Consider the following 225,043-nt stretch of genomic DNA (forward strand, 5'->3'; position numbering starts at 1 on the left):
ACGCGCCGATCTTCCAGGTGGCGGACATCGGCCTCGTCGGTGACCTGTTCAAGATCGTGCCCGAGCTGACCGAGAAACTGTGATCCAGCCAAGCTTGATCACGATGGCCCCGCGATGCACCAGCGTCGCGGGGCTTTTCATTTGTCGAGGCGTTGATCGCGCATGATCGCCCGCAACCTCCGCATCACGGGCCGCGTGCAGGGCGTCTTCTACCGCGACTGGTTCGTCGAGCAGGCGCGGGGAATCGGCGTTACCGGCTGGGTACGCAACCGGGCGGACGGGAGCGTCGAGGCGATGGTCTGCGGCTCGTCCGAGAAGATCGCGGCGATCGTGGAGAAGGCGCATCAGGGTTCGCCGCCCTCGCGGGTCGAGGACGTCGTGGTGAGCGAGGCGGCAGAGGAAATCTTCGAGCGCTTCGAGAAAAGGCCGACCGTCTAGGCGCGGTCGCGCAGCACGATATAGGCCGTTACCATCGCCGAGACGTCGAACAGCGCATGCAGCAGCATCGGCAGCAGCAGCGATCCGCTCGCCAGATAGAGCGCGCCGAGCCCCGCGCCGATGATCCCCGTCATCACCACGCCGGCCTTGCCCTGATAGACGTGGCCGAGCCCGAAGATCACGGCGTTGGCCGCCAGTACACCGCTCCACGACAGCCAGTGGCCGAGATAGGCCACCAGATAGCCGCGATAGGCGATCTCCTCGCACATGCCCGCCGCGAGCGAGACGAGCAGTCCCCAGGCGAGCTGCTCCCCGGTCTGCGGCAGGAAGGGCGCGAGCTTCCTCATCTGCCTCGCGAAGCGGGCACCGATCGCAGGCACGAAGGCGAGCACCGGCCGGGCCACCAGCCCGATGCTCCCACCGATCGCCAGTGACGTCGCGAAATCCGATCCGTCGGGCCAGACCGGCGGCGTGGTGATGAGTGCGGCCAACGGCCGTCCCTCGATCCACCAGATCCATGCGGCGAGGCCAGCCAGCCCGATCAGCCACAGGATCGTGCGGCGATATTGCCGCACCAGCGCGACGCCGCCGATCCGTTCGCGCCGGGCGAGGAAGCGGCGATAGGCGATCCAGCCGGCGACCGGCATGAACAGCAGCAGCACGCCCACGACATAAAGGTGATCGAGCCAACCCGGCGTCATCGCGCGGCGATCCGCAGCACCGCATAGCCCGCCAGCGCCGAGAGCAGCGATCCCGCCAGCACGCCGATCTTCACCTCCTCGATCAGCAGCGGATCGGCGAAGGCGAGGCCGCCGATGAACAGGCTCATGGTGAAGCCGATGCCGGCGAGCAGCGCCACGCCGTAGAGCTGCGCCCAGCCGGCGCCCTCGGGCTTCTCCGCCCAGCCCAGCGCCACCGCCCCGCGCATCGCGCCGAACACGCCGATCTGTTTGCCCAGGAAAAGGCCGAGCGCCACCGCCAGCGCCAACGGCGCCCAAAAGGATGCATCGCCCAGCGCGACTCCGGCATTGGCGAAGGCGAAGACGGGAAGGATCGCGTAGCTCACCCAGGGCGACAGGCCATGCTCCAGCCTGGTGAGCGGACAGTCGTCATCATCGTCCCGGTCGCCCAGCGGCACGAACATCGCGGCGACCACACCCGCGACCGTCGCGTGCACGCCCGACTTCAGCACCGCCGCCCAGAGCAGCAGCGCCAGCAAGGCATAAGGCCACAGCGCGCGGACACCCCGGCGGTTGAGCAGCCAGAGCAGTACCAGCAGCACCGCAGTAGCAGCGAGTGCGTGCCCGTTCAGCCCGCTCGTATAGGCGAGTGCGATGATCGCGACCGCGCCGATATCGTCGACGATCGCCACCGTCGTCAGGAACAGCTTGAGCGATGCCGGCACGCGGGGCCCGAGCAGCGCCAGCACGCCGATCGCGAAGGCGATGTCGGTCGCGGCCGGGATCGCCCAGCCGCGCAGATAGGCAGGATCGCCCCGGGTCACCCCGACATAGACCAGGGCGGGCAGGATCATGCCCGCTGCCGCCGCGATCACGGGCAGGCGCCGAGCGGCGGGGGTCGAGAGGTCCCCTGCCACCACCTCCCGCTTCACCTCCAGCCCGACGAACAGGAAGAAGACCGCCATCAGCCCGTCGTTGATCCAGTGCTGCAGGCCGAGCGGGCCGATCCTGGCGTGCAGCGCATGCTGATAGGCATCGCCGAGCGGCGAGTTGGCAACGATCAGCGCGAGCGCCGCTGCCGCCATCAGCACCAGCCCCGGCGCGGCCTCTCCGGAAAGATGGTCGCGCACGGCGAGGAAGGATCTGGTTACGGCACGGCGCATGATTTCCTTGTGGCGGCTTCGCCCTGCCCGTTTCAAGGAAAAGCGGTCAGAGGCGCGCGATCGTCGCCATGGCGGCGTGGGGCGCACGCACCTTGGCGCCGCTGATGTAGAACAGGAAGACCTCCCGCGACGTCGTCGGCAACACCTCTTCGGGCGCGACGAGCGGAAAGGCACTACCGGTCTCGCCATTCGCCCATTCCTTCGCGACCTCCGCCCAGCGATCTATCTCGCCGACGGCGTAGCCGGTCGCTTCCTCTTCGCGCGTCATCATGAGCCGGGCGTAGGAGACCGGGCCACTCGCATCGCCGATCTGCGGATATTCGTCCGAATGGGTATGGACGATCGAGACGTTGCGCGCCCGGCACAGCGCCACGAAGGCGGGATCGCGGAAACTCTCGTGCCGCACGTCGACGACATGCCGGAACGGCAGCCCGTCGCGCGTGGCCGGCAACAGCTTCAGGAAGGCGCCGAAGTCGTCCCCATCGAACTTCTTGGTGGTGGCGAACTGCCAGACGATCGGTCCCAGCTTGTCGCCGAGTTCGGTAATCCCCTGGCCGAGGAAGCGCTCGACTGATTCGCCCGCCTCCGCGAGCACGCGGCGGTTGGTCGCGAAGCGCGAGGCCTTCAGCGAGAATTTGAAGCCCTCCGGCGCGGCTTTGGCCCAGCCCGCAAAGGTCTGCGGCTTCTGCGAGCTGTAATAGGTGCTGTTGATCTCGATCGCGGTCAGCTTCGAGGCAGCATATTCCAGTTCGCGGCTCTTGGGATGCTTTTCCGGGTAGAAACTCCCCCGCCATGGCTCGAACACCCACCCGCCGATGCCGATCCGGATTTGGCCAATGCGCGTCATCGCTTGTTCTCGATTCGCGCCTTTTCGGGCCGTGGGCCATGGGGAAGGTGGTCGATCTGGCTCGCGATGTGATGGGAAACCCGGAACGCGCCATAACCGATCGCCAACCACAGCCCCGCTGCGACGACGAGGGACACCAGCAGACCCAGCACGGCCATGCGCCCGACGGTCGGTCTGAGCATGCGTCATCTCCCGTTGCGTGGCCTAAACCTATGGAGGCCACATTCGCAAGAGCAGCACAATATTGTTGCATTGCAAAAACGAGCGAATCGCACTAATCTTGCCGAAGTCCGGGGAGAATCGATATGATCACTGTGCTCGGCCTTTTGATGGCAATGTGGGGGCTGCCGATCGCGGCCGGTGCGATGCTTGCGGCACCCTGCCTCGTTTCCGGTGGATATCGCGCTTATATGCGGCGGCAGCTTGTCGGCGACCCCAAGGCCGCCTGACCTTTGATCACTGCTTTCTGCGGGTTCCGGATCGGCAAATCTCAGCGGGCGCGCCAGGTGACCAGCGAACTCGCGGCGTAGTTCCACACCGCGCCGACCAGCACGCCGGCGAATCCTGCCAGCCACCAGCCATAGCGATAGTCCGCGAACAGGAAGTTCGCGATGCCGACATTGGCGACGGCGCCGAACGAGCAGACCGCGACGAAGCTGGCCAGCCCCTTGGCGAGCGCGGCTGCGCCTTTCAGGCGGCGATCACGATAGGTCAGCACGTTGTTGACGAAGAAATTGAACACCATCGCCACGCCCGCGGCGATCGCCTGCGCCCATGCGAAGGAAGGGCGGGCGGTCTCCATGATCATGGCGAGCACGCTCATGTGCACCAGCACGCCGAGCGCGCCGATCGCCATGAACGACACGAAGCGAGCCGGCACGACATGGCCGATCGTCTTGTCGATCAGCAGCAGCAGATATTCCCACACGATCAGCGCATCGAGCTTGCTCTCGCCGGCCTGCCGGGTGCGGAAGCGGTAGGGCAGCTCCTGCGTGCGCAGCGGCGTCTTCGACGATGCGCAGATGTCCAGCAGGATTTTGTAACCCTGGCCTGACAGGTCGCGCACCGCGCCGTCGAACGCCTCGCGGGTGATCGCGAAGAATCCGCTCATGGGGTCGGACAGGTCGGAATGGGTGATGAGCCCGGCAAGTTTGGTCGCCAGCGCGCTGACCCGGGCGCGCTGTTTGTCCCACTCGCCGATGCTGCCCCCTTCGTGATAGCGCGAGCCAACCACCAGATCGGTGCCGCCCTTGCGCAGTTTCGCGATCATCGCGGGTAGAACGCGCTCGTCATGCTGCATGTCGGCGTCGATTACGGCAAGATAGGGCGTGGTGGTGCTCAGCATGCCCTCCGTCACGGCGGTGGCGAGGCCGCGGCGGCCGATGCGATGGATCACGCGCACCCGCATGTCGTGCCGGGCGATCTCGGCCAGCCGGTCGCGCGTGCCGTCGGTCGAATCGTCGTCGACGAAGACCATCTCGAAATCGAGGCCCATCGGCACGACGCACAGGGCATCGTAGAGCGGGCCGACGTTGTCGCGCTCGTTGAAAGTCGGGATGATGATCGACAGCGAAGGCGTCGTCATTCCGCCTGTCCGCTGCTCCGCTTCCGGCCGAGTGTAGGCGATTGCCGTTCCGTCCATGCCGAATCCAATTTTCCAGCCAAGCTATGCGGTTAGTCGTCTTACGGACGGAGTTGAAGCCCCGCAGCCTTGCCGCTCGATCAGAACCGCCGGTTACGCGGCGGAAGGTGAACCCTTCATCGACGGATGGAATAGGCATCGGACATATTCCCGACACAATAATGCTATTGAGAGCTATTTGCATTCTCGTTATGGGCGCCCCGTACCAAGACGGGATCAAGGGGAAACGGGAATGCTTCGTTTTTATGCGCGCGCCGGCCTGCTGGCGAGCGTCGCCACGGTGACGATGGTGCCGGTCGCGGCGCGAGCCGCCGATGCCGCCGCGGCGAGCGATGATGGCAGCGAGATCGTGGTCAGCGGCGTGATGCCGGCCACCGTCGCCTCGGCCGCGACCAAGAGCGCCACGCCGATCGCCGAGACGCCGCAGTCCATCAGCGTGATCGATTCGTCCGAGATCAAGAAGCTTGGCCTGCAGAACCTCAACGAGGCGCTGCGCTATGTCGCCGGCGTGACGCCCGAGACGCGCGGTTCCTCGGCCGAGGTGTACGACCAGTTCAAGCTGCGCGGCTTCGATGCGCCGGTCTATCTCGACGGACTCAAGCAATTCTCCAGCGCCAGCGGTTATGCCTCGACCCAGGTCGATCTCGCGCGGCTCGACCGGATCGAGGTGCTGAAGGGGCCATCCGGCGCGCTCTACGGCCAGTCGGGACCCGGCGGCATCGTCGACCAGGAAAGCAAGCTGCCGATCGACAGTGCTTTCTACGGCGCCGTCTCCGGCACCTACGGCAATTACGATCTCTATCGCGTCGATGCCGATGTCGGCGGCAGGATCGGCGACGGTGCGCTTTGGCGCCTCTACGGCAGCGTCAACGGCGCGCACGATCAGCAGACCTACGGCAAGCGGCGCCGCCAGACTATTTCGGGCGCCGTCACCGTAGGCGCGGGCAGCAGTACCAGCTTCACCGTGCTCACGGCCTATTCGCACGATCCGCGCAACGGCGATTACGGCGTCTTTCCGGCGGTCGGCACCTTCTTCGCCAATCCGGCGGGCAGGATCCCGACCAGCTTCTACGGCGGCGAGCCGGGCGACTATTTCAGCCGCGAGCAATTCGGCCTCACCTACATCTTCAAGCACGATTTCGGCAGCGGCTGGTCGTTCCGTTCGGCGGGCCGCTATCAATATGTGAAGAGCGACCTGGGGATCGTCTATACCGGCGGCACCCCGGTCGACGCGAGCGATCCGGCGCCGACCCTCTATTCGCGCTACTCCTATGCGACCCACGAACAGCTCGACGACTGGACTTACGACAACCAGCTCAAGGGCAGCGTCGACACCGGCCCGCTCCACCACGATCTGCTGCTCGGCGTCGACCGGCAGGTGGCGCATTCGGCCGAACTCTATGCCTTCGGCGGCGGCACGCCGATCGATGTCTTCGACCCCGTCTACGGGACGATGGCGACCCCGTCCGACCCCTATCACGTGATCAACTACAGCGGCGTCGGCTTCACCACGCCATTCTTCGTCGAGACTCGCGAGCGCCAGCAGGGCATCTACGTGCAGGATCAGATTTCGGTCGGCGGCTTGCGCCTCCCGCTGAGCGCTCGGCAGGACTGGGCGCGCACCGAATCGAGCGGGATTGCCCAGAAGGACAAGAAATTCACGTATCGCGTCGGTGCGCTCTACAAAACCTCGATCGGCGTCGCGCCTTATGTCAGCTACTCGACCTCGTTCGAACCACAGGCGGGAACCGTCAGCACCGACGGCGGCAAGACCTTCGAGAATGCATCGCCCACGCTCGGCAAGCAGATCGAGGCGGGCGTCAAGTATCAGGTGCCGGGCACGCAGATCCTGCTGACCGGCGCCTGGTTCGACATCCACCAGACCAACGTGCTGACCGCAGTACCCCTCGCCAACTATTCGCTCCAGTCCGGCGAGGTGCGCTCGCGCGGCTTCGAGATCGAGGGCAGCGCGCCGCTGCCCCACGGCTTCAACGCCAAGGTCGCGTTCAGCCGGCAGAGCGTGAAGACGACGAAGGACGCCAATCCGGCCAATATCGGGGCCGGCCTGCTCTCGGTCGGTCGGGGCGGGGTGACCGCCAATCTCGACTGGTCGCCGAACAACGGCCCGGCCGAGGGGCTGACCGTCGGCGGTGCCGTGCGCCACGTCGATAGCGTCTATGCGGGCGTCTATACCGACGGGATTGCCTACCGCACGCCTGCCGTCACGCTGTTCGACGCGCTGCTGCGCTACGATCTCGGCAAGGCGATGCCGAGGCTGGAGGGGGTGACGCTGGGCGTCAACGCGACCAACCTGCTCGACAAGAAGTACTTCAGCAGCTGCATGGCGCCCTACAGCTGGTGCTGGTACGGCGACCGGCGCACCGTGCAGGGCACGATCGGGTTCAAGTGGTGAGCGGCCAGGAGAACCCAATCCGATCGCGCTGAGCGAAGTCGAAGTGCGGGCAGCAGGCGCGGTGCTTGCTGCCCGTCTTCGACAGGCTCAGGATGAACGGATCGTCCTGAGTGGCGTTACTCCGCCGCGATCTCCGGCCTGGCATCGTTCGCCGCTGTCGCCGTCGGCGTGCCGAGCATCGCCATGCCCTTCTCGCTCAGCAGCATGCCTATCAGCGCCTGCATCGCGCCGCCGCTCTGGCCGGCTTCGCCGCCGCCGGTGCTGATCTGCACCCTCGGCACGATGTCGACGCCGGATTTCTCCAGCGCATCGGCCAGCCGCTCGATCACCTGGCGGGTCAGCTGGTACTGCGCGCCGCCGGACGCCGCCGCCTGCTTCTCGATCGTCTCGGCGGTGGCGAGGCCGGTGCGGGTGATCCGTTCGGCCTCCGCGCCCGCGAGCGCCACGACCTTCGCCGCCTCGCCCTCGCCGAGCAGGCGGGTGCGATCGGCCTCCGCCTTGGCGAGCGTGCGGGTCTGCTCGGCATCCTGCGTCGCGCGCTTCAGCGCCGCCTTGCCCTGGTTCTCCTGCACCGTGATCGAGAGTTCGGATTCGGTGATCGAGGTCTGCTGGTGCGCGCGCGCTTCCGCCTCGCGCAGCGCCTTCTCGCTTTCGGCGGCGATGCGCTGCTTCTCATAGGTGGCGACGCGCTCCTCCGCGACCTGCCGCTCACGCAGCTGCTGGAGCACCTTCTCGATCTGGTCGTTGCCGGCGGCCGCGCGCGGCGTGCCGATCAGCACCTCCTGCAGCTCGAGATTGTAGTTGCTGAACTTCGCCCGCATCTCCTGCCCGGCATGTTCCTGGATGTCCGAGCGTTCCTGCAGCAGCTCGATCAGCGTCTTCCTCTGCGCGATATTCTTGAAATAGGCCGAGACCATCGGATCGAGCGTCTGCTCGACCAGCTTCTTGATGTCGCCGAAGCGCTGGATGACGAGCGGCGCCTTGCGATAGTCGATATGCACCACGACGCTGAGCGGCAGGGTCGGCTCGAACGCATCCTTGGTGATCAGCGACACTTCGGAGAGGTTCTCGTCGAGCTTGTGCTGGCCGGTCGTGTCCTGATCCCACTTCAGGATGAAGTTGGTGGTCGGCACGATCACGATCTTGCCGGCATAGGTGTTGAACGCATATTTGCCCGGCAGCAGCGGCTCGCTCCACACGCCGCGCGTGCCCCGATCGACGAGCTCGCCGTGGCGATAGTCGTCGCCCGACGTGTCGGTGCCGCTGGCGCCGGTATAGCTGATCACCACGCCGACATGGCCGACCTCGATCACCGTCTTGGCGACCATCTCGACGGTCGCGAACAGGCGGTTGATGAAGTAGCTGCCCTCGACGAGCACCTGCAGCTGACGGCCGCGACGGCCGCCCGCCGCGATGAACTTCTCGGGATCCTGGAAGCTGTTGTGGAAAGTGGCGCCGCTCGCCTGATCGGTGCCGACCTCGGGCGCGATGATCTGGTCGGCGGTGAGCGCCGGGCCGTCATGCACCGTCACGATGCCGATCTGATCGGTCGAATCCTTGATCACGACCGCGCCGAAACCCTGCCTCTGCTCGATGACGCTCTGCATCTCGGCGAACAGCGCCTCGTCGGCGCGCTCCAGCATCAGGCCATAGATATGCTCGCGCGTGATGATCACGAACTGGGCGAGGTTGATGGCATAGGTGCCTTCGCGCAGGATCGTGCGCTGCGGGCCCTTCTGGCCGCCATTGGCGAGGAAGGCGCGCACGTCGAGGAAATCGGCGGTCGCCGCGTTGCTGGCGAGCGTCTGGGTCGGGCCCAAGGGCGCACCGTCGCGGGCGAAGATGTAGCCGATTTGACCTTGCGGAATTGTCACCAGCGGTTGCGAGTGTACGCGGTACTGGAACGGCACGAAGAAATGGTAGCCGCCGCGCAGCACGGCGGGCTGGTAGCCAGCCTCGCGGCTGAGCGCGATCAGGCCGCCGTTGATCGAGCCGTTGCGGCTCCACAGCTTCTCGACGATGGCGACGCGATTGTTGCCGACGTAGCGGACCATGCGTGAGAGGGTGAAAAGAAAGACGACGACGAGGGCCACGACAGCCGCAGCGCCGAGCACATACATGTTTGTCATCTGGGGAAGGTGTCCTTCGGACCTCTAGACGAGCGCTCTATTTGCGCTCGCAGCATATTTACGCCTGTTCAATCTCCGCTGCTAGAGAAATCGGAAGGCCCGTGGCGCAGCTCGACATAGCGGGCGACGGCTTGTGCATCCGCCAATTTCCGATCGCCCTGCGCGCGGTTCAAGTCGCGAAGCGCATCTTGAAGATGGTCGAGCGCGCGAGTCGCGGTGGCGGCGATCTCCTCGCGCTGGCCGGGCGCAGCGGTGGACAAGGCGGCGGCGGAGGTGCGCACGACATCGTCCAGATCGGCGGCTAGGGCGCGATAGCAGGGATCGCCATGATCCCAATGCGCCGCCTTCAACGCTGAAAGGATTGTATCGGCCTGCGCGCCGAACAGGCCCCGGCCTTGCGCCGCCGATCGCGAGAGTTGCTGTCCGGACAGGCGCGCACCGGCCAGCGGGTGCCGCCTCCGCCGCGCACGCAGCAGGGGATCGATCGCCGCGGCGGCCAGCGAGGCTGCGAGGCCGGCCAGCGCATAGATCGCCAGGAACGCCCCGCTGAACGGCAGCGCGTGGCGGAGCATCGCCTCTGCATCCCTGGGCATCACCAGCAGCGTATCGACGACCAGCGCGACCAGATAGGCCGGCACCACGACATGCAAGAACGCGCCGGCGACCAGCTTCCAGGGCAGGATCGGCCGGTCGTCCCCCGGCGGAATCGCATCATCATGCGGCACGGCCTCATCATACTCTCAGGCTTCAAAGACTGTCAGCGATTTCATTTCGCTCGCGAAAGCCGCTCCGCTATGCTCTCCGCGGGCAGGAGGGGCGCTTTCGTGCAGCAGGAGCTTGATCGGCATCTCGCCGCGATCCTGGCGCTCGATATCGCCGGCTACAGCCGCCTGATGAACGCCGACGAGCAGGGCACCCACCGGCGGATGCTCGCGCGGCGCAAGACCGTCATCGATCCGCAGGTGGAGGCGCATCGCGGCCGGGTGGTGAAGGGCACCGGTGACGGCGTGCTGGCCGAGTTCACCAGCGCCCGCAACGCGATCGGCGCGGCCATCGCCATCCAGTCCGCGCTGGCCGAGGCCAATGGCGAGGAGCCGGACGTCCCGCCGATGACGGCGCGGATCGGTATCACGATCGGCGACATCATCATCGGCGAGGATGGTGATATCTTCGGCGATGGCGTCAACATCGCCGCGCGGCTGGAAGGCAAGGCGCCGGCCGGCGGCATCTGCGTCTCGGGCCGCGCGCTCGACGACCTCCGGCAGGTCGGCGTCCCGTTCGGCGATTTCGGCGAGATCGCGCTCAAGAATATCGGGCCGCCGGTGCGGGTCTATTGCATCCACCCGGACGCGGCGGCGCGCGGGCGTCCGCCGAAAGATCCGACGAAGATGCTGGGCAACGCGATCGGCCGGCGCGCGCTCGTCTTCGGCGGCGCGGGCGTAACGGTTGCCGCCGGCGCCGGACTGCTTGCATGGCACCCGTGGGCGGCGACTGCCTCCAAGGGCAGCATCGCCGTGCTGCCTTTCGCCAATCTCAGCGGCGATACCAATCAGGCTTATTTCTCCGACGGACTCTCTGAGGAGTTGCGTGCCGCACTTGCCCGCAACGTCGCGCTCAAAGTGGCAGCGCCGACATCGTCGAACATGTTCAAGAGCGACGACGGCGACGCGCGCTCCATCGCCGGCAAGCTGGGCGTCGCCTATCTGCTCGAAGGCAGCGTGCGGCGCGAGGACAAGGCGGTGCGCATCGTCGCCGAACTGGTCGACGCCTCGACCGGCTTCACCAGCTGGTCGCAGACCTTCGATCGCACGATCGACGACATCTTCGCCGTCCAGAGCAGCATCGCCGAGACGGTCGCGGATGCGCTGGCGGTGCACGTCACTCGCACATCCAGCCCCGGCGGCACGCAAGACGTCGCGGCTTACGACGCCTATCTGCGCGGCAAGGCGCTGTTCGATGCCGATATCGACGAGGCATCGGACCGATCGGCGCTCGACCAGTTCGATCTCGCCACCCAACAGGATTCGAACTTCGCGGCCGCCTTCGCCGCGCGCTCGCGCGTGCTCTCGGCGATCGCCAGCGAATATGCCGCGCCCGCCGGCACCGCGCAGCTCTACAAGGATGCGATCGCCGCCGCGGAGCGCGCCGTAAGCCTCGCGCCCGATCTTGCCGAAGCGCAGATGGCGCTCGGCCTCGCCATCTACACCGGGCGGCTCGACGTGAAGGCGGCGCGGCCCGCTTACGACAAGGCGGCGCAGATCGGTGCCGGCGACGCCGATATCCAGCTGCTCTACGCGGTCTATTGCTCGCGATCCGATCGCTCCGCCGACGCTATCGCCGCGATCCAGCGCGCGACCGATCTTGATCGTCTCAATCCGCGCGTGTTCCGCGCTGCCGGGCTGGTCCGCTATACCGCGCGGGACTATGCCGCCGCGATCCCGCTGGCGAAGCAGGCGCTGGCGCTCAATCCGACGCTGCGGGTGGCCCACGCCAATATCGGCAACGCGCTGCTGATGCAGGGCAAGCTCGCCGAGGCGAAGGCCGCCTATCAGGCCGAACCGCTCGACCTTTCGCGCCTGCCCGGCCTCGCCATCGTCGCGCGCAAGCTCGGGGATACGGCGGGCGCCAAGGCGGCGATGGACCAGCTGGTGCGCGATCTCGGCGACAGCGCGCTCTACCAGCAGGCGCAGGTGCTGGCGCAGTGGGGCGACAGGGACGGGGCGATCGCGATGCTCGGCCGGGCGAAGCAGGCGGGCGATTCGGGCCTGCTCATCGCGCCCACCGATCCGCTGCTCGATCCGGTCCGAAACGATCCCCGATTTTCGCCATTGCTCGGCGGCCTGCACCTGACCTAGGCTTCACTACCACGGAGGGGGACATCATGCGCAAGATACTCGCCTTGACGACCGGCGTCGTCGCGATCACCACGCTTTCGGCTTTCTCATGCCATCACGACGCGCCGGCCGCGAACGGCAGCGCCGCTGCGGACGAATCGCTGGCCAACAATCTCGCCGCCGGCGAGCCGGACGGCAACGCGGCCGGTGTCGAGGAAAATGGCACGGCAACCGCCGACAATGTCGCATCCACCGAAGTGCCGCGTGTCGCCCACCCCGTCGGCGGCAATCCGGACAACCGCAAGCAGACGGCGACCATGGCACCCGATCGCGGCAACCCCGACAATCGCGGCAATCCGGACAACCGCTGATCGGGCGCTGTTCAGCGCAGCGCCGTCACCGTCGGCGGCGCTGCCATCGCGCGCCTGATCCAGTCGACATATTCTGACACGCGCGTATAGACGCCGGGCGATCCTGCCTGGGCGCAGCCCTTGCCCCAGCTGACGATGCCGATCTGGACGACGTCCCAGTGGCCGAAGGGGTTGTCGCGCTGCTCTTCGTCGGTCATCGCCACGAGCGGCCCGCCGCTGTCTCCGGTGCAGGTATCGTGCCCCGGCTTGGCCGCGCAGATGACGTCGGGTGTGATCGATTTGGCGTAATCCGGAGCCTTCGCGCATGTCGCGTTGGCGACGAGATCGAGCTGCACGCCGTTGAGCACCGTCGAGTAGCTCATGTCGTCACGCGGGATGGTGTTGCCCCAGCCGAGCGCTTCGTAATGCTGTTGCTGCGTCGCCGTTCGGCCCTTGCCGAGCGCGAGGATGCGGCCACGGGCGCCATAGGGCGTGTCGTAGGTGGCGGGCATCTTGCGATAAGCCCGCGTAAACAGCTTCGGCACTCCCGTGACCATGCCTTCGAGATCGACCGGATAGGCGCCGTCGGGCGACGGGTTCCCGATCGCGACGTGGCGATCGATGTGCAGGAGGGCGATGTCGTTCAGATGCAGCGCATCGTCATAGTCGGCATGGCTGACATAGCGATCGATCAGGTAGCTGGCGCCCTCATTGGTCGAGAGATCGGTCGATCCCAGCCGGACGCGATAATGATTGGCGAGGCGTATGGGGTTGATGCAGTGGGCGGCAGTCAGCACCCACTCTTCTGCGATCAGCGTGCCGCCGCAGCGATGCGCCATCTCCCATTGCGGCAGGCCGTGACGCTCCGCATCGCTGTAGATGTAGGGCGAGTAGATCTCCGCCTGGTAGGTCGCGGCGCCGCGCGGCACCGCATGGCCGCCGATCGTGCCCAGCGGCTTGGGTTCGATGACCGTCACCACCCGTCCGTCGGGCATGATGACCTTGTGGGGAACGGGGCGCCACGGTGACGGTGTCTGGATGTCCGGGATCGGCAGCGGCGCGTCGTCCGCGGGCGGAGCGGCGGCGGCAGGTCCAGCCACGCACAGGGTGCAGCCGATCAGGATCGCGCGAAGGTCGAGCCGCCAGCCCATCGTGTCCGCCCCTTTGAGTTGTCCCATATCGGCGGATTTCCGCAGGCCCGTCAACGACATCCGCCGCAGGGAACGATTCGCCGCGCCATCACTTGAATCGCGCGCATTTCGGGAGGCTCTGAACGATGGCGGCACGCGCCTACTGGCAGGGGCAGATCAGGCTGGCCCTCGTCTCGATCCCGGTCGAGATCTATTCGGCCACCAAGAGCGGCGCGACCGTCTCCTTCCGCCAGATCCACGAGCCTTCGGGCAAGCGCATCCACTACGAGAAGGTGGTGGACGGCATCGGCCCGGTCGATGCCGACGAGATCATGAAGGGCTTCGAGTTCGAGAAGGGCGAGTATGTCCTGCTCGACGAGGCCGAGATCGAGGGCGTCAAGCTGGAGAGCAAGAAGACGCTGGAACTGACCCAGTTCGTCGATGTCGGCGAGATCGATGCGATCTATTACGAGAAGCCCTATTACGTGGTGCCCGCCGACGATCTCGCCGAGGAAGCGTTCGTCGTACTGCGCGAGGCGTTGCGGCGAGCCAAGAAGATCGGCCTCGGCCAGCTGGCGCTGAGGGGCCGGGAATATGTCGTCAGCCTCAAGCCGTGCGGGCGCGGCATGGTGCTGGAGACGCTCCGCTACGCCGAGGAGGTCAACAAGGCGGCCAGCTATTTCCGCGACATTGGCGATGTGAAACCGGACGAGGATCTGCTCGATCTCGCCACCTCGCTGATCGAGAAGAAATCCGGAAAGTTCGACGCCGCCGAGTTCCACGACCGCTATGTCGATGCGTTGAAGGATCTGATCGATCGCAAGCGCAAGTCCAAGACCGGCAAGGTCAGCCTCGACACGGACGACGACAAGCCGGCGCGGGGCGGCTCCAACGTCATCGACCTGATGGCGGCGCTCAAGAAGTCGCTCGACAAGCCCGCCAACGATACGAGCGCGGGGAGGACGACGGCGAGCAAGACGCCCGCGAAGAAAGCTCCGACGAAGAAACCTGCCGCCCGCAAGCCGCCCGCGCGCAAGAGCGCCTGACATGGCGATGCGGCGCAAGCCCGATCCGCTCGTCACCTATCGCCAGAAGCGCGACTTCAAGAAGACGCGCGAGCCCAGAGCCGGCAGGCGCTCGAAGACCGGCCACCTCTTCATCGTCCAGAAGCACGACGCGACCCGACTCCACTGGGACTTCCGGCTGGAGATGGATGGCGTGCTGAAAAGCTGGGCGGTGACGCGCGGCCCCAGCCTCGATCCGGACGACAAGCGCCTCGCGGTGCGCACCGAGGATCATCCCATGGCCTATGCCGGGTTCGAGGGGACGATCCCCGCTGGCGAATATGGCGGCGGCACGGTGATGCTGTGGGACAAGGGAGAATGGGAGCCGGTCGGCGGCAAGGATCCGGCGAAGACGATCGAGGAGGGGCATGTCCATGTCATCCTCCACGGCGAGCGCATGAAGGGCGAATGGCTGCTCGTCCGCATGAAGCCTCGTCCAGGCGAGAAGCGCGAGAACTGGCTGCTCCGCAAGGTCGAGGACAAGGAGGCCGGCGGATCGGGCGATCTGGTCGACACCGCGCTCACCAGCGTCGCAAGCGGACGTTCGATGGCCGAGATCGCGCAGGGCGACGATCCGGTATGGCATTCGGACGCGAAGAAGGCGAAGGCCGATCCGAAAGCGGCGAACGCACCGGGAAAGATGCCTCCCGAAGCGGCCGTCAGGAAGAAGCCTGAAGGCAGGCCTCCGGCCTTCCACGCCGTGCAACTCGCCACTCTCGTCGATCATGTGCCGACCGGTGCGGGCTGGCTGCACGAGGTGAAGTATGACGGCTATCGCGCGCTCCTCGCCGTCTCGGGCGACAACGTGAAGGCCTATACGCGCCATGGTCTCGACTGGTCCGACCGTTTCGCGCCGATCGTCGAGGCCGTGGCGGGCCTCGGCCTCGGCTCGGCGCTGATCGATGGCGAGGTGGTCGCGCTGGACAAGGAGGGGCGGCCGAGCTTCTCCGCCCTGCAGGCTGCCCTCAAGGAAGAAGGCGAGCTCCACTATTTCGCGTTCGATCTGCTGGCGGAAGGCGGCAGGGACCTGACCAGGCTCGGCAATGCCGAGCGCAAGGAGAGGTTGGAGGCGCTGCTGAAAGGTGCGAAGCCGCCGATCCATTATGCCGACCACATCGCGTCGGGCGGCGAAAAGCTGTTCGATCGCCTCTGCCGGGATGGCTATGAAGGCATCGTCTCCAAGCGCGCCGATGCGCCCTATCGCGGCGCCCGCACGCGCAACTGGCTCAAGGTGAAGTGCACCCGCCGGCAGGAATTCGTGATCCTCGGCTATATCGAGAGCGACAAGAAGGGCCGCGACCTGCGCAGTCTCGCGCTCGGGCTGAACGAGGGCGGCGCGCTGCATTATACCGGGCGTGTAGGCACCGGCTTTGATGCCGACACGCGGGAGATGCTGCTCACGATGCTCAAGCCACTGACCCGCAAGACGCCGCCCACCGAGGTGCCAAAGGTGGCGGCACGGGGCGTGACGTGGGTGAAGCCGAAGCTGGTCGCGGAAGTCGCATTCGCGGAGTTCACCGCCGATAATGTGGTGCGCCATGCTAGCTTCCTGGGTCTGCGCGAGGACAAGGAGGCCGAGGAAATAGTGCCGGAAACCCCCGCTACGGATGACGGCAAGCCCTTCGGCGTCGTCATCTCGCACCCGGATCGCGTGATCGACCCCGATGGCGGCATCACCAAGGGCCAACTCGCGGACTATTACGCCGCGATGGCCGATCCGATCCTGCGCTGGGCGGGCGGTCGCCCGATCAGTCTCGTCCGCTGCCCGCAGGGGCGCGGAAAGAAATGCTTCTTCCAGAAGCATGATGCCGGCAGCTTCGGCGATCATGTCGGCCATGTCGCGATCCGCGAGAAGGATGGCAGTTCCGAGGATTATCTGGTCATCGAGGACGGCGCCGGCCTGCTCGCCTGCGTGCAGATGGGGACGATCGAGTTCCACGGCTGGGGCGCGCCAGTCTCCGATGTCGAGAAGCCGGACCGGCTGGTCTTCGATCTCGATCCCGACGAGGGGCTGGATTTCGGGGATGTCGTGTCAGCCGCGGAGCATATCCGCGATCTGCTCGGCGAGATGGGCCTCGCCACTTTCCCGATGCTGACCGGCGGCAAGGGCGTCCACGTCATCGCGCCGCTGACCCCGGACGCCGAATGGCCTGCGGTCAAGGATTTCGCGCACCGCTTCGCCGCCGCGCTTGCCGAGGATCAGCCGGAGCGTTTTACTGCAGCGCTCGCCAAGAAGCGGCGCACCGGACGTATCTTCATCGACTATCTGCGCAACCAGCGCGGGGCGACGGCGGTGATGCCATATACGGCACGCGCGCGGGGAGGCGCGCCGGTGGCGGTGCCGGTCACATGGGCCGAGCTGCGCAAGATCGACCGCGCCTCGCGCTGGCATGTCGGCGATGCGAAGGAACTGGCGAAACGGGCCGGATCGAAGGCGCTTGCCGGGTGGGGGCAGGCCGACCAGGCGCTGCCCGATCTCTGACCCGACGACGAAAAACGCCGCCCGGACCAGCCGGACGGCGCCCCGAAATCCTGGATCGGGCGGCGAGCGTTCAGCCCACCGCGCGGATCACTTGATCTTGGCTTCCTTGAACTCGACGTGCTTGCGCACGACGGGATCGTACTTGCTGAAGCTCAGCTTCTCCGTCTTGGTGCGCGGGTTCTTCTTGGTGACGTAGAAGAAGCCGGTGTCGGCGGTCGAAACGAGCTTGATCTTGACGGTCGTCGGCTTGGCCATGGTGCCCTCGTACTAAATCCTGAGCGCGCTTCGCCGCCGCCGGATGGGCCGGTCCCGCCGAATCGCCTGAAATGCAAAAAGCGGCGCTGCCGCCGCTCGTCCGGCGCGCTCCTGCGGCAGAGCAGCCCGGATGTCAAGGCCGGGCACATCTTAACCGCCCTGCAATGCTCCTCTGATACCCCTATCCCATTGAAATGGAGAGACGCCGTGAGCAGGCAGTCGAACGAAGGGATGAAGCTGGTGCGTGCCGATCTCGGCGCCCGGCTGGATGCGCTGGAAGCGAGCCTCGCCAAGCGGGGGCCGATCGGCATGGCCGGGCAGGCCGCCGGAATCGCCGCTCTGGCGGCGGATTACGGGCTGATGCCGGTGCAGCGGCTGGCCGAGGGGCTGATCGTTGCGCTCGATCAGGGCGGTCGCGGTGCCGCGATCGAGCCGTGGATGGAGCGCCTGCGCGACGCGATCGATTCGGATGCGATCGACGAGCAGGCCGGCACAAGCTGGCTCGCTTCCGTCTGGGTCCGCCTCGCGGGATGACATCGTCCCCGGCGGGGCAGCGCTGAATGGACGCGCTCGTCCCCGCCTTTCTGATCGCGCTGCTCGCCGAGCTCGGCGATCGCACGCAGCTGCAGGCGATGGCGCTGGGCGAGCGTTTCCGCCCGCCCGGCGCGGTGATCGCCGGCATCGCGCTGGCTGCGATCATGAATATGGCGATCGCCGGCGCGATCGGCATGGAGATCGCCGCCTATATCCCGCATCGCCCGGTCCAGCTTCTCACCGGTGTCGCCCTGATCCTCGCGGGCAGCGGAGCTGTGTTCCGGGTCAAGGCGCCGCCGACGGTCGAGACGTGGAAGCTCGGCGCTCTCCTGTCCTCGGCGGGCGCCTTCTTCATCCTCGCGCTTGGCGACAAGACGCAGTTCGCGATCGGCGCGCTGGCGGCGGGCAGCGGCTATCCCTGGCTTGCGGCGGCGGGCGGTGCGGCGGGCGTGATCGTCGGCAATGCGCCAGCGGTGGTCCTTGGTGATCGCTGGCCCCGGATCGTACCGTTGCGCTGGCTGCGCGTCGGCGCGGGCGCGCTGCTCGGGCTCGCCGGCATCGTGCTGGTGATCGTCGCGCTCCAGATCGGCTGAGCGCGGTCGATCACAGCGATCGCATAAATTCCCACCCTTGCAGCGAACAGTTCGGCTATTGGCTCGTTATGGACGCGAACCGATCGTAAGGAGATTTCTGATGGCCGAAACGCCCCCCGCCAAGCTCGACACCCCGACCGACATCCAGAGCAACAAGGCCGCGACCGTCGCCGATGCGCTGAACGCGATCCTGGCGGACAGCTTCGCGCTGTACCTCAAGACCAAGAATTTCCACTGGCACGTCTCCGGCCCGCACTTCCGCGACTATCACCTGATGATGGACGATCAGGCGGCGCAGATCCTCGGCACCACCGATGCGATCGCCGAGCGGGTGCGCAAGACCGGCAACACCACGCTGCGCTCGATCGGCGACATCAGCCGCCACCAACGTATCAAGGACAATGATAAGGACTTCGTGTCGGCGTCCGACATGCTGGCGGAGCTGCGCGAGGACAATCTGGCGCTGGTCGAATCGCTGCGCGAGGCGAAGGACATCGTCGACGAGGCGAAGGACAACGCCACCTCCGGCATCCTTGACGAATGGACCGATCAGGCCGAGGAGCGCGCGTGGTTCCTGTTCGAAGCCAGCCGCAAGGGTTGATTGCATAAGTCAAGAGGGTGGTTGGAACCGTCGCGTGCCCTTTGCGTTCAAGTCCCCGAGATTTCATGCAGGGATTTGTATCATGCTCAAGGCAGCTCTTCTGTTTCTGGTGATCGGATTGGTGCTCGGTCTTCTTGGCTTCGGCGGTATCGGCGGCGCGTTCGTCGGCATAGCCAAGATCCTGTTCTTCGTCGCCATTGCCGTCTTCTTGGTACTGCTGGTTCTGGGCCTCATGGCAGGACGCGCGGTTGCCGACAGGTTGTAAGCGTTTCGTAGGCTGTAGCGTTTGCTGGAACGAATTGGCCGGTCGCTCCGCAGGGAGCGGCCGGCCAAGCCACGTCTGGAGCATCGCGAAACCTCTCATCCGTTCGCCCTGAGCTTGTCGAAGGGCTGCCTTCCTTTCAGCGCCGGAAGAAAAAGGGCAGGGCTTCGGCAAGCTCAGCCCTAACGGTAGAGGTGATGGCACCTGCTGACCGGACAATCGTTACGGACCGATGCGCGCCTTCGCCAAGCTCCTCGACGGCCTCGTCTACACGCGATCGCGCAACGCCAAGCTCAAGCTGATCAGCGATTACCTGCGCGCCACGCCCGATCCCGACCGCGGCTGGGCGATGGCGGCGCTGACCGGCGCGATCGACATCAAGGCGGTGAAGGCGTCTGTGATCGGCGAGATGGTGCGCCAGCGCGTCGATCCCGAACTGTTCGCGATGAGCCGCGATTTCGTCGGCGATCTGGCCGAGACGGTCGCGCTGATCTGGCCCAAGCCGGAGGGCGAGCCGGCCGAGCTGGACGACGGATCGCTCTCCATATCGGCCGCACTCGCGCGACTGGAGGCGGTGCCGCGCCCAAAGGCGGGCGATGAGCTGGCGGCGATGCTCGATCATCTCGATTCGTCGGGCCGCTATGCGCTGATCAAGCTGGCGACGGGGGCGCTGCGCGTCGGCGTCTCGGCGCGGCTCGCCAAGACGGCGCTGGCGCAGGCCTTCGGGCTCGATGTCGACGAGGTGGAGGAGCTCTGGCACGGGTTGGAGCCGCCCTACGCGCCGCTCTTCGATTGGGCGGAGGGGCGGGGCGCACGGCCGGCGCCCGAGGATCTGCCGGTCTTCCGTCCCTTCATGCTGGCGCATCCGCTGGAGGATACAGTCGTCGATCTCGCCGACTATGCGGCCGAGTGGAAATGGGACGGTATCCGCGTTCAGCTCGTCCATGTCGGCAGCGAGACGCGGCTCTTCTCGCGCGCCGGCGACGACATCACCGGCAGCTTCCCCGATGTCGCGGCGGCTTTCGCTGTGCCGGGCGTGCTGGACGGCGAACTGCTGGTGCGCGGCGAAGGGCAGGGCGGTGCCGAGCATGGCGGCGAGACGGCGAGCTTCAACGCGCTCCAGCAGCGGCTCGGGCGCAAGGCGGTGAGCGCCAAGATGCAGGCCGATTATCCGGCCTTCGTGCGGCTCTACGACATGCTGTTCGACGGGCCAGAGGACATCCGCGAACTGTCATGGTCCGATCGGCGGAAGCGGCTCGAAGCGTTCGTCGCGAACCTGCCGCACGATCGCTTCGACATCTCCGCGCTGATCGAGGCGCCCGATTTCGAGGCGCTGGGGAGCATTCGCGCCGGCTCGCGCGACGCGGCGATCGAGGGCGTGATGCTCAAGCGTCGCGATTCGCCCTATGTCGCGGGGCGACGCACCGGCCTCTGGTACAAATGGAAGCGCGATCCGCTCGTGGCAGACTGCGTGATGATGTATGCGCAGCGCGGCCACGGAAAGCGATCGAGCTTCTACTCGGACTATACGTTCGGCTGCTGGACCGCTCCGCCCGAGGACGGCGGCGAGCTGCTGCCGGTCGGCAAGGCCTATTCGGGCTTCACCGACGAGGAATTGAAGGGGCTCGATCGCTTCGTGCGCAACCACACCGTCCAGCGCTTCGGCCCGGTGCGCGAGGTGGAGAAGGCGCTGGTGCTGGAGGTCGCCTTCGATTCGATCCACGAATCGAAGCGCCACAAGTCCGGCCTCGCCATGCGCTTTCCCCGCATCAGTCGTATCCGCACCGACAAGCCGGCGCATGAGGCCGATCTGATCGACACGCTCCGCCGCATGATCGCCTGAATTTCGGCGGTGGATAACTTGCCCCGAATCGCATTCGCTGCTAGGGCGCGCGCTTTCCGGACGTAGGGCAGCCCTGCGGACGCTAATTTCGACGTGTCGCGGTGGTTCTGCGGGGCATGAGGCTCCGGTCCCCACCCGGCCGGCAGGAGACAGACGGGTTTATGCAGATCATCGTTCGCGACAACAATGTCGACCAGGCGCTCCGGGCCCTCAAGAAGAAGCTGCAGCGCGAGGGCGTCTATCGCGAGATGAAGCTGCGTCGCCACTACGAGAAGCCGAGCGAGAAGCGCGCCCGCGAGCGTGCCGCCGCGATCCGCCGCGCCCGCAAGCTGGAGCGCAAGCGCGCCGAGCGTGACGGCGTCCGGTAAGCAGCGGACCGGGCGGCGACTCCTGCCGCCCTCAAAACGCTAGACGTGATCGAACGGGCGGTGCACAAGCCGCCCGTTTTCGTATGTCCATCCGACGCGAGGTCCCATGTCCGAAGTCACCGCCGTTCCCCTGCGTCCCGTCGCCAAGGGCACGCTGACCAAGGTCTGGCTGGGCGTCGGCGTCGCGGTCGTCGTGGGCGTGGGCGTGGCGCTGGCAGGTACCTACAAGCAAGTGGCGATGGGCCAGCCGCCGAGCGTGTTCCTTGCCAAGAACGCCAAGAAGCACGGCGTCGTCACCACCGCCTCGGGCCTCGAATACGAGGTGCTGGCGCCGGGCGTCGGCAATGCGCCCGGCCCGCAGGACATCGTGCTGATCGATTACGACGGCAAGCTGCTAGACGGCACGACCTTCGATTCGACCGCGCAGCACGGCCAGCCGGCGGTGATGCCGGTAGCGGGATCGATCCCCGGTTTCTCCGAAGGCCTGCAGCTGATGCACAAGGGCGCGCGCTATCGCTTCTGGATCCCGCCGCAGCTCGGCTATGGCGAGCAGGGCGCCGGCGACGGCGTGATCCCGCCGAACAGCGTCCTCCAGTTCGACGTAACGCTCCGCGAGATCGCGCCGCAGCAGCCCGGCTACGGCCAGGCGGGCATGGGCGGCGCCGAAGGTGTTCCGGGCGGGGCGGGCGGCCAGCCCTGATCTAGTTCGATTGCGGGTAGGGGGCGGCTTTCGCCTCTTCCTTCGGATCCAGCCCGCTCTTCCGCTCCAGCGCCACCTTCGCCATCGCCACGATCGGATCGGCGAACATCAGCCCCAGCAGCCCGAACAGCGCGCCCAGCAGCAGCTGCATGCCCAGCACTAAAGCCGGCGCGAGATCGACCGAGCGGCGCGCCACCATCGGCACCACCACGTATCCGTCGAAGATCTGCACCAGCACATAGACGCCGATCGCCAGGAAACCGGTCGTGCTGCCCGCCGAGAAGCCGACCAGCACGGTCAGCACGCCCGAGACGATCGCGCCGATATTGGGCAGGAAGGCGAGGATGCCGGTGATCAGCCCCAGCAGCAGCGCGAAGGGCACGCCGACGATCGACAGCGCGATCCAGATGAAGAAGCCCTCCGCCGCCATGCCGATCAGGCGGCCCGCCATCAGCCGGCGCAGCGTGCGCGCCATGTCGGCGCTGGTCTCGAAGAAGCCCTCGCGCTTGTCGAGCGGCAGCAGCCAGGCGAGGCCGCGTTCGTAGATACGGGGCTCGGCGGCGAAGAACAGGCCCAGCACCACGATCATCGCGACGCTGGAGATGCCGCCCAGCGCTACGCCGACGGCGTTGGTGAGCTGGCCGAGCGAGCCCATCAGCTGGCGCCCGAGCGCGCTGATATCCGGCCCGCCCTTCGGCACAACGCCATACTGGCTGGCCCATCCTTCGATCCGCTGGAACTGGTCCATCACGAGGCCCTTCAGCGCCTGGAACTGGCTGACCAGCGTAAGTCCCGCATAGGAAAAGACACCCAGCAGGAAGGCCAAGGCCAGCACCGCCACCAGCGCCACCCGCCAGCCGCGCGGGATCGGCAGGATGCGGCCGAGCAGGCGCGCGCCGCCGTCCAGCATCGAGGCGAAGACGAGGCCGCCCACGATCAGCAGCAGCGGCTGCGCCAGCACGTAGGTCAGCACCACCGCGAGCACGACCGAGACCCAGATGATCGCCTTCGCCAGCTCCATCCGCAGGCGGGGGTCGCGCATCTCCATCGGCGCCGGCCCGTCCATCGGGCGCGGCATCTCGTCGGTGGTGTCGTCGCTCACGGCTTGGGCGGCGCGACGCGCGCCGGGTGGAGGTTGATGCCGGTGCGGTGCGCGCGCAGCGCAGTGAACCAGCTGATCGGGTTCCAGATCTCGCCGGTGCCGTCATAGCTGTGGGTGATGAATTCGGCGCGGCCGCCGAGATTCTCCCACGGAACCGGCCCGCCCAGGCCCAGCTCCTCCACCGGGTAGCGGCTGTCCGCCGATTCGTCGCGATTGTCGCCCATCACGAAGACGGTGTCGGCCGGCACGGTGATCGGACCGTATTCGTCACCGGGGCTGGCATCGACGCCGAGATCGATCGTGTCGTAGGTGCGGCCCGAGGGCAAAGTCTCGCGGAAGACAGGCAGCTCGCAATAGAGTTTGCCGTCCGGCCCGGTGGTGCGGTGCGCCGCCTCGAACCCACGATCGCACGGCACGTTGGCATCGACCGGGATCATCGCGGGCTTCTCGGCCACGCGCGGGATCGGCTTGCCGTTCAGCCAGACCACGCCGCCGCGCACCTCGATCGTATCGCCGGGCAGGCCGATCACGCGCTTGATGTAGTCGCTGCTCTCGCCGGTGGGGGTGAGGATCACGACGTCGCCGCGCTCGGGCATGTGGCCGAACAGGCGGCCATGAACGAACGGGATGACGTGCCAGAAAGAGGAGGCGTAGCTCCAGCCATAGGGATATTTGCTGACGACGAGCCGATCGCCCTTGATCAGCGTCGGCATCATCGATTCGGATGGGATGTAAAAGGGTTTGGCGACGAACGTCCAGAAGCCCAGCACCGCCAGCACCAGCCAGGCGAGGCCGCGCACCTCGGTCTTCCAGTCGACCTTGTCCTTGGGCTTGGGTTCGGCCGCCGGGGTCGTGGTGGCGGTGTCGGTCTCGCTCAACTCTATAATCCTCAGTCTGCGTCCGCCGGGATCGGCAGCGCCTCGATGATGACGAAGGCCTGCGCCCAGGGGAGGTCGTCGGTCATCGTCAAATGTACGGTGGCGGCGTGGCCCGGCGGGGTCAACGCGTCAAGCCTCGCCTTGGCCCCGCCGGCAAGCGCGAGCGTGGGCGCGCCGCTCGGCAGGTTGACCACGCCGATATCCTTCATGAACACGCCGCGCTTGAAACCGGTGCCGACCGCCTTGGAGAAAGCCTCCTTGGCGGCGAAGCGCTTGGCGTAGGTGGCGGCGCGGGTGAGCGTCCGCCGCTCGGACTTGGCGCGCTCGATATCGGTGAAGACGCGATTGACGAAGCGCTCGCCGAAGCGGTCCAGCGAGGCCTGGATGCGATCGATATTGCAGAGGTCTGAGCCGATGCCGATGATCATCTGGCTTCGTCCATCAGGTCGCGCATGCGGCGCACGCTGGTTTCCAGCCCGGTGAAGATCGCTTCGCCGATCAGGAAGTGGCCGATGTTGAGTTCCGCGATCTGCGGGATGGCGGCGACCGGCACGACATTGTCGTAGGTGAGGCCGTGGCCGGCATGCGGCTCGATGCCGTTCTTGGCGGCGAGAGCGGCGGCATCGGCAATACGCTTGAGCTCCGCCGCCTGCTTCTCGCCCTCGGCATGCGCATAAGCGCCGGTGTGGAACTCGACCACGGGCGCGCCGAGCGACACCGCCGCCTCGATCTGGCGCGGATCGGGCTCGATGAAGAGCGAGACGCGGATGCCCGCCTCGCCCAGCCTCGTCACCAGCGGCTTCAGGTGATTGTGCTGGCGCGCGGCGTCGAGACCGCCCTCGGTGGTCACCTCCTCGCGGCGTTCCGGGACGATGCAGGCGGCGTGGGGACGGTGCTTCAGCGCGATCGCGAGCATCTCCTCGGTCGCCGCCATTTCGAGGTTCAGCGGCAGCGAGATGGCACCGATCAGGTGGGCGATGTCCTCGTCCATGATGTGGCGGCGATCCTCGCGCAGGTGCGCGGTGATCCCGTCGGCGCCGGCCGCCTGCGCCACCTGCGCGGCGCGGATCGGATCCGGGTGCAGGCCGCCCCGCGCGTTGCGGATCGTCGCGACGTGATCGATGTTGACGCCTAACCTCAGCTTGCCACTCATCACGCGCATCCCACGGCCGAAAGCGCCCTATAGGCGAAGCCCTTATTCTGCCAAACCTCGCCGAAGTCGAAATCGCCGCGCCGGGTGAACATCACGAGAGCCTTGCCCATCGTCGGCAATATGAAGTTACGAATCTGAACGCCGCCGATCTCGCCGCGCCGCTCGACGACGGAGACGGGGGCGGGGCAGCCGGCGAGCATCGTCTCATACTGCCACTGGCCGAGCGCGGCCTGGCCCCATTTCGGCTCGCCCTTCCACATTTCGGCGGTGGCAGCGTCGCCGAGCAGCTTGTGCGCGAGCAGGGCGCGATCGAAGGCGTAGAGCGCCAGCGGCGGGCCGTAAACCGATCCCGCCGCGCCGTAGGTACCGAGATTGCCGATGTCCTCGGGCACACCCGGCTTGGCGAGCCCGTGCACGTGCGGGGCGGGCGGCGCATCGGGGGAGAAGAGGCCGATCCTCAGTCCCAACGGCGCCGCGATCCGCTCCTGCAACAGCTGCGCATAAGGCTTGCCCGTCGTCCGCTCGAGCAGCGCACCGAGCACGATGAAATCGCAATTGTCGTAGTGGAAGGCGAGGCCCGGCTTGGCGCGCGGATGCTCGGCGCAATAATGCGTCGCCTCATATTGCATCGTCCCGTGGCCCGGCGGCGGACGGTAGAAGAGCGGCATCCCGTTCTTTGCGTTCGGCCCGTCCTCGTTGGGATCGGCGAGGCCGCTCGTGTGCCGGAGCAGGTCGCGGATCGTGATCAGGTCCGAGAAGACCTGTGGCCATTCGGGCCACCATTCGGTGATCGGCCGGTCGAGCGAGAGGCGCCCAGCCTCTACCTCCTGCATCACGATCGTCGCAGCGAGCTGCTTGGAGACCGATGCCCAGCGCCACGTCGCGGCGGCATCGCCGTGGATGTAGGCGGGCTTTTCCGAGTCGCCGGCGATCACCACGCCGTCGAATTTCGCCGAAGCGACAATCCGATCGAGCGGCGGTGGCGAGGCGGCGGTCAGCGCGAGCGCGAATACGCCCGCGAGCCACTTCAAGCGGCCTTGGCCCGGCTGCCGGGCTTGATCGCCGGGATCGCTGCCAGCTCTTCCGGAAGCTCGTCCGGCGCATAGGTCGGCACGTCGAGCGTCAGCAGCGCGGTCAGCGGCACGCCGACATCCGCCGTACCGTTCGAGCGATCGACCAGGCAGCCCGCCGCGATCACGCGGCCGCCGGCCTCCTCGATCGCCTTGATCGCCTCACGAGAGGAGAGGCCCGTCGTCACGACGTCCTCCATCATCAGCACCTTCTGGCCCGGCTCGAGGCTGAAACCACGGCGCAGTTCGAACGTGCCGGTCGGCCGCTCGACGAACATCGCGTCGACACCCAGCGCGCGCGCCATCTCGTAGCCGACGATCACGCCGCCCATCGCCGGCGACACCACCGCCGAGACGCCGGCATGCACCGCCGGCGTGAAGCGCGAGGCGAGCTCGGCGCACAGTCGCGCGGCGCGCTTGGGGTCCATCAGCACGCGCGCGCATTGCAGGTAGGTGGGGCTGCGCAGGCCCGAGGACAGGATGAAATGCCCGTCCAGCAGTGCTTCGGCCGCGCGGAATTCCGCCAGCACCTCTTCGTCCGTCATGATTGCCTCTGAAATTCCGTGTCCCGAGTCCCCCGGGATCGCGCGCTCATAGGCGCGTGGCTGCCCGGCTTCAATCAAGCTTTGCTGCTGCGATGCGGCGATCCGCGCTTGAGGCTTCGCTTTCGCTTGCTATAAGGCCGCCAAATGGCCATCGATGGGCAAGAGCCCGCGCACGGCCATGGTGGGAAGAGGGGTGACATGAAGAGTTTGAAGTCCCTGGGTTTGGCAGCCGCGCTGATCGGCATGACGCTGGGCGGCGCATCGTTCGCACAGGCTCCCGCTCCCGCGCCCGCGACCACTTCCCCTACCGCGACCGCGACGACTCCGGATTCGGGCCAGGCGCCTGCGACCGCGACGACGACGGCCCCCGCCGCCGCTCCGGCTGCTGTCGAGCCGGCTGCGACCGCCGCTCCCGCAGCTTCGAAGATCCCCGAATTCAACAAGCCGACCCCCGGCATCGGCCAGCCGACCGAGGCGATCTCGCTGCAGCCGCAGGTGACGGACATCGGCCTGTTCGCGCAGAAGTTCGACTCTTGGCTGCTCGTCATCATCACGATCATCAGCCTCTTCGTCCTAGGGCTGCTCTTCTGGGTGGCGGTGCGCTACAACCGCCGCGCTAATCCCACGCCATCGCGCACCAGCCACAACACCACGATCGAGATCATCTGGACGGTCGCGCCGGTGCTGATCCTGCTCTGCATCGCGGTGCCCTCGATCAAGCTGCTGGCACGCCAATATTCGACGCCCAAGCCGGACCTCACCGTGAAGGTGATCGGCCATCAATGGTATTGGTCCTACCAGTATCCGGACAACGGCGATTTCGAGGTCGTCTCCAACATCCTGACCGACGCGCAGGACAAGGCGAAGGGCGAGCCCCGCCAGCTCGGCGTCGACGCCCGCATGGTCGTGCCGGTCGATTCGGTGATCAAGATCATCACCACCTCGGACGACGTGATCCACTCCTTCGCGGTGCCGGCCTTCTGGACGAAGATGGACGCCGTCCCCGGCCGCCTCAACGAGACGTGGTTCAAGGTGAACCGCACCGGCCTCTATTACGGCCAGTGTTCGGAGCTGTGCGGCGCCCGCCACGGTTACATGCCGATCGCGGTCGACGTCGTGACCAAGGAGCAGTTCGCGCAGTGGGTCGCGGCCAACGGCGGCACGATGCCGGGCGCGGCCAAGCCCGCCTCCAGCGACGCGACGGCCAATTCGCCGATCACCAACCCGAGCGCGACCACCGCCAACCCCGAGCCGGGCGCGGGCGCTTCCACCACCGCCACCGAGAACTCGACCGCCGCCGCGACGCCCGCGTCGCAGAGCGCCACGAACTGAGGCCCGCAAGATGACCGACACCACGGCCAACGCCCATTTCTTCGAGCATGATCATGGCCACGGCCACGAACATCACGACGCGGATCACAAGCCGGGCTTCTTCGCGCGCTGGTTCATGTCCACCAACCACAAGGACATCGGCACGCTCTACCTGATCTTCGCGATCACCGCCGGCATCATCGGCGGCGCGATCTCGGGCATGATGCGCCTCGAGCTCGAGCATCCCGGTATCCAGTATCTGACCGGCTGGGCGCACTTCCTCGGCCAGCCCGCCGGCAACGACGCGGCGCTCCACCTGTGGAACGTGCTGATCACAGCGCACGGCCTGATCATGGTGTTCTTCATGGTCATGCCCGCGATGATCGGCGGCTTCGGCAACTGGTTCGTGCCGATCATGATCGGCGCGCCGGACATGGCCTTCCCGCGCATGAACAATGTCAGCTTCTGGCTGATCATCCCGGCCTTCCTGCTGCTGCTGGGAAGCACCTTCGTGCCCGGCGGCACCGGCAACGGTGCGGGCACCGGCTGGACGGTCTATGCGCCGCTCTCGACCTCGGGATCGGCCGGGCCGGCGGTGGACATGGCGATCCTCGCGCTCCACCTTGCGGGTGCCTCGTCGATCCTCGGCGCGGTCAACTTCATCACCACCATCTTCAACATGCGCGCGCCGGGCATGACGCTGCACAAGATGCCGTTGTTCGTGTGGTCGGTGCTGGTCACCGCTTTCCTGCTGCTGCTCGCGCTGCCGGTGCTCGCCGCCGCGATCACCATGCTGCTGACTGACCGCAATTTCGGCACGACCTTCTTCGATGCGTCCGGCGGCGGCGACCCGATCCTGTACCAGCACCTCTTCTGGTTCTTCGGCCACCCCGAGGTGTACATCATGATCCTGCCGGGCTTCGGCATGGTCAGCCACATCATCGCGACGTTCAGCCGCAAGCCGGTCTTCGGCTATCTCGGCATGGCCTATGCGATGGTCGCGATCGGCGTGGTCGGCTTCGTGGTGTGGGCGCACCACATGTACACGACCGGCCTCGACGTGAACACGAAGATGTACTTCACCGCCGCCACCATGGTGATCGCGGTGCCGACCGGCATCAAGATCTTTTCCTGGATCGCGACGATGTGGGGCGGATCGATCAAGTTCGAGGTGCCGATGGTCTGGGCGATCGGCTTCATCTTCATGTTCACCGTAGGCGGCGTGACCGGCGTCGTGCTTTCCAACGGCGGCATCGACAACTATTACCAGGATACCTACTACGTGGTGGCGCACTTCCACTACGTGCTGTCGCTGGGCGCGGTGTTCTCGCTGTTCGCGGGCTTCTATTACTGGTTCCCGAAGATGTCGGGCCGGATGTATTCCAGCCTGCTCGGCCACGTGCATTTCTGGGGCTTCTTCCTCGGCGTGAACGTGCTGTTCTTCCCGATGCACTTCCTCGGCCGCCAGGGCATGCCGCGCCGCTATCCGGATTATCCGGACGCCTTCGGCTACTGGAACCACATCGCCACGATCGGCTACATGATCATGGCCGCCTCGATGGTGGTCTTCTTCGTCAACGTCCTCTATGCACTGTTCGCGGGCAAGAAGGCGCCGGCCAATCCGTGGGGCGAGGGCGCGACGACGCTGGAGTGGACCCTGCCCTCCCCGCCGCCCTACCACCAGTTCGAGACGCTGCCGGTGATCGACGGCAACGACCACCACTGATCCGCGACCGGTTTTCTGATACTGCCGCGCCCGGGACGAAGACTCGTTCCGGGCGTTGGTTTTGAGATGATGAAGGACAGAATGGCGAGCGCGCCGATAGCCTCCAACCTGCCGGCCGAGTGGCGCGACTTCTGGGCGCTGACCAAGCCGCGCGTGATGACGCTGGTGGTGTTCACCGGCTTGTGCGGCCTGCTGATCGCGCCGGGGCATATCCATCCGGTGCTGGGCTTCACCGCGATCCTGTGCATCGCGCTCGGCGCCGGCGCGGCCGCCGCGCTCAACCAGTGGTACGAGGCCGATCTCGATTCGAAGATGAAGCGGACGGCCAACCGCCCGCTTCCCGCCGGGCGCATGGACCGCCAGTCCGCGCTTCACTTCGGCGTGGGCCTCTCGGCGCTCTCGGTGATCCTGATGGGCTTCGCGGTGAACCTGCTCGCCGCTGCGATCCTCACCGTCTCGATCCTCTTCTATGTGCTGATCTACACCGTCTGGCTCAAGCGCCGGACGCCGCAGAACATCGTCATCGGCGGCGCGGCGGGTGCCTTCCCCGCGCTGATCGGCTGGGCGGCGGTGACGGGCCGTATCGACGTGCTGCCGGTGCTGCTGTTCCTGATGGTCTTCCTGTGGACGCCGCCGCACTTCTGGGCGCTCTCGCTGTTCGTCAACTCGGATTATGCTGCCGCCGGCGTGCCGATGATGAGCGTGGTCGCCGGCACCAAGGCGACCCGCCTGCAGGCCTTCCTCTACAGCTGGCCGATGGCGGCGGTGGCGATCGCGCCGTGGCCGCTGGGCCTCACCGGGCCGATCTACGGCGTCTCGGCGATCGTGCTCAACGTCACGTTTCTCGCCCTCGCCGCCCGTGTCGGCTTCAGCCGTGAGAGCGATCCCGCCTTGATGAAGGCCGAGCGCCGCCTGTTCGGCTATTCGATCCTCTATCTCTTCGCGACCTTCGGCGTGCTGGTCGTGGACAAGCTCTGGTTCGCCTGATGGCCCTTGATCCGAACACCGAAACCGAAATCCGCCGCCGCCAGAAGAGCCGCGCGATCGTCACCGCCCTGCTGCTCGGCGCCTTCGTCGTGCTGGTCTATGCGATCAGCATCGCCAAGATGGTGAAGTGAGCGCCGCGTCCCGCAACCTGCGCACCGGCATCATTGCCGGGCTGGTCGCCTGCTTCATGGTGGGAATGGGCTTCGCGGCCGTGCCGCTTTACCGGATGTTCTGCCAGCAGACCGGCTTCGGCGGCACCGCGCGAATCGAGGAAGGCGCGAAGGCGCCTGGAGACACCGGCAAGATCGTCACCGTCCGCTTTGACGCCAACGTCTCGGACAAGCTGAACTGGACCTTCGAGCCCGAGCAGAAGACCCAGCGCGTCGCCATCGGCGCCCGCCAGCTCGCTTTCTTCGATGCGACCAACCTTTCCGACAAGCCGGTGACGGGATCGGCCGCCTTCAACATCTCGCCGGACCAGAGCGCGCAATATTTCGTCAAGGTGCAATGCTTCTGCTTCACCAAGCAGACGCTCCAGCCCGGCGAGACGCAGCGTATGCCGGTGGTGTTCTACGTCGATCCCGCTTTCCTCAAGGATCCGACCGACGCCGACGTGAGCGAAATCACGCTCAGCTACACATTCTATCCTGTGGACCAAGCGCCAACCCAAGGCTAAGGTCCGCGCCGAACGAGGCCTCCAGAGCCGCCAAGACAGGGACGAGAAAGACGATGGCCGGTGCCAAGAACCACGACTATCACATCCTGCCACCGAGCCCGTGGCCGCTGCTGACGGCCTTTTCGGCGCTGGCGCTCGCCTCCGGCCTGATCATGTTCATGCACAGCGTTCCCTACGGGAAGCTGCTGCTGCCGGTGGGCTTTCTGCTCACCGTCTCGATGATGGGCTTCTGGTGGGGCGACGTGATCAAGGAAGCGCATGCCGGCGACCATACGCCGGTGGTGCAGCTTCACCTGCGCTACGGCATGATCCTGTTCATCGCGTCGGAAGTGATGTTCTTCGTCGGCTGGTTCTGGGCCTTCTTCGATGCCTCGCTCTTCCCCAAGGCGGTCGAGGCCGTCGGCGGCGTGTGGCCGCCCAAGGGTATCGAGCCGCTCAATCCCTTCAAGTTCCCGCTGCTCAACACGCTGATCCTGCTCTGCTCGGGCACGACCGTCACCTGGGCGCACCACGCGCTGATCCACGGCGATCGCAAGGGGCTGAAGCAGGGCCTGTGGTGCACCATCCTGCTCGGCATGCTGTTCACCAGCATCCAGGCCTGGGAGTACATCCACGCGCCGTTCGCCTTCAAGGGCAACATCTTCGGCGCGACCTTCTTCATGGCGACCGGCTTCCACGGTTTCCACGTGATCGTCGGCACCATCTTCCTCGCGGTCTGCCAGTTCCGCGCCTACAAGGGCGAGTTCACGCCGCGCCAGCATTTCGGCTTCGAGGCGGCGGCCTGGTACTGGCACTTCGTCGATGTGGTGTGGCTGTTCCTGTTCCTCTCCATCTACATCTGGGGCGGCTGGGGCGCGACCTACGCCGGCTGACGGGACCAACGCAGCGACGCGAACCAAGGGGCGGGGGCGCGAGCTTCCGCCCTTCGTGTTTCTGGGCTGTCCGGTTATAGCGAAGACATGATCGAAACCCCGCCGACCGCCGAGCCTACGATCGTTGCGGCGGGCCTGCAGGGTCTCTGTCCGCGCTGCGGCGCCAAGACCCTGTTCGACGGCATGATCAGGTTCGCCCCGCGCTGCCGCGTCTGCGGGCTGGACTATGACAGCTTCAACGTCGGCGACGGGCCGGCGGCGTTCCTGACACTCATCATCGGCACCATCGTCTGCATCGCCGCGATCAGCCTGGAGCTTGCGGCGAGCCCGCCCTGGTGGCTCCACGTGATCATCTGGCCGCCGGTGACGGTCGCGCTGGTGATCGCCTCGCTGCGCGTTGCCAAGGGCATGCTGATCGCGTCCGAATATCGCAACCGTGCCGAGGAAGGCCATCTCCGTCCCGAGCCGCCGCAGCCATGAAGATCCGCATCCCCGTCCTGCCGACGCTGCTGGTCGCGCTCGCCGCCGCGGCGATGATCGGGCTCGGCATCTGGCAGCTCCAGCGGCTCAAGTGGAAGGAGGGCCTGCTCGCCCAATATGCTGCGGCCGCGCACAAGCCGCCGGTCGCCTTCCCGCAAGATCTCACCAACCAGTCGCTGCTGTTCCGCAAGTCCGAGGCCTTCTGTCTCCAGCCCGTCGGCTGGCGTGCGAGCGCGGGGCGCAATACCGCCGGCCAATCCGGCTGGCGCCACATCGCCGACTGCCGCACCGGTGCGGAGGGGCCGGGCTTCGCCGCCGACATGGGCTGGTCCGAACAGCCCGGCGCGCCAGCGAACTGGAAGGGCGGCGATATCTCCGGCGTGATCGGACCGGATCGTGGCGGGCAGATCCTGCTGGTCTCGACCGCTGCGGCACCCGGCCTGTGGCCGAGCCAGCCGCCCAGCCTCGACGACATCCCCAACAACCACCTCGCCTACGCGGTGCAGTGGTTCATCTTCGCGGGGCTCGCGGTGCTGATCTACGCTATCGCGCTGTGGCGCAGGGGCAGGCCCGCTTAGCCTCCTGGAAGCGCCCGACCGGTTGCGGCAAATATTTTCGCCGCAAACCGCATCGACGCTAAATATCGACAAAGATTGGACGTTAACCGTGTCGAGGCCGGCGCGGGGCGGTGGCCTGTCATCATTTCAGGGGAACCACATGACCGTCATTGCTTCCAACTCGGCCGCGCTGCGGGCCCAGAACGGTTCGCGTCTCGCGAACAATTCGCTGCAGACCGCGATGGCCCGCCTGTCTTCGGGCAAGCGCATCAACTCGGCGTCGGACGACGCCGCCGGTCTCGCCATCTCGAACTCGATGGGCTCGCAGATCATGGGCATGAACCAGGCGGTTTCCAACGCGAACGATGGCATCAGCCTGGCGCAGACCGCCGACGGTGCCCTCGACGAGGTCACCAACAACCTGCAGCGCATCCGCGAGCTCGCCGTCCAGTCCGCCTCGGGCACCTACAGCGACGACGACCGCGCCAACATGCAGCAGGAGGTCTCGCAGCTCACCACGCAGATCGGCAAGACGCTGAGCCAGACCAAGTTCAACGGCGTGGCGCTGTTCGACACGGCCGACTACGACCACAGCAAGGCGGCCGGCGTCGCTGGCAACGGCACCAAGACGACGATCCAGACCGGTGCGAACAACGGCGAGACCGTCGACATCTCGATCGGCAACCTGCAGACCGGCAACCTCACCTCGACGGTGACGACCCAGGCCACGGCCGGTGCCTACGCGGTCGTCAAGGGCGACAATTTCGACGGCATGTCGCACACCGTCACCGCACAGGACGTCACCGACAACAACAAGATCGGTGGCATCACGGTCGCTGCCGGCGATGTCGGCAAGAGCTACACGATCCAGGATGGCGACTCGATCAAGGTCGCGGCCGGCGCCGTCACCAAGGGCGTGTCGGTGGCGTCGGTGGCCGATGCGAACGCGACGCTGAACACGGTCGACGGCATGCTCTCGAAGGTCAGCACGGTCCGCGCCACGCTGGGCGCTTCGGAGAGCCAGCTGAACTCGGTGGTCAACAACCTGACCAACAACGTCACCAACCTGACCGACGCCAAGTCGCGCATCGCCGATGCCGATTTCTCGGCCGAGACCACCAACCTTGCCAAGGCGCAGATCCTCAACCAGGCCGCCACCGCGATGCTCGCCCAGGCGAACCAGTCGCAGCAGGGCGTCCTCAAGCTCCTCTCCTAACGGTCTCCACCCCCAGGTTGAGGCTATGGCCTCCGGCGCGTCCCGCTCGCGCCGGGGGCCATCTGCGTTCCGCTTGCTCCCGGCCTCCCTGCCGTCTAAGTCGCGCGCTCCTATGCGCTATATCTCGACCCGCGGGCAGGCCGCCCCGCTCGGCTTCCAGGCCGCCACGCTTGCCGGGCTCGCGTCCGATGGCGGGCTTTACGTGCCAGAGGCGTGGCCGACGCTTTCTGCGGCGGAGATCGAGGCGCTGGCCGGCCTCTCCTATGCCGAGACGGCGGTGCGCATTCTCGCCCCCTTCGTCGGCGATGCGCTGAGCGAGGCTGATCTGCGCGCGCTGTGCGAGGCCGCCTATGGCCGCTTCAGCCACGCGGCGGTGACGCCGCTCGCGCAACTCGATCACCGCCATTTCCTGCTCGAGCTTTTCCATGGGCCGACGCTCGCCTTCAAGGATGTCGCGCTGCAGATGCTCGGGCTGCTGTTCGAGCGGTTCCTGTCGGGCGGCGACCAGCACCTCACCATCGTCGGCGCGACCTCGGGCGACACCGGGTCGGCGGCGATCGAGGCGGTGGCGAACCGCGCGCATATCGACATCTTCATGCTGCACCCGAAGGGCCGGGTCTCCGACGTGCAGCGCCGGCAGATGACGACGGTGCTGGCGGACAACGTCCACAATATCGCGATCGAGGGCGATTTCGACGAGGCGCAGGCGCTGGTGAAGCGCATGTTCGGCGACAAGGATTTCGCCGGACGCTTCCAACTGTCGGCGGTGAACTCGATCAACTGGGCGCGGCTGGCGGCGCAGATCGTCTATTATTTCTATGCCGGCGTCCGGCTGGGTGCGCCGCACCGTGTGATCGCCTTCTCGGTGCCGACCGGCAATTTCGGCGACGTGTTCGCGGGGTATGTTGCCAAGAAGATGGGCCTGCCGGTGGCGCGGCTGATCGTCGCGACCAATGTCAACGACATCCTCCACCGCGCGCTCTCGGCGGGCGACTATTCGACTGGCACGGTGATGCCGACCGCGACGCCATCGATGGACATCCAGGTCAGCTCCAATTTCGAGCGGCTGCTGTTCGATCTCCACGGCCGCGACGCCGGCGCGCTGGCGGCGGCGATGAAGGGGTTCGAGAGCGACAAGGTGATGGCTTTGTCGCAGGCTCAGCGCGACCTTGCCTCGGCTGACTTCGCGAGCGCTCGTGTCGATCACGAGGGCATGGTGGACGCGATGCGCTGGGCGCATGCCTCGGGTCAGGTGATCGACCCGCACACCGCCATCGGCCTTTCGGCAGCGCGTGCGGCGAACATGCCGGCCGACGTGCCGGTGGTGACGCTCGCCACCGCGCACCCGGCCAAGTTCGGCGATGCGGTCGAGGCCGCGATCGGCACGCGCGCCGCGCTTCCCGATAGGATCGCCGGCCTGATGGAGAAGGAGGAGCGTTACGCAACCCTCCCCGCCACGTTCGAGGCGATCACCGGCTATATCGCCGAGCGCGCGAGGCCCCGCGCGTGAACCCGCGCCTGCACCGCCTGCCCAACGGGCTCACCGTCGCGATCGATCCGATGCCGGGCGTCGAGACGCTGGCGGTGGGCCTGTACGCCGATGTCGGCAGCCGATCGGAGGCCGCGCACCTCACCGGCCTCGCCCACATGGTCGAGCATATGGTGTTCAAGGGCGCGGGCGAGCGCGATGCGCGCCAGATCGCCGAAGCCGCCGAGGATGTCGGCGGCCAGCTCAACGCCTGGACCTCGCGCGACACCACCGTCTTCCACGCGCGGCTGCTGCCGAACGACCTCGCGCTCGGCGTCGACCTGATCGCCGATCTGGTCCGTGCGCCGCACTTCTCCGCCGAGGAGCTGGAGCGCGAGAAGCAGGTGGTGCTCGCCGAGCTCGGCGAATCGCGCGACACGCCCGACGACATCATCTTCGATCACCTCGCCGCCGCCGCCTATCCGGGCCAGACCTATGGCCGCCCGGTGCTGGGCGATGCGCAAACCATCGCCGCGATCGACGTGGCGGCGCTGACGCGCTGGCTGGAGGAGCAATATCGTCCGGCCGGTCTTGTCCTCGCCGCCGCCGGCAAGGTGGACGAGGACGCGCTGCTCAAGCTCGCCGAGGCGCGCTTCGGCGATCTCGCCGCCGGCGCGCCGCCCGCCTTCGAGCCGGCGCGCTTCGCCTCCGGCGTCGTGACGGATGCGCGCCGCTTCGATCAGGTCCATGTCGCCTTCGCGCATCCCGGCGTCGACCAGCGGCATCCCGACGCCTATGCGCTCAGCCTGTTCGCGAGCGCGGCGGGCGGCGGCATGTCCTCGCGGCTGTTCCAGGAGGTGCGCGAGCAGCGCGGCCTCGCCTACTCCGTCTATGCGTGGAGCAGTGCGGCGGCGGATACCGGCCAGCTCGGTGTCTATTGCGCCTCGGCCAAGGCGGACGCGCCGCGCGCCTTCGCGCTCGCCCGCGAGGTGTTGGCCCGCACGGCCGAGGATCTCTCCGAAGCCGAACTGGCGCGCGCCCAGGCGCAGGCCAAGGCAGGGCTGCTGATGGGCCTCGAATCGGTGCAGGGGCGCTGCGACCATCTCGCCCGGCAGATCCAGGTGCATGGCCGCATCGTGCCGGTCGCCGAGACCGTCGCGCTGATCGACGCTGTGGACGTCGCCCACGCCCGTCGCGCCGCGAACGACGCGATCGGCGGGGGGATCGCGACCGCGAGCGTCGGCGGCAAGCTCGCGCGGGTGGCGTGAAACTCGACACGCTCATTACCGAACCGTGGGCCGATTACGGACTCGTCGATTCGGGCCACGGCCGCAAGCTGGAGCGCTACGGCCGCTTCAGCTTCGTGCGGCCCGAGCCGCAGGCAATGTGGGCGCCCGCCGCACCGACATGGAAGCATGACGGCGAATTCCTCGGCGCCTCCGATGAAGAAGGCGGCGGGCGCTGGCACCTGAACGGCAACGTGCCGCGCGACTGGCCGCTCGGCTGGCAGGACGTGAAGTTCCACGCCGCCAACACGCCCTTTCGTCACCTGCAATTCTTCCCGGACATGGCGCCGCAATGGGCGTGGATGCGAGACCGCATCGCTGCGGATGACGAGGTGATGAACCTGTTCGGCTATACCGGCGTCGGCTCTCTCGCGCTCGCGGCGAAGGGCGCGAAGGTCACCCACGTCGATGCCTCCAGGAAGTCGGTCGAGCAGGGCAAGGCCAATGCGGCCTTCTCCGGCATGGCGGACAAGCCGATCCGCTGGATGATCGACGACGCCACGAAGTTCACCGCGCGAGAAGTGCGGCGCGGGCGGCGCTATGCCGGGATCATGCTCGATCCGCCCAAGTTCGGTCGCGGCCCGACCGGCGAGACGTGGCGACTGGAGGAGGGCCTGCCCGGCCTGATCGAGGATTGTGTCAGGCTGCTGGACAGGAGGTCGAAGTTTCTCGTCCTTACCGTCTATGCGGTGCGGATGTCCGCGCTCGCCATTGCCGAGTTGCTGCGGCAGGCCACTGCCGATCTGGGCGGCACCGTCGAAGCCGGCGAGATGGCGGTGCGCGAGGAGGCGCGCGGCCTGCTGCTTCCCACCGCCATCTTCGCGCGCTGGTCCGGCGGTCAGTAAACCAGAATCTGCCCCTGCATCCCGGACGCGACATCGAGCGCGACCGACGAGGTAAGATCGAACGGCCCGCGTACGCGCGGCGTCACGACGAACGATCGCGTCGATTCCGAGCGGACGGTGACGATGCCTTCGCGGATCGCCTGCGATCCCGCGCCGGAATCGCGAATGTCGGCGTGGCCGAAAAAGCCTTTGGCCGAGAAATTGTGCCCGCTCATGTCGCGGTTCACCAACACGATACGGGTCGGCACGTCCTTGCGCAGCCGGATCACCTGCGGATGGAATTTGCGGTCCTGCATCACCACGGTACGCGTCGGAATCGGCTGGGCGGCGGGCGCCGCCTCGACCGCGGCAGGTGCGAACAGCGGGGTGGACAGCAGGATGGCAAGGGCAACAAGCTTCATGGCGAACTCCGTCAGTCTCGATGGCTTCGTAACGCCGCACCCGCCGCGAAGGGTGCGCCAAAAGTCAGCAGCAGCGCGGTCGAGGCGAGCAGCTTCAGTGCTTGCGCGCCATCCGGATCGAGCGCGCCGGCGCCGAAGATCAGCAGCGGTATGGCGAGCGGCAGCAGCACGAGCCCGGCAAGCGCGCCGCCTCCTCGCAGGCCGGCAGTGAGCGCGGCGACCGTCAAGCCCAGCGCCGCGAGCGCGGGCGTGCCGATCGCAAGCCCCGCTTCCAGCTTCCCGAGCGTCGACTCGTCCAGACCGAGCAGCGCCGCGCCGGGCAGCGCCGCCAACATCAATGTCGGGCCGAAGCTCAGCCAATGCGCCGCGATCTTGGCGGCGGCAAGAGCCTCGTCGGCGATGCCCCGCGCCGCGAACTGATCGAACACGCCTGCCTCGATATCCGGCGCGACCAGCCGCTCGATCGGCAGAAGTGCCGCGAGCAGGGCGGCAAGCCACAGCATCCCGCCGCCCGCCTTTGTCAGTACGCGCGCGTCCGGCCCGACCGCAAACGGGAAGAGCGTCGCCGCGATCAGGAAGAACATCACGGGAAGCCCGGCGGCGCGCAGCCCGCGCAGCGTGTCGCGCCTGATCAGCGACGCGATCATGCGATCGCGCCGTCGAGCATCAGCGTCGCAGCATCGTCGATCGGCAGGGGCAAGTGCGTGGCCGTGAAGACCGAGCCGCCTGTTCTACGATGCGCCCGGATCGCATCGCCCAGCCGCTCGATGCCCTCCGCGTCGAGGCCGTTGGCCGGCTCGTCGAGTAGCCAGAGCGGCGCACCGCTCGCGATCGTGCGGGCGATCGCGGCGCGGCGGCGCTGGCCGGTCGAGAGGTAGCGCACCGGCACGCGGACGAGATGCGCAATGCCCATCTGCGCCATCGCCGCGTCCGGCCGGGTACCATCGAGCTTCGCCCAGAAGTCGAGCGCCTGGCCCAGCGTGCGATCCCCGTCGAGCGCCGAGGCTTCGCCCAGCCAAGCGACGCGACCGGGTCGTTCTATCGTTCCGGCGGAAGGACGCAGCAGCCCGGCGGCGATGCGCAGCAGGCTCGACTTGCCGACGCCGTTGGCGCCAGTGACGACCAGCGCGTCTCCGGCGGCCAGCTCCAGCGACAGCCGCTCGAACAGCAGACGGTCGCCGCGCAGACAGGCGATGTCGCGCAACGCAAGCATCATGCCGGCAGAGGGCGCCAATGGGTTTGACGGACGTTCATGCGAACGCGACACTAGAAGAGCTTAGCGGAGGTGCAATGGAAGACAGCGGCCCGGAGGTACGGTTCGAGCAGGTGACCAAGCGGTTCGGCGGGCTGGCGGTCGATCACGTGGATTGCACGATCGCGGCGGGCAGCTTCGTCGCGCTGGTCGGCGGATCGGGGGCGGGCAAGTCGACCTTGCTACGGATGGTCAACCGGCTGGTCGAGCCGGACGAGGGTCGCATCACGATCGGCGGGCGCGATGTCGGCGAAGGCGCGGCGCCGCTGCTCCGGCGGCGGATCGGCTATGTCTTCCAGTCGATCGGACTGATGCCGCACATGAGCGTCGCTGAAAATATCGCGCTGCCGCCGCGCATCGCTGGCGCGTCCGCGCCGGATGTGGCGGAGCTGCTGGCGATGGTGGAGCTCCCCGCCGATTATGCCGGGCGCCGGCCTGATGCCTTGTCCGGCGGCGAGCGGCAGCGGGTCGGTGTCGCGCGCGCGCTGGCGACGGGGGCAAAACTAATGCTGCTCGACGAGCCGTTCGGCGCCCTCGATCCGGTGACGCGCGATGCGATCGGGCGGCGCTATCGCAATCTGCACGACCGGCTCGGCCTCACCAGTATCATGGTGACGCACGATATGGCCGAAGCGTTGCTTCTGGCGGATCGCGTGCTGGTGATGGCCAAGGGCCGGATCGTTGCGGACGCGACGCCGACGGAGATGCTCTCCGGCAGGGCCGGGCCTGAGGCGGACGCGCTGGTCGCGGTGCCGGCACGGCAGGCCGAGGCGATCGAGGCGTTGAGGGGATGAGATCGATAAAAGAACTTCGCTCGGGCCGAACGGGGAAAGGTACGGCGTGACCGAGATCGCCTCCCTCGCCGCGCATCACATCCTGCTGTCGGCGGCGGCGCTGGGGCTGGCGCTGCTGATCGCGCTGCCGCTCGGCTTTGCCGCCGTGCGGCGGCCGAGGCTGGCGGGCGTGGTGCTGGGCGCGGCGGGGGCGATTCAGACGATACCCGGCCTCGCCTTGCTCGCGCTCTTCTATCCGTTGCTGCTGATGGTCGGGCACGGGGTGCCGGCGCTGGGGTTCCTGCCGGCGTGGATGGCGCTGACGCTCTATGCGCTGCTGCCGATCCTGCGCAATGTGGTGGCCGGCGTGCGCGGGCTCGATCCGGCGGTGATGGAGGCGGCGGACGGCATCGGCATGACGGGCGCGCAGCGGCTTCGGCTGGTCGAGGCGCCGCTCGCCGCGCCCGTGGTGATGGCCGGCATCCGCACCGCCACCGTCTGGACGATCGGCGCCGCGACGCTCGCTACCACGGTCGGCGCGGCGAGCCTCGGCAACCTGATCTTCGCAGGTCTCCAGACCGAGGACTGGGCGCAGGTGCTGAAAGGCTGCTTCGCCTCCGCGACGCTGGCGCTAGTGGCAGACGGTCTGCTCGCGCTGGTCGAGCGCGGCCTTGCGAGGCGCGAGCGCTGGTCGCTGTGGTTGGGCGCTGCCGGTGTCGCGATCGGTCTGCTCGCCGCCTGCGCGCCGCTGGTCGGGAGCGGCCAGAAGACGGTGGTGGTCGGCGCCAAGAACTTCTCGGAGCAATATATCCTGGCCCGCCTGATCGGCGACCGGCTGGAGCAGGCCGGCTATGCGGTCAGCTATCGCGAGGGGCTGGGATCGGCGGTAGCGCTGCGCGCTCTGAAGCAGGGCGATATCGACGTCTATGTCGATTATTCGGGTACGATCTGGGCGGATTCGATGCACCGGGACCAGCCCGCTCCACGGGCAGAGACGCTGGCAGGAATCTTCGATTTCCTGAAGCCCGCCGCCTTGGTCGGCCCGCTCGGCTTCGAGAACGCCTACGCGCTGGCAATGAAGAAAGGACGCGGGATCGGCGATCTGCGGGGGCTCGCCGCCGTGGCGCCGTCGCTCCGGCTGGGGGCGGATCTCGAGTTCCTGTCGCGCCCCGAATGGCGCGCGGTGCAATCCACCTACGGGCTGCGTTTCGCCGAGCAGCGGGCCTATTCCCCCACGTTCATGTACCGGGCGCTGGAAAGCGGGCAGGCGGATGTGATCTCGGCCTTTTCCAGCGACGGGCGGATCGCCGCGGACGATCTGGCGGTGCTCGCCGATCCGAAACATGCGCTGCCGGGCTATGACGCGATCCTGCTGGTCTCGCCGGATCAAGCGCAGGACGCGCGCTTCCTCGCCGCCGTGAAGCCACTGGTCGGCGCGATCCCGGTGGCGGTGATGCGGCAGGCCAATTACATGGTCGATCGCGACAGCGGCAAAGCGTCCCCGGATCAGGCGGCGCGTTGGCTCGCCGCGCATCTGGAGCGGAAATGATGGCCGAGATCGTCAACCTCAACCGCGCTCGCAAGGCTAAGGCCAAGGCGGAAGCGGGCAGGCAGGCCGAGGCCAATCGCACCAAGTTCGGCCGTACGAAGCCGGAGAGGGACCGCGACGTTGCCGAGCAGGTGCGACGCGACGCGCTGTTGGATGGCGCGAAGCGGGAAGACTGATTTTCCTCCGTTCGTCCTGAGCGAAGTCGAAGGACGTGCAGCATGCGGGCTTCTGGAGCACGCACTTCGACTTCGCTCAGTGCGAGCGGGTCATTTGGTGCAGCCTCAGTAAGCCAAAGAGCACCCGTCCGCGCGCATCTCGCTCGCGGCGGCATAGACCAGTTGGCCCGCATCCGGCTTGTATTCCACGCATTCGTAGCGGCCGAAGCCGCCGTCCGATGCGCCGATCACATGACCCATTGAGGCGAGTTGCGTGCGTGTCGCGTCCGGTACGCCGCTTTCCAGCCGGAGCAGGCCGCTCGGCGGCAGGCCGGCCGAATCCTCGCCCATCGATTGCGACGATCCCTCGTGGTGCCAGCGCGGGCTGTCGGAGGCGGCCTGCACGTCGAGCCCGTAATCCTCGCGGTTGACGATGATCTGGGTCTGCCCCTGCGGCTGCATGTCGCCGCCCATCACGCCGAAGGCGAGCCAAGGCGCTTGCCCGCGCGTCGCGAACCCGGGGATGATCGTCTGGAAAGGGCGCTTGCCCGGCGCGTAAATGTTGGGGTGGCCGTCCTTGAGGCTGAACAGCTGCCCCCGATCCTGGAACATGAAGCCGAGGCCGTCCGCGACCAGCCCGGAGCCCATGCCCCGGAAATTGGACTGGATCATCGACACCATCATGCCCGACGAATCCGCGCAGGAGAAATAGGTGGTGTCGCCATGGCTCGGCGCCTGCCCCGGATGGACTGGCATGGTGATCTTGCGCGGATCGATCAGCTTGGCGCGCTGGGCGGCATAGTCCTTGGAGACCAGCCATTCGACCGGCACCTTCGCGAAGTGCGGATCGGCGTAGTAGCGGGCGCGATCCTCGTAGGCCAGGCGCTTGGCTTCGACCTGCAGGTGGATCGACAGCGGCGACTGGAAGCCGGCGCCGCGCATGTCGAAATGCTCGAGCATGTTGAGCATCTGCAGCGTCGCGATGCCCTGCGTATTGGCGCCGAGCGCATGGACGGTGACGCCGCGATATTCGGTCCGGTGCGGCTCGATCCATTCGCCGCGGTGCGCGGCGAGATCGGCTGCCGTCATCCAGCCGCCGAGCCGCTTGAAATAGGCCTCGATCGTCTTGGCGATGGCGCCCCCGTAAAAGACATCACGACCGCCCTGCGCGATCATCCGGTAGGTGCGGGCGAGGTCCGGATTGCGGAAGATCTGGCCGGTCTGCGGGCCGCCATGGCCCATGCCGTAAGTTTTAATCGCATTGTCGGTCTCCTCGACGCCCGCGCCGGGGCGGAGGAAGGCCTTGAGGTTGCCGCGGATATAATGCGCGATGATCTCTGGCACCGGCACGCCCTGCTCGGCATAGTGGATCGCCGGCTCGAACAGCTCGGCCCATTTCAGCGTGCCGTAGCGCTGGTGCATCATCCACCAGCCGTCGAGCGCGCCCGGCACCGAGACCGCGATCGCACCGAGCGGCGGCAGCGCACCGTTCTTGGCTCGCGATCTGGCGATCTCCAGGGTCAGCGCGTGCGGGGAGCCGCCCGACCCGGCGAGGCCGACCACCTTCTTGAGCTTCGGATCCCAGATCATCGCGAAACAGTCGCCGCCGATACCCGACGAGGTCGGCTCGAGGAAACCGAGGCAGGCGTTCATCGCGATGGCAGCGTCGACCGCCGATCCGCCCTTCTTGAGTGTGTCGATCGCCGCCATCGTGGCGAGCGGCTGCGCCGACCCCGCCGCCCCGTTGATGCCGTAAACCGCGCTGCGCGTCGCGAAGCTCGCGCCGACCGGACGGTCGCCGGCGTGGACGTCGGGGCGGATGAAGGTCTCGCTCCCCTCCGGCTGGAAGCCGGGCAGTGGCGCAGGCACGTCGGCGAACAGCGGGGCCGCGATGGCGGCGGCGGGCAGCGAGGCGAGGAATTGTCTGCGGCGCAATGCTGGTCTCCGTGTCCCCCCGGAGGTGGGCGGGAGCATTGCGGCACGGACGTTCAATAGCAAGCGGCGTTACGCCGCGACCAGCGCTTCTTCGGGGATCGTCAGCGTGAAGACCGCTCCGCCGTCCGGATCGGTAGCCGCCGTCACGGCAATCCCCATCGCGTCGGCGAAGCCCTTGACGATGGCAAGGCCGAGGCCGGAATCGCCGCTGCGATCGCTGCCCTTGCCGCGCGCGAAGGTGTCGAAGATCGCTTCCTCGTCGCCCGGCTGGATGCCGGGGCCGCGGTCACGCACCTGCAACAGCACTGCGCCCGCCGTGCGCCTTGCCTCGATCGCGATCGGCCCGTCGGGCGCGCCATGCTGCGCGGCGTTGGCGAGCAGGTTGATCAGGATGTGGTGGAGCAAACGAGGGTCCGCGCGCACCAGCGGCAGCGTTCCGGGGATCGCGAGATCGATGCGATTCTTCGCCAGCGTTCCCTTGAGATCGTGGACGGCGGCGCTGGCCGCGTCGGTGAGATCGATCGGCTCGGGCTCGAGCTTGAGCGCGCCGGCATCGAGGCGGACCATGTCGACGAGATTGTCGAGGAAGCGCTTGAGACGCTGCACCTCGCGCCGGGCCACTGCGATCTCGGGCGACTTCGGGGTCTCGGTCGCCAGCGCCTCGACGGCTCCCGCCACCGAGGTCAGCGGGGTACGCAGATCGTGCCCGATCGAGGAGAGCAAAGCGGCGCGCAGCCGGTCGCGCTCCTTGAGCAGGCCAAGCTCGCGCATCTCGCCCTCCATGCGCAGCCGCTCGTGCGCCAGCGCCGCCTGGTTGGCGATGGTGGAGAGCAGAACGGTGCGGTCGGCCGGCACCGGATCGCCGCCGTCGGCGCGGGCGAGGCCCATCACCGCCAGCGTGCCGAGCGCGGTCTTGAGCGGGTGGAACTGCCAGTCGGCGGCCGTCAGCGTCGCGGTGCCGCGCCCGGCGGGCTCGCCCTTGGACCAGCACCATTCCGCCGCCGCCTGATCGACCGGCCCGAGCGGCGATGCCTCGGGCTCGGCGGCCATGATGGTGAGCACGCCCTCGCGCTCGGCCATCAGCAGGGTGTCGCAATCAAGCAGCAGGCCGATTTCGTGGCAGACCGTGCCAGCCGTTTCTTTCCACGTCGAGGCGCGCGCCAGCGCCTGCCCGAAGGCGGCGACCTGCGCATTCTCCGACGCGCTGCGCGCCGAGAGGCTGGCGCGCATCCTGAGCCGACCGGCGAGATTGCTGACCAGGGCGGCGATGCCGATCAGCACACACATCGTCAGCAGGCTCTGCGGATCGGCGATGGTGAAGGTGTGGAGCGGCGGCAGGAAGAAGAAATTATAGGCAAGACCGGCGACGAAGCTGGCGAACAGGCCGGGGCGCAGGCCGAAGCGCTGGGCGGTCAGGATCACCGGCAGCAGGTAGATCAGGTCCAGCCCGCCGGCGCCGACCAGAGGTTCGACCAGATGGTCGATCACGGTGGTGACCGCCACCAGCAGTATGGCGATCACATATGGCAGCGGGCCGCCCCAGCCGTCGACGATCGGGGCGAGGCCGCGCCCGCGATTCTCGGCCGGACGGGTGGCGGGAATGACGTGGAGCGCGAGGCCCTCCGGCCCCTCCTGGATCATCCGCTGGACGACCGAGCCGTGGCGCAGCTCGAACCACCAGCTGCGGCGGGACTTGCCGATGACGAGCTGGGTCGCGCGGGTCGCGGCGATCTGGTCGAGCAACCCCTGCGCGACATTCTCCGCCGGCATGCGCGCGATCGTGGCGCCGAGGCTGGCGGCAAGGCGCAGCACGTCGGCGATGCGCTGGCGCTCGGTCTCGCCGAACGTGTCGGCGCGCGCGGTTTCGATCACCACCGCTGTCCACGGTGCCTTGAGCGCGTCGGACAGCCGCTTCGCCACGCGGATCAGCGTATCGCAGCCTGGCTGTTCGGAGACGGCGACCAGCACGCGCTCGCCGCCGGCATAGGATCCGGGGAGGGCACCCGCATCGAGCATCTCCAGCATCTGCCGGTCGACGCTCATCGCCGCGCGGCGCAGCGCCATCTCGCGCAGCGCCGAAAGGTTGGGCTTGGAGAAGAAATGCTGGAGGGCACGCGTCGCCTCCTCCGGCACGTAGACCTTGCCCTCCTTCAGTCGTTCGATCAGGTCGTCGGGCGGGATGTCGACCACCTCGATCTCGGCCGCCTCGAACACGCTGTCGGGTACCGTCTCGCGCACGCGGACGCGGGTGAAGCTGGCGACGACGTCGTTGAGGCTCTCGACATGCTGGATGTTGAGCGTGGTGGCGACGTCGATGCCGGCGTCGAGCAGTTCCTGCACGTCCTGCCAGCGTTTGGGGTGGCGGCTGCCCTCGACATTGGAATGGGCGAATTCGTCGACCAGAGCGAGCTGCGGCCGGCGGGCGAGCACCGCGTCGAGGTCCATCTCGGCGAGCTGATGGCCACGATGGTCGAACGTCTTGCGCGGGATGATCTCGAACGGCTCGACCAGCGCGTGGGTGTCGGCGCGGCCGTGTGTTTCCACCACCGCGATCACCACGTCGATGCCGGCGCGCAGCTTCTCGGCGCCGTCGAGCAGCATCTCGTAGGTCTTGCCGACGCCCGGCGCGGCGCCGAGGAAGATGCGCAGGCGCCCGCGCCCCTCGCGCGCGGACTGCTTCAGCAGGGCCTCGGGAGAGGGGCGCAGATCGTCGTTCATCGCGCACGCTTCTACGCTTCGCCGGAGCGGGACTCCACGCTGCTTATGCGATGCTGATGCCGAAACGGGATTTCCTCATTGCGCGGGCACGCGGGGCGCCCCATCAACCAGCCATGTCCATTCCCGCCAAGATCATGGTGATCGAGGACGATCCCGCCATCCGCCGCCTGCTGCGCGTCACGCTGGAGCGCGTGGGGCACGCCGTCGCCGAGGCCGCGACCGCGCGAGAGGGGCTGTCGCTGCTGGGGATCGAGAAGCCGCAGGTGGTGCTGCTCGATCTCGGCCTGCCCGATCGCGACGGGCTGGAGCTGGTGCAACTCATCAAATCGCAGGCGCAGGCGACATTGATCGTCGTCTCGGCGCGCGAATCGACCGGCGAGAAGGTGGCCGCGCTCGATCTCGGCGCGGACGACTATCTCACCAAGCCGTTCGACACCGAGGAGCTGCTGGCGCGAGTGCGTGCCGGGTTGCGCCACCGGCTCGATTCGCAGGGCGCCGAGCATCGCGTCGAGGCGGGCGAGGTGGTCATCGATCTAGACAGGCGCCGCGTCACCCGCGCAGGCGAGGAGGTGCATCTGGCGCCCAAGGAATATGGCGTGCTGGCATTGCTCGCCCAGCGGCCCGACCGGGTGCTGAGCCACGCCCAGATCCTGCGCGACGTCTGGGGGCCGGCGCAGGCGGATCGGGTGGAATATCTGCGCATCGTCGTGCGCGCTCTACGGCAGAAGCTGGAGGCGGACCCGGCGCGGCCCGCGCTGATCGTCAACGAGCTGGGCGTGGGGTATCGGCTGCGGCCGGAAGTTTAGCCCTTCCGGAAGGGTCACTCCTGCCCGCCGCCGCCCCAATGGCCACGGCCGCCACCCATGCGACCGCCGCCCATGCCGTGGCGCAGCCGCTCGATCGCGTCGAAGCGCGCCTGCTGGTCCGGCGTCAGCGTCGCGCGGTAGCTTTGCATCGCGTCCATGCGCTGCTGCATCCACGATCCGTCGGGCGGGCCGTGGCGGTCACTAGCCGGCGGCGCCAGCTTGCCGAGGAAGTCATCAAGCGCCGGGCGTTGGTCGGGGTGCAGGCCAAGCAGCAGCGCCATGTCGTCGGCGCGGCCGGCGGCGGCCTGCGCCGGGTCCATGCCCGACGGCGGGGGCGGGGCAGGCGGCTGGGCGACGACACCTCTGGCGATCAGGGTGGCAGCGGCAAGGCCGCCGAGCAGCAACTTACGCATCGGGATTCCCCTCGAATGGACGGGCACCTGCTCGCCTGCCTTTGTGTCGGCGGAATGTCCGCCGATCGGCGCGGCTGAAATCCTGTGCACACATCGCGCGCGCATGCGGTAGGTCATGAACATGGTCGCCCCCGTCGCCGATCGCGCCGCCGCCGCGCTGGCCCACCTCCTCGTCGTCGACGACGACGCCGGCATCCGGGTGCTGCTCGCCGAGCGGCTCGGCGCCTATGGCTATCAGGTGACGGCGGCTGGCAGCGTCGCCGAGATGGACCGGGTGCTGTCGCGCGGCGGCATCGACTTGATCCTGCTCGACGTGATGATGCCGGGCGAGGACGGCCTGTCCGCCTGCCGGCGCCTGATCCAGCAGGGCGGCCCGCCGGTGATCATCCTCTCCGCGCTGGGCGACGAGCAGGATCGCATCGTCGGGCTGGAGATCGGCGCCGACCATTATCTCTCGAAGCCGTGCAGCCCGCGCGAGATCCTGGCTCATGTCCGCGCGCTGCTGCGTCGCAACTCCGCCTCAGATGCACAGGCGGAAGGGCGGCGCGGCTATGCCTTCGACGGCTGGCGCATGGATCTCGATTCGCACGAGCTGTTCGATCCGGAGGGGGTGCTGGTCCACCTGTCCGACGGCGAGTTCGCGGTGCTGCGCGCCTTCGTCGAGCATCCGCGCCGGGTGCTGGCGCGGGAAGCCTTGCTGCATGCCGCGCGAGGGCCGGATAGCGACGCCTTCGATCGTGCGATTGACGTCCAGGTCTCGCGCCTGCGCCGCAAGCTGCGCGCCGGCGAGAGCGACCTGATCCGTACCGTGCGCAACGAGGGCTATCTGTTCGTTCCCAAGGTAACAGCCACGTGAGGGCAGGCGGTTGACGGGCGGACGGGCCTGGGTCCGCCCGCCGCTGTTCCTGCGCATTTTCGGCGTGATGCTGGCGGCGCTGATCACCGCGCAGCTGCTCGACTTCGCGTTGCTGCTGTCGGTGCCGCCGCCGACGCCGCGAATCTATCCGATCGCCGAGGTGGCACAGCAGTTGCGCGGCGAGACGCGGGACGAAGCCACCTATCGCGTCACCGAGACCGCCTCGCCGCCGGGCGACGAGGACGATCCGCGATCAATGCGGCAGCGCGCGCAATTGGCGCAGCGGCTGGGTGTCGGGCAGGCCGACGTGCGGCTCGATTTCGATCGGCCGCCGCTGTTCCTCAACCCGATCCGCCGGCCGCACTGGAAGGACGATATGCGCGAGCCGGTGCTGTTCGGTCATTTCAGCGCCGCGCTGCGCCTGCCGGACGGGGGCTGGCGGGTCGTCCGCCCGGCCTATCACGGGATCGAGCCGTGGCATTGGCGGATGCTGCTGTGGCTGCTCGGCCTGCTCGTCGCGGTGGCGCCCTTCGCCTGGTGGGTGGCGCGCCGCGTCGCCCAGCCGATCGGCCTGTTCGCCGCCGCCGCCGATCGGCTGGGTCGCGATCCGCGCGCCGATCCGATGGCCGTGGAGGGGCCGGCCGAGGTCGCCATCGCGGCGGAGGCATTCAACGGGATGCAGGCGCGCATCCGCCGCTACGTCGACGATCGCGTCACTATGGCGGCGGCAATGGCGCACGATCTGCGCACGCCGCTGATGCGCCTGTCACTGCGCGTCGAGAAGGCCGAGCCGGAGCTGCGCCGGCCGATGGAGGCCGACATCCACGAAATGCGCGAGATGATCGGCACCGCGCTCGCCTTCGTGCGCGACATCGACCGCCCGCCGCGCCGCCAGAAGCTCAGCTTGCGCGCGCTGGTGGAGAGCGTGGGGGACGAGATGGTCGATCTCGGCGCCGACGTCACGGTGGAGCCGGGTGCTGATGTCGTGATCGAGGCGGACGTGGCGGGCCTGAAGGCGCTGCTCGCCAACCTGATCGGCAACGCCGTCGCCTATGCGGGGCAGGCGCGCGTGCGGATCGCCAATCCCGATGGCCACGCGCTGATCGAGGTGGCGGATGACGGCCCCGGCCTGCCCGGCGACATGCTGGAGCGCGTGTTCGAGCCCTTCTTCCGCGCCGAGCCCTCCCGCAACCGCGAGACCGGCGGCAGCGGCCTCGGCCTCGCCAGCGCGCGGGCGGTGGCGCGCGCGCACGGCGGCGAGATCAAGCTGATCAACCGGGCGGAAGGCGGGCTTCTCGCCCGCGTGCTGCTGCCGCTTTGAAAGGCGCGCGGGGGGCGCTATCGCGATAAGACGAGGCAAAGGGAATCGAGATGCGGACGTTGTGGGTATCGTTGGGCGCGTTGCTTCTGTCCGGGACCGCCTTGGCCGATCCGCCGCAGCCGGCCGCCGCGCCGCCGGCGCCCGCCCCGGTGAGCGACATCACCGTCAACGGCACCGCGCAGGCGATCACGCCGCTCGGCGGCGGCCACATCTTCATCAGCCCGATGGGCGAGCCCTTCCACACCGACGGCGGCGTCTCGGCGGCGGAGCAGTGGTTCCGGGGCGCCGATACGAACCATGACAATCGGATCACGCCCAAGGAGTTCGTCGACGACGCGATGCGCTTCTTCAAGGTGCTCGATCTCAACCACGATCACGTGATCGATCCCGACGAGATCGAAAATTACGAGAGCGTGATCGCGCCCGAGATTCGCGTGATCAGCACCTATGGCGATCCCAACCTCGCCAAGACCGACGATGACGGCAACGTCACCGATCCGCCCTATCCGACGCGGCTCGGCGCGGGCCGCTTCGGCTTCCTCGACGCGCCCGAACCGGTGGTGACCGCCGACACGAATTTCGATCGCGCGATCAGCGAGCAGGAATTCGCAGCGACCGCGCTCAAGCGCTTCAAACTGCTCGACGCGAATGGCGACGGGGTGCTCACCCGCGACGAGCTGCCGCGCCTCGATATCCATCCCGAGCGCCGCGGTGGCCGCGGCAATCGCGATGTCCAAAGCGGTGGCGGCCATCGCCACCATGGCGGCGGCATGGGCGGTGGAGGAATGAGCGGCGGCGGGATGGGTGGCATGGGCGGCGGCTACGGCGGCTGACGCCGCTCAGGCGAGCACCGTCGCCAGAAACCAGATCCGCGTCGCCTGCGTGCGCATGATCGAGGCGCGGCAGTAACGGCACACGCCGCGATGGACGTCTCCGTTGCACTCCTTGCGCGCGGGGATGGGGGTATGCTTGCCGATCTTGCAGCGATCGGCGCGGGACAGGCGGGCCATCGGCGTCTCCTTTCGTCAGGAAGACGTGGCCCGCTCAGCTTTCCCTTGAATGTCGTCCTGTTACAATTTGTTCAGCTGCGCGAGGCCCGCATGTCCGGCGCGACATGCGGGCGCCGGGATCACTGCTTCATCATCTCGCGCGCTACGATCATGCGCATGACCTCGTTGGTGCCTTCGAGGATGCGGTGGACGCGCAGATCGCGCCACAATTTCTCGATCGGATAATCCTGCAGATAGCCGTAGCCGCCGTGCATCTGCAGCGCGCGGTCGACGATCGCCGATCCGGTGTCGGTGGCGAGACGCTTGGCCATGGCGGCGAACTTGGTCTTGTCGTGGCTGCCCGTCGTCACCTTGGCCGCTGCCATGTAGAGCAAGGCGCGCGCCGCCTCGAGTTCGGTCGCCATGTCGGCGAGGCCGAACTGGGTGTTCTGGAAATCCACGATGCGCGTGCCGAACTGGCGCCGCTCGGACGTATATCTCAGCGCCTCGTCGAGCGCGCGCTGCGCGCCGCCCAGCGAGCAGGCACCGATGTTGAGCCGGCCGCCGTCGAGGCCGGACATCGCGATCTTGAAGCCGTCACCCTCGTTGCCGACGAGGTTTTCCACCGGCACGTGCACGCCGTCGAAATTGACCTGCGCGGTCGGCTGCGAGCGCCAGCCGAGCTTCTTCTCGTTGGCACCGAAGGAGACGCCCTTCATGTCTTTCTCTATCACCAGGCAGGAAATGCCCTTGGGGCCTTCCGCGCCGGTGCGGACCATGACGACATAGATCTCGTTCTCGCCGCCGCCCGAGATAAAGGCCTTGGATCCGGTGACGACATAATGGTCGCCGTCCTTCACCGCCTTGGTCTTGAGCGCGGCGGCGTCGGAGCCGGAGCCCGGCTCGGTCAGGCAATAGGAGCCGATCCGGTCGCATGTCACCATATCCGGCAGATATTTGGCTTTCACGGCATCGTCGCCAAACCTGTCGATCATCCACGAAGCCATGTTGTGGATCGAGATGAAGGCGGACGTGGAGGGGCAGCCATAGGCCATCGCCTCCATGATCAGCGCGGATTCGAGCCGGCCGAGGCCGATGCCGCCCGATTCCTCCGAAACGTAGATCGCGCCGAAGCCGAGTTCGGCCGCGGCTTTCACCGTGTCGCGCGGAAAAATGTGATGCTCGTCCCACTCCGCCGCGAAGGGCGTGATGGCATCGGCGGTGAAACGGCGCGCGAGCTCCTGGATCTCGCGCTGGTCGTCGGTCAGGTCGAACTGCTGGGTCATGCCTGACCCTTACTCTCCTTTTTCTGACGGGGAAGAGGCCAGAGATCGCAGAATTGCAGGACGATGATGCAATTCCGCAAGGATCAGCGGCGGGTTTGCGGCCGCTCGGCGCGCATCCGATTGAAAGTGCCTTGCTAAAGGTTAATCATCATATCATTAGGAAACTAATGAAATCGGATCGCTATCTATTGGAGGCGTCGTTCGGCCGGCGCGTTCTGCCTCTGTCGCGCCGCTGGCGTGCCGCTGCGGATCGAGCGCTGGCCGATTGCGGCGTGTCGAGCGCGGCGGGATGGGCCTTGCTACATGTGGGGCGATTGGGCGACGATGTCCGCCAGGGAGAGCTCGTCGCGGCGCTGGACATGCAGGGGGCGTCGGTCGTTCGGGTACTGGACCAGCTGGAGACCTCGGCGCTGCTCACTCGCGCGCCCGATCCGGCCGATCGCCGTACCAATCGCATCCGCTTGACCGAGGCCGGCCGAGCGCTCGTCGGCCGCATCGAGGAGGCTCTGGCGGCACTCCGCCGCGACTTGATGGAAGGCGTGCCCGATTCCGCGCTCGCCGTCGCCGAGAGTGTGCTGCAACTGATCGACCAGCGGATGCTGCTGCTGCGCGAGCGCAACCGATGAAGGCGCTGATCCGGGCCGACGCGGATGCCGTGCTCTTCTCGCTCAAATGTTTCGTGGCCGCGATGCTGGCTTATTATATCGCGCTCCGCATTGGTCTGAACCGGCCTTTCTGGGCGGTGGTTACCTCCTACATCATCGGGCAGCCGCTGGCCGGCGCGGTGCTCTCCAAGGCGGTGTTCCGGCTGATCGGCACGGTGTTGGGCGCGACCGCCGCGGTGGTGCTGGTGCCGGCCTTCGTCAACGAGCCGGCGGTGCTCACCCTCGCGCTGTCCTTGTGGCTGGGCTTGTGCATATATCTCGCACAGCTTGACCGCACGCCCCGCGCCTACATCTTCCTGCTCGCCGGCTACACCGCCAGCATCATCGGCATCCCCAGCGTCGAGGCGCCGGGCGCGATCTTCGACACCGCCATCCTGCGCGTGCAAGAGATCACGATCGGTATCCTCTCGGCCAGCCTGATCCACGGCGCCGTCTTCCCGCGCACGGTGACGACGGTGCTGCTCAGGCGGATCGATGCGATCCTGGCGGATGCGGGCCGCTGGTCGATCGACTCGCTGGCCGGCGCGCGCGAAGCGCGGCTCGATATCGAGCGGCGGAAGCTGGCCGTCGATGTGGCCGAACTGCACCAGCTTTCGGTGCACCTGCCCTTTGATACCGAGCGGATCCTGCCCCGCGTCCGCACCGTGCGCGCGCTGCAGGATGCGCTGTCGATGCTGCTGCCGCTCGCCTCGACGATCGAGGACCGGCTGGCGGAGCTGGAGAATTGCCCCGGCGGCGTTCCCGATCCGGTCGCCGCTCTCGTGGCGCGCGTGCGGGTGTGGATCGAGGCCGGGGCCGCCCGGCCCGATCGCGAAACGACGGCGGAGCCCCTGATCGCCGAAGCACGCGCTCTGGAACCGCTGGCGCAACAGGCACCCGAGACCGGCCTGGTCTGGCGCGACATGCTGCTGCTCAACCTGCTGTCGCGGCTGGAGGAGCTGGTCGCGACGATCCGCGACGCGCATCTGCTGCGCGATCAGATCCGCTCGCCGAGCATTCGCTCCATCTCGCCGCGCGTACCCGAACTGCTCCGTTCGACCAGCCGCCGGCCGCTCCACCTCGATCGCGCGCTGGCGCTGCGTTCTGCGATGGGGACGATCGCGACGATCGCGCTCGGCTGCACCTTCTGGATCGCGACGGCCTGGAAGGACGGCGGCGGCGCCGTGCTGATCGCCGGCATCGCCTGCGCACTGTTCAGCGGATTCGACAATCCCCGCGCGGCGATAGGCAAGATGCAGCTGGGCTCGACCATCGGCCTCGTCGCCTCGATCCTCTACGCCTACACGGTCCTGCCGCGCGTCACCGATTTCGTGACTTTGGCGGCGGTGCTGGCGCCAATGCTGCTGATCATGGGCGTGTTGATGGGCAAGCCGCAGACGATGGCGGTGGGTACCGGCATCCTGATCGGCTTCCCGCAGACGGTCGGCCTCTACGCCACCTACGAAGCCGCCTTCGGGCCGCAGTTCAACGGCGCGATCGCGCAGTTCATCGGCATCGGCTTCGCCATGTCGACGGTGGGCCTGTTCCTGGCGGTGGGGGCCGAGGATCGCTTCGCGCGATTGGCGAAGGCGGGCTGGCGCGACGTCGCGCGGCGCGCCCGGGGCCGAGCGCCGGATGGCGCGCGCTGGATGGCGCTGATGCTCGATCGCGTCGGGCTCATGCTGCCGGCGATGGGCAAGGGCATCGATCCGGGCAAACCGCTGCTCGACGCGCTGCTCGACATGCGGATCGGCTTCGTCGCGGGCGAGCTCGATCTGCTGAAGCGCGGCGCGACCGAGGAGGAGCGCGCGCTGATCGCCGAGACCTTGGGCGGGGTGGGCACCTACTTCGGCCATCTCCGCCCCTCCAAATCGACGCCGCCTCCGCTCGAGGTGCTGGCCGACATCGATCGCGCTGCTGCCGTCTTCGCGCGTGACGAGGTGCCCGCACGCCGCCGCGACGGCCTGATCCTGCTCACCAGCCTGCGCCGCAACCTGTTCCCCGCCGCCTTGCCTTACGGAGCGGCGGCGTGATCGGCGAGGTCTCGATCGGCGGCGTCTTCTTCCCGCCTTTGTTGCTGCTCGGCCTGTTCGCGCTGGCGCTGACCGGCGTGCTGAGCCGCCTGTTCCAGATCGTCGGCATTTATCGCTTCGTCGCCTACCGGCCGCTGGTGGACCTCGCCCTCTTCGTCCTCCTGCTCGGCCTTGCCGTGCTCCTCACCGCGCATCTCGGACCGCAATCATGAACCCTGTCCTCTCTGCCGTCCTGCGCTGGATCGTCACCGCGCTGATCGTCACCGCCGCCATCCTCGTCGCGATCGCGCTGTGGCGCCGCTACGAGACCGATCCCTGGACGCGCGACGGCCATGTCCGCGCCGATGTCGTGCGCGTCGCGTCGGACGTGGGCGGGCTCGTCACCTCGGTCGCGGTCCACGACAACCAGATGGTCCACAAGGGCGATCTGCTCTTCGTCGTCGACATGCCGCGCTATGCCGATGCGCTGGGCCAGGCCGACGCCAACATCGCCAGCGCGCGCGCCAAGTACGAGCAGGCGCAGAAGGTCGCGCGGCGCGACATCGCGCTCGGCGATCTGGTGGCGACCGAGACGCACGAGGAGAATGTCGCGAGCGTGCAGACCGCCAAGGCCGCGCTCGACGCGGCGATTTCGGCGAAGCAGACCGCCGAGCTCAACGTGCACCGTACGGCGGTGCGCGCCTCGGTCAACGGCATCGTCACCAACCTCGATCTCCACCCCGGTGACTTCGTCGGCGCGGGGACGCAGGCGATGGCGCTGGTCGACTTGGATTCGATCCGGATCGAGGGCTATTTCGAGGAGACCAAGCTCCGCCACATCCATGTCGGTGACGAGGCACGCATCCGCCTGATGGGCGACGAGCGAGACATGGAAGGCCATGTCGACAGTATCTCGGCCGGGATCGCCGACGATCAGAGCAACAATAGCGCGAACCAGCTGCGCGCGGTCGACCCCACCTTCTCTTGGGTGCGGCTCGCCCAGCGTATTCCGGTGCGCATCCATGTCGACCGGATGGCGGCGGGCACTCAGCTGATCGCCGGCCGCACCGCCACCGTCACTATCCTGCCCGAGCAGAGTCCGAAGAAGTGAGGCGCGCCTTCGCTGCTCTGGCCGTCGCGTCTCTGCTCGCCGGCTGCACGGTCGGGCCGAACTATCACGTGCCCGATCGCGCGATGGCGAAGTCGCCCGCCGCCAACCGTCCCTTCATGAGCGGGCAGGAGGCGATGTTCGATCAGTCGCCGCTGCCCGATCGCTGGTGGACGCTCTATGGCGATCCCCGCCTCGATGGTTACTTACGGGAGGCGCTGACCGCCAACACCGACCTGCGTGCCGCCGACGCCAACCTGCGCCGCGCGAGTGAGGTGGTGCGCGAGGCGGAGGCGGGCCGCACCGTCCAGACCAAGATCGAGACGGCTGCATTCGGGGCCTATGTCGGCGGCTATACGCTTACCGTGCCGCTCGATCTGCCCTACAGCGCGGTGGCGTCGGCATCGATCGACTATCCGCTCGATCTCGCGGGCGGGATCAAGCGTGGCATCGAGGCGGCGAAGGAAGATCGCGAGGCGGTGGAGGCGGCGCGCGATCAGGTGCGCGTGACGATCGCGGCGGCGGTGACGCGCAGCTATGCGGATGTCTGCTCGGCCAATGTCACGCTGGCGGCGACGCGCCATGTCCTCGATGTGCAGACGCAGACACTTTCCTCGATCAACCGCCTGTTCAAGGGCGGGCGCGGCACCGCCTTCGACGTGACCCGCGCACGCACGGCCGCCGACAAGAGCGCTGCGGCGATTCCCGAGATCATCGCCGCGCGGCAGGCTTCGCTCTACGAGCTGGCGGCGCTCATGGGACGCGCGCCGTCCGATTATCCCGTGGAGCTGGAAAGCTGCGCAGAGCCGCCCAAGCTCGACCGCCCGATGCCGATCGGCGACGGCACCGCCCTGATCCGCCGCCGGCCGGACATCCGCGCCTCCGAGCGCCAGCTCGCCGCCGCCACCGCCGGGATCGGGGTGCAGATGGCGAAGCTCTATCCGCAGGTCTCTCTGGCGGGATCGGCGGGGTTCGCCAACTCGATCTCCAACTTCTTCACCGGATCGAGCTTCGGCGGCTTCGCGGGGCCGCTGATCAGCTGGGCCTTTCCCAACCGCAAGGCGATCCACGCTGAGATCGCGCAGGCGGGCGATGCGGCGGATGCGGCATCCGCGAAGTTCGACGGCACGGTGATCGAGGCACTCCGCCAGACCGAGACCGCGCTCGACGCATATGCCCGCGAGATCGAGCATGACGGGGCGCTGGAGAAGACCCGCGACGATGCGGCGAAATCGACGGATCAGGCGAACAAGCTGTTCCGCTACGGCCGTACCGACGTGCTCAACGTCCTGACCGCGCAGGCCAATCTGGCGGAGGCGGAAGCCGCGCTGGCGCAATCGCGCGCGACCTTGATCGACCGGCAGGTGAATGTGTTCCTCGCATTGGGCGGGGGATGGGAGGATGCGCCCACGGCGCCAGTCCCGGGTCAGCTTTCGCCGAACAGCTCGCGCTGAGCCTTCTCCAGCTCGTCCGCGTAGCGCTTCCGGACGTGGCTCTCGGTCAGCAGCCCCAGCACGCCGCCGTCGCCGTCCACCACCGCTAGGTCGTCGACGCCGAGCCGGTCGAAGGCCTGCATCACCTCGGCAATGTTGCGCTCGGGCGTCACCGTCTCGTCGGGGCGGCGGGTGAGGGTATCGACCGGGTCCTCGAGATCCACCCCGTCCGCATAGGCGCGGGTGGTCGGCACCATTCCGGCATAATGCTCGTCATCGTCGATCAGGATCACCCGGCTGGTCGAGCCCAGCGGGTTGCGCCTCCGAAACTCCGCGATGGTGATGTCGGCGGGCACCGCGACCGGCGCCTTGCGCATCATCCGCCCGGCGGTGAGCTGGCGCACCCAGCCGATGTCGCGCGCCGACTTGATCACTTCGCCGCGAAGGTGGAGGCGCCAGGTCGAGAAGCTGTAGCCGAACAGCTCGCGCACCAGTGCCGAGGCGACGAGGCTGGCGGTGAGCACGATCCCGGTCAGCTGGAAGTCGCGCGTCGCCTCCAGCACCAGGAAGCTCATCGTCATCGGCCCGCCGACCACCGACACCGCCAGCGCCGCCATGCCGACCAGCGCGGCGTCCTGCGCCCAGAGGTGCTGTCCGGGCAGGAGCAGTTCGGTGACGTCGCCATAAATGCGCCCCACCATCACGCCAAGGAACAGGGAGGCGAAGAACAGGCCGCCGCGAAAGCCGAAGCCCAGCGAGATGCACGATGCTAGCATCTTGAGCGCGAAGATGATGCAGAGGATCTTGAGCGGCGCGTCGCCTGCCAGCGCGAGATGCAGCGCGCCATGCCCGGCTGACAGCGCCTGCGGCGAGATATGCGCGATCGGCATCAGCAGCAGCCCGCCGACGAAGGGGCGCGCGGCGGGCGGCAGCTTGGTCCAGCGCACGCCCTGTTCGAGCAGGCTGACCGCGCGCATCAGCACGATTCCAGTCAGCGCGCAGGCGATGCCGATGCCGATGAACGCGAGATAGTCGAGGTTGCGGGAGATGCCGGTGGAATCGACGGTGATCAGATAGGGGACCGCGCCCATGCTCCGCGCCGTCGCGACGCCGGCGATCGCCGCCGCCGCCACCGGTGCGATCGCGGCGGGGGTATAGGCGCCGATGACGATCTCGAAGGCGTAGAAAGCCCCGGTCAGCGGCGCGCCGAACGCGGCGCCGATCGCCGCACCTGTGCCGGCGCCGACCAGCACGCGCATGTCGGCGCGGCGCAGACTCAGCCACTTGCCCAGCACCGAGGCGATGCCGCCGCCGATCTGCGCATAGGCCGCCTCCAGCCCCACCGAGGCGCCGAAGCCGTTGGACACGAAGGTCTGTCCGGTGACGCTCAGCGTGTCGCGAAAGGGGACGATGCCACCGTGCAGCGCGTTCGCCTCGACGACGTCGACCGGGGTACGCTTGCGCCAACGATCGAGCGCAAGGATCAGCAGCCCGAGCACCGCGCCGCCCATCGGCAGCGCCAGCAGGCTCGTCGTGTCGAGATGCGGCGCGGCGCTCAGCCGCATCGTGCCGGGCAGATGATAGAGCCAGCGCTGCAGCCGGTGCGCGGCAGCGCCCAGCAGCACCGCCAGCCCGCCGCCGACCGCGCCGACCACCACCGCCAGCAGGATGAAGGTCGCCTCGCTCTGGCGGAACCGGCGCCTCAGCGCGATCCCGATGCGAAAGACCTTCTGCAGCGACACATGTGACTCCCGGTTGCGGGAGCCTTTAGCACGGCTCGTCAGGGAGTCAGCCTGTTTCCCGCAGGTTTTGCGGGAATTACGCCAGCGCCGCAGCGACCCGCTCCAGCGCCTCGCGCTCGATCTGATGGAGCTCGGCGATGGTCAGATCGAGCGCGTGGCGCTGATGTTCCAGCTCGTCGGCGCGTTGGCGGGCGCGGCCGGCGAGCGCCTTCATCTGCTCCACATGCTGCGGATCGGCATCGTAGAGATCGAGGAACTGCTTGATGTCCTTGAGGCTGAAACCAAGCCGCTTGCCGCGCAGGATCAGTTGCATCCGGCCGACCTCGCGCCTGGTATAGATTCGCGTGGTGCCGACCCGGCGGGGCTCGATCAGCCCCTTGTCCTCGTAGAAGCGCAACGTGCGCGGCGTCACGCCCAGATCGCAGGCCACCCTCTGGATGCCCTGCAGTTCATCCCCGTCTTTCGTCACGCCGCTCACCCCGCCCCTCTGAAGGCCTTAGCCCCGATCGTTCAATTCCGGCCTGCCTTCTCTTTTTCTTCCGCCACCAGTTCCTTCTTGGAAAGCTTTCCGATCAGGGTCTTGGGCAACTCATCGCGGATTTCGATCGCCTTGGGCATTTCGAGCTTGTTGAGCTTGTCCCTGAGGAAATCGCACAGTTCGTCGACCGTCGCCGACTGGCCGGCCTTGAGCGTCACGAACGCCTTGGGCGCCTGGCCGCGATATTCGTCGTCGATCGCTATGCACACCGCCTCGGCGATGGCGGGATGCTCGTAGAGCGCCTCCTCGATGGTGCGCGGATAGATGTTGTAGCCGCTCGCGATGATCAGGTCCTTCATCCGGTCGACGATGAAGAGGTAGCCGTCCTCGTCGAGATAGCCAACGTCGCCGGTGCGCAGCGCGCCGTCGACGAAGACCTGCGCGTCGGCATCGGGCCGGTTCCAATAGCCCTTCATCACCTGGGGACCGCGCGCGCAGATCTCGCCCTTCTCGCCCTGCGGCAGGACCTTGGTGGGATCGTCGAGATCGCGGATCTCGATCACGGTGCCGGGGAAGGCCGGGCCGGCGCTGTTGTCCTTGGGCGGTGCGCCGAGCGGATTGCAGGTGATGATCGGCGAGGCTTCGGACAGGCCGTAGCCCTCGACCAGCGGCGTGCCCATGCGCTGCTCGAAGCGCTGGCGCGTATCGAACGGCAGCGGCGCGCCGCCCGAAACCGACCATTGGATTGAGCTCAACTTGGCCAGATCCTTGTCGGACAGATTATTGAGCGCGCCGTAGATGGTCGGCACGCCGTAGAAGGTGGTGCACTTGGTGCGCGCCACCGTGTCGACCGCCTGCTTCAGCTCGAAGCGCGGCAGCAGCACCAGCTCGGCGCCGTTGTCGATGCCGTAGTTGAGGATGCTGGTCAGCGCGAAGACATGGAAGAGGGGCAGCACGCCGAGGATGCGTTGCTGCTCGTTCGGGTCCATCTGGCCTTCGACGAACACACCCATCTGCGCGCAATTGGCGGTGAGGTTGCCGTGGGTCAGCATCGCCGCCTTGGGCTCGCCGGTGGTGCCGCCGGTATATTGGAGCACCGCCACGTCGTCGGTCTTCACCGAGACGGGATCGGGCTTCTTGTCGGACGCGACCAGTGCATGGAACTGCACGTGCAGCGCGTCTTGCGGCACTTGCGCGATCTCGCCGCGCTTGAAGATGCGGTAGCCGATCGACTTGAAGGTCGGCAGCGCGCCCGAGATCGGGCAGACGATCAACTTGCGCAGTTTGAGTTGCTCGGCGACCTTGGTCACCTTGTCGTGGATCGAGGTGATGTCGCAGGTGGCGACCACCTCGCAGCCCGAATCCTCGATCAGGTGGCAAAGCTCGCGTTCCACGTAGAGGGGGTTCAGGTTCACGACGATGCCGCCGACGCGGAAGGTCGCGAAATAGAGGATCACGTAATAAGGCGTGTTGGGCAGGCAGAGGCCCACGCGGTCGCCGGGCTTGACCCCGATATCCTGCAGGCCGCGTGCCGCATGATCGACCAGCGAGCCAAGCTCGGCGTAGGTCCAGCGGCGGCCCATGAAATCGATCGCGACGCGTTCCGGCCAGGTCGCCACGGCATGATCGAGCAGATCGGTGAGCAGGCGCGGCGCAAAGGAAGGATGGCCGGAGCCACCCTTCCCCGATACAGGCCGCGGATCGGATGTTGCCACGGCGTCGGTCATCAGAAGGCGAGATGCCCGCCGAGCGAGAAGATCGTCGCGTGGGCGTTGTGCAACTCGCCCTCGTTGACGATCGCCGTTTCCACCGGCGTGCCGACATAGGCGTAGCTTGTGCTGTCGATCTTCACGCTCTGGATCTTATCGTAGTTGAACGCGGCATCGATGCCCATGTGATCGGTCATCTCGTAGGATGCGCCGGTCGCGAAGTTCCAGCGATTGCCGTCCGGCACGCGCGGATCGCGGAAGCCGGTGACGACCGGTGACAGGTCGCGCTGCACACCGCCGCGCCAGGTCAGCTTCTTGCTCACCTTGTAGTCGAAGCCGCCGGCGAACGACCAGGTGTTCTTGTAATTCTCGTTCACCTGCTGATCCGGGTTGGAGCCGAGATTGGTCAGGCGGATCGCGTCGAACTTGCTCCAGCCGAAGCGGTTCACCTGGCCGTTCAACGTCAAGCGCGGCGTGAGATGGTAGCGCATGCCGAAATCGACCTGCCACGGCGTCGTGAAGCTTGCGTTCGCATTGTCGACGCGCTGGTTGGCGCCCTGCGTAGCGAGCAGGCCGCTCAGCCCGTCGACGATCAGATGACCCTTGAGATGATGCTTGATCGCGGACTTGTAGCTGACGCCGATGTCCACCTTGTCGTTATGGTACTGGAAGCCGAACGAGTAGCCGACGTCCCAGCCCGAACCCTTGAGATACTGGTGTCCGTCCGGCGTGTTGAGCGCCGAGGAGAGCGGGCCGCCGACCGTCTGGCCTAGCAGCGCGCCAAGCTGCGGCCCGAGCAGGTTGGTGAAGCTGCTGGTCAGCGAATTCTGGATGTTGGCCAGCGGGTCCGGCAGGTAGTTGGACAGGGTCGCGCGGACATATTCGATGTTCGGCGCGGCACCGATGCTGAGCCCGCCATGGTGCCAGGCCAGCGATGGCTGGAAATCGAAGGTGCGCAGGCGCGACTTGTCCGCCGAATAGCGCGTCCAGTCGTCCTTGCCGTAATTGGTGGTGAAGCTGTACGGCGATGTCATCGTGAAGCCGAACGCGAAACCGGCCGGCAGCGGCATCGCGAAACCGCCATTGGGCAGATAGCCCTTGTTCACCATGTTGTGGACGTTCTGGTTGCCGCCCACCGGATCGACGCTCGACGCGATGGAGGGATATTGCAGACCGCCAGGCAGAGCCGGCAGGCCGGGCACCGAGCCGAGCGGGAAGCCGGGACGGTGCACCGTCGTTCCGGTATTGGTGGCGTCCGCCGTCGGCAGGATCGCGGTGAAGCCGACATAGTTCTGGAAGCTCGTGATGCCGCCGATCGCGGCCGGGTTCCACCATTGCTGCTGGGCACCCTGTTCGGAAACTTCGCCCGAAAAGGCGCGGCCCTCGGCCTTGGTGGACTGCTCCTGCAGATAGAAGGCGGCGGCATTCGCCTGGGCCGCCAGGCCCGTCGCCGCCGCCAGAGCGGCGGAGGCGAGGAGCGCGGTCTTTTGAATTTTCATGATATCTCCCTAATCCTTGTCCCGGCTTTTACAGGCCGGTGACTGCGCTAACGCAGGTTAGCCGATGCGGGTCCTTCAGCGGACCCGGGTCCATGTGTCGGTCTTGCAGGCGGGCCAGATGATGCAGCCACGCAGCTTGAGCGAATTGGCGTCCACCGGCGTGATCTTGCCGCTATAGGTGCCGCCGTCGCTGGGATTGTAGACTTTGCCGCCCGACCAGGCGCTGCCGTCCCAGCTGAAGCCGCTCAGCATCTGGATGCCCTTGAGCTGGCGCCCGCGCTGGGCCTCGTCCTTGTTGTTGACGTCCTTGGCGGCGGGGTTCGCCTTGATGTCGTCGCCGCTTTGCAGCGTACCGCACAACGAGCTACCGCACTTCTGGATGTCGATGATGCCGTTCTTTACCGGCGAATGCCAGGTGCCGACCACGGAATCGGCGGATTGCGCGGCCGCGGCCATCGCGAAAAGCATGGTAAGCATGAGGGGCCTCTCCTCCTCGACTGGAACATCTCGACCCATGTCGCGCTCTTGTCGGCGCATCGGGCCACCGCCTGCCGCTACGGCAGGGCGACTCGTACCTTGTGGCGGAAAAATTGGTTGACGTATAGGGAAATCATCGCACCTTTAAGGCAACTCGCCGACGTTCTATATGAACGGCGGTACATTTCAGGAGAGGATTCGGATGACCGACGTCGTGATCGCGGGTTATGCCCGCTCGCCCTTCACGCTGGCCAACAAGGGCGCGCTCGCTCGCACCCGCCCCGACGATCTCGCGGCCCAGACCATCCGGGGCCTGCTCGATCGCACCATGGTCGACCCGGCCGAGATCGAGGACATCGTGCTCGGCTGCGCCTTCCCCGAGGGGGAGCAGGGCCTGAACGTCGCACGGCTGATCGGGTTGCTTGCCGATCTTCCACTCCAGGTCGGCGGCGTCACGATCAACCGCTTCTGCGGCTCGTCGATGAGCGCGATCCATTATGCCATGGGCCAGATCGCGATCGGCGCGGGCGACGCCTTTATCTGTGCCGGCATCGAATCGATGAGCCGCATCCCGATGGGCGGCTTCAACCCGATGCCCAGCCCCGAGCTCTACGCCAAGCGCCCAGGCGCCTATATGGGCATGGGCGAAACGGCCGAGAATGTCGCGCGCGACTACCAGATCCCGCGCGCCGAGCAGGAGGCGCTCGCCGTGAAGAGCCAGCAGAAGGCGGCCGCCGCGCGCTCGGCCGGCAAGCTCGCCGACGAGATCGTGCCGATCAAGACCAAGGGTGGTGAAGTCTCCGAGGACGGCATCATCCGCGCTGACACCACGGCCGAAATCCTCGCCGGCCTCAAGCCCGCCTTCGACAAGGACGGCACCGTCACCGCCGGCACCTCCTCGCCGTTGACCGACGGTGCGAGTGCCGTGCTGGTCACTTCGGCCGAGTTCGCCGCGAAGCATGGCCTCAAGGTGCTCGCCAAGATCAAGGCGGTCGGCATCATGGGCTGTGCGCCCGAGACGATGGGACTTGGGCCCATCGGCGCCAGCCGCAAGGCGCTGGAGCGTGCCGGCATCACCGCCGACCAGCTAGACGTGGTGGAGATCAACGAGGCCTTCGCCAGCCAGGCGATCGCCTGCATCCGCGATCTCGGCCTCAAGGAAGAGACGATCAACATCGACGGCGGCGCGATCGCCATCGGCCACCCGCTCGGCGCGACCGGCGCGCGCATCGTCGGCAAGGCGGCGGCGCTGCTGGAGCGCGAGGGCGGCAAGTACGCGCTCGCCACCCAGTGCATCGGCGGCGGGCAGGGCATCGCCACGGTTCTGGAGCGCGCATAACATGGTCGGCCCAAACCCAACCAACGGCATCAAGAAGGTCTGCGTCATCGGCTCCGGCACGATGGGCGCGGGCATCGCCGCACAGGTCGCCAATGCGGGTGTCCCCGTGCTGCTGCTCGACATCGTGCCGAAGGAGGGCTCGGACCGCGACGCCATCGCCAAGGGCGCGGTGGCGAAGATGCTCAAGACCGACCCGGCGCCCTTCATGTCGAAGCGCGCCGCCAAGCTGGTCGAGACCGGCAATATCGACGATCATCTCGACAAGGCCGGCGAGTGCGACTGGATCGTCGAGGCGATCGTCGAGCGGCTCGACATCAAGCAGTCGCTCTACGAAAAGCTCGAGAAGGTGAAGAAGCCCGGCACGGCGGTCTCCTCCAATACCTCGACCATCCCGCTCGGCCACCTCGTCGAGGGCCGGTCGGACCAGTTCAAGCGCGACTTCCTGATCACCCACTTCTTCAACCCGCCGCGCTATATGCGGCTGCTGGAGATCGTGGCTGGGCCGGAGACCGATGCCGGCCTCGTCGCCAAGGTCGAGGCGTTCGCGGACCGCGCGATGGGCAAGCGCGTGATCCATACGCATGATACGCCGGGCTTCATCGCCAACCGGCTCGGCACCTACTGGCTGGCGATCGCGGTCAATGCCGCGATGGATCTCGGCGTCACCGTCGAGGAGGCGGACCAGATCGGCGGCCGTCCGATGGGCGTGCCCAAGACCGGCATCTTCGGCCTGATCGATCTCGTTGGCGTCGACCTGATGCCGCTCCTCTCCAAGAGCCTCGGCGACACGCTGCCCAAGGGAGATCCCTATTTCGACACGATCCGGCCGATGCCGCTGGTCGAGAAGATGATCGCGGAAGGCTATACCGGCCGCAAGGGCAAGGGCGGCTTCTACAAGCTGGAGAAGGGCAAGGACGGCAGCCGCACCAAGCTGGCGCTGGACCTCGCGTCCGGCGAATACCGCGCCGAGCAGAAGCCCGCGCCTCTGCCCGGCAAGGCCGAGCGCGATCTCGCGGCGCTGGTGACGGCGCCGGGCAAGGTGGGTGAGTATGCCTGGGCGGTGCTCGGCCCGGTCCTCTCCTATGCGGCCAAGCTGGTCGGCGAGGCGGCGGACGACATCGTCGCGATCGATGATGCGATGAAGCTCGGTTACAACTGGAAGTTCGGCCCGTTCGAGCTGATCGACCGGCTCGGGCCGGGCAAGCTCGCCGAGCGCCTCGCGGCCGAGGGCAAGCCGGTGCCGGCGCTGCTCAAGGCGGTGGGCAACAAGCCCTTCTACCGGATCGAGAACGGCAAGCGCCAGTACCTCACCGAAGACGGCTCCTACCGCGACGTGAAGCGCGCCGAGGGCGTGCTGCTGCTCGAGGACATCAAGCTCGGTGCCGAACCGCTCGCCAAGACCGGTTCTGCTTCGCTGTGGGATGTCGGCGACGGCGTGGCCGCGATCGAGTTTACGGCCAAGATGAACGCGCTCGACGAGGAGGTGATCAAGCTGATCAACCTCGCCATCCCGATCGTGAAGGCGCAGTTCAAGGCGCTGGTGATCTACAACGAGGGCAGCAACTTCTCGGCCGGCGCCAATCTCGGCCTCGCCATGTTCGCGGTGAACATCGCGGCGTGGAGCGAGATCGAGAAACTGATCGCTGGCGGGCAAGCGGCGTTCAAGGCGCTGAAATACGCGCCCTTCCCGGTGGTCGCGGCGCCGGCGGGCCTCGCGCTCGGCGGCGGCTGCGAGATCTGCCTGAACTCGGATGCGATCCAGGCCCATGCCGAAACCTATATCGGCCTGGTCGAAACCGGCGTCGGCCTCGTGCCGGGCTGGGGCGGCAACGGCGAGATGCTCGATCGCGCCGCCAAGCCGAAGATGATGCCCAAGGGGCCGATGCCGGCGCTCGGCAAGGTGTTCCAGACGGTCTCGACCGCCACCGTCGCCAAGTCGGCGGCGGAGGCGAAGGAGCAGATGTTCCTGCGCGAGAGCGACGGCATCACCATGAACCGCGATCGCCTGTTGGCGGACGCCAAGGCCAAAGCGCTGTCCCTGGTCGACGGCTATGCCCCGCCCGAGCCGCCGGTGTTCAGGCTGGCCGGCGCCAGTGGCCGCACCGGCCTCAGCATGGCGGTGCGAGACTTCCAGAAGAAGGGCATCGCAACCGCTTATGACGGCGTCGTGGCCGATCGTCTCGCCGAGGTGCTGACGGGCGGCGAGGCCGATCTGATCGATACCGTCACCGAGGACCAGTTGCTCAAGATCGAGCGGGCGAAGTTCCTCGAAAGCATGAAGGACAGCCGCACGCAGGCCCGGATCGAGCATATGCTCACGACGGGCAAGCCACTGCGGAATTGACAACCATGGCCCCGTTCGCCCTGAGGAGGGACTGAGCTTGGCGAAGGCCCGTCTCGAAGGGTGTTGCGCAACGTACTTCGAGACGCCGCTTCGACTTCGCTCAGCGGCTCCTCAGCACGAACGGGAGGTTTGAAGGGACAGGATATGCAGACCTACGACGCGCCGCTGCGCGACATGCGCTTCGTGCTCCACGAGCTGTTCGCCGACGATGGGTTCGGCGGGCTCAAGGCGCACGAGGACTTCACGCCGGACCTGCTCGATGCGGTGCTGGAGGAGGCCAACAAGGTCGCCAAGGACGTGCTGCTGCCGCTGAACGCGAGCGGCGACATCGAGGGCTGCACCTACGAGAATGGCGTCGTCCGCACGCCCAAGGGCTTCAAGCAAGCCTATGACACCTTTCGCGAAGGCGGCTGGGCCTCGCTCGCCTCCGATCCGGAATGGGGCGGGCAGGGCCTGCCCGAGACGGTGAACAAGCTGGTCGAGGAGATGATCTGCGCGACCAATGTGTCGTTCAGCCTCTATCCGGGCCTCACCCACGGCGCGACGACGGCGATCGAGGGCCATGCCTCCGACGAACTGAAGCAGCTCTATCTCCCCAAGATGGTGAGCGCCGAATGGTCCGGCACGATGTGCCTGACCGAATCGCATTGCGGCACCGATCTCGGCCTGCTGCGCACCAAGGCCGAGCCGCAGGCGGACGGGTCCTACAAGATCACCGGCTCCAAGATCTTCATCTCGGCCGGCGACCATGACCTGACCTGCAACGTCATCCATCTGGTGCTTGCGCGCCTGCCCGACGCGCCCAAGGGCGTGAAGGGCATCTCGCTGTTCCTCGTGCCCAAGTTCCTGCCCAAGGACGACGGCACGCCGGGGCCGTCCAACGGCGTCTCGGTCGCGGGCATCGAGCACAAGATGGGCATGAAGGCCTCGGCCACCTGCCAGATGAATTTCGACGATTCGACCGGCTGGCTGGTCGGCCAGCCCAACAAGGGCATGGCCGCGATGTTCACGATGATGAACACCGAGCGCGTTTCGGTCGGCGTGCAGGGCCTCGGCATCAACGAGATCGCCTACCAGTCGGCCGTCGCCTATGCGAAGGAGCGGCTGCAGGGCCGCTCGCTCTCGGGCGTCAAGAACCCCGATGGTCCCGCCGATCCGATCATCGTCCACCCGGACGTGCGCCGCATGCTGATGACGATGCGCGTCTATGCGGAAGGGTGCCGCGCGCTCGGCCAGTGGTGCTCACGCGCGCTCGATGCCGAGAAGCATAGCGACGATCCGGAAGTGAAGGTCCGCGCCACGCGCTTCGTCGCGCTGATGACGCCGGTGGTGAAGGCGCTGTTCACGGATTTCGGATCGGACGCCGCGAACCTCTGCGTCCAGACCTACGGCGGCCACGGCTACATCCGCGAGCATGGCGTCGAGCAGTTCGTCCGCGACAGCCGCATCGCCCAGATCTATGAGGGCACCAACGGCGTGCAGGCGCTCGACCTCGTCGGCCGCAAGCTGCCCGCCGACATGGGCGCCAACCTGCGCCCCTTCTTCCACGCCGTCTCCAACCTGCTGGAGGATATGGCGAAGGTCGATGACAAGGTCCTGAAGATCTGGACCGGGGGGATGCAGCAGGCGTTCGGTGCGCTCCAGCTCTCCACCGCGACGATCGCCCAGAAGGGCCTCAAGGACCCCGAAGAGGCGGGCGCCGCCGCGACCGATTACCTGCGCCTGATGGGGCTGGTCGGCATGGGCCACACTTTCCTCAAGGCCGCGCAGATCGCCACCGCGAAACTCGCGCAGGGCGCCGGCGAGGACGAGGGTTTCTACAAGGCGAAGCTGGCCACTGCCGGCTTCTTCTTCGATCGCATCCTGCCGCAGGCGACCGCGATGTTCCTCGCGATCAAATCGGGCAAGCGTTCGATGATGGCCCTGCCTGCCGAAGCATTCTGACGAGATCGGGCGTGCCAGGGTATCGTGCCGCCCGTACCCCCGGTGCGAGTAGCTTAAGCGTATTGGTTTGACGGGCCGGTGCGGCCCGTCAAACCGTCATCTTCCGCAGTTGCGGGTCGCCCACATCAGCAGGCGCATCCACGCGCGCATGTCGGCATTGTAACGATTCGCTCGCCGTGCCGCGCGAGCAGGCGCGGCCCCCTTCAAGATCGTGGCCATGATTCCCCCGAATCCCCAATGGCTGAGACATAGCGGAAAAGAATGACCGTTTAGCGAACCGTCTCGGGGGTTCGACGAAGGTCTAAAGCCTGCCAGATCACCAAAGCAGGCAGACCGAGCGTGACGTCGCGGGCGCGCTTGATCAGCGAGAGCGCCACCGCAGCCTCCGGCCCCAGGCCGATCAGCGGGCCGAGCAGGACATAGCCCGCCTCCTGCACGCCGATCGCGCCGGGGATCACGAACGCTGCGCCCCTCAGCGCGAAGATCAGGCTTTCCAGCGCGACGATCCGCCAGAAGGCGATCGGCTCCCCGATCAGCGACAGCGCCATGCTGGCAAGCAGCGCGGCGTAGAGCCAGCCCGCGAGATTGAGCAGGAAGGACAGCGCCACCGCGCGTTTGCGGGCATAGATAGTGCCCAATTCCACGTGCAGCCGGTCGAAGGGGATCGGCGCGTTGGGCAGCATCTTACGTGCCAGACCGTCCGCCAGCTTGAGCAGCGGTCGCTGAAGAAAGATGAAGGCGGCGGTGATGGCGATCGACAGCCCCACTCCGATCCACGCCGCCGGGCCGACATGGTGGCGATCGCCGTCGATCAGGATCGAGGCCAGTGCCGCCACGCCGAACAGCGTCACCGCCGCCTGGCTCGCCATCTCGGTGGTGAGATCCACCACCATCGCCGCGTAGGTGCGGGCGGGCGGCAGGCCGAACCGGGTGAGCGCGCGGCCGCCGACGATCAGGCCGCCGAGCTGGCTGAACGGCAGCAGGTCGTTCGCCCCCTCGCGCGCGATCCGTGCCCAAGCGAAGAGCGGCAGGCGGTGCAGCGGCTGGCCCGGCATCGACGCCCACCACGCCGCGCCGAGGATCAGCGACAGGATCAGGCTCGCCACGCAGAAGGCGAGGAAGCCGATCCATCCCATCCGGTCGATCGCGTGGATCAGTCCGCCGAAACCGACGCGGTGCATCGCCCAGATGGCGACGGCGAGCCCGGCGATGGTCGCCAGCGCGATCGGCCAGCGAAGCCGATCCAAGTCAGGCGGTCTTGGGCTTGGGCGCAAACCGGAGCGCGAGGCGCATCATGGCAGGCACGAATTTCGGGCGGATCAGGCGCCTGTCATAGGGCGCGAGGCGGCGGTCGTTCTCGGCGAGGCAGATGCGCGCCAGCTCGGGAAAGCTCACCTCCACGCCCAGCTCTTTGGAGCCGTTGAGCGTGAAGTTGTTCTCCTGCGCCTTGCTGCTGTCCCCCATGCCCTTCGCCATATCGATCCGCTCGAGGATCAGGAAGACCCAAACGGCAAGCACCTTCGCCTCGAAGTACGGGCGGCGCCACCACGGCATGGTCCGGCGCCACCACGCCACCCAGTTGACGAAGAACAGGATGTGGCGGCCCTCCTCGCGCATCACCGGCTCGAACGTGTCGATCAGTGCCTCGGGGAAGAACCCGGTGTCCTTGGCGATCCGGAACAGGCCGAAGCCGAAGAAGCTGTCGATGCATTCCGAATAGCCGGAGCGCATGAAGGCCCATTCCGGGTCCTTGGGCTTCACGTAATCGGGCTCGGGCTCGAGCCCGATGCCGTAAGCCTTCACCATGTCGGCAAGCACGACCTTGTGGCGGGCCTCCTCGAAGGCGTCCATGTCGATCGTGGCCTTGAGCAACGGATCGGTGATCGTCTCGCCGAAGGTCTTCACGAACAGGCCGGTGCGGCCCTCGGTCTGCACCGCCATGTCCCAGATCGGCAGCGAGACGATCTTGGCGCGCGTCTCGGGCTCCAGTTCGGGCCACTCGATCAGGGCGGGCTGATAGGGGTCGTGCGTATCGAGCAGCTGGCGGCACATCAGGCGCAGATGTGCCTCGGACCCGAGCCTGACGGTCTCGTTCGGGCCTGGTGCGGGGGCCTCGATCTTTTCCATCATGCTCATGTCGGGTCCTCCTTTCGGGTCGTGAAGTCCGCGAAACGACCGAGCGTTACTTCTTGCTCCCTGACACGGGCCTTTACGGCTGGATCGACCAGCGCGGCCAGCTCCGCGCGATATTCGTAGCCCGGCGCGGAGCCCGGATAGGCGTCCTGCGTGGCGGGGTGGGTGTAGATTTCGGTGAGACCGGACGGGAGCCGTTCGATCAGCGCGGCGAGGCGACGCGTGGTCATGTGCCCGGACCAGGCGAGGCCGAGCACGCGATCGGGCACGGCAAGCCCGGCGCGGCGGAAACGGCTCGCGAGGCTGCGCGCATAAGGCCCGGCGATGCGGCCGGCGAGGGTGGGCTGTACAGGCTCGACCGCGCCGATCAGGCCGAGCGGCTCGACCGGCGCGCGGGCGGCGACGAGACCGTATCTGGCGCCGATCCTGAGGATCAGCCCGGCGATGGTCGGGTGGAGGTGGAAATGCTTGTGCGCGTTGACATGGTCGAGCGGCAGCCCGGTCGCGGCGAAGGCGGCGAACTGCGCCTCGATCTCTGCGGCCAGCTGGCGACGGACGACAGGGCGAAAGAACATGTTCGCGCCCGCCAGCGCCATGTTGGCGCGGAAATGGCCGGTGGAGTCGACCAGATCGGGTACCTGCTCCGGGGGCAAGGCGGGGCGCCCCTCGACCAGCACGAGATGCAGCCCGACGCCCAGCGCCGGCAGGTGCCGCGCACGGATCAGCGCATCCTCGGCCGCGGCGCCCGCCACCATCAGGCTGGCGGCGGTGAGGATGCCGGTGCGATGCGCGATCTCGATCCCCTCGTTGACAGCGATCGAGGCCCCGAAATCGTCGGCGGTGACGATGAGCCGCCGCTTCACGGCAGGCGCGGCAGATGTGGGAGGAGGATGCGGCGATACGCCCCGGAGTCTGTCCGCGCCGAACCTTGAATCTGCGACACTCCACCTCCGCTCCACGCGTGCCGGGCGTCGTGCATGACAAAATCCGGACATCTCTCATGAAAGAGGACCGGCCGATACATGTAGCGGGATGCTCCGGCAACGTCCTCCTTCGGTCAGCGAAACGGAAGGGTGGTGGCGATGTCCTAATAGGGCCAGATTTTCCTGGCGTGATCATGCCAGCTTTTGCGTTCCGCCAGATGCAGCCGTGCGCCGCCGTTCACCAAGCCCGTCACGGTGCTGACGTCGTCCGCGTCCGCCGGAACGTTGATCTTGCGCGAAATCCAGTATTGCGCAGCGGCATCGGCCGCGAAGGACGGCTGGCCGAGTAGTTCGGGCTGGTCTTCGAGAGGCTGGTTCATCAGCTTGCCGATCGCGCGATAATTGGCGCGACCGGTGATCTGCAGGAAGCCCCGGCCGCGAAAGCGATAGCCGTCGCCCGAGGCGACGTCGCCGTTGCCGTTCTTGCCGGCATAGATGGTGTTGCCGATCGCCTCCGGCCCTTGGGCGATCAGCCGATTGGCGTGCTCGATGCCATGGACGTTGCTGAAGGTCGCAGCCAGAAAAGCGCCCCTGCCGAGCGAATATTTGGTACTCTCCACCAGCGAGCGCAGCCCCCCGGTCTCCTCGCCGACCTGGCCCAGGAAGTTGCACAGTCGCACGGCCGTGTTGATCGCCGCCGTCTGACAGGCATCGGTCAACACCGCAGCATATAGCGCGGCGCGGGATGGATCGAGCGTGGGGCTGAACGTGATCAGCGTGGCCGCGGTGATCTGTACCATCACTGCCCTCCCTGTGCTGCGCCGGGTGCTGGCCAGCCTTCCTTGGGTTCGCCTTCATCGTCTTCGAATAGACGTTCAACGGCGGTCGGCGGCGCCAGGTAGATATTGGTATCGATCTGACCAACCGCGCCGGAGGCAGCACTGTCAGGCGCGGGCGGCGGCGGGACGACCGTCACAGCCACCGTGCCGCTGCTGCCGGGCTGCGGGTCCTGCGATGCCTCGTCCTTGCTCTTTTCGGTGGGCTTCACCGTGGCCCGGATGACCATCAGACGGTTGAGCACGTCGAACCAGAAAGGCGCGCCCAGAGTCACCGCGAATGCCGTCAGCAGAAAGCCTGCGACGATCAGAATGATGTCCATGATGTGACTTTGGCAAACGACGTCCTTCACTGTCGTAAGCCTTGCATCGTTCCAGCCTATGGGCACACTGGTCTTGTCGAGCGCGGTGGTGGGATCAGCTTTGCTGCAATCCGCCGCCGTGGTGCAGTTCTTCGCAGCATCCTCGGCCTGGGCGACCACTGCCTGACGCAAGCTGGCGCTTTTCGAAAGCGAATCGGCGATGGTGAGGGTGTTCACGTTGAGGGCGACCGCCATCACCAGGCCCAGGCCGAATATGATGCGTTGGCTGCGCCGTTTGTACCAGCCGGACACCCGGTCCATCGCGCCGTCGAACCATTTCTCGAGATGATCCTGCGCGGCCGCGATGTCGCCGTTGGCGACGTCGACAGCCTGGACGAGCGCGCCGCGCACCTGGTCGTTCGCGATGCCCTCCGCCATCATGCGAAGCTGCTGGAGCGGTTGCAGGGAGGTGGGCGCCGTGCGGGCCATGGCGTCCGGCGCGGCCAGCTTGCCCTGCGCCGCCTGGTCCATCAGCGCGAGGACGAAATTGCGCGAGGGAAGATAGGAGGGGAGATCCTTCATGTTGAAACCGGGCTGGGCGACGTCGCCTCGCATCAGCCCGCGGATCAGCGGGTGCTGGTATACCGCCTTGGCTTCCTGGAGACCGTCCTTTCCCTTCGCGGGATCGCTGAACATCTCCATAATGCCATTATAGAGATTGCTTCCCCGGGCCTTGAGAACCGTCTCGATCATTTCGTGGACCGAAGTCAGCACCAGGCTGGAAAGAAAAAAGATAAAACTGAGGCCAATTCCGACCTCGAGCGAGTCCGAAACCTGCATAGCCCTCCCTCTCGATGGGAACATTGTTCCGCATCAATCAAAGACTGTTCTGTTACGGGAGACGCAAAAAACTGTGCTCGATCATCCTTCAGTGACCGAGGTGAGTCAAGGCGGGAGATTCAGGATGGCGCGCTAGACGAAAGGCGAGCAGGCTGGCGCTTCTGAAGTGATCTCTCGGTCGCCCGGCCCAAAGTTCAGCATTAGACTTTCGGTTTACGCCGCTTCCTTGCGGTGGCGCAGGAAGCTGAAGAATTCGACGCCTTCGCGCAGGCGGCGCTTCATCATGTCCCAGTCGCGCACCATCTCGCCCACGATCGCGCCGATCTTGCGGGGGCGGAAGTAGAAGCGCTTGTAGAACTCCTCCACCTTGTCGAAGATCACCGCCGACGAGAGGTGTGGGTAGGAGAGCTGCGCGATCTGGGTGCCGTCGTCGTTCAGCAGGTGGTCGGTGCCGTCGAACCACTTGTTCTCGACCGCCTGATTATACAGGAACGTGCCCGGATAGGGCGCCGCGAGGCTCACCTGGATGGTGTGTGGGTTGAGCTCGATCGCGTAGCGGATCGTCTCCTCGATCGTCTCCAGCGTCTCGCCGGGCAGGCCGAGGATGAAGGTGCCATGGATGGTCAGGCCGAGCGCGTGCGCGTCCTTGGTGAACTGGCGCGCGACCTTGGTCAGCAGGCCCTTCTTGATGTTGTGGAGGATCTGCTGGTTGCCGCTCTCGTAGCCGACCAGCAGCACGCGGCAGCCGCCTTCCTTCATCGCCTTGAGCACCGGCTGCGGCACGTTGGCCTTGGCGTTGCAGCCCCAGGTGATGTCGAACCCCTTCTGGCCGAAGCCGAGCTTGGCCAGTTCGCCCGACAGCTCGACGACGAAATCGTGCGCGTCGGCCAGCGTGTCGTCGTCGAAGAAGATCTCCTTGATCTCGGGCATCTCCTTGAGGACGTATTTCACCTCCTCGATCACCGCCGCGACCGAGCGGTGGCGATAGCGGTGGCCCGCGATCGTCTGCGGCCACAGGCAGAAGGTGCAGCGGCTCTTGCAGCCGCGCCCGGTGTAGAAGCTCACGTAAGGATGGCGCTGGTAGCCGCCGTAATATTTGGTGAGGTCGAGGTCGCGCCGGTAGATCGGCGAGACCATCGGCAGCACGTCCATATTCTCGATCTGCGCGCGATCCTTGTTGCGGACGATGTCGCCGCTTGGTGACCGCCAGGTGATGCCGTCGATCTCGGCGAGCGGCTTGCCCGACGCCAGCTCGACGCAGGTGAAATCATATTCCTCGCGGCACACGAAATCGAGCGCCTCGGTGGCTTTCAGGCTCTTCTCGTCCTCGATCATCACCTTGGCGCCGACCATGCCGACCAGCGCCTTCGGGTTGCGCTGCTTGATCAGCTCGGCGGTCTGCACGTCCTGCCGGAAGCTGGGCGTCGAGGTGTGGAGGATGATCAGCTCCTTGTCGTCCACCTCATGCGCGATGTCCTCCCAGCTCTGGTCTTGCGCGGGCGCATCGATCAGGCGCGATCCCTCGATCATCGCGGCGGGCTGGGCGATCCAGGTCGGATACCAGAAGCTCTTGACCTCTCGTTTCATCTGGTAGCGGGCGCCGGCGCCGCCGTCATACCCGTCGAAGGAGGGGCCCTGCATGAAGAGGGTCTTGAGCGTCATGGTCGTGCAGTCTCCGTCTCGGCCGTCATCCGGCCGTCCTCCGCCATATGCAATCGAGCGCCCCGCCAATCAACACGGCGGGTGAAGAAGGCTCCAAGATAGAGACCGAAAGACAACAGGTCGCGCGCCGGCAGCCACCAGAGCGGCGCAGTGCGGCGGCCGGTGATCAGGTCGATCCGCTCGGCCAGCGCGAGGCGGGCGAGGATGGCGACGAAGGTTACCCAACAGCCGGCGCCGGCCGCGAAGGCGATCAGGCCCCAGACCAGCGGGTAGGTGACGATGCTGCCAGCATAGCCCGCTGGATCGAGCATCCGGACGGTGGCGTTCCAGCGCAGCTCATGCGCGGCGAGCGCGGCGAGGCTGGTCTCCGTGCAGCCGTGAGTGACGATCGGCGGCGGCACGACGACCTTGAGGCCGAGCTCGCGCACCGCCATGCCGATGGCATGGTCGTCGGCGAGGAGATCCTTGAAACGCTCGAAGCCGCCGATCGCGTCGAGCGTCTCGCGCCGCATGGCGATGGTGGAGCCCATGCAGGGCTTGGCGAGGCCGGTGGCGAGGCCGACCATCACGCTGGGCAGAAAACCCCAGCTGATCCCGGCCGCCGCCATGCGCGACCAGCCGTTGGTCTCGCCACGCCCGGCATAGAGCAGTGTGACGACGCCGACGCCCGGCTCGTCCAGCGCGGCGACGATGCGCGCGGCATAGTCGCGCGGAACCGCCATATCGCTGTCGGAGAGGATGATGATATCGCTCTCGACGGCATTCATCATGTTGATAAGATTGGAAATCTTTCCATTCGAGCCATTCCGGCCCGGATCGATCACTCGTGTGGCCTTTGTCGCTTTCGGCACGGCGCCAAGCGCCGGATCGGCCGGATCGGAGACGCCGCACACCATCGCGATCGGCCCGCCATAATCCTGATCGAGAAAGCCTTCGAGCTTGGCGGCCAACTCTGGCTCCGGCCCGTGCAGCGGCTTGAGCATGGTGATCGAGGGCGTCGCCACCGGAGGCTTCGCGGGCGTGGCCTGCCATCGCCCCGCCAGCGCGGCCCCCGCCAGATTGTACGCGACACCCACCATCGCGACGGCCGCTAGGATATCGGGGATGAAGCCGGGCACTCCGTTTCCTTAAAGCGGTGTCATCGAACGCTGTGGGGTTCCCAAATGCCTCCGTGCCGCCCTAGAAGCCAGCGCGATGAAGGGGACGATCCTGATAACCGGCGTGTCGGGCTTCGTGGGCGCGGCTGTGGCCAAGGCCTTCGCGGCCGATGGCTGGCAGGTGAAGGGCCTAGCCCGCGCCTCCAGCCCCACGACCAACCTCGAAGGTTTCCCAGGCGAGATCATACGCGGCGACATGATGGATCCGATCGCGATGGCGCGCGCTCTGGAGGGGTGCGACGCGCTCGCCCATGTCGCGGCCGATTACCGGCTGTGGGCACCGGACCCCGAAGAGATCGTCCGCCACAATCTCGAAGGCACGCGCGTCGTGATGGAGGCGGCGCTCGCAGCCGATGTGAAGCGCATCGTTTACACCAGCAGCGTCGCCACGATCGCACCGCTGCCCGACGGGGCGGCGGGCGAAGACCGGCCGCTGACCGAACAGACCGCGATCGGCGCCTACAAGCGATCCAAGGTGGCGGCGGAGCGGCTGGTCGAGCGGATGGTGGCGGAGCGCAGCCTGCCCGCCGTGATCGTCAACCCCTCGACTCCGATCGGACCGCGCGACGTGAAGCCGACGCCGACCGGCCGAATCCTCGTCGAGGCGGCGACAGGCAAGATCCCGGCCTTCGTCGATACCGGCCTGAACATCGTCCATGTCGACGACGTGGCGCGCGGGCATGTGCTGGCGCTAGACAAGGGCGAGCCCGGTCGCCGCTATATCCTCGGCGGCGAGGACGTGATGCTGCAGGCGCTGCTCACCGAGTTGGCGCATCGCGTCGGCCGCAAGCCGCCGACGATCAGCCTGCCGACTGTTCCGCTGATGCCGCTCGCGGCGGTGTCCGAAGCGTGGGGCTGGCTCAGGAACAAGGAACCACTCTTTACCCGCGACGCGCTCCGGATGGCGAAGTACAAGATGTTCTTCTCATCGGAACGCGCGAAGACGGAGCTCGGCTATACCTATCGACCTTGGCAACAGGCGGTGGGCGACGCGCTGGACTGGTTCCATGGGCAGGGCATGATCTGATGCTGGTCGCGCTCCTGTCGCTCTTGATATGGATCGGCCTGCTCGCCTTCCGCGAGCGCTTCTGGCTGGCCCGCGATACCGACGAGACGGCGATGCCCGATCCGGCGGCGTGGCCCGCGGTCACCGCCGTCATCCCCGCGCGTGACGAGGCGGAGGTGATCGGCCGCGCCATCGCCAGCCACATCGCGCAGGATTATCCGGGCGAGTTCCATATCGTGCTGGTCGACGACGGTTCCAGCGACGGCACCGCCGCGCTCGCGCAGGATGCGGCCCAAGGATCGGATCGCCTCGCCGTCATCGCCGGCACGCCGCCGCCCTCGGGCTGGACGGGCAAGCTCTGGGCGATGCGCAACGGTGTCGAGCAGGCCGGAGGTGCGCCCACCTATCTCTGGTTCACCGACGCCGACATCGCCCACGCGCCCGACACGCTGCGCTCGCTGGTCGCGCGGTCCGAGCGGGACAGGCTGGTGCTCAACTCCCTGATGGCGGAGCTGCGCTGCGACAGCCTCGCCGAGCAGGCGATGATCCCGGCCTTCGTCCTGTTCTTCCAAATGCTCTATCCCTTCCGGCTCGTGAACCGCCCGCAAGCGAAGCTCGCGGCGGCGGCGGGCGGCTGCATGCTGGTGAAGCGCGAGGCGCTCGGCAAGGCGGGCGGCCTCGCCGTGATCGCCGACGCCATCATCGACGATTGCGCGATGGGTGAGACGATGAAACGGCAAGGCCCGATCCGCCTCTCGCTCACCCGCCGTTCGGTGAGCCTCAGGCCCTATGGCGGCTGGGGCGAGATCGTCGCGATGATCAGCCGCTCGGCCTACGCGCAACTCGGCTACTCGCCGCTGATGCTGGCCGGCACGATGATCGGGCTGCTGCTGATGTTCGTCGCGCCGGTGGGGCTGGCCCTGTTCGGCACCGGCGGGGCGCGGTTGTGCGGGGCGCTGGCCTGGGCTGCGATGGCGGTCTGCCATCAGCCGATGCTGCGCTTCTACCGGCAGTCGCCGCTCTGGGGGCTTGCCATGCCCGCCATCGGCATGGTCTACGCCGCCGCGACTTTCCTATCCGCCTTGCAGTATTGGCAAGGGCGGGGAGGCATGTGGAAGGGGCGGGCGCAGGCCCGGGGAACATGAACGCCACCGCCGCAGACCTTGCTTCCGGCAAGGGACACAAGGACGAGAATTTCCCGGTCGCCAGCAAGCTGGTGGCGCCGCAGTTCCGCGCGCCCGTGATGGCCTTCTACCGCTTCGCGCGCCTCGCCGACGACATAGCCGATCATGAGTCGGTCTCCGCCGATCAGAAGCTGGAGCGGCTCGAGATCATGCGTCTCGGCATTACCGGCGAATGCGATGCAGAGCCTTCCGCCGTCGCGTTGCGACAGGTGATGGCCGAGCGCCGACTCGACCCGATCCATGCGCTCGATCTGCTGGAGGCCTTCCGTCGCGACGCGACCAAGCTGCGCTACGGCAGCTGGGACGAGCTAATGGATTATTGCCGCTATTCCGCCAGTCCGGTCGGCCGCTTCGTGCTCGACGTGCATGGCGAGGATCGCGCGCTGTGGCCCGCCAACGATGCCCTGTGCACCGCGCTGCAGATCATTAATCACCTGCAGGATTGCGGGAAGGATTTCCGCCAGCTCGACCGCGTCTATCTGCCGCAGGACATGCTGGCGACGGCCGGAGCACGCACCGCCGAGCTGGGCGATTGCAAGGCCTCGCCTGCCTTGCTCACCGTGATCCAGGCCTGCGCCGAGCGGACCCAGCATCTGCTCGCCGAGGCCGCCCCCTTCGCGCGCGGGATCAAGGATCGCCGGCTCGGCGTCGAGGTGGCGGTGATCCAGCGCCTCGCCGTCAGCCTCGCCGCCCGGCTGCGCCGCCGCGATCCGCTGTCCGAGCGCGTTCATCACGCCAAGGCCGAGGCGTTTTTGCTCGCCTCCGGCGCGGCGCTGGGAAGGTTCGTTCGCCCGTGAATGCGCCTTCGGCTTCGGGCTCCTCTTTCTATGCGGGGATGAAGGTGCTGCCGCGCCCCGAGCGGCACGCCATGTACGCACTCTACGATTTCTGCCGCATCGTCGACGATATCGCCGACGACCAGCAGGGTGACCGCCCCGCGCGTGCCGCGCAGCTCGATCGCTGGCGCGCCGATCTCGACAGCCTCTATGCCGGCGGCGATCCGGGCGTGGCGGCGATGCTGGTCGAGCATGTCCGCCGCTTCGGGCTGAGGCGCGAGGATTTCGAGGCGGTGATCGACGGCATGGCGATGGACGTCGAGCACGACATGCGCTGGCCCGCCGCCGACACGCTCGATCTCTATTGCGACCGGGTGGCGAGCGCGGTCGGGCGGCTGTCGATCAAGATCTTCGGGATGGAGGAGCGCGCCGGGTTCGAGCTCGCCCACCATCTCGGCCGCGCGCTGCAGCTGACCAACATCCTGCGCGACATCGACGAGGATGCCGCGATCGGCCGCGTCTATCTGCCGCTCGAGGCGATCGAGGCGCAGGGCATCGCGGTCGGCGACATCGCGACGGTGATCGGCGATCCGCGCATCGACGGCGCGGGGCAGATGCTCGCCCGCCAGGCGCAGGAACACTTCCTGACGGCGCAGGCGATCCTCAAGGCGCGGCCCAAGGGCCACCTGATCGCGCCGAAGCTGATGGCGGCGGCCTATTCGGAGCTGCTGCGCCGGATGCGGCTGGCGGGCTGGGCGCCGCCGCGCGAGCGGATCCGCCACAATCGGCTGGCGCTGGCCTGGACGCTGGTGAAGCTCCGGCTCGGGCGGTGAAGCGCGCGCATGTTATCGGCGCGGGGCTGGCGGGGCTCTCGGCCGCCGTCGCGCTGACGCAGGCGGGCTATCGGGTAACGCTGAGCGAGGCGGCGCGGCAGGCGGGCGGGCGCTGCCGATCCTATCGCGATCCGCAGCTTGGCCTCACGATCGACAACGGCAACCATCTTGTCCTGTCGGGCAACGAAGCGGCGCGCGCCTATCTCGCGACGATCGGTGCGAGCGAGCGGCTGGCGGGACCGGACGAGGCACGCTTCCCCTTCGTGGACGTGGCGAGCGGCGAACGCTGGGTGCTTCATCCCAATGCCGGGCCGATCCCGTGGTGGCTGTTCTCGAAGCAGCGGCGCGTGCCGGGCACGGCTCCGCTCGATTACCTCTCGTTGGCGCGGTTGATGGGCGCCTCGGCCGACCAGACGATCGGGCAGGTGCTGCGGCCCAAGGGAGCTTTGTGGGAGCGGCTGCTCGACAATTTCCTCGTCTCGGCGCTCAACACCCCAGCGGAGGACGGCTCAGCCGAACTGGCCGGCGCGATCGTGCGCGAGACCTTGGCCAAGGGCGGGGCCGCTTGCCGCCCGCTTATCGCCGAGCCGACGCTGTCCGCCGCCTTCGTCGATCCGGCGCTGGCGTGGCTGGAGGCGCGGGGCGCGAGCATCCGGCTGGGGCGCCGTCTCCGCGCGCTGGAACTGGTTGAACGCGTCACGGCGCTGGATTTCGCGGACGGCCGGGAGGAGATTGCGGGCGACGAGCCGGTCGTCCTCGCAGTCCCTGCGTGGGTAGTCGCCGATCTGATACCGGGCCTCGTCGTGCCGGACACGCATCATGCCATCGTCAACGCGCACTTCCTCGCGACGCCGCCGGCCGGTGCCGCGCCGATCACCGGCGTGGTCGGCGGCACGGCGGAATGGGTGTTCGCTTTCTCCGATCGCCTTTCCACCACCACCAGCGCCGCCGACGCGCTCGCCGAGGAGGATCGCGAGGCGGTCGCGCGCAGGCTGTGGGCCGACGTCGCCAAGGTTCACCACCTCTCGTCCGAACTCCCTCGTTGGCAGATCGTCACCGAGAAGCGCGCGACCTTTTCGGCCACACCCGAGCAGGAAAAACGCCGCCCCGGATGCCGCTCGTCGCACGATAACCTGTTCTTGGCTGGCGACTGGACGAAAACGGGGCTACCGGCCACCATCGAAGGCGCGATCCGTTCGGGAAGGACGGCGGCCGCCGCAGTGGTGAACGGGAAAGCGTAGATTTGCTCGACGTGGAAGACATCGCGACCGATCCGCTCGACGGCATCGACGCGGCGATCGGCCGTGCGACGACCGCCCTCAAGCGCGACCAGAAGGCCGACGGCCACTGGGTGTTCGAGCTGGAGGCGGACGCCACCATCCCCTCCGAATATATCCTGCTGCGCCACTATCTCGGCGAGCCCGACGATCTTGAGCTGGAGGCGGCGATCGGCCGCTATCTGCGCCGCATACAGGGATCGCATGGCGGCTGGGCGCTCTATCATGACGGCGCCTTCGACATCTCGGCGACGGTGAAGGCCTATTATGCGCTGAAGATGATCGGCGACGACATCGATGCGCCGCACATGGCGCGGGCGCGGGCCGAGATATTGAAGCGCGGGGGGGCGGCGGCGTCGAACGTCTTCACCCGCATCCAGCTGGCCTTGTTCGGCGCGGGCAAGTGGAGCGGCGTGCCCGAGGTGCCGGTCGAGCTGATGCTGGCGCCGAAGTGGTTCCCGATCAACCTCTACCGCATGTCCTACTGGGCGCGCACCGTGATCGTGCCGCTGATCGTGCTGACCGCGCTCCGCCCGGTGGCGCGCAATCCGCGCGGCGTGAAGATCGACGAGCTGTTCGTGCCGGGCAACCCGCCGCTCAAGCGCGCGCTGCCGGGCAAGTGGCAGTGGGAGATGGGCTTTGGCGCGCTCGACGTGGTGCTGAAGCGCGGGCGGCGACTCTGGCCGAAGACAGTGCGCAAGAAAGCGATCGATGCCTGTGTGGCGTTCGTCACCGAGCGGATCAACGGCACCGATGGCCTCGGCGCCATCTACCCGGCGATCGCCAATTCGGTGATGATGTTCGATGCGCTCGGCTATGGCCCCGACCATCCCGAGCGCGCGCTGGCCCGCGAGGCGATCGAGAAATTGCTCGTTCACCGGGATGACGGCGAGGTCTATTGCCAGCCCTGCGTCTCGCCGGTGTGGGACACGGCGCTGGCCGCCCACGCCATGCTGGAGGCGGGCGAGGACGAGGCCGCCACGAAGGGGCTCGACTGGCTCACGCCGCGCCAGATCCTCGACGTGAGGGGTGACTGGGCCGAGCAGCGTCCTGAGGTCCGGCCCGGCGGCTGGGCCTTCCAGTACGGCAACGATCATTATCCCGATCTCGACGACACCGCCGTGGTGGTGATGGCGATGGACCGGGCGCGGGGTAAACTCGGCGACCGCTATGACGAGGCGATCGATCGCGGCGTGGAGTGGAATGCCGAGCTGCAGAGCCACGACGGCGGCTTCGCGGCCTTCGATGCCGACAACACGCATTTCTACCTGAACGACATTCCCTTCGCCGATCACGGCGCTTTGCTCGATCCGCCGACGGCCGACGTGACGGCGCGCGTCGTCTCGATGCTGGCGCAGGTCGGCGAGCCGGTCGACAGCCCGCGCATGAAGGCGGCTCTGGAATGGCTGCGCAAGGATCAGCATCCCGAGGGCAGCTGGTGGGGCCGCTGGGGCGTCAACTACATCTACGGCACATGGTCTGTGCTGTGCGCGCTGAACGCGGCGGGAGTGGATCCTGCCAATGCGATGGTCCGCCGCGCGGTGCGCTGGCTGGTGACGATCCAGAACTCTGACGGCGGCTGGGGCGAGAGCTGCGACAGCTACGATCTCGCCCGCAAGGGGCATGAAGCGGCCTCCTCGATCGCCTCGCAGACGGCGTGGGCCTTGCTCGGGCTGATGGCTGCGGGCGAAGTCGATCATCCCGCCGTCGTGCGCGGCGTCGCCTGGCTGGAGCGGCATCAGGCGGAAGACGGCCTGTGGGGTCAGGAGCATTATACCGGCGGCGGCTTCCCGCGCGTCTTCTATCTGCGCTACCACGGCTATCCGAAATATTTCCCGCTCTGGGCGCTGGCCCGCTATCGCAATCTCAAGCGCGGCAATACGCGCCGGGTGGAGTTCGGGATGTGACCATCCTTATCGCCACCGGGATGAAAAGCGAGGCGAGGGCGCTGGCACGGGACGGCGTGATCGTCGCTACCGCCGGCACCGATCATGCGCGGCTGGAGGCGGAGCTGGAGGCCGGCGTCGCGGCCGGCGCCACCGCGATCCTGTCGATGGGACTCGCCGGCGCGCTGGCGCCGCTGCTCAAGCCCGGCGACTGGGTGGTCGGCACCCTCTCGCCCACCGGCATGGTTCGGCGCGAATGGAGCGTCGGCGCTGGGTCGGCCCGGCCCAAAGAGGCCAAGCCCGATCCCCGCCCGGTTGCGCAGAAGGAGGCGTCGGCCGCCTGGATCACGCGGATCGCGGCGATCCTGCCGGGCGCGGTGGTCGGCCGCATCCATGCCGATGGCGAGATGGTGATCACCGCCGCGCAGAAGGAGAATCTCCACTTCACCGAGCGCGCGCTCGCCTGCGACATGGAGAGCCACATCGCCGCGCGCGTGGCGCAGCGCCATCATCTGCCCTTCGCGGTGGCGCGGGTGATCTCGGACGAGGCGGATCGATCGCTTCCGCTCGCGGCGCAGGTGGCGATGGCGCCGGATGGCGGAGTGCGGATCGGTGTGGTGCTGCTCGCCTTGCTCAAGCGGCCGTGGCAGCTCTTCGCGCTGATCGGGCTGGCGCTGGCGACGGCGAGCGCGATGCGGGCGCTGGCGAGCGGGTATCGGTCGCTGGCCGAGGATGGCTTCGGCAAGCCAACGCCCGATCAAACGATCCGTTCGTCCTGAGCGAAGTCGAAGCACGGGCAGCAAGCGAAACGGCTGAGGCCCGCAGTTCGACTTCGCTCAGTGCGAACGGTGTTCTAAAACGCCAAGTTCAGTCCGCCGACACCACGTGCTTGGCCGAACCCGGCTTGGTCGCCTTGATCCGTGCAAGTTCACGCTCGACGTGCGTGGAATAGACGTCCTCGGCCGGGCGCGCGTGGCTGAGATCGATGTCCTTCGCCATCGGGCCCGACGTCCGGACACCCTTGCGCGCGACCTTCAGGAACTCCAGCGGGCGCTTCACGCCCTCGGCCGCGGCCGTGCCCTCGAAGCCGCAATGGACCATGCAGTCGCCGCACTTCTCATACTTGCCGACGCCGTATTTGTCCCACTCGGTATCTTCCATCAGCTCCTTGAAGGTCTTCACATAGCCTTCGCCGAGCAGGTAGCAGGGCTTCTGCCAGCCGAAGATCGTGCGCAGCGGCATCGACCAGGGCGTGCACTCGTAGGAACGGTTGCCGGCGAGGAAATCGAGGAACAGCGGCGAGTTGGTGAACTTCCACTTCTTCGCGCCGTCGCCCTTGGCGAAGACTTCGCGGAAGAAGGTCTTGGTGCGCTCGCGGGTGAGAAAATGCTCCTGGTCCGACGCACGCTCGTAGGCATAGCCCGGCGACAGCGTGATCTCGACGTCCAGCCGCTCCATCTCGTCGAAGAAGGCGGCGAGGCGGTCCGCGTCGGCGCCCTCGAACACGGTGCAGTTCACCTGCACGCGGAAGCCGCGCGACTTGGCGAGGTTGATCGCCTCGACCGCGACATCGTAGGTGCCGGCGAGATCGACGGCATGATCGTGCATCGCCTGATCGCCGTCGAGATGGATCGACCAGGTGAAGAAGGGGTCCGGCTTGTAGTCGTCGATCTTCTTCTTGAGCAGCAGCGCGTTGGTGCACAGGATCACGAACTTCTTCTTCGCGAGATAGCCCTGCACGATCCTGGGCATGTCCTTATGCAGCAGCGGCTCGCCGCCGGCGATCGAGACGGCGGGCGCGCCGCATTCGTCGATCGCCTCCATGCACTGCTCGTAGCTCATGCGCTGGTTCAGGATCGGATCGGGATAGTCGATCTTGCCGCAGCCCGGGCAGGCGAGGTTGCAGCGGAACAGCGGCTCCAGCATCAGCACCAGCGGATAGCGCTTGGCGGTGAGCGCCTTCTTGACCGTGTAGCCGCCGATGCGGGCCAATACGGGGAGGGGCAGGGTCATGACTGTTCCTTAGGCTACGCGGGCGCGTTGCGGCAGGCGATTCAGCGCCGGCGGCAGGCGGAATTGGACGTTTTCTTCGAGGCCGTCCAGCTTTTCGACGCTGGCGGGGGTGACGGCCTGGATAGCGACGATGACGCTCTGCACCAGCTCTTCGGGCGCGGACGCGCCGGCGGTGAGGCCGATCGTCCCTACGCCGTCGAGCCAGGCGGGATCAAATTGCGAGCCATCGGCGATCAGGTAAGCGGGCTTGCCCATCTCCTCGCCGATCTCGCGCAGGCGATTGGAGTTGGAGCTGTTCGGCGACCCGACGACCAGCAACAGATCGGCCGACTTGCACAATTCGCGCACCGCCGACTGACGATTTTGCGTAGCGTAGCAGATCTCGGCCGTGGATGGCCCGGTGAGATCGGTAAAGCGGGCCTCCAGCGCGGCGATGATGACACGCGTGTCGTCCACCGAGAGCGTCGTCTGGGTAATATAGGCGACCGGCGCATCGACCGGGATCGGCAGCGCGGAGACCTCCTCCGGCGTGCCGACGAGGTGGATCTCGCCGTCGATCTGGCCGAGCGTGCCCTCGACCTCGGGGTGGCCGGCATGGCCGATCAGGATCAAAGTCCGCCCGGCCGCGACATAGCGGCGGCCCTGGTTGTGCACCTTGGAGACGAGCGGGCAGGTCGCGTCGATCACGGGAAGCCCCCGAGCCTCGGCATCCTTCTGCACCGCCCGGGATACGCCGTGGGCCGAGAAGATCGTCACCTCGCCGGCGGGCACCTCGTCCAGCTCCTCGACGAAGACGGCGCCCTTGGCCTTCAACGTATCGACGACGTGGCGGTTATGGACGATCTCGTGCCGCACATAGACGGGGGCACCCACCCGATCGAGCGCCCGGTCCACGATGTCGATCGCGCGGATCACGCCCGCGCAGAAACCGCGTGGCTGGGCGAGCAGTATCTTGACCATCCATAACTCCCGACAGGGTATGCTCACATAGTCGTTCCGCCGCGGTTGCGAAAGTGACACGGAAGCCACACGGACCGAGCTTGTTCAGTCGGCGTTATGGCGACAGGCACCATGAAGCCCCGCTGACCAAAGGATGACGACCTTGAAACACGCTTTCCGCATCTTCGCCCTGATGACGCTCGCCGCGCCGGCGGTGGCCCACGCGGACGCAAGCGAGCCCGCGGCGCGGATCGGCGCCTATGACGATGCCGTGATCGGGGTAATGAAGGCGAAGCTGGGCACGGCTGCGCGTGCCGATCGTTTCGAGCCGATCGTGAAGGCCTATTACGACATGCCGACCATCGCCGGTCTCGTCGCCGGCCCGGCCTGGGCAAGCGCGTCGGCGACGGACAAGGCGTCGGCGATAACGGCGCTGACGCGGCATTCGGCGGTGAGCCTTGCCCGTAATTTCAAGGATTATGACGGCACGCCGTTCACGGTCGATCCCAAGGTGATCGCACGCGGACCGGACCGGGTGGTGAAGGTTACGATCGGTACGGACCTGCTCTACTACCGGATGCGCCAGTCGGCGGGCACGTGGAAGATCGTCGATGTCATCTCCAGCGGAGTCAGCAACCTGGCCCTCCAGCGTGCCGATCTTGCGACGACGATCCAGAGCGGCGGGTTGCCGGCGCTGGTGAAGAAGCTGGCACAGCTCGACGCGGTGAAGTGAGTTTTATCGTGCGCAGATTTTAGCGCGTCGGTTGATCCAGCAGCCTTTCACCCAACGCACTGTGCCAAGCGGATCGAGCGCGTGGTCGTCGTTGGGATCGGCGTTCCATGTCGCGTCGCCGGTGCCGTCGGAATTGGCGTCGACCTGCGCGAAGTGCGAGCGTTTTGGCTTGCCGCCGTCCCACGTGTTGAGCGTGTAGCTGTGGCCGCCCAGGGGGAACACTTGGCACGGATTGTTGACGCGCACCTTCCCGTCGACGGCGAGATAGCAGTGCTTGATCGGTGATTTCGCCTCGACAGGGGCGGCGGACAGGCCGGCCACGACGGCGGCGGCTAAGCAGGCAATAGCGATCTTCATGGCGGACCAACCCGCCAGCCCGCCCATCGTCTCTCCATCGGCCACGAAAAAAGGGGCCTCCGTCGCCGGACGCCCCTTCTTCGTCAGCCGGTTAGCGCCGATCAGTCGTCGTCGCGCGTCAGGAAGGCAGGCGCGAAGTCCGGCGCGGGGCCGTCATCGTTGCCGCCACCCGAGCGCTCGCGACGCGGGCCGCGATCGCCACGGTCACCGCCGCGGTCGCCACCGCGATCCCGGCGGGGGCCGCCACGGTCGCCGTCGCGGCGCGGGCCGCGATCGCCACGGCCTTCGCCGCCCCGATCACCCCTGGGGCCACGGTCACCACCCTCGCGCGGCTCGCGCGGCGGGCGGGTGTCCTCCAGCTCGGCGCCGGTCTCCTGATCGACGACGCGCATCGACAGGCGGACCTTGCCGCGCTGGTCGATCTCGAGGACCTTGACCTTCACTTCCTGGCCCTCGGTCACGACGTCCTTCGGCGAGGCGACGCGCTCGTTCTTCATCTCCGAGACGTGGACGAGGCCGTCCTTGCCGCCCATGAAGTTCACGAAGGCGCCGAAATCGACGATGTTGACGACCTTGCCGTTGTAGATCTTGCCGACCTCGGGCTCCTCGACGATGCCCTTGATCCAGTTCATCGCGGCCTCGATCTGCGCCGTGTCGGACGACGAGATCTTGACGGTGCCGTCATCGTCGATGTCGACCTTGGCGCCGGTGGTGGCGACGATCTCGCGGATCACCTTGCCGCCGGTGCCGATCACGTCGCGGATCTTGTCCTTGGGAACGGACATCGTCTCGATGCGTGGCGCGTGGGCCGAAAGCTCGGTGCGAGTGTGGTCGAGCGCCTTGGCCATTTCGCCGAGGATATGAGCGCGGCCTTCCTTGGCCTGGTGCAGCGCGGTCTCGAAGATCTCCTTGGTGATGCCGGCGATCTTGATGTCCATCTGCATCGTGGTGATGCCTTCGGACGTGCCGGCCACCTTGAAGTCCATGTCGCCGAGATGATCCTCGTCGCCGAGGATGTCGGAGAGGACGGCGAACTTCTTGCCTTCGAGGATCAGGCCCATCGCGATGCCCGAGACCGGGCGCTTGATCGGCACGCCGGCATCCATCATCGCGAGCGAACCGCCGCACACCGTCGCCATCGACGAGGAGCCGTTGCTCTCGGTGATGTCGGAGGTCAGGCGGATCGTGTAGGGGAACTCCTCCTTGGTCGGCAGCACGCCGTGCAGCGCGCGCCACGCCAGCTTGCCATGACCCACTTCGCGGCGACCCGGCGCGCCGAAGCGACCCACTTCACCGACCGAATAAGGCGGGAAGTTGTAGTGGAGCATGAAATGCTCGTAGCGCAGCCCGGTCAGGCCATCGATCATCTGCTCGCTCTCCTTGGTACCCAAGGTGCAGGTGGAGATCGACTGGGTCTCGCCGCGGGTGAACAGCGCCGAACCGTGCGCGCGCGGCAGGAAGTGCGCCTCGGCCACGATCGGGCGGATCTGGGTGGTGGTGCGGCCGTCGATGCGGGTGCCGTCCTTCAGGATGGCGCCGCGCACGATCTCAGCCTCGAGCTTCTTGACGAGCTTGATGGCGACCATCTGCTCCTGCGGGCTCTTGTCGGCCATGGCGGCCTTCGCCTTGGCACGCGCCTCGTTCAGCGCGTTCGAGCGGGCCGACTTGTCGACCAGCTTGTAGGCCTTCTCGATGTCCTTGCCGATCAGCTTCTTGAGCTCGGCCTTGACCTTCGAATTGTCGTCGCCGGACTTCAGCTCCCACGGATCCTTGGCCGCCTTCTCTGCGAGCTTGATGATCGCACCGATGACCTCGCGGCAGGCGTCGTGCGCGAACATGACGGCGCCGAGCATGACCTCTTCCGAAAGCTCCTTGGCTTCGGATTCGACCATCATCACCGCGTCCTGCGTGGCGGCGACGACGAGATCGAGCGAACCGGCGGCGACGTCGGCGTCGGTCGGGTTCAGGAGATACTCGCCGTCCTTGTAGCCGACGCGCGCGGCGCCGATCGGGCCCATGAACGGCACGCCCGAGATGGTGAGCGCGGCCGAGGCGGCGACCATCGCCAGGATATCCGGCTCGTTCTCGCCGTCATAGCTCAGCACCTGGGCGATGACGTTGATCTCGTTGTAGAAGCCCTCCGGGAACAACGGGCGCACGGGGCGGTCGATGAGGCGGGAGACGAGCGTCTCCTTCTCGGTGGCGCCGCGCTCGCGCTTGAAGAAGCCGCCGGGGATGCGGCCGGAGGAGAAATACTTCTCCTGATAGTGGACGGTGAGCGGGAAGAAGTCCTGCCCTTCCTTCACCGACTTGGCGGCGGTGACGGCGCACAGCACGACCGTCTCGCCGAGCGTCGCGAGCACCGCGCCGTCGGCCTGGCGGGCGACGCGGCCCGTTTCCAGCGTGAGGGTCTTGCCGCCCCACTGGATTTCCACCTTCTTGGTATCGAACATTTGGTTTCCTTCTCCGGCGACCCGATGTCGGCCGGGACCTACTTGCGGGCTAGCCGGCCCGCGGCGGTTCGGAGTCTGTCCGGCTCCCGAGGGCGATTGGCCGGATTGCCATGCCCTCCATGCGAAACGGCCCGCCAGAGGCGGGCCGTCCGAAACTCTTACTTGCGGAGCCCGAGCTTGCCGATCAGATCGGCGTAGCGCTGGACGTCCTTCTTCTTCAGATAGTCCAGCAGGCTGCGGCGCTTGTTCACCAGCATCAGCAGGCCGCGGCGCGAATGGTTGTCCTTCGCGTGGGTCTTGAAGTGCTCGGTGAGGTTCTTGATCCGCTCGGTGAGGATCGCGACCTGCACCTCGGGCGAACCCGTATCGCCCGACGTGCGGGCATTGTCTTCGATCAGCGCCGTCTTGCGCTCTGCGGTTACCGACATCGGGTTACTCCTTCATGAGAGGTTGAAGCCTCGAACCACCCTCACTTCGATCCCGTCGCTATCGACGAGGGCGACCGGAACAGACCCGGCGGTCGCGAAGTAAAGGCCCGGAACTTTGGCGATCCCGATCACCGGACGCCCCTGGCGGAGCGCCCCTGCCTGATCGGGGGTGAGGGCGAGAGCCGGGATGTCGTCCAGCCCTGCCTTCAATGGCAGTAGTGCCTGTTCAAGGGTGCGGGCCTTAGCGAGTTCGGCCAAGGAGTCCAGCGAAATCGCCTGTTCGAGCGTGAACGGGCCGGACTTGGTGCGGCGGAGCATGGTGACGTGGCCGACGGTGCCGAGCGCGATGGCGATGTCGCGTGCGAGGCTACGGATGTAGGTGCCCTTGGAGACGGTGGCGAGGAGCGTCGCCTCATCGGCACCGACATCCTCGATCCCGAGCGAATGCACCGTCACGCTGCGGCTCGCCAGCGCCACGTCCTCGCCCGCCCTTGCGAGGTCGTAGGCGCGCTGGCCGTCCACCTTGAGCGCGGAATAAACCGGGGGCACCTGCTCGATCGGGCCGGTGAAGCGCGGCAGCACCGCCTCCAGAGCCGCCAAGGTCGGCCGCACGTCCGACGTGGCGATTACCTTGCCTTCGAGATCGAGCGTATCGGTCTGTTCGCCGAACCGCACCGTGAAGGCATAGGCCTTGTCCGCATCGAGCATCCGGCCGGAGAGCTTGGTCGCCTCGCCCAGCGCGATCGGCAGCACGCCCGACGCCAGCGGATCGAGCGTCCCGCCATGGCCTACCTTCACCTTGGCATAGCCGCCGTCGCGAAGCGTCCGCTTCACGCGCGACACCATATCGGTCGATCCCGGGCCGACCGGCTTGTCGATCACCAGCCAGCCGTGGAGGGCGGTCTTGTCCTGCGTCATGGGAGCGGCGCCCTAGGGCCGTCGCGCTCCGCCCGCAAGCCTCACTTCCCCAAACCCTATTTCAACGTCTTGTAGCCCGGCGGCACCGGCGAGCGGGTAACCGAGGAGAGCAGGCAGCGCTGCCCCTCCACCACGATCACCGCCTTGTTGTCGAGCGGCCCGCCCGGCCCGGCGGTGTCGACGCCAAAGCCTTGCGCCTGGGCGAGCCTCGGGCAGTTCGGCTGGACGTGGAGATAATACCATTTCCCGTCGGTCGCGGAGAGCAGGTAGATGCCGCGCGTGCCGTCGATGCGATAATCGCTCATCCCGTCCTGCCCGAAGAAGGGGATCGAGACTTCCGGTCCCGTCGGCGCCTCGGGCGCGACCGGCACCGCCAAGGCGGGCGCGGCGGACAGGGCGAGCAGCGGGGCAAGCAACAGGCGCATGGGGCATCTCCGCGCAACGACAGACGCCCTTCTTACATCGTCATTGCGAGCGAAGCGAAGCAATCGAGAGCCACAAGCGCGGCGCTCATGGATTGCCGCGTCGCTCCGCTCCTCGCAATGACGAGAAGTTTACGGCCGCGCCTTCAGCGAATCCCGGATCTCACGCAGCAGGATCACCTCGGCCGAATCCGGCGCGGGCGCGGCCTCGGTCGCCGCTTGCTCCTTGGCGGTGAGCGTCATCGCCTTGTTCACACCCTTGATGATCAGGAAGATGATGAAGGCGACGATCAGGAAGTTGACCGCCTGGGTGATGAACTCGCCATAGCCGAGCAGCGGCACGCCCGCTTTCTTGAGCGCGGCATAGTCACTCGATCCCTGCAGCGCGACGGGTACCTTCTCCGGCGAGAGAATGAGGAAATAGCCCGAGAAATCGAGACCGCCGAAAATCTTGCCGATCAGCGGCATCAGCACGTCCTCGGTCAGCGACGTCACGATCTTGCCGAACGCGGCGCCGATGATCACCGCGACCGCGAGATCGAGGACATTGCCCCGCATGATGAACGCCTTGAATTCCTTCAACATGGCACGCCCTCCTGCAATTCAAGTGATAATCGAGGTTAACGGTTTGAAACTCCGGGGCAAGGGGCATACGTTGCCGAGGCGTATCGAGGACTGTATTAGTCCCATCACACGCTTGGGAGTGTTGATGTCATGATCCTTCGTCGTCGCCTGGCCTTGTCCGCCCCCTTTGCCGCGCTGCTGCTGGCGGGATGCGGGGTCAACGCCATCCCCACCGCCGAGGAAAATGCCAAGGCCAAGTGGGCCGACGTGCAGAACCAGTATCAGCGCCGCGCCGACCTGATCCCCAATCTCGTCGCCACGGTGAAGGGCTATGCCACCCACGAGCAGACGACGCTGACCGCCGTGGTCGATGCGCGCGCCAAGGCGACCCAGGTGACGGTCAATGCCGATCAGATCACCGATCCGGACAAGATGAAGCAGTTCCAGGACGCGCAGAATCAGCTGTCCGGCGCGCTCGGCAAGCTGCTGGCGGTGAACGAGGCCTATCCGGACCTGAAGGCTGACCAGAATTTCCTCGCGCTGCAATCGCAGCTGGAGGGGACCGAGAACCGCATCGCGGTGGCGCGATCCGACTATAACGCGGCGGTGCAGGCCTATAACACGCAGATCCGCACCTTCCCGGACAGCATCACCGCCAAGGTGGTCTATGGGGCCAAGCCGATCACCCCCTTCACCGCTACCACGCCCAACGCCGAGACCGCGCCGACCGTGAAGTTCTGAGGCTGCAGCGATGTCGCTGACCCTGCGCATGCGGATCGTCGTGCTGGCGCTGCTGACCCTGCTCGGCACGCCGGCCTGGGCGCTGGCGTTTCCAGCGTTCTCCGGGCTGGTGGTCGATCAGGCCAATATCCTGCCTGCCGATCGCAAGGTGGCGCTGGAGCAGAAGCTGGAGGCTTTTCAGAAAAGGACCGGCAAGCAGCTCGTGGTCGCGACCGTCTCCAGCCTCGAAGGAGACGATATCCAAGATTACGGGTATCAGCTCGGCCGTGCCTGGGATGTTGGGCTCAAGGCAGCTGGCAACGGCACGATCCTATTAGTCGCACCCAATGAGCGCAAAGTCGGGATCGAGACCGCAAGCGGGGTCTCCGGCTTGCTTACCGACGCTTACACCAGCGTGGTGATCAACTCAAAAATCCGTCCAGCATTCAAAGCGGGCGATATGCCCGGCGGCATCGACGCGGGCACCGATGCCATCATCGAAATCCTGTCGATGCCGGACGATCAGGCACACGCAAAGGAGCAGGCTGCCGTCGCTGCGTGGGACAAGGAGCATAAGCGATCATCGGACGGCGGTGTACCCGGCGCATTGATCTTCTGGCTGATTATTGTTGCGTGGGTGGTGATCGCAGGCTTCGTCCGTCGCGCCCGTTATGGCCAGCGCTATCAAGGCTCGAATTGGCCGATATGGCTGTGGGCGGTCGATAGCGCGCTTAACAGTCGCTCCAGCAGTTGGGGAGGCGGTAGCAGCTGGAGCGGCGGCGGGTCTTCCGACTCCGGAGGCGGAGGTTGGATGGGCGGAGGCTTTACCGGCGGCGGGGGCGGTGGAAGCTCCTTCGACGGTGGCGGTTCTTCGGGGAGCTGGTGATGTTCAACGAAGCGGATCGCATCCGGATCGGGCAGGCCGTCACCGCCGCCGAGGCGAACAGCGACGGCGAGATCGTCACCGTCGTCGCCGAGCAATCGGACAGCTATAACGACGTCGTGCTGCACTGGGCAGTGCTGGTGCTGTTCCTGGCCGTCGCCGTGGTCGCGGCGATACCGGGGCGGCTGATCCTGCTGCTCGACATCGTCGCCGGCGGCTGGGACACGTGGACACCGGGCGAGCTGATCGCGATCCTGCTGGTCGCGCTGGCGGTGAAGTTCCTGATCGCGCGGTGGATCTTCGGCCTGAAACCCATCCGCCTCGCGCTCACGCCCCACGGCACCAAGGCTCGCCGCGTGCGCCGCCGCGCGCTCCTGCTCTTCCGCCTCGCCACCGAGAATCGCACGCGGGCGAAGACCGGCGTGCTGCTCTATCTCAGTCTTGCTGAGCATCGCGCCGAGATCATCGCCGACGCCGCGATCAGCGCGAAGGTGACGCCCGAGACCTGGGGCGCGGCGATGGCCGCCCTGATCGACGCGGTGAAGGATGATCGCCCCGGCGACGGGATGGTGGCGTCGATCGGCCAGATCGGGCAGGTGCTGTCCGAGCATTTCCCCCGCTCGCCGGACGACACCAACGAGCTTCCGGACCGCCTGATCCTGCTATGACCGATCCCGACACCGACGCGCCTGAAGAAATCCGCTGGCAGGGCAGGTTCATCACCGCCAAACAGCGCGGTAAATGGGAATATGTCGGCCGCGCGCGAGGCATTCGCGCCGCCGTGATCGTCGCGGTGGACGATGGGCATGTGTTGCTCGTCGAGCAGTTCCGTGTGCCGCTGGGTCGACCCTGTCTGGAGCTACCCGCGGGCCTTGTCGGCGATCACGATGCTGGCGAGACGATCGAAGGCTCCGCCGCGCGCGAGCTGGAGGAGGAGACCGGCTATCGGCCGGCACGGATCGACATGATCGGCGAGTTCGCCTCGTCGCCGGGGATGGTGTCCGAAACCTTCTCGCTGGTCCGCGCCGTGGGCCTGAACAAGGTCGGCGAAGGCGGCGGCGTGCCGGGCGAAGATATCACCGTCCATCGCGTGCCGCTATCCGACACCGCGGAGTTCGTGGCGGACAAGCGCGCCGCCGGCACGATGATCGACGTGAAGCTGCTGCTGCTGCTCGGCGCCGGCATCCTCGCCGGCGCCTGAGGACTTAGTCGCCTGCGGGCGTGATCGGGCCGGCCGAGAAATTGTCGGCATAGGCCTGTAGCTTGAGCGAGCGATCGTGCCCCGCCACCACCGTCGCCGGGATGCCGTGCTGATCGGCATAGGCCTTGGCCGCCTCCAGCGAGGGAAAGGTCAGCCGCACCTGATCCTTGGTATCTCCCGATCCGGCCCAGCCGGTGAGAGGGTCGGGCTTCTTGGCCTCGGCCGGCTCGAACTCTAGCGTCCAGGTGCCGACCTTGGCGCGGCCCGACTGCATGGCGTTCTTGATCCGCTGGTAGATGCGCGCGGCCATCGTCCAAATCCCTTGCAAGCGTGATGCTGCGATGCCGCAGGGCGCTTGGTCGCGTCAAGAGCGTTGGGACGCCTTCTTGGTCCTGAGCGTCGGATCGGCGGCGGCGGGATCGTCCGGCCAGGGGTGGCGCGGGTAGCGCCCGCGCATCTCCTTGGCGACGGCCGCCCAGCTGCCCGACCAGAAACCGGGCAGGTCACGCGTCGTCTGGATCGGCCGGCCGGCCGGCGAGGTGAGCGAGAGGATCACCGGCACACGCCCGTCGCCCACGGTCGGGTGAGTCGAAAGGCCGAAGAGCGCCTGGGGGCGCAGCTCGACGGTCGGGCCGCCGTCCGCCGCATAGTCGATCGAATGCGAACTGCCGGCGGGTGTTGACAGCCGATCGGGGGCCAGGCGATCGGTGATGCGGCCGCCATCCCAGCCGAGCAGGCGCTGCAGGGCGCCCGCGAGATCGCCGGGCGAGAGGGCATCAAGGCGCCGGCGGCCCTCGACCAGCGGCGGAAGCCAGTCGTCCAGCGCCGCGATCAGGGCCTCGTCGGAGAGATCGGGCAGCGATTCGTCGAAGCGGCGCGCGAAGGCGGCGCGTTCGCGCAGCCGGGCGGCACTTTCGGGCCACGGCAGCAGCGACAGCCCGCCTTTCCGCACGCCCTCCAGCAAGGCCCCGGCGATGGCGACGGGATCGGGCCGGTCGTCCGGCCCGCCGCCGAGCCTCAGCGCGCCGAGCCGCCGCTCGCGGGTCGCGACGATGCCGCCGGTCGCGAGATCGCAGCGGACGGCGCGGACCTCCGCGATGCGGTCGCCATACAGCTGCTCGATCGCGGCACGGTCGATCGGTGCGGCGGAGACGATGCGCGCACCGGCGGCGATGCCCTGCGTCTCGGCGACCGCCAGCCACTCCTCGCGCGCCAGCGGAGACAGCGGATCGAGCCTGAACCCGCGCCCGCCGACGCTGGCCCATGTTTCACCCGAGGCATCGCGGCGCCGTGCGATGCGGTCGGGGTAGGCGAGCGCGACGCAGAGGCCCGGCGCCTCCCCGATCGCGACGCCGGCTGCCGAATTCCCATCAGCCGCCAACCGTGCCCAGCGTCTCGCCAAACCTCGCGCCGCTTCGGCTCGTTTCCCGCGCTCGCCGCGCCAGCGCTGGAGGCGGTGGGACAGATCGGCCGTGTCGCCGCCCAGCCCGCGCTCGGAGATCAGCACCGCCGTCTCGGCCGCGACATCCGCTAGCCCAAGCGGCGCGGCCGCGACCAGCATGTGCGCCAGCCTCGGCGGCAACGGCAGAACGGCGATCGCCTTGCCGTGGGGCGTCGGCCGGCCATCTCCATCGATCGCACCCAGTGCCCGCAGCCGCGTCCGCGCCTCGGCCACCGCAGCGGCCGGCGGCGGATCGAGCCAGCGGAGTTCGGCCGGATCGGCGACGCCCCAGATCGCGCAGTCGAGCAGCAATGCGGAGAGGTCGGCCTCCAGGATTTCGGGCGGATCATAGGGTGGTAGCCCGGCGGTCGCCGCCTGTTCCCACAGGCGATAGACCACCCCCGGCGCCTGCCGTCCCGCGCGGCCCGCGCGCTGCGTCGCCGCCGCCTGGCTGACCCGTTCTGTGGAGAGCCTCGTCACGCCGGCCGCGCGATCGTAGCGTGGGCGCCGCGCCAGCCCCGAATCGACCACGATCCGCACGCCGTCGAGAGTCAGGCTGGTCTCGGCGATCGAGGTGGCCAGCACCAGCTTGCGGACGCCCGGCGCTAACGGCGCGATGGCGGCGCGCTGCTCGGCGGGATCGAGGCTGCCGTGGAGGCGATGAAGCACCACGTTCGGTGGCAGCCGATCCAGCCGCTCGGCAGTGCGCTCGATCTCGGCGACGCCGGGCAGGAAGACAAGGACGCCCCCCTCGACTTCGTCCGCGAGCGCCTGTCGGCAGGCGACGGCGACAGCATCCTCGATCCGCTGGCGCGAATCGCGGCCGAGGTAGCGATGGTCGACCGGGAAGCTTCGCCCCGAACTTTCGATCAACGGCGTGGATTCTCCCATCAGCTGGCCGAAACGCTTGCCGTCGAGCGTCGCCGACATCGCTACCAGCCGCAGGTCCGGCCGGAGTGCGCCCTGCGCGTCGAGCGCCAGAGCGAGGCCGAAATCGCTGTCGAGGCTGCGTTCGTGCACCTCGTCGAACAGCACCGTCGAGACGCCCGCCAGCTCGGGATCAGCCTGAATGCGGTTGCGGAAGATGCCTTCGGTCAGCACCGTCACGCGCGTCGCGGCGGAACGCTTCGTATCCAGCCGCGTGGCATAGCCGAAGGTCCGGCCCACGGGCTCCCCGGCCAGTTGCGCCATCCGTTCGGCGGCTGCCCGCGCGGCGAGGCGGCGGGGAGAGAGGAGCAGGATTTCTCCGTCGCACCATGGTTCGCCGAGCACGGCCGGCGCCACCGCCGTCGTCTTGCCCGCACCCGGCGGCGCGACGAGCACCGCCGACGATCCGGCGCGCAGGGCAGCCAGCAGATCGGGCAGGACAGTGTGGATCGGGAGATCGGTCACGGGGGCGGGATAGGCTTCGCCCGGCCTGTGTCGCAACCATTTACCGGACGGGATGCCCTTTCACAGGCTCGCCAGGCTGCACAGTTCGGCTGCCGTGATCCCATAGGTCGCACAGATGTGATCGCGCAGGCGGCGCTTGGCGTCGGCCATGTCCTGATAGGCCATTTCCTCGATATGTTCGGCGCCGAGATCCACGACATGGGGGCTCGGCACCAGCAGGCCCCAGCTTACCTTATGTCGCGCCGCTGCCTCGCGTACCTCGCCGACCAGATCGCGACCCTCTCGTTGCGTATCGTCCATGAGGAGACAACGCGTTGAGCATGGACGGGTTTCTAATAAGCGCGGGCCACCGCGAACTCGACCGCCTCGATCAGCGCCGACTTGGCGCGGCCGTCCGGGAAACGCCCCAGTGCCGCGATCGCCCGCTGGCCGTAATGGCGGGCACGCGCCAGCGTGTCGGCGACCGCTCCGATCTCCTCCAACAGTCGGATGGCGTGGGCGAGATCCTCGTCCGAGGTGCGGCGCCCTTCGATCGCATCCTTCCAGAACCGGCGTTGCGTCTCGTCGCCTCTGGCATGCGCCAGAATCACCGGCAAAGTGACCTTGCCGTCGCGGAAATCGTCGCCGGTGTCTTTGCCCATCGTCGTGCCGTCGGAGGCATAGTCGATCGCGTCGTCGACCAGCTGGAAGGCGATACCGAGGTTTCGGCCGTAGCTGTCGAGCGCCAGCTCGTCCGCCTCGTCGCGCTCGGCGACCACGGCGGAGATGCGACAGGCGGCGGCAAACAAGGCAGCGGTCTTGGCGTCGATGATCCGCAGGTAGCGATCCTCGTCGGTCTCGATCCGGCGCTGGGCGGTGAGCTGGGCCACCTCGCCCTCCGCGATGATGGCCGACGCGCTGGAGAGGATGCGCAGCACACGCAGCGACCCATCCTCGACCATCAGCTCGAACGAGCGCGAGAAGAGGAAATCGCCGACCAGCACCGTCGCGGGATTGCCCCAGATCAGGTTGGCGGTGCGCTTGCCGCGGCGCATGCCCGACCCGTCGACTACGTCGTCGTGCAACAGGGTCGCAGTATGGATGAACTCCACCGTCGCGGCGAGCTTGTGGTGGCGCGTGCCGCCGTAGCCGAGCAGCTTGGCGCAGGCGAGCGTCAGCATCGGGCGCATCCGCTTGCCGCCGCCCGCGATCAGGTGGCCGGCGAGCTCGGGGATCAGCGGCACCTCGCTCTGCATGCGCGCGAGGATCTCGGCATTGACGTGGTTCATGTCCGCCGCGATCAGCGACACCAAAGGATCGAGCGAGGGCGTGGCGGCGCCGGAAAGAAGGGGATGGACGGTCGCGGTCATGTCGCGCCCCTCTGGCGCTTGATGCGGGTAAAGGCAAGCTGGGCTTGCATGTCGCGCGCGTGCCCGCGAAGAGGGCGCCGACTTATACGGGACGGGCCGCATGACCGACGAGACGCTGAAGCGCTACCGCGAGAGCATCGACAATATCGACGCGGCTCTCGTCTTCCTGCTCGCCGAGCGCTTCAAGATCACGCAGGATGTCGGCCGCTACAAGGCGGAAGCGAAGCTGCCGCCCGCCGATCCGGGCCGCGAGGAACAGCAGATCGCCCGGCTGCGCTCGCTCGCCCAATCGGCGCATCTCGATCCGGATTTCTCGGAGAAGTTCCTGCGCTTCATCATCGACGAGGTGATCCGCCACCACGAACGGGTGCGCGAAGCGGGCTGACCGCTCAGGGCATCCGGACGAGGGACCGCACCTCGCCCGCCAGCGCCAGCGGATCGAACGGCTTGACGATCACCCCGATCGCGCCGAGCGCGCGATAGGCGTCGACATCCGCCTTGCGGGCGCGCGCCGTCATGAAGATCACGGGCAACCCGGCGCAATCGCTGCGCCCCTGCAGCGTGGCGAGCACCGCCGGCCCGTCCATCCCCGGCATCATCACGTCGAGCAGCACCACGTCGGGCTTCCAATCGCCGGCGTCGAGCAAAGCAAGCACCTCGGCCCCGCCGTTGGCGGAGCGCACCTCCATGTCGGAATCGAGGCCCAGCGCCATCACGGCGATGGTGCGGATATCGGGATCGTCGTCGACGCAGAGAATGCGCATCTGTGCGGTCATCGGGCATCCGTATCGGATACGCTGGCCAGCAGCCGGCGGATCGCCTGGGCGAGATTGGGCAGCGAGCGACGCGACTTCACCAGCACCGCGTCCACCTGTCCCCGAACCTCGGGCAACACATCCGTTGCGGAATAGATGATCGTAGGGATCGCGGTGCCATCCGCAAGCGAAAGATCGGGGAGGAGTTCCAGGCCGGAACCATCCGGAAGTGCGACGTCGAGGATCACAATGTCCGGCGTCTGCTGCGCCAGCACCTCCCGCGCCGAGGCCACGGTGGTCGCGCGCAGCATCCGCCCCTGGTCGGCGAGCGCGGTGGCGGTCACCTCCAGCATGTCGAGATCGTCGTCGACGTGGAGCAGGGTCGGTCGGGTCGCGGCGCTATGTTCGACGGCACGGCGCACGGCACGGATCAGACGTTCCTGATCCACCGGCTTGTCGATCCAGTCGATCACCTCGAGCGCGGCGGTGCCGGCGGACGCCTCGTCGGTGACGCCGGAGGTCACGATGATCGGCAGGAGCCGCGTGTCGGCGCGGCGGCGTAGCGCGCGCACCACCTCGAGCCCGCTTTCGTCGGGCAAGGCGACGTCGAGGATCAGCCCATCGTAGCGGCCGGAGCGCGCCGCCTGCTGCGCCTCGCGCGCCGTACCGACGCAATCGACCAGGCAGCCGTCGCGTTCGAGGATGGTGCGGATCGACTGCGCCGCGTCGGCGTGGCTCTGGCAGACGAGGATGCGCGGCCGCGCGCCGCTCTGCGTACGCGAATCCGCCGGCGGGAGCGGCAGCGAGAAGGCGAAGCGGGCGCCACCGCCCGCCGCCTCCCCGAACCAGATCTTGCCTTGGTGGGCGAGCACGATCTCGCGCGAGATGGCGAGGCCGAGCCCGGTGCCGCCGCTCATCGCCGCGCCCTCGCCGGCCTGGCTGAAGCGTTCGAAGATCCGGTCGCGGAAATCGTCCGGAATGCCGGGGCCCTCGTCCTCGATCGCGACCACCGCGACATCGCCCTCGCGCACCAGTGATGCGCGCACCGTGCCGCCCTCGGGCGAGAAGCGAATGGCGTTGGAGAGCAGGTTGGTGACGACCTGCAGCAGCCGGTCGGCATCGCCTTGCACGATCAGCGGGCGCTCGTCGGCGGCGAGTTCCAGCACCACCTGCTTGGTGGAGGCGAGCCCGTTGCTGCCGCCGATCGCCTGATCGAGCATGCGGGCGAGATCCAGCGGCACGCTTTCGAAGTGCATGCGTCCGGAGCCGATCTTCTCTATGTCGAGAATGTCGTTGATCAGCCGGATCAGGCGTCGCGAATTGTTCTCGGCGATCTCGACGAGGCGCCGCGCGGCATCCGGCAGCTCGCCCACCGACCCGGACCGCAGCAGGCCGAGCGAGCCGACCACCGAGGTGAGCGGCGTGCGCAATTCGTGGCTGACGGTGCTGACGAACTCGTCCTTGAGCCGCTCGACCGCCTTGCGTTCCGAAATGTCGCGCAGTGCGGCGACGATCTGCGTCTCCTCCTGCAATTCCATGAGCCCGAGCGCGATGTCCACCGGGACGTCATGTCCCTCACGGTGCCGTACCGACCGATCGAGTCGGTTGGGTTGCACCAGCCGCCCGTCGCGCAGGCCTATCCGATCGTGGAAGCTCCCATCGCCTTCAGCCACCCCCAGCGTCGCCGAGGCGTCACGGCCGATCAGCTCCTCGGGCGTGAAGCCCAGCATCCGCACCGTCGCCGCATTGGCGGAGCAGATGCGGCCCGCATCGTCGAGGATCAGGATCGCATCGGTCGTGCTGGCGAAGATCGCGCGCAGACGGGCTGCTGCGGCATGGGCATGCTGCTCGATCCGGTAGCGCTGGGACTGGGCGCGCCACACGAACCACAAAGCGACCAGCAGCGCCACACCGGCGAACAGCATCGAGGCCCAGACGATGTTGCGCATGGTCTGGTAGCGGCCGCGGACATAATCGAGCCGGCTGGCGAGCGAGGCCTGCTCGGCATCGCTGAGCGCCGTCACCGTGACGCGTGTATGCTCCATCAGCACCACGCCGCGGCGGGTCATCACCTGGGCAGCAGCCGCACCGAACCCGCCATCGCGCCGCGTGCCGATCACCGTCGACATCTCGGCGAACTTGTCGTCGACCAGCGCGCCGAGCCGCGCAAGGCGCAGCGTCTGCTCCGGACTCGATGCATACAGTTTGCCCAGATCGGCCAGCGTGTCGAGCGACCGGCGATGAGACCCGTCATAGGCAGCGAGAAACGCGGCATCGCCGGTGATCACGTAGCCGCGCTGCGCGCTCTCCGCTTCGTCGAGACCGCGGATCAGCAGGGTGGTGGCGAGGCGCCTGTCGTAGGAGGCGCGCACCACTGCCCGCATCGCATCGAGGCCGTTCAGTTGCGCGGCGAACCACAAAGCGAGCAGGATCAGCGCCAGCGGCCCGAGCAGGGCGGCGGCGACGAAGCGGGCGCGCGACGGCGGGCGCGGCGAAGCGGCCGCAGGCTCGCCCGTCTCCTCGATCACTGCGCCTCGTCCGCCTGCTCGGCGAGAAGCGGCTGGATCGCGAGGATCGCCTGGGTGCGGTTGTTGACGCCGAGCTTGCGGAAGATCGCGGTGAGATGCGCCTTGATCGTCGCTTCGGTGACGCCGAGATCGCCGGCGATCTGCTTGTTGAGTCGCCCGTCCGCCAGCGCCATGAGCACACGCAGTTGCGCACCGGACAGATCGGCGATGCGCGCGCGGGCATCGCCCACATCGGCCTGCACCCGCGCATTGACGGGCGGGAACACCGTCTTGCCGGCCAACACGCTGCGGAGCGATCCCAGCGTCTCGTCGAGCGGCTGCGCCTTGGAGAGATAGCCTGCCGCGCCGAGCGCACGCGCCGCCTCGATCAACTCGGGCTGCTGCTTGGCCGATACGATGACGATCGGCACTTCGCCCAACGCATGCTGGAGCCGCAGGAAGCCGGAGAAGCCACGCGCATCGGGCAGCATCAGATCCAGCAGCGCCAGCCGATAGCCCTTGTGCCGGGCGATGGCGGCCTCGGCCTCGGCGATCGAGCCGACGCTGTCGATGGTGAGTTCGGGCATGGCGACACGCGCCGCGAGCGCCAGGCCTTCGCGGATCAGCGGATGATCATCCGCAAGCAACAATCTTGAACCGGACACGGCATCCCCTTGCCTCCGACGGGGCGAGTTTCAGATCGCTACCGACGGTAAAAGTGGCTCGATTAGACAGAAGTCGCAGAAAGCAGATTCGGTTTCAATTGTCGATTTACGGCCAAGCGCACTCCGGCTATGCCGATCAATGCTGCACACGCGTATGATTGGAACGATTTCAATCGCATGCCGAACAGGTATTTCATTCTCGTGGTCGACGACGAACCGGCCAATCGAGCGCTTGCCGCCGGGATTCTGGGCGCCGCGGGCTGGCAGGTGCACGAGGCCGACAGCGGCGATCGCGCCATCGCGGCGGTGCGGGAGCAGCGTTACGATCTCATCCTGATGGACATCCAGATGCCGGGCCGCGACGGGTTCGAAACGGCCCGCGCCATTCGATCCGGAGTGGATTCAGCGGCGTCCGTGCCGATTCTCGCCTTCACCACGGTGCCGCCCGGCGACGCGATCGAACGGGCGCGGGCCGCAGGAATGGACGGCCATATCGCCAAGCCCTTCACACCCGAAACGCTGGTCGCCGCGACCAACCCCTGGCGCCCGTCCGGCGGCCCGTTCCCGGCCGCGTCGCTGGTTGCGATCTTCGGAGAGGCTGAGATCGCCAAGCTGCTCGATCGTTTCCGGACCCAGCTTGCGGAAGCGCTGGCGGCCGAAGATACGCCGGTCGAACGCAAGGCGCGCGCGCACAAGATCGCCGGTATCTCGGGCACACTCGGCTTCGCGGAGGTCTCGCGGCTCTGGCTCGCCGTGTCTGAGGGCTACGAATCGGCCTGGGAAGAGGCGCGCGCCGCCGCCCGGCGTGCGATTCACCGGATCGACACGGATACCTTCGGCGATCAGACGGCGGTCTAATCGGCATTCCACGTCGGTCTAATGGGTCTTACGCCCTCGGTCTAACGACCCCTTCCACCCTGGTCTAAGACACACCGCAAACCGGGCTTCCCGGAAGGTTTCGTTAAGTCTGATGGCGCCTCTTCCGTCCTGTCACGCGCTTCAACAGGACGACCACCATGCTCAACAGCTTCACTCGCTTCCGCGCTTCGGGCGCTCTGCTCGCCACCACCGTCGCCGTCGCGCTCGGCACGGCGCCCGCCTATGCCGCCGGTTCCTCGACCGGCACGATCGGTGTCTCGCTCAACGTCACCGCCGCCTGCGCGGTGAACGGCGCGACCGCGATCGCCGCCAATCTCGGCCAGGTCGGCTCGATCGCCTTCGCCGACCAGCCCGGCCTGTTCGGCAACACCGACGCCTCGCTGGTCGCGACCGGCGGCGGCTCGGGCCTCTCGGTGCTCTGCTCGCCCGGCTCGACCCCGACCTTCACCGTCGGCTCGGGCGCCAACGACGCCAGCGGCGTCCACTACATGGCGTCGGGCGCCAACAAGCTCGCCTACCACCTCTACAGCGACAGTGGCCGCACCACCGAGATCGGCATCGGCCAGGCGATCAGCCTCGGCACCGCCACCTCGACCGCGTTCAACGTGCCGATCTACGGCCGCGTGAGCAGCAACGGCGCTGTCGTCGCCGCCGGTTCCTACACCGACACCGTGCAGGTCACGCTGGCCTGGTAATCGGCAGGTAACGGAAGCGGGACAGCGGCCATGCCGGTTGCATATCGCATGGCCGCGCTGGTGCTGGCGGGCGCCGTCGCCGGGGGGTGTGGCGCCACGTCGGCCACGGCCGAGACCTCGAAAGCCTTTCAGGTCTCGGCCGTCGTCGCCAACGGCTGCTCGGTCACCACCTCGGGTGGCGCCAGCAACTGGGGCAGCATCGACCTCGGCACCGTTTCCGGGGTCACCAGCGGCACCGTGCAGGCCAGCCTGCTCTCCAACGGCACCGCCGGCATCCAGATCGACTGTACCCCCGGCATGACCGCGAGCGTCTCCGCCGACACCGGCCTCAACCCCACCAGTGGCGGGGTTAGGCAGCTGGTCAGCGGCACGTCCAAGGTCCCGTATCTGCTCTACGCCAACGGCTCGAACACGGCCTGGACGACCAATGCGATCGCGCTCTCCTTCCCGGTCGGCACCTCGCACCTGTCCATGCCCGTCGTCGCCAAGGCCACGCTCTCCGGCGCCACCAAGGCGGGCGCCTATGCCGACACGGTCCGCGTCACCCTCAGCTGGTAGCGGCCCGCTCCCTCCCAACCACGGAGTAGCCCCCGATGCTTCGCAAATTCGTTCTCACCGCCCTTCTCGCCGGCGCACCGATCGCGCAGGCGCAGGCCGCCGCCGTCGTGCTGTGGCCGGTCGATCCGACCATCGCCGCCGGCCAGACCGCGACCGCGCTCTGGGTCGAGAATCGCGGTGCCCAGCCGGTCACGCTGCAGGTCCGCTCGCTCGGCTGGAGCCAGGCCGGCAACGAAGATCAGTACGCCCAGCAGGACGAGGTCGTCACCTCGCCGCCGATCGCCAATGTCGCGCCCGGTGAGCGCCAGCTGATCCGCGTCATCCGTCGCGATACCGGCACCCAGTCGGCCGAGCACAGCTACCGCCTGCTGATCGACGAGCTGCCGCCGCCCGTGGATCCGACCAAGCCCGGCACGACGAGCGGCCAGCTTTCGGTGCAGATGCGCTATTCGATCCCGCTCTTCACCTATGACGGCGAGGTCGCGGCGCAGCCTACTCTGGTCGCGCGCACCGTCGTGGCCGAAGGCAGGCGCTATGCCGAGATCCGCAACGTCAGCCAGCGTCACGCGCGGCTGATCAACCTGCGCATCCAGACCGGCGCGAAGGAGTTCACCGTCACCGCCGGGCTGCTCGGCTACGTGCTGGCCGGTTCCACGATGCGCTGGCCGCTGCCGGAAGGCGCGCCAAACGGCACCATCGTCGTCAACGCCAACGGCATCGACACCACGCTGGCGCCGACTGCCTGACGACGGTCCATGTTGCGTCGCTTCCTCTTCCTCCTGCTGGCCCTCGCGGCGGCGGGCACGCGGCCGGCTTGCGCCGCCGCCCTGCCCGCCTTCGAGGCCGCCACGACGGCCGACCAGCCCCTGTTCGTCGAGCTCGTGCTCAACGGGCAGGCGGGAGGCGACATCGTGCCGATGCGCGTCGCGAACGGGCATGAACTCGTCGACGCCGCCGCGCTGCGCAAGGCGGGCCTGACGGTGGCGGGCGACGGGCCGGTCGACGTGAGCCAGATCAAGGGCGTGCAGTCGACCTACGATGCCGCCGGGCAGACGCTGAACCTCAACGTCTCGCCGGACATGCTGCCGACCAACCATATCTCGGCTTATGCCCGCAAGCAGGTGCAGACCATCGCCGATCTCGGCGCGATGCTGAACTACGACGCCTACGTGCAGACCGGCGACGGTGTCACCACCGCCTCGCTGTGGACCGAGCAGCGTGTCTTCGGTCCGTTTGGCACCATCTCCAACAACGGCACGCTGCGCACCGGCACCGGGCTGAAGACCGGCTATCTGCGCTACGACACCCGCTATCGCTACGTGGACGAAAATCACGCGCTCGCCTTCACTGCCGGCGACCTGATCACCCAGTCGCTGCCCTGGACGACCTCGGTGCGGCTCGGCGGCCTCCAGATCGCGCGCGACTATCAGGTGCGGCCCGATCTCATCACCACCCCGCTGCCGAGCTTCGCCGGCAAGGCCGCCGTCCCCTCGGCGGTCGACCTGTTCGTCGACGGCTACCGCCAGCAGAGCGCCGACGTGCAGCCCGGCCGCTTCGTGCTCGACAACATGCCGGTGGTGAACGGCGCCGGCGAGGCGACGATCGTTACCACCGACGCGGTCGGCCGCCAGATCGCGACCACCATCCCCTTCTACGTCTCCTCGACGCTGCTGAAGCCCGGCCTTCTTGATGTCTCGGGCGAGGTCGGCTTCCTGCGCCGGGGCTATGGCCTGAAGAATTTCGACTACGGCGCGCTGACCGCCAGCGGCACGATCCGGCGCGGCCTCACCCAGACCATCACCGTCGAGGTCCATGGCGAGGTCACAAAACGGCTGGCGCTGGGCGGCGCCGGCATCGTCTTCGCGCCCGGCCGCTTCGGCACGCTCAACGTCTCGGCCGCGACCAGCCGCAGCGAGGGCCGCCAGGGCACGCAATGGACGGTGGGCTACAGCTACACCGCACGCCGCTTCTCGATCTCGGCCGAGCACGACCAGCGCCGCGCCGGCTATCGCGATCTCGGCTCGTTCGATCTCGCCAACTACAGCGGCACCAAGCGCTCCGATCGCGTGATCGCGACCGTGAACATTCCGCATCAGGGCAGCATCGGCGCCGCCTTCATCGACGGCATGACGCTCGGCCATGAGCACACACGCATCGCGTCCGTCTCCTATTCGCGCCCGATCGGTCGCTTCGCGAGCCTGTTCGTCAGCGCCGACCACGATTTCGTGCAGCACAGCACCAGCGCCCAGCTGCGCCTGATCATCCCGTTCGGTCGCAACAGCGTCTCGGGCGGTGTCACCCACGATCGCGGCCGCGGCACGCTGGCGCAGGTCGATTATGCCCGCTCCGTGCCGACCGACGGCGGCTTCGGTGTCAACGCCACGCTGGCCGGCGACGATCAGGGCCGCATCTATGGCCAGGGCACCGCGACATATCGCGCCGAGACCGTGGAGGTGCAGGCCGGCGGCTCGTTCACGCCGGGCCAGCGCTCGGGCTGGGTCGGCGCCACCGGATCGATCGTGCTGATGGACAAGAGCGTGTTCGCCGCCAACCAGGTGAACGACGCCTTCGCGATCGTCTCCACTGGCGGCATCGCCAACGTGCCGGTCTCCTACGAGAACCAGCCGCTCGGCACGACCGACAAGAACGGCCATCTGTTCGTGCCGCAGGTCACCTCCTACCACGTCGGTCGCTTCGCGATCGATACGCTGAACCTGTCTGCCGACCATATGGCGGACGCCGTGGAGAAGCACGTCTCGCTGCGGCAGGGCACCGGCGCCATCGTGCATATGCCGGTGCGCTTCGTCCGCAACGCCACCGTCACCCTCGTCGGCCGCGACGGCAAGGTGCTCGCGGCAGGCGGGCGCGTCGAGCGCGCGGGCAAGCCCGACAGCGAGATCGGCTGGGACGGCATCGCCTTCCTGGAAGACATCGCGACCCAGACCGACCTCGCCGTCACCAACCGCGACGGCAGCGCCTGCCGCGCCCACGTCACTCTTCCGGCGGACGCCAAGGCGCTCGCCCAGATCGGTCCGGTGCCATGCGTCTGATCCTCGCTCTCCTGATGATGCTCGGTTTGGCCGGCGCCGCGAACGCGACCTGCACGACTTCCGCGCAGTCGCTCACTTTCGCGTCCGGCTCGACCTACGACGTGAAGGCGAGCTCGGTCGCCAACATCTCGGGCAAGGCGGGCCTCTCGTGCACGGGATCCGTTCTCAACATCCTCGGGGCGAGCTACGCCAAGGCGACGATGACCAGCCTCAATGGCTTCGTGCTCAAGAGCTCGACCGGCGGCAGCATCCCCTTCCAGGTCGCCGCCGATTCGGGCTTCACCGTGCCCTTCACCCAGGGCGGCACGGTCAACTACATGAGCGCGACCCTGCTCTCGCTGCTCAACATTCTGAACCCGAACAGCTTCGCGCCGCCGCTCTACGCCAAGCTGACCGGCGCGCCGAACATTCCGGCGGGCACCTACACCGATACGCTGACGATCCAGTGGAGCTACCAGGTCTGCAACGGGGTCGATGCGCTTGGCGTCGCCTGCATCGGCTACGAAACCGGTACGGGCACTTCGAACGTCACCGTCACCTTGGTCGTCAGCGCCGACTGCCGGATCAGTGCCCCCAACGTCAGCTTCGGCACCGCTCCGCTGGCCAGCCAGTTCCAGGCGGTGAGCCAGGCGGTGCTGGTCGATTGCTCTCAGGGCAGCGCCTACAAGGTCAGCTTCTCGAGCGGCGGCAACGGCTCCTCGCGCCCGTGGCGCACGATGAGCGACGGCGCCGGCCACACGCTGCAATACAATATCTACCGCACCGACGGCACGACCATCTGGGACGAGACCAACCCGTTGCAGAGCACCGCCAACGGCGGCGTCGGCTCCGGATCGACGACGCCCAACCAGATGCAATCCTACGTCGCCAAGGTGAACGCCGCGCAGACCACGCCGCCGGCTGGCACCTATACCGACACCGTGAACGTGATCATTTCCTTTTAGTTCGGACAGGTTCGGGTTCATCCTCTCGACATCCATCGCCGATTATGGTGGGTGACGATGATGACGACCCGCTTCGCGCTGCTCGCCGCTTTGATGCTCGCCGTTCCGGCCACCGCCGCGGCGCCGATCGAGGTAGCCGTCACCAACGTCCAGCAGGCCAAGGGCCGCATCCACGTCGACATCTGCACCGAGAAGCTCTTCATGGGCAGCGACTGCGTCTATTCGGCGGAGGCTCCGGCGGTGCTGGGCACGACGATCGTGACGGTGCCCAACGTGCCGCCCGGCCGCTACGCCGCGCAGGTGTTCCACGACGTCAATTCCAGCGGCAAGCTGGAGCGCGGGCTGTTCGGCATCCCCAAGGAGCCGATCGGCGTCTCGCGCGACGCGCCGATCCACTTCGGGCCGCCGAAATGGCAGGATGCCTTTTTCGATCATGGCGCCGAGACGCAAAGGATCACGTTGAGCCTGCGCTCCAAATTCTTCTAAAGCGCCGCTCGTCATGACCCATCCGCTCGCCCGCCTCGTCGCGTTCGCATGCCGTCGCCCGTGGGCGGTGCTGGGCATCGCCCTGCTGCTGACGGTCGCGGCGGGCATCTTCGTAAGCCAGCGCTTCGCGATGACCACCGATGCGACGCAGCTGATCTCGCCCAAGGTCGACTGGCGGCTGAACGAGCGCAGGATGGACGCCGCCTTCCCGCAGAATGGCGACACCCTGCTGGTGGTGGTGGACGGCGCGACGCCCGAGATCGCGGAGGCCTTCACCGCCGCGCTGTTCCAGAGGATGGCGGCGGACAAGGCGCATTTCCGTCGCGTCACCCGCCCCGACGGCGGCGACTATTTCGCGCGCGAGGGCCTGCTGTTCGGCAGCATGGACGACGTGAACGCGGCCACCCGGCAGATGACGGCAGCCCAGCCCCTTTTGGGGCCGCTGGCGGGCGATCCGTCGCTGCGCGGCATCGCGGGGGCTCTCGACACGATGCTGACCGGCGTGCAGCGCGGGCAGGCGGAATTGGCCGACATCGACAAGCCGGTCGCTTCGCTGGCCGACGCGCTCGATGCGCAGTCGAAAGGCAAGCCGGCCTTCTTCTCGTGGCAGGCTCTGCTGGCGGGCGACGGCAAGGGTGCGCTCTCCGCACCCAAACGCCGCCTGATCCTCGCCACCCCGGTGCTGGATTATGGCAGCCTGATGCCCGGAGAGCCTGCCTCCGACGCGGTGCGTGGCTATGTGAAGGCCCTCAACCTCGATGCTGCGCACGGTGCGCGCGTCCGCTTGACCGGATCGGTGCCGCTCTCCGACGAGGAATTCGCCAGCCTCGAGGATCATGCCTGGCTGGTGGGCGCATCGATGATCCTGTTCATGGTGGTGACGTTGCGCCTCGCCGTCCGCTCCTGGCGGATCGTCGGCGCGATCCTCGGCACCACGATCGCGGGCCTGGTCGTCACCGCCGCGATCGGGCTGGCGGCGGTGGGGCGCTTCAACCTGATCTCGGTCGCCTTCATCCCGCTGTTCGTCGGGTTGGGCGTCGATTTCGGTATCCAGCTCGGCGTCCGCTTCCAGGCCGAGCGGCTGGACCATGCGAACCGCGCGCAGGCGATGACGGCAGCGGCGGTCGCGCTCGCCGGGCCGCTGTTGCTGGCGGCGGGCGCGGTGTGCCTCGGCTTCTTCGCCTTCCTGCCGACCGACTATGTGGGCATCGCCGAACTCGGCGTGATCGCCGGTATCGGCATGGTGATCGCGCTGATCTTCGCGGTGACGCTGCTGCCCGCGTTGCTGATGCTGCTCCGGCCTGGCGCGCCGCAGGCCGAGCTCGGCAATCCGAAGCTGGCCTGGCTCGACGACCTGCTGCTTCGGAAACGCAAGCTGGTGCTGGCGCTGTTCGGCCTGTCGATGCTGCTCAGCATCGCGAGCCTGTTCTGGGTGCGATTCGATTTCAACCCGTTCCACCTGCGCAACCCGAATTTCGAGGCGCTGGCGACGCTCAATGAGCTGATGGCTGACCCTGATCGCGATCCCAACACGATCGATATCCTGATGCCGAACCTGCCGGCCGCGCAGGCGCTCGCAGCGAAGCTCTCCAGGCTGCCCGAGGTTGGCCACGCCATTACCGCCGCGAGCTTCGTGCCGGCCGATCAGGCGCCCAAGCTCGCGGCGATCGGCAATGCGCAGGCGCTGCTCGATTTCTCGCTCAACCCGTTCGCCCCCGCCTTGCCGGCCAGCGATGCCGATACGATCGCGGCGCTCCGCCACACCGCGCAGGGACTACGGCAGACCGCGAGCGGCCGGGACAAGCCGAGCGCCGATGCCCGCAGGCTCGCCGACGCCTTCGACCACCTTGCCGGCGCGGCCCCCGACGCACGGGCGAGGGCGACGACGCTGCTCGTGGCGCCCCTGAATGGGATGCTCGACCAGATGCGCAACGCGCTCGCCGCGCAGCCGGTCACGGTTGTGACCTTGCCCGAGGCGGTGAAGCAGGACTGGATCGCGAAGGATGGGCAGGCTCGTATCCAGCTCACCGCCGCACCAGCCTTTCGTGGCAGCGACAAGGGGCTGGCCAGGTTCGTCGCCGCCGTCCGCAAGATCGCACCCGATGCCACCGGCACCGCCGTCTCCACCCAGGCTGCCGCGCGCACCGTCGCCAAGGCTTTCGTGCAGGCGGGCGCATTGGCGCTGGTGGTGGTGAGTTTGCTGCTGCTCGCCGTGTTGCGCAGCGCCCGCGAGGTGGCGTTCACGCTGGCGCCGGTGGTGCTGTCGGGCTTCCTGACGCTGGGGACGTGCGTGCTGATCGGTCAGCCGATCAATTTCGCCAACATCATCGCCTTTCCGCTGCTGTTCGGAGTCGGCGTCGCCTTCCACATCTATTTCGTGATGGCGTGGCGGGCCGGTGCGACCGAACTTTTGCAATCGCCGCTCGCCCGCGCGGTGTTCTTCTCGGCGCTGGCGACGGGCAGCGCCTTCGGATCGCTCTGGCTCTCGCGCCATCCCGGTACGGCGAGCATGGGCAAGATTCTGATGCTGTCGCTGGCGTGGACGCTGGTGTGCGCGCTGATCTTCGAGCCGGCGCTCCTCGGGCCGCAGAAACGGAAAGGCCGCTGATTATTGCGGCGGCTGGCCCGTCGGTGGGTTCGGCCCACTGCTGGGCGTCTTGCCTTCCAGCCCCTTCTCGCGATCCTTGCCTTCCTCGCGATAGGCGTCGGCCTGATCGTGATAGATGTCCTTCGCGGTCCTGGTCGGCTGCTGCTCGGCCTGCGCATCGATCTGGTCGGCCTTGTTGTCATAGGCCTGGCGTACGGCGTCGCCCTGCGTCTTCTCGTGGCATCCCGACAGCAGGGGCAAGGCAAGCAGGCTCAGGACCAGCAGACGCATCGTGATTCCTCCCAATCGCCGCTCAAGCGAGCGGGACGGCCAGGTGGTTCCGATAGTCGAGAAAAGTGGGGAGCTTCTGTTGCTCGGTGCTCCCCGTACCGCCGGTATCCGATTCTGTTGCCCGGTTCGGCCCGAACCGCGCTCTGGTTGAAGTAACTTATCCGTTAGGACTCGTTACGCGGCCAGGGCGAGCGCCTCGTTGTCGTTGGCACTTGTGGTTTTGATCGGTTTTACGGCTCAATCAGGCCGGGCAAAAATAGCAAGCTCGTACACACGTCGATCCTAGTTCGGCCCCATCAGAAGCCCGGCTGTTGGAAGGCCGGGTTGTGGTGGAGCCGCCGGGTACCGCCCCCGGGTCCGCTGCGCCTCACTCGATATCATTTATCACCATAGCCGGCCCCGAAAGGACGGCAGGAACGATATAGGGGGAGAGGCTTAAGCAGGCAACCTCAACCCCGGATACGCTCCATATAGTGGCGCCGGCACAATGCGATGTAGCGGTCGTTGCCGCCGATGCCGATCTGGTCGCCGACGGTGATGGCATTGCCGTGCTCGTCGATGCGCAGGTTCATCGTCGCCTTGCGGCCGCAATTGCAGACCGTCTTGATCTCCGAGAGGATGTCGGCGAGCGCCAGCAGCGCCGCAGATCCTTCGAACAGCTCGGCGCGGAAATCGGTGCGCAGGCCGTAGCAGAGTACGGGCACGCCCATCTCGTCGCAGACGCGGGCGAGCTGGAGGGCCTGCGCGCGCGTCAGGAACTGCGCCTCGTCGATCAGCACGCAGCCGACCGCGCCGCCCTGCCGCGCGTCCGATACCTCGGCATGGAGGTCGGTGGCCGTATCGAAGGGCGTCGCCTCCGCCTTCAGCCCGATGCGTGAATCGATCACGCCATGACCGCCGCGATCGTGCACGCCGGCCGTGAACAGCAAAGTCCGCATGCCGCGCTCGGCATAATTGAAGGCGGATTGCAGCAGCTGGGTCGATTTGCCGGCGTTCATCGCGGAATAATAGAAATAGAGCTTGGCCATCGCCGCCCGATCCCACGCCGGGCCGTAGGGCGCAACCTCAGGACTTGGTGAGCGTCATCGTGTCGCCCGAGATCGAGACGGTGTCGATCCGGCTGAGGAAGCTCTGGCCGAGCAACGCGATGTCGCTCGGCGTGTCGAGCACGGTCGCCTGCACGTCGAGCAGCTGGATGTCGCCGATGCGCAGCCGGGGCAGGGTGACGCGTGCCGCCATGATCTGGCCGGATGCGGTCTCCATCTGCTGGTCGTAGCTCAGGTGATCGACATCGACGCCGACGAATTGCGCCTGTGCCTTGCTGAGCGCGACGGTGGTGGCGCCGGTATCGACGAGGAAGTTGAGCGATCTGCCGGCGACGTCGCCGTCGGTGAAGAAATGACCCTGCCAGCCGCGGTAGATCTTTACGGTGCCGGCACTGGCGTGGGGCGTCTGCCAGTTCGCGGCCGCCGCCGCCGGAGCCGGCTGGGCGGGGGCGTGGCGGGTCAGCCCGCTGCCGATCGCGAGACCGAAGATCGCCGCCGATCCGAGAATCATCACCGTGCCGCGCATGCCATTCCTCGAACCTGACGAGTCGGGAATAAGGCATCGCGCTTAACGGACGGTATCAGCCCCAGGCGAGGCCGATCGCATGATCGCGGACCGCGCGCGGCCATGGCTGGGCGAGCGCTTCGAAACGGGCGCGGTCGTCCGCATAGAGGGCGCGGATTGCCTCTTCGTAGCCGGGGCGGTCGCCCGCCATGGAGGTGAGGAAGCGGTAGGCGGCGTTGCGGCGGGCCGGCCCGTGTCCCTCCGCCTTGCGCGCGGCATCGACCAGCTTGCGCAGCGCCGCCGAGGCGCCGCCGGGCTGCTCGTTCAGCCAGTCCCAATGGCGGGGCAGCAGCGTCACCTCGCGTGCCACGACGCCGAGCGCGGGGCGTCCCCTTCCGCGCGGCGCTTCCGGCTCGGTCGGCGCGCGCAGGTCGAAATCGATCTGGCGACCGTCATCGTCGTCGAACACCAGTAGGTCGTCGGCGCGGGGCAGGCCGGGCATGGCCTGGAGCGCGGCGACGATCTCGGCACGGCTGCCGCTCGCCACCCACATCTCCTGCGCGAAGGCGGTATAGGTCTTCATCGTCGTCTCCCTTTTCGGGAGGCGATTTATGTCCGGATCAAATTCAAGTCAATATAACCCGGATATTATTCAGAATCGGTCCGATCCTCGGGCAGATCGCGCGCGATCTCGGGGCGGCGCAGCACCGCCTCGATATGGCTGCCCTCGTCGAAGCTCTCGTCGGCGAGGAACTTGAGCTTCGCGGCGAACTTGAGCTGTACGCGCTTCGCCACCTCGCGCTGGAGATAGGCGGTGTTGGTGCGCAGCGCCTTCAACACCGCCTCCTCGTCCGCCCCGAGCAGCGACTTGATGAACACGGTGGCGTGCTTGAGGTCGGGAGACATGCGCACCTCCGTCACCGAGACGGTGTGCGTGGCGAGCACGTCGTCATGCACATCCCCGCGCGCGAGGATCTCGGAGAGGATATGGCGCACCTGCTCGCCCACGCGGAGCAGGCGGACGGAACGGCCTTCGGAGGTTTCGGTGTGGCGCATTTTTCTCAGACTATGTGGTTATCGTTTGCCCACCAAATCATGTAGGCAATCAGTCCCAGCAGCCCCGCTCCCGGCAGCGTCGCTACGATATCCAATGCCGCCCAGGCATAGCGTCGATCAATGATATCGCGACTCGTCGCGCGACCGCCGACGACGGCTACAAGGAACGCGACGGAGGCAAGAAGCGCGACAAACAGCTTGTCGTTCACATTCTCGCCTCCGGCTAAACGTCCTTACAGAGTCCGCTCGCGCATCTCGACCTCGAACGTCTCGAGGAAGTCGCCCGGCTTGATGTCGGTGTGGCTCTCGAAGGTCACGCCGCACTCGAGGCCCGCGCGGACTTCCGGCACGTCGTCCTTGAAGCGGCGCAGCGACGCGATCGAGCCGTTGTAGATGATGACATCCTCGCGGGTGATGCGCGCGCGCAGCGCCTTGCGAATGAAGCCCTCGACCACGAGCAGACCCGCTGCACGGCCGTGCTTGCCCGCCGAAAAGACCTCGCGGATTTCCGCGCGGCCGACGACATGCTCGATCGCTTCCGGCCCGAGCTGGCCGGCCATGGCGGCGCGGATCTCGTCGAGCAGGTCGTAGATCACGTCGTAATATTTCAGCGCAACCTGATCGCGGGTGGCGATCTCGCGGGCCTTGGCATTGGCGCGGACGTTGAAGCCGATGATCGGCGCGCGGCTCGCCGCCGCCAGCGTCACGTCGCTCTCGGTGATGCCGCCGACGCCCGAGTGCAGGATGCGCACCTGGATGAGATCGGTCGAGATCTTGTTGAGCGAGCCGACGATGGCCTCCACCGAACCCTGCGTGTCCGCCTTCACGACCACCGGATATTGCTGGGCCTGCTTCTCGCGGAGCTGCGAGAACATCGATTCCAGCGAGGCCGGGGCCTGGGTGGTGCGCTTGGCCTGGATGACGCCGGCGCGATAGGCGGCAACCTCGCGGGCGCGCGCCTCGTTCTCCACCACGGTGAGCGGATCGCCGGCGCCCGGCACGCCCGACAGGCCGAGCACCTCGACCGGCATGGACGGGCCGGCTTCCTTGATATTCTTGCCCTTGTCGTCAATCAGCGCGCGCACCTTGCCGCTCTCCGCGCCGACGACGAAGATGTCGCCGACCCTGAGCGTGCCCTTGCGGACGAGGATCGTCGCGACCGGGCCGCGGCCCTTGTCGAGCTGCGCCTCGACCACGGTGCCTTCGGCCTCGCGATCGGGATTGGCCTTGAGCTCGAGCAGTTCGGCCTGGAGCAGGATCTTCTCGATCAGCTCGTCGAGGCCGGTCTTGGCGAGCGCCGAGACCTCGACGTCCTGCACGTCGCCGCCCATCTCTTCGACCTGGACGTCGTACTGGAGTAGCGCCTCGCGGACCTTCTGCGGGTTGCCGCCCGGCTTGTCGACCTTGTTGATCGCCACGATCATCGGCACGCCGGCCGCCTTGGTGTGGTTGATCGCCTCGATCGTCTGCGGGCGGATGCCGTCGTCGGCGGCGACCACCACCACCACGATGTCCGTGATGTTGGCGCCGCGCCCGCGCATCTCGGAGAAGGCCTCGTGGCCGGGCGTATCGAGGAAGGTGATCCGGTCGCCCGACTTCACCTGCACCTGATAGGCGCCGATATGCTGGGTGATGCCGCCGGCCTCACCGCGCACCACGTCGGTGCCGCGCAGCGCGTCCAGCAGCGAGGTCTTGCCGTGATCGACATGGCCCATGATCGTGACGACGGGCGCGCGCGGCTGCAGCGTGTCTTCGGGATCGGCATCGTGGCTGGCAACGATGTCGATGTCGCTTTCGGAGACGCGCTTCAGCGTGTGGCCGAATTCGGTCACCAGCAGCTCGGCGGTGTCCTGGTCGATCGTCTGGGTGAGCGTGACCGGCATGCCCATCTTGAAGAGCGCCTTCACCAGATCGGCACCGCGCTCGGCCATGCGGTTGGCGAGCTCGGCGACGGTGATCGTCTCCGGCACCACGACCTCGCGGACCTGCTTGACCTGCGGGCCGCCCTGCTGGTGGTGGCGCTTGTCCTTTTCACGCGCACGCTTGAGCGCGGCGAGCGAGCGGGCACGGGCGCCGCCCTCGTCGTCGAGCGCGCGGGTGACGGTGAGCTTGCCCGACTGGCGGCGGTCGTCGCCGCCCGGACGGCCGGCGGCGGTGCGCGCCGGGCGCGCCGGCGGCTCGGGCCGGGCAACCGGCGTGAAGCGGCGGGGAGGCGGGGTGCCGGCGCTGGAACGAGCCTCGGGCTGCGCTTCCTCGGCTTGCGCCGCGGCGGCGGGCGCAGCGGGGGACTCCTCAGCGGCCTTGGTGGTTTCCTCGGCGGCACGCTGGGCGTCCGCCTCGGCCTGCTTGGCGCGCTCTTCCTCTGCGCGCTTATTCTCTTCGGCGCGGCGCTTTTCTTCCTCGCTCGCCTCGGCGCGCATGCGCTCCTCGCGGCGGCGATTTTCCTCGTTCGCCGCCATGCGAGCCTCTTCGGCCTCGCGGAGCAGGCGCTCCTGCTGCTCGCGGCGCTCGAGCGGCGTCATTGGGCGCTGCAGCGCCGCGGCCTGCGGACGCGGGGCCGGCGCGGCTGGGCGCGGCGCGGGGGCAGCGGGAGCCGCCGCCTTCTGCACCTCTGGCTCGGGGACCGGAGCGGCGGCCGGGGTCGACTGCGGCTCGGGATCGCCCGGGCGGCGCAGCACGCGGGAACGCTTGGTCTCCACGATCACGGTGTTCGAGCGGCCGTGGCTGAAGCTCTGCTTCACCTTGCCCGTCTCGACCGTGCGCTTGAGGCCCAGCGGCGCGCGCATACCCAGCTTCGGCTTTTCAGAATCGCTCATCGACTACCCAAATCCTCAAACATCGTCGCCGGCGGCCGGGCCGTCGGCGTTTTCCAAACCCGTAGGGGCCGTAAAGCCCCGCGAAGAGTCGCGAGGCTCGGCCCCACTTTTCCGTCCGATAAATCCGCGCCAGCGAGACAAAGCTTGGCTGACGCGGTGGGCGGCAGCCCGGTCTGTCAGCGCGACATGTACCACATTTTCGCGGCCCAGCGCCATCGACAATATATTGCGGGGCAGCGGCAATACCAGACCCCGGAGGTCCGATCCTTCGGCATCGTTGCCGACGCGCAACGCCTGGTCGAGCTTGCGGTTGCCATCTTCGCCCGCGTCGCTCGCGTGGAGCAGCAGGTGGACGCGGCCCTTGCGCGCGGCCTCCCCGATCCGGTCCGAGCCGACGGAGACGGTGCCGGCGCGGGATTCGAGGCCGAGCCGATCGAGGAAGGCGCGCTCCAGCGCGGTCTCGATCATCTGGCCGAGATCGTCGGGGATCGTCAGCGGCTTGCCCTTGAAGGCACGCGCGAGCGCGCCCTTGAGTTTGCCCTTCTTCTGCGCGGCATCGAGCGTCTCGCGATCGACGCCCAGCCATGCGCCCCGGCCGGGCGCCTTGGCGCGGATGTCGGGCAATACGAGGCCGTCCAGCGAGATGGCGAGGCGGATCAGATTGTCCTTCGCGTCATGCGCGCCGGACAGGATGCACTTGCGCTCGGGTGTGTGGCCCTCGGCCACTTCTTCTCCGTTCGTGTCGAGCGAAGTCGAGACACGTTCTCCCGCCGCGTCCCTCGACTTCGCTCGGGACGACTTTTCGCCTTTGGTGGGGGCGCTTAGATGCTCATCGTGTGCCATTCGCGGGAGCGACCTCCTGCACAGGCACGGGCGGCCGGTCGGCGATCAGGATGCCGCCGGCGCCATAATTCTCAGGTGAAACTTCCTCGATCACGACCTGGACGGCGGCCGGGTTCTTGCCCAGCCGCGTGACCAGCGAGGCCGTCACGTCCGCGACGATCCCCGCTTTCTGCTCCTTGCTTGCGGAGCCCGCCATCCTGATCGAGACGAACGGCATCTTACGCGTCGTCCTCCGGCGCCAGCGCCTCGTTTTCCACGGCCACGGCGGCGGGCTGCGGCTCGTCGTCGAACCAGCCGGCGGCGGTGCGGGCGGCCATGATGATCTCGTTGCCCTGATCGTCCGAGAGGCCGTAGGCGGCGAGCACGCCGCCCTTGTCCTCGGCGCGCTGCGGCTTGGCCGGCGCGCCTTCGGCTCGGCGGCGCGGCTCGGCGCGCTTCTTCTGGACTAGCTCGTCGGTGGCGAGATCGCCCACGTCGTCGAGCGTCTTGATCCCCGCCTTGCCGAGCGTGACCAGCATCGCCTCGGTCAGATAAGGCAGCTCCAGCAGCGCGTCCTCGACGCCGAGGTTGGTGCGCTCCTCGCGGGCCGCGGCCTCGCGGCGCTCTAGCGCTTCCTGTGCGCGACTCTGCAACTCGGCGGCGAGATCCTCGTCGAAGCCCTCGATCGCGCTGATCTCGGCGGCGTCGACATAGGCGACCTCCTCGAGGCTGCCGAAGCCCTCGGCGACGAGCAGTTGAGACAGCGTCTCGTCGACGTCCAGCTCGCCCTCGAACATGTTCGAGCGCTCGACGAACTCCTTCTGGCGCTTCTCGGAGGCATCGGCCTCGGTCAGGATGTCGATCGCCTTGCCGGTCAGCTGCGAAGCCAGGCGGACGTTCTGGCCGCGGCGGCCGATCGCTAGCGAAAGCTGATCGTCGGGGACGACCACCTCGATCCGCTCGTCATCCTCGTCGATCACGACGCGGGCGACGTTGGCCGGCTGCAGCGCGTTGACCACGAAGGTGGCGACGTCGGGCGACCAGGGGATGATGTCGATCTTCTCGCCCTGCATCTCCTGCACGACGGCCTGCACGCGGCTGCCCTTCATGCCGACGCAGGCGCCGACCGGATCGATCGACGAATCGCGGCTGATCACGCCGATCTTGGCGCGCGAGCCCGGATCGCGGGCGGCCGCCATGATTGTGATCACGCCGTCGTAGATTTCGGGCACTTCCTGCGCGAACAGCTTCTTCATGAAATCGGGGTGCGCGCGCGAGAGGAAGATCTGCGGCCCGCGCACCTCGCGCGCGACCTTGAGGATGATCGAGCGGATGCGATCTCCGACGCGGACCACCTCGCGAGGGATCTGCGCGTCGCGGCGGATGACGCCCTCGGCGCGGCCGAGATCGACGACGACATGGCCGAACTCGACGCGCTTCACCACGCCGGTGATGATCTCGCCGACGCGATCCTTGAACTCGCCATATTGACGCTCGCGCTCGGCATCCCGAACCTTCTGGAAGATGATCTGCTTGGAGGCCTGCGCCTGGATGCGGCCGAACTCGATCGGGGGCAGCGGATCGACGATGTAGTCGCCGATCGAGGCGCCCTTCTGCAGCTTGTCGGCATCGGCCGGCGAGATCTGCGTGAAATAATTGTCGACAGCCTCGACCACCTCGACGACGCGCCACAGGCGTAGATCGCCGCTCTTCGGGTCGATCTTGGCGCGGATGTCGTTCTCGGCGCCGTAGCGGGTCTTGGCGGCGCGCTGGATGGCGTCTTCCATGGCCTCGATCACGATCTCGCGATCGATGAGCTTCTCCTTCGCCACCGAATCGGCGATGGCGAGCAGCTCGGCCTTGTTGGCGGAGAGAACGGTGGCCACGGTTCAGGCTTCCTTTTCGATGATGCGGTCCGCACCCTCTGTCGAGAGTGGCGCGGTGGCCTTGATGAGCGCGTCGGTCAAGAGCAGCTTGGCGGACGCGAGTGAAGTGAAGGGAAAAACGAACGGCTCGCCGGACTTGGCCAGCGTCACCTCGATGGTGCCGTCGGCGACCCCGTTGAGGCGACCGTCGAGTTGCTTGCGGCCGTCGATTTCCTCGGCCAGCCGGATGCGGGCGTCGAAGCCGGCCCAGTCGGTAAAGTCCTGCAGCCGCGTCAGCGGCCGGTCGATGCCGGGCGACGAGACCTCCAGCCGATAGGCCTCTTCGATCGGGTCCTCGGCGTCGAGCACCTCGGAGATGCGTCGCGAGAGCGCCTCGCAATCCGAGATGTCGAGCTGGCGGGTGTCGGGCCGCTCGGCCATCACCTGCAGCGTCGGATCGGACCTGCCGCCGAACATCGCCACGCGCACGAGGTCCAGCCCGAGCGCTTTCGCTTCGGGCTCGATCAGGCGGGTGAGTAAAGCGATGTCGGCCATACGACTCCAGGAAAAACATAAGCCGCCTCGCAGCCGGCCCCGGTTGGGGCCAGCCTCGGCAGAGTTTCCAATGTCGAGAAGGCAACGCGCATATAATCCGGTTGACGCCTTTCGGCAAGCGTGGCCGAAAGAGGCGCGGGGGTGATCTGGAGTAGCCCGATGCGTCCCCTCTTTTTCCTCGCCCTCGCCGCCGCTTTGGCGGCGCCCGTCGCCGCCGAGCAGAATTTCGGCGACGCCAAGCCCAATCCCGCCAAGCCCTTCGTCGTAACCCCAGTCGCGACCTTCGACTATCCGTGGCGGATCGCCTTCCTGCCCGACGGGCGCATGCTGGTCACCGAGAAGCCGGGCAAGCTCTACCTCGTCAGCCAGACCGGCACCAAGCAGCAGGTCTCGGGCGTCCCGGCAGTCCACTATGATTCGGATCAGGAGGGTCTGCTCGGCGTCTTCCTCTCGCCGCATTTCGCGACGGATCACATGATCTACCTGACCTACTCCGAGCCGGGCTCCGACGGTTCGGGCCTCGCGCTGGCACGGGCGACGCTGAGCGGCACTGCGCTCTCCGGTCTCAAGGTGATCTGGCGACAGATCCCGTTCGGCAAGGGCGGGCAGGACGGGGGTATCGTCACCTTCGATCCGAGCGGGAAATATCTTTTCCTGGCGGTCGGCGAACGCCAGCGCTTCACGCCCGCGCAGGATCCCAACCAGGCGACCGGCAAGATCCTGCGCCTCACGCTCGACGGCAAGCCGGCGCCGGGCAACCCGATGGCGGGCAAGCTCGGCTCGCAGACCGTCACCGTTACCGACCCGCCACAGGATACGGTCGCGGCAAAGACCGCCAGGGGCCGCACCGTGAAGCTGCCTGGGCCGAACCTGGTGCCGTCCGAGACGTGGACCACCGGCCACCGCAACCCCTACGGCCTCGCCTTCGATGCCAAGGGCACGCTGTGGGAGGTCGAGATGGGGCCCAAGGGCGGTGACGAGCTCAATATCCTGAAGCCGGGGAAGAATTACGGCTGGCCGGTGGTCTCCAACGGCATCAACTATGACGGCAAGCCGATTCCCCGGCACGACACCCATCCGGAATTCGAGAAGCCGGTCGTCTATTGGACACCGGTGATCGCGCCCGCTGGCCTTGCTTTCTACTACAAGTCGTTGTTCCCGCAGTGGAAAGGGTCGGCGTTCATCGGGGGTCTCGCCAGCGAGGCGCTGGTCCGCATCGCCTTCGACGGCCCCAACGGCGCGCGCGAGGCCGAGCGCTGGGAGATGGGTCATCGCATCCGCGACGTGGAGGTCGCCCCCGATGGCGCGCTCTGGGTGATCGAGGACGAGGAAGGGGGGCGGCTGCTCAGGCTGACGCCGAAGAAGTGATCCGGGAATGACTATCGGCTCCGCACTGGCTGGGTTGTCCCGAAGCAGGGGGTGACGGCATGGGGCGGAGTTTCGGCGGCGCGGCTATGATCGCCGCATGCCTTGCATGGCGGGCGGGCGCCGAGGTGCCGGCCCCGAGGCCGCCGGTCGCCATTCTCAGGCCGCCGCCCATCGTCGTGCCGCCTCCGGAGAGTGACACCAATTTCTGGGGCCGCCGCCCCGATCGGCAGATCGCGATCAACATGGGCGAAAGCGTCTTTCCGTCGATCGACGGGGAAAAGCCGATGGTTCGTTTCGAGTGGCCGTTCGAATTCGCGGCCGGATTTCTTCGTCTTCCATCGGGCAGGTTCGAGACCGGCTTCTGGAGCTGCGCGCTGGTCTCGATCCAGGGCGCGAAGCCTGTCTGGTATCTGGTGCTCATCCGGAACGGCGCGATCCGGATCAATCTGAGGGGCATGAACGCCAGCGACGATTATCCGTCGCAAACGTGCCGGCAGGGCGTCGAACGCGGCTTGCTCATCGCGATCACCCGGGAAAACAGCTGAGGATATCGGCCTGTTTCATGGATGCGCTTCCCCCTTCGCCATGAAGGCGTGGCTGAGGCCGTGATATAGACGCTCCTCGCAGACGAACCCCGCCACCCAGTCGGCGAGGATCGCGGTCGCCAGCAGGGGCAGCAGCAGGCCGTGGCTGGCCGTCGCCTCCGAAAGGATCACCACCGCCGTCAGCGGTGCGCGGACGACGCCGGTGAAGTAGCCGACCATGCCGAGCAGCACGACCGGACCGGCGGCGGTCGCCGGGAACAGCCAGCGCAGCAGGTCGCCGAGGCCCGCGCCGGTGGCGAGGCTCGGCGCGAAGATGCCTCCCGGCAGTCCCGAGACGGCGGTCGCCAGCGTCGTCGCGAACTTGGCGGGACCAAACCAGCCGGGCTCATTGGCGCCCGCGATCATCAGGCGCGCCGGCTCGTAGCTTGTGCCCCAGGTCAGGCCCGTCGCGCAGCCGACCACCGCGACGACCAGCCCCATGCCCGCCGCCGTCCGCACGGGCCGCTTGCGCACGGCCACCAGCCACGGATGCTGCGACAGGCTGAACGCCAGCATTGCGCGCGAGAACAGGCCGCCGGTCAGCCCGCCGGCCACGCCCGCTACCGGAATCACGAAGATCGCCTTGCCGAGCGGCAGGGTCGCGCCGACCGCGCCGAAATAGACATAGTCGCCGTTGAGGCCGAGGCTGACCATGCCCGAGATCAGCACGGCGGTCATGACCAGCAAGGTCATGCGCTGCTCGTAGGCGGCGGCCAGTTCCTCGATCGCGAAGGTGACGCCGGCCAGGGGGGTGTTGAACGCCGCCGCCACGCCGGCCGCGCCACCCGCCACCATCACCGAGGCCCTGATCGGCACGCGGAAGAGCCTGTGCGCATAGGCCATGATCGTCGCCGAAATCTGCACCGTCGGTCCCTCACGCCCCACCGAGGCGCCGGCGAGCAGCGCGCCGATCGTGACGAAGAACTTGAACGCCGCCGTCTTCGCCGAGGCGAGCGAGCGCATCGCGCCCTCGGGATCGAAGCGTGCCGCCATGATCTGCGGGATGCCGGAGCCGCGCGCGTCGGGCGCGGTTCGTCGTGTCAGCCAGACAAGCCCGGCGAAGACGGCGGGCGTCAGGATCAGCGGCGCCCACCAGGCGAGATGGGCCAGATCGAGGAAGCGCGCACTCGCCCAGTCGGCGGCGCGCGCGAACAGCAGGGCGACCAGTCCCAGAACCACTGCGCCCGACAGGATCGCGGCGCGCTTGCGCCAAACCGGCGCAGTCGGCCCGTGGCGGCGGGCCAACACCATGGCGCGACGAAGCTGACGGTTCCGGCTCATGCCGCGAGCGATACGTCGGCAGGGGCCTCGGTGCGGCGGTAGCGGATGGACCAGACCACGGTGTTCGAATCACGATAAAGGTCTGATAAAGCGAAGGAAATAAGCCTAAATCTGGTTGATCGATAGTCAAAAATAAGCACGGGGTAATCACCCGAATGGAGAGTTTATCGCGCTATAGCGTAAGGCTTGCGGTACGAAAACCACGGATCGACGGGCTGTCCGTGGCCGCTTTCGATCGATCGCGTTGGAAAAACGAAGTTTGAGGTCGGACTATCCGAGCCGCAGGCAGCACCTGTCTGGTTTCGCGGCCGTCATTGAGGCGCTACGCTATCGTGGCTGAGCCCGACCGAGCAGCGACGAGTTTCGTGGTCTCGAAACGATCATGGAAGGAGCGCTTGCTCCAGATATTCTCTTCGGAGCCAGTTAGCCATCCTCAACTGTCTGAATGTTTCGTCGGCTCACCGGGCGTTTGTCGCTGCACTAGACAACTGACCGAGTTATCAATCTCAGTGCTCCCAACCGCTATGCGGCCAGCGTCGTTTTTTTTCGATCGTCTGACCGTATCCTTCATAAATTCCGCTGATGACATGCGGCAGTTCCTCTTCCGGCTCCGATATGACCGCGCGGGTGGTTCGAGGCACTTCATCCACCGGAAGAGCGCTTTCGGCCGGGGATCTGGGTCCATCGCGCCACCAGTTGACCCTCATCGTTCTGATCGTGGCGATCGCCGCATTCATGCAAATGCTGGATGCGTCCGTACTCTCGGTTGCCATTCCGCAGATGGCGCGCAGCTTTCGTGTCAGCCCGGTCGATCTCGGCGTGAGCGTCACGGCCTATGTGGTCGCCAGTGCGGTGCTTTTGCCGTCGAGCGGCTGGCTTGCCGATCGGCTGGGCGCGCGCCGGCTGTTCGTCTTTGCGACGATTGCCTTCACGCTGGCGTCCGTTCTGTGCGGGATCAGCCGGACGTTGCCGCAGTTCGTCGGCGCTCGCGTGTTGCAGGGCATCGGCGGCGCCGTACTGAGCCCCGCCGGCAGCATCATCCTGATGCGCATCATCCCGCGCCGCGATCTCGTGCAGATGATGAACGTCTTCAGCGCGCCGATGCTGGCGGCACCTCTGCTAGGCCCGCCGATCGGCGGCCTGATCACGACCTGGCTGGGTTGGCCGTGGATCTTCTTCCTCAACGTGCCGGTCGGCATTGTCTGCGTGATGCTGACGCTGCGCTTCGTGCCGGTGTCGGCCATCACGGTCCGGCCCTTCGATACGCGCGGTTTCGTCCTGAGCGGCGGTGCGCTGGCGACATTGATTTTCGGTTTCGGCGCGGTGGGGATCGGAGGCGGCCTGTTCTCCGGCTTGGTGGCGATTCTGGCGGGATGCGTGCTGGCGGCGGCCGCAATTCGCCATGGGCTGAATGCGCCGCATCCGCTGCTCTCCTTTTCCCCGGCGCGCAGCCGGGTGTTCCGGCTGGTGACGCTGATCGGCCTGCCGTTCATGCGGCTACCGGTCGCGGCGTTGCCCTTCGTCATTCCGATCGCGTTGCAAATCGGGCTCGGCATGACCGCCTTCGCGAGTGGCCTGCTCTTTTTGGCACACAGCCTGGGCGACCTCATGACCCGGCTGCTCACCGGCCGCGTCTTCCGGCGTTTCGGCTACCGTACCGTCATGCTGTGGGGCATCTGGGGTTTCGCCCTCTCGGTGGCGGGCTGCGCGGTGATCGGAGCCGGAACGCCGATGCCGGTGATCGCCGCCCTGCTGTTCGTCGGCGGATGCTTCCGATCCTTCCTGATGACGGCGATGGGCACGCTTTCCTATGCGGAATTCGCTCCGGAAGAGATGCCGGCCGCGACCACGCTCAGCCAGGTGACGATTCAGCTCGTCCAGGCGATCGGTGTGTCGATCGCGGTCATCCTGCTGGATGTCGTGGTGGCCGCGAGAGGGGGGATCCAGGGTGTCGTCGGCCTGGCGGAGTGCCGCTTCGTCCTCGTCGCCGTCGCCGTCGTCAGCCTGTCGGCGCTGTGGCCGATCGGCATCCTCGAGCGCGATACGGGCGCCGAGCTGAGCGGTCATGGATCGTGAGCGATCAGGCCTCGTCCCAATAGTCCAGCGTGCCTTGCCCCCCGCAGACATGGCGGACTCCCTGCGCGACACCGTCCTCTCCAACGGCGTAGTCCGCGATCGCCATGAGAGCGCCGCTGTCGGGATATTCCGCGATTTCCGGCGAGTGGCGCGTGCTGATCGCGAGATAGGAGAGCTCGCGATCTCCCGTATTGATGATCTGGTGCGCCGTTTCCGGTCCGCCGGCTGGGCAGGCGATCAGGTCGCCGGCCCGGATCGCGCGTCGTTCCGATCCGATCCGGATCTCGCCCCTGCCGTCGAGAATGACGAACAATTCCTCGTTGGCGCGGTGGCTGTGGAAGGGGAAGCCGCGCCGGCCGGGCGCGAGTGCGATCAGCGAGCAACCCAGCTGCCGGGCGCCGAGCCGAGGCCCCAGCGGCGCAACGCGCGGATCGTACAGGTGCCGGATCGCTTCCGGCGGCGCGATCCGATCGGGGAGGGGGCCGGGCACGAGGTCGGAAAGGGAAAGGATCGGATGCGGCATCGCGGTCTCCGGCGGAGGAAAAAGCTTAACCTCACGTCGCGAGGCGCAGGCTTCGTTTACGTGGAATCACCGCCTTTCGGTTGGTCGCGGCTGGCCCCGGGCCTCGGCCGCGCTATCATCGCGGCATGAGCCGATCGACGGACGTCATTGCAGAGTTTCGTGCCGGAGGCAGAACCGTGCTGGCGTCCGCGATCGGCGTCTGCGCAGGGGTGACGGGACTGCCTTTCTACAGCCTCGGCCTGTTCATCAAACCGCTCTCCGCCGAATTCGGCTGGGGACGGGCGGCGGCGTCGAGCGCGGCGCTCTGCCTGCAGTTCGGGATCGTGCTGAGCGCGCCGTTCATCGGCCGGTCGATCGACCGGATCGGCGTGCGGCGGGTGGCCCTGACGTCCCTGGCGGGCCTCGCTCTGGGTTTCGTCCTGCTGTCGCGGCTCGGGCCGTCCTTCCCGCTGTTCCTGTGCGCATGGCTCGGTCTGTCCCTGCTGGGCAGCGGCACCACGCCGATCGCCTGGACACGAAGTGTCGCGACGCGGTTCGACAAGGGACGGGGGATCGCACTGGGGCTTACGCTGGTCGGCACCGGCGTCGCCGGGTTTCTGGCCCCATGGTTGATCGGCGGGGTGGTGGCGAGCCATGGCTGGCGCAACGGATGCCTGGTGCTGGCCGCAGCCATCGGGCTCCTGGCGCTGCCCGGCGTGGCGTTTCTGATGCGTGATACCGGCGCTCTATCCACAGCCGTTGCCGAGGCGAGGCGTCGCGGCCCACACGTAGGCCAGGCATTGCGGAGCCGTCGCTTCGCGCAGATCGGGATCGCCTTCTTCCTGATCGGCATCGTCGTTGCGGGGATGATCGTCCATCTCGTGCCGCTGTTGCAGGATCGGGGGCTGGCTCCAGGCGAGGCCGCGCGCGACGCCGCCATGATGGGCTTCGCGGTGATCGTTGGGCGGCTTGTCGTCGGATGGCTCTGCGATCGCGTCCACGCGCCTTATGTGGCCTTCGTCTTCCTCATGCTGCCCGTCGCGAGCTGCCTGATACTGCTGGCGCATGGGCCCGCGATCCCGGCGGTCCTGTTGCTGGGGCTCGCGGCGGGTGCGGAGATCGACCTGCTCGCCTATCTCGTCAGCCGATATTTCGGGCTGCGCGCTTATGGCGAGGTGTATGGCTGGCTGTTGTCCATCTTCAGCCTCGGCGCGGGGCTGGGGCCGGTGCTGATCGGCTGGTCGTTCGATCGCGCGGGAAGCTATGCGCCCATGCTGGTCGCAGCAAGCTGCATCATCTCGCTTGGCGCGGTGCTGGTCGCGACGCTGGGACCGTTCCCGGCGTCGGACGAGCAGGGTTGGCGGAAACCCTCGCCAAATTAGTCGCGAATGGTGAAAGCGGCGCGGTCCAAACCCTCTCGGAAATCCGGGTGGGCGATGGCGATGAGCGCCTTGGCTCTCTCGCGCAGGGACAATCCGCGCAGATTGACGATGCCATATTCCGTCGCGACATAGTGAACGTCGTTGCGCGGAGTGGTCACCGCGCCGCAAAGGCTGGGGACGATCCGCGAGACCTTGCCGCCCGCCGCAGTGGAATGGCAGGCGATGATGGACTTGCCTCCCTGAGATGCGCTTGCCCCCCGCACGAAATCGAGCTGGCCTCCGGACGCGCTATACTGGCGGCCGATCCGTTGTTCCGAGTTGCAAGCGCCGTGCAGATCGATTTCCAGTGTCGCGTTGACCGAGACCATGCGGGCGTTGGCCGCGATCACCGCCGGGCTGTTCACGTAATCGACGGGATGCGCCTCGAACGCGGGATTATCGTCGATGAAGTCGTACAGCGCCTTGTCACCCATGGCGAAGGTGAAGACGGTTCGGCCCGGATGGATGGTCTTGCTGCTGTTGTCCACGACGCCCTGTCGCATCAGCCGGGAAAGGCCGGGCGTCATCAATTCGGTGTGGATGCCAAGCCGCCGCCTGCCCGACAGCGCGGCGCACACGGCGTCGGGCAATGCGCCGATGCCCATCTGCAGACAGGCGCCGTCTTCGACCAGATCGGCGACAAGCTTCCCTATGGCGATATCCTCGTTCCGCAGAGCCGGTGACGGTATCTCCAGTAACGGCGCTTCATGCTCGACGAGGGCGGTCACGCGATCCACCGGAATGCGGCAGTCGCCATGCGCGCGAGGCATGGCAGGATTGACCTCGACAATGACGTGCCGGGCGCTCTTGGACACGGCGAGTGCGTAGTCGGTGTTCGTTCCGAGGCTGAAACACCCCTCGTCGTCCATCGGCGAGACGGTGGTCAGCAGCACGTCCGCATCGACTTGTCGGCTCAGCACGTCGGGCGCCTGACTGAAGGCCGTTGGCAGGAAATCGACGGGCGCCAGCCCGAGTCTTTCAGCCTCGGCATCCAGTGCTCGCTCGATGACGCCGTGGAAAAGGCTTACGGGGTTTATGCGATCGCGCAAATCTGTCCGAAGGACGCAGGCGGCGTTGGGGGTCGAAAGCAAATAATAGAGCGAGAGGCCGGAAACCTCGCGGGATGCCGCGCGGGCCGCAAGCGCGTTCAAAAGCGCCGGCGGCTGCGCGACGCCGAGCGCCATCGCAATCCTGGAACCAGACGGGATCGACGCGACGGCCGCTTCGGCGGATTGGCGCCGCGCCAGATAGGATCGCTGGATCTCGCTCACGCATTCGCTCCCCAGGGTGGCTGGTCCCTATTAGCTCGGTTCGACAAGCATGCGTATCCGGCCGCGGCGATCGGCGGGCTGGGTCGGAACGGGAGCTTCGAGCAAGAGCATGTGGCCGGCGTCGATCAGGCAGGCGAAGCCGCCATAGCCTTCGGTGCCGATCTCCGCATCGATCAAACCGTTCGCGATCCGCGCGAAACGTCCCGTCGGATAGGAAGAGGCTACCCAGAGCCGTCCTCGTCCGTCGAGCGCAATGCCGTCCGGCGCAAATCCCAAAGCCGCCACGGTTCGCCGCTGGGAAAGTGCGCCATCCGGGCCGATCGCGAAGGCCGTCAGGCGCTCGCCGCCGGTCTCCGCGACGATCAGTGCCTCGCCGTCGGGCGTGATCGCCATCCCGTTGGGACCGAGCAGGCCGTCGGCGATGCGTCGCGCGCTTCCTCCGGCCGTGGGATCGATCAGAATGATCCCCGCCGGGCGCGCGTTACGATGCCGTTCCTCCGGCGTGTCGCCGGGGGCGAGATTATGATCCGATACATAGGCGCGGCCGTGCCGGTCGACGACCATTTCGTTCAGCAGACCGCCTGCAATCTCCGAGAGGTCGGCCGCGACGGCGGTCGTCCCGCTCTCGACCGCGAACAGCCGCCGTTCCTGCATCGACACGGCCAGCAACCGTCCGTCCGGCAGCCATCCGAGGCCGTTGGGACGGCCGGGCACCTTCCCCAGTATCCGGTATGCGCCGTCGGCGGGATCGCATTCGATGACCTCGCCGGTCCATACGTCCGAAAAGACGAAGCGACCTCCGCCCGCCGGACGCGGCGCCTCGGGCAGCCCCAGCCCCGCGAGCAGGGTGCGGGGCCACCCTGTCAGGGCCAAGGATCAGAACTCGCGCAGGTGGGCGCGCAGATGCTCGGTCCTGTAGCTGCTGCGGACCAGGCTGCGCCGTTGGAGGATGGGCACCAGCCCGTCGAGGATCTCGGCGAGATAGCGCCGGGTCAGCGGCCGGGCGTGCATCAGGAAGCCGTCGCCGCCGATCTCGTCGATCGCCGCTTCCATCTGGTCGGCGATCTGCTCGGGGGTGCCGATCAGCTTGAGCGAGGTGGTCTCCTGCTCGGCCAGCGTCTGGCGCAGCGTCTTGCCCTTGGAGAAGGCCTTGAGGCTCGCGATCATGCCCTGGAAGCCCTGCGTCACCTGGGCGGGATCGATGTCCGGGAACGGCGCGTCGAGATCGAACTTGGTCCAGTCCATATCGGTGTGCAGCGTCAGCCGGCCGAGCCGCTGGGCAAGGATGGTGGGCGTCATGCCCACGATCTCGTCATAGCGGCGCTGGGCGGCCTCCTCGGTATCGCCGAGCACGGGCGAGATCAGGAACATCACCTTCACATCGTCCGGGTCGCGGCCGTGCTTGACGACGCGGGCGCGGATATCCTCGCGAAAATCCTTGAGCGCCTGCACGCTGTTCTGCCCGAAGGTGGAGCACAGGATGACGTCCGAATGCTTGGCCGCGAAATCGCGGCCGGCGGGCGAGGAGCCGGCCTGGCAGATTGCGGGCCGCCCCTGCGGCGACCGCATCACGTTCAGCGGCCCGATCGATTTGTGATACTTGCCCTCGAACTTGAATTCGCGGAACTTGCCGGGATCGACATAGCGACCGCTTTCGGCGCTCATCTCGACGGCATCGGGCTCCCATGCGTCCCAGAGCTGCTTGACGAGATCGAGCATCTCGTCGGCGATCGCATAGCGCTCGTCGTGCGGCGGCTGCTTGTCGCGCCCGAAGGCCTGCGCCGCCCAGTCTTCCGACGAGGTGACGACGTTCCAGCCTGCCCGGCCGTTAGAGATCAAATCTACGGAGTTGATCTGCCGCGCGAGCAGGAAGGGCGGATAGAAGCTTGACGAGAAGGTGCCGATGATGCCGAGCTTGCTGGTCGCCTCCGCGAGCACGGGCATGACGATCATCGGATCGACGCGCGGCTCCAGATTCTGCTTGTCGTTGGAGAGGACGACATGATCCTCGATCATGATGAAATCGAAGCATGCGGCCTCGAGCTGGCGTACCATGTCCTTGAGGAAGGAGAGCGTCTGCCACCGCTCGGGCTTGACGTCGTTACCCGCCCAGCGATCGGCGCCGTTGGCCGTCCAGCCGTGGGCGCGGGGGTTGGTGAACCAGGCGAGGTGAAACATGGTCGCTCCGAATGAGGGGTCGGGAAGGGATCAGGCGAGCTGCTGGAAGCCGCCCTTGAAGAAAAGTAGCGGCTTGTGGTCGCTGCCTTCGAGCGCGCGGACCCGGCCGATGACGAGCCAATGGTCGCCGGTGTCATGCTCGGCCTCCAGCGTGCAATCGATCCAGGCGAGTACACCTTCCAGGATCGGGCTGCCGGTGACGCCGGGCCGCCATGCGACATCCGCCCATTTGTCGGCGCCGCTTCTGGCGAAGCCGAGGCTGAGATCTTGCTGCGCGGCCGACAGGACGTTGATGCAGAAGCTTCCCGCCTCGCGGATCGCGGGGTAGCTGCGCGACGATTTCGCCGGCGAGAAGGCGACCAGCGGCGGATCGAGCGAAAGACTGAAGAAGCTCTGGCAGGTCATGCCGAAGCGCTCGGCCCCGCTCGCGGCGGTGACGATCGTCACACCCGAGGCGAAATGGCCCAGCGTGCGGCGGAAATCTTCCGCCCCGAACGCTTCGGGCGGCTCGATCGCGAGCCCATGCTCCATGGCCATGCTCATGCCGGGATGCGGAGCGCGCCGGCCAGCGCCCGCTCGTTCGCGTCGAGCCACTGGCTGAAGATCGCGTCCATCCCGTCGAGCTGCGACGTCATCACGTACAGGCTGCGCGTCGGCACGCTGGCGCCGAGTTCGACGAGCAGCGGGCGCAGCGTGGTGTCGGGCGCCAGCATGTGCGCGGGCGATCCACCCGTCATCACCGGGATGGCGATCACCCCCGCCAGCCCATTGGTGTCGTAGCGATCGAGGAACGCCTTGAGCATTCCGGTATAGGCAGCCTTGTAGGTGGGGGATGCGACCAGCACCAGATCGCTGCCCGCGACCGCCGTGTTGAAAGCCGACACGGTGGCGCTTCCCCAGTCGAAAAGCTCGGATGCGTGGTCGGCGAGGTCGATCGTCTGCACGGCGGCATCGTCGAGCCCGAGGCGCGAGACGATGGCTTCGGCAAGCGATTGCGCCAGCGCGAGCGTGCGGGATTTGGCGCCGGGGTTGCCGACCAGAACGGTGATCTTCATCGAGCATAGCCTTTGCGGAGCGATACCGGGGTCTCGTGCGCCTCATCGGGCCGTGTCGTGCGCAGCATGGCGATCAGCAGCGCCGCGACGAGGAAGCCGCACAGCGCGACGATCAGACCGAGCCGGTAATTGTGGAAGTGATCGACCGCCGCGCCCATCAGCAGCGGACCGATTCCCGAGCCGAAGCAATAGATCGTGTAGAGCAGTCCGTAGATGGCGCCGTAATTGCGTCGGCCGAACACGCTCGCGGTTATATATCCGGCGATGTCGTGCTCCGCGCCCCCGGCGAGCCCGATCAGGGCGACCGCCAGCCCGCACAGGATGAGGCTGTTACCCGGTAGCAGAAGCAGCGCACAGGCCGCTGCAGGCGCCACGAAGGCCAGGAAGCCGACGATGCGCGGTGAGATCGTATCGAGCAGATAGCCGCTGAACAGGCGGCCGATCGTCACCGCGATGCCGATCAGGCTGGTGATCGCGGCCGCCGTGCTCTTGTCGATGCCGCGATCGGTCATCATCGGGATGGCGTGGACCATGACCGCAGCGATCGCCATCGCCGCGACGAAGAAGGCGAGCGTCATCTGCCAGAAGGTGCCCGTGCGGATCGCATCGGCGAAATCCGCGCCTTCGACCGCCATCGGCGTCGTAATCTCTGCGTTCGCGGCCACTTCCTCGGGCTCGCGGAACAGCAGGATGGTGATCGGCAGGCCGAGGATCAGCGGCAGCGCGGCGAGTCCCAGATAGCCGGCCTGCCAGCCATCGCGCAGGACGAGCGCGTTGACATAGGGCGGCAGCGCGGCGCCGATCAGGCCGGTGCCGACGAGCGACAGGCCCAGCGCCAGCCCGCGCCCGGCGACGAACCAGCCGGTGATGGCACGCGCCCAGGTCATCGTGAAAGTGCCGGCGCCCAGGATGGCGAGCAGGAAATAGCCCGCATACAGCGTCCAGATCGCCGGCCCGATCAGTGCCATGCCAGCGAGCCCGATCACCAGCAGTACCTGCGACGCGATGACCACCCGACGCGCACCTATCCGGTCTGCCAGGCCGCCAACGAAAACCCCCGACACCATGCTGGCGACCGTGAAGAACATCGGCGCTGCGGTGACTTCGGTGCGGCTCCAGCCGAAATGCTCGGTGAGTGGCCCGACCAGCGCACCGAGGCTGTAAAAGACCAGCGGGAAAACGCCGGTGCCTGCCCCCAGCGCGGATGCGATCAGCACCGGCCACGCCCGTGCATATTCCTCGCGCTTGGTTAGAATGGCCACGTCGTCCTCACATCCTGCGACTGGACCTTCGCCACGCCGCGAACAATCGTCCGCAGCCTCCTCACCCGTTATGCGGGCAAGATCGAAATGCTTTCCGCAAAACGCTTCCGGCGAGGGGGGCGATGTCGCGCGCTGACGCTATCCCGATTGATGTCAGCACGTTCCGCCTATTGAACCGGGCGGGTATCAACCGGCGATCCCGTCGCCGACCGCCTGGCGGGTGGAGGGATGCCGCCATGTTGCGATTTGCCGTGTTGATGGGGATGGCCGGAGCTTGAGAGCCGGAGGCGCGATCTAGGATGAATAGCTCTATCGTTCCGGGCGTGCGACCCGGCATTCGCCGCCGTCTGGCGAGCCATCCGCCTGGTCTCTTCGTGCTCGCCATGACGGAAATGTGGGAGCGCTTTTCCTTCTCGGGCATGCAGACGTTGCTCGTCCTCTACATGGTGCAGGGTCTGTTGACCCCCGCCCGTGTCGGCAGGATCGCCGGATTTGCGCCGCTGCGGGCGTTTCTCGAATCGATCTACGGCGCTCTTGGGCCGCAGCCGCTCGCGTCGGCGATTTTCGGCCTCTATACCGGGCTCATCTTTTTCATGCCCGTGATCGGCGGCTATGTCGGCGATCGCCTGATCGGCCAACATCGAACCGTGCTGCTCGGTGCCGTGCTGATGACGATCGGGCATTTCCTGATGGCGTTCGACGTCACCTTCATCGTGGCGCTCGCCGCGCTGATCCTCGGCGCAGGCTGCATCAAGGGCAATATTTCCACGCAGGTCGCGGGCCTGTATGCGGACGACGACCGCCGCCGGGCGGATGGGTTCCAGATATTCTCCGCCGGCATCAACCTTGGCGTCGTGGTCGCCCCGCTGGTCTGTGGGACGCTGGGGGAGGTGTTCGGCTGGCACTATGGTTTCGTCGCCGCAGGGGCGGGAATGTTGATCGGTTTGGCCATCTATTGCGCAGGCCGTCGCCATCTTCCTGCCGATACCAAACGCGCCGTGCGGGAGCCCGCGTCGTCCTTGCTGCCGGAAAAGCCGGCATTGCTGTGGATCCTGCTGCTATGCTTCGTCCTGACCACCTGTTTCCTCACAGCCGCAGGTCAGCTCGGGAACGCATACAGCCTCTGGATACAGGCGCACGTCGCACGAGGGATCGGCGGCTATACGGTGCCGGTCACCTGGTTTCAGACGCTCACGCCGCTCGCTTCTATCGCCGCTACGCCTGCTCTCCTTTCGGTCTGGCGACGTCAGGCCGCGCGAAACGCCGAGCCGGGGTTGCAGCAGAAGATGGGTATCGGCCTGCTGCTGACCGCCGCGGGGCTGGGTCTGCTCGCATTGATCGCGGCGATGGCGGGCCGGGGGGCCGTTCCCGGTATCCTGTTGGTGCCCACGCACATACTCGTCGCCTTGGGCTATCTTTTCACATGGCCGGTCGCGCTCGCTTTGTTTTCCCAGGCCGCACCGCCACACGCCCGCGCGATGTATATCGGCGCCTTCTTCATTTCGTCGTTCATCGCGAGCAATCTGGTGGGCTGGCTCGGTGGATTCTACATGACCGTGACCCCCGGTTTGTTCTGGGGCGCTCACGCCTCGATCGCGTTGGCGGGCGCGCTGCTCGTGATCGCCACTGCGCGGCCGATGCGCCGCCTCCTTCTCTCGACCTCCACCATGCAAGGACGATCGGCATGAACGTGAACCAGGATGATCCCGGCAATCCACCCATTAGCGAAGGGCCGGTGGTCCGCCGCCGCGATGTCCCGCAGATCACCGTCCATTCCTGGGAGCGGGACGGCGTCATGAACAGCGCATGGCCCGGCCAGGACAAGACGCTTCCCTACGACGCCACCGAGATCAAGGTCCGTCTGGTCAGCTTCCCGTGCGGGTCGGTACGCGAGATCTGGCTCGATACCGGGGCGCGCACGCATCCTCACGGCAGTTACGAGACCGTGCTGTTCTATCAGATTACGGGCCGCCGGGTGCAGATGGTCAACGAGGACAGCCAGCAGGTCAACCCGCGCGACGTCTCGTTCCAGCCGCATGGCGTGCTTCATTCGACCTATCAGCTTGTCGGCGGACTGTTCGTCGAGTTCGCGCTGCCGGCACCGCTCGATCCGGACCCGCGGGGCTCTTGGATGCTGGCGCCGGAGGCAACTCCGCTGGATGCGGCCGCGGGATGTCGCGCAGTATCCTACGCTTTCCCTGGTTATTCGCTGATCGAGACGAGCATAGACGCGGGCGCCATGCTGCCGGCATCGACATTCCCCGGCGAAACGATGGCTTATGTGGTGTCCGGTCGCGCGGTCGCGAGGATCGGAGACCGGGAGGAGCAGGTTGAGGCGGGCGATTCGATCTACGTGCCGCTCGACACGCATTTCGCGGTGCGGGCCGACGAGCCCGCCGTCATCATACACACCACGATCACGACCTGAAATGTGAGGCGCCGGCCCGGGAGGGCCGGCGCGTTCGATCAGAACTTGTAGCCGAGAGTCACACCGAACTGACGCGGCGTGCGGGGATAGGCTGACAGGTTCTCATATCCTGCCGCGCCCGCTGGGATCGGCCCGATCGTCGACTGGATCGCCGGGTAGACACCGCCCGCCGCGCGCGTATCGACGAAGCGGAACGTCTTGAGTGCGGTCCGCTCCTGCGTCAGGTTCTTCACGAAGAGCTGGATCGAGTAATGATCGCTTTCCAAGCCGATATAGGCGTTCACCAGATTGGTGGGCCCCGTCCAGGAATAGTCGAATTCTTCGTTGTACACCCGGCCGGCATATTCGTAGTCGGCGCGCAGATAATAGCTCCAGCGATCGTTCAGGCGATGCGTATAGTCGCCGGACAGTGAGAACTGCCACGCCGGAGTACCTTCCTGGCGCTTGCCATCGACATAAGAACAGCCGGGCCCGTTGGCGAAACCCAGCAGGGTCGCGTAATTGCTGGAGCAATAGTGGACATAGCGCGCATCGCCGTAGGAGACCGTTCCGCGCAGGTTGAGACCCGCAAACGGGATCGCCTGCACCTCGCCCTCGAAACCGCTGACGCGCGACGAAGCGGTCGATGTCGTGATCGTCGAAGGCGCGCCAAGCGTGGGAAAATCGAGGATATAGCCCTGCGGCACCTGCTGGTGCTTCCAGTCCATGTGATAGCCGGCGAGATTGACGAGGAGCTTGCCGCCCAGCCAGGTGGATTTGATACCGGCTTCGTAGTTGTTGAGACGTTCCTCGCCATAGGCGACGGGGAGGCCGGCGGCGATGATCCGCGCGGCCGGTGCGGAGGTATTGAAGCCGCCCGGATTGTTGCCGACGGCGTACACGGCATAAACCTGGAAATGCGGACTGATCCTGTATTGGATGTTCGCGCGGGGAAGCCATGCGTTGAACGTCTTGGACAGGTGCGTGCCGGCCAGATAGTCGGTGGTTTCGATGCGCTCGCTCTGATAGCGCACTTCTCCCGATATCGTGATCTTGTCGGTCAGATCGAAATATAGCCCGCCGAAGCCGCTGTTGTCGCGCGCCGGATTGTTGACGTTGTTCCAGTTGTCCGTGCTCTGCGCGGGCGTCGGAGCGGCGAAAGGCACACCCGCAGCGGTGATTCCGGGAAAGTAGTTGTTCGTATGGCCCGTCAGGTCGGTATAGTTGTAGCCGACGGTGTAGCGCAGTCGCCAGTCCGACGGCGCCGATACGCGCAGCTCCGCCTGGGTGTCGGTCGTCTTCGAGACCGTCCTGAAGAACAGGGCGCCATATGCGTGGGTCTGCGGCACGTCGTGGGAATCGGGTCGCACGATGGAACCGAACCCGCTGGAATAGATATCGTAGTTGTTGTGCAATGTCTCGTGGCCGTGCGCGACGAACGCCGTCACCGTCTGCCCCGCGACGACATAATCCGCGGAAAGGTGGATTCGATACTGGTCGCGCTTGACGCCCGGATCGTCGAGATAGCCGTTGATGGCTTCGTTGAAAAAGGGCCGCGTGAAGCTGGTCGAGGTCTCGCCCGTGTAATAATAGGAATAGGTGCCGTCCGGCCTCAAGATCGTCAGATTGCGCTGGCTCGGCAGGTAGATCAGCGTCGGTGCGGCGTGATCGCGATCATGATTGTAGGACGTATAAAGCTTGATCCGGAGGTCATCGACCGGTTCAAGGACCAGTTTGTTGGTGAGCGAGATCGTCCGCTGGTTGCCGAAATGGTAGCCGTCGCGATTGGTCCAGTCACCGGGCCCGCGGAAATTGTAGTAACGGGCCGAGGCGATGTCCGACACGCCATCAGCGATCGGGCCGCCGACATATCCGCTGATGTCCTGCTGGCCGAGTGTGGCGAACTGCGCATCGATCCGCCCGGACAGCCTTTTGGGCGGATCGCGCGTGATGAAATTCACCGCTCCCGCGAAGGTCGAGCGCCCGTATGCGACGCTCTGCGGGCCCTTGAGCACCTCGACGCGATCGAGGTTGGCGATCGGAGCAGAGGAATAGTCGCCGGGGAAATAGACGCCGTCGACGAACACCGAAGCCTTCGAGATGCCTGACGTCCCGGTGGACAGGTTGCGGATCTGAAGCTTGTTGATCCCGTTGCGCCCGCCCGTAGTGCCGAACGACAGGCCGGGCGTGTTGGCGGCGAGGTCGTAAAGACTCTTGATCTGGAGCTTCTCTATCGATTTCGACGAAAAGGCCGTGACTGTCAGCGGCACGGTTTCCAGCGTCTCGTTCTGCTTGCGCGCCGTCACCACGATATCGCCGATATTGGCGTCCGGGGGAGCGGCGGGGGCATCGGCCGAGGGAGTATCTCCCGGTGCCGCCGGTGCCTTTTGAGCGTGCGCTGCCGAGGCCAGCATCGCTGCGAGAATGGGTATCGAGACTCGTTCAACCAACCTTGGTGCAGCTCGGATCATAGGTGCCCCCGCCGATTTCGTTCCGGTCGAACTTGGCCTCCTTTTCGATCGAAATCCCGAGGTCCGTATCGATCGCCCGTTAATCGGGCAGAAGATCCCCAGGATCGATCGTCGGCGCGGGCGCGGGCTGTCGCCGCGTGCCCCTAAAAATCGGAGCGCGCGCCATCACGCGCGATATCGATGGCTACTGACAGCCGCCTTCCCGCGCCACGGAAGGGTTCGGTTCGATGATAAAGGAACGATGGAAACAGGAGCATCATTCCCGCTGTCGGTGTCAGCTCGAGCACCGGCGCGATCCGGTCCTCGTCGCGTGGATGACCACCCATCAGAATAGCCCCCCCATCCATGGCGACGGGCACGGCGGGATAGAAGACCGCGCTGAGCCATCCGCCTTCGTGAATGTGGGACCGTTCGTAGGCGCCGGCGCGCATGATATTGGCCCAGCCGCGAAAGACCGGGGCGGCCGGGCGGCCAGTGGCGAGCGGATGAGGAGGTCCAGGCAGCCGATAGCGGGACAGCGTATCACGCAGCCGCGCGTGCAGACGATCGACGAGGCTTGCCGGCAGGGCGGCGATGTCCGTCAGGCGGAGGCCGTCGACGAGCGGCAGACCGAGGCCCGGCTCGTCCAGTCCGGGAGCCTGCAGGATCGCCTTGCTCATGCTGCGTGGCAGATCGCCACCGGACTGTTCGATCAGGAGGTCGCGCTGCGGGTCGAGCAGCGACCGCGCCTCGTCAGAGCGGCCGAGGCGCCAAAGCGCCAGCCATCGGTCGGAAAGCGCGCGCTGGTCGTGGGGATCGATCGCAAGGGCTGCGTCGCTGTGGGTGAGGGCCGCTTCGTCCCGGCGCGTCGCCAGCGCCATCGAAGCGACAAGATTGTGCATGGCCGGATTCCGCGGCGCCCGTGCGGCCGCCTGTTCCGCAGCGTCCAGTGCCGCTTCGGCGCGCCCGCCACGTTCGATCAGCAGCGCCAGCATTGCGTGGGCCGTGGCGCGATCAGGCAGAAGCCGGATCGCCGCGCGGCAGGCGCGCTCGGCCTCGCCGTCCCGATCCTGATCACTGAGCGCGCGGGTCAGGCCGAGCAGTGCGGAATATCGGACGATATCGTCCACCGCCCGCTTCGCGGCGTCCTCGAACAACGTGGCGGCCTCGGTCGCTCTATTCTCCGCCAGCGCCCGTTGCCCGGCGGCGAACGGATCAGCGCTTGACGGTGCCGACATAGCCGGCCGACTTGCCGCCGGCCTGCTTGGTGCCGCCCATGCCCTTGAGATAGACCGCATCGCGCGCGCCCGACGTGAAAAAGGCGTCAGCAGGGAATCCGGCGGTCGCGAAGGCTTCGGCAAGATCCAGGTTGCGCAGTCCCGCCGAGAAGGGCTCGTTGGCGTTGCGGTTGAACCAGGTGGTGAAGAACTCCTCCTCCGGCCCGTCGGCCGGCGGGGCGCCGCCGTCGATCAAACTCATGCCGCCCGCGCCGAGCAACCGGTAGGTCTCCGCGAACATGCGACGGATAAGATGCACGGGCATCTCGTGCGTGAGCAGGCAGGATGTCACGAGATCGAAGCTGCCGTCCGCAAAATCGGTCTGCACCGCGTCCTGCTGCGAGAAATGCACGGGCACGCCGAGCGATTCCGCGCGCGCATGGGCGTAGCGAATGGTCGGCGCGCCGATATCGATGCCATGCACCTCCGCGTCGGGATAGGCCTGCTTCCATGGCAGCGTCGAGAAGCCGGGGCCGCAGCCCATGTCGAGGATGCGCTTCGGCTGGAAATCCGGGAAGCGGGATTTCAGCCAGCCCGCCATTGCGACGCCGAGCTTGTCGTTCTCGGGGCCCATGCCGCCATAAGCGAAATGATAGACGCCGCGATCGTAGAGCGCGCCGGCATAGACGTCGTCCTCGCCGCGCTCGGTGTGGAAATTACCCGGCATGACGTGGATGTCGACACTGTCGACATAACGCGGAATGGCGAGATCCGGGTTGATCCGCACGCTACCCCGGGCTTCGGAGCGCGGTTTTGCCTTGGCGCGGAGCGCGGGCAACTGCCGCTCGATCGATTCGCCGACCGTATCCCACAGCAATTCCTGCGCGCAGCGGCCGACCAAGTTGCTGGCGCGATAGTAGAAGCTGTGCTCGATGGCCTGCTTCACTTCGCGCACGTTCATCGGCGGGCGGCCGTGCTCGCGCTCGAAACGCGGGCGTTCGAGGCCGGCATAGACCTCGCGGGTGCCGGGCCAGAGCGTCTCGGTGAAGAATTTACGGAGCGTGCCGCAATATTCCTCGCGCGCGGCCTCGTCATGAGTCTGCTCCGGGAGGACGGCGTGTCGGGTCTGGGCCATCGTCTTCTCCTGCGTCAGGCGGTAACGGGCGAGGCGCTCCGGGCGTCGTCCTCGGCCAACACCGCGTCGAGATCGGCATCGTTTCCGGCGGTGCGCGCCTGCTCCAGCTCTTCCATGAGGACGCGGAACACCCGGTGCAGCATCGCCTCGCGCGCGATGCCGCGTGCGGATTCGTCGTCCGGGGATGGGCGGTAGCTCTCGATCGCCTCAGCGGTGGCGATCTGTCCCTGCGCCGCGAGTGCCTCGTGCGTGGCCAACCGGTCGCGCAGGGCGCTGACCTCGCCGATCAGCGCGGTGAACATCATCATGAAGCGGTCCAGCTCCGCATCCCGCAGATAGCGAGGGCGCTTCGGGCCCTTGGCCACGCGCGGACGGGCGACGTTTTCCGACATTCACGCACTCCACCGGGTCTCTGCGGCCACCATAGGCATCCCTCCCGCCATCGGAAGCCGGTGGCGATCCATCCACCCGCTATCCGGGCATGGCCGCCGGGCGTCATGGCAGGCTGCGCGGACAGGCGTCATGTGCCCCTCATGGTCGAAAGCTCCGTAACCGACAGGCCCGTCCCGCTCGCGCAGCCCGAACGGAGGCGTCCCGGCCATCGGGGCCGGATCGGGATCATCCAGCCGGCGCCCGGCGTCATGCTGGAATATGAGTGGCCGGCCCATCTGCCGGACGAGGTGTTGTTCCCGATGGCGCGCATCCGCATGACGGGCGCCACGGCCGCCGACTACGACCGCATCGCCGGGCAAGCGCCGGATTATGCGCAGGATCTGGCCTCGGCCGGGGCCGACGTGATCGGCTATGCCTGCTCGGTTGGCAGCCTTCATGCCGGCGTCGAGGCCGAGCGGCGGCTCGTCGCCGATCTGGCGCGGGCGTCTCGCAAGCCCGTGGTCAGCATCGCGGACAGCTCGATGCGGGCGCTGGCCCGGCTGACCGCGCGGCGCATCGCGATCCTCACCCCCTATGGCGAGGAGACCAACGCGCTGGTGGCGAGCTATGCCGGAGAGGCGGGCTTTCAGGTCGCCGCCTTGTGGCCTACGCCGGTCGGCATCGTCACGGTCGGCGATCTGTCCGCCGCGGAGATCGCCGGCATCGCGATCGACGCATTGCGCCGCACGAAGGATGCCGAGGCGCTTTGGATTCCCTGCACCGCGATCCGCACGCTCGATGCGATCGATGCGATCGAGCAGGCCACCGGACGGCCCGTCGTCAGCGGCAGCCAGTCGCTGCTGTGGGGGGCGCTGCGCGCGATCGGTATCGACGATCGCCTGCCTCGCGCCGGCCGGCTTCTTTCATTGTCCATCTCCTGAAAGGCACCACCGATGTCGCTCTCGCTTCAATCCGCACAGGCGATCATCGCCGCGGCGCTCGTCGAGGTCGAAGCGCGCGGCCTCGCGGCGGCCAGCATCGTCGTCACCGATCCGGGCGGCGCGATACGCGCGGCGTCGCGAACCGACAAGGCGCCTGCGTTCGGCGTCGACATCGCGCTCGCCAAGGCGCGCACCGCCGCGGGCTTCGGCCGCGCCTCGATCAAGACGGCGGCCGTGTTCAAGGACAATCCCTCGGCCACGATCGGCCTCAATGCGGCGGTCGGTGGGAGCTTCCTGACGATCGGCGGCGGCGTGATCGTCACCGAGGGCGACGGGACGGTGATCGGCGCGGCGGCGGTGGCGGGCGGCGCACCGGAGGTCGATCACGAAATCGCCACCGCCGCCGTGCGCGCGGCCGGGTTGGCGACGCCAGACTAGAAGGCCTTGGACAGCGCCGACAGGCTCTCGACCGCGAGGCCGAGGGCGAGGTCGTCGGTCACCAGCCGCTTCAACCGCTGGGTCAGGCCGATGCGGGCATAGCGCAGCGTGAAGTCCGGCTGATCGGCCAGCCGCCGGGCGATGGCGCGGGCACGGGGCAGAAGCTCCTCGACTGGCAGCACCTCGTTGCACACGCCGAGTGCGAGCGCCTCGGCCGCTTCGATCCGTTGCTGGGTGAGCAGGAAATAGCGCCCGCGCTGCGGCCCGAGCACATGTGGCCAGAGAACATGCACGCCGTCGGTCGGCGATACGCCGTTGTCGAGATGCGGCTTGTCCTGGAAGGCGGCGGTCTCGGCGGCCAGCACGATGTCGCAGGTGAGGATATATTCGCTATGGATCAGCGCCGGCCCGTTGACGGCCGCGATCACCGGCGCGTCGAGATCGAGCATCGTCTGGAGCAGCTTGCGTCCCTCCCAGAACTGGATGTCCCAGCGTTGCGCGACGCTGAGCGACGGGTCCGGGCTGACCTCCGGCGAGCGATCGAACTCGGAACACCATTGATCGCCGGTGCCGGTGAGGATCACCACCCGGTTCGCACGGTCCTGCGCGAGGTTCTGGAACGCGCCGATGAGCTGTGTGCGTGCACTGGCGCTGAAGCGGAAAGGCCCGCCGTGGCTGTGCAGGCGCACCTCGGCGATGCCGCGTTCGTCGCGGCTGATCGCGATGTTGGGGAATGCGTCGAAATAGCTGGGCGTCATGGCTGCTCTCCGGAAAGGGCGGAAACCATGTCCGGCGGAGCATCCGCGCGGACGATGGCCCCGGTCATGAACGAGGCGTCGGCCGAAAGCAGGAACAAGGCGAGCCGGGCGACATCCTCCGGCCCCGCAGGACTGGCCGGCCCCGGCGTGCGGATGACGTTGGCGCGGATCCCATGCGCGCCGTACTGATAGGCGATCGAGCGAACGAGCGTCTCGACCGCCGCGCTGGCCGCGATCGCGGCAATGCCGATGTCGGCATCCGGCGCCGAGAAAACGAGCGCGCCTTGCCGTTCGAGCAGCCGGGGCAGCGCCGTTCGGGTGGCGTGCATGGTGTCGGCGAGGAGACAGTCGATTGTGCTCGCGAAGACATCGGCCGGCGTCGCCGCCACGCCGCTCTTCGGCGCCTCCGCGAAGGGTGCGACGAACAGCGCGTCGATCGGGCCGTCCTGCCTGGCAGGCCCATAGCCCGCCTCCGCCGCCGCGCGCACCACGGCGGCTCCGATCGGCGTGGCGCCGCCGATGACGAGTATCGCTTTTTCCGTCACGCTGCGGTCGATCCGCCGTCGACCGGCACCACCGTGCCGCTGATATGGCGTGCATCCGAAGAGGCGAGGAAGGCGACGGCGCCGGCGATCTCGTCCGGATCGGCGATGCGGTCGATCGGTCGGTGGCGCGGATATCGCGCCGTCAATGGATAATGCCGCACCACGTCCAGCATCGGTGTCGCGAAGGCTCCGGGCAGCACCACGTTGGCGCGCACCCCGTTGGCGGCGACCTCGCGCGCGACGGCCAGCGTCATTGCGATCAGCGCCGCCTTGCTCGCGCCATAGACCGGCCGTCCGGTACCCACCGTGCCCGCGTTGGACGCGCTGACGACGATCGCTCCACGTCGCGCGCGCAGATGCGGCAGGGCGGCGCGGATGCACGCATAGGCGCCGTGAAGGTTCACCGCGAAGGTGGTGCGCCACACGGCATCGCCGGCTTGCGCGGCCATGTCGTCGTCCGGGTGCATGATGCCGGCATTGCTGACCAGCACGTCGATGCCGCCCCAATGCGCCGCCACCCGATCCACGGCGGCATCGACGTCGCCGAAGCGCGAGATGTCGACCCGCAGCGGGAGGGCGCGCCCGCCGGCCTGCTCGATCCGGGCCGCGGTGTCGGCCGCGGCCACCCCATCGGAATCGAGAATGGCGACATCCGCGCCCTCGCGCGCCATACGCAGGGCGATGGCCCGCCCCATTCCCTTGCCGCCGCCCGTGACGATCCCGATTTTTCCTGCGAAGCGTCCCATCACGTGTCCGGCGCGCCTACGATCAGGCGTATCGTACTTCCGTGGCGCCGAAGCGGGATGCGGCGGGCGGCACGATGAAGTTTCCGACGGCGTCGTCCTCATCCAGCTCCGCCCAATCCTCCCGATCCGCGACGCGGGTGCTGATTTCCTCCGACAGATCGCGGAGAAGCGGCAGATAGTCCCGCAACGCGGCGCTGTTCGAGAGCGCGCGAGGCATGTACATCAGGAGCAGCACGGCAGCGAGCTTTCCGCCGATCATGATGGGGACGCTGATCGAGCGTTCCGGCATGTCGTTGGGCGGTGGCTGGATGGCGTAGCCCTTCTCCATCACCGGCCGCGTGAGGCTCATGAACAGATGGGCGTTCCTGGAACGGTCCCGGTTGATCGCGTGTCGCGATGTGCGCAGCGTGTCGAGCAGTCGATCCCGCTCGGCGTCGGCTGCGAACGCATAGGCGACGAGCCCGCTGCTCGAGGCCAGTATCGGCGTTTCGGCGCCGATCCTGCGCCGATTGAGCCAGAGCGACGTTGCCGGGTCGGTCGTCGTCCGGAGGACCATCGTATCGCCTACCTGCGTCGCTATGCCCAACGGCCAGCCGATGCGGCGCGTGACCTCGAACAGCAGCGGGGTCGCGATATGAACGATCCAGCAATCGTCCGAGAAACCTCGCGCGAGGGTCGTCACCTTCGCGCTGAGCCGGAAGCGCCGATCGTCCGGAATGCGCTCGACATAGCCTTCGGCGGCCAGCGTCATGAGGATGCGTTCGGCGGTGGTGCGTGGCAATTCCAGATGTCGTGCGAGTTCGGTGATGCCAAGTGTGTTCACCTGGTTGAGGAGGGTGAGCACCTTGAGTCCCCGCTTTAACGATCGTAGCTCCTGATCCTGTTTCATCGACGGTCTCCCCGCGCCGCCCCCTGCCAGGAGCGTAACGAGATAGTCACATCAGCATCACGAGGATTGCAATACTTGCCCGGTAAGCCCGGATCGTTATGCGTAAAAGTCAATGCGCCTGACACCGCGCGTTGCTTTATTTGCGAGCAGACGTGCCCGAATTGCCCTCCGATTGGGCAATTTCGCCGCCAGTCCGCCGGCGGGCTCATCGCCATGCGGGCATTGCTTTCGCGGCACCTGTCGTTTCGAGGCGACAGGCGCTAGGCGCGACTCATGAGTCACCCGGTACCGGCGGAACCGCCGACGTCTAACTTGCGGGCATGGGGAACATTGGCGGTGCTGATCGCCGCCTATGCCGTATCCTTTCTCGATCGCCAGATCCTTGGGCTGCTCGTCGATCCGCTCCGGCAGGATCTGCGGATCGACAACACGCAGATCGGCATGCTCCAGGGTCCGGCATTCGGGCTGCTCTACGCGGCGCTTGGCCTGCCATTGGGTATCTTGGCCGATCGCACGCACCGGGTGCGGCTGATGGCGGCGGGCATCATGGTCTGGAGCGTCATGACGGGCGCCTGCGGGTTGGCCCCGAGCTTCGGGTGGCTGTTCGCCGCGCGTGTCGGCGTCGGGGTCGGGGAGGCGGCGCTGGTGCCGGCCGCGGTGTCGGTGCTCGCCGATCTCTTCAGCGGTGCCCGGCGGGCACTGGCGATGAGCCTGTTCACGGCAGGGATCTCCGTGGGGCAGGGGCTGTCGCTGCTGCTCGGCGGCGCGTTCGTCGCCTTCGCGCAGACCGGCGCGACCCGGTTGCCGCTTGTCGGGCACTGGCTCGCCACGCTTCATCCCTGGCAGATCGTGTTCCTGCTGGCGGGTGCCGTCGGCGTACCGCTCGCAATGGCGATGCTCGCGATTCCCGAGCCATCGCGCGCGAAGGTCACGGCGGCCGAGGCGACCCACGGCCTGTTCGCAACGCTCGCCGCGCGGCCGCGCCTGTTCGTGCCGCTGCTTGCGGGATCGAGCCTGCTCTATTTGTTCTCGAACGCCACCGCTTCATGGATGCCGAGCCTGTTCATCCGCGATTTCGGCTGGACGGCGGCCGAGACCGGCGTGCGGCTGGGCAGCCTGTTGCTGGTATGCGCGCTCGCCGGAAATCTGCTGAGCGGCGCGAGCGCCACCGCGCTGGGCCGGCGCGGGCGGATCGAGGCGCCATTGCTGGTGATGCTCGGCGGCGCCGCGATGCTCGTGCCGGTCGGCGCGCTCGGCCCGCTGGCCGGTTCGGCAGCGGGGGCGCAGGCGGCGATCCTGGCGATCTTCTTCGCGATCGCGCTCTGTTTCGGGATGGCCACGGCGACCTTCGTGGCGGTGACGCCGCCGGCGGTACGCGGACGGATGATCGCGCTCTATTTGCTGTGCGGCAATCTCGTCGGGCTTGGGCTCGGCCCGCCGAGCGTGGGATGGCTGCTCGATCGGGTGGTCGGTCCATCCGGTCATGTCGGGTCGGCGCTGGCGCTGGTCGGCCTTTGCACGTGCGTGCCGGGATTCCTGCTGATGGCGAGCCTGATCGGACGATATCGTGCAGCCGCGTTGTCGATCAGCCGACCTGCCAGCAGGTCCGGTGCCGCCGCCGGCTGATCCGCCAGCCTTCGGCCGTGCGGCGGAACAGATCGGTGTAGCCGATGCCCTTCGTCACGATCCGCTCGCCCGGCCCGATCAGGTGGGCGACCGCCAGCGTCTCGCCGGTCGCGTTATCGCCATCGAGGCGCAGGGTGATATTGGCGATGACGTGGGTGCTGTGGTCGAAGGGGCGCCCGCCGGCCGGCGTTATCGCGACGCGGATGGCCTCGCGCCCGTCGAGCGTGCCGCTTGCCATTTCCAGCACGGCATCCTGCGTGAAGCAGCCGACGAGGGCGTCGAAGTCGGAGAGGTCGGCGGCCTGGGCATAGAGATGGACGAGGTCCACGATCGCCGCGCGATCGGCGAGTGCCTGTGGCATCATGCCCGGTCCATCGCGTCATAGGCATCGCGCAGCATTTCGGCGGTCTGCCGGTAGCGGCGACGATGGTCGTCATCCTCCAGCCTGGCGCTCGGCCGGTAGCCCGGCCCGGTCGCATAGGCGCGTTGCACGGCGGGGCGCGCGCCGACATGGCTCAGCCAGCGCGCGATATGGGGGAAATCCGCGAGATCGATGCCCTGGATGGCGTGTGAGGTGATCCACGGATGGCAGGCGATATCGGCCACGCCATAGGCCTCGCCGATATGATCGCGGCCCTTCAGCCGCCGATCGAGCACCGCGTAGAGCCTGCGCACTTCGCGGGCGTAACGCTGCTCGGCATAGGACCCGCGCTCGGACAAGGCGTGATGCCGGAAATGGCCGTTCTGACCCGACATCGGCCCCAGCCCCGCCATCTGCCACATCAGCCATTGCACCTGCTCGGACCGGGCGCAGGGATCGGCGGGCAGGAAGCCGTGCCGCTCGGCGAGATAGAGCAGGATCGCGCCCGATTCGAACACCGCGAACGGAGCGGCGCCGCCCGGCGGATCGCGATCGACGATCGCGGGCATCTTGTTGTTGGGGGAGACAAGGAGGAAATCGGGGTTGAAATGTTTGCCGGGCAGGCTCTCGACGTCGATCAGCCGACGCGGCAGACCGAGCTCCTCGATCAGGATGAGAACCTTGTGCCCGTTCGGTGTCGGGCTGAAATAAAAGTCGATCATGGGTTGGCGCTTCCTGCGAGAAGAGCGGCCAAGCGGTCGTCATAGGCCGACAGCGGCACCGCCGGGTTGCAGATCTGGCGGATCGGGACGGTGCGCGCCGACAGCGCGGCGGAGGCATCGTGCGCCAATGCGGCGCGGACGACTTGGCCATAGCCTTCGTGATCGTTCCTGAGCGCCAGCGTCCGCCGATGAAGCGTTCTGCCATCGAAATCGCCGACGATGTCCCGCTGCGTTTCGGCCCGGCGATCGTACCAGGGAAACCAGATCTCGGCGTCTCGCAGCATCAGCCACGTGCGATACCAGTGTGCTCCATCCTCGGTGATCGGGATGGCGGGCACATAGCGCTCGGCCATGTCGGCGCGGGCGCCGTCGTCGGGGAGCAGCAGCCCCTCCAGCACGATCGACGATGCCGTCGACACCGCGCAGGCGACCGAGCTGCCGAAGCCGATGCCGTGGACGGCCGGGCGTTCGATCCGACAGGCGCCGAGAACCGATTCCACGGCGGCCGCGATATCCATGATCGTCGGTATGCCCGGCAACGGGTCCGATCCGCCGCAGCCGGGCAGGTCCGGCGCGATGACGCGAAAGTCGCGGGCGAGGGTCGTGATCCGCGCTGCGATGTCCTCGCTGCTGCCTGGCGCGTCATGCAGGAGAAGAAGGGGCGGCGCGTCGCTCTCGCCGGCGCTGCGGACCAGCATCTGGCCGGTTGGCAGATCGACATAGTGGCGCGCAATGCCCGATGCGGGCGGATCGGGATCGTGCGACGCCGAAACTGGCCCTGCCAGTTCGGCGAACAGGTCCGCCAGAAGGGCCGGCTTGTCGGCGGCGGTGGTGCGGATCGTGCGATGGCCCTCGGGCAGGCGTTCGGCGTGGGCGGTCAGGAAATCGCCCTCCGCCATCACGAACCGCGCCGGCACGCCCAGCGCGGCGATGCGTCCGGCGGCGATGCGGCCATAATCGTGGACGTCGCGAAACGGCGCGGAATAGCTCTCCGCCGAGCGATAGAAGTAGCGCACCCAGCGATCGACATGATCGGCAGTTGCGGGTCGTGCCAGCGGAAGGATCGTGGCCGGGCCCTTGGCGTGCCACGGATAGAAGGCCGCCTGATCGCGAAACCGCGTCCAGGTCGCGCTGAAATGCCCGCCGAGTGGATCGATCGTCAGCGGCGGGGCGAAATCGCCGGCGAACAGCGCGTCCGTCTCCGGACGAGTGAAGATCGGCATTCCGTCGATCACCAACCCGGCGACGAGTTGGGGGTGACGCGCCGCCGCCTCCACCGCGACCGCCGCGCCGCTATGATAGCCGAACAGCACGGCCGGCGGCATGGCGAGCGCCATCAGTGCCTCGGCCAGTGCCTCGGCGAGGCCGCCGACATCGGCGGTGCCGTCCAGCGGATCGCTGAGGCCGAACCCGGCATTGTCGAAGGCGAGCACGGTGTGGCCTTCGGCCCAGCGCGCCATGTCGGCCGCGAAGAAGCCGCCGTCGGCCATCGCCGGATGGAGCAGGACGAGGGGCCGCCCTTCACCGGCGCGCCGGTAGTGCATATGCCGCCCGGACGGCAGGCGGACGAGGCGGCGCCGGACGATCATCCCGGCGCGCCGCCTAGCGCGCGAGGCCGAGCGAGCCGGGGTTGACCAGCCCGCGCGGGTCGACCGCCGTCTTCACCGCCTCGAGCAGGCCGTAGGTCTCGGGCCGCAACGCCTCGCGATAGGGATAGGATTTGCCGATCTGGCAATGGACGGCGCCGTGGCTCGAGAACAGCTCGACCAGTTCCTTGCGCAGCGCGGCCACCGCCTCGCCGGCGGGTGCGCGAACCGGCCCGTCGTCGAGCGCGCTGCGCTCGGCACCGCGATCGTGGATCGCGAGGCGGTCGTCCGTCCAGTAGAAGAGCGGCTCGATGCACACCGCGTTGGCGCCGATGGCGAAGAAGATCGTGCCGACGGTGATGTCGTCCTTCGCCATGCGATCGGCGTTGCGAGCGAAGAAGGCCCGCGCATCCGCAGTGACTTTCCGTATGCGCGAGTGCGGATAGATGCCGTGGGTGGGCAGGTTTCGCTGCTCGGGCGCTTGCGTCATCAGCGGCAGGAAATCGTTGAACGGCATTCCGCGCATCGCGCGCGGTGCAGAGGGTTCGACGGCGGCGGCGCCATGCCCGTCGGCGATCGCGCGGATGCGCTGAAGTCGGCCCTCGGCGCCGGCGTCGCTCGGATCGTCGATCGTGCAATGGAGCAGCCAGGCCTTGCCGTCGAACGTCCGTTTGCCGCGCAGCGCGAGGCGCAGGCCGTCGATCGCGCCCGCGAGCGGGTTGCGGCCCGATCGCAGCACGCCGCCCAGATAGCGCATGTTGTCGAGCATGGAGTTGCGGCTGCGCAATTGCGCGCCGAACGGCGGATCCCACAGATAGCATTCGGCGGCGAGCCCCGCCCGCGCCACGTCGGATAACGCCGCCAGAGCCGACGGCTCGTCGTCGAAAGCGAAGCTCGCGTAGCGGTGATGCTCCGGGAAGGGGATGAGCTTCAGCATCGCCACCGCCTTGAAGCCGAGCGCGCCGGTGTCGTTCAGGAACAGGCCGGTGAGGTCGGGCCCGAAATTGCGAAAGAAGGGATGGTCGGCGCGGGTCGACGCGGCGGAGCCCGTCGTCAGCCGCGTGCCGTCCGCCAGCACCACCTCCAGCCCGAGAACGCTGTCCGCGGTGGTGCCGTATTGCGTCGAGCCCAGGAAGAAGCTGCCTTGCGAAAGCGCCCCCCCGACGGTCGCGCGATATCCCGACATCGGGCCGAAATAGGGGGTGCGCAGCCCCTTCGCCTTCAGCGCGTCGTAGAGGTCGGTCCAGGTGACGCCGGCTTCGACCACGACGTAGAGATCCTCGGCGTTGATCTCGCGGATGCGGTTGAGGTGGCGCAGATCGACGGTGATCGTGTCGGGCCGGATCGGCACATAGCCCTGCGTATAGGAAAAGCCGCCGCCGCGCGGCACGACGGTATGACCCGCCTCCGTCGCCAGCGCGACCGCCTGCGAAAGCTGTTCGACGGTGCGCGGCGCGATGACCGCCACGCTGGTTTCGCCACGGGTGAAAATGTCCGTCGAGAAGAAGACGCGCTTGTCAGCGGCGGTTTCCACCGCATCCGGCCCGAGCAGCCCGCGCAGCCGGTGAACGAGAGCGTCGTCGCATGCGGGCGGCGCGTCGGCGGCGGCGTGATTCAAGGCGCATGCTCCGGACGGAAAGGGTGCGGCCTCGTCTTCATGCGAGGCCGTGATGTGCGCATGATGTGCGCACCACGGCGCCACCGCAGCAGCGCGAATGGGAAGCCACCGGCAATCGGTTATCTTCGGCGGACGTGGTTTCTTCTCGATTGTCGGCCCGCTTATTCCTCCGGCCGAAATCGAGGGAGGGTTGTGCGTGGCGGATCAGGTTGCGGTGGAAAACAAGGCGGGAATCGCCCGTGTGACCTGCGGATGGAAGAAGCCCGAACTCGCGCTGGAGAATGTTCGTCCCTATTGGCGCGACGTTCACAGCCCGGCGATCTCGCGTCGTGCCGGCATCTACGAATATCGCCACTATCCCCTCGATCCGGTGCGCGCCGATCTGTTCGGTCCGGTGCCGGGAATCGATTTCGCGGGTGTCGACGGGCAGCAATTGATGTGGCTTTCGGACGTGCGCTACGCGAACGAGGAGGACATGGCGATATCGGGCGCGTCGCCCAATCCTGAGGTGATCGCGAAAATCCTCGCCGACATCGAGATGATCGTGGACAAGAGCACGACCTACAAGGTGATCGGCGAGAACGGCCGTACCTTTGCCGACACCGGCGGTGACCCCGCGCCGCAAGGCCCGGCTACCGCGCCGACGTTCGGCATCTTCCTGCGCCGCCGGGGCGACGAGGCGCCGTTCCGCGCTGCGGTGACCGCGATGGCCGAGCGTTGGGCCGCGACGCCGGGCGTCCGCCGCGTCCGCCTCGCCTTGTTCGAGACGCCCGACATGGAGGCCGAGCGCAAGGCCGGCTACCCCGTCAAGACGCATCCTTTGGAGATGCAGTATCAGGCGTGGATCGACCTCGTGCTGGAGGACGAGGTGATCGCGAGATCGCTGCTACGCGAGGCCGATGCGGCGACGATCGCGACCGTCCATGCCTATCCGGCGCCGGCGGTCTACACCTTCGTTTACAACGGCAAGCCGACGTTGTCGGGCCTGCGCGGCTACATGGCGGTGGAATCGATCCGCAGGCTGGGTGCGGAGCACCAGAAGGATCCTGTGCTGCTCGAATGGATGTACGGCGACGTCGCGGCCGGCGGGGCCAGCGCATGAGCGTCGACCCCGGCCGCAGCGTCAGCGAGCGACTGGTCGCGTTCGTCCGCGCCCAGCTTGCGGCCGGCGTACCTGCGGATGTCCGTCACGAGGCGGCGCGGCTGCTCCTCAACCAGTGGAAGGCCTCGGTCGGCGCGACCGACAGCGAGGCCGTGCGGATCATCCACGATTGGGCGACCTCGACGAGCGCGCCCCCGGGCGGCTCCACGATCCTGTGGTTCGGCGGCAAGGCGGCGCCCGAACAGGCGGCCGTGGTCAATGCCGCCCTGTTCGAGGTGCTCGATTTCAACGAGACCTATATCCCGACCTTCCAGCACGCCGTCTCGGGCGTGCTGCCGGCGGCGCTGGCCTGCGCGGAAGCAGGCGGCCAGAGCGGGCGACGGGTTCTCGATGCCCTCGCGCTCGGCATCGAGGTGGAGCTGGCCTGCGCCGCCATCCTGATGCCGACCGGCTATTTCCGGGGCTTCATTCCCGGCGGCATCACCGGGGCGATCGGCGGCGCGGTGGCCTGTTCCATCCTGTCGGATCATGACGACGCGACGATGGTGAGCGCCATCGGCATCGCGATGAACTGCGGGCTCGGCCAGTATCAGTCGGCCGGCAGCATGGTCTTCTCCTATCTGATGGGATCGGTGGCGCGGAACGGGCTCACCGCCGCCGATCTCGCCGGGCGCGGCATCACGGCGCCGCGTCTCGCCTTCGAAGGCGACAAGGCGATGCTCTCCTCTTATTCGGACGAGAGCCCCGACAAGATCGAGAGCGTGCTGGCTTCACTCGGGCAGGAGTGGCGGATCAAGGCGCAGAGCTACAAGACCGTCCCCACCGAGACGATCACGCACGGCCCGATCGGTTGCGTGATGGAAATGCTGAAGCGTGCGAACGGCCGTGAGCCGGCCGCGATCCGCTTCGGCGTCGCCGCGCTCACCGTGAAGATCGCCGAAGAGCGGGCCAGCCGCTGGGGTGCGCCGACCAGCGATCTGGAGGCCAAGTTCGATCTCAAGCATTGCGCCGCCGCCGCCTGGGTGCGTGGCCGCTTCACGCTCGAGGAGATGACGGAAGCGGCCTTCACCGACCCCGAGATTCTCGATCTGCGCGCGCGCATCGAGCTGTACGATGATCCACGCCACCCGACCTTCGACGGAGCCTCCTGCCAGGTGACGTTCACCGACGGCAGCACCGAGGATTACAATCTCCCCGCCTTCCTCGGCACTCCCGCCAATCCGATGAGTGATGCGGAACTGTCCGACGTGTTTCGCCTCTCGGCCGGAGACAGGCTGCCGGCCGAACGGATCGACGCGATCCTCGAGGCGGTCTGGGGTCTCGAATCCGCGCCGGACGTGCGCCGGCTGATGCAGCTTTCCATCTTTCAGGAGCTTCGACCATGACCCTCGTCAACCTGCCGAGCGGCGAGACCATCTGGTACAAGACCACCGGCACCGGTGCGCCGTTGCTCCAGATCCATGGCTCCGCCTTCGGACACCGCAATTTCGAGAAATTGACGCCGCTGATGGCGCCGCATTTCGAATGTATCGATTTCGATCTGCCCGGCTACGGCGAAAGCAAGGGCCTGCCCCAATCGAGCATGGCCGGCATCGCCGAACAGGTCTACGGCTTCCTCAGGGCGGCGGGCTACGACAAGGTCAGCATCCACGGCACGTCGTTCGGCGCGATGATCGGCATGACGCTCGCCGCGCTCCATCCCGAGATCGTCGACAAGCTGGTGCTGAGCTGCTTCCTCACCCGCTACGACAACGCCGCGCGGATGATGCGCTCGACCTGGAAGCGCACGGCGAAGGACAGCGGCATGGAGGCGGTCGCCGATCTCACCTCGGTCGCCGGCTTCGCACGGGGCTTCTACGATCTGCCGCACGCGCAGGCGCAGCTCCAGTCGATGCGCGACGCGTTCGCCAAGAACACGCCCGAGGCGTTCATCGCCGGCACGGAGACGATCGAGCGCACCGACCTCTCCGAATATATCGACCGGGTGAAGGCGCCGACCCTGCTGATCGCCGGCGCCGAGGACAATATGACGCCGTTCAAGCCCGCCGACAGCGGCGTCGGCTTCCATCACATCAAGGATCGCATCCCCGGCGCCGAGCTGACGGTGTTGCCGGATTGCGGGCATTATCTGGTGATCGAGCAGCCCGAGCTGTGCGCCGAAAAGGTCGTCGAGTTCGTCAACCGCTGAGCAGCGCGCCGATCGCCGCCGCCATGGCTAGGACGCGGCGGTCGGCGAAACGCGGGCCCGTGATCGTGACGCCGACGGGCAAGCCATTGGCGGCGATGCAGCCCGGCACGTTGACGCACGGGACGTGCAGCAGGGTCCACATCCCGTTGAACAGATAGTCCCCGGTCGCGGCCAGCCCACGCGGCGCCTCCGCGACGGTGCTGGGGGTCAGGATCGCGTCGTATCCGCCCGCCAGCGCGTCGAAGGCGCGGCGCCATGCCGCCGCTTTGTCATAGGCTTCGACCAGCCGCTGCCGATTGCTGGCAGTCCGCGCCGAGACCATCGCGCGCATGTTGGCATGCAGCCCGTCACCGCCCGTCACGTCCGCCGCGAGGAAGGCGGCGCCGCCCTCGGCATGCATCACGAGATCATGGACCCGGGCGATGTCCGACCACTCGTCGTCGGGCAGCGCCACCTCCTCGATCACGGCACCGGCATTCCGCAAGGCCTGCTCCGTCCGCGCGATCGCGTCGCGCGTCGCCGGTCCCGCTTCGGCCCAGTAAGGCGTTCGTGCGATGCCGATCCGCGCACCGGCGAGCGTCGCCGACCGGGCCGGTTCGGGATCGAACCGATCGAGGATCAGCGACAGATCGTCCGCCGAGCGGGCATACCAGCCGATCGTGTCGAGGCTGGGCGCGAAGCTCTTGGCACCTTCGTTGCTCACCAGTCCCCATGTCGGCTTGATACCCCAAATGCCGCAATAGGAAGCGGGCCGGATGATCGATCCGCCGGTCTGCGTGGCGAGCGCAATCGGCACATGTCCGTCCGCGACGGCGGCCGCCGATCCGCTGGACGAACCGCCTGGGGTATGATCGAGCGCGTGGGGGTTGCGGGTGGGGGCCTTGGTGCCGGTCGCCGCGAATTCGACGGTCTCGGTCTTACCGAGCATGAGCGCGCCGGCGGCACGCAGCACCGCGACGCAGCCGGCATCGGCCGACGTCGCCGGTTCGTCATGGATCGGCGAATTGTAGCGCGTCGGCATGTCGCGGGTGAGGATCACGTCCTTCACGCCGATCGGCACGCCGTGCAGCGCACCGCGCGGGCCGGCGTCGAGCGCGACGGCGGTCTTCAGCGCGGCCGCCGGATCGAGATAGGCCCAGGCACGCACCGCCTCCTCGCGCGCGGCGATCCGATCGAGGCAGCGGGTGGCGGCCGTCACGGCGTCGTTATTGGCGGCAAGGATCTCGGTGGCGGTCGGCATCGCGTCCATGCCGCCCTTCGTGCCGGTTCGCGCGTCGAGAGGGGTGATCCGTCGCGCCGGCCACCGGCATGCGGTGAAGCCGGCCTGCGATCGTTGAGCCCGCCAGTTGGTTCGGCGACAGCCGCCGCCATGTCTCTCACGCTCTACGACAAGATATGGTCCGCGCACGTTGTCGCGAACGAGGAGCCGGGCGTCGATCTGCTCTACATCGATCGCCAGTTGCTTCACGAGGTGTCGAGCCCGCAGGCCTTCGAGATCCTGCGTGAAAAGGGCATCCAGCCACGCCGTCCCGAGGCGCAGCTCGGTCTTGCGGACCATGCCGTGCCGACGCGCCACCGCGATCGCCCGATCGCCGATCCGCTGGCCCGTGCGCAGGTCGATCGCCATGCCGCCAACTGCTTCGCCTTCGGCATTCGCTATCTCGAGCTGGAGGATGTGCGGCAGGGCATCGTCCACGTCGTCGGCCCCGAGCAAGGGTTCACCTTGCCCGGCATGACGCTGGTGTGCGGAGACAGCCATACCGCGACGCAAGGCGCCTTCGGCGCGCTCGCCTTCGGTATCGGCGCGAGCGAGGTCGGCTGCGTGCTTGCCACCCAGACCTTGCGCCAGCGCAAGGCGAAGCGGATGCGGGTGACGATCGACGGGAAGCTCGGGCCGCATGTATCGGCCAAGGACCTGATCCTGGCGATCGTCGGCCGGCTCGGCGCCGCCGGTGCGACGGGACATGCGATCGAATATGCCGGCTCGACCGTGCGCGGGCTATCCATGGAAGCGAGGATGACGCTCTGCAACATGAGCATCGAGGCCGGATCGCGCACCGGCCTGATCGCGCCCGACGACATCTGCTTCGAGTATCTCAGCGGTCGTCCGATGGCGCCCGCCGGTTCCCTGTGGGATGCGGCCCTCGCCGATTGGCGCGCCCTGGCGAGCGACGACGAAGCGACGTTCGACAGTGAAATCGCGATCGACGCCACCGCGCTGGAGCCGCAGGTGAGCTGGGGCACGAGCCCGGATCAGGTCACCGGCATCGGCGGCGCGGTGCCCGAACCCACAAACGCGCGGGCGCGGGCGGCGCTGGATTACATGGGCCTCGTCGCCGGCACGCCGCTCGATCGGGTGGCGATCGACCATGTCTTCATCGGCTCCTGCACCAACGGGCGAATCGAGGATCTGCGTGCCGCCGCCGCGATCCTTGCCGGGCGCACGATCGCGGACGGCGTGCAGGCCATCGTGGTACCCGGTTCCGGCCTCGTGAAGCGCCAGGCGGAGCGCGAGGGGCTCGACACGATCTTTCGAGCCGCCGGCTTCGAATGGCGCGACGCGGGATGCTCGCTGTGCGTCGCCATGAACGACGATCGCCTGCAGCCGGGCGAACGCTGCGCCTCCACCTCCAATCGCAATTTCGAGGGGCGTCAGGGGATCGGTGCGCGCACCCATCTGATGAGCCCGGCGATGGCGGCGGCGGCGGCCGTCACCGGCCGTCTCTCCGACGTGCGCCGGCTGGCGTGCTGACATGACGCCCTTCACCACGTTCACCGCCGTGTCGGCGTCGCTGCCCGATGCGGATGTCGATACCGACATCATCTATCCCGCCCGCTTCCTGCTGATCACGGAAAAGAAGGGGCTCGGCCGCTACGCCTTCTACGAGAAAAGGTTCGATCCGGCGGGCGCGGAGCGGCCGGATTTCCTGCTCAACCGTAAGCCGTTCAGGGAGGCCGGCATCATCGTCGCCGGCGCCAATTTCGGTTGCGGATCCAGCCGCGAACAGGCGCCGTGGGCGCTCGCCGACCTCGGCATACGCTGCATCATCGCGCCGAGCTTCGGGGAGATCTTCTTCGGCAACTGCTTCAAGAACGGGATGCTGCCGATTGTCCTCGACGGCGAGCCGCTGGCTCGGTTGCGCGCCGATGCCGAGGCCGGGGCGATGCTGACCGTCGATCTCGATACCTGTCTCGTCATCCGGCCCACCGGCGATCCGATCGCCTTCACGGTCGATCCGTGGCGGCGCGAGGCCTTGCTCAACGGCTGGGACGAGGTCTCGACCATTCTCGCTCGCCGATCCGACGACATAGCCGCTTTCGAGCGGCACCAGCAGCTTGCCCGGCCGTGGCTGTGGCAACGCGACGCACAGGAGAATGACGCACATGGCTGATCCGATCCTCCGCCGGAAGCTGGAAGCCGGCGAGTTCGTCGCGGCGCCCGGCATCCACGACATGATCGCGGCCGTCGTCGCCAACAAGGTCGGCTTCGACATCGTCTACGGCACCGGCTACTGGCTGACCGCCTCCGCGCTGGGCCTGCCGGATGCCGGCATCGCCACCTACACCCAGATGCTCGATCGCATGGCGACGCTGGTGCGCACATCCGATGCCGCCGTGATCGCCGATGCCGATACCGGCTACGGTGGCCTGCTCAACGTCCACCATACCGTGCGCGGCTATCAGGAGGCCGGCGTCACCGCCGTCCAGATCGAGGATCAGGAATTTCCCAAGAAGTGCGGCCATACGCCCTTCAAGCGGCTGGTGCCGATGGAGGATATGGTCGAGAAGGTGCGCGTCGCCTGCAAGGCGCGGAGTGACGACAATCTGCTGATCGTGGCGCGCACCGACGCACGGCAGAGCGAAGGGTTCGAAGGCGCGATCGCCCGCGCCAAGGCCTATGGCGAGGCTGGCGCGGACATCCTGTTCGTCGAGGCGTTGACCAGCGAGGACGAGATGCGCCGCGCCTGCGATCTGCTCGATCGCCCGATGCTCGCCAACATGGCCAATGGTGGCCTGACGCCGATGCGAACCGCCGCCGAGTTGCAGGCGATGGGGTATGCGATGGCGATCTTCCCGTCGCTGACGGCGTTGGTCGCCGCGCGATCGATCGAGACGGCGCTGCGCCGGCTGAAGGCGGATGGCTGCGGTGACCCCGCCGACATGCTGTTCGATTTCAAGGAATTCTGCTCGCTGATCGGGTTCGAGGATGTGTGGGCCTTCGAAAAGGAGTGGGCACGGTAGCTTGCACGCCCGCAGCGGCGGGATAAGGTAGCGCCATCCGTTGGAGTTCAGCATGGCCGCATCCGTTCGCCGCCGGTTCGTGAAGGTCGGTGCGCGCAACGTGCATTACCGGATGACCGGCACCGGGCCCGCGGCCTTGTTCATCCATTCCTCACCGGCCAATTCGTCCTTCGTCCTGCCCGAAATGGCCGCGATGGCGGACCGCTTCACCTGCATCGCCTTCGACACGCCCGGTTTCGGACTTTCCGATCCGTTGCCGGGCGACAGACTGGAGGTCGCCGACCTGGCCGATGCCATAGCGGAAGCGATGCAGGCACTGGCCATGCCGCCATGCCCCGTGTTCGGCACGCATACGGGCGCGGCGATCGCGCTGGAACTGGCGGTGCGGCACCCCGCGCTCGTGACCGGACTGGTGCTCGATGCCGTCCCGATCTTCACCGAGGCGGAGACGGCCGCGCTGTTCGAGGACTATCTGATCGCGCTCGATCCCGATCCGCTCGGCGGCCATTTCAGCCGCTACTGGACGCGCTTTCGCGATCAGTCGATCTGGTTTCCGTGGAGCCAGCCGTCGCCGGCGCATCTCAATCCCTACGATCTCGCGGCACCCGAGCGGACTGATCACTGGGTGTCGATGTTCTACGAATGCGGTCGATCCTACGCGCCGGCCTATCGTGCCGCGCTCGACTACGGCCCCCGCGCCATTGCCGCCGTGCAGGCGTTGGAAGTGCCGGCCTTGTTCACGGCGATCGCATCCGACATGCTGTTTCCGCATCTCGATCGCTTGCCGCCGCTCCGTCAGGGGCAGAGCGTGGTGCGGCTGGATGCCTCGCTGGCGGCCAAGCACGCACTGCTGCGTGAGGCGTTCGCAGGCTATGCGGCCTCGACCTGGCCGGACATCGTGAGGGGCGGACCGCCCGACAGGCAGTTCGTCGATGTCGCCGGCGGCCAGATCTTCGCGCGGCTGAGCGGGGACGGGCCCGGCACGCCGCTCGTCATAGTGCCCGACCTGCCGGGGCCGCAGGTGCCCCGTATCGAGGGCATCGAAGCTCGTCCGGTGGTGACCCTCGATCCGCCGGGCAGCGGCGAGTCCTGCTGGATCGACGGGGGGCTGGAGGACATCGCCCTGCTTCTGTGGCAGGCGATCGGGAGTCTTGGATACGATCGCGTGATCCTGCACGGCACCGGCTTCGGCGCGGTGATCGCTGCCGCAATGGCTGGGCAGCGGCCGGATCGAACCGAAACGCTGATCCTCTGCGGCCCGCCATGGCATGACGAGAACGAACGCCGTGCTTTTGCCGACCGGATCGCGCCGCCGATCGAAATAGAGGCGGACGGCTCCCATTGGTATCGCGCCTGGCTGATGCTGCGCGATTCGCTGGTCTGGTTTCCATGGTACGATCGCCGGCAGACCGCGCAGCGCCGCGTCCCGGCCGATTTCGACGCTTGGCGCCTGCACGAGCGCACGGTGCGCGTGATGAAGCAGCGACAGGACTATGCGCGGCCGATCATGGCGGCCCTTTCCGTGCCGCTCGGCGCGTTGCTGGATCGGGTCACATCCCCGATCTTCGCCTATGGGGATGACGAGGTACCCTTTTCCACCGCCTCCGATCAGCAATGGCGCGAATGGCGGCAAGCGATCCGTTGGATCGAAACCGGCGGGCTGAACGCCGTCCTCAATCGTCCCTAGCTGCCGTTTCCACAAAGGCGTCCGCCTCGATACTGGCGGCCATGGCGCGGAGTTTCGGCACGAAATCCTCGACGATCCGTGCATATGATATGGCGCTGGCGATGAACATCATCAGCAGCACCGCCTTGATCTTGCCATCCGCGAAGATCGGCACGCTGACGCTGCGTTCGCGTCCGTCGTCGATCCCGAAGCTGTAGCCACGCCGGCGGACCTCGTCGAGCAGGTAGGCCATGCGCGTCTCGTCGCGCGCCACCGCCTGCCCCGGGTCGTCGGAGCGGCGCAGCAAGGCGAGCATCTCACTGCGCTGCACGTCGTCGAGGAAGGCTAGGAAGACCTGCCCGCTGCTCGATCGCGCCATCGCGATCTCGCTGCCGATATGGCGGCGGTGGATGTTCATCGACGTCGCGGGATCGGTGGTGACGCGCAGGCTCATCCGCTCGCCGAGCGGCGTCGCGATGCCCAGCGGCCAGCCGATGCGGCGTGTCGTCTCGAACAGCAGCGGCGTCGCGACATGCGCGATCCAGCTTTCATCGGAATAGCCGTGCGACAGGGCCCGTACCCGGCTGGTGAGAAAGAAGCGTTTGGTGACGGGATCGCGTTCGACGAACATTTCCGATTCCAGCGTCCGTAGCACCCGCTCGGCCGTCGTCCGCGGCAACTCCAGCCGGCGTCCGAGTTCCGAGATGGTGACGGAGCCCAGATCGTTGATGAGCAGGACGGCCCGCAGGCCACGCTTGAGAGATTTCAGTTCGTCTTCGGGTTGCATGATCAGCCATTATCGAATCGCGACGGTGATTAGGTCGCCGATCGGCATAGCGCCATCGCCGTCCACCGCCATGCGGGCGATGGTGATTGTTCTGGTGGCGGATATTGTCCGCCCCGCCCAGGGAAGCGGCCGTTCGGGAGTTGAGACATCGTGAAGATCACCGCCGCCATCCTCGATCGTATCGGCCATGCCGCGCCCTTTGCCGAGGCGCGCCCGCTCCGCCTGGCGGAGATCGATCTGGCAGCGCCCGGCCCCGGCGAATTGCTGGTGCGGATCGAGGCGGCGGGGCTGTGCCATTCCGATCTCTCGGTGATCAACGGCGATCGCCCGCGCCCGATGCCGATGGCGATCGGGCACGAGGCGGCGGCGACGGTGGTTGCGACGGGCGACAGCCGATCCGATCTGGCCGTCGGGGATCGCGTGGTGCTCTCTTTCCTGCCGGCCTGCGGGCAATGCCCGGCATGCGCGGCGGGCGAGGGCTATATGTGCGCGGCGGGCGCGCAAGCGAACGGCGAGGGCCGGTTGCTCGGCGGCGAGCGCCGGCTGTGCGAGCATGGCAACGACGTCCATCATCACCTCGGCGTCTCGGCTTTTGCCACCCATGCGGTGATAGACCGGCGTTCGGCGGTGAAGATCCCGTCCGATATCCCCGTCGAGGTCGCCGCGCTGTTCGGCTGCGCGGTTCTGACCGGCGTCGGTTCGGTGCTCAACACGGCTTCGCTCCGGGCAGGCGAGAGCGTGGCGATCTACGGCCTCGGCGGTGTCGGTCTAGCGGCTTTGCTGGGTGCGCTTGCGGGTGGCGGTCAACCGGTCGTCGCGATCGATCCCATGCCCGAGAAGCGCGCGCTCGCGATCGAACTGGGTGCCGCGGCTGCCTTCGATCCGGGCGAGGCGGATGCCGGGGTGATCGCCACGCTCGGCGGCAGGCCTGATCTCGTGGTCGAGACCGTCGGCAAGGCGGCGGTGCTGGCCTCGGCCTACGCACTCGCGCGGCGCGGCGGGCGGATCGTGACCGTCGGGTTGCCCAATCCGGCCGAGCAACTCAGCATTCCAGCGGTATCGCTGGTGGCCGACGGCAAGACCCTGATGGGAAGCTACATGGGTTCGTCCATCCCGTCGCGCGACATTCCCCGCTATATCGGCCTGTGGCGCGCCGGGCGGTTGCCGGTCGAACGGCTGCTGACCTCGGTCAGCCCGCTCGGTGCCATCAACGGCCTGCTCGACGAGCTCTCGTCGGGCCGCGCCATCCGCCAGATCGTGCTCCCGCACGCCACCGCCTGAGAAGAAGGCCAGCATGACCTCCGAAACCGAGAGCTTCCCAGAAATCCGCGAGGCTGTGCGCCGGCTCTGCGCCGATTTCCCGGGCGAATATTGGCAGAAGCTCGATCGCGAGCGTGCCTATCCGACCGCGTTCGTCACGGCACTCACCGAGGCGGGGTTCCTCTCGGTGCTGATCCCGGAGGAATATGGCGGTTCGGGCCTCGGACTTCAGGCGGCGACGGCGGTGCTGGAGGAAATCCATCGTTCGGGTTGCAACGGCGGCGCCTGCCACGCCCAGATGTACACGATGGGCACGGTGCTGAAGCACGGTTCGGACGCCCAAAAGCAGATGTACCTGCCGAAGGTCGCGTCGGGCGAGTTGCGCCTGCAGGCTTTCGGCGTCACCGAGCCCACGGCGGGGACCGACACGACGCGCATCCGCACGTTCGCGAAGCGGACCGGCGACAAATATGTCGTCAACGGCCAGAAGATCTGGATCAGCCGCGCCGAACATTCGGATCTGATGGTCCTGCTCGTTCGCACCACCCCGCGCGAGGAATGCGCCAAGCCTTCCGACGGGATCAGCGTGCTGCTGGTCGACATGCGGCAGGCTTTGGGCAACGGCCTCACCATCCGGCCGATCCGCACCATGCTCAACCACGCCACGACCGAGCTGTTCTTCGACGATCTCGAAGTGCCGGCAGCGAATCTGATCGGGGAGGAGGGCAGGGGCTTCCGCTACATTCTCTCCGGCATGAATGCGGAGCGCATTCTGATCGCGAGCGAGTGTATCGGCGACGGCCGCTTCTTCATCGATCGCGCATCGGCCTATGCGAAGGACCGCAATGTCTTCGGCCGGGCGATCGGCGAGAATCAGGGCATCCAGTTCCCGATCGCGCGCGCTTACGTGCAACTCTCGGCGGCGTCCGGCATGGTCGATGCCGCGGCGCGGATGTTCGACGAGGGCCGGGATTGCGGCACGGAAGCCAACATGGCCAAGATGCTGGCATCCGAAGCGAGCTGGTACGCCGCCGACATGTGCGTGCAGACCCATGGCGGCTTCGGCTTCGCCGAGGAATATGACGTCGAGCGCAAGTTTCGCGAAACGCGGCTCTACCAGGTCGCGCCGATCTCGACCAACCTGATCCTCAGCCACGTCGCGACGCACGCGCTCGGCCTGCCCAAGAGCTTCTGATGCGGGGCGCGCTCGACGGATTGCTGGTCGTCTCGCTGGAGCAGGCGGTGGCGGCGCCGTTCTGTACGATGCGGCTCGCCGACGCTGGCGCGCGGGTGATCAAGATCGAGCGGGCCGAAGGCGACTTCGCGCGCGGCTATGATCATGTCGCCCACGGCGAGAGCAGCTATTTCGTCTGGCTGAATCGCGGCAAGGAATCGCTCGTCGCGGACATGAAGGATGCGGGCGACGCGGCACTCGTCCGGCGCATCGTCGCACAAGCCGACGTGTTCGTGCAGAATCTCGCGCCGGGTGCGGCGCAGCGGCTGGGCTTCGGGTCGGCGGACTTGCGTGCCGCTCACCCGCGCCTGGTGACCTGCGACATATCGGGATATGGCGAGGCCGGTCCCTATCGCGACATGAAGGCCTACGACCTGCTCATTCAGTGCGAAGCGGGGCTCGCGGAGATCACCGGTACGCCGGACGCTCCGGGCCGCGTCGGGGTGTCGGCGGCGGATATCTGCTGCGGGATGAACGCGCATGCGGGCGTTCTGGAGGCGCTGCTCGCGCGGGAGGTGACGGGGAGGGGCAGCGGCATCGCCGTCTCGCTCTTCGACGGGCTGGCCGACTGGATGACGGTGCCCTTGCTCCATCAGGATTACGGCGGACGGGCGCCCAAGCGGGTCGGCATCAATCATGCCTCGATCGCGCCTTACGGTGCCTATGCGACGGGCGACGGGCGCCAGACGGTGCTGGCCGTGCAGAATGAGCGCGAGTGGGCCGCCTTCTGCGCGCATGTGCTGCAGCAGCCCGGGCTGGCGCACGACCCCCGCTTCGCGAGCAATGCCCAGCGTTGCGCCCATCGCGAGGCGTTGCAGGTGGCGATCGAGGGCGTGCTGGCCGATCTGGACAGCGAAAACCTCGCCCGGCGCCTGAATGCGGCGAAGATCGCCTTCGGCCGGCTCAACGACGTCGCAGGCCTGTCGCGCCACCCGCAGCTCCGCCGGATCGAGGTGGCGACCCCGGGCGGCCCCGTCGCCATGCCCGCTTCGCCCATCCAGGTGGAAGACGGGCGCCCGACGCCGCCGCGGCCCGTTCCCGCCACGGGCGCGCATGACGCGGCGATAAGGAAGGAATTCGCATGATCGACGCGGCCTTCCTGCAGGGCTGGGTGGGGCGCAGCGAACTGCGTCACGATGTCGTGACGCCCGCCCCGATCGATCGGCTTGCGGCGCTGCTCGACCACGCGACGCCGCCGTGGCGGCCCGGCGTTCTACCGCCGCTCGGTCATTGGCTTTTCCACCTGCCGGACGCGCGCCAGAGCGGGATCGGGCCCGACGGGCATCCCCTGACCGGCGGGTTTCTCCCACCGGTGCGGCTCCCGCGCCGCATGTGGGCGGGCAGCCGCATTCAATTCCATCATCCGGTCGCCTATGGCGCGGAGATCGTCCGCCGCTCGACGATCGCCTCCGTCGAGGTGAAGGGCGCGCCGGGCGACGAGAAGGTTTTCGTGACCGTTAGGCACGACATCCTCGATGGCGACCGCGTCGCCATCGCCGAGGAGCAGGACATCGTCTATCTCGGTGATGCACCCCGATCCACCCGCCCGGATCACGACGGAGCCCGGCCGGTGGCGGACGCCGTGCGATCGATCGCGATCGATCCGGTGCAGCTGTTTCGCTACTCCGCGCTGACCTTCAACGCGCATCGCATCCACTATGATCGGGACTATGCGACAGGCGTGGAGATCTATCCCGGCCTGGTCGTCCAGGGACCGTTGCTGGCGACGTTGCTGATGGATCACTTCCTGCGGGCGCATCCCGAAGCCATCGTCACGAGCTTCCGTTTCCGCGCACGCGCGCCGCTGTTCGATGGAGAGACGTTCGATCTCTGTCAGGTCGGGGCCGATGCCGGTGCCGACCTCTTCACCTTCGTCGAAGGGCGCGGGCGGACCATGACGGCTAGCGTCATGGCCGCATCATGATTCGCCGCTGGCGATCCCTGCTCTTCGCGCCGGCCGAGAGCGACCTTGCCGAGGCCCGCGCGCTGCTCTCCGCGTAGGACGAGGCGGTCGCGGCTGGACAATCGGTGCTCCGCTGGCACGGGGTGTGATCGATCGCCCTGTGGCGGAACGCGCCAGAAGACTTCTCGCGCGAGCATGAAACCGAATGGCGGGCTTTTTGACCGTCGCGCCTGCCACGACTCGGTTTCCATGCCAACTCGCACATAAAGATACGTCGGGGGGGGGTAAGTGACGATCAGCAAGCGTTATGTGGCGGGTCGCTACGGACAGGTGCATCTACGTGAGACCCAGGCCGTTGCGGGGCAGCGGCCCCTGATATGCCTCCACGCAACGGCCTATTCGTCGCGAACGTTCGAGCCGCTGATGGAGAAACTGGCGGGGCGGCGCCAGCTTATCGCGCTCGATACGCCCGGCTATGGCCAATCGGACGCGCCGCCGACACCGATCGCACTCGCGGACTATGCGCGCGCGATGCTGGAGGCAGTCGTGGCGGCGGCGGCATCGCCGGTCGATCTGCTCGGATATCATACCGGCGCCTATATCGCGGCCGAGGCGGCGATCCTCGCGCCGGGAGTCGTCCGTAACCTCGTGATGATCGGCATTCCCTATTTCGAAGCGCTCGATCCGGTCGCGTGGCGGAGCAGGCTGTGCCATCGCCACGAACTGGGAGGCGAGCTCGCGCAGTTTTCGGAGCGGTGGGACTATCTCGTCGCGTCTCGCGATCCGGTCATTCCCCTCGGCCGCGCCTTTGCCAATTTCCGCGACGAACTGGCGGCATGGCCGAACGGTTCCTGGGCGCATGAGGCCATGTTCGATTGGGATGCCGACGCGCGATTGCCGATGGTGCCGGTGCCGACCCTGATCCTCAATCCGCAAGGTCACCTCGCCGAGCCCTCGCGGCAGGCGGCAGCGCTGATTCCAGATCATGCGATCGAGGAGCTGCCCGGTCTTTCGCCCGCGATATTCGATGCCGGCTCCGAAAGGGTCGCCGCGAAGCTCGAAGAGTGGCTCGGCATCTCGACGTTGGTATCGTCAGAGCAGGGATGACCCCGGATCGGTGTCGCCCTGTCCGATAACGGCTCGGAACCGGTCGATGACGTAGCGGGCCTGCGGGGTAAGCGCGCCGCCTCTGCGGAAGAACAGGCCGATGCGGGTGTGTTCGACCGGGGTCTCGCAGCGGATCGGCGTGACGTGTCCTGTATCGATGTCGGGTTGCACGACGTCCTGCGGCAGGATGGTCAGCAAATCCATGTCGCGTACCGCCTGGCGCAGCAACGAGATCGAGTTCGTCTTGACCGGCTGCGCCGGAATCGCGAGCCCGCGGGTCTCGAAGAAGGTCTGGAATCCCCGCTGGACGCTGCCGCTGCTCAGCATCGCCCACTCCGCCTCGGCAAGCTGCTGAACGCTCGCCTCGGCACCCGCCGCCAGCGGATGTCCGCGTCCCGCGATCACCCGCGAACGATGTTCGCGCAACGGCTCGATCTCGATATCGTCGCTGCGGTGGATCGGCCCGATCAGGCCGAAAGCGAAATCGACGGCTTCGACACGCACCTTGTCGATCAGCTCCACGAAGCCGTCGGCGATGACGGTCACCCGGAGCTGCGGGCGTTCCCGGCGCAGATGCCGGAGAAGCTGTGGCACGAGATAGGCGGTGTAATTCTGCGTGATGCCGAACGTGACCTCGCCGATCCGCGCGCCCTGGATGGCTTTCACTTCCTCGATCGAGCGCTGCACCTCGTTGAGGATCACGCGCGCCCGGCGCATGACGCTCAGGCCATATTCGGTCGGCTCGACACCCTTGGCGCCGCGCACGAGTAGCGGCACGCCGAGCCGTTGCTCCAGGCTCTTGATGCTGCGGCTCAGCCCGGATTGCGAGATGAAGTTCTTGTCCGCCGCCTTGAGCAGGTTGCCATGTTCGACCGCCGCCAGAAGATGCCGGAGTTGCTGTATCTCCACTTCAGCTCCCTACGCTGCCCGGCCGAAGTGTATGACGGAAATTCAAGGATACAAGGAAATCATTGAGTAGCGCGAATACCGCCGTTCCGGCCACTACGTTTCTCGCCTTGGCCGGATGGCGGTTGATATCGTCGAAACGCCTGTCCCGCGGTCTCCGGTCGGCGCCATGATCGCCGGACCTCAGAAGGAGCGGGGACAGGCATGGCCTATCGATTGGGCGTGGACGTGGGGGGCACGTTCACGGATCTTCTATTGCTGGAGGCTGGCACGGGATCGTTCTGGCGTCACAAGACGCCGTCGACGCCGCATGACAGCTCGGAAGGAATCCTCGACGGCGTGGAGGCGATCTGCGCAAAGGCGGGGATCACGCCGGCCGAGGTGGAGATCTTCCTGCACGGTACGACGGTCGCGACCAACGCGGTGCTGGAGGGCAAGGGCGCGCGCGTCGGCCTGATCGTCACCGAGGGCTACAAGCAGGTCATGCAGATCGCGCGCAGCTTCGTGCCCGGCGGTCTGGCCGGCTGGATCGTATGGCCCAAGCCCGAGCCGCTCGCCAAGCTCGAGGACACGGTGGAGATTGCGGGGCGCATGGATGCGCAGGGCGGCGAGGTGCGGCCGATCGACGATGCCGACATCCGCGCGCAGCTCGAAAAGCTGAAGAGCCGGGGCGTCGAGGCGCTGACGGTCAGCCTGATGAACGCCTATCTCAACGGCGCGCACGAGCTGCGCGTGGCGGAACTCGCCGCCGAAATCCTGCCCGACGTGCCGATCTCGCTCAGCCATGTCGTGCTGCCCGAGATGCAGGAATATGAGCGCACGCTGACGACGGTCGCCAACGCCGCTGTGCGCCCGGTGGTCGGCCGCTACGTCCGCAACCTGCGCGACAAGCTGCGCGGCGCGGGCATGGCCGGCCAGCTGTCGCTGCTCCGCTCGGACGGCGGCCTGATGTCGTCGGAAAAGTCCGAGGAGCATCCCGTCTCGCTGCTGATGTCCGGTCCGGCCGGTGGCGTCACCGGCGCGCTGTGGGTCGCCAAGAATGCGGGGCTGAAGAACATCCTGACGCTCGACGTCGGCGGCACCTCGACCGACGTGGCGCTGATCGAGAATCTCGACGCGCGCCGGGTGCGCACCACCGAGGTCGGCCATCTCTCGGTGCGCGCCTCCGCGCTCGACGTGAAGACGGTGGGCGCCGGCGGCGGCTCGATCGCCTATGTGCCGGAACTCACCAGGGCGCTGCGCGTCGGCCCGCAATCGGCGGGCGCGGTGCCGGGGCCGGTCGCCTACGGCAAGGGCGGCACGCTGCCGACCGTGACCGACGCCAACGTCGTGCTCGGCTATCTGCCGGAGGCGCTGCTCGGTGGCACCTTCAAGCTCGACCGCGAAGGCTCGATCAAGGCGGTGCAGACGATCGCCGACGCGCTCGGCATCGATCTCTACGCGGCCGCGCGCGGCATCATCGACATCGTCAACGAGAACATGTTCGGCGCGCTGCGCATGATCTCGGTGCAGCAGGGCTACGATCCGCGCGACTTCGCGCTGATGGGCTTCGGCGGGGCCGGCCCGATCCACGTCAACGCGGTCGCGCGGCTGATGGGCAGCTGGCCGGCGGTGTCGCCCGTCTCGCCCGGCGTGCTCTGCGCGCTCGGCGACGCGACGACCCGGATGCGCACCGAGACCGCGCGCAGCTTCTCCACTCTCGCCCGCGATTCGAAGGTGTCAGACCTGACCGCCGTGCTCGACGAGATGGCCGCGCAGACGCGCGCGTCGCTGATCGCGGACGGCGTGCCGGAGGCGGACATCACCGTGCTGTTCGAGGTCGACGTCCGCTATGCCGGCCAGGCCTTCGAGGTTCCGCTGATGCTCGATCCCGAGATGCTCGGCCGCGACGGCATCGTCGGAATCACCGCCCGTTTCGATGCGGAGCATGAGCGCCTCTTCACCTTCACCATGGAGAGCCCGCACGAGATCGTGAACCTGCGCGCGGTCGCACTCGGCACGGTGCTCGAGCTGCCGGCGCCGGAACTGCCCAAGGGCGACGGCGATCCGATCGCCGCGAGGCTGCGCGATCACGAGCTGTGGATGGAGGGCCGGATGATGCCGGCCGTCATCTACGATCGCGCGAAGCTCAGGCAGGGGGACGTCATCCCCGGGCCGGCCATCGTCATCGAGATGGATTCGACCACGCTGATAGAGAGCGATTGCGTCGCCACCGTCGATGCCTTCGGCAACATCCTGATCAACCCGGCGACCTGAGGATCATCGACGATGCCCGCCCGGATCATCCAGACCAACCCCACCCCCTTCGCCCAGCAGGCGATCGACCCCGTCAGCCTCGACATCATCGAGAATGCGCTGCGCAACGCGCGCATCGAGATGGACGCGACGCTGGTGCGCACCGCCATGTCGCCCGGCATCCGCGAGCAGGGCGACAGCTTCCCGCTCATCGCCGACCACAACGGCCGCATGATCGTCGGCCAGTTCGGTTCCTATATCGGGCCCTTCCTCGACGGCTTCGAGGGCACGATCGAGGAGGGTGACCTGATCATGCTCTCCGATCCCTACTCGGTGGGCGGCGCGATCAGCCACTCCAACGACTGGCTGGTGCTGCTGCCGGTGTTCAAGGACGGGCGGCTGATCGCCTACACTTCGATGTTCGGCCACATGTCGGACATCGGCGGCAAGGTGGCGGGATCGATGCCGATCGACGCGCGCTCGATCTTCGAGGAGGGCGTGCGCATCCCGCCTGTGAAGATCTACGCCAAGGGCCAGTACAATGCCGACCTGGTCAAGCTGATCATGACCCAGACGCGCACGCCGGACTGGTGCAAGGCCGATCTCAACGCGCTGATCGCCTCGTGCCGGGTCGCCGCACGCCGCGTCGTCGAGATGGCGGACCGCTTCGGCGACGACCTGTTCGTCTCGGCGACCGAGGAACTGCTGGCGCGCAATCACCGCGCGATGGCCAGCCTGATCGAAAGCGCGATCGGCGACACGCCGGTGAGCTTCGAGGATTTCATCTGCGACGACGGCCTCGGCTACGGCCCGTACCGGATCAAATGCACGATGTGGAAGCAGGACGGGCGCGTCGTGCTCGATTTCGACGGCACCGATCCGCAGTCCGAAGGATCGATCAACTTCTACCTCAACGAGAACATGCTGCGCATGTTCTTCGGCATCTACATGATCATGGTGTTCGATCCGCAGATCCTGTTCAACGACGGCTTCTACGATCTGATCGACGTGCGCATACCCGAAGGCTCGCTGCTCAAGCCCCGCTTCCCGGCGGCACTGTCCGGCCGCACCCATGCGCTCGGCCGCATCTTCGACATCCTCGGCGGGCTGCTCGGCCAGAAGACGCCGGAATTCCTCAACGCCGCCGGTTTCTCCTCCTCACCCCACCTCTTCTATTCGGGCACCGACAAGAAAGGCGAATGGTTCCAGCTCTTCCAGATCGGCTTCGGCGGCATTCCCGGCCGCCCGCTCGGCGACGGGCCGGATGGCCACTCGCTGTGGCCGGGCTTCACCAACGTGCCCAACGAGTTCCTCGAACGCTATTTCCCGCTGCGCATCGAGCGCTACGAGACCGAGGCGGATTCGGGCGGCGCCGGCCTGCATCGCGGCGGCAACGGCATCCGCATGACCTACCGCTTCCTCGAACCCGGCACGATCTCGATCCACGACGACCGCTGGTTCACCAAGCCCTGGGGCGTCAACGGCGGTAAGCCGGGCGCCCGCGCACGCAAGGTCCTCGAGAAGCCCGACGGCACGCAGACGGTGGTGGGCAACAAGGCGGAGAACATCGTCGTCGAGAAGGACGACCAGCTCCACTTCATCACCTGGGGCGGCGGCGGCTGGGGCGACCCGCTGGAGCGCGATCCCGCGCTCGTCGCCCACGAGATCGTGCAGGGCCTCGTCACCGTCGAGGGCGCGCAGGCCTATGGCGTCGCGATCGTCGATGGCGAGGTCGACGCCGCCGCCACCGAGGCGCTACGCGCCCGGATGCGCGACGACCGCGACGCCACGCTGCCGACCTTCGATCACGGCGCGGACATCGAGACCCTGCGCGCGGGCTGCCAAGCCGAGACCGGCCTCCCGGCCCCGATCCAGCCGCGGTGGCAGCTTGCGATGGCGGCCGAATGAGCCGGGACCTCGATGCGAATTACGCACCGGCCTTCGGCGGTGAACTCGGCTTCGGCAAGCGGCCCGCGCTGCTGCTCGTCGATGTGGTGATGGCCTATCTCACGCCGGGCTCGCCGCTCTACGACCCTCGTTTCACGGACGCCCTGGCGTCGTGCGAGCGGCTGACCGCCGCCTGTCGCACGGGCGGCGTGCCGGTGATCTTCACCAACGTCTCCTATCGTGCGGGCGGCGCGGACGGCGGCCTCTTCTACAAGAAGGTGCCCGCGCTCCGGGCGTTCCTGGAGGGCTCGCCCGGCGGGGCGTTCCCGCCGACGCTCCAGCCCGAGCCGGGCGAGCTGGTGGTGACCAAGCAATATGCCTCGGCTTTCTTCGGCACCTCGCTCGCGGCGACGCTGACCGCTTCGGGGATTGATACGTTGCTCATCGCCGGTTTCTCGACCTCCGGCTGCGTTCGCGCGACGGCGCTCGATGCGCTTCAGCACGGCTTCGTTCCCTTCGTCGTCGCCGATGCCTGCGGCGATCGCGACGCGCAGCCCCACGATGCCAATCTCTTCGACCTCTCGAAGAAATATGCCGAAGTCGTTTCGGAGAGCCGCGCGATCACGCTCATCGCTCGGGATTGAAGGCGTGCCTGCTACCTTTCCCACGCATTTCGAAGGAGGACTTCGCCGGGTGACGACCGGAGTTGCTCCGGACGGCAAGGCGGTCGTCGTTGCGGATGAGCGAGTCCAGAATGTCGGAAATGCAGTTATCATGTGGCAACGTGACGCTGCGCCGGTGATGGGAAATCCGGTGTTGCCGCCGGTCGACGGCTGGTGGCCGCCCGCGGGGGGCGTGCGCGTCAGCCTCAGCACCCGCGCGCCGGATCGGCTCGCCCGGGAGGCCGGCCGGCCGTCGCCTTTCCCGGACATCCATGACGCGGCCGGTTTTCATGCCAGTCGCTCTGCCGATATCGTCATCGTCATTGCGGGGCGCATCTGGTGCGAACTGGACGATGGCGTGGAGGTGGAGCTGAATGCGGGCGATGTCCTCGTCCAGAACGGCACCCGCCATCGCTGGCGCAATCATGGCGAGGACTGGCCCGTCATGGCCGTGATGATCGTCGGTGCGAAGGACAAGGAGGACGGCGTATGACCATCGAGGAATATGACGGCCGCCTGGCGATCCTGATCGATCCTGCCGCTCGCGAGGGGCGGGGGCGGTCGCTGATCTTCGCCGCCGCGCGCGACATTCGCGACGAGGACGTCATCACCCTGACCGCACAGGGCGGCATATGCACGGTGACGATCAACGAGGGCGCCATGATCCGTCTGGGTCTGTCGCCGCAGGGCGGGCCGCCGCCGGGTGGCGACGCACCCTATTTCGGGACGTCGGCGGAAGCGCGGGCCTGCACCGAGACGGGGATTTCCGCGAAGGAACGCGCGCTGACCATGAGAACGTTGGGGGGCCGGGATGTCGGCGCGGACGATATCCAGTCGCCGGGGCACATCATGGTGCAGGTGGCGCGCAACGTCCTGCGCGACGGCGCCAGCCTGCCCGAAATGGCCAATGCCCTGCTGGCGGCGACCACGGATACGCGCTTCGCTGCCTGGGCCGACATCCTCGATGCATCCGGCGAAGTCGCGGGCGCAGACGATGGGATCGCGCTCGCCCGCCGGCTGGACGTGCCGCATTTTCTGTCGTCCGACGTGATCCGTCTGTCCCGCGAGCGGCTGGCGCCCTGGGTCGACGTCATGCGCTTTTCACAGGAGCGCTTCGGCGCCTGAACGGAGTTTCTTCATGAAGTATCGTCAGCTCGGCCGTTCGGGCCTCACCGTCTCCGTCGTCGGGCTCGGCTGCAACAATTTCGGGGGCAGCAGCACGGCCATCGCCGGAGCCAACGCAGCCTATGGCCTGATGGATCTCGAACAGACGCGCGCCGTCGTCGACGCCGCTTTCGACGAGGGGATCAATTTCTTCGACACGGCCGATCTCTACGGCAATGGCGGGTCGGAGACGTTCCTCGGCCAGATCCTGAAGGACCGTCGCCACGATGTCGTGCTGGCGACGAAGTGGGGCGCCGGCATGGATGCGCGCCACGATATCGCCTGGGGCTCGCGCCGCTATATCCGGCAGGCCTGCGAGGCCAGCCTGCGCCGCCTGGATACCGACTATATCGATCTCTACCAGATGCACTGGCCGGATGGTCGCACGCCGATCGAGGAGACGATCGCGGCGCTCGACGAGCTCGTCCAGGAAGGCAAGGTGCGCTATCTCGGCCATTCGCATTTCGCGCCGTGGCTGATGGCGGACGCGCAGTGGATCGCGAAAACCGAAGGCCATGAGCGCTTCATCTCGGCGCAGGATCATTACAGCCTCCTGGCGCGTGGCGCCGAGGCCGAGCTGATACCCGCCTGCGATCGTTTCGGGGTCGGGCTGCTGCCCTATTTCCCGCTCGCCAACGGGTTGCTCACCGGCAAATATCGCCGGGGCCGGCCGATGCCCGAGAATACGCGGATGGCCGGAAAGCCGATCGACGACCGGCTCTACGATCTGATCGAGGCGCTGATCGGCTATGCCGAGGAGCGCGGTCGGACGCTGGTGGATATCGCGGTCGGCGCGTTGCTGACGAAGGATGCGGTGTCGTCGGTGATAACCGGCGCGACCAAGGCCGCGCAGATCCGGTCGAATGCCGCCGCCGCAAGCTGGCTGCCGGACGCGAAGGACATCAACGTCCTGAACGAGCTGCTAAAGGCGCACGAGAGCGCTGTCAGCCACTGATCGCGAGATCGGCGGCGGCCGTGTCCGCCGCGATCATGCCGAACACGCCGCACGCGGCGAGGGCGCCGGCATAATGGAGATGGTGGACGCCGCCAGCCGTCCCGGGCACCGCATATAGGCCTGGGACCGGCGTGCCGGCCGCGTCGAGCGCGCGCGCCGACGTGTCGATTGCTACGCCGCCATAGGTCATGCTGATCCCGACCGCGACCTTGATGGCGAGAAAGGGCGGCGATGCGATCGGATGGCGGGCGTCGGCGCGCGGAATCGTCAGCCGATCGGCGGTACCGGACACGATGGCCGCGTTGTAGTCCGCGACGGTCTCCATCAGTCCGACGGGATCGACGCCATGCCCGGCAAGACCCGCAGCGAGTTGCGGCACCGTCGCGCCGCGTACCACCAGCGCGCCGGCGCGTTCGGCCTGCCCGATGCTGTCGAGCAGAAGGGCCGGGCCGTGCCCTTTCCATGCGATGCGGGCATGGCGAAGCAGGCGGGCGTAGCGCAGGCTCGATGGACGCAGCAGCTCGCGCGGCACCTCGTAGCGCGCCGGCCGACGCCGGATCGCGTCGTCCATGACGACCCAGAGGCTGCCGGGCTGGCGGGCGGCAGCGTTGATCGTGGTGCCGTTCAGCTCGCCCGCGCTTTCGTCGACGAAGCGACGCCCGGTCGCGTTCACGACGATGCCGTGCTGGGCGTAGAAGGCGCTGAGCGTGATCGGGGCCATCGGATCATGCCAGTCGATCCGGCAGGGCGCTGCCGGCATGAGATGGCCGTAGATGCTGTCCATCGCCGGTGTCGCCGCCGCGCCCGCCGCCAGTGCCATGCGCAGCCCGTCACCGACGTCGGTCGCCACCGCGCGGCGGACGGTCGCCTCCGGGCCCAGGCCGACATGGCGTTCGACCAGATCGGGCGCGGCCTGGAAGCCGCCGGCGGCGAGGACGATCGCCCGGCCGCGAAGCGTCAGGGTCTGGTTGTCTCGCTCGACTTCGATGAAGTGGTGCGTGAGGGAGCGCGCGCGCGTCCGCGTCCAGAGCGTGCCGCCCGCTGCCCGGTAGCGCATGACGAGATGATCGAACCAGCGCCGACGATGATGCGGCGCCATCGTGCGGCCGAGCTGATATTTGAGCAGCCCGAGACCGCGGATGACGGTGCGTTCGTATGCGCCGGGCGCGCCGGTCGACGTCAGCCAGTCGACATAGGGGCGAAATCCGTCGAAAAGCGCGCGCGTCAGGCGCTCGTCCGAAAGCGGTGTATGCCGGCGATAATCCTCCCAGGTCTCGGCGCCCCATATGTGCAGGCCGCCGCCGGAAAAATAGGCGGTACCGCCGACCTCGTTTCCCGCCTCGATCAGGATCGTGCGCAGGCCATGTTGCGCGCCCCGCACGGCGGCGGTCAGTCCACCGAGACCGGCGCCGACCACGATCAGATCGAACGATTCGGTGATGTCCGTCATGCTTTCGGACTGCGCCGGCACGGATGTATGCGCGCTCGGCAAACCGCGAATGCCCGCTATGCGGTGTTCGCGGTTTTGCAGGCTCGCGCCGCGCGGCTTGCTTCCCGACCGTGGGCGCGATGTCGATGATGTGGGGGTGTTCAGCATGCACGAAGGAATCGAGCGCCGCCGGTTCGGCCAGTGGATGGGCGCCGCGTTCGTCGCCGCTGCCATGCCGAAGATCGCGATCGCGCAGACATCGTCGCCGATGGATCTCACGATCGCCGACGCGGCGCGACGGATACGCGAGGGCAGCCTGACCGCGAGCGCGCAGGTCGAGGCGTCGCTCGGCCGGATCGCGATCTACGGCACAAAGCTCAACGCCTTCATCAGCGTCTTCGCCGACCGCGCCCGCGCCGAGGCGCGGGTGCTGGACGCGGAAATGCGTGCCGGACGGTCGCGCGGGCCGCTCCATGGCGTCGTGCTGTCGGTCAAGGACAATATCGACACCGCGGGCGAACGCACCACGGGCGGATCGCCGGCCTATCAGATGCGCGTACCCGTGGAGGACTCCCCGTCGATCGCGCGGCTGCGCGCGGCAGGCGCCATCATCATCGGCAAGAACAATCTCAACGAACTGGCGATGAGCGATGGCAGCCAGTCTTTCTACGGCCGCGTCCGTAATCCCTGGTCGCTGGATCGGCAGACCGGCGGCTCGTCGTCGGGCTCCTGCGCGTCGGTCGCCGCGCACCTCGTCACCGCCGCGGTCGGCACGGACACCGGCGGCTCGATCCGCAACCCGTCCGCATGGTGCGGAACGGTGGGGCTCAAGCCCACCAGCGGCCTCGTCCCCAATCGCGGCGGGCTGCCGCTGACCCCGTCGCTCGATACGGTCGGGCCGATCACCCGCACCGTCGAGGATGCCGCGCTGATGCTGGGCGTGATGGCCGGGTACGACCGGCTCGACATCACGAGCGAACAGCACGAGCCCGAGGACTATGTGGCGCAGATGCGCAAGCCCGTCGCCGGGCTGCGCGTGGCGCGCCTGCTCGGTCATTTCGATCGGCTGGAGCCCGATGTCGCCGCAGCCGTCGAGGCGGCGATCGGCACGATATCCGGCCTCGTCGGAGGAAGCATCGGCGAGGCGTCGCTTCCGGACGGCGGCCGGGCCATGGAGCTGATGCCGTTCGGCGAGACCCGCGCCTGGTACGCCGACGATCTCGCCGCGCACCGCTACCTGTTCAGCGAGCTCGATCGGGCGACCCTCGACGCCGGCGCCGACGTCAAGGCGGAGGACTATATCCGGGCGCGCTGGGAGATGGATCTACTGCGCCGGACGGTCAACGACAGCTTCGCCTCGATCGACCTGATGCTGTTCCCGACGATCCATGTCGTGGCGCCGAAGCTTGTCCAGCCCGGCCCGCCCGATCCCAACGGCGCCCGCGCGCCGGGTGCGCTGTTCGACGCGGGGCTGATCAACGTGCTCGGCCTGCCCGCCATATCGGTGCCCTGTGGCTTCAGCCGGGAGGGATTGCCAATCGGACTTTGCATCGTCGGCCCGCGCTTCGGCGAGGGGCGCATCCTGTCGCTGGCTCATGCCTATGAGCAGGCGACGGCCTGGCACCTCCGGCAGCCCGCGTTGAGGCCGTCGACACCCGTGCCGCCGATTCCGGCAGCCTAGCGAGACATGGCCCGGGGCCCCGGAAAATCAGGGGTTCCCGCTATTCGGTTTTTCCTCGGGAACCTTAATTGACAGAAAATGGCTCGGGGCCCCAGCCTCGCCATCAGCCAACGGATCAGAACCCTTTCGGGCGCTGAGCCAAATCAAAAAAAGGGGGCGAAACCATCATGAGTGCCAGCAAGATCGGATTGTTGACGGCGACGGCTGCGGTGGCGGTTTTGGCCGCCTTCCCCGCCATCGCCCAGTCGGGCTCGGTTGATCCCGCCGCCGCCGCCCAGCCCGCCAACCCCGAGAATCCGGGTGTCACGGCGCAGAACAGCGGCGACATCGTCGTCACGGCACGCGGCCGCCAGGAAAGCTTGAAGGACGTGCCGGTCTCGGTCTCCGCGGTGTCGGGCGAAACGCTCCAGAAGCTGAACGTCCAGAGCACCAACCAGCTGACGGCCTACGTGCCCAGCGTTCATTTCAGCGATACCGCGCCCAATTATTTCGGCGGCCGCCTCCAGAACCGCCCGATCATCATCCGTGGCCTGAACCTCGCCAACAGCTTCGGCGTTTCGGCCGCGGCGCTCGTGTTTCTCGATGGCGCCCCGGTGCTCGGCTCGGAACTGGCGCCCGGGCTCGACTATGAGCGGATCGAGGTGCTGCGGGGCCCGCAAAGCGTCCAGTTCGGCCGCTCGACGATGGCCGGCGCCATCAACTACGTGACCAAGGACATCGGCAACAGCTGGCACGGCAATTTCGAGGCCAGCTATGGCTCCTACGATTCCAAGAGCCTGATCGCCAGCGTCTCCGGCCCGCTGACCGATGCGCTCAAGGTCGGCCTTTCGGGATCAACGATCAGCAACGACGGCTATTACAAGAACGGCATCGCGGGTTCCGAAAGGCTCGGTGCGCGCAACACGCGCTCGATCGCGGGCCGCATCCAGTGGGAGCCGACGAGCCGCCTGAAGATCAAGGGCTACATCAACTATTTCGAGAATGACGACGGCCCGCCCGCGACGGCGCAGCTGTCGGCATCGGCGGACAATTGCTCGCTCGGTGGAACGCGACTGTATTATTGCGGCGCGTTTCCGAACTACAAGTCGCTCGGCCTCTATACCAACACCAATCTGCCGGCTTCGGCGACCGGCTTCATCTTCAACAGCTTCACCAATCCCGGTGGTCGTTTCGACTCGAAGCTCGGTTCGCAGCGCAAGGCGGCCCTCGGCCACGTCATCGGCACGTGGGACGTGACCGACGGCATCCGCCTGAGCAGTCTCACCGCCTATGAATGGGACGCTTCGCTCTCCGCCAACAACGGCAAGCTGAAGCCCGATGCACCGACCGACGGCTACAATCACTATTTCTTCTCGGCGAGCTTCCTTTCGAAGAGCTTCAGCCAGGAATTCCGGCTGAGTTCGATGGGGCAACACCGCTTCCGCTGGACGGCCGGTGCCAGCTACAATTATGGCGAGAGCGACCAGCAGTTCCGTGTGGACTCGCAGCTCAACCCGACCGCGGCCAATCCGAATCCCGCGGAGGCGCTCTTCGACACCGGCGTGCAGTTCGACAAGTCGAAGGCTTACGGCATCTTCGGCGGCGCCTATTATGATCTGTTCGAGCCGCTGACGATCAGCGTCGAGGCCCGCTACCAGTGGGACAAGCGCACCGGCGTTCCCCAGTTCCTGTATCCCTCGGCCGCCTGCGCCGCCTACAGCTCGCTGAGCGAGTGTCGGGACGCCAACACGCTCACGCATACCTTCGGAAGCTTCAGCCCGCGCGCCGCGATCAACTACAAGATCACGCCGGAACTGACCGCCTATGTCTCCGCCTCGCGCGGCAACCGGCCGGGCGGCTTCAACCTGCGCCTGCCGGCCTATATCAACAACGCGGCCGTCATCGCCGATCTCGTCAGGCAGATCGGTCCGGTCAACCTGGCCTACAAGGAAGAACGGCTCACCAACTATGAAATCGGCCTGAAAGGATCGGCGCTCGACCGCCGCCTCAATTTCGCGGTGGATTTCTACTATGGCGATCTCACCAATCAGCAGATCCTCAACAATGCCTTCATCGCGGCGATCAACAATTCGCTGCAGGTCACCAGCAACGTCGGCAAGACCCAGATCTACGGCGTCGAGGCCGAAGGATCGCTGCGTCTCAACCACATGATCACGCTGACCGGCGATTTCTCGTGGAATCATAACGAGATCAAGAAGTATCTCTGCACCGCCTGCGTGATCTATACCGGACAGACCAATTCCTCGATCGGTCGCGCGCTCAGCGGTTCGCCCGAATATTCGGGGTCGATCGCCTTGGATGCGACCGACGATCTCGGCCAGACCGGCTGGAAGTGGTTTGGTCACGTCGACTATGCCTATACGGGCAAGATCAGTGCCGATAACCTCGTCTACATCAGCGACGAGACGCTGAATGCCCGGAACGTCGTCAATCTGCGCGCCGGCGTGAGCAGGGATCACCTGACGCTGGAGGCGTTCGTCACCAATCTGACCAACGACCGCGGCTACGAATCCTCGACCACCGGCCAGGATTATGCGGCCAACCGGTTTACGGCGTTCAGCTTCAACCTGCCGCAGCCGCGCATTTTCGGGGCGAGGGCGCAGTATAAGTTCTGATGGCATCAGGCACGATTACCCACCCCCCCCTGTCGCGCGTTCGGCCGTTTCGAACGCCGGGGCCGCGTAATCGTGCTGCACGGCCAGCGAGATCGGATACATGGCGGGACGGCGTCGGCGGAGAAGCTGGCGCCGTTCCCAGCCAGCATGGGGAGCCCGGCAAGCATCACTATACCGGGGTGCTCGAAGCCTCAGCTATTTGCGTCCGTCCGCCGATATTTCATGTACCAGACCTCATGCCCCTTGGCGCGCGCCTTGGCTTCGTAGCGCGTCTCAGGCCAGTCGTCGGGGCGGACGAGGAAATCCTTCGGTCCCTCCACCAGCCATTCGAACTGCGGCACGCCCGCCATCACCATCATCGCCCAGCGGACGTAGACCGGATGGTCGGTGCCGAAGCGGAACTCGCCGCCCGGCTTCATCTTCCGCGCGAGCAGCCCGATCGGGCCTGGGTTCATGAAGCGGCGCTTGGCGTGGCGCGCCTTGGGCCAGGGATCGGGGTGGAGCAGCCATGCGCGATCCAGCGTGGCATCGGGCAGGCGCTCCAGCACCTCCAGCGCGTCGCCGAGGTGGAGGCGGACGTTGGAGAGGTTCCGGTCGCGCACCTGCATCAGCGCGCCGACCATGCCGTCAAGAAACGGCTCGCAGCCGATGAAGCCCATCTCCGGGGCATTGGCGGCCTGCCAGCCCATATGCTCGCCCTTGCCGAAACCGATCTCGATTGCGAGCGGCATGTCGCGACCGAAGAGCATCTCGGCGTCGAGAGGCCCCTGATCGGGCACTGAGAGCGCCGGCAAGGTCTCTTCCACCAGTGCCGCCTGCTGGGCGCGCAGCGGATGGCCCTGGCGGCGGCCGTAGAGGCGGCGGATCGTCAGCGGATCGTTCATGCCGCGCGCTCTAGCGGGGGAATGCGAGTCTTGCACCCCTCGGAACGTGGCTTCCCCCAACTCGTTGAATCGCGCTGGAGGAGAGTGACCATGGACGCCAAGCAGGACCCGCGCCTCGACAAGGCACTCGATCATATGTCGGTTGCCCCGCCCGAACCGGCGGAAGACCACCCGACGACCGAAGTGCGCGAGGCGCACGATGCCGAGCATCACGAGGAACTGGCGAAGGATCCGAGCCACGAGGAGAGCAAGCTCGACGTCGGCCTCGACGAAAGCTTCCCGACCTCCGATCCGGCCTCGTCGACTCAGCCCGGCCATGCCGATCCGGCCCCGTCTTCGGGATATGACGAGGAAGCCGAGAAGGCGCTGGAGCGGGAAAAGGCGGACAGCCGCTAGACTCTGGTCGTAGTCACCGAAGCGCAACACCCGCGCCACATCGCGTCTTATCAACAGTTTTGCGGTGCGCGGATGTTGCGCCGCACAACATTCCATGCTTCGATCCTTCCCGGGACCGTGGTTGGTTAAGCCTCGCGTAACCAGACGAGGCGTAATCTCCACGGGACAAACGGTGGGGAAAGACGCATGGGTACGCAGTCACGACCGGCAGATGGCGCGATGACGCTGGCAGAGATGAAGGAGTTCGCCTCCTTCCCCGCCGCGACGCAGCGCTACATCCGACGCTCTCTCGATGTCGGCCTCGAACGGCAGGACGCGCTCGGCCGCTGGTCACGCGACGTGGTGGAAGCGGCGAGCATCCGCGCCCAGACCCGCATCTACGGCCGGCTCGACGGCCTGCGCGCGATCGTGCCGGACGACAGTGGCCTCGATGCGATCGAGCCTTTCATGGCGCCGCTGGTGACGATGTCGGCCTTCGATCTCGGCCAGGATCGGCTCTGCAGTTTTGGCGCCTACCGCTTCCTATACGAGCGGCTGCTGGGCGCGCCGGTGCGGCCTTGGCTGCCGGGCGCCTTCTGCGCGGCCGCAGCCCTGCCGCACCTTCATCCCGATCGTCGGCGGGCGCTGCTCCAGTCGATCAGCGAGGCGGCGGCGACGGCGGCGGGCTGGTCGGCCCGCGAGCCGAGCTTCTACCCGGAATGGGTCGAGAAGGTGGACACCCGCCTCGCGAATTGAAGCCTGTTGAGCAGGCGTGGGAAACAGGGCAGGGGCTGGGGCGTTCCGTCGCCAGCCCCTGATCCCCACGGAGACCACCGATGCCCGCCATTCGCCTGGAGACCAAGCGCGTCGAGAAGCCTTGGGGACGGCACGATCTCTGGCCCGGCTTCGAGGATGTGCCGGAAGGCGGTAAGCCGGTCGGCGAGGTGTGGTTCCAGGCGCCCAAGGGCGTCGGCGAGGACGATCCCGCGCTGCTGATCAAATATCTGTTCACCGCTGACAAGCTTTCGGTGCAGGTCCACCCCACCGATGCCTATGCGCGCGCCCACGGCCACGAGCGCGGCAAGAGCGAGGCGTGGCAGATCCTCTCCGCCGATCCGCACGCCACCATCGCCATCGGCACGCTCAAGCCGATGACCAAGGAAGAGCTGCGCGAGGATGCCGAGAGCGGCAAGATCGAGGACGAGCTCGACTGGAAGGCGGTGAAAGCGGATCAGTTCTGGTATTCGCCTGCCGGCACCATCCACGCGATCGGGCCGGGGCTGGTGCTGATCGAGGTCCAGCAGAATGTCGATCTGACCTACCGCCTCTACGATTATGGCAGTGACCGCGAGCTGCATCTCGACGACGGCGTCGCCGTGGCGGACCCGGTGCCCTATGTGGCGCCGTTCAAGCCCTACGATCTGGGCGAGGGGCGGCGCATCCTCTCGGGCGACGGCGCCTTCGTGACCGAGCGCTGGACCACGCCGCGCGCCGGCACGCTCAAGGCGACGCACGACCGGCCGGTGTGGCTGGTGCCGCTCCGGGGCGACGGCAGCGTGGACGGCGATGTGATCGGACCGGGCGGCGTGTGGCTGGCGGACAGCGACGTGTCGCTGGAGGTGAAGGACGGCGCGGACCTGCTGCTCGCCTATCCGGGCGGCGCCGTGAACGAGGGGCTGCTGGCCTAGAGCGTCAGCTTCCCAGCCAGCCCGTATCGATCGTCGCGAAGCGGTCGATATGGTTGGCGGTAGCCGCCAGCTGCGCCTCGTCGAGAATGCGAACACGGCCGTTGGACCGGGCGATCACGCCTTCCTCGACCAGCTGGCGCATCATCCGGTTGACGTGCACTGCGGTCAGCCCCGTCGCGTCGCCGATCTCCTCCTGCGTCAGCGGCAGGGGGATGCCGTCCTCCACGGCCTCGCCGCCGGCGCGCAGGCGCCGCATGATGTCGCATATCAAGGCGGCCACCCGCGCCCGCGCCGAGGTGCGCCCGACCGAAGCGAGCCGGTCGGCCAGCGCCACCCGCTCGGCCTGTGCCAGCGTGTAGAGCAGCAGCCCGAGCCGGGGATGTTCGGCGAACAGCCGGCGCAGCGCCGCCTTGTCGATCACGCCGACCACCGCGTCGGTGGCCGCCACCAGCGTGAAGGGCGCGTTGCCCCACGCCATGCCGGTATCGCCGGCGAACTCGCAGGGCAGGTGAACGGAGAGGATCTGGCGGTTGCCGTCGGGCAGCAGCATCGAGGAATAGAGCCAGCCGCGCCGCACCACGAACAGCTCGCGCGCGGGCGCCTGCTCGGCACGCAGCACCTGACCGCGCGACACCAGCCTCTCGCTCTCTTCCAACGCCCCGAGCGCGCGGCGCTCGGTATCACCAAGGCGGAGATAGCGGCCGAGCCGATCCGCCAGACAGCTTTGAACCACCGCTCCTCCGCTCGTCCCCCGTTACAGGAATGTTCCGTAACCGGAACGCGGCCGTTGCGCGCTAACAACGATCAAGATTTGAAGGACTTGCCGACGATCTCCTGCGGCGCGCCGGACGGACGCCCCGTGTGCCTTCTTGTGCGCCCCCGTGAATCCTCTAGGAAGCGCTGTCATGGACAGAATTGTTATCCGCGGCGGTGCCAAGCTTTCGGGCCGCCTCCCCATTTCCGGCGCGAAGAATGCGGCGCTCACCCTGCTGCCCTGCGCGCTGCTGACCGACCAGCCCATGACGCTCGACAATCTCCCGCGCCTCGCCGACGTGGACGGCTTCGGCCATCTGCTGAACGGCATGGGTGTGTCCACCGCGATCGCCGGCGGCAGCCCCGACGAGTTCGGCCGCACCATGACGCTGGACGCGACGCGGATCACGTCCACCACCGCGCCCTATGACTTCGTGCGCAAGATGCGCGCATCGATCCTCGTCCTCGGCCCGCTGATCGCGCGGATGGGCGAGGCGACCGTCTCGTTGCCCGGCGGCTGCGCGATCGGCAACCGCCCGATCGACCTGCACCTCAAGGCGCTGGAGCAGCTCGGCGCGAAGCTGGAGATCACCGCCGGCTATGTGAAGGCGATCGCGCCGGATGGCGGCCTCAAGGGCGGGCGGATCAGCTTCCCGATCGTCTCGGTCGGCGCCACCGAGAATGCGCTGATGGCGGCCGCTCTGGCGACCGGCGAGACGATCATCGACAATGCCGCGCGCGAGCCCGAGATCGTCGACCTCTGCCGCTGTCTCGTCGCGATGGGCGCCGAGATCGAGGGGATCGGCAGCGAGCGGCTGGTCGTCCACGGCAAGCCGCGCCTGCACGGCGCCACCTACCGCGTGATGCCGGACCGGATCGAGGCGGGCAGCTATGCCTGCGCGGCGGCGATCACCGGCGGCGAGCTGGAACTGGTCGGCGCCAAGGCCGACGAGATGGGCGCGATCATCGCGAGCCTGCGCGAGACCGGACTTCACATCTCCGAAACCGCCGACGGCGTGAAGGTGGCGGCGAACGGCAAGCTCAAGCCGCTCACCATTTCCACCGCGCCCTATCCGGCCTTCCCGACCGACATGCAGGCGCAGTTCATGGCGATGCTGACGCGTGCCGACGGCGCATCGGTGCTGACCGAGACGATCTTCGAGAACCGCTACATGCATGTGCCCGAGCTGGCGCGGATGGGCGCCGACATCCAGGTCCACGGCCGCACGGCGGTGGTGAAGGGCGTCGACCGCCTCGTCGGCGCCGAGGTGATGGCGACCGACCTGCGCGCCTCGATGAGCCTGGTGCTGGCCGGCCTCGCCGCCGAGGGCGAGACGCGGGTGCACCGCGTCTATCACCTCGATCGCGGCTATGAGCGGCTGGAGGAGAAGCTGAGCGCGGTGGGCGCGGATATCGAGCGCGAAGCGGACAGCTGAGGCATGCTCGCCGTCTCCTGCCTCTGCGGCCAGCTCCGCGTCGAGGTCGCGAAGCGGCCGGATTATGTCAACGAATGCAACTGCACGCTCTGCCGCAAGGCCGGCGCGCGCTGGGGCTATTTCCATCCCTCCGAGGTCAAGGTGACCGGCGAGGCGAAAGGCTATAGCCGGGCCGACAAGGACGATCCGGCCGCCGAGATTCGCTTCTGCGAACGGTGCGGATCGACCACGCACTTCACCCTGACCGCCAGCGCCATCGCGAAGTTCGGCAACGTGACGATGGGCGTCAACATGGCGCTGGCCGAGGAAAGCGACCTCGCCGGGATCGAGCTGCGCTTCCCCGACGGCCGGGCATGGGAAGGCGCGGGCGAGATCGTCTACCTCCGCGAGGCGCGGATCCTCGGCTGAGCCGGCCGGGATGACGGGGAGGGCGTAACCCTCCCCGCAAGGCTCATCCGGCCTTCACGCGCTGCCGGAAGGCGTGGAGCAACGGTTCGGTATAGCCGCTGGGCTGTTCGACGCCCTCGAACACCAGAGCGCGCGCCGCCTGGAAGGCGAGGCTGTCCCCCTCGCGGCCCGCCATCGGCGTGTAGGCGGGATCGCCCGCATTCTGGCCGTCCACCTTCGCCGCCATGCGGATCAGTGCCGCCTCCACCTCGTCGGCCTGCGCGACGCCGTGGAGCATCCAGTTGGCCATGTGCTGCGAGGAGATGCGCAGCGTCGCGCGGTCCTCCATCAGGCCCACGTCGTGGATGTCCGGCACCTTCGAGCAGCCGACGCCCTGATCGACCCAGCGCACGACGTAACCCAGGATGCCCTGCGCGTTGTTGTCCAGCTCGGCGGCGATCTCGTCGGGCGCCCAATTGTGGCCGAGCGCCAGCGGGATGGTCAGCAGCTTGTCGAGGCCGGGGATGGGATCGTCGGCGATCGCCGCCTGCCGCTCCGCCACATTGACGGCGTGATAGTGCATCGCGTGCAGTGTCGCCGCCGTCGGCGAGGGCACCCATGCGGTGGTGGCGCCGGATTTCGGATGGCCGATCTTCTGCTCCAGCATGTCGGCCATGCGATCGGGCGCGGCCCACATCCCCTTGCCGATCTGCGCCTTGCCGGCCAGCCCGCAGGCGAGGCCGATCGCGACGTTGCGCTTCTCGTAGGCGGTGATCCACTCGGCGCCCTTCATCTCCGCCTTGCGGATCATCGGGCCGGCGCGCATCGAGGTGTGCATCTCGTCGCCAGTGCGATCGAGGAAGCCGGTGTTGATGAAGACGATGCGGCCCTTCACCGCCGCGATGCAGGCGGCGAGGTTGGCCGAGGTGCGGCGCTCCTCGTCCATCACGCCGACCTTGATCGTGTGACGGGGCAGCGCCAGCAGATCCTCGATCGCGTCGAACAGGCGATCGGTGAAGCCGCACTCCTCCGGCCCGTGCATCTTGGGCTTGACGATATAGACCGATCCCGCGCGGCTGTTGCCGTACTGGCCGAGGCCCTTGAGATCGTGCAGCGCGATGAGGCTAGTGACGATGCCGTCGAGGATGCCCTCGGGCGCCTCGCTGCCATCGGGCAGCAGGACGGCCGGGTTGGTCATCAGGTGGCCGACGTTGCGGACGAACAGGACCGAACGGCCCGGCAGGGTCAGCGTGGAGCCGTCCGGCGCGGTATAGGTCCGGTCCGCCTCCAGCGTGCGGGTCAACGTCTCGCCGCCCTTCTGGAAGCTCGCCTCCAGATCGCCCTTCATCAGCCCCAGCCAGTTGGCATAGGCCGCGACCTTGTCCTCGGCATCGACCGCCGCCACCGAATCCTCGAGGTCGCAGATCGTGGTCAGCGCCGATTCAAGCAGGACGTCGGCGATGCCGGCGGAATCGTCCTTGCCGATGGGATGTGCGCGATCGACGACGACCTCGATGTGCAGGCCGTTGTGACGGAACAGCAGATTGTCGCCATTACGGCCGACCAGCTGCGACGGATCGACCAGCGCCGGCTCGCCGCCGGCGAAGTCCGCCCACGAACCCGAGGCGAGCGGGACCGCCTCGTCGAGCAGCTGCTTGGCGCGGGCGATCACCTTCGCGCCGCGCGCCTTGTCGTAGCCGCCGCCCTTGGGCGCCTCGCCCAGCGCATCGGTGCCGTAGAGCGCGTCGTACAGGCTGCCCCAGCGCGCATTCGCCGCGTTGAGCAGGAAGCGGGCGTTGAGGATCGGCACGACCAGCTGCGGGCCGGCCAGCGTCGCAACCTCGGCGTCGACGCGATCGGTCTCGATCGCGAACGGTGCCGGCTCCTCGACCAGATAGCCGATCTCCCGTAGGAAGGCCTGATACTCCCGCCCGTCGATCGGCTGGCCCGCGCGCTCGACGTGCCACGCGTCGATCTTTGCCTGCAGATCGTCGCGCTTCGCCAGCAGCGCGGCATTCTCTGGCGCGAAGCGCGCGAAGATACCCGCCGCGCCCGCCCAGAAGGCCTCCGCCTCGATTCCGGTGCCGGGCAGCACCCGCTCGTCGATGAACGAGGCCAAAGCGGGCGCGACGGCGAGGCCGGATTTCTGGATACGGTCGGTCATGGCGTTTCTCCTTGGCCGGCAATGTAGGGCATGCGGGATTGCTGCATTAGACGGAAAATGCTCAAAGCATTCGATCGTTCAGGGAAAGAATGATGGATCGCGATTACCGCCTCCTCGAGCTCGTCGTGGAGATGGGCAGCATCTCCGCCGCCGGCCAGAGGCTCGGCCTCTCTCCGGCGGCGGCCTCCAAACGGCTCGCGGCGCTGGAGGAGCGGCTGGGCGCGCGGCTGGTCAACCGCACCACGCGGCGCCTCTCCACCACCCAGGCCGGGCAGGCCTTCTACGAGGAGGTGCGTGCGATCCTCGCCGCCGCCGAGGCGGCCGAGGCGCGGGTCTCGGGGCGGGCCGAGTACCCTTCCGGCTTGCTGCGCGTCTCCGCGCCGACCAGCTTCGGGCGGCTCCACGTCGCCCCGCACCTGCCCGCCTTTCTCGATCGTTACCCCGATGTCAGCGCCGAACTGCTGCTCGACGACGGCTATACCGACCTGATCGCCGACCGCATCGACGTCGCCATCCGCATCGCGTCCGAGCCCGAGAGCACGGCGCTGACCGCTCGCCTGCTCGCCCCCAACCGGCGCATCCTGTGCGCCGCGCCGATCTATCTGGAGGCGCATGGCGCGCCGGCCTCGCTCGACGATCTGCAGGGCCACCATCTTCTCGCCGCCCGCCACCAGTCGCCCTGGCGGCTGGAGGGCCGGCATGCGATCGACGTGGAGAGCGTAGTCGCCACGAACTCCAGCGAGGTGGTGCGCGAGCTGTGCCTCGCCGGCATGGGCATCGCGCTGCGCTCCACATGGGATGTCGGCGCCGAGCTGGCCTCGGGCGCGCTCCGGCGGGTGCTGCCCGATTGGCAGGGCGCCACCGACGTCGCGATCTGGGCGGTCCACGCGAAGGCCGAGCCGCTGCCTGCCGCCGTCACCGCCTATGTCGATCACATGGCCGCCGCGATCGGGCCGGTGCCGTGGGAGGCTTGATCCCGCTCCCCGGTCCCCGCAGACAGGCGCCATGAAGAGAGACCATGTGGCGATCGTCGGCGGCGGGTTTTCGGGGACGCTGCTGGCGGTCAACCTGCTGCGCCACGACGGCCCGCGCGCGACCCTGATCGAGCGGCGCGAACACACCGCGCGCGGCGTCGCTTACTCGGCGGCGCATCCCGATCACCTGCTCAACGTGCGGGCCGAGAATATGTCGGCGCTGCCCGACGACCCGGATCATTTCGTCCGCTGGCTGGAGGAGCATCGCCCCGGCGTCGGTGGCTTCGTGCCGCGCCTGGTCTATGGCGACTATCTCGACGCGCTGCTCACCGAGACGATGGCGCGCGCACCCGGACGGCTGGAGGTGGTGCGGGCCGAGGCGCGCGACGTGACGGTCGAGGCCGAGGGCGTGCGCCTCGCGCTGGCGGACGGCTCCCGCCTCGCCGCCGACAGCGCGGTGCTCGCGCCCGGCAATTTGCCGCCGATCACGCCCGGCGGGATCGATCCGGCCGCGCTGCCCGAGGGCAGCTACGTCACCGATCCCTGGCATGGCGACATCCTCTCCGGGCTCGGGCCGGACGATACGCTGCTGGTGCTCGGCACCGGCCTCACCATGGTGGACATCGCCCTGCTGGCGGAGGCGCGGGGGTTAGAGGGGCGGATCGTCGCCCTCTCCCGCCACGGCCTCGTGCCGCGCCCCCATGTGCGCGGCGTGCCGGCGACGAGGCGCAGCGAACGGCCCCAGCCGACCGCCTCGGCGCTGGTCGCCGCGCTGCGCGAGCGCGCCGCCAAGGTCGACTGGCGCGCGGCGGTGGATGAGCTGCGCCCCTATACGCAGGGCCTGTGGCGCGCGATGAACATCGCCGAACGGCAGCGCTTCCTGCGTCATCTGCGCCCGTGGTGGGACGTGCATCGTCACCGTCTGGCGCCTTCTGTAGCGAGGACGATCGAGGCGATGCGGGAGAGCGGCAAGCTCGCGATCGTCGCCGGCAAGGTAACGGACGCGCAGGCCGATGGTGAGCACACCCGTCTCACTTATCGCCCGCGCCACGAGGACGGGGAGGAGACGCTGCGCGTCCGCCGCATCGTCAACGGCACCGGCCCGCAGGGCGATCTCACCGCCACGCGCGAGCCGTTGCTGATCAATCTGCGCGACCGGGGCCTGCTGCGCGCCGACCCGCTGCGCATCGGCATCGACGTCGATCAGGAATCGCGGGCGATCGCCGCCGACGGCTCATCCTCGGATCGTCTCACCGTGATCGGCCCGATGACGCGCGGCGCCTTCTGGGAGATCGTCGCGGTGCCGGATATCCGGCGGCAGGCATGGTCGGTCGCCAGGCGGCTTGCCAACGCGCAATGGGTGGAGGGGGAGGGACTTTGACCATCTCAACCCTACCCGTTCGTGCTGAGGAGCCGCTGAGCGTAGTCGAAGCGGCGTCTCGAAGCACATGCGCCTCGCAACACCCTTCGAGACGGGCCTTCGATAAGCTCAGTCCCTCCTCAGGGCGAACGGAGTGGAGTAGAAAGGCAGGGCTATCCCATCCATCCGTATTGCGATACTAATACACTTCGATGCACGACCCCCAGTTCGAGTCCGGCGACACGCCTTCGGTCGAGCCGTTCGCTCCGATCGCGCCGCAGCCTCGTGTCGATCCGTTCGGGCAGCCGCTTGTCGAACCGAAGCGCAGGCGCTCGCACTGGCGCTGGATCCGCTGGGCGATCTCGGGTGCTCTGCTGCTGTTCATGGCCTCGGTGGCGTGGCTGGCGGTGACGGCGCCGCTTTCCAAGTCGCTCCAGCCGATCGCGCCGCCCACCATCACGCTGACCGATTCGAACGGGCGGATGTTCGCCAGGCGCGGCGCCGTTACCGATCGTCCGGTCGACGTGGCGAAGCTGCCCCCGCATGTCTGGCAGGCCTTCATCGCGATCGAGGACAAGCGCTTCTACCATCACTGGGCGATCGACCCGCACGGTATCGCGCGCGCGGCGTGGCACAATTTGCGCGCCGGGCATGTGCGCGAGGGCGGGTCGACGATCACGCAGCAGCTCTCCAAGCTGGTGTTCTTGAACTCCGATCGCACGGCGGGGCGCAAGATCCGCGAGGTGATGGTCGCTTTCTGGCTGGAAGCGTGGCTGAGCAAGGACCAGATCCTCTCGCGCTACCTCTCCAACGTCTATTTCGGCGACAACGTCTATGGTCTGCGCGCCGCCGCGCACCATTATTTCGGCAAGGCGCCGGAGGATCTGAACGTGTCCGAATCGGCGATGCTCGCGGGGCTGATGAAGGCGCCGTCCAAGCTCGCCCCCTCCACCAACCTCGCAGGCGCGCAGGCGCGCGAGATGCTGGTGGTGAGCGCGATGAAGGAGGCGGGCTTCATCGATGCCGCGACCGCCGCGAAAACGCACCCAGCCCGCCTGCACCTGAGGCCCGTGCCGGCCGAGATCGGCGGTTCCTATTTCGCCGACTGGGTGCTGCCCGCCGCGCGCGACCAGGCCGGCGGCGGCTACGAGCAGCAGAGCGTGCAGACCACGCTCGACAGCCGGATGGAGCGCGCCGCCGAGGCCGCCGCCGCGCAGGTCGGTTCGAAGGGCCAGGTCGCGATCGTCGCGATGAAGCCGGACGGGCGGGTGGTCGCGATGGTCGGCGGCTCGAAATACGAGGATAGCGGCTTCAACCGCGCCACGCAGGCGCGGCGCCAGCCTGGCTCCACCTTCAAGCTGTTCGTCTATCTGGCGGCGCTGCGCGTGGGCATGACGCCCGACAGCAAGGTGGAAGACAGGCCGATCACGATCAACGGCTGGTCGCCCTCCAACGCCGATCACCGCTATCAGGGGATGATCACACTGCGGCAGGCGTTCGCGCGATCGAGCAATGTCGCTGCCGTGCGCCTCGCCCAGCAGGTCGGGCCGGACGCGGTGGTGAAGGCGGCGCGCGATCTCGGCATCACCTCGCCGCTCAACGCCGATCCCAGCCTCGCGCTCGGCACGTCCGGCGTGACGCTGCTGGAACTCACCCGCGCCTATGCGGCGGTGGCGGGCAATGCCTATCCGGTGACCCCGCACGGTTTGCCCGATCCGCCGCCCGGCTGGATCGACCGCTTCTGGGATCGCAAGAGCCACTTGCCCTCCGCCCAGCACGAGCAACTGCTCGACCTGCTCTCCGCGACCGTCAAGCAGGGCACCGCCAAGGCGGCGGCGCTCGACACGCAGGTGTTCGGCAAGACCGGCACCACGCAGGACAATCGCGACGCGATCTTCGTGGGCTTCGCCGACGGGCTGGTGACGGCGGTGTGGGTGGGCCGCGACGACAACAAGCCGATCCCCGGCCTCGCCGGCGGCGGCCTGCCCGCGCGCATCTGGCGCAGCTTCATGGCGCAGGCGACCGGCGCGCGGCCGCTGGGGGGCAAGGTGCCGGATGCGGTGGACCCGGACGCGATCAGCGCGACCGGCAACTTCACTTTGGGCAACCTCGATATCGGCCTCGATCTGGACGAGGGCGGACTGCATCTCCACGCCAAGCCTCACGAGAGCGAGACGCAGCCCGCACAGGAGGACGATGCGGACTACGAGGGCAACGACTAGGCCGTCAGCGCCTTTTCCAGCACCACGAAGCAGAGGTCGTCCCGCAGCGGCGTTCCGAACCGGTTGTCGCCATAAGGAAAGGCGATCGTCTCGCCGGTCGACCGATACCCTCGTCGGAGATACCAGGCGATCAACGCCTCCCGGACGTTGACGACCGACATCCGCACGCGCGCTCCACCCTTCTCGGCGATCCAATGCTCGGCGGCGGCGAGCAGCGAGCGTCCGAGGCCGGCATTCTGCAGATCCGGATCGATCGCCAGCGATCCCAGATACCAGCCGCCTTCACCCAACGGCTCGAGCCAGACGCAGGCCCGCAGGATGCCGCTGCAGTCTTCATATTTCAGCAGTGAACCGTCCGGCTTCTCGGCGACCTCCGTGCGCAGCAATGCCTCGGTCGTCCGGTCGCCCGCGATATAGCCGGCTTCGGTATTCCAGCCGGCCGACGATCCGGCACCGCGATAGGCGCGGTTCATCAGCGAGACGATGCGCGGCAGATCGTCATCCCGGGCCGCCACGAACATCATGACTCTCCTCGCGATTGTCCGTCGCCCAATATCTCCCGCACCCGTGTCACCGCCAGTTCCAGCGGCGCCTCAACGCCCAGCAGCCGGAACGTGCCGTCGAGCGCGAAGACGCAGTGGCCGTGGACCAGTGCCAGAAGGGACCCCGCCAAAGCGGGCGCCTCCATTTGCCGCGATTCCGGAAGTGCGGCCGCGACCTCGCGCACCATCACGCCGGTGAGCGACTCCAGTGCCGCGCGATACCAGTCCGGCAGTTCCTCCCCCGCCGGCGAGCGATGATCGTAGACCGCCGACCAGATGTTCCGATGCCGGCCCGCGAAGGCGAAATAGCTTTCCACCAGCGCGCCGATGCGATCGTTCTCGGCCCTCTCCAGCGCCGCCTCGATCTCCGCCACCCACAGGCCGATCGTCCGCGCATTCACCGCCAGCAGCAGGCGGTTGAGGCTGCCGAACACGTTGTACAGCGTACCGATCGAATAGCCGATCCGCTTCGCCACCTCGCGCGCCGAGAAGGCCTGGAAGCCGACATCCTCCATCTGCCGGTGCGCCTCGTCGACGATCAGCTTTTCCAGCTCGGCGCGGGTGTGGTCGGAACGGCGGGCCATCGTGGTTTCCTGATTATGAACAGTGTTCAAAATAATTATTGAACATCGCTCAATATGACGCTACCCAGAAGATCGGCAAGGGGTTTCGGCGGCGGACCCATGCTTTAATCTCGGGGTCATTCCTGCCGTCTAGGGTCCAAACCATGTCCGCACCGCAATGGGGTCTGCTCGCCAAGCGCCGCTTCTGGCCTTTGTTCGTCACCCAGTTCCTCGGCGCCTTCAACGACAATCTCTATCGTTCGGCGATGCTGTTCCTCGTCTCGTTCGGCCTCTACCGGGGCGATGCGGACAAGGCGGCGCTGGTCGCGGTGACCGCCGGCGGCGTGTTCATCCTGCCTTACTTCCTGTTCTCCTCGGTGGCGGGGCAACTCGCCGACCGGCTCGACAAGGCGCGCGTCGCGCAGGCCGTGAAGGTCGCCGAGATCGCGATCATGGGGGTCGGCCTCGTCGCGATCGAGAGCGGATCGATGCCGCTGCTGATGGGCGTGCTGTTCGCGATGGGCGTGCATTCCACCGTCTTCGGGCCGGTGAAATATTCGATGCTGCCCCAGCATCTGCGCGAGCACGAGCTGATGGGCGGCACCGGCCTGATCGAGGCCGGCACCTTCCTCGCCATCCTCGCCGGGCAGCTGGCGGGCGGGCTGCTGCCCACGGCGGACGCCACCCACGCCATGATCGGAGTCGCGGTGGTGGGCCTCGCCACCAGCCTGTTCATCCCGCCCGCCCCCGCCGCCGCCGACCGTCCCGCCGTGGAGGTCAACCTGATCGCCTCCACCGCGCGGATCGTCGCGCACTCGCGGCGCAACCGGAACCTGTTCCTCGCCATCCTCGGCATCACCTGGTTCTTCTCGCTCGGCGCGGTGCTGACCCAGCAGTTCGTGCCGCTGGTCGGCCACCTCAACGCCACCCAGACGGTCGGCGCCTTGTTCCTCGGCCTGTTCTCGGTGGGCGTCGCGATCGGATCGCTGGTGGTGAGCCGGCTGCTCGGCGGCGAGATTTCGGCGCGCTACGTGCCGGTCTCGGCGCTGGTGCTGGCGGTGGCGGTGATCCTGCTCGGCATCACCGTCTCCGGGCTGGAACCCTATGCCACCACCGTCGGCGTGAAGGGCTTCCTGCAGGCGCCGGAAAGCTGGTGGCTGGTCGCCGAGCTGCTGGTCATCGCGATCGCGGGCGGCGTCTATATCGTGCCGCTCTACGCGCTGCTCCAGACGCTGGGCGATCCCGCCAGCCGCTCGCGCGACGTCGCCGCCAACAACATCGTCAACGCCGCCGGCATGGTGCTGATCTCGGCGGTCGTCGCCTTCATCCTGTGGACCGGGGCGGGCAGCCCGACTTTGTTCATCGTGCTGGGCGTCTTCGGCCTCTTCGTGGCGCTCTATTGCTGCGCCTTGCTGCCCGAGACGGTATTCAAGGCGACCGTCCGCGCGGCGCTGCGCCTCTTCTATCGCGTCGACCTGATCGGCGCCGAGAACATGCCCCTGCCCGGCGAGCGCGCGGTGGTGGTGGTGAATCACGTCTCCTTTCTCGACGGGCTGCTGCTCGCCGCCTTCCTGCCCGGCAAGCCGACCTTCGCGGTCCACACCCGCGTGGCGCAGGCCTGGTGGATCAAGCCGTTCCTGCGGATGTTCGACGCCTTCCCGGTCGATCCGACCAACCCGATGGCCGCCAAGGCGATGGTGAAGGCGGTGAAGGAAGGCCGCACCCTGGTGATCTTCCCCGAAGGGCGCATCACCGTGACCGGCGCGCTGATGAAGATCTTCGACGGCCCCGGCATGGTCGCCGACAAGGCCGACGCACCGATCGTGCCGGTGCGCATCGACGGCGCGCAGTACAGCCCCTTCTCGCGGCTGAAGGGCAAGGTCAGGACCCGCGCCTTCCCCAAGATCACACTCACCGTCCTGCCGCCACGCCGCTTCCGCGTGGATGGCGAGATGTCGGCGCGCGAACGCCGCGCCATCGCCGGCCGCCGCTTGTATGACGAGATGTCGGCGATGATCTTCGCCACCTCGAACACCAACCGCACCCTGTTCGAGGCGCTGCTCGATGCCGCCGAACTGCACGGCATGAAGGCGCCTGTCGCCGAGGACATCAAGCGCGAGCCGCTCACCTACAGCCGCCTGATCACCGGCACGCAGGCGCTCGGCCGGGCACTGTCGGTCGGCACCAGGCAGGGCGAGGCGATCGGCGTGCTGCTGCCCAACGTCAACACCGTGGTCGCGACCTTCTTCGCGCTGCAGGCGACGGGCCGGGTGCCGGCGATGCTCAACTATACGGCGGGCCTGAACAACCTGCAGGCGGCGTGCACGGCGGCGGACGTGAAGACCATCGTCACCGCCCGCGCCTTCGTCGAGCAGGCGAAGCTCGGCGCGATCGTCGAGGCGCTGGGCGAAACCAGGCGGATCGTCTGGCTGGAGGATCTCGCCGCCACGATCGGCACCGGCGCCAAGCTGCGCGCGCTGATCGCCGGCAAGTTCGCGCGCTCGATCCACAAGCGGCTCAGGATCGATCCGAACACCCCCGCCGCGATCCTCTTTACCTCAGGCTCGGAGGGGCTCCCCAAGGGCGTGGCGCTCTCGCACCGCAACCTGATCTCCAACTGCCTGCAGTTGGCGGCGCGGATCGACTTCAACCCGACCGACATCGTGCTGAACGCGCTGCCCGTCTTCCACAGCTTCGGGCTGACCGGCGGCACGCTGCTGCCGATCCTCAACGGCATCAAGACGGTGCTCTATCCGAGCCCGCTCCACTACCGGATCGTGCCGGCGCTCGCCTACGACGCCAATGCGACGATCCTGTTCGGCACCGACACCTTCCTCGCCGGCTATGCGCGCATGGCCAATGCGTATGATTTCTATTCGCTGCGCTACATCTTCGCGGGCGCCGAGAAGGTGCGCGACACGACGCGGGCCACCTATGCCGAGCGCTTCGGCCTGCGCATCATGGAGGGCTATGGCGCGACCGAGGCGGGGCCGGTGATCGCGGTCAACACGCCGATGCACTTCCGCGCCGGCACCGTCGGCCGGCTGCTCCCCGCGATCGAGGCCAATCTGGAGGCGATCCCCGGCATCGACGACGAGGGCGGCAGCGTCGGCCGGCTCGCCATCCGGGGGCCGAACATCATGGCGGGATACTACAAGGCCGACGCGCCGGGCCTGCTCCAGCCGCCGCACGACGGCTGGCATGACAGCGGCGACATCGTGAAGATCGACGCCGAGGGCTACGTGTCGATCCGCGGCCGCGCCAAGCGCTTCGCCAAGATCGGCGGCGAGATGATCTCGCTGCCGGCGGTGGAGGGCTATGCCGGGCAGCTCTGGCCGGGCCTTGACCATGCCGTCGTGACTCGCCCCGATCCGCGCAAGGGCGAGCAGCTGGTGCTGTTCACGACGAAGGCGGGCGCGACGGCATCAGAGCTGCTCGGCTGGGCGAAAGCCAACGGCGTTGCGGAAATTTCCGTGCCCAAGGATGTCCGCGTGATCGACGCGCTGCCCGTGCTCGGCACCGGCAAGCTCGATTATCCGCGACTTTCGGAGATGGCGGCGGGCGCCTGACGAATTGCACGAATGCGCAACAATGCTTGCGCAGATGCAGTATAGGGAGGATCCTCACAGGATAAGTCCCTCCTTTATTTGATCTATTGCGAATATTTACGGAAATGGCATGATACAACATCCCACAGGAGGGGGTTGTCATGGCCTATATCGATCAGGACAGAAGTCGCGAGAAGATGGTCTCGGGGGCGATCTCGGTCGCCATCGTGGGCGTGGTAGGGTTCGGGCTCGTCTCGGGCCTTGCCCTGCAGGTGATCCGGGCGCCGCTGCCCGATCCGATCCTCCACAACTGGCGCCACACCGAGCCGGTGACGCCCAGGCCGAAGCCGATCGAGCACAAGACCCAGCCCAGCTCGAAGACCACCACCGATCCGCAGCCGCAAACCCGGCCGCACCCCGACACGACAATCGATCTCGGCGAGAAGGCGACTCCCGTCGATATCGGCGGCGGCACCGGCAGCAAGATCGTCGATCCGCCCCCGCCACCTCCGCCGCCGGTCGCCGACCATTCGGCCCGCGCGACGCCGCGCGGCAGCACCGGCGACTGGGTGACGACCGACGACTATCCGCCCTCGGCGGTCCGCTCGGGGATCGAGGGGCGCACCAGCTTCCGCCTCGATATCGGTGCGGACGGCCGGCCGACCGGCTGCACGGTGCTGGGCAGCAGCGGATCGGGCGACCTCGACAGGACCGCCTGCCGCAAGCTGATGAGCCGCGCGCGGTTCAGGCCGGCGCTGGACATGGCCGGCAACCACACAGCCTCCACCTACGAAGGCGGCGTGACCTGGAAGCTGCCGGCGGAGTGACCGGCTCTCCCCACCGGGTTTCGATCCGGCGGGGCATCGCCCTATCGCGCAACGGACTCGCCCCGTCCCGCATCGCTTGACGGGCATTTCTGCCACCTGACAGCCCGATCCCGCAGGGTTGCGTGTGAAAGGGTTGCGTCATGAACGGTTTCATCAAGGCGGTGCTGGCCGCGTCCTTCTGCTGCGGCATCGCCTCGGCGGCGAGCGCGGGAATCGGCGCGGAAGGCTTGGGCGCGCGCGCCGACGGCCATTGGGGTGGCGAGATTGGCGCCGGCTACAGCTGGGGCATCGCCGGGTTCAGCATCACGCCGGGCGCAGGGGTGCTGGCGTCGGACGATCGCACCCGGCTCTACGGGCGCGTCGAGGCGGCGTACAAGATCCCGCTCTTCGCCAAGGTGGGCGCGGGCGTCCGCTTCTCGGGTGACCATACGAGGCCCTACGGCACGGTGGCGCTGCCGATCCTTCCGAAGCTCGACATCAAGGGCAATGCCGGCCCGAAATATTACGCGCTGGGGCTGACGCTGGGCTATTGAGCCTTTCGCATCCACGGCCACCGCCAACCGCCGCCGGACTTGAGCACCGCGCGGCGGAACATCGCGGCGGCGACACGCAGCGCTAGCACCAGCCAGAGCAGCTGCCATGCCAGCGCCAGCAGGTGCGGCCACAGGCTCGGCACCAGCGCGGCGCGGCCCAGCATCGACAAGGGTGAGCTCCACGGGAATACGGCCGAGGCTATGCCGATCCAGCCGTTGGGATGCGCGGTGCCGGCCGAGGCGAAGCCGAACAGCAGGAGCTGGAGCATCGTCACCGGCATCGCCATCGATTGCACCTCGCGCGGGCTCCCCGCCTGAGAGCCGAGGCCCAGAAACACCGCGCCGATCAGCAGGTAGCTCACCGTGAAATAGAGGATCGCGGCGCCGATGAAGAGCGGCCAGCCCACCGCCGGGGCGGTCGCGCCCGACAACGCGTGGGGGAAGAAGGCCATCACGGCGGTCAGCGCCGCACCCGCCCAGATCGCCACGCCGGTCAGCGAGATGGCGAGCATCGCCACCAGCTTGCCGAGGAAGATCGCGTCGATCGGCACGGCGGCGGCCAGCACCTCGATCACCTTGTTCGACTTCTCCTCGATGAAGGTGGAGAGCGACATGCCGGCGAGCAGCATCAGCAGGAAGAACACGCCGGTTTGCGCCCAGTGCGCGACGTCGCGGCGGCCGCTCTCGTCGGGAGCGGCCGGCTGGGCCACATAGCGGACGTCGATCCGGGCGGTGGCCGGCGGCCCGGCGCGCGCCGCATCGAGGATCAGGCCGATCCGGTCGGCCAGACCCCTGTCGTCGCCGACGACCGTCACCAGCGGACGATCGAGCGTGCCCGACACGGCGGCGTCGGTATCGCGGTTGCGCAACGCTTCGCGCGCTTCGTGCGGTCCGTCCGCGAAACCGGATGCGGGCATCGCCTGTCGGCGCAGCGTCGGGACGGCATCGTCGCCGAGCCGTTTGGCGAGGCGCGTGCGCGCCTCGATCAGCGGGTGCGCGAAATCCTCGCCGCCGATCACCGCGACCATGGGAGAGCGCCCCGGCCCGCCGTCGTCATGCCCAGCGAGCGCGAACACAGCGCCGAAGGCCAGCGAGAAGAGCGGGGTCAGCAGGAAGAGGATGAACACCTTGGAAAAGACTGTCGCGCCGTAATCGCGCCGCGCGATCACCCAGGCGGAGGCGAGGAACTGCCTCATGGCTGCACCTCCCCCGGCTCGGGTTGGGGAACCGGCTCGCCGACCAGATCGACGAAGGCGTCGTGCAGGCTGGGCCGCTCGATGGCGAGCGATTCGATGCCGGCACCGCCCGCGATCAGCGCCTCCAGCACCGGCTCGATGCCGCCTTCGGGCAGCGCGAAATCGAAATTGCGGCCATCGGCGATCGAGTCCGCCGGCAGCGCCGCGCGCCACGGCCCGTCCCCGGCGCGCGTGGTCAGATGCACGCGCGAGGGGAGGCGCCCGCGCGCCTCGGCCACCGTGCCGTCGAAGCGGACGCGGCCCTTGGCGATCACGCTGATCCGCTCGCACAGCCGTTCGGCATGGGCGATGACGTGGGTGGAGAAGAGCACCGTCGACCCCTCCGCCACCTGCGCGCGGATCAGGCCTTCGAGGCGTTGCTGGTTGATCGCATCGAGGCCGGAGAAGGGCTCGTCCAGCACCAGCAGCTTGGGCCGGTGGACGATCGTGCCAAGCAACTGGACGGTCTGCGCCATGCCCTTTGAGAGCTGGCGGATCGTCTTGGTCGCCGCTTCGCCGAGGCCCGCTTCCTCCAGCAGCTCGCCCGCGCGCCTGCGCCCGTCCGCCAGCGTCATGCCGCGCAGCGCGCCGAGGAATGCGATCGCCTCCTTGGCCTGCATGGACGGATAGAGGCCGCGCTCCTCGGGCAGGTAGCCGATGCGCGGTGCCGCGCGCATCGGGCGGTCTTCACCGAGAACCTTCCGCCAGCCCCCGTCCGGCTCGATGATGCCGAGCAGCGTGCGCAGTGTGGTCGTCTTGCCCGCGCCATTGGGGCCGAGCACGCCGTAGATCGCGCCCTCCGGCACCGCGAGATCGATCCCGTCGACCGCGCGCTGTCCCTCGAACCGCTTGACGAGCTTGCTCGCCTCGACTGCCAGACTCGTCATGCGCCCCCGAAATTGACAACGATGGCGCAATTTTCTGTCCGCTTGGAAGTGTCGGACGAACAGGATATGCGCCGCTGCATCGGATCATGATGGTAGGCAAAACCGGATTAAGGAAGCCCTGCCGACGAATGGAGGATGCGGGGTGGCGGCGAAGTACGACGTTCTGATCGTGGGCGCAGGGCATGGCGGGGCGCAGGCGGCGATCGCTCTACGGCAGCGCAAGTTCGAGGGCTCGATCGCGGTGATCGGCGAGGAGCCGGAAATTCCCTATGAGCGCCCGCCGCTCTCCAAGGACTATTTCTCGGGCGAGAAGACCTTCGATCGCATCCTCATCCGCCCGGCAGCCTTCTGGGAAGAGCGGAACGTCGCGATGCTGACCGGCAAGCGGGTGGTGAAGGTCGATCCGGCCGCGCACACCGTCTCCACCGAGGATGGCGAGACGATCGGCTATGGCGAGCTGATCTGGGCGGCCGGCGGCCACGCCCGCAAGCTGACCTGCGCCGGCCACGACCTGATCGGCGTCCATTCGGTCCGCACCCGCGCCGACGTCGACAGGATGATGGGCGAGCTGGAGACGACCACCCGCGTCGCGGTGATCGGCGGCGGCTATATCGGGCTGGAGGCGGCGGCCGTGCTCGCCAAGTTCGGCAAGCAGGTGACGGTGCTGGAGGCGCAGGACCGCGTGCTCGCCCGTGTCGCCGGAGAGCCACTGTCGCGATTCTACGAGGCCGAGCATCGCGACCACGGCGTCGATGTGCGGCTGGGCGTGATGGTCGAGTGCATCACGGGCAAGGATGGCCGGGTTGCCGGTGTCCAGCTGGCTGGCGGCGAAGTCGTCGAGGCCGAGATGGTGATCGTCGGCATCGGCATCGTTCCTGCCGTCGAGCCGCTGATGGCGGCCGGCGCGCGCGGCGGCAACGGCGTCGCGGTGGACGAGCATGGCCGCACCTCGCTGCCCCATGTCTTCGCGATCGGCGATTGCGCGATGCATGCCAACGCCTATGCGGAAGGGCTGCCGATCCGGCTCGAATCGGTGCAGAACGCCAACGATCTCGCCACCACCGTCGCCCGCGCGATCACCGGCGATGAGGAGCCGTACAACAGCGTGCCGTGGTTCTGGTCGAACCAGTACGATCTGCGCCTGCAGACGGTCGGTCTCTCGTCCGGCCACGATTCGACCGTGACGCGCGGCGACATCGCCAGCCGCAGCTTCTCGATCGTGTACCTCAAGCAGGGCCATGTCGTGGCGCTCGACTGCGTCAATGCGGTCAAGGATTACGTGCAGGGCAAGGCACTCGTCGTCGGCCGAGTCGCGGCCGATCCGGCGAAGCTGGCGGACCCCGAAACCCCCCTCAAGAGCCTCGCATAGCGGCATTCGCCCCGCGGCGGGCACGGCCTGCCGCTTGGTTACTGACGGATCAACCGTCCCGGTTCACCCTGTCGTCAGGCGCTACCCCTATCAGGGAGCCGGGGAGCGCTGTTGGGGATCGACGGGCTCATGCGATTTGCTTTCTCGGCGCGCCGCGCTTTCACGGCCGCCGTCAGTCTGGGCCTGCTGGGCGCGCCGCTTGCCGGAGCGCAGGCGAGCACCATCAGCGCGATGTCGGTCGACGGCAACGTGGTGACGATGGCGTTCGATTCGGCGGTCGACGGCGCCTCGGGCCTGATTCTCGATACGCCGCGCCGGCTTGCCGTGGACATCCAGGGCCTGACGCCGGGCGCGATGACCGCCTCGGGCGGCCCCGTCCTCCAGACCCGCGTGGGGATGGTGAGGCCCGGCATAGGCCGCGTCGTCTTCGATCTCGCCGGCACTAGCGTGGTGCGGCAGGCCAGCCTGTCGGACGACCGCCGCACGCTGACCCTCAAGCTCGCCGACGCCTCGCCGCGAGAGTTCGCCAACGCCGCGCGTGCCGGCCGCATCTCCTATGCCGCCTTCACCCCGTCACAGGGGCAGGGCGCGGTGACGGTGCCGCTCGATGCGCCGGCGCCCTATCAGCTGCCGATCCCGGCGGTGGAGGGCCGCGCCGACAAGCCGCTGGTGGTGATCGACGCAGGCCATGGCGGCCACGATCCGGGCTCGCTCTCGGTCGACGGCCGCTATCGCGAAAAGGATGCGACGCTCCAGATCGCCAAGGCGATCCGCGACGAGCTGCTGAAATCCGGCCGGGTGCGCGTGGCACTGACACGTTCCGATGATCGCTTCCTGATCCTGCAGGAGCGCCGCGAGATCGCGCGCCGCCTGCATGCCGACCTGTTCATCTCGGTCCATTGCGACAGCGCGCCGGGCTCCAACGCCAGCGGCGCTACCGTCTACACCCTGTCCGAAGTGTCCTCGGATCAGGTGGCGGCGCGGCTCGCGGCCAAGGAGAATCGGTCGGACATCATCAACGGCGTCGATCTCGGCGACACCTCGAACGACGTCGGCAACATCCTGATCGATCTCACCCAGCGCGAGACGATGAACGCCTCGTCGCGCTTCGCCGATATCCTCCAGCGCCAGCTGACCGGGCAGGGCATCCAGTTCAAGACGACCTATCACCGCTTCGCCGGCCTCGCCGTCCTCAAGGCGCCGGATGTGCCCGCCGTGCTGCTTGAATCGGGCTACATCACCGATCCGGGCGACCTCAGGAAGCTGTTCTCGCACGGTTACCAGCACGATCTTGCAGTCGGCGTGACGCAGGCGGTGGAAGCCCACTTCGCCCGCCGTCTGGGGCGGACCGACGTGGCGATGGCGGACTGACAGCGCCAATCCACCACATCCGTTCGTCCTGAGCGCAGTCGAAGGACAGGCATCAACGGTGGCTGCACTTCGACTGCGCGCAGTGCGAACGGATGCGGGCGACTGAAGAGGAATCACCCCACCGCACCGCCGCTTCCCAATCCCCGCTTTCCCCACTAGACCCCGTGCCCGATGGACGATCAGGCGGATAGCGGCGGCGGCAGGGCGACGATCAGGCGGGAGGGCGATCCGCGCTGGCGGCGTGTCCTCCGTTCGCGGTGGACCAAGGCGTTCGGCGGGCTTGTCGCGATCGGCCTCGTCGCCATCCTCGCCATCTGGCTGATCTTCGCGCGCGATCTGCCCTCGACGGACAAGCTGCTGGCCTACGAGCCGCCGCTGCCCACCAACCTGCGCGGCATCGATGGCGCCCCGATCTTCACCTTCGCGCGCGAGCGGCGGATCGAGCTCGCCTACAACGAATTTCCGCCCTTGCTCGTCGATTCCTTCGTGTCCGCCGAGGACAAGAACTTCTTCACCCACCATGGCGTCGATTTCGGCGGCCTCGCCGGAGCGGTGGTCGATTACGTCCGCAAGGCCGGCACCGGCGATCGCGCGCGGGGTGGATCGACCATCACCCAGCAGGTCGCCAAGAACCTGCTGACCGGCAACGAATATTCGGTGAAGCGCAAGGTGCGCGAGGCGATCCTGGCGATCCGCATCGAGCAGACGCTCTCCAAGCAGCAGATCATGGAGATCTACCTCAACCAGATCTTCCTCGGCCGGAACGCCTATGGCGTGGAGGCGGCGGCGCAGAGCTATTTCGGCAAGGACGTCAAGGACCTGACGCTGCCGGAAATGGCCTATCTCGCGATCCTGCCCAAGGCACCCAGCAACTACACGCCCGAGCACGACATGCAGCGCGCGCTCGATCGCCGCTCCTACGTGCTGCGCGAGTTGGCGAAGAACGGCTACATCACCGAGGCCCAGCGCGCTGCAGCCGACCAGACGCCGCTCGGCACGATCGAGCGCCAGCCGATCAAGCAGGACATGCCACCCGGCTATTTCGCCGAGGAGGTCCGCCGCGAGCTGATCCAGAAATGGGGCGAGAGCGATACGGACAGCCCCAATTCGGTCTATGGCGGCGGCCTGTGGGTGCGCACCTCGTTCGACGCGACCAAGCAGGCGGCGGCGGCGCAGGCGCTGCGCGACGGCCTGATGCGCTACGCGAGCGGCCATGGCTGGTCCGGCCCGTCGGGCCATATCGAGGTGGGCGACGGCTGGCAGGGCCGGCTGATCGCGGCGCCCGTCGGCCCCGGATACGACGACTGGAAGAAGGCAGTCGTGCTGTCCAAGTCTGGCGGCGTCGCCGAACTGGGCTTCGAGGACGGCAGCAAGGGCGAGATGCCCTCCTACGCCGCCTCCACGCCGCGCACCGGCACCGCCACCGCCGCTTTCAACTTCCTACAGCCCGGCGACCTGATCGTCGTCAAGAAGGATGGCGCCGACTGGGCGCTGCGCGCGATCCCGTCGATCTCGGGCGGCATGGTGATCGAGAACCCGCACACCGGCCAGGTCCTCGCCATGCAGGGCGGCTGGGATTTCCGTGGCGCCAGCTTCAACCGCGCTACGCAGGCGCTACGCCAGCCGGGCTCCACCTTCAAGCCGATCGTCTATTCGGCCGCGCTCGACAACGGCATGACCCCGGCCTCGATCGTGGTCGACGGGCCGTTCTGCGTGTTCCAGACGGCGCGGCTCGGTACCAAATGCTTCAAGAATTTCTCGGGCGGCTATGCCGGGCCGAAGACGATGCGCTGGGGCCTCGAACAGTCGCGCAACCTGATGACGGTGCGCATCGCCAGCCAGATCGGCATGGATAAGGTCACCAAGAACGCGCACAACCTCGGCGTCGGCGACTACCCCAACCAGCTCGCCTTCGCGCTGGGTGCGGGCGACACCACCGTGCTCAAGATGGTCAACGCCTATTCGGCGCTCGACAATCTCGGCCGCCAGATGCCGCCGACCCTGATCGACTATGTGCAGGATCGCCACGGCAAGGTGATCTACCGCGCCGACACCCGCCCGTGCGACGGCTGCAACATGCCCGACTGGGACGGCAAGCCGATGCCCCGCCCGCCTGTGCGCGGCCACCAGGCGATTGATGCCACCACCGCCACCCAGATCGTCCACATGATGGAAGGTGTCGTCCAGCGCGGCACCGCCACCGTGCTGCGCGATCTCGGCCGCCCGCTGTTCGGCAAGACCGGCACCACGTCGGGGCCCACCAACGTGTGGTTCGTCGGCGGATCGGCCGATCTCGTCGGCGGCGTGTATCTCGGCTACGATCGGCCGCGCTCGCTCGGCGGCTATGCGCAGGGCGGCACGATCGCCGCGCCGATCTTCAAGCAATTCGCGCTGGCGACGATGAAGGACGATCCGGTCAAGCCCTTCCCGCTGGCGCCGGGCATCCGCATGGTCCGTATCGATCGATCGTCGGGCCGGCGCGTCTATGGCGGCTGGCCGAGCGACGACCCGCTCTCGCCGATCATCTGGGAGGCCTTCAAGCCCGAGACCGAGCCGCGCCGCACGATCAAGCGCGAGACCGCGATCAAGGATGCGCCCAAGACGCAACCGAAGGCGACGGACTCGGACTTCTTGCAACAGCAGGGCGGCATCTACTAAATCGCCCGCTATGGAATGCCCCGAAGCGGGCGAGGTTACCCGCATTGCACGTGTCTCGACTTCGCTCGACACGCCAAATGCCCCAATGGCGGGTTGTTGAGACGAAGGAAGATACGATGCGCGCCGAAGCGCAAGCCCATGTCGAGAAGATCAACGCCGCGATGGCGCTCGTCCGCCGGTTCATCGACTGGGACCGCGCGCTGCGCCGGCTCGACGAGCTGAACGCGCGCGTCGAGGATCCGTCGCTGTGGAACGATCCCAAGCAGGCACAGGCGATCATGTCCGAGCGGCGCCGGCTCGACGAATCGATCAACGCGGTGAAGACGATCGAGAAGGATCGCGACGGCACGATCGAGCTGATCGAGCTCGCCGAGATGGAGGGCGATACCGCCATCGAGGACGAGGCGGTCGAGAGCCTTGGGGCGCTCGCGGCCCGCTCCGAGATCGACAAGATCAAGGCGCTGCTGGCCGGCGAGGCGGACGGCAACAACGCCTTCATCGAGATCAACGCGGGTGCGGGCGGCACCGAGAGCCAGGACTGGGCCGGCATGCTCCAGCGCATGTACACGCGCTGGGCCGAGCGGCGGGGCCTCAAGGTCGAGCTGATCGACTTCCACGACGGCGAGCAGGCCGGCATCAAGTCCGCCACCCTGCTGGTGAAGGGCGAGAATGCGTTCGGCTGGGCCAAGACCGAGAGCGGCGTCCACCGCCTCGTCCGCATCTCGCCCTATGACAGCGCCGCGCGCCGCCATACCAGCTTCTCGTCGGTGTGGGTCTATCCGGAGGTCGACGACGACATCGACATCCAGATCGAGGACAAGGACCTGCGCATCGACACGTATCGCGCGTCGGGCGCCGGCGGCCAGCACGTCAACCGGACCGATTCGGCCGTCCGCATCGTCCACCTGCCCACCAACATCGTGGTGCAGAGCCAGGACGACCGATCGCAGCACAAGAATCGCGAGACCGCCTTCAAGCGCCTGCGCGCCAAGCTCTACGAGCGCGAGCTGCAGATCCGCGAGGCCAAGGCCAACGCCGAGAACGCCACCAAGACCGATATCGGCTGGGGCCACCAGATCCGGTCCTACGTCCTCCAGCCGTACCAGATGGTGAAGGATCTGCGCACCGGCGTGACCTCGACCGCGCCCGACGAGGTGCTGGACGGCGCGCTCGATCCGTTCATGGCGGCCGCGCTCTCGCAGCGCGTCACCGGCGAGACGGCCGACGTGGAGGATGTCGATTGAGGCGAGCGCTGGCGCTCGTTCTAGTCACGCTCCCGCTCGCCGCCTGCGGGAAGGGCGGCGATACGCCCGTCGCTCCCGCCTTCAAACGTAACAAGGACGGTTTCCCGCTCGCCGCCCGCCCCGTCGCGAGCATCGTCGAGACCGCCTATTCGACCGAGGCCGCGCGCGACAAGCTCGACGAGGCGCGCGCGGTGATGGACAAGGCCGGGATCCAGCCCGGCATGACGGTGGCCGATATCGGCGCGGGCGAGGGCTATTACACCGTTCGCTTGGCGGCGCGCGTCGGCGACAAGGGCCGCGTGCTTGCCGAGGATATCGTGCCGGAAGTGCGCGACCAGCTGGCCGAGCGCGTCAACCGGGAGCGGCTCGACAATGTCAGCGTCCGGCTCGGCGATCCCGCCAATCCGCGCCTGCCGCCGAACAGCTTCGATCGCGTGCTGATGGTGCACATGTACCATGAGGTCGAGCAGCCCTACGAATTCCTCTGGAACGTGCGCCCTGCGCTGAAGGATGATGGCGAACTGGTCGTGGTCGACGCCGATCGCCCGACCTTCCGCCATGGAACCCCGCCGAGGCTGCTGCAGTGCGAGCTGGCGGCGGTGGGTTTCGAGCGCGTGAAGCAGCGCGAGATGCCCTCGGCGGGCGGCTACATGGCGGTGTTCGTGGCGAAGGGCGAGCGCCCGCTGCCCCAGGCCATCCACCCGTGCGACGCGGACGGCAAGGGGTTGTAACTCCCAATTCCTCCCCAAGCTTGTCTTGGGGAAGGGGACCGCCGGCCGCAGGCCGGTGGTGGAAGGGCAGGCGCGGCGCATGCCCCCTCCACCATCCTGCGGATGCTCTCCCTCCCCCAGCAAGCTCGGGGAGGAAGGTATTTACAGCAGCCCCATCAGCCGGAAGCTGACCCAGCGATCCCCGGTAACCACGACATGATCGAGCAGGTGCAGCCCCAGCGCCTGCGCGCCGTCCGCCAGCCGGCGGGTCGCGCGGATGTCCTGCGGGCTCGGCGCGCAATCGCCCGCGGGATGGTTGTGCGCGACGATCAGCCCCCAGGCGCGGCAGGCCAGCGCTTGGCGCAGCATCGCGGCGACCGGCATCGCCGCCGCGCAGGCGCTCCCCGCGCCGTTCCGCCGCATCGCCAGCACCGCGCCGCTCTCGTCCACGCAGGCCGACCACAGCCGCTCGCGCCCATGCCCGGCGAGATCGCCGAACAGGGCAAAAGCATCGGCGGGGCTGTCGACGCGCTGGCCTTCCATCGCCCGACGAGTGCAGCGCGCCCGGGCGGACGGCAAAGCGGGACTTGTCCACAATGGAGTGATCCGCCCGGCTTGGCCTCCGCCCCCGCCTCGTCCATAGCTACGCACCGTGAAAGCATATCTCGAACTGATGAACCGCATCCTCGACGAAGGTGTCGAGCAGCGTGACCGAACTGGCGTCGGTACCATGAGCGTATTTGGGCATCAAATGCGTTTCGACCTTTCACAGGGTTTCCCGCTGGTGACGACCAAGAAGCTCCATCTGCGATCGATCATCGTCGAATTGCTGTGGTTCCTGCGCGGCGACACCAACGTGAAGTGGCTGCAGGAGCGCAAGGTCAGCATCTGGGACGAATGGGCCGCGTCCGACGGCGAACTCGGCCCGGTCTACGGCAAGCAATGGCGCCGCTGGGAGACGCCCGACGGCATCGCGATCGACCAGATCGCCGCGCTGGTGAAGGAGATCCGCGAGAAGCCCGCCTCGCGCCGCCAGATCGTCTCCGCCTGGAACCCAGCCGACCTGCCGCAGATGGCGCTGGCGCCGTGCCACTGCCTGTTCCAGACGCGGGTGGCGAATGGCCGGCTCGACCTGCAACTCTACCAGCGCTCGGCCGACGTGTTCCTCGGCGTGCCGTTCAATATCGCGAGCTATGCGCTGCTGGTCCATATCCTCGCCCAGCAATGCGATCTCGAGCCCGGCACCTTCGTGTGGACCGGCGGCGACTGCCACCTCTATTCCAACCATCTGGAGCAGGCACGCCTCCAGCTGACGCGCGATCCCAAGCCGCTGCCAACGCTCAGGATCCTGCGCAAGGCCGACTCGATCGACGGCTACGAGCCCGAGGATTTCGCGATCGAAGGATACGAGGCGCATCCGCACATCAAGGGCGCGGTCGCGGTGTGACCATTCCCGCCCGGCCTCCGTTCGTGTCGAGCGAAGTCGAGACACGCGCCACAAGCGCAACGTCCGCCTCGCGTCCGTCGACTCCGCTCGGGACGAACGGAAAAATGCGTTGATGCCCGAAATCGTTTTCTACGTCGCACGCGCCGACAACGGCGTGATCGGCAAGGACGGCGCGCTGCCGTGGCGGCTGCCGGAAGACCTCAAGCGCTTCAAGGCGATGACCATGGGCAAGCCGATGGTGATGGGCCGCAAGACCTTCGAGGGTTTTCCGAACCTGCTGGTCGGCCGCCGGCATATCGTGCTGACGCGCGATGCGGGCTGGTCGAAGCCCGGCGCGGAAGTAGCGCACGATGTCGAGGGCGCGATCGTGCTGGCCGGCGAGGCCCGGGAGATCGCGGTGATCGGCGGGGCGGAGATCTACCGCCTATTCATGCCGCATGCGCACCGGATCGAGCTGACCGAGGTGCATCGCTCGCCGGATGGCGACACGAAGCTGCCGCCGCTCGGGCAGGGCTGGCGGGTCGCAAGGCGCGAACTTGGCGGCCCGGATTTCGATTTCGTTACCTTGGTGCGCGACTAGCCCTCTCCCCGGCGAGGGGAGAGGGCCGTCCCGTCAGCGCTCGCTGTCGAGCGACGCCATGAGAGGCGTAGGATAGCGATCGCCCTGCGCCGCGCCCTTCGGCACCGCCTGCTCGATCGTATCCAGATCGGTGCGATCCAGCTTCAGGTCGAGCGAGCCCAGCGCGCCCGTCACGTGATCCGGCCGGCGCGCGCCGATGACCGGCACGATGTCGTCGCCCCGCGACAGCACCCAGGCGATGGCGATCTGCGCGACGGTCGCGCCCTTGGCGTCGGCGATCGTGCGCAGCTTCTCGACCAGCGCGAGGTTCGCCTCGACATTGCCCTCCTGAAAGCGGGGCGAGTGGCTGCGGAAATCGCCCTGCTTCGAAGGCTCCTTACCGTAATAGCCCGAGAGCAGCCCGCGCGAGAGCACGCCGTAGGCGGTGATCGCGATGCCCAATTCGCGGCAGGTGGCGAGGATGTCGTCCTCGATCCCGCGCGTGATCACCGAATATTCGATCTGCAGATCGGCGACCGGATGCACGGCGGCGGCACGACGGATCGTCTCGGATCCGACTTCGGAGAGGCCGACGTAGCGGACGTAACCCGCCTCGATCATCTCCTTGATCGCGCCGACCGTCTCCTCGATCGGCACATTGGGATCGAGCCGGCCGGGGCGATAGACGTCGACATGATCGGTGCCCAGCCGGTCGAGCGTGTAGGCGAGCGAGCTCTTCACCGCCTCCGGCCGCCCGTCGAAGCCGAGCCAGCTGCCGTCCGGCCCGCGCAGCGCGCCGAACTTGACGCTGAGCTGATAGCTGTCGCGCGGGCGATCCTTCAGCGCCTCGGCGAGCAGCCGCTCGTTATGGCCCATGCCGTAGAAATCGCCGGTGTCGAGCAGGGTGATGCCGGCGTCGAGCGCCTGGTGGATGGCATCGATCGCCTGGCTGCGGTCGGACGCGCCGTAGGAGCCGGACATGCCCATGCAGCCGAGCCCGATTGCCGACACCTTGGGGCCGGTCTTGCCGAGTTGGTGGAGCTTCATGATTGCCTCCTTGAAATGGGGTGGCGCCGATATGCGCGCTGGCGCGGCGTTCGATAATCCGGCAGATATCGCACGGGTTGTACGGATGAACGGACAATGATCGAGGTGCCATGACCGAATTGGGCGATCTCGATGCCTTCGTCGCCGTCGCCGAAGCGCGCAGCTTTCGCGGTGCGGGTAAATTGCGGGGCGTGCCGGCCTCCAGCCTCTCCGACGCAGTGCGGAGGTTGGAGGAAAGGCTTGGCGTCCGCCTGCTCAACCGCACCACCCGCAGCGTCACGGCCACCGAAGCGGGCGGGCGGCTGCTCGAACGGCTGGTGCCGGCGCTGGGCGAGGTCGGCGCCGCGCTCGACATGGTCAACGACTATCGCGACAGCCCGACCGGCACGCTGCGGCTCAACGCGCCGATCGGGGTGACGCGGCTGATCCTGCCGCGGATCGTGCCCGCCTTCCTCGCAGCCCATCCCGGCATCACGCTGGAGCTTTCGAGCGAGGATCGTTTCATCGACGTGCTGGCCGCCGGGTTCGATGCCGGCATCCGCTATGAGGAAAGGTTGGAGCAGGACATGATCGCGGTACCGATCGGCCCGCGCATCGAGCGCTTCGCCTGCGGGGCAGCGCCGGCCTATCTCGATGCGCGCGGGCGGCCCGAGCATCCGCGCGACATCCTCCACCACGCCTGCATCCGCCATCGCTTCGCCAGCGGGGTCACGATCAACACCTGGGAGTTCGAGTGCGACGGCGAGATCGTGCGGGTGACGCCCGACGGCCCGTTCATCGGCACCGACGCCGCGATCGAGCTGGACGTGGCGATCGCCGGCATCGGCCTGATCTTCGCCTTCGAGGGGCTGCTCGCACCCTCGTTCGCCGAGGGAAGCCTTGAGCCGGTGCTGCCCGACTGGTGGCAGCGATTCTCCGGCCCCTTCCTATACTATCCCAGCCGCCGCCTCATGCCCGCGCCGCTGCGCGCCTTCGTGGATTTCATCAAGCGGGCTTGAGCCCCTTGATGTCGCCCGACAGGTCGGCGACCTCGCCCGCCTCGAAACTGGCGACCGGATAGGCGCAGTAATCGGCGGCATAATAGGCGCTCGGCCTGTGATTACCGGAGGCGCCGAGGCCGCCGAACGGCATGGTGCCGGCAGCGCCAGTCGTCGGCCGGTTCCAGTTGAGCACGCCAGCGCGCGCGCGGTCGGCATAGCGGCGCCACAGCGTCTCGTCGGCCGAGATCAGGCCGCCGGAGAGGCCGAACGCGGTGTCGTTGGCCGCCTTGATCGCCGCGGCGAAGTCGGGGACGCGGGTCGCCTGCAGCACCGGCGCGAAGATCTCGACATCGGGCACGTCAAGGCCGGTCACGTCGAGGATGGTGGGGGTGACAAACGCTTCCGATCGGCCCTCGATGCGCTCGAACGGGCGGATTACCTTCGCACCCTTGTCGATCAGCGCGGCGACGGCCTTGTGTGCGTTGGCGGCGGCGGTTGCCGAGATCAGCGGGCCGAAGGTCGGCTCCGGATTTTCGTCCCATGCGCCGATGGTGAGGCGGTCCGCCATGGCGGCGACGGCCTCGACAATCGCGTCGCCGGCCGCGCCCTCCGGCACGATCAGCCGCCGCGCGCAGGAGCAGCGCTGACCGCTGGTGATGAAGGCCGACTGCACCGCGATCGAGGCGATCGCTTGCGTCTCGCCGTCCCACGCGATCAGCGGGTTGTTGCCGCCGAGTTCGAGCGCGAGGATCACCTCGGGCCGATCCACGAACACCCGCCGGAAATGCGCGCCCGCGCCTGCCGATCCGGTAAACAGCAGCCCGTCGATATGCCCGTCCAGCAGCGCCGCGCCGGTGTCGCGTCCGCCCTGCAGCACCTGGAACACGCCTTCCGGCAACCCCGCCTCGGCCCAGCATTGCGCCATCAGCTCGCCGACCCAGGGCGTCTCCTCGGAGGGCTTGAACACCACCGTGTCGCCCGCCAGCAGCGCCGGGACGATGTGGCCGTTGGGCAGGTGTCCGGGGAAATTGTACGGCCCCAGCACCGCCATCACGCCGTGCGGGCGGTGGCGCAGGATCGCGCGGCCGAACGCCATGCCCTGTTCGCGTGTCCCCGCGCGCTCGGCCTGTGCCTTGATCGACGTCTCGATCTTGGCGACCATGGTGGCGGCCTCCTGCTTGCCCTCCCATGCGGGCTTGCCGGTTTCCTGCGAGATGGCGCGGGCGAGCGCGTCGGCATTGGCTTCCAGCGCCGCCTTGTAGGCGCGGACGAAGGCGATGCGGTCATCGAGTGGGATGACGGACCAGCTTTCGAACGCCGTGCGTGCGACGGCGAGGGCGGCGGAGACCTGCTCCGGCCCGGCCGCCTCGCCAGTCCAGAGGGTCTCGCCGGTGGCGGGATTGGTAGAGGTGAACGTGGTCATGCGCGGGATGTAGGACGTTTGTTTCGGGAGCGACACCCCCTCGTCCGACCCGTTCTCGTCATTGCGAGGAGCGTAGCGACGAAGCAATCCATCGACGCGGCGTTTGCGGCTCTGGATTGCTTCGCTTCGCTCGCAATGACGATCCTACAATTGCCACTCCGCCTGGGCGAAGACGGTCCGCTGGGGGAAGGGATGGAAGAGGAAATATTTGTCGTTGTTGACGTTGTCGACGCCCACCGCGAAGGTCATGTGCTCGCCGGCCTTCACCTGCGCGCGTAGGTCCACGACGAGATATTTGTAGAAACCGCCATAGGTGTTGCCGACCACGTCGCTATTGTCGAGCGCGCCGTAGTTGCGGCTCGAATAGCGACCCGCAGCGGTGAGCGAGATCGCGTCGGTCGGCCGCCAGGTGCCGACCAGCGTCGCCTTCCAGCGCGGCACCGAGGGCAGCAGCTTGCCCTCCGCCGCCGGCAGCGCCGGGTCGCTCCGCGTCTCGGCATCGGCATAGGTGACGCTCCCCGAAAGATCGACGCGCGGCAGCAGGTCGGTGCGGTTCACCGCGAGTTCGATGCCCCGCGCGCGGGTACGCGGCACGTTCTGCACGAAGGTGGCGGCCGCGCCGTTCAGCGTGCCGGTCTGCGAGATCAGCGCGTCCTTCACCACCTCGTTGAACAGCGACAGGCGGATCGACCCGTGCGCGTCGTGGCGCTCGATCGCCAGTTCCTCGGACAATGCGCGCTCAGGCTTGAGGTTCGGGTCGGGAATGGCGGCCACGGGCGGCGTGACGACGAGCTGGTAGAGTTCGCCCACCGTTGGGAAGCGCCACGCCTCGCCGAAGGAGGCGCGGATCGTCCAGTCGCGATAAGGCGCCCATGCCAACGAGGCCTTGGGGGAAAATCTGTTCGCGGACAGCTCCGGCTGGTCGACGGACTTGAAGGGCGAGAGCGAGAAGTTCCGTCCGTCATAGGCCTTCCACCATTCGTAACGCCCGCCCGCCGTCAACGTGAGATGCGGCAACAGCGTCCACGCATCCTGCGCCCAGATGGCGGCGGTGCGGGTGCGGCCCTTCGATTGCAGGTTGAGCGCACCCTGATCGCCGCCCAGCCATTCGGTCGTCGCATAGCGGTTGCTGTCGAGGCGGAACCAGTCGCCATGCGCGCCGAAGCTGATCGCGTGCGCTGCGATTGGGCGCCAGACGGCCTTGGCGTCGAGCGTCCTCCAGCCCGTGCCGTCGAGCCGGGTGACGTTGCCCGGTTCGCCGCTGCTCGCCGCCGGCAGCAGCCCGGTCGGCACCGCCTGCCGGTCCCGCGCGAAATCGTAGAGCGTGCCGATCACCTGCCAGTCGAGCCTGCCGCTCGCTCCCGTCGCGGAGAGGGAGTGGGACCAATGGCGCTGATCGGTGTCGTAGATGCCGCTGGAGAAGCCGGAGGTGTAGGCACCGTCCGCCAGATAGGTCTCGGCATGGGCGTGCGTCTGGTTGAGGAACAGCCCGCCAACATAGGTGAGGCGGATGACCGGCGTCACGTCGAGCGCGGCTTTGAGCTTGATATGGTCCTGCCGCTGGGTCTCGAGGCCGCTCGCGCCCAGCACGCAGATCGGCATCGCATTCTTGTTGAGCGCATCGAAGGCGCCCGACGGGCAGGCGCCGGACTTGTTGGCGGTCACGTAGGTGAGCGGCTGGCCGTGGCTGGTGACGTGATCGACGCTGACGAACACGGCGAGCGGGCCGAAGCGGTCGCCGATCGTCGCACCGTACTGATAGCTCGGCAGCGTGTCCTTCGTGCCGTACTGGCCGAAGCGCTGCACGCTGGTGCCCGCCGTCGCGGTTGCTTCCAGTTTGTCCGGCAGGCGGGTGGTGATGTTGACCACCGCGCCGATCGAATTGCCCGGATAGGCCGCCGAGAAAGGCCCGTAGAGCACGTCGATCCGCGCGATCTCCTGTGGGGAGACGAGGCTCCAGCGTGGGCTCGCCAAGGTGTTGTTGTTGCCGATCAGCGAGGAGAGCAGAACGCCATCCGCATAGATCAGGCTGCGCGCCGAGGCGCCGAGCCCGGACGTGCGCGTGGCGAGCGGCGCCTGCGTGTCGCCGATGTGGCGCTTCCGCACGATCAGGCTGGGCAGGTACTTCACCGTATCCTCGACGTTCACGGCGTTGACGGTGGCCCCGATCGTCTTCGCGTCGATGGTGGCGCGGGTGACGGGCGCGTTCTCGATGCTCTCCTGCTGTTTCTGCGCGGTGACGAGGATGTCGCCGGGCGGCGCGTCGCCGGCGGCGAAGGCAGGTGTCGAAAGGGCTGCGGCGGCAAGCAAAGGCGCGCGCAGCCGGTGGCGGCTGGTCATAAAAATCCCCTTGTCTGAAAGCATGCGCGGCCACGCTCCCGTCAGCGGAGGCGGCGCGCAGATGGCGGTTCAGGCGAGCGGAGGTGGTCCGGTCGAGGGGGGTGGCGGTGCTGCGAGACCGCGACCGATCGTGACGGCGAAGGGTCTTGCGGCCGGCGCCTCGGCCTCCTGCGCTGGCGGCAGATCCAGCACAGGCAGCAGCGGTTCCGCGAAGGCGAGGCCGAGGTGCGCGAAGGTGCAGGGATGGTCCTGCATCGGCTGCGGGCCGTGATCGGCCTTGCCGTGCTTCATGGTCATGCCCGGCATCGCCATCGGCATGTCCATCGGGCCGGAGCCCGAGCACATCGTGATATGGAAGCCTTGCGTGTCGGAGACGGGCATCCAGCCTTCCGGCACGAGGATGCGCAGCGCCATCGCGCAGGCGAGCACCGCCAGCACGAGCATCCGATGGCCCCTCGACCCGGTGCGCATCGCCTCGATCACGGGGCCGGCTTTGCGCCGCGCGGCGCGCGAGGGCAAGCGGACTTTGGTGCGATGGCGGTTGCGCGCTGCATGGCCCGGAGACCGACGGGCGAACGGATTTATTCCCCTCCCTGGGAGGGAGGGGTCAAGGGCGGGTCCTGGGCCGCGATACGGCAATCAAGCAGATTGGCGTGGGCGTCGCACGCGACTCCACCCATCCCCAGCCCCCCTCCCTTGCAGGGAGGGGGCTCTACCGATCAGAAGGTGACGCGGAACTCGCCGCCGATGATGCGCGGTTCGTTGATCATGCCGGTCAGGTTGTTGAAGTCGATCGCACTGATTGAGCGCAGCTGGTTGGTGATGTTGCGCGCGAACGCCGCGACCTCCCAATGCTGCGGTGCCTTGTAGCCGATCTTCAGGCCGCCCTCGGTGAGCGATCGCCCGCGGAACTCGGCGGCGTCGTAAAGGAAGTAGTTGATCCGGCTGCGATAGGCCCAATCGGTATAGGCGTAGATCTCGCCGCCATTGGCGAGCGGCACGCCATAGCGCGCCGTCACGTTGAACACATAACGCGGCGCCTGCGGAAGCGGATTGCCGTCGATCACCGCGCGCCCGTTGACGATCGGATCGAGCACGGTGCAGGCCGCGCCGCAGAAACCGATGGCGAGCCCCGGATCGCGGATCTGGGTGTAGTTCCAGCTGCCGCCCGCGGTCAGATCGAGATGGTCGAGGGGCCGCACGTCGAGCTGCGCCTCGATGCCGTAGCCAACCGCCTGATCGATGTTGAGCAGGGTCGCCGAGTTGGTCGCGCCGCCAACCTGCGTCGCCTGCAGGTTGTTGGTCCGCCACCAGTAGCCGTCGATGTCGAAGTGCAGCTTGTGATCGAGGCTTTCCATCTTCAGGCCGCCCTCGGCCGAGATGGTGGTCTGCTTCTTGGCGACGTTCGGCACCGATCCGAAGGTTACGCGATCCTGGATCGCCGGGCCTTGATAGCCGGTGGCGACGCGGGCGTAGAGGTTGACCGTCCGGGTCATCGCATAGGTCGCGCTGCCGTCCCAGGTCACGTCCGAGCCCTTGGCGCGGGTGACGAGCGGGAGCAGCAGGCCGCCGGTGATGCCGGGCGTATCGCCATCGACGAAGTCGCGCTTCTTGTCGTGGCTGTACCGCACGCCTGCGCGCAGCGTCAGCTTGTCCGTCGCCTTGTATTCGCCCGAGGCGAAGATGCCGTAATTCTGGTTCGTGTCCTTGTGGAAGACGTCGCCATCCTGCGTGCCGGCCGTGTCGAAATCCAGTTCCTGATAATTCAGCTTCTGGTGGAAGTAATAGGCGCCGCCCTGCACGCGGAAGCCGCCGAACTCATCCGAGGCGAAGCGCAGCTCCTGGCTGAATTCGTGCGGGTTGACGATGTCGCCGGTATTGTCCGGAAAGCCGCCGGCGTTGAGCGCTGGCGGCGCGACGATCGGATTGCCGTTGCCGGTCGGAAAGGGATAGGCGTTGCCGCCGTCGATGTCGCCGATCGACTTGACGTGCGCGCTCTCATAGCCGGTCACCGAATAGAGCGTGCCCAGCCCGTCGAAGTGATAGTCTAGGTGGAGGTTGGTGCCCCACTGGGTTTCCTTCTGCGTGCTGATCCCGTCCTGCGAGACGTGATCCTTGTCGAAGCCGGTGTTGAAATGGTTGCTGCCGGGCTCGAACAGGCCGGCGCGGAACAGGCGGGGCTCGCCGTCCAGATCGCGGGCGTGGACGTCGACGCGGGCGTGGAAGTCGCCGCTGGTGTAGGCGAGCTGGAAGCGGCCGGCGAGATCGCGATAGCCTTCCAGATGCTTGGGCGCGAAGCCGTTGGTGGCGTCGTTGGTCACCCAGCCGTCGCGGCGCTGAAGCAGGCCCGAGGCGCGGAAGGAAAGGCCATCGCCGATCGGGCCGCCCACGGCGCCCTCGGCGTTGACGGTGTTGTAGGTCGCCCAGCTTCCGCTGACATAGCCGCCGAACGTGTCGGTCGGAGTCTGCGGATCGAGCTTGACCACGCCAGCCGGGGTGTTGCGGCCGAACAGGGTGCCCTGCGGCCCGCGCAGCACCTCGACGTTGGAGAGATCGAACACCGGGAAGGCCTTGAGGAAGGCGCTTTCCACGGCGACGTCGTCGATCACGACCGAGACGGGCTGCTGCGCGTTCGGATCGAAATCGGTGTTGCCGAGTCCGCGGATGTAGAAGCGCGGCTGGGTGCGGCCGAACGAGCTCTCGATTTGGAGGCTCGGCGTGCGCGAGGAGAGGAAACGGATGTCGAGGCCGGAAGAGTTCAGCACGGCCAGTTTCTCGCCGCTGATCGCGGTGACGGCGACCGGCACGTTCTTCGCCGATTCGGCGCGGCGTGTGGCGGTGACGACGATCTCGCCGGGCTGCGCGGCGGCGACCTGCGAGGTCGGCCCTTCCTGCGCATGAACGGATGCGGCGGCGAAAACGGAGGCGCCGCAAAGCAGCGCGCGCGAAACGGTCGTGCGGACAGTGGTCGAGTTCATGAATACCCCCAAAGTGGCCGCGGCATCCTCTCCCGTCGGCGCTTTGCTCTCGTCTTTGAAGAGTCGCGCGCCGGTAACATTCGTGACTTTCCCTCTCAAGCGATGCGTGGTCGCATGTCCGCTTCGTGTCCAAACCGTTGCAGGATTGCCGCACGCGCGACGTCCTTGGGGCGGGCGAAGAGGCGGCATTGGTAGATCAGTTCGGGGATAGACGGGACGGGGAAGGTGACATCGCCGAGGGGGATTGCGATGCGCGTGACCGGGCGGAGTTCCCGCCAGTCATCCGGGCCAAGCACGTGGAATCCGGCCATGATGTCGATGGGGAGCGGGAGGCCGGTCCAGCGCGCGAACAAATCGGAGCGGAAGCGGTCGGAAGGTTGAGAGGTACCGGTGAGGCCGAGTCGGGTGAGGAGTGCCTCGGCATCGCGCCGGCTGGCGAGCAGATCGACGTCGGCGACGGGAATGTCGGCACCATGCAACGCGGCGGCGGCGCTGGCGATGATCCACCAAGAATCGCGGGCGTCGCGCATCGTGTCGGCGATGGCGAGGAGGGTATCGTGAAGAGCGCGATCCATGCGCCATTATCGCCGCCATCCCCCCTCCCTGGAAGAGAGGGGCCGGGGGTGGGTGGAGGTGCGCGCGACTTTCGGGTCACCGCGCGTGATGGCGGTATCGTGACCCAAGATCCACTCCTATCCCCTGCCTTTCAGGGAGGGGGCAGCCTCACGGATAGCGGACCGGCTTCGGTTCCTCCGGCAGCGGAATGAATTCGTGCTCGTCGGGCACCGGGGCGAAGCGTTGCCCGCGCCAGTCGCTCTTGGCCTGCTCGATCCGCTCGGCGTCGCTGGAGACGAAGTTCCAGTAGATCTGCCGCCCTTCCGGGAAAGGCTCGCCGCCGGCCAGCATGAGCCGCGCCGGGCCGCCGTCGGCGCGCAGCACGATCTCGGCGCCGGGCTTGAGCACCACCAGCTCGTGGGACACGAACCCGCCGGTCTGGCCCTCGACCGCGAGCCGGCCCTCGATGACGTAGATCGCGCGTTCGATATGCTCGGCCTTCACCTGGTAGCGGGCGCCGAGCGCCAGCTGGATGTCGGCATAGACCATGTCCGAGAAGGTTTTCACCGGCGAGCGCAGCCCGTCCGATGTGCCGGCGATCAGCGTCAGCGTCACGCCGTCCGCTTGCGCGGAAGGGATTTCGTCGGCCTTGTGGTGGGAGAAGGAGGGCGCCGTCTCCTCATGCGCCCTGGGCAGCGCCACCCAGGTCTGCAGGCCGTAGAGGCTGGGGCCGCCGGCGCGCAGCGCCTGCGGCGAGCGCTCGGAATGGACGATGCCGGAGCCCGCCGTCATCCAGTTCACCTCGCCCGGCCGGATCGCCTGCACCGATCCGACCGAATCGCGGTGCATGATCTCGCCGTCGAGCAGGTAGGTGACGGTGGCGAGGCCGATATGCGGGTGCGGGCGCACGTCCAGCCCCTCGCCGCCCTTGAAGGCAACCGGGCCCATCTGATCGAAGAAGATGAAGGGGCCGACCATGCGGCGATGCGCGGACGGCAAGGCGCGGCGCACCTTGAAGCCGTCTCCCAGATCGCGGGTGGGCGGCAGGATCACCATGTCGATGCCGTCTAAGTCATGCGGGCGAAGCGTCATCGAGGAATCCTTTCTGTCTTCAGAATAGTCGAACCTCCTCCGTTCGTCGCGAGCGAAGTCGAGGGACATGCGGCAGGCGATGGCGTTTGGGGCACCTGTCTCGACCTTGCCCGACGCAACGGAGTTCCGGATCGGACCGTTAACGAAAAGCGGCCGCCGGAGCCGGGGAGAGGAGAGCCCCGGCGGCCTTGCGGAAGCGGCGAGGGGGAAGGAACCGCTTCCGTGTCTTGATCAGGCGGCGTCGACAAGGACGAGTTCACTGTCCTCGATCGCCGTCACCGTGAGAGTATCCAGCTCGCTGATCGCGGCGCCGTCGCGGGCGTTGACCCGCACGCCGTCGATCTCCACCGCGCCGGTGGCAGGCACCAGATAGGCGCGCCGCTCCTTGCCCAGCGGATATTCGGCCGTCTCGCCTGCCTTCAGCGTGGCGCCGACCACCCGCGCGTCGGTGCGGATCGGCAGCGCCTCGTCGTCATTCGCTAAACCCGAGGCCAAGGTTACGAACCTGCCGGCGCGCTCGCCCTTCGGAAAGGGGCGGGCACCCCAGCTCGGCTTCTCGCCGCCGCGGGTCGGTAGGATCCAGATCTGGAAGAGCGTCGTCGCGACATCCTCCAGATTGTATTCGGCATGCGTGATGCCGGTGCCCGCCGACATCACCTGCACGTCGCCCGCCTCGGTGCGGCCGGTATTGCCCAGGCTGTCCTTGTGGGTGATCGCGCCGGTGCGGACGTAGGTAATGATCTCCATGTCGCGGTGCGGGTGCGGCGGGAAGCCGGACTTGGGCGCGATCACGTCGTCGTTCCAGACGCGGATATTCCCCCAGTTCATGCGGCCCGCATCGTGATAGCCGGCGAAGGAGAAATGGTGCTTGGCATCGAGCCAGCCATGGTTTTCGCCACCCAGGCTGGCAAAGGGACGGAGCTCGATCATCGGGCATCCTTTCGTTGCAGGAGAGCGGCGCCCCAGTGCGCCGCCTCGTCTTGCCACCCTATATGGCGGCTTGGGCCTGTCCCGAGAACCGGGATAAAGTGCCGCGGACTTTTCGAGATTTTAGAAAGATATTGATGCGCCCGAAACGGTTTCGGCGCGTTTACCCCGCCTGAACGATCGCTCCAGCGCATGTTCAGGGCAGCTCGCCCATGATCGTGCACGAGCGGTTGAATGGAGAGGGACCATGTCGAGGACACTCAATCGAGCAGGCATGCTGGCAGCCACCGCGATGGCTCTGGCGCTCGCCGGCTGCAACCAGTCAGGCACCGCGAACAACCAGACGGCCGATGCGAACGGCGCGCTGCCCGCGTTGCCGGCGGCGGTGCCGCTGCAACAGGGCGACGCGACGCCGATCGCGCCGGCTCCGTCGGCGCAGGCCCTGCCCGCCGCCGCGCCGATCCGGGTGGCGCAGACCGCGCAGCGGGCGGAGAGCTATGCCTATCTCGATCGCGCCGACGGCGTGATGAACGCGATCGGCGACGCGCCGCCGGATTACGCCTATGACGACGGCGACGTCTCGCCCTGGGCTTGGCAGACCGACGACGGCGACCTGCAATATGCCGAGCCGGTCGATGGCGGATATCGCTATTATTATTACGAGCCGGGTGCGGACACGCCCTATCTCGTGCGCGATCCTCAGTACAGCTACGGTTATTCGGGCGACCAGCTGGTGGCCGTCTATGACGATCGCGGCGCGCTGCTGCCGCCGGGCGACTATGGCGATCGCCGCGATTACGCCTCGCGCTATTATGCGCGCGCCGCCTATCTGAACCGGCTGTCGCGCGAGCGCGAGCATCGCGGCGTGGTCGCCGCCAACTGGGCGGCGCGGAGCGCCGCGATCTCGGCCGCACGGGCGCAATGGTCCGCCAATCGGGCGCAGCAGACGGACTGGCAGGCCTATCACCAGTCGCACGAGGCGCAGGAACAGCAACATTGGGCGCAGGACCGCCAGCAGCGGCAGGCCGAGACCCAGCGCTTCGACCGCTGGCAGCAGCAGGGTTTCCGTACCCCGCCGCCACCGCTGCCGGGGCGTCAGGGCCTCACCGGCGACGACCAGCGTGCGGCCCAGATGCGGCATGACCAGCAGGTCGCGCAGCAGCAGGGCCAACAGCAGGCGCAGCAGCAGCGCGACCGGCAGGCCCAGATGGAGCAGGCCCAGGCGCAGCAGGCCCAGATGCAGCGAGCCCAGGCGCAGCAGCATCAGGCCCAGCAGCAGATGCACGATCGCCAGATGCAGCAGCAGGCCGACCAGCATCAGGCACAGCAGCGTCAGGATGCCCAGCAGCAGCATGACCGTGAGGCGGCCGCGCAGCGCCAGCAGCAGCAGGCGGCACAGGCGGCGCACGATCGCCAGGCCAGCCAGCAGCGCGATCAGGATCAGCGCTTCGCCGCCCAGCGGGCCTCGGCCGATCGTCAACAGGCTGCCGCCGCGCAGCGTGCGCACGACGCGGCCGCGTCCCACCAGGTTCAGGTACAGGCGGCCGCGCAGCAGCATCGCGAGGCGGCTCAGGCTCAGGCGCAGCAACATGTACAGGCCCAGCAGGCTCACGAACAGGCGGCCGCAGCGTCGCAGCAGCGGGCCGAGGCACACCAGCAGGCGGCCGCCGCGGCTTCCCAACGCGCGCAGGAGCGCCAGCAGGCCTTGGCCGAGCATCAGCAAGCCGCTGCCGCCCAGCG

Annotated in this window: 212 protein-coding genes and 1 other RNA gene (1 of these 213 cut by a window edge); 111 read left to right on the plus strand and 102 right to left on the minus strand. The window is 67.4% G+C overall.

The genetic code is table 11. The features are described 5' to 3' along the window. Positions 1 to 162: 162 nt before the first annotated feature. On the plus strand, positions 163 to 438 hold the full coding sequence (locus HZF05_RS11205; RefSeq protein WP_160366455.1) for an acylphosphatase: 276 nt from the start codon (positions 163 to 165) through the stop codon (positions 436 to 438). Here HZF05_RS11205 and HZF05_RS11210 read toward each other — a convergent pair. The 4 genes from HZF05_RS11210 to HZF05_RS11225 are packed head-to-tail and all read right to left on the minus strand — an operon-like array spanning position 435 to position 3,310. Continuing rightward, positions 435 to 1,139: a CPBP family intramembrane glutamic endopeptidase gene (locus tag HZF05_RS11210; RefSeq protein ID WP_160366456.1), complete on the minus strand. Its 705-nt coding sequence runs from the start codon at positions 1,137 to 1,139 to the stop codon at positions 435 to 437. The two genes, HZF05_RS11205 and HZF05_RS11210, sit on opposite strands and share 4 nt — an antisense overlap. Further along, on the minus strand, positions 1,136 to 2,281 hold the full coding sequence (gene nhaA / locus HZF05_RS11215; RefSeq protein WP_160366457.1) for a Na+/H+ antiporter NhaA: 1,146 nt from the start codon (positions 2,279 to 2,281) through the stop codon (positions 1,136 to 1,138). Before nhaA ends, HZF05_RS11210 begins: the two co-directional genes overlap by 4 nt. Before the next feature lie 46 nt (positions 2,282 to 2,327). Continuing rightward, entirely contained in the window at positions 2,328 to 3,128 is an 801-nt protein-coding gene (locus tag HZF05_RS11220) for a DUF72 domain-containing protein (protein ID WP_160366458.1), read from the minus strand. Beyond that, the gene (locus HZF05_RS11225) at positions 3,125 to 3,310 is read right to left on the minus strand and encodes a hypothetical protein (RefSeq protein ID WP_160366459.1); all 186 of its coding nucleotides are present in this window, start codon (positions 3,308 to 3,310) and stop codon (positions 3,125 to 3,127) included. Before HZF05_RS11225 ends, HZF05_RS11220 begins: the two co-directional genes overlap by 4 nt. A gap of 123 nt (positions 3,311 to 3,433) precedes the next feature. Between HZF05_RS11225 and HZF05_RS11230 the strand changes: the two genes are divergently transcribed. After that, the gene (locus HZF05_RS11230; RefSeq protein WP_160366460.1) at positions 3,434 to 3,577 is read left to right on the plus strand and encodes a hypothetical protein; all 144 of its coding nucleotides are present in this window, start codon (positions 3,434 to 3,436) and stop codon (positions 3,575 to 3,577) included. 41 nt (positions 3,578 to 3,618) lie between these two features. Here the strand turns inward: HZF05_RS11230 and HZF05_RS11235 are convergent, their stop codons facing one another. Then, on the minus strand, positions 3,619 to 4,713 hold the full coding sequence (locus tag HZF05_RS11235) for a glycosyltransferase (RefSeq protein ID WP_160366461.1): 1,095 nt from the start codon (positions 4,711 to 4,713) through the stop codon (positions 3,619 to 3,621). 289 nt (positions 4,714 to 5,002) lie between these two features. On the opposite strand from HZF05_RS11235, the gene HZF05_RS11240 reads away from it, so the two are divergent. Beyond that, positions 5,003 to 7,183: a TonB-dependent siderophore receptor gene (locus tag HZF05_RS11240; RefSeq protein ID WP_160366462.1), complete on the plus strand. Its 2,181-nt coding sequence runs from the start codon at positions 5,003 to 5,005 to the stop codon at positions 7,181 to 7,183. Between the two features lie 116 nt (positions 7,184 to 7,299). Here HZF05_RS11240 and HZF05_RS11245 read toward each other — a convergent pair whose 3' ends face one another. Then, positions 7,300 to 9,312, minus strand: a complete 2,013-nt coding sequence (locus HZF05_RS11245; protein WP_160366463.1) for an SPFH domain-containing protein — start codon at positions 9,310 to 9,312, stop codon at positions 7,300 to 7,302. A gap of 68 nt (positions 9,313 to 9,380) precedes the next feature. Next, positions 9,381 to 10,037, minus strand: a complete 657-nt coding sequence (locus HZF05_RS11250; protein WP_160366464.1) for a hypothetical protein — start codon at positions 10,035 to 10,037, stop codon at positions 9,381 to 9,383. A gap of 99 nt (positions 10,038 to 10,136) precedes the next feature. Here HZF05_RS11250 and HZF05_RS11255 point away from each other — a divergent pair, with 99 nt between their 5' ends. Both HZF05_RS11255 and HZF05_RS11260 read left to right on the plus strand, forming a co-directional pair. Then, positions 10,137 to 12,167: an adenylate/guanylate cyclase domain-containing protein gene (locus HZF05_RS11255; protein WP_160366465.1), complete on the plus strand. Its 2,031-nt coding sequence runs from the start codon at positions 10,137 to 10,139 to the stop codon at positions 12,165 to 12,167. A gap of 26 nt (positions 12,168 to 12,193) precedes the next feature. After that, the gene (locus HZF05_RS11260) at positions 12,194 to 12,517 is read left to right on the plus strand and encodes a hypothetical protein (protein ID WP_160366466.1); all 324 of its coding nucleotides are present in this window, start codon (positions 12,194 to 12,196) and stop codon (positions 12,515 to 12,517) included. A gap of 11 nt (positions 12,518 to 12,528) precedes the next feature. On the opposite strand, the gene HZF05_RS11265 is transcribed toward HZF05_RS11260, so the two are convergent. Further along, positions 12,529 to 13,674 (minus strand): serine protease, encoded by a 1,146-nt coding sequence (locus HZF05_RS11265; RefSeq protein ID WP_160366467.1) that lies wholly within the window; start codon positions 13,672 to 13,674, stop codon positions 12,529 to 12,531. A 98-nt stretch (positions 13,675 to 13,772) separates the two neighbouring features. Between HZF05_RS11265 and ku the strand changes: the two genes are divergently transcribed. Further along, positions 13,773 to 14,672: a non-homologous end joining protein Ku gene (ku, locus tag HZF05_RS11270; protein WP_160366468.1), complete on the plus strand. Its 900-nt coding sequence runs from the start codon at positions 13,773 to 13,775 to the stop codon at positions 14,670 to 14,672. Between the two features lies 1 nt (position 14,673). After that, complete coding sequence (ligD, locus tag HZF05_RS11275) at positions 14,674 to 17,172, plus strand: DNA ligase D (RefSeq protein ID WP_246331939.1); 2,499 nt, start codon at positions 14,674 to 14,676, stop codon at positions 17,170 to 17,172. 87 nt (positions 17,173 to 17,259) lie between these two features. Here ligD and rpmG read toward each other — a convergent pair whose 3' ends face one another. Beyond that, complete coding sequence (rpmG, locus tag HZF05_RS11280) at positions 17,260 to 17,427, minus strand: 50S ribosomal protein L33 (RefSeq protein ID WP_017977469.1); 168 nt, start codon at positions 17,425 to 17,427, stop codon at positions 17,260 to 17,262. A gap of 207 nt (positions 17,428 to 17,634) precedes the next feature. Here rpmG and HZF05_RS11285 point away from each other — a divergent pair, with 207 nt between their 5' ends. The 7 genes from HZF05_RS11285 to HZF05_RS11315 all read left to right on the plus strand — a co-directional run bounded on the left by HZF05_RS11285 (position 17,635) and on the right by HZF05_RS11315 (position 22,328). Further along, the gene (locus tag HZF05_RS11285; RefSeq protein ID WP_160366469.1) at positions 17,635 to 17,961 is read left to right on the plus strand and encodes a hypothetical protein; all 327 of its coding nucleotides are present in this window, start codon (positions 17,635 to 17,637) and stop codon (positions 17,959 to 17,961) included. Between the two features lie 26 nt (positions 17,962 to 17,987). Next, the gene (locus HZF05_RS11290) at positions 17,988 to 18,554 is read left to right on the plus strand and encodes a TMEM165/GDT1 family protein (protein WP_160366470.1); all 567 of its coding nucleotides are present in this window, start codon (positions 17,988 to 17,990) and stop codon (positions 18,552 to 18,554) included. Between the two features lie 100 nt (positions 18,555 to 18,654). Further along, on the plus strand, positions 18,655 to 19,155 hold the full coding sequence (locus HZF05_RS11295; protein WP_110155714.1) for a Dps family protein: 501 nt from the start codon (positions 18,655 to 18,657) through the stop codon (positions 19,153 to 19,155). Between the two features lie 82 nt (positions 19,156 to 19,237). Then, positions 19,238 to 19,420 carry a DUF1328 family protein gene (locus HZF05_RS11300; protein ID WP_160366471.1) on the plus strand — a complete coding sequence of 61 codons (183 nt, stop codon included), beginning with the start codon at positions 19,238 to 19,240 and terminating at the stop codon, positions 19,418 to 19,420. 229 nt (positions 19,421 to 19,649) lie between these two features. Continuing rightward, positions 19,650 to 21,260 (plus strand): cisplatin damage response ATP-dependent DNA ligase, encoded by a 1,611-nt coding sequence (locus HZF05_RS11305; protein WP_160366472.1) that lies wholly within the window; start codon positions 19,650 to 19,652, stop codon positions 21,258 to 21,260. Between the two features lie 161 nt (positions 21,261 to 21,421). Further along, positions 21,422 to 21,628: a 30S ribosomal protein S21 gene (gene rpsU / locus HZF05_RS11310; RefSeq protein WP_010126124.1), complete on the plus strand. Its 207-nt coding sequence runs from the start codon at positions 21,422 to 21,424 to the stop codon at positions 21,626 to 21,628. A 106-nt stretch (positions 21,629 to 21,734) separates the two neighbouring features. Next, positions 21,735 to 22,328 (plus strand): FKBP-type peptidyl-prolyl cis-trans isomerase, encoded by a 594-nt coding sequence (locus HZF05_RS11315; RefSeq protein ID WP_160366473.1) that lies wholly within the window; start codon positions 21,735 to 21,737, stop codon positions 22,326 to 22,328. A gap of 1 nt (position 22,329) precedes the next feature. Here HZF05_RS11315 and HZF05_RS11320 read toward each other — a convergent pair whose 3' ends face one another. From HZF05_RS11320 to pyrE, 6 genes are read right to left on the minus strand one after another with little or no spacing between them, the layout of a single operon-like run. Further along, positions 22,330 to 23,430: an AI-2E family transporter gene (locus HZF05_RS11320; RefSeq protein WP_343046880.1), complete on the minus strand. Its 1,101-nt coding sequence runs from the start codon at positions 23,428 to 23,430 to the stop codon at positions 22,330 to 22,332. Next, complete coding sequence (lepB, locus tag HZF05_RS11325; RefSeq protein WP_246331942.1) at positions 23,427 to 24,308, minus strand: signal peptidase I; 882 nt, start codon at positions 24,306 to 24,308, stop codon at positions 23,427 to 23,429. The genes HZF05_RS11320 and lepB overlap by 4 nt, the downstream gene beginning before the upstream one ends. 11 nt (positions 24,309 to 24,319) lie before the next feature. Continuing rightward, a complete protein-coding gene (acpS, locus tag HZF05_RS11330) occupies positions 24,320 to 24,736 on the minus strand; it encodes a holo-ACP synthase (RefSeq protein WP_160366474.1) in 417 nt (138 codons plus the stop codon). Next, positions 24,733 to 25,461 (minus strand): pyridoxine 5'-phosphate synthase, encoded by a 729-nt coding sequence (locus HZF05_RS11335; protein ID WP_160366475.1) that lies wholly within the window; start codon positions 25,459 to 25,461, stop codon positions 24,733 to 24,735. Before HZF05_RS11335 ends, acpS begins: the two co-directional genes overlap by 4 nt. Beyond that, positions 25,461 to 26,492, minus strand: a complete 1,032-nt coding sequence (locus tag HZF05_RS11340) for a serine hydrolase domain-containing protein (RefSeq protein ID WP_160366476.1) — start codon at positions 26,490 to 26,492, stop codon at positions 25,461 to 25,463. The genes HZF05_RS11335 and HZF05_RS11340 overlap by 1 nt, the downstream gene beginning before the upstream one ends. Next, positions 26,489 to 27,076: an orotate phosphoribosyltransferase gene (pyrE, locus tag HZF05_RS11345; RefSeq protein ID WP_160366477.1), complete on the minus strand. Its 588-nt coding sequence runs from the start codon at positions 27,074 to 27,076 to the stop codon at positions 26,489 to 26,491. Before pyrE ends, HZF05_RS11340 begins: the two co-directional genes overlap by 4 nt. A gap of 198 nt (positions 27,077 to 27,274) precedes the next feature. Here pyrE and coxB point away from each other — a divergent pair, with 198 nt between their 5' ends. From coxB to HZF05_RS11400, 12 genes are all read left to right on the plus strand, one after another. Next, complete coding sequence (gene coxB, locus HZF05_RS11350) at positions 27,275 to 28,408, plus strand: cytochrome c oxidase subunit II (RefSeq protein WP_160366478.1); 1,134 nt, start codon at positions 27,275 to 27,277, stop codon at positions 28,406 to 28,408. A gap of 10 nt (positions 28,409 to 28,418) precedes the next feature. Beyond that, complete coding sequence (ctaD, locus tag HZF05_RS11355) at positions 28,419 to 30,113, plus strand: cytochrome c oxidase subunit I (protein ID WP_160366479.1); 1,695 nt, start codon at positions 28,419 to 28,421, stop codon at positions 30,111 to 30,113. 81 nt (positions 30,114 to 30,194) lie between these two features. Next, entirely contained in the window at positions 30,195 to 31,100 is a 906-nt protein-coding gene (locus tag HZF05_RS11360; protein WP_160366480.1) for a heme o synthase, read from the plus strand. Next, positions 31,100 to 31,231, plus strand: a complete 132-nt coding sequence (locus HZF05_RS22145) for a hypothetical protein (protein WP_281367509.1) — start codon at positions 31,100 to 31,102, stop codon at positions 31,229 to 31,231. Before HZF05_RS11360 ends, HZF05_RS22145 begins: the two co-directional genes overlap by 1 nt. Next, a complete protein-coding gene (locus HZF05_RS11365; protein ID WP_160366481.1) occupies positions 31,228 to 31,776 on the plus strand; it encodes a cytochrome c oxidase assembly protein in 549 nt (182 codons plus the stop codon). The genes HZF05_RS22145 and HZF05_RS11365 overlap by 4 nt, the downstream gene beginning before the upstream one ends. Before the next feature lie 53 nt (positions 31,777 to 31,829). Beyond that, complete coding sequence (locus HZF05_RS11370) at positions 31,830 to 32,648, plus strand: cytochrome c oxidase subunit 3 (protein ID WP_160366482.1); 819 nt, start codon at positions 31,830 to 31,832, stop codon at positions 32,646 to 32,648. Between the two features lie 87 nt (positions 32,649 to 32,735). Beyond that, positions 32,736 to 33,128: a DUF983 domain-containing protein gene (locus HZF05_RS11375; RefSeq protein WP_160366483.1), complete on the plus strand. Its 393-nt coding sequence runs from the start codon at positions 32,736 to 32,738 to the stop codon at positions 33,126 to 33,128. Further along, positions 33,125 to 33,706 (plus strand): SURF1 family protein, encoded by a 582-nt coding sequence (locus HZF05_RS11380; RefSeq protein ID WP_160366484.1) that lies wholly within the window; start codon positions 33,125 to 33,127, stop codon positions 33,704 to 33,706. Before HZF05_RS11375 ends, HZF05_RS11380 begins: the two co-directional genes overlap by 4 nt. A 139-nt stretch (positions 33,707 to 33,845) precedes the next feature. Next, positions 33,846 to 34,901 carry a flagellin N-terminal helical domain-containing protein gene (locus HZF05_RS11385; protein ID WP_160366485.1) on the plus strand — a complete coding sequence of 352 codons (1,056 nt, stop codon included), beginning with the start codon at positions 33,846 to 33,848 and terminating at the stop codon, positions 34,899 to 34,901. Positions 34,902 to 35,013: 112 nt separating this feature from the next. Continuing rightward, on the plus strand, positions 35,014 to 36,411 hold the full coding sequence (gene thrC / locus HZF05_RS11390) for a threonine synthase (RefSeq protein ID WP_160366486.1): 1,398 nt from the start codon (positions 35,014 to 35,016) through the stop codon (positions 36,409 to 36,411). Next, a complete protein-coding gene (locus HZF05_RS11395; protein ID WP_160366487.1) occupies positions 36,408 to 37,637 on the plus strand; it encodes an insulinase family protein in 1,230 nt (409 codons plus the stop codon). Before thrC ends, HZF05_RS11395 begins: the two co-directional genes overlap by 4 nt. After that, positions 37,634 to 38,500, plus strand: coding sequence for a class I SAM-dependent rRNA methyltransferase (locus tag HZF05_RS11400; RefSeq protein WP_160366488.1), 867 nt, complete (start codon positions 37,634 to 37,636; stop codon positions 38,498 to 38,500). Before HZF05_RS11395 ends, HZF05_RS11400 begins: the two co-directional genes overlap by 4 nt. On the opposite strand, the gene HZF05_RS11405 is transcribed toward HZF05_RS11400, so the two are convergent. Genes HZF05_RS11405 through ccmA form a run of 3 tightly spaced genes read right to left on the minus strand, consistent with a single transcriptional unit; the run spans position 38,494 to position 40,117 of the window. Beyond that, a complete protein-coding gene (locus HZF05_RS11405) occupies positions 38,494 to 38,901 on the minus strand; it encodes a cupredoxin domain-containing protein (RefSeq protein ID WP_160366489.1) in 408 nt (135 codons plus the stop codon). The genes HZF05_RS11400 and HZF05_RS11405 overlap by 7 nt on opposite strands. Before the next feature lie 11 nt (positions 38,902 to 38,912). Continuing rightward, entirely contained in the window at positions 38,913 to 39,548 is a 636-nt protein-coding gene (locus HZF05_RS11410) for a heme exporter protein CcmB (protein ID WP_160366490.1), read from the minus strand. Continuing rightward, on the minus strand, positions 39,545 to 40,117 hold the full coding sequence (gene ccmA, locus HZF05_RS11415; RefSeq protein WP_160366491.1) for a heme ABC exporter ATP-binding protein CcmA: 573 nt from the start codon (positions 40,115 to 40,117) through the stop codon (positions 39,545 to 39,547). Before ccmA ends, HZF05_RS11410 begins: the two co-directional genes overlap by 4 nt. 74 nt (positions 40,118 to 40,191) lie before the next feature. On the opposite strand from ccmA, the gene HZF05_RS11420 reads away from it, so the two are divergent. From HZF05_RS11420 to HZF05_RS11430, 3 genes are read left to right on the plus strand one after another with little or no spacing between them, the layout of a single operon-like run. Beyond that, positions 40,192 to 40,947, plus strand: coding sequence for an ATP-binding cassette domain-containing protein (locus HZF05_RS11420; RefSeq protein WP_160366492.1), 756 nt, complete (start codon positions 40,192 to 40,194; stop codon positions 40,945 to 40,947). Positions 40,948 to 40,993: 46 nt separating this feature from the next. Further along, complete coding sequence (locus HZF05_RS11425) at positions 40,994 to 42,475, plus strand: glycine betaine ABC transporter substrate-binding protein (RefSeq protein ID WP_160366493.1); 1,482 nt, start codon at positions 40,994 to 40,996, stop codon at positions 42,473 to 42,475. Beyond that, positions 42,475 to 42,651 carry a DUF4169 family protein gene (locus tag HZF05_RS11430; protein ID WP_160366494.1) on the plus strand — a complete coding sequence of 59 codons (177 nt, stop codon included), beginning with the start codon at positions 42,475 to 42,477 and terminating at the stop codon, positions 42,649 to 42,651. Before HZF05_RS11425 ends, HZF05_RS11430 begins: the two co-directional genes overlap by 1 nt. A 105-nt stretch (positions 42,652 to 42,756) precedes the next feature. On the opposite strand, the gene HZF05_RS11435 is transcribed toward HZF05_RS11430, so the two are convergent. Both HZF05_RS11435 and HZF05_RS11440 read right to left on the minus strand, forming a co-directional pair. Beyond that, positions 42,757 to 44,565, minus strand: a complete 1,809-nt coding sequence (locus HZF05_RS11435; RefSeq protein WP_160366495.1) for a gamma-glutamyltransferase family protein — start codon at positions 44,563 to 44,565, stop codon at positions 42,757 to 42,759. A gap of 69 nt (positions 44,566 to 44,634) precedes the next feature. Further along, entirely contained in the window at positions 44,635 to 47,283 is a 2,649-nt protein-coding gene (locus tag HZF05_RS11440; protein WP_160366496.1) for a sensor histidine kinase, read from the minus strand. Positions 47,284 to 47,396: 113 nt separating this feature from the next. Between HZF05_RS11440 and HZF05_RS11445 the strand changes: the two genes are divergently transcribed. Further along, positions 47,397 to 48,089, plus strand: a complete 693-nt coding sequence (locus HZF05_RS11445; protein ID WP_181638853.1) for a response regulator — start codon at positions 47,397 to 47,399, stop codon at positions 48,087 to 48,089. Positions 48,090 to 48,103: 14 nt separating this feature from the next. Here the strand turns inward: HZF05_RS11445 and HZF05_RS11450 are convergent, their stop codons facing one another. Then, on the minus strand, positions 48,104 to 48,502 hold the full coding sequence (locus HZF05_RS11450) for a hypothetical protein (protein WP_160366497.1): 399 nt from the start codon (positions 48,500 to 48,502) through the stop codon (positions 48,104 to 48,106). Between the two features lie 121 nt (positions 48,503 to 48,623). Between HZF05_RS11450 and HZF05_RS11455 the strand changes: the two genes are divergently transcribed. Genes HZF05_RS11455 through HZF05_RS11465 form a run of 3 tightly spaced genes read left to right on the plus strand, consistent with a single transcriptional unit; the run spans position 48,624 to position 51,512 of the window. After that, positions 48,624 to 49,358, plus strand: coding sequence for a response regulator (locus tag HZF05_RS11455; protein WP_160366764.1), 735 nt, complete (start codon positions 48,624 to 48,626; stop codon positions 49,356 to 49,358). 10 nt (positions 49,359 to 49,368) lie between these two features. Beyond that, positions 49,369 to 50,679, plus strand: coding sequence for a sensor histidine kinase (locus tag HZF05_RS11460; protein ID WP_246331943.1), 1,311 nt, complete (start codon positions 49,369 to 49,371; stop codon positions 50,677 to 50,679). A gap of 50 nt (positions 50,680 to 50,729) precedes the next feature. Next, positions 50,730 to 51,512, plus strand: a complete 783-nt coding sequence (locus HZF05_RS11465; protein WP_160366498.1) for an EF-hand domain-containing protein — start codon at positions 50,730 to 50,732, stop codon at positions 51,510 to 51,512. A gap of 6 nt (positions 51,513 to 51,518) precedes the next feature. On the opposite strand, the gene HZF05_RS11470 is transcribed toward HZF05_RS11465, so the two are convergent. Beyond that, complete coding sequence (locus tag HZF05_RS11470) at positions 51,519 to 51,689, minus strand: hypothetical protein (protein ID WP_160366499.1); 171 nt, start codon at positions 51,687 to 51,689, stop codon at positions 51,519 to 51,521. A gap of 119 nt (positions 51,690 to 51,808) precedes the next feature. Next, positions 51,809 to 52,954 (minus strand): acyl-CoA dehydrogenase family protein, encoded by a 1,146-nt coding sequence (locus HZF05_RS11475; protein WP_160366500.1) that lies wholly within the window; start codon positions 52,952 to 52,954, stop codon positions 51,809 to 51,811. 53 nt (positions 52,955 to 53,007) lie between these two features. On the opposite strand from HZF05_RS11475, the gene HZF05_RS11480 reads away from it, so the two are divergent. Genes HZF05_RS11480 through HZF05_RS11500 form a run of 5 tightly spaced genes read left to right on the plus strand, consistent with a single transcriptional unit; the run spans position 53,008 to position 58,172 of the window. Then, positions 53,008 to 53,580 (plus strand): MarR family winged helix-turn-helix transcriptional regulator, encoded by a 573-nt coding sequence (locus HZF05_RS11480; RefSeq protein ID WP_246331945.1) that lies wholly within the window; start codon positions 53,008 to 53,010, stop codon positions 53,578 to 53,580. Then, entirely contained in the window at positions 53,577 to 55,631 is a 2,055-nt protein-coding gene (locus HZF05_RS11485; RefSeq protein WP_181638854.1) for an FUSC family protein, read from the plus strand. The genes HZF05_RS11480 and HZF05_RS11485 overlap by 4 nt, the downstream gene beginning before the upstream one ends. Beyond that, entirely contained in the window at positions 55,628 to 55,843 is a 216-nt protein-coding gene (locus HZF05_RS11490; RefSeq protein ID WP_160366501.1) for a DUF1656 domain-containing protein, read from the plus strand. The genes HZF05_RS11485 and HZF05_RS11490 overlap by 4 nt, the downstream gene beginning before the upstream one ends. Beyond that, on the plus strand, positions 55,840 to 56,721 hold the full coding sequence (locus HZF05_RS11495; RefSeq protein ID WP_160366502.1) for an HlyD family secretion protein: 882 nt from the start codon (positions 55,840 to 55,842) through the stop codon (positions 56,719 to 56,721). The genes HZF05_RS11490 and HZF05_RS11495 overlap by 4 nt, the downstream gene beginning before the upstream one ends. Continuing rightward, positions 56,718 to 58,172, plus strand: coding sequence for an efflux transporter outer membrane subunit (locus HZF05_RS11500; RefSeq protein ID WP_160366503.1), 1,455 nt, complete (start codon positions 56,718 to 56,720; stop codon positions 58,170 to 58,172). The genes HZF05_RS11495 and HZF05_RS11500 overlap by 4 nt, the downstream gene beginning before the upstream one ends. Here HZF05_RS11500 and HZF05_RS11505 read toward each other — a convergent pair. The 5 genes from HZF05_RS11505 to HZF05_RS11525 form a co-directional block, all read right to left on the minus strand. Next, a complete protein-coding gene (locus HZF05_RS11505) occupies positions 58,145 to 59,893 on the minus strand; it encodes a chloride channel protein (RefSeq protein WP_160366504.1) in 1,749 nt (582 codons plus the stop codon). The two genes, HZF05_RS11500 and HZF05_RS11505, sit on opposite strands and share 28 nt — an antisense overlap. Positions 59,894 to 59,969: 76 nt before the next feature. Continuing rightward, positions 59,970 to 60,362: a MerR family transcriptional regulator gene (locus HZF05_RS11510; RefSeq protein ID WP_160366505.1), complete on the minus strand. Its 393-nt coding sequence runs from the start codon at positions 60,360 to 60,362 to the stop codon at positions 59,970 to 59,972. A gap of 41 nt (positions 60,363 to 60,403) precedes the next feature. Continuing rightward, the gene (locus tag HZF05_RS11515) at positions 60,404 to 62,098 is read right to left on the minus strand and encodes a long-chain-fatty-acid--CoA ligase (protein WP_160366506.1); all 1,695 of its coding nucleotides are present in this window, start codon (positions 62,096 to 62,098) and stop codon (positions 60,404 to 60,406) included. Then, a complete protein-coding gene (locus HZF05_RS11520; protein WP_160366507.1) occupies positions 62,098 to 63,579 on the minus strand; it encodes an OmpP1/FadL family transporter in 1,482 nt (493 codons plus the stop codon). Before HZF05_RS11520 ends, HZF05_RS11515 begins: the two co-directional genes overlap by 1 nt. Positions 63,580 to 63,654: 75 nt before the next feature. After that, positions 63,655 to 64,056 (minus strand): DUF2147 domain-containing protein, encoded by a 402-nt coding sequence (locus HZF05_RS11525; RefSeq protein ID WP_160366508.1) that lies wholly within the window; start codon positions 64,054 to 64,056, stop codon positions 63,655 to 63,657. 202 nt (positions 64,057 to 64,258) lie between these two features. Here HZF05_RS11525 and HZF05_RS11530 point away from each other — a divergent pair, with 202 nt between their 5' ends. The 3 genes from HZF05_RS11530 (at position 64,259) to HZF05_RS11540 (ending at position 69,683) form a co-directional block, all read left to right on the plus strand. Continuing rightward, a complete protein-coding gene (locus HZF05_RS11530; protein WP_160366509.1) occupies positions 64,259 to 65,395 on the plus strand; it encodes a thiolase family protein in 1,137 nt (378 codons plus the stop codon). 1 nt (position 65,396) lies between these two features. Beyond that, positions 65,397 to 67,739, plus strand: a complete 2,343-nt coding sequence (locus HZF05_RS11535) for a 3-hydroxyacyl-CoA dehydrogenase NAD-binding domain-containing protein (RefSeq protein WP_160366510.1) — start codon at positions 65,397 to 65,399, stop codon at positions 67,737 to 67,739. 144 nt (positions 67,740 to 67,883) lie between these two features. After that, a complete protein-coding gene (locus tag HZF05_RS11540; protein WP_160366511.1) occupies positions 67,884 to 69,683 on the plus strand; it encodes an acyl-CoA dehydrogenase C-terminal domain-containing protein in 1,800 nt (599 codons plus the stop codon). 269 nt (positions 69,684 to 69,952) lie between these two features. Here the strand turns inward: HZF05_RS11540 and HZF05_RS11545 are convergent, their stop codons facing one another. From HZF05_RS11545 to hpnI, 7 genes are all read right to left on the minus strand, one after another. Next, positions 69,953 to 70,930 (minus strand): lysylphosphatidylglycerol synthase domain-containing protein, encoded by a 978-nt coding sequence (locus HZF05_RS11545; RefSeq protein ID WP_160366512.1) that lies wholly within the window; start codon positions 70,928 to 70,930, stop codon positions 69,953 to 69,955. 1 nt (position 70,931) lies between these two features. Then, complete coding sequence (locus tag HZF05_RS11550; protein WP_160366513.1) at positions 70,932 to 71,819, minus strand: ferritin-like domain-containing protein; 888 nt, start codon at positions 71,817 to 71,819, stop codon at positions 70,932 to 70,934. After that, the gene (gene hpnK, locus HZF05_RS11555; RefSeq protein WP_343046881.1) at positions 71,816 to 72,679 is read right to left on the minus strand and encodes a hopanoid biosynthesis-associated protein HpnK; all 864 of its coding nucleotides are present in this window, start codon (positions 72,677 to 72,679) and stop codon (positions 71,816 to 71,818) included. The genes HZF05_RS11550 and hpnK overlap by 4 nt, the downstream gene beginning before the upstream one ends. 224 nt (positions 72,680 to 72,903) lie before the next feature. Next, entirely contained in the window at positions 72,904 to 73,539 is a 636-nt protein-coding gene (locus tag HZF05_RS11560) for a glycoside hydrolase family 19 protein (RefSeq protein WP_160366515.1), read from the minus strand. Then, positions 73,539 to 74,717 (minus strand): hypothetical protein, encoded by a 1,179-nt coding sequence (locus HZF05_RS11565; RefSeq protein WP_160366516.1) that lies wholly within the window; start codon positions 74,715 to 74,717, stop codon positions 73,539 to 73,541. The genes HZF05_RS11560 and HZF05_RS11565 overlap by 1 nt, the downstream gene beginning before the upstream one ends. A 213-nt stretch (positions 74,718 to 74,930) precedes the next feature. After that, positions 74,931 to 76,379: a hopanoid biosynthesis associated radical SAM protein HpnJ gene (gene hpnJ, locus HZF05_RS11570; RefSeq protein ID WP_160366517.1), complete on the minus strand. Its 1,449-nt coding sequence runs from the start codon at positions 76,377 to 76,379 to the stop codon at positions 74,931 to 74,933. After that, on the minus strand, positions 76,376 to 77,497 hold the full coding sequence (hpnI, locus tag HZF05_RS11575) for a bacteriohopanetetrol glucosamine biosynthesis glycosyltransferase HpnI (protein WP_160366518.1): 1,122 nt from the start codon (positions 77,495 to 77,497) through the stop codon (positions 76,376 to 76,378). Before hpnI ends, hpnJ begins: the two co-directional genes overlap by 4 nt. A gap of 76 nt (positions 77,498 to 77,573) precedes the next feature. Between hpnI and hpnA the strand changes: the two genes are divergently transcribed. From hpnA to HZF05_RS11610, 7 genes are read left to right on the plus strand one after another with little or no spacing between them, the layout of a single operon-like run. Continuing rightward, complete coding sequence (gene hpnA / locus HZF05_RS11580) at positions 77,574 to 78,563, plus strand: hopanoid-associated sugar epimerase (protein WP_160366519.1); 990 nt, start codon at positions 77,574 to 77,576, stop codon at positions 78,561 to 78,563. Further along, positions 78,563 to 79,687: a glycosyltransferase gene (locus HZF05_RS11585; RefSeq protein WP_160366520.1), complete on the plus strand. Its 1,125-nt coding sequence runs from the start codon at positions 78,563 to 78,565 to the stop codon at positions 79,685 to 79,687. Before hpnA ends, HZF05_RS11585 begins: the two co-directional genes overlap by 1 nt. Next, positions 79,684 to 80,523 carry a squalene synthase HpnC gene (gene hpnC / locus HZF05_RS11590; protein WP_160366521.1) on the plus strand — a complete coding sequence of 280 codons (840 nt, stop codon included), beginning with the start codon at positions 79,684 to 79,686 and terminating at the stop codon, positions 80,521 to 80,523. Before HZF05_RS11585 ends, hpnC begins: the two co-directional genes overlap by 4 nt. Next, positions 80,520 to 81,335 carry a presqualene diphosphate synthase HpnD gene (gene hpnD / locus HZF05_RS11595; RefSeq protein WP_343046882.1) on the plus strand — a complete coding sequence of 272 codons (816 nt, stop codon included), beginning with the start codon at positions 80,520 to 80,522 and terminating at the stop codon, positions 81,333 to 81,335. Before hpnC ends, hpnD begins: the two co-directional genes overlap by 4 nt. Then, a complete protein-coding gene (gene hpnE / locus HZF05_RS11600) occupies positions 81,332 to 82,576 on the plus strand; it encodes a hydroxysqualene dehydroxylase HpnE (RefSeq protein WP_160366522.1) in 1,245 nt (414 codons plus the stop codon). Before hpnD ends, hpnE begins: the two co-directional genes overlap by 4 nt. A 2-nt stretch (positions 82,577 to 82,578) precedes the next feature. Next, the gene (shc, locus tag HZF05_RS11605) at positions 82,579 to 84,519 is read left to right on the plus strand and encodes a squalene--hopene cyclase (RefSeq protein ID WP_181638855.1); all 1,941 of its coding nucleotides are present in this window, start codon (positions 82,579 to 82,581) and stop codon (positions 84,517 to 84,519) included. Beyond that, the gene (locus HZF05_RS11610) at positions 84,516 to 85,277 is read left to right on the plus strand and encodes a phosphorylase family protein (protein ID WP_160366523.1); all 762 of its coding nucleotides are present in this window, start codon (positions 84,516 to 84,518) and stop codon (positions 85,275 to 85,277) included. The genes shc and HZF05_RS11610 overlap by 4 nt, the downstream gene beginning before the upstream one ends. An 88-nt stretch (positions 85,278 to 85,365) precedes the next feature. On the opposite strand, the gene hpnH is transcribed toward HZF05_RS11610, so the two are convergent. Both hpnH and ispH read right to left on the minus strand, forming a co-directional pair. Beyond that, positions 85,366 to 86,511, minus strand: a complete 1,146-nt coding sequence (gene hpnH, locus HZF05_RS11615; protein WP_160366524.1) for an adenosyl-hopene transferase HpnH — start codon at positions 86,509 to 86,511, stop codon at positions 85,366 to 85,368. A gap of 9 nt (positions 86,512 to 86,520) precedes the next feature. Further along, positions 86,521 to 87,471 (minus strand): 4-hydroxy-3-methylbut-2-enyl diphosphate reductase, encoded by a 951-nt coding sequence (gene ispH, locus HZF05_RS11620; protein WP_160366525.1) that lies wholly within the window; start codon positions 87,469 to 87,471, stop codon positions 86,521 to 86,523. A gap of 142 nt (positions 87,472 to 87,613) precedes the next feature. Here ispH and HZF05_RS11625 point away from each other — a divergent pair, with 142 nt between their 5' ends. Then, on the plus strand, positions 87,614 to 88,183 hold the full coding sequence (locus HZF05_RS11625) for an ABC transporter substrate-binding protein (protein ID WP_246331947.1): 570 nt from the start codon (positions 87,614 to 87,616) through the stop codon (positions 88,181 to 88,183). Between the two features lie 3 nt (positions 88,184 to 88,186). On the opposite strand, the gene HZF05_RS11630 is transcribed toward HZF05_RS11625, so the two are convergent. The 6 genes from HZF05_RS11630 to mscL all read right to left on the minus strand — a co-directional run bounded on the left by HZF05_RS11630 (position 88,187) and on the right by mscL (position 93,346). Further along, positions 88,187 to 88,567, minus strand: a complete 381-nt coding sequence (locus HZF05_RS11630) for a hypothetical protein (protein ID WP_160366527.1) — start codon at positions 88,565 to 88,567, stop codon at positions 88,187 to 88,189. A gap of 74 nt (positions 88,568 to 88,641) precedes the next feature. Next, positions 88,642 to 90,993: a polyribonucleotide nucleotidyltransferase gene (gene pnp, locus HZF05_RS11635; RefSeq protein ID WP_160366528.1), complete on the minus strand. Its 2,352-nt coding sequence runs from the start codon at positions 90,991 to 90,993 to the stop codon at positions 88,642 to 88,644. Positions 90,994 to 91,151: 158 nt separating this feature from the next. Then, positions 91,152 to 91,421 (minus strand): 30S ribosomal protein S15, encoded by a 270-nt coding sequence (rpsO, locus tag HZF05_RS11640; protein ID WP_110156635.1) that lies wholly within the window; start codon positions 91,419 to 91,421, stop codon positions 91,152 to 91,154. Positions 91,422 to 91,433: 12 nt separating this feature from the next. Continuing rightward, positions 91,434 to 92,339: a tRNA pseudouridine(55) synthase TruB gene (gene truB, locus HZF05_RS11645; protein WP_160366529.1), complete on the minus strand. Its 906-nt coding sequence runs from the start codon at positions 92,337 to 92,339 to the stop codon at positions 91,434 to 91,436. A gap of 56 nt (positions 92,340 to 92,395) precedes the next feature. Then, on the minus strand, positions 92,396 to 92,764 hold the full coding sequence (locus HZF05_RS11650) for a hypothetical protein (RefSeq protein WP_160366530.1): 369 nt from the start codon (positions 92,762 to 92,764) through the stop codon (positions 92,396 to 92,398). A gap of 129 nt (positions 92,765 to 92,893) precedes the next feature. Next, complete coding sequence (gene mscL / locus HZF05_RS11655; protein ID WP_160366531.1) at positions 92,894 to 93,346, minus strand: large conductance mechanosensitive channel protein MscL; 453 nt, start codon at positions 93,344 to 93,346, stop codon at positions 92,894 to 92,896. 129 nt (positions 93,347 to 93,475) lie between these two features. On the opposite strand from mscL, the gene HZF05_RS11660 reads away from it, so the two are divergent. Genes HZF05_RS11660 through HZF05_RS11675 form a run of 4 tightly spaced genes read left to right on the plus strand, consistent with a single transcriptional unit; the run spans position 93,476 to position 96,129 of the window. Beyond that, on the plus strand, positions 93,476 to 94,066 hold the full coding sequence (locus tag HZF05_RS11660) for a LemA family protein (RefSeq protein ID WP_160366532.1): 591 nt from the start codon (positions 93,476 to 93,478) through the stop codon (positions 94,064 to 94,066). A 10-nt stretch (positions 94,067 to 94,076) separates the two neighbouring features. Continuing rightward, a complete protein-coding gene (locus HZF05_RS11665) occupies positions 94,077 to 94,931 on the plus strand; it encodes a TPM domain-containing protein (RefSeq protein WP_160366533.1) in 855 nt (284 codons plus the stop codon). After that, positions 94,931 to 95,596 carry a TPM domain-containing protein gene (locus tag HZF05_RS11670; RefSeq protein ID WP_160366534.1) on the plus strand — a complete coding sequence of 222 codons (666 nt, stop codon included), beginning with the start codon at positions 94,931 to 94,933 and terminating at the stop codon, positions 95,594 to 95,596. Before HZF05_RS11665 ends, HZF05_RS11670 begins: the two co-directional genes overlap by 1 nt. Then, positions 95,593 to 96,129: an NUDIX hydrolase gene (locus tag HZF05_RS11675; RefSeq protein WP_160366535.1), complete on the plus strand. Its 537-nt coding sequence runs from the start codon at positions 95,593 to 95,595 to the stop codon at positions 96,127 to 96,129. Before HZF05_RS11670 ends, HZF05_RS11675 begins: the two co-directional genes overlap by 4 nt. A 4-nt stretch (positions 96,130 to 96,133) precedes the next feature. Here HZF05_RS11675 and HZF05_RS11680 read toward each other — a convergent pair whose 3' ends face one another. Genes HZF05_RS11680 through HZF05_RS11695 form a run of 4 tightly spaced genes read right to left on the minus strand, consistent with a single transcriptional unit; the run spans position 96,134 to position 100,311 of the window. Continuing rightward, positions 96,134 to 96,439 (minus strand): ETC complex I subunit, encoded by a 306-nt coding sequence (locus HZF05_RS11680; RefSeq protein ID WP_160366536.1) that lies wholly within the window; start codon positions 96,437 to 96,439, stop codon positions 96,134 to 96,136. A 54-nt stretch (positions 96,440 to 96,493) separates the two neighbouring features. Beyond that, positions 96,494 to 98,962: an ATP-dependent helicase HrpB gene (gene hrpB / locus HZF05_RS11685; protein WP_160366537.1), complete on the minus strand. Its 2,469-nt coding sequence runs from the start codon at positions 98,960 to 98,962 to the stop codon at positions 96,494 to 96,496. Positions 98,963 to 99,022: 60 nt separating this feature from the next. Then, entirely contained in the window at positions 99,023 to 99,262 is a 240-nt protein-coding gene (locus HZF05_RS11690; RefSeq protein ID WP_160366538.1) for a glycosyltransferase family protein, read from the minus strand. 32 nt (positions 99,263 to 99,294) lie between these two features. Beyond that, entirely contained in the window at positions 99,295 to 100,311 is a 1,017-nt protein-coding gene (locus HZF05_RS11695) for a polyprenyl synthetase family protein (protein ID WP_160366539.1), read from the minus strand. Positions 100,312 to 100,411: 100 nt separating this feature from the next. Here HZF05_RS11695 and HZF05_RS11700 point away from each other — a divergent pair, with 100 nt between their 5' ends. Further along, positions 100,412 to 100,696, plus strand: a complete 285-nt coding sequence (locus tag HZF05_RS11700; RefSeq protein ID WP_160366540.1) for a chorismate mutase — start codon at positions 100,412 to 100,414, stop codon at positions 100,694 to 100,696. Positions 100,697 to 100,700: 4 nt separating this feature from the next. Here HZF05_RS11700 and HZF05_RS11705 read toward each other — a convergent pair whose 3' ends face one another. The 3 genes from HZF05_RS11705 to HZF05_RS11715 are packed head-to-tail and all read right to left on the minus strand — an operon-like array spanning position 100,701 to position 104,238. Next, positions 100,701 to 101,087 carry a response regulator gene (locus tag HZF05_RS11705; protein WP_160366541.1) on the minus strand — a complete coding sequence of 129 codons (387 nt, stop codon included), beginning with the start codon at positions 101,085 to 101,087 and terminating at the stop codon, positions 100,701 to 100,703. Continuing rightward, positions 101,084 to 103,594, minus strand: a complete 2,511-nt coding sequence (locus HZF05_RS11710; RefSeq protein ID WP_160366542.1) for an ATP-binding protein — start codon at positions 103,592 to 103,594, stop codon at positions 101,084 to 101,086. Before HZF05_RS11710 ends, HZF05_RS11705 begins: the two co-directional genes overlap by 4 nt. After that, entirely contained in the window at positions 103,591 to 104,238 is a 648-nt protein-coding gene (locus tag HZF05_RS11715) for a LuxR C-terminal-related transcriptional regulator (RefSeq protein ID WP_160366543.1), read from the minus strand. Before HZF05_RS11715 ends, HZF05_RS11710 begins: the two co-directional genes overlap by 4 nt. Positions 104,239 to 104,415: 177 nt before the next feature. Here HZF05_RS11715 and HZF05_RS11720 point away from each other — a divergent pair, with 177 nt between their 5' ends. The 8 genes from HZF05_RS11720 to HZF05_RS11755 all read left to right on the plus strand — a co-directional run bounded on the left by HZF05_RS11720 (position 104,416) and on the right by HZF05_RS11755 (position 113,458). Beyond that, positions 104,416 to 105,096 carry a response regulator gene (locus HZF05_RS11720; RefSeq protein WP_160366544.1) on the plus strand — a complete coding sequence of 227 codons (681 nt, stop codon included), beginning with the start codon at positions 104,416 to 104,418 and terminating at the stop codon, positions 105,094 to 105,096. Between the two features lie 158 nt (positions 105,097 to 105,254). Continuing rightward, entirely contained in the window at positions 105,255 to 105,812 is a 558-nt protein-coding gene (locus HZF05_RS11725) for a Csu type fimbrial protein (protein WP_160366545.1), read from the plus strand. A 30-nt stretch (positions 105,813 to 105,842) separates the two neighbouring features. Next, positions 105,843 to 106,370 carry a spore coat protein U domain-containing protein gene (locus HZF05_RS11730; protein WP_160366546.1) on the plus strand — a complete coding sequence of 176 codons (528 nt, stop codon included), beginning with the start codon at positions 105,843 to 105,845 and terminating at the stop codon, positions 106,368 to 106,370. A gap of 35 nt (positions 106,371 to 106,405) precedes the next feature. Beyond that, complete coding sequence (locus HZF05_RS11735; RefSeq protein WP_160366547.1) at positions 106,406 to 107,116, plus strand: fimbrial biogenesis chaperone; 711 nt, start codon at positions 106,406 to 106,408, stop codon at positions 107,114 to 107,116. Between the two features lie 9 nt (positions 107,117 to 107,125). Beyond that, the gene (locus HZF05_RS11740) at positions 107,126 to 109,420 is read left to right on the plus strand and encodes a fimbria/pilus outer membrane usher protein (RefSeq protein WP_160366548.1); all 2,295 of its coding nucleotides are present in this window, start codon (positions 107,126 to 107,128) and stop codon (positions 109,418 to 109,420) included. Then, positions 109,411 to 110,364 carry a Csu type fimbrial protein gene (locus tag HZF05_RS11745; RefSeq protein WP_160366549.1) on the plus strand — a complete coding sequence of 318 codons (954 nt, stop codon included), beginning with the start codon at positions 109,411 to 109,413 and terminating at the stop codon, positions 110,362 to 110,364. Before HZF05_RS11740 ends, HZF05_RS11745 begins: the two co-directional genes overlap by 10 nt. A gap of 57 nt (positions 110,365 to 110,421) precedes the next feature. Next, positions 110,422 to 110,850, plus strand: coding sequence for a DUF2141 domain-containing protein (locus tag HZF05_RS11750; RefSeq protein ID WP_246331949.1), 429 nt, complete (start codon positions 110,422 to 110,424; stop codon positions 110,848 to 110,850). A gap of 13 nt (positions 110,851 to 110,863) precedes the next feature. Continuing rightward, positions 110,864 to 113,458: an MMPL family transporter gene (locus tag HZF05_RS11755; protein ID WP_160366551.1), complete on the plus strand. Its 2,595-nt coding sequence runs from the start codon at positions 110,864 to 110,866 to the stop codon at positions 113,456 to 113,458. Here HZF05_RS11755 and HZF05_RS11760 read toward each other — a convergent pair whose 3' ends face one another. The 12 genes from HZF05_RS11760 to rimP form a co-directional block, all read right to left on the minus strand. Then, positions 113,459 to 113,728: a hypothetical protein gene (locus tag HZF05_RS11760; protein ID WP_160366552.1), complete on the minus strand. Its 270-nt coding sequence runs from the start codon at positions 113,726 to 113,728 to the stop codon at positions 113,459 to 113,461. It lies immediately after the preceding gene. 103 nt (positions 113,729 to 113,831) lie between these two features. Continuing rightward, positions 113,832 to 114,179: a transfer-messenger RNA gene (gene ssrA, locus HZF05_RS11765) on the minus strand. Then, on the minus strand, positions 114,178 to 114,756 hold the full coding sequence (locus HZF05_RS11770; protein ID WP_160366553.1) for a thymidine kinase: 579 nt from the start codon (positions 114,754 to 114,756) through the stop codon (positions 114,178 to 114,180). The genes ssrA and HZF05_RS11770 overlap by 2 nt, the downstream gene beginning before the upstream one ends. Before the next feature lie 37 nt (positions 114,757 to 114,793). Then, positions 114,794 to 115,300: a retropepsin-like aspartic protease family protein gene (locus tag HZF05_RS11775; RefSeq protein ID WP_160366554.1), complete on the minus strand. Its 507-nt coding sequence runs from the start codon at positions 115,298 to 115,300 to the stop codon at positions 114,794 to 114,796. 55 nt (positions 115,301 to 115,355) lie between these two features. After that, positions 115,356 to 115,862: a DUF2239 family protein gene (locus HZF05_RS11780; protein ID WP_160366555.1), complete on the minus strand. Its 507-nt coding sequence runs from the start codon at positions 115,860 to 115,862 to the stop codon at positions 115,356 to 115,358. A gap of 65 nt (positions 115,863 to 115,927) precedes the next feature. After that, the gene (gene rbfA / locus HZF05_RS11785; protein WP_160366556.1) at positions 115,928 to 116,335 is read right to left on the minus strand and encodes a 30S ribosome-binding factor RbfA; all 408 of its coding nucleotides are present in this window, start codon (positions 116,333 to 116,335) and stop codon (positions 115,928 to 115,930) included. A gap of 5 nt (positions 116,336 to 116,340) precedes the next feature. Continuing rightward, the gene (locus HZF05_RS11790; RefSeq protein WP_160366557.1) at positions 116,341 to 116,544 is read right to left on the minus strand and encodes a hypothetical protein; all 204 of its coding nucleotides are present in this window, start codon (positions 116,542 to 116,544) and stop codon (positions 116,341 to 116,343) included. 24 nt (positions 116,545 to 116,568) lie between these two features. Continuing rightward, entirely contained in the window at positions 116,569 to 119,151 is a 2,583-nt protein-coding gene (gene infB, locus HZF05_RS11795; RefSeq protein ID WP_160366558.1) for a translation initiation factor IF-2, read from the minus strand. Positions 119,152 to 119,166: 15 nt separating this feature from the next. Then, positions 119,167 to 119,877 (minus strand): DUF448 domain-containing protein, encoded by a 711-nt coding sequence (locus HZF05_RS11800; RefSeq protein WP_343046883.1) that lies wholly within the window; start codon positions 119,875 to 119,877, stop codon positions 119,167 to 119,169. A 103-nt stretch (positions 119,878 to 119,980) separates the two neighbouring features. Then, the gene (locus tag HZF05_RS11805; RefSeq protein ID WP_160366560.1) at positions 119,981 to 120,211 is read right to left on the minus strand and encodes a tautomerase family protein; all 231 of its coding nucleotides are present in this window, start codon (positions 120,209 to 120,211) and stop codon (positions 119,981 to 119,983) included. 1 nt (position 120,212) lies between these two features. Next, positions 120,213 to 121,859 carry a transcription termination factor NusA gene (nusA, locus tag HZF05_RS11810; protein WP_160366561.1) on the minus strand — a complete coding sequence of 549 codons (1,647 nt, stop codon included), beginning with the start codon at positions 121,857 to 121,859 and terminating at the stop codon, positions 120,213 to 120,215. Between the two features lie 3 nt (positions 121,860 to 121,862). Next, complete coding sequence (gene rimP, locus HZF05_RS11815) at positions 121,863 to 122,393, minus strand: ribosome maturation protein RimP (RefSeq protein ID WP_160366562.1); 531 nt, start codon at positions 122,391 to 122,393, stop codon at positions 121,863 to 121,865. A gap of 159 nt (positions 122,394 to 122,552) precedes the next feature. Between rimP and HZF05_RS11820 the strand changes: the two genes are divergently transcribed. After that, positions 122,553 to 123,761, plus strand: a complete 1,209-nt coding sequence (locus tag HZF05_RS11820) for a PQQ-dependent sugar dehydrogenase (protein WP_160366563.1) — start codon at positions 122,553 to 122,555, stop codon at positions 123,759 to 123,761. Positions 123,762 to 123,820: 59 nt separating this feature from the next. Continuing rightward, the gene (locus tag HZF05_RS11825; RefSeq protein WP_160366564.1) at positions 123,821 to 124,306 is read left to right on the plus strand and encodes a hypothetical protein; all 486 of its coding nucleotides are present in this window, start codon (positions 123,821 to 123,823) and stop codon (positions 124,304 to 124,306) included. Positions 124,307 to 124,321: 15 nt separating this feature from the next. Here HZF05_RS11825 and HZF05_RS11830 read toward each other — a convergent pair whose 3' ends face one another. Then, complete coding sequence (locus HZF05_RS11830; RefSeq protein WP_160366565.1) at positions 124,322 to 125,626, minus strand: chloride channel protein; 1,305 nt, start codon at positions 125,624 to 125,626, stop codon at positions 124,322 to 124,324. 696 nt (positions 125,627 to 126,322) lie between these two features. On the opposite strand from HZF05_RS11830, the gene HZF05_RS11835 reads away from it, so the two are divergent. Then, the gene (locus HZF05_RS11835; protein ID WP_160366566.1) at positions 126,323 to 127,702 is read left to right on the plus strand and encodes an MFS transporter; all 1,380 of its coding nucleotides are present in this window, start codon (positions 126,323 to 126,325) and stop codon (positions 127,700 to 127,702) included. Between the two features lie 4 nt (positions 127,703 to 127,706). Here HZF05_RS11835 and HZF05_RS11840 read toward each other — a convergent pair whose 3' ends face one another. Continuing rightward, on the minus strand, positions 127,707 to 128,225 hold the full coding sequence (locus HZF05_RS11840; RefSeq protein ID WP_160366567.1) for a cupin domain-containing protein: 519 nt from the start codon (positions 128,223 to 128,225) through the stop codon (positions 127,707 to 127,709). A gap of 176 nt (positions 128,226 to 128,401) precedes the next feature. On the opposite strand from HZF05_RS11840, the gene HZF05_RS11845 reads away from it, so the two are divergent. Beyond that, the gene (locus HZF05_RS11845) at positions 128,402 to 129,586 is read left to right on the plus strand and encodes an MFS transporter (RefSeq protein WP_343046884.1); all 1,185 of its coding nucleotides are present in this window, start codon (positions 128,402 to 128,404) and stop codon (positions 129,584 to 129,586) included. On the opposite strand, the gene HZF05_RS11850 is transcribed toward HZF05_RS11845, so the two are convergent. The 6 genes from HZF05_RS11850 to HZF05_RS11875 all read right to left on the minus strand — a co-directional run bounded on the left by HZF05_RS11850 (position 129,583) and on the right by HZF05_RS11875 (position 135,391). Further along, entirely contained in the window at positions 129,583 to 130,809 is a 1,227-nt protein-coding gene (locus HZF05_RS11850; RefSeq protein ID WP_160366569.1) for an acetyl-CoA hydrolase/transferase family protein, read from the minus strand. The two genes, HZF05_RS11845 and HZF05_RS11850, sit on opposite strands and share 4 nt — an antisense overlap. Before the next feature lie 117 nt (positions 130,810 to 130,926). Beyond that, on the minus strand, positions 130,927 to 131,769 hold the full coding sequence (locus HZF05_RS11855; protein ID WP_160366570.1) for an SMP-30/gluconolactonase/LRE family protein: 843 nt from the start codon (positions 131,767 to 131,769) through the stop codon (positions 130,927 to 130,929). Positions 131,770 to 131,772: 3 nt separating this feature from the next. Continuing rightward, positions 131,773 to 133,074, minus strand: a complete 1,302-nt coding sequence (locus tag HZF05_RS11860; protein ID WP_160366571.1) for an NtaA/DmoA family FMN-dependent monooxygenase — start codon at positions 133,072 to 133,074, stop codon at positions 131,773 to 131,775. 30 nt (positions 133,075 to 133,104) lie between these two features. Further along, positions 133,105 to 133,605: a flavin reductase family protein gene (locus HZF05_RS11865; protein ID WP_160366572.1), complete on the minus strand. Its 501-nt coding sequence runs from the start codon at positions 133,603 to 133,605 to the stop codon at positions 133,105 to 133,107. Positions 133,606 to 133,613: 8 nt separating this feature from the next. Further along, positions 133,614 to 134,129 (minus strand): NAD(P)H-dependent oxidoreductase, encoded by a 516-nt coding sequence (locus HZF05_RS11870; RefSeq protein WP_160366573.1) that lies wholly within the window; start codon positions 134,127 to 134,129, stop codon positions 133,614 to 133,616. Beyond that, a complete protein-coding gene (locus HZF05_RS11875) occupies positions 134,126 to 135,391 on the minus strand; it encodes an MFS transporter (RefSeq protein WP_160366574.1) in 1,266 nt (421 codons plus the stop codon). Before HZF05_RS11875 ends, HZF05_RS11870 begins: the two co-directional genes overlap by 4 nt. A 299-nt stretch (positions 135,392 to 135,690) precedes the next feature. Here HZF05_RS11875 and HZF05_RS11880 point away from each other — a divergent pair, with 299 nt between their 5' ends. Together HZF05_RS11880 and HZF05_RS11885 are read left to right on the plus strand one after the other, a co-directional pair. Further along, the gene (locus HZF05_RS11880; RefSeq protein ID WP_160366575.1) at positions 135,691 to 137,079 is read left to right on the plus strand and encodes a peptide MFS transporter; all 1,389 of its coding nucleotides are present in this window, start codon (positions 135,691 to 135,693) and stop codon (positions 137,077 to 137,079) included. Next, positions 137,076 to 137,819 (plus strand): cupin domain-containing protein, encoded by a 744-nt coding sequence (locus HZF05_RS11885; protein WP_160366576.1) that lies wholly within the window; start codon positions 137,076 to 137,078, stop codon positions 137,817 to 137,819. Before HZF05_RS11880 ends, HZF05_RS11885 begins: the two co-directional genes overlap by 4 nt. A 38-nt stretch (positions 137,820 to 137,857) precedes the next feature. On the opposite strand, the gene HZF05_RS11890 is transcribed toward HZF05_RS11885, so the two are convergent. The 4 genes from HZF05_RS11890 to HZF05_RS11905 form a co-directional block, all read right to left on the minus strand. Continuing rightward, complete coding sequence (locus HZF05_RS11890; RefSeq protein WP_181638856.1) at positions 137,858 to 140,248, minus strand: TonB-dependent receptor; 2,391 nt, start codon at positions 140,246 to 140,248, stop codon at positions 137,858 to 137,860. Positions 140,249 to 140,412: 164 nt separating this feature from the next. Continuing rightward, on the minus strand, positions 140,413 to 141,405 hold the full coding sequence (locus HZF05_RS11895) for a putative 2OG-Fe(II) oxygenase (protein WP_160366578.1): 993 nt from the start codon (positions 141,403 to 141,405) through the stop codon (positions 140,413 to 140,415). Between the two features lie 58 nt (positions 141,406 to 141,463). Next, a complete protein-coding gene (locus HZF05_RS11900) occupies positions 141,464 to 142,600 on the minus strand; it encodes a class I SAM-dependent methyltransferase (protein ID WP_160366579.1) in 1,137 nt (378 codons plus the stop codon). A gap of 14 nt (positions 142,601 to 142,614) precedes the next feature. Continuing rightward, a complete protein-coding gene (locus HZF05_RS11905; protein ID WP_160366580.1) occupies positions 142,615 to 142,992 on the minus strand; it encodes a hypothetical protein in 378 nt (125 codons plus the stop codon). A 141-nt stretch (positions 142,993 to 143,133) separates the two neighbouring features. Here HZF05_RS11905 and HZF05_RS11910 point away from each other — a divergent pair, with 141 nt between their 5' ends. Together HZF05_RS11910 and HZF05_RS11915 are read left to right on the plus strand one after the other, a co-directional pair. Continuing rightward, positions 143,134 to 143,913 (plus strand): maleate cis-trans isomerase family protein, encoded by a 780-nt coding sequence (locus HZF05_RS11910; protein ID WP_160366581.1) that lies wholly within the window; start codon positions 143,134 to 143,136, stop codon positions 143,911 to 143,913. 12 nt (positions 143,914 to 143,925) lie between these two features. Continuing rightward, positions 143,926 to 144,351: a GlcG/HbpS family heme-binding protein gene (locus tag HZF05_RS11915; protein ID WP_160366582.1), complete on the plus strand. Its 426-nt coding sequence runs from the start codon at positions 143,926 to 143,928 to the stop codon at positions 144,349 to 144,351. Here the strand turns inward: HZF05_RS11915 and HZF05_RS11920 are convergent. From HZF05_RS11920 to HZF05_RS11935, 4 genes are read right to left on the minus strand one after another with little or no spacing between them, the layout of a single operon-like run. Further along, the gene (locus HZF05_RS11920; RefSeq protein WP_160366583.1) at positions 144,348 to 145,109 is read right to left on the minus strand and encodes an enoyl-CoA hydratase/isomerase family protein; all 762 of its coding nucleotides are present in this window, start codon (positions 145,107 to 145,109) and stop codon (positions 144,348 to 144,350) included. The two genes, HZF05_RS11915 and HZF05_RS11920, sit on opposite strands and share 4 nt — an antisense overlap. Next, positions 145,106 to 145,654, minus strand: a complete 549-nt coding sequence (locus HZF05_RS11925; protein WP_160366584.1) for an SDR family oxidoreductase — start codon at positions 145,652 to 145,654, stop codon at positions 145,106 to 145,108. Before HZF05_RS11925 ends, HZF05_RS11920 begins: the two co-directional genes overlap by 4 nt. Continuing rightward, positions 145,651 to 146,400 (minus strand): SDR family NAD(P)-dependent oxidoreductase, encoded by a 750-nt coding sequence (locus HZF05_RS11930; protein ID WP_160366585.1) that lies wholly within the window; start codon positions 146,398 to 146,400, stop codon positions 145,651 to 145,653. The genes HZF05_RS11925 and HZF05_RS11930 overlap by 4 nt, the downstream gene beginning before the upstream one ends. A 22-nt stretch (positions 146,401 to 146,422) precedes the next feature. Further along, the gene (locus HZF05_RS11935) at positions 146,423 to 147,289 is read right to left on the minus strand and encodes a helix-turn-helix domain-containing protein (protein WP_160366586.1); all 867 of its coding nucleotides are present in this window, start codon (positions 147,287 to 147,289) and stop codon (positions 146,423 to 146,425) included. A 273-nt stretch (positions 147,290 to 147,562) separates the two neighbouring features. Here HZF05_RS11935 and HZF05_RS11940 point away from each other — a divergent pair, with 273 nt between their 5' ends. Then, entirely contained in the window at positions 147,563 to 148,915 is a 1,353-nt protein-coding gene (locus tag HZF05_RS11940) for an MFS transporter (protein WP_160366587.1), read from the plus strand. Here the strand turns inward: HZF05_RS11940 and HZF05_RS11945 are convergent. From HZF05_RS11945 to HZF05_RS11960, 4 genes are read right to left on the minus strand one after another with little or no spacing between them, the layout of a single operon-like run. Then, positions 148,875 to 149,279, minus strand: a complete 405-nt coding sequence (locus HZF05_RS11945) for a nuclear transport factor 2 family protein (protein WP_160366588.1) — start codon at positions 149,277 to 149,279, stop codon at positions 148,875 to 148,877. The two genes, HZF05_RS11940 and HZF05_RS11945, sit on opposite strands and share 41 nt — an antisense overlap. Then, on the minus strand, positions 149,276 to 149,998 hold the full coding sequence (locus tag HZF05_RS11950) for a glutathione S-transferase N-terminal domain-containing protein (protein WP_160366589.1): 723 nt from the start codon (positions 149,996 to 149,998) through the stop codon (positions 149,276 to 149,278). Before HZF05_RS11950 ends, HZF05_RS11945 begins: the two co-directional genes overlap by 4 nt. Beyond that, positions 149,995 to 151,587 (minus strand): alpha/beta fold hydrolase, encoded by a 1,593-nt coding sequence (locus HZF05_RS11955; RefSeq protein ID WP_160366590.1) that lies wholly within the window; start codon positions 151,585 to 151,587, stop codon positions 149,995 to 149,997. Before HZF05_RS11955 ends, HZF05_RS11950 begins: the two co-directional genes overlap by 4 nt. 13 nt (positions 151,588 to 151,600) lie before the next feature. Next, positions 151,601 to 153,202, minus strand: coding sequence for an FAD-binding oxidoreductase (locus tag HZF05_RS11960; protein ID WP_160366591.1), 1,602 nt, complete (start codon positions 153,200 to 153,202; stop codon positions 151,601 to 151,603). A 196-nt stretch (positions 153,203 to 153,398) separates the two neighbouring features. Here HZF05_RS11960 and HZF05_RS11965 point away from each other — a divergent pair, with 196 nt between their 5' ends. The 3 genes from HZF05_RS11965 to HZF05_RS11975 are packed head-to-tail and all read left to right on the plus strand — an operon-like array spanning position 153,399 to position 156,492. Further along, complete coding sequence (locus HZF05_RS11965) at positions 153,399 to 154,304, plus strand: EthD domain-containing protein (RefSeq protein ID WP_160366592.1); 906 nt, start codon at positions 153,399 to 153,401, stop codon at positions 154,302 to 154,304. Continuing rightward, positions 154,301 to 155,689: an MmgE/PrpD family protein gene (locus tag HZF05_RS11970; RefSeq protein ID WP_160366593.1), complete on the plus strand. Its 1,389-nt coding sequence runs from the start codon at positions 154,301 to 154,303 to the stop codon at positions 155,687 to 155,689. The genes HZF05_RS11965 and HZF05_RS11970 overlap by 4 nt, the downstream gene beginning before the upstream one ends. Continuing rightward, on the plus strand, positions 155,686 to 156,492 hold the full coding sequence (locus tag HZF05_RS11975; protein WP_160366594.1) for an alpha/beta fold hydrolase: 807 nt from the start codon (positions 155,686 to 155,688) through the stop codon (positions 156,490 to 156,492). Before HZF05_RS11970 ends, HZF05_RS11975 begins: the two co-directional genes overlap by 4 nt. Here HZF05_RS11975 and HZF05_RS11980 read toward each other — a convergent pair. After that, positions 156,482 to 157,741 carry an amidase gene (locus HZF05_RS11980; RefSeq protein ID WP_160366595.1) on the minus strand — a complete coding sequence of 420 codons (1,260 nt, stop codon included), beginning with the start codon at positions 157,739 to 157,741 and terminating at the stop codon, positions 156,482 to 156,484. The genes HZF05_RS11975 and HZF05_RS11980 overlap by 11 nt on opposite strands. A 120-nt stretch (positions 157,742 to 157,861) precedes the next feature. Here HZF05_RS11980 and leuC point away from each other — a divergent pair, with 120 nt between their 5' ends. From leuC to HZF05_RS12000, 4 genes are read left to right on the plus strand one after another with little or no spacing between them, the layout of a single operon-like run. Beyond that, on the plus strand, positions 157,862 to 159,244 hold the full coding sequence (leuC, locus tag HZF05_RS11985) for a 3-isopropylmalate dehydratase large subunit (protein ID WP_160366596.1): 1,383 nt from the start codon (positions 157,862 to 157,864) through the stop codon (positions 159,242 to 159,244). A 1-nt stretch (position 159,245) separates the two neighbouring features. Next, entirely contained in the window at positions 159,246 to 159,884 is a 639-nt protein-coding gene (gene leuD / locus HZF05_RS11990) for a 3-isopropylmalate dehydratase small subunit (RefSeq protein WP_160366597.1), read from the plus strand. Further along, entirely contained in the window at positions 159,877 to 160,734 is an 858-nt protein-coding gene (locus tag HZF05_RS11995; RefSeq protein WP_160366598.1) for an isocitrate lyase/PEP mutase family protein, read from the plus strand. The genes leuD and HZF05_RS11995 overlap by 8 nt, the downstream gene beginning before the upstream one ends. Positions 160,735 to 160,786: 52 nt before the next feature. After that, positions 160,787 to 162,421: an alpha/beta fold hydrolase gene (locus tag HZF05_RS12000; protein WP_160366599.1), complete on the plus strand. Its 1,635-nt coding sequence runs from the start codon at positions 160,787 to 160,789 to the stop codon at positions 162,419 to 162,421. On the opposite strand, the gene HZF05_RS12005 is transcribed toward HZF05_RS12000, so the two are convergent. Continuing rightward, entirely contained in the window at positions 162,408 to 163,187 is a 780-nt protein-coding gene (locus tag HZF05_RS12005) for a helix-turn-helix domain-containing protein (protein WP_160366600.1), read from the minus strand. The two genes, HZF05_RS12000 and HZF05_RS12005, sit on opposite strands and share 14 nt — an antisense overlap. 150 nt (positions 163,188 to 163,337) lie before the next feature. Here HZF05_RS12005 and HZF05_RS12010 point away from each other — a divergent pair, with 150 nt between their 5' ends. From HZF05_RS12010 to HZF05_RS12030, 5 genes are all read left to right on the plus strand, one after another. Beyond that, positions 163,338 to 164,468 (plus strand): alcohol dehydrogenase catalytic domain-containing protein, encoded by a 1,131-nt coding sequence (locus HZF05_RS12010; RefSeq protein WP_160366601.1) that lies wholly within the window; start codon positions 163,338 to 163,340, stop codon positions 164,466 to 164,468. A gap of 13 nt (positions 164,469 to 164,481) precedes the next feature. Continuing rightward, positions 164,482 to 165,642, plus strand: a complete 1,161-nt coding sequence (locus HZF05_RS12015; protein ID WP_160366602.1) for an acyl-CoA dehydrogenase family protein — start codon at positions 164,482 to 164,484, stop codon at positions 165,640 to 165,642. Beyond that, the gene (locus HZF05_RS12020; RefSeq protein ID WP_160366603.1) at positions 165,642 to 166,766 is read left to right on the plus strand and encodes a CaiB/BaiF CoA transferase family protein; all 1,125 of its coding nucleotides are present in this window, start codon (positions 165,642 to 165,644) and stop codon (positions 166,764 to 166,766) included. The genes HZF05_RS12015 and HZF05_RS12020 overlap by 1 nt, the downstream gene beginning before the upstream one ends. After that, positions 166,763 to 167,605, plus strand: a complete 843-nt coding sequence (locus HZF05_RS12025; protein ID WP_160366604.1) for an HTD2 family dehydratase — start codon at positions 166,763 to 166,765, stop codon at positions 167,603 to 167,605. Before HZF05_RS12020 ends, HZF05_RS12025 begins: the two co-directional genes overlap by 4 nt. Before the next feature lie 267 nt (positions 167,606 to 167,872). Continuing rightward, positions 167,873 to 168,691, plus strand: a complete 819-nt coding sequence (locus HZF05_RS12030; RefSeq protein WP_160366605.1) for an alpha/beta fold hydrolase — start codon at positions 167,873 to 167,875, stop codon at positions 168,689 to 168,691. Here HZF05_RS12030 and HZF05_RS12035 read toward each other — a convergent pair. Further along, positions 168,677 to 169,600, minus strand: a complete 924-nt coding sequence (locus HZF05_RS12035; RefSeq protein ID WP_160366606.1) for a LysR substrate-binding domain-containing protein — start codon at positions 169,598 to 169,600, stop codon at positions 168,677 to 168,679. The genes HZF05_RS12030 and HZF05_RS12035 overlap by 15 nt on opposite strands. Positions 169,601 to 169,801: 201 nt before the next feature. On the opposite strand from HZF05_RS12035, the gene HZF05_RS12040 reads away from it, so the two are divergent. Genes HZF05_RS12040 through HZF05_RS12065 form a run of 6 tightly spaced genes read left to right on the plus strand, consistent with a single transcriptional unit; the run spans position 169,802 to position 176,500 of the window. After that, complete coding sequence (locus tag HZF05_RS12040; protein ID WP_160366607.1) at positions 169,802 to 171,853, plus strand: hydantoinase/oxoprolinase family protein; 2,052 nt, start codon at positions 169,802 to 169,804, stop codon at positions 171,851 to 171,853. A gap of 12 nt (positions 171,854 to 171,865) precedes the next feature. Next, entirely contained in the window at positions 171,866 to 173,740 is a 1,875-nt protein-coding gene (locus HZF05_RS12045) for a hydantoinase B/oxoprolinase family protein (RefSeq protein ID WP_160366608.1), read from the plus strand. Further along, positions 173,737 to 174,363 carry an isochorismatase family protein gene (locus tag HZF05_RS12050; protein WP_160366609.1) on the plus strand — a complete coding sequence of 209 codons (627 nt, stop codon included), beginning with the start codon at positions 173,737 to 173,739 and terminating at the stop codon, positions 174,361 to 174,363. Before HZF05_RS12045 ends, HZF05_RS12050 begins: the two co-directional genes overlap by 4 nt. A gap of 49 nt (positions 174,364 to 174,412) precedes the next feature. Then, positions 174,413 to 174,874 (plus strand): cupin domain-containing protein, encoded by a 462-nt coding sequence (locus HZF05_RS12055; protein ID WP_181638857.1) that lies wholly within the window; start codon positions 174,413 to 174,415, stop codon positions 174,872 to 174,874. Further along, positions 174,871 to 175,506, plus strand: a complete 636-nt coding sequence (locus tag HZF05_RS12060) for a 3,4-dihydroxy-2-butanone-4-phosphate synthase (RefSeq protein ID WP_160366611.1) — start codon at positions 174,871 to 174,873, stop codon at positions 175,504 to 175,506. The genes HZF05_RS12055 and HZF05_RS12060 overlap by 4 nt, the downstream gene beginning before the upstream one ends. A 13-nt stretch (positions 175,507 to 175,519) precedes the next feature. Continuing rightward, positions 175,520 to 176,500, plus strand: a complete 981-nt coding sequence (locus HZF05_RS12065) for an aldo/keto reductase (protein ID WP_160366612.1) — start codon at positions 175,520 to 175,522, stop codon at positions 176,498 to 176,500. On the opposite strand, the gene HZF05_RS12070 is transcribed toward HZF05_RS12065, so the two are convergent. Next, entirely contained in the window at positions 176,490 to 177,950 is a 1,461-nt protein-coding gene (locus tag HZF05_RS12070; protein WP_160366613.1) for an FAD-dependent oxidoreductase, read from the minus strand. The two genes, HZF05_RS12065 and HZF05_RS12070, sit on opposite strands and share 11 nt — an antisense overlap. A gap of 145 nt (positions 177,951 to 178,095) precedes the next feature. Between HZF05_RS12070 and HZF05_RS12075 the strand changes: the two genes are divergently transcribed. Further along, positions 178,096 to 179,610: an amidase gene (locus tag HZF05_RS12075; protein WP_160366614.1), complete on the plus strand. Its 1,515-nt coding sequence runs from the start codon at positions 178,096 to 178,098 to the stop codon at positions 179,608 to 179,610. Positions 179,611 to 179,777: 167 nt separating this feature from the next. Then, on the plus strand, positions 179,778 to 182,225 hold the full coding sequence (locus tag HZF05_RS12080) for a TonB-dependent receptor (protein ID WP_160366615.1): 2,448 nt from the start codon (positions 179,778 to 179,780) through the stop codon (positions 182,223 to 182,225). A gap of 191 nt (positions 182,226 to 182,416) precedes the next feature. On the opposite strand, the gene trmB is transcribed toward HZF05_RS12080, so the two are convergent. After that, positions 182,417 to 183,109, minus strand: coding sequence for a tRNA (guanine(46)-N(7))-methyltransferase TrmB (trmB, locus tag HZF05_RS12085; protein WP_160366616.1), 693 nt, complete (start codon positions 183,107 to 183,109; stop codon positions 182,417 to 182,419). Positions 183,110 to 183,199: 90 nt separating this feature from the next. Here trmB and HZF05_RS12090 point away from each other — a divergent pair, with 90 nt between their 5' ends. From HZF05_RS12090 to HZF05_RS12100, 3 genes are all read left to right on the plus strand, one after another. Then, complete coding sequence (locus HZF05_RS12090) at positions 183,200 to 183,505, plus strand: hypothetical protein (protein WP_246331950.1); 306 nt, start codon at positions 183,200 to 183,202, stop codon at positions 183,503 to 183,505. A gap of 186 nt (positions 183,506 to 183,691) precedes the next feature. Continuing rightward, complete coding sequence (locus HZF05_RS12095; RefSeq protein ID WP_160366617.1) at positions 183,692 to 184,240, plus strand: hypothetical protein; 549 nt, start codon at positions 183,692 to 183,694, stop codon at positions 184,238 to 184,240. Between the two features lie 80 nt (positions 184,241 to 184,320). Continuing rightward, positions 184,321 to 185,172, plus strand: coding sequence for a class I mannose-6-phosphate isomerase (locus HZF05_RS12100; protein ID WP_160366618.1), 852 nt, complete (start codon positions 184,321 to 184,323; stop codon positions 185,170 to 185,172). 4 nt (positions 185,173 to 185,176) lie between these two features. Here the strand turns inward: HZF05_RS12100 and HZF05_RS12105 are convergent, their stop codons facing one another. Further along, positions 185,177 to 185,905: a helix-turn-helix domain-containing protein gene (locus tag HZF05_RS12105; protein ID WP_160366619.1), complete on the minus strand. Its 729-nt coding sequence runs from the start codon at positions 185,903 to 185,905 to the stop codon at positions 185,177 to 185,179. 172 nt (positions 185,906 to 186,077) lie between these two features. On the opposite strand from HZF05_RS12105, the gene murA reads away from it, so the two are divergent. Together murA and HZF05_RS12115 are read left to right on the plus strand one after the other, a co-directional pair. Then, complete coding sequence (murA, locus tag HZF05_RS12110) at positions 186,078 to 187,361, plus strand: UDP-N-acetylglucosamine 1-carboxyvinyltransferase (protein ID WP_160366620.1); 1,284 nt, start codon at positions 186,078 to 186,080, stop codon at positions 187,359 to 187,361. A gap of 3 nt (positions 187,362 to 187,364) precedes the next feature. Continuing rightward, complete coding sequence (locus HZF05_RS12115; protein WP_160366621.1) at positions 187,365 to 187,769, plus strand: GFA family protein; 405 nt, start codon at positions 187,365 to 187,367, stop codon at positions 187,767 to 187,769. Between the two features lie 43 nt (positions 187,770 to 187,812). Here the strand turns inward: HZF05_RS12115 and HZF05_RS12120 are convergent, their stop codons facing one another. Further along, a complete protein-coding gene (locus HZF05_RS12120; RefSeq protein ID WP_160366622.1) occupies positions 187,813 to 189,912 on the minus strand; it encodes a malate synthase G in 2,100 nt (699 codons plus the stop codon). A gap of 92 nt (positions 189,913 to 190,004) precedes the next feature. Between HZF05_RS12120 and HZF05_RS12125 the strand changes: the two genes are divergently transcribed. From HZF05_RS12125 to HZF05_RS12135, 3 genes are all read left to right on the plus strand, one after another. Then, positions 190,005 to 190,886, plus strand: a complete 882-nt coding sequence (locus tag HZF05_RS12125; RefSeq protein ID WP_160366623.1) for a LysR family transcriptional regulator — start codon at positions 190,005 to 190,007, stop codon at positions 190,884 to 190,886. 31 nt (positions 190,887 to 190,917) lie between these two features. After that, positions 190,918 to 192,267 carry an FAD/NAD(P)-binding protein gene (locus HZF05_RS12130; protein WP_160366624.1) on the plus strand — a complete coding sequence of 450 codons (1,350 nt, stop codon included), beginning with the start codon at positions 190,918 to 190,920 and terminating at the stop codon, positions 192,265 to 192,267. A 191-nt stretch (positions 192,268 to 192,458) separates the two neighbouring features. After that, positions 192,459 to 194,468 carry a transglycosylase domain-containing protein gene (locus HZF05_RS12135; protein ID WP_160366625.1) on the plus strand — a complete coding sequence of 670 codons (2,010 nt, stop codon included), beginning with the start codon at positions 192,459 to 192,461 and terminating at the stop codon, positions 194,466 to 194,468. Here the strand turns inward: HZF05_RS12135 and HZF05_RS12140 are convergent. Together HZF05_RS12140 and HZF05_RS12145 are read right to left on the minus strand one after the other, a co-directional pair. Next, positions 194,465 to 194,989 carry a GNAT family N-acetyltransferase gene (locus tag HZF05_RS12140; RefSeq protein WP_246331951.1) on the minus strand — a complete coding sequence of 175 codons (525 nt, stop codon included), beginning with the start codon at positions 194,987 to 194,989 and terminating at the stop codon, positions 194,465 to 194,467. The two genes, HZF05_RS12135 and HZF05_RS12140, sit on opposite strands and share 4 nt — an antisense overlap. Next, positions 194,989 to 195,594 carry a TetR/AcrR family transcriptional regulator gene (locus tag HZF05_RS12145; RefSeq protein ID WP_160366627.1) on the minus strand — a complete coding sequence of 202 codons (606 nt, stop codon included), beginning with the start codon at positions 195,592 to 195,594 and terminating at the stop codon, positions 194,989 to 194,991. The genes HZF05_RS12140 and HZF05_RS12145 overlap by 1 nt, the downstream gene beginning before the upstream one ends. Positions 195,595 to 195,737: 143 nt before the next feature. Between HZF05_RS12145 and HZF05_RS12150 the strand changes: the two genes are divergently transcribed. From HZF05_RS12150 to HZF05_RS12160, 3 genes are all read left to right on the plus strand, one after another. Further along, complete coding sequence (locus tag HZF05_RS12150) at positions 195,738 to 199,142, plus strand: acyl-[ACP]--phospholipid O-acyltransferase (protein ID WP_181638858.1); 3,405 nt, start codon at positions 195,738 to 195,740, stop codon at positions 199,140 to 199,142. Between the two features lie 140 nt (positions 199,143 to 199,282). Next, positions 199,283 to 199,948, plus strand: coding sequence for an energy transducer TonB (locus HZF05_RS12155; RefSeq protein WP_160366628.1), 666 nt, complete (start codon positions 199,283 to 199,285; stop codon positions 199,946 to 199,948). A gap of 140 nt (positions 199,949 to 200,088) precedes the next feature. Beyond that, positions 200,089 to 200,481, plus strand: coding sequence for a hypothetical protein (locus HZF05_RS12160; protein WP_160366629.1), 393 nt, complete (start codon positions 200,089 to 200,091; stop codon positions 200,479 to 200,481). Here the strand turns inward: HZF05_RS12160 and HZF05_RS12165 are convergent. Further along, on the minus strand, positions 200,475 to 201,677 hold the full coding sequence (locus HZF05_RS12165) for an ABC transporter permease (protein ID WP_160366630.1): 1,203 nt from the start codon (positions 201,675 to 201,677) through the stop codon (positions 200,475 to 200,477). The two genes, HZF05_RS12160 and HZF05_RS12165, sit on opposite strands and share 7 nt — an antisense overlap. Next, a complete protein-coding gene (locus HZF05_RS12170; RefSeq protein WP_160366631.1) occupies positions 201,674 to 202,603 on the minus strand; it encodes an ABC transporter ATP-binding protein in 930 nt (309 codons plus the stop codon). The genes HZF05_RS12165 and HZF05_RS12170 overlap by 4 nt, the downstream gene beginning before the upstream one ends. Positions 202,604 to 202,745: 142 nt before the next feature. On the opposite strand from HZF05_RS12170, the gene HZF05_RS12175 reads away from it, so the two are divergent. From HZF05_RS12175 to HZF05_RS12195, 5 genes are all read left to right on the plus strand, one after another. Next, complete coding sequence (locus HZF05_RS12175) at positions 202,746 to 203,972, plus strand: FAD-dependent oxidoreductase (protein ID WP_160366632.1); 1,227 nt, start codon at positions 202,746 to 202,748, stop codon at positions 203,970 to 203,972. Between the two features lie 129 nt (positions 203,973 to 204,101). After that, positions 204,102 to 205,343 (plus strand): N-acetylmuramoyl-L-alanine amidase, encoded by a 1,242-nt coding sequence (locus HZF05_RS12180; RefSeq protein ID WP_160366633.1) that lies wholly within the window; start codon positions 204,102 to 204,104, stop codon positions 205,341 to 205,343. 171 nt (positions 205,344 to 205,514) lie between these two features. Further along, positions 205,515 to 208,001: a penicillin-binding protein 1A gene (locus tag HZF05_RS12185; RefSeq protein ID WP_160366634.1), complete on the plus strand. Its 2,487-nt coding sequence runs from the start codon at positions 205,515 to 205,517 to the stop codon at positions 207,999 to 208,001. A gap of 116 nt (positions 208,002 to 208,117) precedes the next feature. Next, complete coding sequence (prfB, locus tag HZF05_RS12190; protein ID WP_160366635.1) at positions 208,118 to 209,245, plus strand: peptide chain release factor 2; 1,128 nt, start codon at positions 208,118 to 208,120, stop codon at positions 209,243 to 209,245. Continuing rightward, positions 209,242 to 209,976, plus strand: a complete 735-nt coding sequence (locus tag HZF05_RS12195) for a class I SAM-dependent methyltransferase (protein WP_160366636.1) — start codon at positions 209,242 to 209,244, stop codon at positions 209,974 to 209,976. Before prfB ends, HZF05_RS12195 begins: the two co-directional genes overlap by 4 nt. Positions 209,977 to 210,117: 141 nt before the next feature. Here HZF05_RS12195 and HZF05_RS12200 read toward each other — a convergent pair whose 3' ends face one another. After that, positions 210,118 to 210,498: a JAB domain-containing protein gene (locus HZF05_RS12200; RefSeq protein ID WP_160366637.1), complete on the minus strand. Its 381-nt coding sequence runs from the start codon at positions 210,496 to 210,498 to the stop codon at positions 210,118 to 210,120. A 109-nt stretch (positions 210,499 to 210,607) separates the two neighbouring features. On the opposite strand from HZF05_RS12200, the gene HZF05_RS12205 reads away from it, so the two are divergent. Together HZF05_RS12205 and HZF05_RS12210 are read left to right on the plus strand one after the other, a co-directional pair. Next, positions 210,608 to 211,402 (plus strand): thymidylate synthase, encoded by a 795-nt coding sequence (locus HZF05_RS12205; RefSeq protein WP_160366638.1) that lies wholly within the window; start codon positions 210,608 to 210,610, stop codon positions 211,400 to 211,402. A 112-nt stretch (positions 211,403 to 211,514) separates the two neighbouring features. Continuing rightward, entirely contained in the window at positions 211,515 to 211,982 is a 468-nt protein-coding gene (locus HZF05_RS12210; protein ID WP_160366639.1) for a dihydrofolate reductase, read from the plus strand. Between the two features lie 33 nt (positions 211,983 to 212,015). Here HZF05_RS12210 and HZF05_RS12215 read toward each other — a convergent pair whose 3' ends face one another. Further along, positions 212,016 to 213,008: an aldo/keto reductase gene (locus tag HZF05_RS12215; protein ID WP_160366640.1), complete on the minus strand. Its 993-nt coding sequence runs from the start codon at positions 213,006 to 213,008 to the stop codon at positions 212,016 to 212,018. A 110-nt stretch (positions 213,009 to 213,118) separates the two neighbouring features. On the opposite strand from HZF05_RS12215, the gene HZF05_RS12220 reads away from it, so the two are divergent. After that, complete coding sequence (locus tag HZF05_RS12220; RefSeq protein WP_160366641.1) at positions 213,119 to 214,006, plus strand: LysR family transcriptional regulator; 888 nt, start codon at positions 213,119 to 213,121, stop codon at positions 214,004 to 214,006. Here the strand turns inward: HZF05_RS12220 and astD are convergent. The 7 genes from astD to HZF05_RS12255 all read right to left on the minus strand — a co-directional run bounded on the left by astD (position 213,993) and on the right by HZF05_RS12255 (position 223,306). Further along, positions 213,993 to 215,411 carry a succinylglutamate-semialdehyde dehydrogenase gene (gene astD / locus HZF05_RS12225; protein WP_160366642.1) on the minus strand — a complete coding sequence of 473 codons (1,419 nt, stop codon included), beginning with the start codon at positions 215,409 to 215,411 and terminating at the stop codon, positions 213,993 to 213,995. The two genes, HZF05_RS12220 and astD, sit on opposite strands and share 14 nt — an antisense overlap. A gap of 144 nt (positions 215,412 to 215,555) precedes the next feature. Then, positions 215,556 to 217,751, minus strand: coding sequence for a TonB-dependent receptor (locus tag HZF05_RS12230; RefSeq protein ID WP_160366643.1), 2,196 nt, complete (start codon positions 217,749 to 217,751; stop codon positions 215,556 to 215,558). 69 nt (positions 217,752 to 217,820) lie between these two features. Next, complete coding sequence (locus HZF05_RS12235) at positions 217,821 to 218,195, minus strand: hypothetical protein (RefSeq protein ID WP_246331953.1); 375 nt, start codon at positions 218,193 to 218,195, stop codon at positions 217,821 to 217,823. Between the two features lie 275 nt (positions 218,196 to 218,470). Next, positions 218,471 to 220,729: a TonB-dependent receptor gene (locus tag HZF05_RS12240; protein ID WP_160366645.1), complete on the minus strand. Its 2,259-nt coding sequence runs from the start codon at positions 220,727 to 220,729 to the stop codon at positions 218,471 to 218,473. Between the two features lie 95 nt (positions 220,730 to 220,824). Continuing rightward, a complete protein-coding gene (locus HZF05_RS12245; RefSeq protein WP_160366646.1) occupies positions 220,825 to 221,259 on the minus strand; it encodes a hypothetical protein in 435 nt (144 codons plus the stop codon). Between the two features lie 193 nt (positions 221,260 to 221,452). Continuing rightward, positions 221,453 to 222,376 carry a pirin family protein gene (locus tag HZF05_RS12250; RefSeq protein WP_160366647.1) on the minus strand — a complete coding sequence of 308 codons (924 nt, stop codon included), beginning with the start codon at positions 222,374 to 222,376 and terminating at the stop codon, positions 221,453 to 221,455. A 231-nt stretch (positions 222,377 to 222,607) separates the two neighbouring features. Then, positions 222,608 to 223,306: a pirin family protein gene (locus HZF05_RS12255; protein WP_160366648.1), complete on the minus strand. Its 699-nt coding sequence runs from the start codon at positions 223,304 to 223,306 to the stop codon at positions 222,608 to 222,610. Between the two features lie 271 nt (positions 223,307 to 223,577). On the opposite strand from HZF05_RS12255, the gene HZF05_RS12260 reads away from it, so the two are divergent. Further along, positions 223,578 to 225,043, plus strand: partial view of a hypothetical protein gene (locus tag HZF05_RS12260; protein ID WP_181638859.1) — the 5' portion only. 163 nt of this gene lie beyond the right edge of the window; only the first 1,466 of its 1,629 coding nucleotides appear in the window; the start codon lies at positions 223,578 to 223,580; its stop codon lies beyond the right edge, outside the window.

The organism is Sphingomonas chungangi, assembly GCF_013778325.1.
GTDB lineage: Bacteria > Pseudomonadota > Alphaproteobacteria > Sphingomonadales > Sphingomonadaceae > Solisphingomonas > Solisphingomonas chungangi.

Bases quoted from the DNA above. Each gene is read 5' to 3' on its own strand.
- HZF05_RS12130 (WP_160366624.1), top strand. From the start codon at position 190,918: ATGAAGAGAGACCATGTGGCGATCGTCGGCGGCGGGTTTTCGGGGACG.
- HZF05_RS11440 (WP_160366496.1), bottom strand. From the start codon at position 47,283: ATGAACGACGATCTGCGCCCCTCTCCCGAGGCCCTGCTGAAGCAGTCC.
- HZF05_RS11940 (WP_160366587.1), top strand. From the start codon at position 147,563: ATGAGTCACCCGGTACCGGCGGAACCGCCGACGTCTAACTTGCGGGCA.
- HZF05_RS12080 (WP_160366615.1), top strand. From the start codon at position 179,778: ATGAGTGCCAGCAAGATCGGATTGTTGACGGCGACGGCTGCGGTGGCG.
- HZF05_RS11705 (WP_160366541.1), bottom strand. From the start codon at position 101,087: ATGACCGCACAGATGCGCATTCTCTGCGTCGACGACGATCCCGATATC.
- nhaA (WP_160366457.1), bottom strand. From the start codon at position 2,281: ATGCGCCGTGCCGTAACCAGATCCTTCCTCGCCGTGCGCGACCATCTT.
- HZF05_RS12185 (WP_160366634.1), top strand. From the start codon at position 205,515: ATGGACGATCAGGCGGATAGCGGCGGCGGCAGGGCGACGATCAGGCGG.
- HZF05_RS11905 (WP_160366580.1), bottom strand. From the start codon at position 142,992: ATGTCGGAAAACGTCGCCCGTCCGCGCGTGGCCAAGGGCCCGAAGCGC.
- HZF05_RS12075 (WP_160366614.1), top strand. From the start codon at position 178,096: ATGCACGAAGGAATCGAGCGCCGCCGGTTCGGCCAGTGGATGGGCGCC.
- HZF05_RS11550 (WP_160366513.1), bottom strand. From the start codon at position 71,819: ATGAGCATGATGGAAAAGATCGAGGCCCCCGCACCAGGCCCGAACGAG.
- HZF05_RS11700 (WP_160366540.1), top strand. From the start codon at position 100,412: ATGACCGACGAGACGCTGAAGCGCTACCGCGAGAGCATCGACAATATC.
- HZF05_RS12095 (WP_160366617.1), top strand. From the start codon at position 183,692: ATGGGTACGCAGTCACGACCGGCAGATGGCGCGATGACGCTGGCAGAG.
- HZF05_RS11245 (WP_160366463.1), bottom strand. From the start codon at position 9,312: ATGACAAACATGTATGTGCTCGGCGCTGCGGCTGTCGTGGCCCTCGTC.
- ctaD (WP_160366479.1), top strand. From the start codon at position 28,419: ATGACCGACACCACGGCCAACGCCCATTTCTTCGAGCATGATCATGGC.
- HZF05_RS12200 (WP_160366637.1), bottom strand. From the start codon at position 210,498: ATGGAAGGCCAGCGCGTCGACAGCCCCGCCGATGCTTTTGCCCTGTTC.
- HZF05_RS11735 (WP_160366547.1), top strand. From the start codon at position 106,406: ATGCTTCGCAAATTCGTTCTCACCGCCCTTCTCGCCGGCGCACCGATC.
- HZF05_RS11560 (WP_160366515.1), bottom strand. From the start codon at position 73,539: ATGGTACAGATCACCGCGGCCACGCTGATCACGTTCAGCCCCACGCTC.
- HZF05_RS11585 (WP_160366520.1), top strand. From the start codon at position 78,563: ATGCTGGTCGCGCTCCTGTCGCTCTTGATATGGATCGGCCTGCTCGCC.
- HZF05_RS11755 (WP_160366551.1), top strand. From the start codon at position 110,864: ATGACCCATCCGCTCGCCCGCCTCGTCGCGTTCGCATGCCGTCGCCCG.
- HZF05_RS11665 (WP_160366533.1), top strand. From the start codon at position 94,077: ATGTCGCTGACCCTGCGCATGCGGATCGTCGTGCTGGCGCTGCTGACC.
- hpnH (WP_160366524.1), bottom strand. From the start codon at position 86,511: ATGACCCTGCCCCTCCCCGTATTGGCCCGCATCGGCGGCTACACGGTC.
- HZF05_RS11495 (WP_160366502.1), top strand. From the start codon at position 55,840: ATGAACCCTGTCCTCTCTGCCGTCCTGCGCTGGATCGTCACCGCGCTG.
- HZF05_RS11850 (WP_160366569.1), bottom strand. From the start codon at position 130,809: ATGGCGCTCGGCGTCGCGCAGCCGCCGGCGCTTTTGAACGCGCTTGCG.
- HZF05_RS11565 (WP_160366516.1), bottom strand. From the start codon at position 74,717: ATGCAGGTTTCGGACTCGCTCGAGGTCGGAATTGGCCTCAGTTTTATC.
- HZF05_RS12090 (WP_246331950.1), top strand. From the start codon at position 183,200: ATGGACGCCAAGCAGGACCCGCGCCTCGACAAGGCACTCGATCATATG.
- HZF05_RS12000 (WP_160366599.1), top strand. From the start codon at position 160,787: ATGGCCGCATCCGTTCGCCGCCGGTTCGTGAAGGTCGGTGCGCGCAAC.
- HZF05_RS11385 (WP_160366485.1), top strand. From the start codon at position 33,846: ATGACCGTCATTGCTTCCAACTCGGCCGCGCTGCGGGCCCAGAACGGT.
- HZF05_RS11450 (WP_160366497.1), bottom strand. From the start codon at position 48,502: ATGCGTAAGTTGCTGCTCGGCGGCCTTGCCGCTGCCACCCTGATCGCC.
- astD (WP_160366642.1), bottom strand. From the start codon at position 215,411: ATGACCACGTTCACCTCTACCAATCCCGCCACCGGCGAGACCCTCTGG.
- HZF05_RS12220 (WP_160366641.1), top strand. From the start codon at position 213,119: ATGACCGAATTGGGCGATCTCGATGCCTTCGTCGCCGTCGCCGAAGCG.
- HZF05_RS11360 (WP_160366480.1), top strand. From the start codon at position 30,195: ATGGCGAGCGCGCCGATAGCCTCCAACCTGCCGGCCGAGTGGCGCGAC.
- HZF05_RS11515 (WP_160366506.1), bottom strand. From the start codon at position 62,098: ATGACCGACGCCGTGGCAACATCCGATCCGCGGCCTGTATCGGGGAAG.
- HZF05_RS11760 (WP_160366552.1), bottom strand. From the start codon at position 113,728: ATGCGTCTGCTGGTCCTGAGCCTGCTTGCCTTGCCCCTGCTGTCGGGA.
- HZF05_RS12025 (WP_160366604.1), top strand. From the start codon at position 166,763: ATGATCGACGCGGCCTTCCTGCAGGGCTGGGTGGGGCGCAGCGAACTG.
- HZF05_RS11885 (WP_160366576.1), top strand. From the start codon at position 137,076: ATGAACGTGAACCAGGATGATCCCGGCAATCCACCCATTAGCGAAGGG.
- HZF05_RS12060 (WP_160366611.1), top strand. From the start codon at position 174,871: ATGACCATCGAGGAATATGACGGCCGCCTGGCGATCCTGATCGATCCT.
- coxB (WP_160366478.1), top strand. From the start codon at position 27,275: ATGAAGAGTTTGAAGTCCCTGGGTTTGGCAGCCGCGCTGATCGGCATG.
- HZF05_RS11470 (WP_160366499.1), bottom strand. From the start codon at position 51,689: ATGGCCCGCCTGTCCCGCGCCGATCGCTGCAAGATCGGCAAGCATACC.
- HZF05_RS11980 (WP_160366595.1), bottom strand. From the start codon at position 157,741: ATGGACGCGATGCCGACCGCCACCGAGATCCTTGCCGCCAATAACGAC.
- HZF05_RS11920 (WP_160366583.1), bottom strand. From the start codon at position 145,109: ATGACGCCCAGCTATTTCGACGCATTCCCCAACATCGCGATCAGCCGC.
- leuD (WP_160366597.1), top strand. From the start codon at position 159,246: ATGACGCCCTTCACCACGTTCACCGCCGTGTCGGCGTCGCTGCCCGAT.
- HZF05_RS12170 (WP_160366631.1), bottom strand. From the start codon at position 202,603: ATGACGAGTCTGGCAGTCGAGGCGAGCAAGCTCGTCAAGCGGTTCGAG.
- rpmG (WP_017977469.1), bottom strand. From the start codon at position 17,427: ATGGCCAAGCCGACGACCGTCAAGATCAAGCTCGTTTCGACCGCCGAC.
- HZF05_RS12070 (WP_160366613.1), bottom strand. From the start codon at position 177,950: ATGACGGACATCACCGAATCGTTCGATCTGATCGTGGTCGGCGCCGGT.
- HZF05_RS12015 (WP_160366602.1), top strand. From the start codon at position 164,482: ATGACCTCCGAAACCGAGAGCTTCCCAGAAATCCGCGAGGCTGTGCGC.
- ispH (WP_160366525.1), bottom strand. From the start codon at position 87,471: ATGGTCAAGATACTGCTCGCCCAGCCACGCGGTTTCTGCGCGGGCGTG.
- mscL (WP_160366531.1), bottom strand. From the start codon at position 93,346: ATGTTGAAGGAATTCAAGGCGTTCATCATGCGGGGCAATGTCCTCGAT.
- HZF05_RS11455 (WP_160366764.1), top strand. From the start codon at position 48,624: ATGGTCGCCCCCGTCGCCGATCGCGCCGCCGCCGCGCTGGCCCACCTC.
- HZF05_RS11305 (WP_160366472.1), top strand. From the start codon at position 19,650: ATGCGCGCCTTCGCCAAGCTCCTCGACGGCCTCGTCTACACGCGATCG.
- HZF05_RS11540 (WP_160366511.1), top strand. From the start codon at position 67,884: ATGCAGACCTACGACGCGCCGCTGCGCGACATGCGCTTCGTGCTCCAC.
- HZF05_RS11410 (WP_160366490.1), bottom strand. From the start codon at position 39,548: ATGATCGCGTCGCTGATCAGGCGCGACACGCTGCGCGGGCTGCGCGCC.
- HZF05_RS11690 (WP_160366538.1), bottom strand. From the start codon at position 99,262: ATGGACGATACGCAACGAGAGGGTCGCGATCTGGTCGGCGAGGTACGC.
- HZF05_RS11825 (WP_160366564.1), top strand. From the start codon at position 123,821: ATGGGGCGGAGTTTCGGCGGCGCGGCTATGATCGCCGCATGCCTTGCA.
- pnp (WP_160366528.1), bottom strand. From the start codon at position 90,993: ATGTTCGATACCAAGAAGGTGGAAATCCAGTGGGGCGGCAAGACCCTC.
- HZF05_RS11420 (WP_160366492.1), top strand. From the start codon at position 40,192: ATGGAAGACAGCGGCCCGGAGGTACGGTTCGAGCAGGTGACCAAGCGG.
- HZF05_RS12180 (WP_160366633.1), top strand. From the start codon at position 204,102: ATGCGATTTGCTTTCTCGGCGCGCCGCGCTTTCACGGCCGCCGTCAGT.
- HZF05_RS11375 (WP_160366483.1), top strand. From the start codon at position 32,736: ATGATCGAAACCCCGCCGACCGCCGAGCCTACGATCGTTGCGGCGGGC.
- HZF05_RS12240 (WP_160366645.1), bottom strand. From the start codon at position 220,729: ATGAACTCGACCACTGTCCGCACGACCGTTTCGCGCGCGCTGCTTTGC.
- HZF05_RS11485 (WP_181638854.1), top strand. From the start codon at position 53,577: ATGAAGGCGCTGATCCGGGCCGACGCGGATGCCGTGCTCTTCTCGCTC.
- HZF05_RS11240 (WP_160366462.1), top strand. From the start codon at position 5,003: ATGCTTCGTTTTTATGCGCGCGCCGGCCTGCTGGCGAGCGTCGCCACG.
- HZF05_RS11235 (WP_160366461.1), bottom strand. From the start codon at position 4,713: ATGACGACGCCTTCGCTGTCGATCATCATCCCGACTTTCAACGAGCGC.
- HZF05_RS11820 (WP_160366563.1), top strand. From the start codon at position 122,553: ATGCGTCCCCTCTTTTTCCTCGCCCTCGCCGCCGCTTTGGCGGCGCCC.
- HZF05_RS12235 (WP_246331953.1), bottom strand. From the start codon at position 218,195: ATGCTCGTGCTGGCGGTGCTCGCCTGCGCGATGGCGCTGCGCATCCTC.
- HZF05_RS11900 (WP_160366579.1), bottom strand. From the start codon at position 142,600: ATGGCCCAGACCCGACACGCCGTCCTCCCGGAGCAGACTCATGACGAG.
- rpsU (WP_010126124.1), top strand. From the start codon at position 21,422: ATGCAGATCATCGTTCGCGACAACAATGTCGACCAGGCGCTCCGGGCC.
- HZF05_RS12215 (WP_160366640.1), bottom strand. From the start codon at position 213,008: ATGAAGCTCCACCAACTCGGCAAGACCGGCCCCAAGGTGTCGGCAATC.
- HZF05_RS11870 (WP_160366573.1), bottom strand. From the start codon at position 134,129: ATGAAGATCACCGTTCTGGTCGGCAACCCCGGCGCCAAATCCCGCACG.
- HZF05_RS11930 (WP_160366585.1), bottom strand. From the start codon at position 146,400: ATGGGACGCTTCGCAGGAAAAATCGGGATCGTCACGGGCGGCGGCAAG.
- HZF05_RS11860 (WP_160366571.1), bottom strand. From the start codon at position 133,074: ATGTTTCACCTCGCCTGGTTCACCAACCCCCGCGCCCACGGCTGGACG.
- HZF05_RS12050 (WP_160366609.1), top strand. From the start codon at position 173,737: ATGAGCCGGGACCTCGATGCGAATTACGCACCGGCCTTCGGCGGTGAA.
- HZF05_RS11380 (WP_160366484.1), top strand. From the start codon at position 33,125: ATGAAGATCCGCATCCCCGTCCTGCCGACGCTGCTGGTCGCGCTCGCC.
- HZF05_RS11915 (WP_160366582.1), top strand. From the start codon at position 143,926: ATGTCGCTCTCGCTTCAATCCGCACAGGCGATCATCGCCGCGGCGCTC.
- HZF05_RS11775 (WP_160366554.1), bottom strand. From the start codon at position 115,300: ATGCGCGGCACGGTGATGATTCTCGGATCGGCGGCGATCTTCGGTCTC.
- HZF05_RS11725 (WP_160366545.1), top strand. From the start codon at position 105,255: ATGCTCAACAGCTTCACTCGCTTCCGCGCTTCGGGCGCTCTGCTCGCC.
- HZF05_RS11335 (WP_160366475.1), bottom strand. From the start codon at position 25,461: ATGAGTGGCAAGCTGAGGTTAGGCGTCAACATCGATCACGTCGCGACG.
- HZF05_RS11680 (WP_160366536.1), bottom strand. From the start codon at position 96,439: ATGGCCGCGCGCATCTACCAGCGGATCAAGAACGCCATGCAGTCGGGC.
- HZF05_RS11430 (WP_160366494.1), top strand. From the start codon at position 42,475: ATGGCCGAGATCGTCAACCTCAACCGCGCTCGCAAGGCTAAGGCCAAG.
- rimP (WP_160366562.1), bottom strand. From the start codon at position 122,393: ATGGCCGACATCGCTTTACTCACCCGCCTGATCGAGCCCGAAGCGAAA.
- HZF05_RS11950 (WP_160366589.1), bottom strand. From the start codon at position 149,998: ATGATCGACTTTTATTTCAGCCCGACACCGAACGGGCACAAGGTTCTC.
- HZF05_RS11695 (WP_160366539.1), bottom strand. From the start codon at position 100,311: ATGACCGCGACCGTCCATCCCCTTCTTTCCGGCGCCGCCACGCCCTCG.
- rpsO (WP_110156635.1), bottom strand. From the start codon at position 91,421: ATGTCGGTAACCGCAGAGCGCAAGACGGCGCTGATCGAAGACAATGCC.
- HZF05_RS11370 (WP_160366482.1), top strand. From the start codon at position 31,830: ATGGCCGGTGCCAAGAACCACGACTATCACATCCTGCCACCGAGCCCG.
- hpnA (WP_160366519.1), top strand. From the start codon at position 77,574: ATGAAGGGGACGATCCTGATAACCGGCGTGTCGGGCTTCGTGGGCGCG.
- trmB (WP_160366616.1), bottom strand. From the start codon at position 183,109: ATGAACGATCCGCTGACGATCCGCCGCCTCTACGGCCGCCGCCAGGGC.
- HZF05_RS11750 (WP_246331949.1), top strand. From the start codon at position 110,422: ATGATGACGACCCGCTTCGCGCTGCTCGCCGCTTTGATGCTCGCCGTT.
- HZF05_RS12065 (WP_160366612.1), top strand. From the start codon at position 175,520: ATGAAGTATCGTCAGCTCGGCCGTTCGGGCCTCACCGTCTCCGTCGTC.
- infB (WP_160366558.1), bottom strand. From the start codon at position 119,151: ATGAGCGATTCTGAAAAGCCGAAGCTGGGTATGCGCGCGCCGCTGGGC.
- HZF05_RS11630 (WP_160366527.1), bottom strand. From the start codon at position 88,567: ATGGGCGGGCTGGCGGGTTGGTCCGCCATGAAGATCGCTATTGCCTGC.
- HZF05_RS11675 (WP_160366535.1), top strand. From the start codon at position 95,593: ATGACCGATCCCGACACCGACGCGCCTGAAGAAATCCGCTGGCAGGGC.
- HZF05_RS12255 (WP_160366648.1), bottom strand. From the start codon at position 223,306: ATGATCGAGCTCCGTCCCTTTGCCAGCCTGGGTGGCGAAAACCATGGC.
- HZF05_RS11730 (WP_160366546.1), top strand. From the start codon at position 105,843: ATGCCGGTTGCATATCGCATGGCCGCGCTGGTGCTGGCGGGCGCCGTC.
- HZF05_RS11520 (WP_160366507.1), bottom strand. From the start codon at position 63,579: ATGAAAATTCAAAAGACCGCGCTCCTCGCCTCCGCCGCTCTGGCGGCG.
- HZF05_RS12045 (WP_160366608.1), top strand. From the start codon at position 171,866: ATGCCCGCCCGGATCATCCAGACCAACCCCACCCCCTTCGCCCAGCAG.
- HZF05_RS11290 (WP_160366470.1), top strand. From the start codon at position 17,988: ATGGACGCGCTCGTCCCCGCCTTTCTGATCGCGCTGCTCGCCGAGCTC.
- HZF05_RS11465 (WP_160366498.1), top strand. From the start codon at position 50,730: ATGCGGACGTTGTGGGTATCGTTGGGCGCGTTGCTTCTGTCCGGGACC.
- HZF05_RS12160 (WP_160366629.1), top strand. From the start codon at position 200,089: ATGAACGGTTTCATCAAGGCGGTGCTGGCCGCGTCCTTCTGCTGCGGC.
- HZF05_RS11315 (WP_160366473.1), top strand. From the start codon at position 21,735: ATGTCCGAAGTCACCGCCGTTCCCCTGCGTCCCGTCGCCAAGGGCACG.
- HZF05_RS11805 (WP_160366560.1), bottom strand. From the start codon at position 120,211: ATGCCGTTCGTCTCGATCAGGATGGCGGGCTCCGCAAGCAAGGAGCAG.
- ku (WP_160366468.1), top strand. From the start codon at position 13,773: ATGGCGGCACGCGCCTACTGGCAGGGGCAGATCAGGCTGGCCCTCGTC.
- HZF05_RS11840 (WP_160366567.1), bottom strand. From the start codon at position 128,225: ATGCCGCATCCGATCCTTTCCCTTTCCGACCTCGTGCCCGGCCCCCTC.
- HZF05_RS12210 (WP_160366639.1), top strand. From the start codon at position 211,515: ATGCCCGAAATCGTTTTCTACGTCGCACGCGCCGACAACGGCGTGATC.
- HZF05_RS11650 (WP_160366530.1), bottom strand. From the start codon at position 92,764: ATGCGCCTGTTGCTTGCCCCGCTGCTCGCCCTGTCCGCCGCGCCCGCC.
- HZF05_RS11660 (WP_160366532.1), top strand. From the start codon at position 93,476: ATGATCCTTCGTCGTCGCCTGGCCTTGTCCGCCCCCTTTGCCGCGCTG.
- HZF05_RS11525 (WP_160366508.1), bottom strand. From the start codon at position 64,056: ATGCTTACCATGCTTTTCGCGATGGCCGCGGCCGCGCAATCCGCCGAT.
- HZF05_RS11740 (WP_160366548.1), top strand. From the start codon at position 107,126: ATGTTGCGTCGCTTCCTCTTCCTCCTGCTGGCCCTCGCGGCGGCGGGC.
- hpnJ (WP_160366517.1), bottom strand. From the start codon at position 76,379: ATGACGCTCAAGACCCTCTTCATGCAGGGCCCCTCCTTCGACGGGTAT.
- HZF05_RS11260 (WP_160366466.1), top strand. From the start codon at position 12,194: ATGCGCAAGATACTCGCCTTGACGACCGGCGTCGTCGCGATCACCACG.
- HZF05_RS11300 (WP_160366471.1), top strand. From the start codon at position 19,238: ATGCTCAAGGCAGCTCTTCTGTTTCTGGTGATCGGATTGGTGCTCGGT.
- HZF05_RS12125 (WP_160366623.1), top strand. From the start codon at position 190,005: ATGGATCGCGATTACCGCCTCCTCGAGCTCGTCGTGGAGATGGGCAGC.
- HZF05_RS11220 (WP_160366458.1), bottom strand. From the start codon at position 3,128: ATGACGCGCATTGGCCAAATCCGGATCGGCATCGGCGGGTGGGTGTTC.
- HZF05_RS12150 (WP_181638858.1), top strand. From the start codon at position 195,738: ATGTCCGCACCGCAATGGGGTCTGCTCGCCAAGCGCCGCTTCTGGCCT.
- HZF05_RS12135 (WP_160366625.1), top strand. From the start codon at position 192,459: ATGCACGACCCCCAGTTCGAGTCCGGCGACACGCCTTCGGTCGAGCCG.
- HZF05_RS12140 (WP_246331951.1), bottom strand. From the start codon at position 194,989: ATGTTCGTGGCGGCCCGGGATGACGATCTGCCGCGCATCGTCTCGCTG.
- thrC (WP_160366486.1), top strand. From the start codon at position 35,014: ATGCGCTATATCTCGACCCGCGGGCAGGCCGCCCCGCTCGGCTTCCAG.
- HZF05_RS11745 (WP_160366549.1), top strand. From the start codon at position 109,411: ATGCGTCTGATCCTCGCTCTCCTGATGATGCTCGGTTTGGCCGGCGCC.
- HZF05_RS11975 (WP_160366594.1), top strand. From the start codon at position 155,686: ATGACCCTCGTCAACCTGCCGAGCGGCGAGACCATCTGGTACAAGACC.
- HZF05_RS11535 (WP_160366510.1), top strand. From the start codon at position 65,397: ATGGTCGGCCCAAACCCAACCAACGGCATCAAGAAGGTCTGCGTCATC.
- HZF05_RS11865 (WP_160366572.1), bottom strand. From the start codon at position 133,605: ATGGAGCATGGGCTCGCGATCGAGCCGCCCGAAGCGTTCGGGGCGGAA.
- ligD (WP_246331939.1), top strand. From the start codon at position 14,674: ATGGCGATGCGGCGCAAGCCCGATCCGCTCGTCACCTATCGCCAGAAG.
- HZF05_RS11295 (WP_110155714.1), top strand. From the start codon at position 18,655: ATGGCCGAAACGCCCCCCGCCAAGCTCGACACCCCGACCGACATCCAG.
- HZF05_RS11880 (WP_160366575.1), top strand. From the start codon at position 135,691: ATGAATAGCTCTATCGTTCCGGGCGTGCGACCCGGCATTCGCCGCCGT.
- HZF05_RS12100 (WP_160366618.1), top strand. From the start codon at position 184,321: ATGCCCGCCATTCGCCTGGAGACCAAGCGCGTCGAGAAGCCTTGGGGA.
- pyrE (WP_160366477.1), bottom strand. From the start codon at position 27,076: ATGACGGACGAAGAGGTGCTGGCGGAATTCCGCGCGGCCGAAGCACTG.
- HZF05_RS12250 (WP_160366647.1), bottom strand. From the start codon at position 222,376: ATGACGCTTCGCCCGCATGACTTAGACGGCATCGACATGGTGATCCTG.
- HZF05_RS12040 (WP_160366607.1), top strand. From the start codon at position 169,802: ATGGCCTATCGATTGGGCGTGGACGTGGGGGGCACGTTCACGGATCTT.
- HZF05_RS22145 (WP_281367509.1), top strand. From the start codon at position 31,100: ATGGCCCTTGATCCGAACACCGAAACCGAAATCCGCCGCCGCCAGAAG.
- HZF05_RS11910 (WP_160366581.1), top strand. From the start codon at position 143,134: ATGGTCGAAAGCTCCGTAACCGACAGGCCCGTCCCGCTCGCGCAGCCC.
- murA (WP_160366620.1), top strand. From the start codon at position 186,078: ATGGACAGAATTGTTATCCGCGGCGGTGCCAAGCTTTCGGGCCGCCTC.
- HZF05_RS11670 (WP_160366534.1), top strand. From the start codon at position 94,931: ATGTTCAACGAAGCGGATCGCATCCGGATCGGGCAGGCCGTCACCGCC.
- acpS (WP_160366474.1), bottom strand. From the start codon at position 24,736: ATGATCATCGGCATCGGCTCAGACCTCTGCAATATCGATCGCATCCAG.
- HZF05_RS12155 (WP_160366628.1), top strand. From the start codon at position 199,283: ATGGCCTATATCGATCAGGACAGAAGTCGCGAGAAGATGGTCTCGGGG.
- HZF05_RS12165 (WP_160366630.1), bottom strand. From the start codon at position 201,677: ATGAGGCAGTTCCTCGCCTCCGCCTGGGTGATCGCGCGGCGCGATTAC.
- HZF05_RS11780 (WP_160366555.1), bottom strand. From the start codon at position 115,862: ATGAAGACCTATACCGCCTTCGCGCAGGAGATGTGGGTGGCGAGCGGC.
- HZF05_RS12115 (WP_160366621.1), top strand. From the start codon at position 187,365: ATGCTCGCCGTCTCCTGCCTCTGCGGCCAGCTCCGCGTCGAGGTCGCG.
- HZF05_RS11230 (WP_160366460.1), top strand. From the start codon at position 3,434: ATGATCACTGTGCTCGGCCTTTTGATGGCAATGTGGGGGCTGCCGATC.
- HZF05_RS11205 (WP_160366455.1), top strand. From the start codon at position 163: ATGATCGCCCGCAACCTCCGCATCACGGGCCGCGTGCAGGGCGTCTTC.
- HZF05_RS12120 (WP_160366622.1), bottom strand. From the start codon at position 189,912: ATGACCGACCGTATCCAGAAATCCGGCCTCGCCGTCGCGCCCGCTTTG.
- HZF05_RS11210 (WP_160366456.1), bottom strand. From the start codon at position 1,139: ATGACGCCGGGTTGGCTCGATCACCTTTATGTCGTGGGCGTGCTGCTG.
- HZF05_RS11225 (WP_160366459.1), bottom strand. From the start codon at position 3,310: ATGCTCAGACCGACCGTCGGGCGCATGGCCGTGCTGGGTCTGCTGGTG.
- HZF05_RS11770 (WP_160366553.1), bottom strand. From the start codon at position 114,756: ATGGCCAAGCTCTATTTCTATTATTCCGCGATGAACGCCGGCAAATCG.
- ccmA (WP_160366491.1), bottom strand. From the start codon at position 40,117: ATGATGCTTGCGTTGCGCGACATCGCCTGTCTGCGCGGCGACCGTCTG.
- hpnC (WP_160366521.1), top strand. From the start codon at position 79,684: ATGAACGCCACCGCCGCAGACCTTGCTTCCGGCAAGGGACACAAGGAC.
- HZF05_RS12020 (WP_160366603.1), top strand. From the start codon at position 165,642: ATGCGGGGCGCGCTCGACGGATTGCTGGTCGTCTCGCTGGAGCAGGCG.
- HZF05_RS11445 (WP_181638853.1), top strand. From the start codon at position 47,397: ATGTCCATTCCCGCCAAGATCATGGTGATCGAGGACGATCCCGCCATC.
- HZF05_RS11955 (WP_160366590.1), bottom strand. From the start codon at position 151,587: ATGATCGTCCGGCGCCGCCTCGTCCGCCTGCCGTCCGGGCGGCATATG.
- HZF05_RS11970 (WP_160366593.1), top strand. From the start codon at position 154,301: ATGAGCGTCGACCCCGGCCGCAGCGTCAGCGAGCGACTGGTCGCGTTC.
- HZF05_RS11720 (WP_160366544.1), top strand. From the start codon at position 104,416: ATGCCGAACAGGTATTTCATTCTCGTGGTCGACGACGAACCGGCCAAT.
- HZF05_RS12005 (WP_160366600.1), bottom strand. From the start codon at position 163,187: ATGCAACCCGAAGACGAACTGAAATCTCTCAAGCGTGGCCTGCGGGCC.
- HZF05_RS11475 (WP_160366500.1), bottom strand. From the start codon at position 52,954: ATGACCCAGCAGTTCGACCTGACCGACGACCAGCGCGAGATCCAGGAG.
- HZF05_RS11830 (WP_160366565.1), bottom strand. From the start codon at position 125,626: ATGAGCCGGAACCGTCAGCTTCGTCGCGCCATGGTGTTGGCCCGCCGC.
- prfB (WP_160366635.1), top strand. From the start codon at position 208,118: ATGCGCGCCGAAGCGCAAGCCCATGTCGAGAAGATCAACGCCGCGATG.
- rbfA (WP_160366556.1), bottom strand. From the start codon at position 116,335: ATGCGCCACACCGAAACCTCCGAAGGCCGTTCCGTCCGCCTGCTCCGC.
- HZF05_RS12145 (WP_160366627.1), bottom strand. From the start codon at position 195,594: ATGGCCCGCCGTTCCGACCACACCCGCGCCGAGCTGGAAAAGCTGATC.
- HZF05_RS11995 (WP_160366598.1), top strand. From the start codon at position 159,877: ATGGCTGATCCGATCCTCCGCCGGAAGCTGGAAGCCGGCGAGTTCGTC.
- HZF05_RS11935 (WP_160366586.1), bottom strand. From the start codon at position 147,289: ATGAAACAGGATCAGGAGCTACGATCGTTAAAGCGGGGACTCAAGGTG.
- truB (WP_160366529.1), bottom strand. From the start codon at position 92,339: ATGACGCAGGACAAGACCGCCCTCCACGGCTGGCTGGTGATCGACAAG.
- HZF05_RS11530 (WP_160366509.1), top strand. From the start codon at position 64,259: ATGACCGACGTCGTGATCGCGGGTTATGCCCGCTCGCCCTTCACGCTG.
- HZF05_RS11405 (WP_160366489.1), bottom strand. From the start codon at position 38,901: ATGAAGCTTGTTGCCCTTGCCATCCTGCTGTCCACCCCGCTGTTCGCA.
- HZF05_RS11265 (WP_160366467.1), bottom strand. From the start codon at position 13,674: ATGGGACAACTCAAAGGGGCGGACACGATGGGCTGGCGGCTCGACCTT.
- HZF05_RS12245 (WP_160366646.1), bottom strand. From the start codon at position 221,259: ATGCGCGACGCCCGCGATTCTTGGTGGATCATCGCCAGCGCCGCCGCC.
- HZF05_RS12230 (WP_160366643.1), bottom strand. From the start codon at position 217,751: ATGACCAGCCGCCACCGGCTGCGCGCGCCTTTGCTTGCCGCCGCAGCC.
- HZF05_RS11945 (WP_160366588.1), bottom strand. From the start codon at position 149,279: ATGATGCCACAGGCACTCGCCGATCGCGCGGCGATCGTGGACCTCGTC.
- leuC (WP_160366596.1), top strand. From the start codon at position 157,862: ATGTCTCTCACGCTCTACGACAAGATATGGTCCGCGCACGTTGTCGCG.